Below are 230,513 nucleotides of genomic sequence, written 5' to 3'. Positions count from 1 at the left end.
TCACCGGAAGCGTCGGCAACGGCGTTTGGGTAAACTGACTCCGGTTGAATACGAGCTTGTTCATCACAAGGCTGTCGCTCTGGCGGCATAAACCCCGGGGTCAACTAAACCGTCAGCAGTCCCGATCGGCCCAGCAACCTCGCGCGAGGTTGCCGGGCCGCCGTCAGGTAGCAGGGTGTTGACTTGGGGTGGGTGCGCGGAGAGAATCAGACTCCCATCGTTCAGCCGTCCGGCTGTCATGGTTCGTCTGGGCTCGCATCCGCTCATGCGTCGCCGTCACTGCAAGGGAGCAGTTATGACGCAGATCTTCGTCAACCTTCCGACCACCGACCTCGAGCGTGCCAAGACCTTCTACCAGTCCATCGGCGCCGAGGTGGTGCCCGAGTTCACCGATGACAATGCGTCGTCGTGCATCAGATGGACCGACGACATCTTCTTCATGATCCTCACCCGGGACTACCTCGCCACTTTCACGGACAAACCGATTGCCGACCCGCACACCACAGCTCAGGCGCTCACTGCCCTCAGCCGCGAATCCCGCGACGAGGTCGACGCGATGCGCGCCTCGATCCTCGACGCCGGTGGTGGGGAGAACAAGGAACCGCAGGATCTCGGGTTCATGTACGGCATCAGCATGACCGACCCCGACGGCAACATCCTCGAGTTCATGTGGATGGACCCGACGGCAGCCGAACAGGGCCTCGAGGCCTTCGCCGAAGGCTGAGTCAGCCAGCGTGCGCGGCGAGCACTTCGAGCACGGAATCGCCATAGCGGTCGAGCTTCTTCAAGCCCACACCGCTGACCTGGCCGAGTTCGCTGATCGTCGTCGGTTTGACATCGACGATGCCGTAGAGCGTGGCATCGGGGAACACGACGTAGGCGGGCACGCCCTGCTCCTTCGCCTGCTCTCCGCGCCAGGAGCGCAGGGACTCGAACAGGGAGGCATCGGAGGGGTCGAGCTCGACCTCGGGGCCGCCTCGGCGACGGGATCCGGCCTTCTTCGACCCTGCCTTCTTCACCGGGTCGACACGCAGTGAGATCTCCTCTTCTCCGCGCAGGACGGGGCCGGCGGCCTCACCGATCACGAGCACCCCGTAATCACCGTGGGATTCGAGGAGTCCGCGGGCGAGCACCTGGCGGATGACGGTCTTCCACTGACTCTCGGACAGGTCTTCGCCGACGCCCCAGACGCTCAGGCTCTCATGGTCCGAGGCTCGGGACCGGTCGTTGTGGTTGCCACGCAGCACGTCGATGACCTGGCCCGATCCGAAACGCTGCCCGCGTTCCCTATCGAGTCGGATGACCGCCGAGAGCAGCTTCTGCACGGCGACGGTGGCGTCCCAGGTCACCGGGGGTGTCATGCAGTTGTCGCAGTTGCCGCACGGTGCGGATTCCTCGTCGAAGTAGCGCAGCAGCTGGACGCGTCGGCAGTCGACGGTCTCGCAGAGGGCGAGCATGGAATCGAGGTGGCTCATCTGACGGCGTTTGAACACCTGGTCGCCCTCGCCGGATTCGATGAGGCGGCGTTGGGAGACGACATCGCCGAGTCCGTAGACCATCCACGCATCCGCGGGCAGTCCGTCACGGCCGGCGCGACCGGTCTCCTGGTAGTAACCTTCGACCGACCGTGGCAGGTCGAGGTGGGCGACGAAGCGGACATCGGGTTTGTCGATGCCCATGCCGAAAGCGATCGTGGCGACCATGACGATGCCGTCTTCGCGGAGGAATCTCGCCTGGTTCTCCGCGCGCACCTCACCGGGCAGCCCTGCGTGATAGGGCAGAGCGGTGATGCCGCGAGCTGCCAGCGCTTCGGCCAGCTGGTCGACACCGCGGCGGGACAGACAGTAGACGATGCCCGAGTCGCCGGAATGTTCGGTGGTGATGAAGTTCAGCAGCTGTGACCTCGCCGAGGCCTTCGGTTCGATCCGATAGGTGATGTTGGGTCGGTCGAAGCTCGCGACGAAGTGCTCGGCATCCTGGAGGTGGAGGCGCTCGGTGAGTTCGGCATGGGTGGCCGGGGTGGCCGTGGCGGTCAGGGCGATGCGGGGAACATCGGGGAATCGTTCGGCCAGAACGCCGAGCCCCAGATAATCGCTCCGGAAGTCATGGCCCCACTGCGACACGCAGTGGGCCTCGTCGATCGCGAACAGGGAGATCTGCGCCTGTTCGAGCAGCCGCATCGTCCGCGGCAGGACGAGACGTTCGGGCGCAAGGTAGAGCAGGTCGATCTCACCGGCGAGCAGTTGCTGTTCGACTTGCTGCGCGGTATCGAAATCGAGAGACGAGTTGAGATATGCCGCCCGCACACCGAGGTTCTCCAACGCCGCGACCTGATCGGCCATGAGCGCGATGAGCGGGGAGATGACCACGCCGGTACCGGGCCTGACCAGGGCAGGGATCTGATAGCACAAGGACTTTCCGCCGCCGGTGGGCATGAGCACGACCGCATCCCCGCCGCCGACGACTTGGTCGACGATGGCCGCCTGCTGACCACGGAACTCCTCATAGCCGAAGACATCGTGGAGGACATCGAGGGCGGAGGTCGTGGCTGCGGAGGTCATGGCACCCACCCTAGTTCACGTCACTGACCCGAATCTTCGCACCGCACGACCGCGGCCCCGCACGGCCCCACCACCCGGGAGCTCTGGCCCTACCGCACTGAGAACCTCCGTGCCGCCACGAGTCCCAACACGCACACCACGGCTACCGCGACGGCGAAGATCACGGTCGCGTTCGCCAGTCCCACCGTGGCGGCGAGGAATCCGGCGCCGATGGCCGGCACCGACATGAATACGTAGGCGAGGATGAAGTACGAGGTGGTCGCCTCGGTGCGGCGTTCGGGTGCTGTCACCGCGGTGATCGCGCGCATCCCGGTCATGAACACGAGTCCTTGCCCGGCTCCTGCCAGCACCGCGGAGGCGATGAGCACCGGCAGGGACCCCGCCATGAGCGCGAACACGAGCGCGCCCATGCTCACGATCATGGTCACGGTCCCGCCGACGATGAGCCGGCGGTCGCTGATCCCGCGCAGCAGCACCTGCGCGGTCGCCGAGGCCCCGAAGAGGAGGAACACGACGGTGCCGGTGGCCGCGGTCGACGTCACGTGCAGGGTCTGTCCGATGAAGCTCGGCGCGATCGCCGAATACAGCCCGCACACCGCGAATCCGGTGATCGCCCCAGGTGAGGCGGCCAGGAACATCCGTTTCGCCGAGGCGGGAATCCCCGGCAGCTGCAGTCGCACAGCCGTTGCCCCGCCCCGCGTCCGATCCCGGACGAGGAGAAGCGCCATCCCGGCGATGACCAGCATGATCGCGTTGACGAGGAACGGTGTGAGCAGGGGAGAGGGAGCGAAGCGGGCGAGCAGTCCGGAGGACAGGATTCCGAGCCCCAGCCCGCCCATGTTCGCCGCTGTGGCCAGGGAACCAGCGAGCCGTTCGCGGCCGGCAGGGGCGTTCTCGAGCACGGTGACGGTGGCCGTGGACGTGAAGATCCCCGCAGCCAGCCCGGACAGGACCCGGCCGGTGAGCAGCAGCCCGGTGTGGGAGCCGATGAGGAAGAGGGTCGCCGAGGCGATCGAGAAGATCACCCCGAGCCTGAGCATCGGACGCCGCCCCAGTCCCTCGGAGAGCCTCCCGAAGACGACGAGCGCGCCGATGACCCCGACCGCGTAGATCGCGAAGAGCTGAGTGGTGAACGCCGTCCCGAAATCGAATCGCTGCTCATAGAGCGGGTAGAGGGGCGTCGGCAGGGTGGTGCCCATCATGACGACGGTGAACACGTACACCGAGGCGGCCAGACCCCATCCCGTCGCGACGCGCGGTTCCGGTCGCGGCCGGTGTGCTGCCGCCGTTTCGTCGGCCACTGCCGCACCCCCTTCTCCGTCCGCAATCGTCTCTCGCCGAGGCGGCTCACCGCACCCGTTGACCAGGTCGTCCAAGGATCGGTCGGGTGCCACTCGATCCTGACAGGTGTCTGCAGGCGGTGAACCGACTGCGATTGTACGCTGGAACTGCCGAGGCCCATGCCCGTCAGAGAGCATGGCGGATTGTGCGCACCCGCGAGAAGGAGCAGATTCCGATGACGACGACCCCGAACAGCCCCGCCGAAGCCGACCAGGCCGCACCGGCGGATCCGAGCCGGCGCCGCATGATGAAGACGGCGGGCGTGGCCGGAACGGTGGCGGTCATCGGCGGCTCCGTGGCGGCCACCTCGGCGTGTTCGTCCGACGAGGAGGCGGAGCCGACGAAGGATGCGAGCCTGCCGACCTCCGACGTTCCCGTCGGTTCCGGCACCGTCATCGAGGACACGTACGTGATCACTCAGCCGAAGGAAGGCGAGTTTTTCGCGTTCTCATCGGTGTGCACCCACCAGGGCTGCCAGGTCACCCGGGTCACCGAGGAGGCCATCATCTGCCCGTGCCATTCCTCGAACTTCTCGGTGACCACCGGAGAGGTGATGTCCGGTCCGGCCGAGGAACCGCTGCCGAAGTACGACGTCTCCGAAAGCGGCGGCACGTTGACGGTCAAGGGGCAGTAGGGCACGTAGAGCCCGATGCGGGCCGCTGCCGGCCTACGCAGCCCGCCGCGGTCGGCCGTTCGCGGAGTCGGGCACTCTCCGTCAGAGGAAGAGCCCGGGGAGGACGAGGGCTCCGGCGATGAGGAGCGCGAGCAGGGCGGAGAAGCCGAGTCCGCTCGCTTCATTCCGACGTGACTTCTCATCGTCGGACCGCCACGGCAGGCCCGACCAGACGAGTGCGGCCCGGAAGACGGAGACGACGATGACGAGCATTCCGGCCAGCCAGACGTAGATGAACCAGCTCTCCCAGCCTCCGAACGGTGTGATGAGGCGGATGAGCAGGATGAACACGACCGCCGTGACGATCCCCGAGAGCAGCCCGATCCGGGATGCCGCGTGGGGAGCTCGCCACGCGGTGAACGCACCCCAGGCCACGATGAGTGCCCCGATGACCGTCGAAACGAGTTCGGGACTCATGAGCGTTCTCCCTTCGCTGAAGTTTCGGCCCCGACGAGTGCGGCGGCCGCGTCGACGTCATTGGCGGAGTCGTTGAGCACGATGATCCCGGCTCCGGACTTCGGGTCGAAGCCGAGGAACGACCGGTAGCCGCCGGTGCCGCCGTTGTGCCAAGTGATGGTCGAGTCGCCGTGCGTCGTCGTGAACCACGCCCAGCCGATGCGGTCATCCTCGAAATCGGCACGGGGTTCGGCCGCCTCGGCGCCGGGGGCGTTCCCGTCACGGACGGCCCGCAGCCAGATCGCCAGATCATGAGTCGTCGACCGGATCGCCCCGGCCGGAGCCGCACCACCGAGGGTCCACGGGGCGGCCGGCAGCCCCGATGCCGTGAACCCGTGGGACAGCCCATCGGCCGAGTCCGGGACGAACGTCTCCTTCATTCCCAGCGGCTCGGTGAGGCGGTCACGGACGAGCTCGGCATAGTCCTGCCCGGACGCCTCGGCGAGTGCTTGGCCGAGAACGGCGAACCCGAAGTTCGAATACTCGGGCTCGGGTTCACCGACCTCCACGTCATCGAGGCTGGCCACGATGTCCCCGGCGTCCCCGCGATAGGGGTCGGTGTGGAGGTAGTTCGACAGCACGCTCATCACCCCGTCGCTGAAGCTCGGAGCGGGTTCCTGGGAGGGCAGACCGGAACGCTGCATCGCAATCGACTCGAGCGTCACCTCGGCGACCTTCCCCTCCAGGTTCGGCCAGATCTCGCCGAGGCGGGTGTCCGCCTCGACCTCGCCTCGCTCGATCGCATCGGCGAAGAGCGCGGCCGTGAACGTCTTCGTGATCGATCCGATCTCGAACTCGGTGTGCTCGTCGGCTCCGGTGCCCGCGAAAGTCACTTCGTCGCCGTCGATGCGGGCGGCGACCACGTGCTGCCAATGCTGGCTGCCGAGTGCGTCCTCGAGTTCGGTCATGAGCTCGGCGTCCCCTGTCGGCGTGCCCTGGAAGCCGCGCGGCCACGGGGTGATCGCCGCGAGCACGGCAGCCGTGACGGTTGCCGCGATCACGGCAATCAACACTCGCCGAGGCGGCCGTCCCGCAGCCGCAGATGTGCGGTTGAGATCGGAGTCAGTCATCGTTCCTCCTGGTCAGCAGGGGTGGAATGGGTGATGGTCGGGTCCGGGTCGCGCAGTGGGCGAGCGGCCCGCCGGCGAGAGGTTCTGTCAGTGCGTTCCGATGAGGACGAGGGTGAGCAGCGGAACGACTCGCTGAGCGGGCACGCGCCAGTGCCCGCGGCGGGCACTCTCTAACCAGCCGGCTCCGGCGAGGGCATGCACATGGTGATAGATCTGCCCGGACGTGCCGAACCGTTCGTCCTTGCCCAGTTCGGCCACCGTGCTCGTGCCCTCATAGATCGCTTGGAGCAGCTGCAGGCGGACCGGGTGACCGAGGGCTGCCAAGGATCCGGCCGCCTCGGCGAAATCGATCTGCGCCAGCCCTGCGCTGCTCAGACCCATCTGCCACGCCACGGGACCGCTGCCGCCCGGGGGAGTCGTGTACCCGGTGTAGGTCACTCCGCCCTCCTCGCCGAGGTGGTCGACGAGCCCGTGCAGCGCCCAGAACGTCTCGGTGTCGCCCGGCAGGGCTGTGTTCCCGGCGGCGGGTTGGACTGACGATTCCGGGCAACCGGATGGCGCCGGTGATTCCGCTCTGATCGACGACGTTCCGTCCGCCTTCTGAGGCGTCGCGCCGGGCTCCTGCGATGCAGAGGATTCTGCGGCTGCAGCCTCGAGCTCGGCGACTCGCTGTTCGAGAGCGGAGAGGCGATCTTCTGCCGACGGTGTTGGTTCCATGCTTCGACAATACAGGAAATACGTAATTACGTAAATGCATCAAACGCGAAGAACCGCCACTCACTCGACCCTGAACCGACGCTGATCGGACAGACTCAGGCAGGCGACCTAGACTGGTGCCGTGATGAGTACCGAAGATCCGCGCACCGAATCCACAGCCCCGCGTAACGAAGCCGCCCCGCAGGCCATTGCCGCAGCGAGTCGACTCGGCTGGCCCATGGTCGTACGCGGAGTCCTCGGCGTCGCCTTCGGTATCGTCACCGTCTTCTGGCCCCGCGATTCGAGCAATCCGCTGCAGCTGAGCCTGCCGACCGACGTCGTCGACCACCTCGCGATCGGCTACCTCATCCTCTTCGCCTTGGCCCTGGTCTTCCAGGCCGTGCGCTCGGCCTTGAACGTGCGCACCGCGATCTTCGGGCAGGCCGTCATCGCGATCCCGGCAATCGTCTTCCTCTTCCTGGCCGACCAGCCCGCCGAGCTGCGCGCGGCCCTGAGCATCTGGGCCCTGCTGCACGGCGCTCTCGAATTCTGGGCCTACCGGCAGCTGCGGTCTCAGCCCATGGCCTCGGACTTCCTCATCGCCTCCGGAGTCCACGTCCTGCTCGGCATCATCCTCGTCTTCGGCGACGGCATGGAGGCCCTGTCGATCCTCGGCTTCACGGGAGCGGCGACCCTCATCGCCGGCGTGATCTTCATCATCGGCGGCTACTCCCGCCTGAGCAAGGGCCGTCAGCTGGCCAAGCTCGGTGCCCTGCCCGAACAGATCGACTCCCCCGCCGAGGCGGCCGACCCCGCCGACGCTTCCCCCTCGGGTGCCGCTGAAGCCGCCGACGATGCGAACTCGTCCGATGCCGCGGACACGTCGAACCCAGCCGATGCCGCCGGCGAAGCCGATCGCACGGCCGATCCCGGAGATCCGGACGATCCGGACACCGATACCCCAGTGAAGAAAGAGCCCTGACCGGCACCCGAGCCAACCGAGACACCCGAGGTGAGATGAGCACTGTCGAGCACGAGAGCGCAACCGAATCCCGATTGGCCACCATCGCCGCCTCGGTGAGGTCCTCCGAGTTATTGGGCGACCTTGCCGAAGCCAGCCGAGCACTCGACCCCGTCCTCTTCCGGCGCCTCTTCGAACTTTCCCGTTCCCCATCGCTGCTGGTGGCCACCGACTACGACGGGACGATTGCCCCCATCGTCGACATCCCCAGCCAAGCCTTTCCCTTGGAGAGCTCGGTCGACTCACTGCGCGCGCTCGCCTTGCTGCCGTCCACCTCGGCGGGGGTGATCTCCGGTCGCAGTCTGCGTGACCTCGCGGCAATGTCGCGCCTGCCCCGGGAGGTCCACCTCTTCGGGTCCCACGGCGGTGAGACCGACACATTCACCATCGACACGCTCACCGAAGAGCAGCGGGCGGTCCTCGCCGACTTCCGCGCCGACCTCACTCGCGCCCTGCCGCGCGACGTCATCGAGCACAAGACCACCGGCGCGGCCGTGCACCTGCGCGGACTCGACGAGACCGACCGGCGGGAGATCGAAGCCGCCGTCGAGAAGCTCGCCGACGCCCACCCGATCCACCCCACCCGCGGCAAGCAGGTCATCGACCTGTCCGTCGTACCGTCGTCGAAGGCCGACGCGCTGACCCGTCTGCGCAGTCAGACAGGGGCGGAAGCCGTCGTCTTCATCGGCGATGACACCGCCGACGAGTTCGCTCTCGAAACCCTCGGCGCCGATGACCTCGGGCTCAAGGTCGGAACTCAGACCGCACCAACTCACGCCGACTTCCGGCTGGACTCACCGGCCGAGGTCTCCACCGTCCTCAGTGCCCTGTTCGAGCTGCGCAAGTCCTGGCTCTTCGGCCGCCGCGCCACCCCGATCCAGCGGCACAGCCTCATCGGCAACGGACAGTCGACCGCGCTCATCGACCCCACCGGCAGCATCTGCTGGATGCCGCACCCGCTGCCGCATTCGGCGTCGATGTTCTCCGAGATCCTCGGCTCCGAGGCGGCAGGATTCTTCGCCGTGGCACCGGCCAACGGGGCCGCCCCGCTGACCCAGCGCTACCTCGGGAACTCGACCCTGCTCGAGACCCGGTGGGCCGGACTGAGCTGTGTCGACTACCTCGCTCCCGTCGACGGGCACAGCGATGACACGATCGTCGTCCGCGTGCTCACCGGCGACACCCCGACCCGCATCCGCTTCGCACCCAGGCTCGACTACGCCACGGTTCCCACCCGCATGACCCGGTCCGATGATGGTGTGGCGGTGCTCGGCACCGCCGAGCCGATCGAACTCCACGCCCCCGGAATCGACTTCGACATCGTCGAGAACGGCGACTCCCACACCGCCGAGGCGACCGTCGTCCCCTCGCAGCAGCCCGGCGGATCCGTCGTCCTCGTCCTCGCCTGCGGGACGGGCACGGGCGACGCCGGATACATGGCCACCGGCGGCGAGCATCATGTGCGCGAACGCGCCCTGAACTTCTGGACGAACTGGGTCGAATCACTGACTCTGCCCGGTCACCACCGCGAAGAGGTCATCCGCTCCGCGATCACCCTGCGCGCTCTGTGCCACGAACCCACCGGCGGAGTCCTCGCCGCCCCCACGACCTCCCTGCCCGAGGGAATCGGCGGCGTCCGCAACTGGGACTACCGCTATACATGGCTGCGCGACGGATCGATGACCGTCCGCGCCCTGCTCGCCCTCGGTTCCACCGGTGAGGCCGAAGGATTCCTCTCCTGGCTGTCGGGGGTGCTCGAGCGCACGGTCTCACCCGAACAGCTGCATCCGCTCTACGCCGTCGACGGCTCGGCCCTGACCACCGAGGCGGTGCTCAACCACCTGCCCGGATACGCCGGATCACGGCCGGTGCGGGTCGGCAACGCCGCCGAACATCAGGTCCAACTCGACGTGTTCGGCCCGGTCACGGAGCTCCTCGACGAACTCAGCGACCACCTCGGCGAGTTGCCCGAGGATTATTGGACGCTCACCTGTCAGATGGTCGAGGCCGTGGGCAAACGGTGGTTCGAGGCCGATCACGGGATCTGGGAGGCGAGGCGTCCGCCGAAGCACAACGTGTACACGCGCGTGATGTGCTGGGTGACGGTCGATCGGGCGCTGCGGATCGCGGACCGGTTCGATCGTGAGCCGCCCGGTGCGTGGCGGCAACTGCGCGAGGAGATCGCCCACGACGTGCTCACGCATGGCTTTAACGAGGAAGTCGGAGCATTCACCGTCGCCTACGGTGAGACGGACCTGGACTCGGCCGCACTGTTCGTCGGACTCTCGGGACTGCTCGCCGCCGACGATCCGCGCTTCGTGTCCACCGTCGATGCGATCGAACGCGAGCTGCGGGTCGGCCCGACGGTGTTCCGCTATCGCTACGATGACGGGCTGCCCGGGCTCGAGGGCGGATTCCACATCTGTACGACCTGGCTCATCGAAGCCTTCATCAAGGTCGGTCGCATCGACGACGCCTGGGATCTGTTCCGGCAGGTCGACAACTTGCTCGGGCCCACCGGGCTGCTGTCAGAGGAATACGACCCCGTCGCCGAGATGCACCTGGGCAACCACCCGCAGGCGTACTCACACCTCGGCTACATCCGCGTCGCCCAACAGCTCGACGCCCACCGCCCGAGCTGAGGCAACGCTGCCTGCCGCGGCGGACCATGTCCGCGCGATAAATGTGCGCAGATTGCCAACTCCGAGCTGGAAATGGGCAATCTGCGCACACTTATCCTGCCGTCAGACGACCAGCACTCGGTGGAGCCGACCGTCCTGTGGCACCGAGCCTCGCTCACTCGACGAGGAGGGTGACCACCTCGGCGACGCAGGCGGGGCGGTCCTGGCCGTCGATCTCGATCGTGTGTTCGAGGATGACTTGCGTGCCCTTCTCTCCGCGGATGACGTCCTTGACGCTGATGGTTCCGCGCAGTCGGGAGCCGACGAGGACGGGCTGGAGGAAGCGGACCTTGTTCAGGCCATAGTTGACTCGGATCGACACGCCTTCGATCGTGAAGACCTCCGTGGAGAACTTCGGAATGAGCGAGAGGGTGAAGAATCCGTGGACGATCGTCGCACCGTAGGGCCCTTCGGCCGCGCGCGTTTCGTCCACGTGGATCCACTGGTGGTCGCCGGTGACATCGGCGAAGGTGTTGATGGCGTCCTGATCCATCGTCATCCATTCGGAGGAGCCGAGCTCCTGGCCGATGAGCGATTCGATTTCGTCGATGCCGTTGATTGTGCGCACGTGGTTCTCCTTTGATCCTGGCTCAGATGCTGAGCGGACATTCGATTGAGGTCCGCTGTTCTTGGCATCATACGTGGCCGTCCGGTCGACGCCGCACAGCCGTCCGGACTGTGAGTCCCACGGTCCGGGTCCGTTAGGCTGACGGTCCGAGTCCGTTCGGTTGACGGTTCAAGTCCGTTAGGTTGGAGGCATGGCCGAACAATCACAGGAGCGCCCGGAGACGCTGACGCATCCCCTCTCGCCGAGGTGGCTGGAACGTCCCGACGGCTACCGTCACTTCGAATCCGCGTACTTCGTCGGCCACGGGACAGACACGTTCGAGCGCTGCGCCGAGGAGCTACTGCACTGGGAGGTCAAGATCCGCAGCGGCTTCGACATCGAGGTGGACGTCGGCGACGTCCTCGTCGGAAGTGCGGACACGGTCAGTCGAGCGGCTGGAGCGGAGTCGACGGCCGATGTCGACGCTCGCGCGGACGGAGTGAGACCTGGTAGGCCGCCTCGTGTGGAGCCGGGGCAGGAGCCGACGATCGGCGTGCGCCTCGGGCCCTTCCGCCTGCCTGAGCCCTCACGAGTCATCGACGTCTTCGAAGCGGAGGACCGATGCGGCTTCACCTATGGCACGAAGCCGGGACATCCGATCACCGGAGAGGAGTCATTCATCCTCATCCGCACCGCCGATGACCGGGTCTTCCTCGTCCTGCGATCGGTCTCGCGGGCGGGGCTGGGCATCTGGAGACTCGGCGAACCGTTCGTCCGGCTCGCTCAGATCATCTACCGCCGGCGCTACGGACGAGCCTTGCGCCGCTGATCGATCACTTGCCGGGAATCGAGTCGCGGGCGGGAGTGTATTCCCAGTGCCACGGCTCGTACATGCTTGCCTTGGCCCAGTCGGGGTTCTCCCAGCCGTATTCGTCTCCGTGCTCGACGAGCCAGTTCCAGGCTCCGGTCTTGTTGGCGACTCCGCCGCCGAGGTCGAGTGCGATTCCCCAACCATGCAGTGAGGTGCCCGGCTTGGCGGCCAGCCCCGGCTTCCGGCCGGCGACCGAGAGCTGTCCGGCCATGTCGCGGTAGGAGTCCGTGATCTCGAGCTCCTTGCCGGTGTCCTTCTTGTACGCGGCATTCATCTTCGCGAAGGAGACAGCGGCGTCGGCGCGGAGTCGGTGGTCTTCCTTGCCGAGGTCGCACAGCCACTCGTCGGGCAGTTCGCCGTTGCCGGCGGACTGGTCGAAGTTCTGCTTCGCATCGCAGCCGGGCAGGGCGCTCTTCTCAACAGCGCGGGACGCGGCTTCGACCTTCTTCTGCTTGGCGCTCGGCACGCCGATCTCCATCGATGACTTTCCCTTGACTTCCGGGACGTCGGCGTTGACTTTCTCAGCATTGATGGCGGCGGGCTCACCGGCAGCGGTCGGGTCGGTCTTGACCTCGGCACCTCCGCTGAGGTTGTTGACCAGCATGGTCACCGCAGTGGCGGCACCCGCCACGGAAACGGCTGCCAGAGTCGAGACGGTCCGCACTTTCTTCTTGCGCACGGACTTGAGCAGCGCACCATCGGACCCGCGGCTCTCGGCGGCTCCCGCGCTGACCCGACGGGCAGACGAGCCAGACGAAGACGAGCCAGACGGTGAGCCGAAGGTCGTGGGGACCGCGGCTGCTTCACGCGCCATTGCGGCACGACGCGGAGACGCCTGAGCGGCCCGCGCCTCGTCGGCCATTGCTGCGCGCCTGGGCGACAGGGACTCGGCAGAAGAGTCAGTGGATGCAGGCGCGGTCGGTGCCCCGGTGCTGCGCGACGAGGTGCGTGCGCGTGAGAACGGGGACGATGAGCGACGCCTGTGCAGATCCCGTCGACGCACCGTTGGTTCTGTGGTCGATGATGACTCTGACATAACTCTCCGTGTGACTGTGACTCGTCGAAGACCGCCGAGGTTTCGACGACTTCAATACAACATCACAAAAGTGTAACGGGAATATATAGAACCTGTCATATTTTGGTGACGAGTCGCACTCGCGGTCGGTCAGCCGTTGTCCAGGCTGGGTCCAGCGAAACCTCGGAATCCGGGCAACAGACCAGGTCAGCGCCCTGAATGGAGTTGAGGGGCCGCCTCGGCGAAATCATTCGGATCGGCTCTCGATGTACTCCCGGAGCGCGCGATCCTGGGCCTCCTCGTCAGGGAAGATCACCTCGGTTCGCGCGCCTCCCGTTACGGGGTCGTTACTGAAGATCAGCGTGATGCCGAGCAGCCGAGCCTGCCCCTGAGCGATGACGAGACCGAGGCCCATTCCGCCGCCGCCGGCGGAGACGAAACGGGTCGGGCCGGTGTTGACGATGTCCGGTGGATAGCCGGAGCCGGAGTCGGTGACGACGATGCTGCGCGTGCTCGTCTCCAGGCGGATGGGATCTCCACCGTGTTTGATCGCATTGACGAGCAGGTTCGAGACGATGCGCTCGAAACGGCGGACATCGGTGACCAGCGTCGAATTCAGCGCCGCCAGATGGGTGTCGATCTGATGACCGGCGAGGGCACCCGAGGCTTCCATCGTGCCCAGCAGGGACCGGATCGCCTGATCGACGTCGACGCGGGTGAACTCCGGGTTGGCGCGGCCGGCGTCGAGGCGGGAGACCTCGAGGAGATCTTCGACGAGGACCTGCATGCGCACGACCCGGTCCTTGACGAGTTCGGCCGGGCGGGAATCCTCTTCGAGTAGGTTGGCGGCGTTGACCAGACCGGTCAGCGGGGTGCGCATCTCGTGCGCAAGGTCGGCGGTGAAGCGCTGCTCGGAGTCGATGCGTTCGGTCAGTCGGGCTACCGCGGTATCGACGGCAGTGGCGAAGGCCCACACCTCCTGATCGGATTCGTCGATGACATCGGCGATGCGCGTCGTCGTGTCCCCGGCGGCGATCTTCCTGGCAGCCTGAGCGCCGAGGGTGAGCCTGCGGGAGATGCGGCCGGCGACGATCGATCCCACACCGCCGACAACGAGGGCGGAGCCGATCATGCCCACCAGCAGTGCTTGGTCGATGCGGCCGATGAGCTCTTGGCTGTCCTTCGTCGAGGCGCGCACGGAGATCACCTGGGTGTGCGAACCGACCTCGATCGGGGCGGCGGCCCACACGATCTCCTCACCGTCGACCTCGGACCGGATCGTCACACTCTGGCCCTTGAGCGCGGACTTGCGCGCTTCCTTGGGCAGCTCCGGATCGTCGATGCGGGCATTGAGGGTGAGCACTCCGGTTTCGGAGAAGATGGCCGTCGCATTCGTCAGCTGCTCCGTCACGGTCGAACGCATCCGGTCGTCCTCGGCTCGTGCGGCGGATTGGCGCAACACGATCGAGCACGACAGCACGGCGATGATCACCGAGGCGACGATGAGCAGAGAGATCTTCCAGCGCAGCGACATGCGATCAGCCTGCGAAGCGGTAACCGAATCCGCGAACGGTTTCGATCATGTTCGCCCCGATCTTCTTCCGCAGGCGCTGGATGTGAACGTCGACGACGCGGGAGTCACCGGCCCATTCGTATCCCCACACCGTGAACGCGATCTTCTCCCGGGAGTACACATGTTCGGGCTGCTCGGTCAGCAGCAGGAGGACGCGCAGCTCGGTCGGGGTGAGGTGGACTTCCTCTCCGTCGACCTCGACGGTCAGCCGGCCGGTGTCGAGGACGAGGGATCCCAGTCGTGTGCGGAACGGACCCAGCCCGCCGTCGGAGCCGGACGGTTCCTGGGCCACAGTGGGCGTGCCGCTCGGGCGGGGTGGAACCCCGGTGCCGCCGATCGCCTCTTCGTCGTCATCCGTCTCGGGGGCGGTGGTGAATTTCCCACCGGCACCGAGGTAGGTGTCATCGGATTCGAGCTGCGCTCGCAGCCGATCCCGGGTGTCCATTCCGGGGCTGGCGCCGAGGACCTCGGGGATGCCGTCGCCGGTGACCATGCCGCCGGGACCGATGACGGTTTCGTGATGCTCATCCGCCTCGGGGGCGGGGGAATAGCCGAACCGGTCGGTGCCGGTGGTGATGAATCGACGAACGACCGCGCGGATGCGGGCGTTGAGCACCTGCATGTCGAAGGGTTTGGTGAGGTAGTCGTCGGCTCCGGCCTCGAGCGCCTGGACGATGTCGATGGCATCGGAACGGGCGGAGATGATGATGATCGGGATCGTCGAACGCTCGCGCACGGCACGGCAGATGGACGCGCCGTTCATCGTCGGCAGCATGAGATCCAGAAGCAGGACGTCGGCGCCGTTGGCGGAGACGAACTCGTAGCCCTCGCGGCCGTCGGCAAAGGCCGAGACCGTGTAATCGAAGCGTTCGAGTCCGATCTGCGTCGTTTCGCGGATGACCTCGTCATCCTCGACCAGAACTATGTGCATTACGTTTCTCCATTAAGCCGCGTGAAGCGTTGACCTGGTTCAAACCTACCGTCGTGCAGGCGGAACACCTGCACCGACCAGCCGGAGGGGCAGCATGCTTTGTCCCCGTCAGCGAACATGGCCTCCTGCACCACCAGTGTCCCATTTCTGCCGGGACTGACCTTGAGCTGATTGCCCGTGGCGATGAGCTCGAGGCGGGGCTCGCCCTTCTGTTCGCTGATGACAGCGCCGGCGATGATCTCATTCCGCTGTTTGGGGTTGGCCACCGTGACCAGCTGGAACTTCTGTTTGCCGCTGAGGAACGGCGACGCGAACTTCAGGCAGTCCTTGCAGTCGGCGACGACCTTGGCGGTCTCCGTGGCGCTGCCGGTGACGGCGATTCCCGAGGACGATTCGATGGCCTTGCGGACCTCGTCGAGCGAGAACGGTTCGTTCGCCTGGCCGGCTGCCTCGGTGTTGGGGGCGAAGAGAGAGGGGGAGGGGTTGCCCTCGGGGGAGACCTTGAGGCCGCGATCGGGGCCGCAGGCTGTGACAGTGAGAGTCATGATTGCCGCGAGGAGGAGTGCGGTGAAGGTGCGGAGTGTGCGACGGGGGGATGCCGAGTGGGGAATATCGAGGGGGCCGGGGCCGACGGCTGCGACGGCTGCGACGCCTGCGGCGGTGGTCGTCGGTGCAGTGGTGTCCGCGCATGATTCACAGCCAGGCGGGGCCTGGCTGGAGTGAAATGAGCGCAGCTCCTCCCCGGAGGCGCGTCTGACAGTGAGGGGCACATCCTCATTTTTGCCTGTTCCGAGCCTGTAGTCCACCTGATCATCGGCGCAGAGGGCTCAGCGCCGTCGTCGGATCCACCTGCCGTCGTGTCGTCCGGTGGTCTCAAGGCGTCTTGTGGCCGCCTCGGTGCTTGGGATGGACGGTCGGCGGGGCCCACCTCGGTGCCGGTGGAATCGAAGTTCCAGTTGGGGTCGACCGAGATTTGATCTCGCCCACAGGATGGGACTGCTCTCAGGTCGGACCGGTAGAATGAGCGGCATGGCGCCCACGAACACCCCGAAGAAGAAGTCCACAGGCGGCAAGCCCACCAGCACGGTGTCCTACAAGGACGCGATCAAAGTCGGCGCCGTCTGCGGAATCGTCACTCTCGTCCTCGCGATCATCGTCACTCGAGCTTGGCAGGACGGCCGCGCCTTCGGCTACGCGTTCATCTACGCCGGAGCCGCATTTGTGCTGGTGTCGGGCTTCACGAGCTACCTCAACTGGGTGATGCGCAAGGATACGCAGAACCAGAACCAGTCCTACCCGGTCATGCGGTAAGACGCCCCAGTCCTGCGCTGAGACTCGCCGGCCCTCCGCTGAGACGTTCACTGCGGCGCCGGCATCGACTTCCCTCTCGCGGCACCACCTCGCGTGACTGTCACTTCCTACAGCTGCTGAGGCATCAGACACCGAAAGCGCCATAACGCCCTGCTCCTGCAGGGTGTTATGGCGCTTTCAGTGGGGGATGCTCGCAGTCCGGGAAGAGGCAGCTTGTCGGTTACCGCTGTGCGGCCGACGTGTGCCCGCCGCAGCTCCGTCGCCGGAGGGCCCCGCCGCGCTTACCTGAAGCGCAGCAGGCGGAGGCTGTTGAGGATGACGAACACCGACGAGAACGCCATCGCTGCACCGGCGATCATCGGGTCGAGCAGACCGAACGCCGCGATCGGGATCGCTGCCGTGTTGTAGGCGAAGGCCCAGAACAGGTTGCCCTTGATGAGCCCCAAGGTTCGGCGCGAGAGGCGGATCGCCTGCGGGATCTGCTGTGGATCGGACTTGACCATGGTGACATCCGAAGCCGCCATCGCCGCATCCGTGCCCGACCCCATCGCGATGCCGAGATCGGCACCGGCCAGTGCGGCGGCGTCGTTGACCCCGTCGCCCACCATGGCCACGGCCCGGCCCTGCCCCTGCAGTTCGCTGACCACGGAGACCTTGCCTTCCGGGCGGACATCCGCGCGGACCTCGGTGATCCCGAGAGCCTCGGCGACCACCTCGGCGGCTTGAGCATTGTCCCCGGTCAGGAGCACGGTGCTCAGTCCCAGCGAATGCAGTTCGTCGATCGCCGCCTTGGCCGTCGGTTTGGCTTCATCGGAGACGAAGCTCAACCCGCGGAACTGACCGTCGATCGCCAGTGCGACGATCGTGGCCCCACGCGGAATCGAATCGGTCGGGTAGTCGACCGCGATTCCGCGTTCCCGGAGCAGATCAGGGCGACCGGCGAGCACCTCGGCGCCGTCGATCGTGGCCCGCAGTCCGCCGCCGGCGATGTTCTCGAACTCCGTGACCGATGACCCGGTCGCGGTTTCGACCGACCTCGCCGAGGCGGCCCTGGCCGAATCCTCGGCCGATCCCATTGAATCCGGCTCAGTCGAGGCAGCCCCGGTCGAGACAGACTCGGTCGCGGCGGCTCCCGCTGAACCCGTCCCGACGATCTCGGGCGCGGCGTCGACGATGGCGCGGGCGATCGGATGTTCGCTGCGCGATTCCAATCGGGCCAGGACATCGAAGTCCGCGGGCGAGAGCTCGGTTCCGGTCAGGCGCATCACGCCGGTGGTCAGGGTGCCGGTCTTGTCGAGGACGACCGTATCGATCGACCGCGTCGACTCCAGCGCCTCGGGCCCGGAGACGAGGATGCCCAGTTGGGATCCGCGTCCAGACGAGACCGCGAGAGCCGTCGGCGTGGCCAGACCCAGGGCACAGGGGCAGGCGATGATGAGCACGGTGAGCGCCGCATGCAGCCCCGCCGCCCACTCACCGGTGACGAAGCCCCAGATGAGCAGGGTGAGGATGGCGATGCCGAAGACGATCGGCACGAACACCGACGAGATCCGATCGGCCAGCCGCTGCACGGCAGGTTTGCCGTTCTGCGCACGAGAGACGAGATCGGCCATGGCCGCCAGCGTCGTGTCCGCACCCACTCGGGTGGCACGGACCTCGAGCGCACCGGAGGTGTTGATCGTGGCGCCGGTGACGGAATCTCCGGGGCCGACCTCGACCGGCACGGATTCGCCGGTGAGCATCGCCTCGTCGATGGCCGAATGACCGGTCAGCACCTCGCCGTCGGTGGCGATCTTCTCGCCGGGGCGGACGAGGAAGACATCGTCGACGGTCAGCTCATCGATCGGCACCTGCACTTCGACACGGCCGCCATTCGCAGCAGCCCCGCCCGAAGCGGCCCCACTGTCCGCGGCGGCACCCTCCCGCAGCACGGTCGCGGACTTCGCGCCGAGGTCGAGCAGCGCCTTGAGCGCTGCCGTCGCCCGGCTCTTCGCCCGGTCCTCGGTGAGCTTGCCGATGAGCAGGAACACCGTGATCGCCGCGGCCGCCTCGAACCACACGTGGTACTCGGCGGGAATCGCCCAGCCGTGACCGTCGGCGACGGCCCGGCCCAGCGTGAAGTACGAGTACAGGCTCGCGACGGTGATGCCGACGCTGACCAGGGTGTCCATGGTCGTCGATCCACCGCGGGCAGCCTTGTACGCCGCCGAGTGGAACGGCCACGCGCCCCAGGTGACGACCGGCAGGGCGAGGATCGCGACGATCCACTGCCACCCGGTGAAGTGCCAGCTCATGACCATCGAGATCGCGACGATCGGCACGGCCAGGATGAGGGCGCCTGCGAAGCGCGGCCGCAGGTGGCGGGGATCGTAGTCGACGATCTCCGGACCGGCACCGCCCGCGCCGGGGCTGCGCACCGTGGCACCGTAGCCGGCCTTCTCGACGGCGTCGGTGATGTCGTCGTCGCTGAGTTCGGAGTCGATGACCACATGCGCGGTCTCCAGCGGCAGGTTGACCTCCGCCGTGACCCCGTCGAGGCGGGTGAGCTTCTTCTCGATCCGCGCCGAGCACGACGCGCAGGTCATGCCCGTGATGTCGAGCTCGAGCTCGCGAGGCATCACTTCACCTCGTAGCCGGCCTCATCGACGGCGGCACGGATCGCCGCATCGTCGAGTGCGTCCGACGAGGTGATCGTGACCGGGGAATCGCCCCCGGCGTTGAGGTCGACCGCGACGTCCGAGACGCCCGCAAGTGCGCCGAGCTCTTCCTTGACCGCGGCTTCGCAGTGTCCGCAGGTCATTCCCGAAACGGTGATGGTGGTGGTCGTCATTGTGCTCTCCAATCAGCTGTGAGTGCTTCCCGATGTCAGAGCCTCAGGCGTCGTCGCACCCCAGTCGGGCGGACGCGGCCCTCCGCTCAGCTCTTGATGAGTCGGGAGATGGCGGCTGATGCCTCCTCGACCTTCTTCCGCGCTTCTTCGTCGTCGCCCGATGAGGCGGCGTCGACCACGCAGTGAGCTATGTGCTCTTCGAGGAGGTTGATGGAGACCGCGTGCAGCGCGGCTGTCGCGGCGGAGACCTGGGTGAGGATGTCGATGCAGTACTTGTCCTCATCGATCATCTTCCCGATTCCGCGGACCTGACCTTCGATCCGCTTCATCCTCCGTGCGAGAGCGTCCTTCTGCGGGGTGTATCCATGTTGCTCAGTCATAATCACACCGTATACCCCTATGGGGTATAAATCAAGGTCGATCCTCGCCGAGGCGGCTGTGCGTTTGCTCTCACCCTGACCCTGACGTGTTCTCCGGCTCCTACAATCGAATCATGCGTGCTGCCAGACTGTTCCGGTTCCCGGTCAAGGGATTCCCCGCCGAGGAGCTCACCGAGGCCCGAGTGGTCAAGGACCGCGGAATCCGCGGCGACCGGATCGCGGCGTTCACTAATGGCAGCCTCGACGTCCCCGCCGACGCCTGGCACTCGTACTCCGCCTTCACCGTGCTCAAGAACGACACCGACCTGCAGAAATGGCAGGTCGCAACGACCCTCCCCGAGGCGGTCGGCGCCGAATCCGCGCCCGGACCTGATCCGGATGGCCGGAGCGCCCCCGCCGAGGCGGTCGACGATATTTCCGCGACCGTGACCCTCACGGCCCCGACGGGGGAGTCGACGACTTTCTCCACTGATGACGAAGAGGGCAGGGCCGCCTCGGCGATGTTCCTCTCCGAGCGGATACCCCCTCAGGGTACATTCCCGCGCGGCCTGGCCGTCGCCGATCAGGGGATGTTCGACTCGCAGCGCTCGGGAATCTCGCTCATCAACCCGGCCACGGTCGCCGCGATCGCCGATACCGACGAGGGCCGCGCGGCCCTCGGGTTGAGCGCGGAAGCTGCCGGTCGTACGGCGGTCGACTCGGCGGACACGGACGACCCGGTCACTCCCACAGCCGAGCTCGACCCGCTGCGGTTCCGCGGCAACATCCTCGTCGACGGACTCGCCCCGTTCGAGGAGTTCGCGCTCATCGGTTCGATCATCCGCCTCGGCGGCGTGCGCCTGGCGATCCGTTCGACGATCGAACGCTGCCCGGCGACGACCGTCAACCCGACGACCACCGAGGTCGACGTCAACGTCCCACGTCTGCTCAACTCCGCCTGCGGGCATCTGCACTGCGGAATCTACGGGCAGATCCTCGAGACCGGCGATGTCGCGGCCGGCGACGAGATCACGGTCGAAGGCCCGGCCCCGCGGGAACTGGTCAAGGTCGCACGAACTCCGCGGTTCATGACCGTCGTCGGCCGCCGGCAGATCTGCAACGACATCGTCGAGGTCGCCCTGCGCGACGACCTCGGCTGGATCCGCGAATTCGACGAGCCGGGCACGAACCTGCGCGTCCATCTCGACCTCGGCGCACCGTTCTGGCGAACCTATACGATCACCGACGTCGACGGCGACATCGTCCGCATCGCCGTGCGCACCCAAGGCAAGGGCTCCAGCGCCGTGGCGTCGCTGGACGAGGGGCAGCGGATCCTCACCTCCGGCCCGCACGGAACCATGACCGCCTCCCGCGTCTTCGGCGGCACAACGGCCCTGATCACCGCGGGAATCGGCATCACCCCGAGCCTCGGACTGCTGCGCAGCGATGGGCTGGCCGACCTGCCCGCCACCGACCGGATCCGCCTCGTCCACGTCGACCGCGACCACCGCACCGCCTGCCTGTGGAACCGGCTGCAGGACCGTGCCCACTCGGGTGCCGTGCCCGTCGAGACCCACCACCGCGACACCGCGACGGCCGGTCGACCCGGCCACCGGGAGCTCGTGGATTGGGTGGCCGGCTGTGACAACGTCATGGTCTGCGGACCCCGCGACTTCACGGCGGCCGTGCTCGCCGCCGCTGACGAGGCCGGCGTTCCCGCCGTCCACCAGGAGACCTTCGCCTCTCCGAACACGGGGATGAGCGAGGCCATCGCCGCATGCTCGCCCGCCGAGGTGACACTGGAGGAATCGGGCACGAGCTTCGTCTGGCAGCCGCAGGAAGGCACCCTGCTCGAATCCTTGGAAGCGCGCGGATTCCGCTCGCCGAGCTCCTGCCGAGGCGGATCCTGCGGAACCTGTTCGGTGTCCCTGGCCGCCGGGTCCGTGCTCTATCCGATCGAACCCGCCGCCCGCGTCGAGAGCGACGAGGTGCTCGTGTGCTCCGCGGTCCCCGCCGGACCCATCAGTCTGGCCCTCTGAACCCGGCAGGCCGACCGGCCGGAATGGCGCGGCTGACTGACTAGGCAGACTGACCCAGCCGGCCCTCTGAACCCGCCGAATGACCTGCCGGCCCGATCAGGCAGACGGCGGCTGGGCGGGTGGCACAATGGATTCCATGCCGAAGAAGAAGCGCACCGTGCTGTCGAAGGGGCCCGCCGGACCGGTGGGTCGCCTGAGTCGGTGGGTCCGCCTCTCCGCGGCCGGGCGGATCATGTTCGCGAACTCGATCATGCTCGTGGGCATCATGGTGCTCACGACGAGTCTGCTCTACCTCCAGCTCTCCCAACTCAACACGAAGCGTGAACAGGACCTGCTGCGGTCGGCCGCAGACAACATCTCGATGTCACTGGGCCTCGTCGGAACCGGTGACGTCGGCCAGGACGACTACCTCGATTCCGAATCCCGCGACGACGTTCAGACGCTGCTGGACAACGTCATCAGCCAATACGGCTTCGACATCGCCGCGGTCGTGCCCATCGACTTCCTCCTCACGCCGCCGACCCTGGGCTCACCCGGACGCCAGCAGGCGCTGGAAGCGAAGACCGCCTCGGCGGATTCCGGGAAGATCCCCGAGGACTCCATCGACCAGCTGGCCCAGGCCGTCGACGGACAGGCCCTGCAGAATGGCAGGTCGACCGTGCGCTTCATCAACGACGGCGGCCCGGCCGACGGCACCATGTACGTCGTCACCCCGGTCTACGCCGAACACGTCGGCGTCGACGGACTGAGGTCGGACACCGTGGTCGGCGCCGTCATCGTCGGCAGCTCCGCAGATTCGGTCCGCGAAGGCTTCCTGGCGCAGGGCAAATGGCTCATCGGCATCGCCGTCCTCACCCTCGTCCTCGGCATCGGCTCGTCCTGGGTGACATCGCGGGGACTGCGCCGGGTCACCGGTGACTACGGTGCCGACGAGCTGCGCAGCATGCTCGACTTCTACTCCTCCGTGCTCACGGCCGTCTCCGAAGGACTGCTGCTCGTCGACCGAGCCCGCGGGATCGTGCTCATCAACACCGAGGCCCGGGAACTGCTGGGCATGCCGCCCGCCGGTGACGATGCGGACTCGGGCCCCACCTCGGCGGAGGAGATGCCGCTGCGCGAACTCGACCTGCCCGAGGCGCTGCACGATCTGCTCGCTTCCGGACGGTGGGCTCGTGACGAGATCCACTACACCGACGACCGTGTCCTCGTCGTCAATCAGCAGCCCACCGAGGCGGCCAGCGACACGTGGGTCGTGACCATGCGCGATCACACGGAGCTGGCCGAACTCTCCGGCGAAATCGTCTCCGTGCGCTCCTTCTCCGATTCCCTGCGCGCGCAGACCCATGAATACGCGAACCGGCTGCACATGGTCGTGTCCCTGCTCGAGACCGGGCACGTCGACGAGGCCATCGACTTCGCGGCCAAGGACATCGACGATCTCAACCGGGTCAACGGTGACGGGTCGATGACCTTCGACCATCCTGTCCTCTCGGCGCTGCTGCTGTCGAAGATCGCCCAAGCCGCCGAGGCGGGCGTCGAGATGACGGTGGACACCGCGGACCTCACGGGCAACCTCGGCGGGGACGATCGCGACCTCGCAACGATCCTCGGCAACCTCGTCGACAATGCCTTCGACGCCCTGAGCCGGCAGGACGTACTGCCCGAGGACAAGAGAGTCCATGTCGAACTCTCCGGCTCCGGCGGTCCCGGCGGATTCACGATCGAGGTCAGCGATGACGGCCCGGGAATCGACGAGGAATACCTCGACGCGATCTTCGAGCGCGGCTGGTCGACGAAGCACGATGGCGTCGAGACCGACCAGGGACAGGGTCGCCAGCAGACGGGCACCCGCGGGGTCGGGCTGTCCCTGGTCGTGCAGGCGATCCGCCGCCTCGGGGGAGCCGTCGACGTGCAGGGCCACGGGGAGGACTGCGACCGATTCAAGGGCGCAGTGCTCACGGTGTGGCTGCCCGACCCGGGGAATGCGGGTCAGACCGCGGCAGGCCGGTCGGGTTCCGGACAGTCCGGCGACGGGCAGGTCGGATAGGGGCGGGTGATCGCCGGTGGTGCCGGCACCTCCCAGGTGGACCGGAACCGGATGTGACGGGACTGCAACACGATCCGGGACGCTGTCAAACGGGTGAAGATAGACTGGCGGCATGTCGGACACAACTGCGCCTGAATCGAGCATCGGTGTGCTCGTCGTCGAGGATGAGGTGGTCGCCGCCCGTGCTCACGCGAAGTACATCGACCGCATCGACGGCTATCACGTCGCCGGAGTGGCGAAGAATGCCACTCAAGCGATGGCTGCTCTCACAGGTCAGATCTACGGCCTCGATCCCTCCGGCGTCCATCTCGTCCTCCTCGATATGAACCTGCCCGACGGGCACGGGCTGCAGGTCTGCCGCGCTATCCGCGGCCAACGAGTCGACGTCGACATCATCGCGGTCACCGCTGCCCGGGACATGCAGATCGTGCAGGAGGCTCTGTCCTACGGCGTCGCCCAGTACATCATCAAGCCCTTCACCTTCCCCGTCTTCAAATCCAAACTCGAGGCGTATTCGTCCTTCCGCAACCGCCTCGGCGGGGATTCGAACGACGGCGAGGTCACCCAGACCGAGGTCGACAAAGCGATCTCGGCTCTGCGCACGCACACCGTGGCGGCGACCGCGAAGGGAGTGCCCGATGCGGTCCAAGCCGAGGTGAAGAGCCTGCTCGATGAGAATCCCGGCCAGTCCGCAGCAGAGCTGGCCGAAGGGCTCGGGGTCTCCCGAGTCACCGCTCGCCGCTACCTCGAATCCATGGCCGACGCCGGCATGCTCGAACGCCGTCCCCGATACGGTTCGGCCGGTCGTCCCGTCCTCGAATACACCGTCGTCCCCGACGCAGGCTGACCGCGCATTACTTGCGCGAGCAGCCGACCGTGACCGACGCCGCGGGCTGATCGCTCTGTCACCGCGCCCGTGACCGACGCCGCAAGCATTGTTGGGTCGATCCACGGCGTTCTGAACGCCGAAACCGCCGTGGATCGCCCCAACAATCGGTCGTGGGGCCGACGTTGCGCCGGTCTCGCCGCAGGGCAATGGACATCGGGCGAACCCCGGTAGAGGATGGTTCCATGTCGAAGAAGTCCCGGGTCTGGCTGGCCGTCGCCCTCGTCCTCGTGCTGCTCGCCGGAGCCGGAGTCTTCGCTCTCTTCCGGCTGCCGATGACGAAGTCCTCCGCCGCCGAGGCGGCCGCCCACGACCTCGCCGAAGAGCAGCTGAGCTCGGACATCTGGCATGAGAAGGACCTCGCCCAGGGCCTGTTCGACCGCGTCACGAAGGCATTGGGCACGAGAGTCGACCTGCGGTCGGTCACCGTCGACGACATCACCGAGGCCGACGGTCGGACCGTGGCCACACTCGATTGGACGTGGGCGAACAACGACGGAGAGTCCTGGGAATACAGTTCACAGCTGCCCCTGGAGAAGAACGGGCTCTTCTGGTGGGCAGATCTCACGGTGAAGGCCATCCACCCGAAGCTCGGCAAGGGCGGTCGCTTCGAACTGCGCGCGAACCAGGGAAGGAGGGGGAACATCCTCGGCGCCGATGATGAAGTGCTCATGGAGGAGGGGAAGGTCGTCGACATCGGCGTCCACCCGAATCGACTCGAACCCGACACCATCGGCCGACTCGTCAGCGGACTCAACGACGGTGTCGACTCCCTCGACCTCGACGCCGATGATCTCGAGAAGTCCGTCGATGACACCGAAGGCAACCAGCTCGTCCCCGTCGTGACGCTGCGCGAAGACGACTACAAGTCGGTCAAGGACGCCATCCACGATCTGCCGGGAGTGCTGTTCACCGAGGATACCCAGACCCTGACCCGGTCCCGCGGGTTCGCCCAGGCCACCCTCGGTTCCGTGGGGCAGGCCAGCGCCGACGACATCGAGAAATCCCAGGCCACGATCATCCCCGGCGAGATCATCGGCCGCACGGGTCTGCAGAAGACATTCAACAATCGGCTGAGCGGACCCGGCGGCGTCGAAGTCTTCGCGAAAGGCGATGCGAGCGATGACACGGGCGGAACGACGAAGCTGACGAGTCTCCATGCCTTCACAGCCGAAGACGGCGAGGATCTCGAGACCACCCTCGATGTGCGGATCCAAGAAGCCGCGGACAAGGCGGCTGCGACCGGCGGGAAACCGACAGCTCTCGTCGCCATCCGACCGAGCGACGGTCACGTCCTCGCCGTGGCCAACCACGCCCCGGAAGGAGCGGCCTGGGACCGAGCGCTGAGCGGCCAGTACGCTCCCGGCTCGGTGTTCAAGATCGCTTCGGGCCTCGCGCTCCTCGAATCCGGAGTGAAGCCGGACGACACGATCGACTGCCCGCAGACAGCGACGGTCGGTGGCAAGAGGTTCAAGAACGCCGAAGATGAAGTGCTCGGCGACGTCAGCTTCGCCAGCGACTTCGCACACTCGTGCAACACCGCTTTCGTCTCCTCCGGGGACGAAGTCACAGGGGACGACCTGATCGCAGCAGCCGAGCAGCTGGGCATGACGGCTGCGACATTGGGCATCGGGGCGAAGACCGCCTCGGTGCCGGCCGACGACGACGAGGTCACGCATGCTGCGCAGATGATCGGTCAGGGCAAGGTGCAGGCGAGCCCGCTGTCCGTGGCGACGATGGCCGCCTCGGTGCAGGCCGGGGAGACCGTGGACCCGCAGCTCGTGCTCGGTGATGCCCTCGACGATGTCGGCGTCGACGAGTCGGGTGCGGAAGGGGCTGACGATCCTCCGGCCCTTGATGGCCAAGCGGCGAAGGAGATCTCGAAGATGATGCGAGCGGTCGTCACCGAGGGCACCGCCACCGATCTCAAGGACGTTCCCGGCGATCCCGTCCACGGCAAAACCGGAACAGCCGAATACGGCAATGACTCCCCGCCGCGCACCCATTCGTGGTTCGCCGGATTCCAGGGCGACCTGGCCGTGGCCGTGCTCGTCGAAGACGGCGGATTCGGCGCCGAGGCGGCCGTGCCGGTGGTGCACGAATTCTTCGACAACGTCAACTGAGTTTCGCCGGCCTACTTCATGCGCAGGGACCGCATGGCCTGCAGCGCCCCGGTCATGGCCTTCGCGAACTTCGCCTGGTCGAGGGGGCCGGCCGGTGCGATCGGGTGGAGGCGCTGCTGCGCGATCGTGTGCGAGTGCATGAACTGAAAGAGGCCCTCAGGGCCGTGCCGGTGGCCCATTCCCGAGGCCTTGACTCCGCCGGCTGGTGCGTCGATGGATCCCCAGCTGGCCGGGTAGACCTCGTTGATGTTGACCATTCCGGCCTCGACCTGCCGCGCGATCTCAAGCCCGTGGGAGCGTGAGTACACCGATGCCGAGAGTCCGTAGTCGCTGTCATTGGCCGCAGCGATCGCCGCGGCATCCGACGGCACCGAATAGACGGAGACGACGGGACCGAAGGTCTCCTCGCGATGCAGCTCCGCCTCAGGAGGAACATCCGTGAGCACGGTCGGGGCGTAGAAGTAGGGGCCGAGATCGGGCACCGGGTGTCCACCGGCGAGAACCGTGGCACCGGCGCTGCGCGCCTGCTCGACATGGTTGGTGATCGTCTCGAGCTGCTTCGGTCCCGCCAAGGTGCCCATGTCCGGGCCGTACTCGAACGCGGCGCTGAGACGGTAGGCACGGGCCGCCTCGGCGAAATGGGCGCAGAAGGTCTCATAGAGGTCCTCGTGGACGTAGATGCGCTCGATGGAGATGCACAGCTGCCCGGCCGACGAGAACGATCCGCGCACGGCACCCTCGACGGCCTTCTCCAGATCCGCATCGGCGGCCACGATCAGGGGATTCTTGCCTCCGAGCTCGAGCGCGGCGGGGAGCAGACGCTGCCCCGCCTCGGCGGCGATCGACCGCCCAGCAGCCGTCGACCCGGTGAACGAGATTCCGTCGGCGCCGGCCATGAGCGCGGGTCCGACCTCGGCGGAGGGCCCGGGCACGAGCTGCCAGACCTCGGCGGGCAGGCCGGCGGCGATCGCCAGCCTGCGCATGAACACCGAGGTCAGCGTCGTCGTCGAATCGGGTTTGTGGACGACGGCATTGCCGGCGGTCAGGGCGGCGAACAGGTCGGTCGCCCCCAGGGTCAGCGGGTAGTTCCATGGTGTGATGAAGCCGATCACGCCCAGTGGGGTGCGGGTGACCTCGGTGCGGGTGAGCACGGGGATGGCTCCGCGCCGACGTTCGGGGCGCAGATAGCGGGCGGCCATCACCCCGTAGTGGCGGAGCACATTGAAGGTATCGAGGATCTCGTCATAGGCGTGGATGCGGGCCTTGCCGGTCTCGTACTGGATGATGTCGAGGAGCAGATCCTCATTCCGGACCAGTGCGGAATGCAGTCGGGTGAGCACCTTCGCTCGGTGCTCGACCGACTGAGCGGCCCATGCCTCGCCGGCAATGCGCGCGGTGGCGTAGGCAGCCTCGATATCGTCGGGAGTGTTCCGGGCGAACCTGTCGACCTCCTGGCCGGTGAACGGCTCGACTCCGCGCATCACCTCGCCCGAGCCGGAGGCGTCAGCGTACGGATCGGTGTCGAGGAAGTCCCGCAGCGCCGCGGTGACATGCGCGGAAGGGGTCCGGGCAGCGTCTGCTTCGGAGGTGCGTGCGGTGGTCTCTGTACTCATCGGCTTCCTCTTTCTGTGACGTAGGTCATCGCAGGCTAGACTACCGAATATGGTTTCGAGTGATCTGCGGAGGGCGCTGAAGGGGACCGGCGCACCCACCGCCGTCCTCGATCTCGACGCCTTCGACGCGAACCTCGACGCCCTTGCCGAGCGGGCTCGCGGACTGCCGATCCGCCTGGCCACGAAGTCCCTGCGCGTGCCCGCCGCCATCGACAGGGCGCTCGCCCATCCCGCATTTTCCGGGGTGCTCGCCTATTCCGTCCCCGAGGCGCTGTTCCTCCACGCCCGCGGCATCCGCGATATCGTCATCGGCTATCCCAGCCTCGACCGAGCTTCCCTGAGTCGGATGTTCGCCGAGTCGGGAGCGTGCACGAACATCACCCTGATGATCGATTCCGTGGACCACCTCGACATCATCGACGACGTCCGAGAGAACCTCGCCGAGGCGGGGCGGAAGTCCTCCTCGGACGGGACCGGTCCGGCAGGGGAGGGGAAGAACCTCACCGAGGCGGGAGCCGCCTCGGTGCGGGTGTGCATCGACGTCGACTCCTCCTATCGACCGGCCGAATCCTGGTTGGGCGACCGCGTCCATATCGGGGCCAGGCGCTCGCCGATCCGTGACGGGCGAGCGGCCATCGCGCTTGCCCGGCAGGTCGCGGCGCGGCCCGGTTTCGACCTCGTCGGGATGATGTTCTACGAGGGGCAGATCGCCGGCACCGCCGATGCCGGACGCTCGGTGCGGCAGGCGATCGTGCGCGCTATGCAGAAGGCCTCGATCACCGAACTCGCCGAACGGCGAGCAGCCGTCATCGCCGCAGTCCGCGAGGTTGCCGACCTCGAATTCGTCAACGGCGGCGGGACCGGTTCGTTCGAATCCAGCTCCGTCGAGGGCACTCTGACCGAACTCGCCGCCGGATCCGGCCTCTTCTCCCCGGGACTCTTCGACGGCTACACGCACTTTCGGCATCGGCCGGCCGCGTACTTCGTCACGCCCGTCGTGCGCAGGCCCGGCCCTGGCTGGGTGACGGTCTTCAAAGGCGGATTCATCGCGTCGGGGGTTCCTGGTTCCGACCGGCTGCCGACCATCGCCTGGCCGCCGGGCCTCGAGTACTCCGGTCTCGAGGGTCCCGGCGAGGTGCAGACTCCGCTGACCGGGCCCGGCACGGAATCGCTGCGCATCGGCGATCTCGTGTGGTTCAGGCATGCGAAAGCAGGCGAACTGGCCGAACATTTCAACGAATTCCTCGTCGTCTCGGGATCGACGATCATCGACACCTGGTCGACATACAGGGGAGAGGGACTGGTGCTGTGAGCACGATGAACAGAGGCCGAAGCACTCAAGCGCGCGCTCGGACCGCGCAGCGACGAGCGTTCCGGAACTGGGCCGGGCACGTCCACGCACATCCGCACACATTCTCGGGTCCCGCCTCGGCGGAGGAGCTATCGGGAATCGTCACGGCCGCTGCAGCTGCCGGGGATCGTCTGCGGGTCGTCGGGGCCGGGCATTCGTTCACTCCCGTGGCCGCCGGCGATGACGTCATGGTCAGCCTCGACGGACTGTCGGGGATCGTCGCCGTCGACGAGGCGGCCGGCCGGGTCCGCTTCCACGCCGGCACCCGGCTGCGGGACATTCCCGCCCTCCTCGCACCCTTCGGCCTGGCCCTGGAGAACCAGGGTGACGTCAATCCGCAGGCCCTTGCCGGTGCGATCTCGACGAGCACACACGGCACCGGGATCGGGTTCACCGGGTTCGCCGGGACCGTCACCGGACTGAGCCTCATGGGCCCCGACGGCGAAGTACGGGAACTGTCGGCCGAGGCGGAACCGGAGATCTTCGACCTCGCACGGGTCAGCCTCGGCGTCCTCGGAGTCATCACCGAGGTCGAACTCCAGTGCGTGCCGGCCTTCGACCTCATCGCCGAGGAGAAGGTCGCCGGATTCGACGAGCTCCTCGATGGGCTCACCGAGCGGATGCGCGGGGCAGACCATTTCGAGTTCTACTGGTTCCCGCACACCGATTCGGTGCTGACGAAGACGAACACCCGGGTCGAGCCTGGGCAGGCCGGGCCGGGTCACCTCGCCGAGGCGGGGGTGCGCAACCGGTGGCTCAACCTCCTCGACAAAGAGGTGGTGGAGAACGGGGCGCTGCGGCTGGCCGTCGAGCTCGGTGCCAAGGTCCCGGCCGTGGTGCCCTCGATCAATCGGATCGCTCAGTCCGTCGTGGCAGACCGGACGTATCGGGCGCCGGGTCACGATGTGTTCGTCACCCCACGGCGGGTGCGGTTCAATGAGATGGAATACGCGCTGCCCTTCGACTCCGGGCCCGAGGCGATTCGGGAGATCCGAGACGTCATCGAAGCCAAGGGGTGGGCGATCTCATTCCCCCTCGAGGTTCGGTGCGCCGCCGCCGACGATGTGCCGCTGTCGACGGCATCGGGGCGGGAGACGATGTACATCGCCGTCCACCGCTTCATCAAAGAGGACTTCGCCGAGTACTTCCGCGTCGTCGAGGAGATCCTGTGCCGGCACGGCGGCCGCCCGCACTGGGGCAAGATCCACACTCGTACCGCTTCTGACCTGCCCGAGCTCTATCCGCGATTCGCGGACTTCTGCGATCTGCGGGCTCGACTGGATCCGGAGGCCATGTTCGGCAATCGCTTCACCGACTCGCTGTTCGGCGTCACGCGGCGCTGAGGTCCGTCGACGTCACCCGCGGCTGAGAGTGTTCGGCGTCGCCCGCAGTTGAGGGCCGGTCAGCCGAGAAGTGGTCGCAAACGGATACTGGCGACCGGAAAGTGGTCGCAATCGGATATTTCTGGGCGCGGAAGAGCTCCGGCAGTGACCTATTCTTCGGCTGCTCGCGCGTCGAGCCAGTCGAGGATCTCCGGCCAGGCGGCCTCGGCGGTCGATCTGCGCATCAGGCCGTGATGTCCGATGCTCTTCACTCCGAGCTCCTCCGGGGCGAAAGTACGACGAGTAACCGGGGCCAGTCGCAGCCGGTCGGTGATCGCATCGATGAACGCCTGCGTCGCCCAAGGATCGTCTGAGGTGCCGATGGCGAGCACAGGTGTGCGCAGTCGGGAGGCTCGTGCCTCGGCATCGAAGCTCGGGTCGTCGAAGAAGAAGTGGGGGCGGCGCAGCCATTTCGTCCACTCGTAGAGAGCGGCAGCGGGAATGTCCTCACCGAGTCCCACTCGGCTGCCTGGCATGTACCCGAACACCCGAGTGATCGCTCTGCCGAAGACGCCGAGGCCGACTTCCACCCGAAATCGCTCGCTGCGGGGTGCGATTTGGCGCGCCGCCACCATCGCTGTGGCGACCGTGGCGATTCCACTCAGGCGCTGACCGCCGTATCCCAGGAGCAGAGCGTGCCCGCCGACGCTGTGGCCCAACGCCGTATGCGGCAGATCAGTAAATCTCTCCTCCGCCCAGGCACCCGCTGCCGCCACATCTTCGGAGATCCAGTCGCGCATGCGGATGTGCCGATGTGCGCGAGCTTCCGTTCGATCGCCGACGCCGCGGAAGCCGTAGGTGATCACGGCGAACCCTCTCGCGGCGGCCGCCTCGGCGAAGGAGAAGTAGAAGCGTTCCGGAGTCGCGGTCGCCGGGTGGATCGTCAGCACCGCACGGGGGTCGGCCGTGGGGAGGAAGAGATGTCCCTCGAGGTCGTTGGATCCGTACCGGCTCGGCACCGGGATGCGTACGTCCTGTTTGAGAAGTGAGTCCATATCCTTCAGCGTAATCACCACGACGCCAGGATGCTACTAGTCGGTAATATAATTTTCGGCGTCGCCATCCGTGCCGGCGTGTTCGGCGCCCTCCCAATGCAATCCCCGGCCCGTCCCCGCCGTAATCCTCGGCAGTATTCCACCGAAGTCCTTCGCAGGATCCCATGTCCGAGCGTGCTGGTACGCTCGGGGAATGACCGCGTCGGATCGGAACCATCCCGCATCACCCACTCAGGCGACCAGCCGCGAGCGGGAGAGAGGCCGGCGCAGGTCGATGTTCGTCGCCGCATTCGGCACCGTCGTCGAATGGTACGACTTCTCGATCTTCTTCTATGTCGCCACGACCCTGACCAAGGAGTTCTTCGGCGATCAGACGGATTCTCTGCTGCTGACCCTCGGGGTCGGCGCGGCGGGATTCCTCTTCCGGCCCTTGGGCGCGATGGTCTTCGGCCACCTCGGTGATCGGATCGGGCGACGATCGACGCTCATCATCTCCGCGGTCCTCATGGCGATCTCCATGCTCGGGATCGCGGTGATCCCGAACTACGACACGATCGGCATCTGGGCAGGCGTGCTCATGGTCGCCCTGCGCTGCCTGTCCGGATTCTCCGTCGGCGCGGAATACACGGGAATCATGGTCTTCCTCATGGAATCGGCGGGACCGGGAAAGCGCGGATTGGCGGCCAGCTGGGCTGCGGCCAACAGCGAGGTCGGCGCCCTCTTGGCGGTGGGGTCCGGTGCGCTGCTGGCGAATACGCTCAGCCCCGAGGCAATGGACTCCTGGGGTTGGCGGCTGCTGTTCGTCCTCGGTGCTGTGCTCGCCATCCTCATGGTTCCGCTGCGGTCGATGATGGAGGAGACCGAGACCTTCAAACGGCTGCAGCAGGCAGAGAAGGAGAAGAAGGGCACGAAGGACACGGCCCTCGAGCGCTCCCCGCTCATCACTGCGATCCTCGAACAGCCGCGGGCGATCCTCGTGGCCTTCCTCATCTCCTCGATCGGCTCGGTCAGCTACTTCCTCAACATCACCTATGTGCCCACGTACATCGAAGAGGTGGCGAAGGTTCCGAACTCCGGCTCCCTGGCCCTGGGCACGGTCGCGGCCGTCGTCGCCATCGTCGTCACTCCGTTCTTCGGCCTGGCCTCCGACAGGTTCGGGCGCAAACCCGCCCTGGCCGTTCTCATGGCTGTCTTCGTGTTCACGATCATTCCCGCATACGCTCTGCTGGGCGGCAGCTCCTCGAGTGGGGCGGTCTTCGGTGTTGCGTTCCTCGCAATTCCCGCCGCCGGGTGGAGCGCGGTGGCCGCCGCTATGGTGCCCGAGCAGTTCACCGGCACGAGCCGTTTCTCCGGCATGGCGATCGGCTACAACGTCGCCACCGTCCTCTTCGGCGGTCTCTCGCCGCTCATCGCCACGGCACTCATGTCGTCGACCGGCATCACTCTGGCACCGGCGATCTACGCCACCGTCGTCATCGTCGTCGCTGGCGTTCCCACCCTGTTCCTCGCTCGCAGCATGGGCAAGAAGACCCTCGCCGAGGTGGACGCGGACAAGCATCTCGTCCCTGCTTGAGCGCGTGGCCGGGGAATTCGCGCGACCCGCTCAAAGCGGCACACCGACGCCTCGCGGAGTGAGACTCTTCGGGGGCTGCGGCGGATCGGTGACAGACGTTGCCGTTCTGCCACACTCTGCGCACATCTCGCGCTCGACGAACTCATAGGTTGGTTTCAGAACACGCATTCGGGCGAACGACTCCCGGGTGCGAGAGACCGATCAAGGAGTCATCATGAAACGCATGAAGCGTGCCACCTTCACCGCTGCGGCCCTGCTCAGCTGCACACTCGCCTTCTCGGGCTGCTCGCTCATCAGCCAGGCCGTCCAGCCTGAACAGGGCCAGAGCGGAGAGCAGCCGAATGCCGACGCTCAGGATCAGGGCGACCAAAATGGTCAGGAGTCGAGTGCCGACCAGAACGGCCAGGAACAGGCCGGACAGGACCAGACCGGCGGTCAGGACGCGAGTTCCGATCAGTCGACCTCGGGCTCCTCGTCGTCGACCTCGTCGGCTGACGGGTCCACGGGTTCGGACTCGGGAGCGTCGTCCGGCAGCCAGGGGCAGGTCAGCATCGGCGAAAGCTTCGAGGATCCGGAGATGCAGGACAAGATCGAGGTGCTCTCTGCGGTGCGGAACTTCGAGTCGTCCAAGAGGGCATCGGCGATCGAACTCGGGGGCGAAGTCGTCCTCCTCGAGGTCAAGATCACCCCAGGGCAGAAATACAGCGGACTCATCCAGTCCGGAGCATTCAAGATCTCCGAAGACGGCGGGGCGGACTACCGATACGACCAGACCGACGGCCTCGAAGCCGAGATGCGAGCTGCTGGCTACGAGCCCTTCGAAGACGTCAGACGCCGAGACGGCGGAACCCACCAGGGCTGGCTCGCCTATGTTCCGAACGAGAAGCAGGACGCCTACACGATCCGCTATGAACGCGGACCCGGCAAGGTGCTGGGAACCGACGAGAAGGTCCCGGAGTTCACGACGACCTTCGACATCCCCTCCGTCTGACTCTCGAGGCTGACTCGCGAGGGCGGCTGCGAACCGTGAGTCATGTGGCTGCGACCCGCCAAGCCTGAGTCAGGGCGGCGTCGGCCGACCAGGGAAATGCACATCGAGGCCGGTCTCCGCATTCGGAGACCGGCCTCGAGGCGTTGTCAGGCCCTGAGATCAGCCTTCGCTGAAGGCCTTCCAGTCCGAGACCTCGGACTCGGCGAGCTGAGCCGCGACACCGGTGTAGGTGGCGGGCGTGAGGGCCTTGAGCAGTTCGGCACGCTCCTCGGGCAGTCCGAGACCGTCGACGAACGTCTGCAGATCGGCCTGGTTGATGCGCTTGCCGCGAGTGAGTTCCTTGAGCGTTTCGTACGGGTTGTCCATTCCCGGCACGCCCTGCAGTCCGGCGGCACGCATGACCGACTGGACGGCTTCACCGAGGACCTCCCAGTTGCCGTCGAGGTCGGCGGCCAGAGCCTCCTCGTTGATGGCGAGCGCACCGAGGCCCTTGACCAGGTTGTTGAGCGCGAGGACCGAGTGGCCGTAGGCGACGCCGATATTGCGCTGCGAGGTCGAGTCGGTGAGGTCGCGCTGCATCCGCGAGGTGATCAGCGTCGAGCCGAGGGAATCGAGCAGGGCGCAGGAGAGTTCGAGGTTCGCTTCGGCGTTCTCGAAGCGGATCGGGTTGACCTTGTGCGGCATCGTCGACGAACCGGTCGCACCGGCGACGGGGATCTGTTTGAAGTAGTTCATCGAGATGTAGGTCCACATATCGGTGGCCAGGTTGTGTGCGATCCGGTTGAACCGAGCGATATCGGCGAACAGCTCGGAGTTCCAGTCGTGGGACTCGATCTGCGTGGTCAGCGAGTTGAAGGTCAGCCCGAGACGGTCTTCGACGAAGGTGCGGGCGATCTGCGGCCAATCCGCTCCCGGCACAGCGGCCAGATGGGCCGAATAGGTGCCCGTGGCGCCGTTGATCTTGCCGAGGAACTCTGTGGCGGCGATGCGTTCGTACTGACGACGCAGGCGGTGGATGAAGACCGCGAGCTCCTTGCCCATCGTCGTCGGAGTGGCCGGCTGACCGTGGGTGTGGGCGAGCATCGGAACTTCGGCCAGTTCCGCGGCGGACTCGGCGAGAGCGTCGATGAGGGCCTTCGCTCGCGGCAGCCACACCTGTTCGGTGGCACCCTTGATGCCCAACGCCCAGGACAGATTGTTGATGTCTTCGGACGTGCAACAGAAGTGGACGAGCTCGCCGAGGTCCTCGGCGCCGATCGTCACTAGGGCTTCTTTGATTGTGTATTCGACGGCCTTGACGTCATGGACGGTGACGGCTTCATGGGCGGCCAGCGTGGCGATGGTGTCGGCGTCGAAGTCGGCGGCGAAGGCACGCAGTCCGTCGACCTCATCGGGGGTGAGGGTGCGAACGCCCTCGATCACCGAGTTCTGTGCGAGATGGATGAACCATTCGATCTCAACGATGATGCGGTTGCGGTTGAGCGCCGCCTCGGAGAGGTGATCGACGAGGTCAGCGGTGTCTTTGCGGTAGCGACCATCTAGCGGTCCGAGAGCGATGGCGGGCGAGATTTCGGCAAGGGAAACAGTCGGCATGCCCTCATTTTCTCATGAGCGGCGAATCGGAGCGGCACCCGTCCGCGCCGACCGATCGCCAGGCGCCGGCGGAGGACGGGACTCGAGCATCACCCCTTGTGGATTCGGTGGTGACTTCGACATCTGTGCCCTGTGGATGCTCAAGTCTCTTCCCCAGCCCTGAAATCGAGGCTTCCGTGCTCGAACCGCTGCCTCCTACGGTCGAGTGATTCGGGCACGGATGCCGAACAGGCAGGCGGGAGGGCAGAGGCATGATCACTGACGAATTGGAGCGCAATCGCGAGCAGTGGAGACGGCGAGCGGAGGTGCTGCACTCCCTGGCGCAGAGCTGCCGACAGATCGACGGATGGGATTCCCCGGCGGGAGCGCTGCTCGATGACCGGGTGGCCTCGTGCGCAGAATCGATCGACAAGCTGGGTGAGAGGGCGGAGAAGCTCGCCGAGGCGTATGACCTCCACCTGCAGGTCGTGTCGGTGGGCGGGCGGATCCAGCTGTGAACACTCACCCCGCCGAACGTGAGGGCGCCGGCATCGACAGTTGGATCGTCGTCGACCTCGACCGGATCAGCAGACTGCCCGAACGGCTGCGTCGTCTTTGGCCGCCCGATCTGCTCCCTCGCCGGGTCGACCGGGACTCCCGAGCCGCCTCGGCGGAGGAGGAGATCTCCGGCGCAGCTTCGGGGGCTGCGGTCGCAGGTTCGCGGACTGCGGCCGCAACCTCGGGAATGGGCGAGGGCAGCGGGGGCGCGAAACGGGACCTCGATGTGCTCACCGCATGGCTGCGCGGCTTCGCCTCCGAACTCAACCGGGTGCGCACGCGCATCAGCGTCGTCGTGTCATCGGGAGTCGAGACCGTCCACCTGGCACTGTGCCTGGGGCCGGGCATCGCGCATGCGATCCTCGCGCTGCAGGGGGAGGGACTCGAGGACTTCGCGCGGCACCAGCTGCTGCGCCGGATCGAGCCGGGACGGATCGGGCACGTCGTCGAGGATCTCACCGAGCTCGTCAACCAGGACTGTGTGCTCACGCTCAGCTGGGCGTCCGGACGGGGTGCGACAGGACTGGAATTCCTCCGCCGAGAGGGCGGGACATGGTTCCGGCCGGTCATCGAGCGCGCCGGCGATTCCGTCACCGTCGACGATGACGTCGACGCCGGCGAATCAGCGGTGCGAAAGCTGCTGAGCGCCGTGCTCACGCGGACGCTGACGGCAGGAGCTCCGAGTTGACGGCGGCAGCACTGACGGCGGCAGCGGCTGACGACCGGGAGTTCGTGGCCCCGTGGGCTCGTGGCACCAGCGACCGGCAGAGACCGGGGCATGAGGGCGGCAGCGACCGGGGCATGAGAGGAGACCCGCGATGATCGACTCGACGACCCGCGGAGGCGGTCGGATCACCGTCGACGAACGCGCCGACGGCAGCGGAGACGCACTGCAGACCGTCATCGCCGACGTCGGTGATCTGTCCGTCGACGCCGCTGTCGGAGACTTCGACCTCGCGACCCTGCTCACCCAGGTCCCCGCTCCGGTGACGGCGCTCAACCTCGATGCCTGCCGGATCCGGTTCCACGCCCAGCTGACCGCCTCGGTGCTCGAACTCGAGGCGACACTGCTCGCCGTTCGTGCCGCTGCCTTCGCATACCGGCAGGCGGAGAAGGGCATCAGCGAAGTCTTCGGCGGACTGCTCGACGCTCTCGGGTACGCGACCGGCCGCATCATCGCACTCAGCCTGCCCGTCATCATTCCCGTTGCGCTCGTCGTCGGCGCTCAGGTCGTCGTGCTCACGAAGATCCTCGACGTCACCGGACTCGACGATGTCATCACCAAGCAGTTCGGCATCGACCTGGGCAAGACGAAGGCGAAAGCGAAGGAAGCGCTGATCACGTTCGCGTTCGAACAGTCCGACGTCACCGGGGCCGTCATCGAGCATGTGCTGCCGGGCTTCGTCGTCGGATTCTTCGGGCTGCCTCCGTTCATCCTCGACTCCGAAGGTGATCACGCGTTCTGGCCGCACGACTCGACGTCGATGACGATCTGGGTCCTGGCAGGTGCGAACGCGTTCGGACTGCTGCTGCCCTCCGATGTCGAGGTGTGGAGGGCGAAAGGCCTGACTGCTCCGCACAAAGAACCGCCGCGTGACGTCGAAGACCTCTTCATCCGCGAAGCGAACTGCCACCGCGGAGCCGATTCCGGACAGGTCCGCATCGAGGAGGTCGTCGGACCCGATGGGACGACCCGCTATATCGTCTACGTCCCGGCCACCACCGACTGGTCTCCGAAGTCGGGTGACAATACGACGGACCTGACGACCAACGTGCAGGGCATGGCCGGCAACGACACCGTGATGCGCGAAATGGTGCGCCAGGCGATCGCCGATGCCGGGATCGGTCGCGGCGCCGAGGTCATGCTCGTCGGATATTCGCAGGGAGGAATCACCGCAGGCTCTCTGGCCGCGGACCCCGCGTTCCTCGACGATGTCAACGTCACTGCCCTGATGACGGTCGGTGCTCCGGTCTCCGATTTCGCCATCGATTCGGGAATCGACGTGCTTTCGATCGAGCACGAACAGGACCTCGTCCCCGATCTCGACGGCAATGAGAACCCGGCGACGAAGAACTGGTCGACGATCACTGTCGACTACGACCCCGACGAACTGCGCAAGGTCCCCGAACTGGCGGACAAGACCGATGCCGAACTCGATGCGATGTTCGCCTCGGCCGGGGCAGCGCACTCGTCCGTCGCCTATGCGGCCTCGATCGGACTGCTGCTGAAGGGCGGGAATTCCGCAGTCGACCGTTTCACCTCGAAGAACTCAGGCTTCTTCACCGGTGATCTCGGGAAGACGCGCGACTACCAGGGCAAGCGCAGACGTCATTGAACTCGGTTTCGCGGAACGGCACTCGGCATCGAAACGATGGGACACCCCGGTGCACCAACGGAGCTCATGGGACCTGCACTCGATCTCCCGAAGATGGGCCGCCCCGGCGAGCGATGGGATCGTGCGAAACCCGCGCACGACCTCCCGAAGAAGGGCCGCCTCGGTGCTCGGATGTGCATTGGTCGGACGATGGAGCATCTCTGCCGTGATCGACAATTGTCCACGGAACGCTTTGGAACTCGGCCACATGTGTCGAGCTCGGGCCATAGTCTGTTCCTGACCTGCACTTTTGATACTCGAACCGCATGGGGAGAGTGGCAAGCAGTGAGTGGATTCGGTATTGTGATATCACCTGTGAATCAGATCACTCGAGGGCGAGTTCTCACATCCGAGGGCCTGCCCGACGGACACGGTCCACCACTGGTCACCTCCGGTGAAGATGGACCTCGAACAAAGGAGAACTGAAATGACCTCCAACATTTCAGTGGGAACCGGCGCTGCCCACAGTCAGTCCTCGGAGCCCAGAATGATCCAGATGCTCACCGAAGACGGAAACCGCGTCGAATCCGGTGAGTACGATGCCTTCGCAGCAGAACTCACCGATGAGGATCTGCGCGGCTTCTACCGGGATATGGTCCTGGTCCGCCGCATCGACGCCGAAGGAGCTGCTCTGCAGCGTCAGGGACAGTTGGGCCTGTGGGCACCTCTGTTCGGACAGGAAGCAGCCCAGATCGGCATGGGACGGGCCGCTCGCCCCCAAGACTTCGTCTTCCCCACCTACCGCGAACACGGCCTCGCCTACACCCGCGGTGTCGAACCCGAAACCCTGCTCAGCATCTTCCGCGGTCAGAACCACGGCGGCTGGGATCCGCAGGAGCACCGCTTCCACACCTACACCATCGTCATCGGCTCGCAGGCCCTGCACGCCACCGGCTACGCCATGGGCATCTCCATGGACGGCGACGTCGGCACCGGCGACATCGAACGCGACACTGTCTCCATCGCCTGCTTCGGCGATGGTGCGACCTCGCAGGGCGACGTCTCCGAGGCGCTGACTTTCGCCGGAGCCTTCCACGCCCCGGTTCTGTTCTTCTGCCAGAACAACCAGTGGGCCATCTCCGAACCCACTCACGTCCAGTCCGCAGCCCCGCTGTCGACCCGCGGCGAAGGATTCGGAGTCCCCGGCATCCGCGTCGACGGCAACGACATCATCGCGATGTACTCCGTGGCCCGCGCCAGCCTCGACTCCGTGCGCGCCGGCCACGGCCCGATGCTCATCGAAGCCTTCACCTATCGTCGCGGCGCCCACACCACGGCCGATGATCCGACGAAGTACCGCGACAAGGCCGAAGAGGAGATCTGGGAGGACCGCGACCCGATCACCCGCCTCAAGGCCTACCTGGGCAAGCACACCGAGACCAGCGACGAATTCTTCGCCGAGGTGGACGCCGAGGCCGACACCCTCGCCGCCCGCATCCGCCACAACTGCATGACCATGGAGAACCCCGACGGCGTCGAGATGTTCGCCCATGTCACCGCGGAACCCCACTCCCTCGTCGACGAGGAACGTGCCGAATTCCTGGCATACCAGGCCTCGTTCGCCGATGCGGGTGAGGCCTGATGGAGAAACTTCCCCTCTCGAAGGCGATCACCGCCGGAATGCGCAAGGCCATGGAGGACGACCCGAAGGTCGTCCTCATCGGCGAGGACATCGGCAAACTCGGCGGCGTCTTCCGCGTCACCGAGGGTCTGCAGAAGGACTTCGGTCCGCAGCGTGTCATCGATGCCCCGCTGGCCGAATCCGGCATCGTCGGCACCTCGATCGGCATGGCCATCCGCGGCTACCGTCCCGTCATCGAGATCCAGTTCGACGCGTTCATCTTCCCGGCCTATGACCAGATCGTCACCCAGGTGGCGAAGCTGTACAACCGCACCCTGGGCAAAGAGAACATCCCGTTGGTCATCCGCGTGCCCTACGGCGGCGGCATCGGCTCACCCGAGCACCATTCGGAGAGCCCCGAGACCGTGTTCGCCCACCATGCGGGACTGCGGCTCATATCCCCGTCGAACGCTCATGACGCGTACTGGATGATCCAGGACGCAATCAAGAGCGAGGATCCGGTGATGTTCTTCGAACCCAAGCGTCGCTACTGGATGCGCGGGGACGTCGACACGTCGGCCCGAGGCGAGCTGGGCATGCATGACGCCCGCGTCGTGTCCGAAGGCACCGACGTCACCCTCGTCGCCTACGGCCCGCTGGTGCCGACCGCGCAGGACGTGGTCACCGCGGCCGCCGAGGAAGGCAAGAGCGTCGAACTCATCGACCTGCGCAGCCTCAACCCGATCGACTTCACCGCGATCGAGAAGTCCGTGACGAAGACCGGCCGACTGGTCGTCGCCCATGAGGCTCCAACCTTCCTGGGGCTGGGTTCGGAGATCGCCGCGCGCATCACCGAACGCTGCTTCTTCAACCTCGAAGCCCCGGTCATCCGGGTCGGCGGCTACCACACCCCGTACCCCGGTTCGCGGATGGAAGAGCACTACCTGCCCGACCTCGATCGCATCTTCGATGGTGTCGATCGGGCCCTGTCCTACTGATTTCGAGGAGAGTCAAGAATGTCATTCGAATTTCCTCTTCCCGACGTCGGTGAGGGCCTGACCGAGGCCGACATCGTCGCGTGGAAGGTCGCCCCCGGCGACACTGTCACCGTCAACCAGATTCTCGTCGAGATCGAGACCGCGAAATCGCTCGTCGAGCTGCCCAGTCCGCAGGCCGGCACCGTCGGTGCGCTCCTTGTCGAGGAGGGCCAGACCATCGAGGTCGGCACCCCGATCATCCGGTTCGGCGGAGATGATGCCAACACCGAGGCGGCCCCCGCCTCCGCTGATGCGCCGGCTTCCGGTTCGGCTGAGAAGTCGGTCGATGCCTCCGGTGATGCCGACGGCGGAGCCACTCTCGTCGGTTATGGAGCGAAGGAGACGTCGTCGAAGCGGCGTCCGCGGAAGGGCGCTTCCGTCCCCGCTCCCGCCGCTGGCGCCGCTCCCGCAGCGTCGGCTGCCCCGGTTGCCTCAGCTGCCCAGGCTGCGGAGGCGGCCGCGCCTGCACCGGCCGCGGCTCCGGCGGCTCAGGCACAGTCGGCGTCGGCACCTGCTCCGGCAGCGCAGTCGCAGTCCGCTTCGGCTCCCGCTTCACCGAGCAAGCCGCTGGCGAAGCCGCCCGTGCGGAAGCTCGCGAAGGATCTGGGCGTCGACCTCTCCCAGGTGACACCGACCGGGCCCCGCGGGGACGTCACGCGCGACGATGTGCACGCCGCCGCCAACCAGACCGCCGCTCCCACGTCGGGTGCGACGGCACCGGCGGCCGCCTCGGCGAGTGATCAGGGAGCGCTCGAAGAGCGGATCCCGTTCAAGGGCGTGACGAAGATGATGGCGAAGGCCATGGTCGATTCAGCATTCACGATGCCGCACGTCACCGAATTCCTCGACGTCGACGTCACCGAGACGATGGCGATGGTCCGCCGGCTGAAGTCGACGAAGTTCCTGGGCGAGGACGTCAAGGTCTCGCCGCTGCTCATCGTCGCCAAGGCAGTGGCGTGGGCCGTGGGACGCAACCCGCGGATCAACTCGTGCCTCGAGGGCGACGAGATCGTCGTGAAGAAGTACGTCAACCTCGGCATCGCGGCCGCCACTCCGCGCGGACTGATCGTGCCGAACATCAAGAACGCGCAGGCCATGGGGCTGGGCGAACTGGCGCAGGGCATTCAGGATCTCACCGCTCTGGCGCGGTCGGGCAAGACGCCGCCGGCCGATCAGGCCGGGGGCACGATCACGATCACGAATGTCGGTGTCTTCGGAGTCGATGCCGGTACGCCGATCATCAATCCTGGTGAGGCCGCGATCCTCGCGTTCGGACAGGTCCGGAAGAAGCCGTGGGTGGTGGACGACGAGATCGTTCCGCGCGAGATCACCACGCTGTCGGTCAGCGCCGACCATCGTGTCGTCGACGGCGAGATCATCTCGAAGTTCCTCGCCGACGTCGGACGGGGTCTGGAGGACCCGACTCTGATGTTGGCCTGATTCTCGCCCGGGCGCCGGCTTCTGACCGGCTCCGGGAGCTTGAGCGCCCCGGCTTCGCACAGTGCGAAGCCGGGGCGTTTCAGCGTTTCGCCAGTCACTCGGCGGCTGACTCGATCAGTCGCTGTTTGAAGTTGAAGACCGGGCGCGGGAGCGGAGCATCGGAAAGGTAGGCGATCACCAGTTTGCGTTCAATGGTGGGCATGATCGGGATGCTGACGAGATCGCTGAAATTCATCAGGGGGACGACCAACCTCGGTACTGCGGTGATGCCCATACCTGCTGCCACCATGCCGCCGACCGCGGGAATCGTATCTGCCGTCTGCACTTCATGGGGTTCTGCTGCTGCCTTGAGCAGAGTTCGCCGCACCATCGGCGCGATGCTCGTCACGGAGTTGAAGCCGACGAACTCTTCGCCGTGGAACTCCTCCCACCGCACAGATGCGCGTGCAGCCAATCGATGACCGCGTGGAACGATTGCGACGAAAGGATCGGACAGGAATGGAGTCACTGCCAGATCGGCAGGGAGAGAGTCCGTGAAGGCGACGAGGCCGATGTCCACCGTCCCTTCGGTCACCATCGGCACGACCTGATCCTGAGCCGCATCACGGATGACGAGTTCGACCTCCGGGAACTCCCGGCGAAACGCGTGAACGACCTCGGGCAAACCGGTTGCTGCCAACGATGGCAGGCAGGCGATTCTCACCTGCCCCGAACTGCCGGTGACGAAGCCGGAGATCCGTTCCAATGCCGAGTCGAACGAGCGAACTGCGTGTGCGGCGTACAGTGCCACTTCGGTGCCGGTAACCGTTGCGGTGACCTTGCGGGTAGTGCGCTCGAACAGTTGTGTGCCGATGCGTCGCTCTGCCTCCGCGACGGTACGGCTGAGAGCCGGCTGGCTGACCTCGATCTCCTCGGCCGCACGGGTGAAACTCTCCGTGCGCTGCACCGCTTCGATTGCTCGCAGGTGGTGCAAGGACAGATTGATAACCATAAATCATGAGTCTAGCCGCAACGGATATTGGACGGTCCTACTCATGCTCAACGAGGATGAATACGTTCATCGAGAAGGGAATCAAAGGTGCTTTCACTTATCGGCTATGTCACCATGCTCATCATTCTGGCGTTGTTGCTCACGCAGAAGGTCTCTCCGGTCGTCGCATTGGCCGGAGTGCCGCTCGTCGCGGCGCTGATCGCCGGACAGTCGCCGACCGACATCAGTGAATTCGTCTCAGCCGGAATCGCGGGAGTCGCAGACGTCGTCGTCATGTTCATCTTCGCCATCGTCTTCTTCGGAATCCTGCGCAATGCGAAATTCTTCGACCCGATCATCGATCGGATCATCAGGTTCGGCGGATCCTCACCGCGCAACGTAGCCGTTGCGACCACACTTCTGGCATGTGTCGTTCACCTCGACGGTGCAGGTGCGACGACGTTCCTGGTCACGATCCCAGCCATGCTGCCGCTCTACCAGCGTCTCGGGATGAGCCGGTTGACGCTGTCGACGTGCGTGGCGCTGGGCGCCGGCGTCATGAACATGTTGCCCTGGGGAGGGCCGACTGCCCGTGCGGCGGCAACGATCAAGGTCGATGCGAACGACTTGTGGGTCCCTCTCATCCCGGCTCAGATCGCTGGGATCATTGCGGCTCTGGCAGTGGCTTGGTACCTCGGGCATCGTGAAGCAAAGCGGCTCGACCGGGTGCCTGCTGACGACTCTGCCGACTCGGTGATGGTCGCAGCGACGTCGGCTGCAGAAGCCGGCCGTTCGGCGGAGGCATCCAGCACAATCCGATCAGCACAGGGTTCGGAGGAAACGGCTGGAACCGACCAGACGGCGGGATCGGGCTCACCCGACGGAACCGATGTTGCGGGTGATTCGAACTCCACTCGCGGTCCAGCGGAGGCGGGGCCGACGGTGCTGTCGCTCGTCCTCAATGGTGTCGTGCTCGTCGCTGCCTTGGCGACGATGATGACTGGCGTGATCTCACCCGCACTGACCTTTATGGTTGCAACGATTCTCGCTCTGCTGATCAACCATCGCGGAATGGCGGGTCAGTCCGAACAGTTCGACCTCAACGCCAAATCATGCATGCTCATGGCCAGCACTCTGTTGGCAGCGGGTGTGCTCTTGGGAGTGCTCGACGAAAGCGGAATGATCGAGGCGATGGCCAAGTCGGCGACCGCTGTGCTTCCCGCCGGCGTCATGCCGGTGTTGCCGATCATCGTCGCTGTGCTCGGCGTGCCGATGAGTCTGCTGTTCGGCCCGGACGCATACTATTTCGGGCTCTTGCCCGTGCTGGCGAGCGTCGGCAGCACCTACGGCATCGATCCGGTCGTCCTCGGTCAGGCATCGATCATCGGGCAGGAGACACTGGGCTTCCCCATCAGCCCGTTGACCGGCTCCTTCTATCTGCTTGTCGGCTTAGCCGGGGTCCCGATCGGCAAGCACATCATCCGCGCCACCGGCTGGCTGTGGCTGGTCAGCATCGTCGTCACCATCGTCGCCATCGCACTAGGAGTGATTCCGCTGTGGGTATCGTAAAAGCACAGGATCTGGGCTCAACGGCCAGAGAAGCTGATCCGCCAGAACCTGGGACAGTTCGCATCGGATCGGGAGCAGGGTTCGCCGGCGACCGTCTCGACCCGGCCCTCGAGCTCGCGCAGCTTGGGCATCTCGACTTCCTCGTCTTCGAGCTCCTCGGCGAACGGACGGTCGCGAACGCTCAGAAAGCCCGGCTGAATGACCCCTCTGCGGGCTACGATCCGACTCTGCTCGATAGGATCCGGCTCACCGCACCGCACTGCTCGGCCAACGGAACTCGCATCATCACCAATGGCGGAGCAGCGAATCCGCTTACAGCAGGGCGCGCCGTCGCTGGGCTTCTCGACGACATGGGCATTGACATGCCGGTGGCAGTTGTCATCGGTGACGATGTGCTCGACCAAGTGCTTGCGACGGATCCCCTTAGGTGGGAAGACTCCCAACCGGCTGCCAGCTCGGAGCCCCGGCTCGCTTCTGCCAACGCCTACCTCGGCGCATCCGGCATCCGACGTGCGCTCGACGAAGGTGCACGCATCGTCATCACCGGCAGAGTTGCCGATCCCTCGCTGTACGTCGGGCCGCTGAGCCACAGCTTCTCCTGGTCGGACGACGATTCCGACCACATCGGGCAGGCCACTGTCATCGGCCACCTCCTCGAATGCGGAGGCCAGGTCACCGGTGGATACTTCGCCGACCCGATGACGAAGCCCGTGGCAGGGTTGGACCGTCTCGGCTTCCCTTACGCCGATGTCTCACCCAGCGGCGACGCCGTCATTGGGAAGCTCGCGGGTACCGGAGGCGCCGTCACCGTCCGGACCTGCACGGAGCAGCTGCTCTACGAAGTGGCCGACCCCGGTGCCTACGTCACCCCGGACGTGGTCGCAGACTTCACTGGAACAGTACTCCGAGAGGTCGGGTCCGACCGGATCGCTGTAACTGGTGGAAAAGGAGTTGCCGCACCAGTCGAGCTCAAGGTGACATTGGGCTACCTCGGCGGGTGGGAAGCAGAAGGACAGATCACCTATGCCGGCCCGCGGGCTCTGTTGCGTGCCCAGCTCGCGGCAGACATCGTCGTACGTCGGTTGGAGCGCATACACGGATATCGGGAATCCGAACTCTCGGTAGAGTTCATCGGCGCCGGAGCCAGCTTCAGAGGTCTCAGCGATGTGGCAGATCCGCCCGAAGTGCGACTGCGGGTGGCAGGAGCTGCTCAGAGCCGCAGACGCGCCTCTGCGATCGGAGCCGAGGTCGAGGCGCTCTATACCAACGGGCCGGCGGGAGGAGGCGGCGCAAGGACGTCCGTTCGGGAGAGCCTCAGTGTCAAATCGTGTTCGCTGCCGCGTGCACTCACGAAGGTCTCCGTCATTCACGCCGACGAACTGACTGACCACGAGGAGGCGTCTGATGGCCGCGAAGTCTGAGCACATGCTCACCGTCGATGACCTGGCCACAGTCAGGACCGGAGACAAAGGGGATACGCTCATCCTCGGTGTCATTGCCCGTGAAGGGGCCCAATTCTCCGTGCTGAGTCGCGCGGTCACCGAGGAGGCAGTGGCGCATCACTTCGGGCTGCCGGTCTCGCGAGTCCGCCGCTGTCTATTGCCGCGGCTGAACGCCATGAGTTTTGAACTCAAGGGAATGCTGGGCAGGGGTGTCACGGGAGTCAGCCACCTCGACGGACATGGAAAGACGCTGAGCTACCACCTGCTGACGATGCAGTTGAAGCACTGAGCGGGATGCTCGTCGAGGGGCAGACCTGCATGTGCTCCGGCCGGTCCGACGGTGCGGTCTACCCGTCGAGGTAGGCGCTGTTGTCCTTGGGGCTGCCGTCTTTGACGAGTCGCTTGGCGATGCAGTGGTTGCGGTCGAGACCCCACGAGCGGCACTGGTCGAGGGCCTGCTCCGGATTGCTGTAGCCGGTGTCGACGACCGTGACCCAGTAGCTGCCGTCCCTGTACGAGGCCCAGTCGCCGCTGTGGATGAGGATTGCGCCCGGGTACTTGACCTTGTTGGCCTCGTACTCGTTTAGGATGTCCTGCGCTGACCAGGTCTTGCCGTCGGCCTTGAGGCCGACGTTCTTCGCGCTCACCTGAGTCACCCACTCACCTTCGAGGTCAGCGGCTTTCTCGGTGCCTTCTTCGGTATAGGCGTCGAGCTGGTCTTCCGGGCTCTTCGTCGGTTGGACAAGGTCATCCGAAGGGCTGGGCGACGGGCTGGCCGGCTCGCTGGATCCGACATCCACAGGGACGGTTCCCGAGGACGGCGCGAGCCACCGGATACCGAAGAATCCCACCAAGGCCAGAACCATGAGTATGACGATGATGACGACAGCGATCTTCAGACCATTGCGCGAGGAAGAATCGTCTTGGACGGTGGGCGGAAACTGTGGGGAAGGAGGAGTCTGGGCTCCATTCTGTGTCGAGCCGCCGACGCCATTGCCGGCACCACCGCCGGCAGGCTGCTGAGACTGCTGAGAATTCACATACTGGTGGGAACCGGCAGAGTGAGCGTCATCGAAGGGTGAGCGTCCGGCAGGGGCGAAGACATTGCCGCTGCGAGCTTTCGAGATCGACTGTTCCCCCGTGTGCCGTTCGAGGTACTCGTAGTAGGTCGAGTTGTCGAAATCGGCAGACGAACGTTCCGCGTCATTCCCGTACGACGGGGTCTGACCAGCAGATTCACCTGAACCCTTGTGCCAGTCGTCGCTAGTCGCCGGACGAATGCGCGGCCTCTGTGGAACGTCGCTCATCAGTCCTCCTGAATGCCAGATGTGGTGGCAATCATCTACTTACCTTGGCACGAGTCGAGCAGTCGTTCAACAGGATCGCCGACAGGACGCGTTGCCGACGAAAGCCTACTGCGGAAATCACCGAGTTGGCTTGGCCCCAGCTGTGAAAGTCCCTCCGGGCGTCGACAAAGGTCCCTCCGGGCATCGATGACGACCGTACAAGCCCTTCCACGCGGGCGATTTCAGTGACGAAGGCCCCACCGCAGAAACCAGGATGAATTTGCCCTCCGGCCCGGCATCTCAGTAAGATTGATTCTTGTTGTGTCGTAGCGGGTAGGTCACCGATCGATCTGCTAGGACACACATGGTGCTCACCCACCGCTGCACTCCAGCTTCGGCCATCTCTCACAGGCTACGGCTTCAGCGCTGGTGAGACATCTCGCCCGAACGGGCAGACCTGTTTTGGCGTACACAATTTTCACGGTGACAGTCGAGAGAATTTGTTGATGTCTTCCGACATCGGCGCAAGCAAGCGGAGAGAGCGCGCAAGTGCAATCCCGCAGGGGCTTGTTTCGAGAGTCGGTAACTTGTGAACTGGAGGAGAGACATGGCAGCAACCTGCCAGGTAACCGGGGCAGTCCCCGGTTTCGGACACAACGTGTCCCACTCGAAGCGCCGCACGAAGCGCCGCTTCAACCCGAACATTCAGAAAAAGCGCTACTACGTTCCGTCGTTGCGCCGCAACGTCACGCTGACCCTGTCCGCTAAGGGCATCAAAGTCATCGACGCTCGCGGAATCGACGCTGTGGTCAACGAACTCATCGCCAAGGGAGTGAAGCTCTGATGGCTAAGGCACAGGATGTTCGTCCCATCATCAAGCTCAAGTCGACGGCCGGCACCGGATTCACCTACGTGACCCGCAAGAACCGCCGCAACACCCCGGATCGCATCGTGCTCAAGAAGTACGATCCCGTAGTCCGCAAGCACGTCGATTTCCGAGAGGAGCGCTGAGCGCACATGGCTAAGAAGTCAAAGATCGCAAAAGACAAGCAGCGTCGCGTCATCGTTGAACGCTATGCAGAGCGCCGCGCGACTCTCAAGCGTCAGCTGACCCACCCCGATTCCACCGATGAGCAGCGCGAGGAAGCACGCCTCGCACTGCAGAAGCTTCCCCGCGATGCTTCGCCGGTTCGCGTTCGCAACCGCGACCAGGTGGATGGCCGTCCGCGTGGCTACCTCCGGAAGTTCGGACTCTCGCGAGTTCGCTTCCGCGAAATGGCACACAACGGCGAGTTGCCCGGCGTTACCAAGTCGAGCTGGTAATCTCGAGGAAGTTCGTCATCGGAAAAACGGACCGGTGACCTACCGACTTGTCCTAAGGAGGACACTTTTATGGCTAAGAACCGCAGTGAGCTCGTTGCAGAAGTTGCCGAGAAGTCCGGCCTGACCCAGAAGCAGGTCTCGGACGTGCTCGATGGTGTCTTCGATGTCTTCTCCGACGTCGTGGCCAAGGGCGAAAAGCTCACCATCCCCGGCTGGCTCTCCGTTGAGCGCACCGAGCGTGCCGCTCGCAAGGGTCGCAACCCGCAGACCGGTGAAGAGATCCAGATCAAGGCCGGCTACTCCGTGAAGCTGTCCGCTGGTTCGAAGCTGAAGGGTGCCGCTGGCAGCCCGAACTGATCAACGCAGCAGCGTCGAATGGCCCGGATCGTATGATCCGGGCCATTTGCTGTCTCTGAGCGTCTTCAGCCGTTTCAGACCGCCTTCGAACAGGGAGGATCGTCGTCCCGTACGACTGAACCCACCCTCGCCGAGGCGGCTCCCCGAGATCTCGGCCACGAAGAGATCTCTCGGTTGGCAGTGGCGCGACGCCGAACGATATCCTTGGGTCATGTCAGAAGGGGCGGTCCGCGCGCAGTGAGTTCTACAGGTTTCGAACCGATCACACGGTTCGTGCAACGTGCCACGGTCCCCATCGTCGTCTTCCTCGGGGTGATCGCCGGTCTGGCCGCACTCTTCTTCACCGGAGCAGCCAACCCGACTCTGCTCAATGACCCCGGCTCTGTCGTCCGTTTCGGTCTTCCCGCAGCGAAGTTCGTCTTCAATATTGCGATGTCGCTGACCGTCGGCGCCCTCATGTTCGCCGTCCTCATCCTCCCGCGCACGGCCGGCGGTCGCGCCCGCCGGCACAAGGCCACGGACGATGACGTGCCTCTCGACCCGCTGTGGACGAAGGCCATTCAGATTGCCGAATACTCCTCAGTCGTGTGGACGCTGTCTGCGGTCGCCGTGCTCGTCTTCTCATTCGTCGATACTGTGGGCGCCCAGGCCTATCTCGACTTCTCGAACCAACTGGGCGTGTTCGTCACTCAGATCGCCTACGGGCAGCTGTGGGTGCTCATCGTCGTCCTCATCGCTGTCGCCTCGACCCTGTGCTTCGGCACCCGCTCCCATATCGGCATCGCCGCCGCCGGAGTGCTCAGCGTCGCCGTGATCCTCCCCTTGGCTCTGATGGGCCACTCCGCAGAGGCCTCCGGGCACACGCAGGCCGTCAACAGCCTCGGTCTGCACATCCTCGGCGCGGTCCTCTGGCTCGGTGGGCTCTTCGTCATCGCCCTGTTGGGCACCCGTCTGGCCGCTTCGAAGAACCTCAAGCCGGTCGTCGAACGGTATTCGACGATCGCCCTCATCGCCTTCGGCCTCATCGTCTTCTCCGGAGTCGTCAACTCGCTTCTGCGCGTGCAGGGCTTCGACGACCTCATGACCACGTACGGGCAGGTCATCCTCGCAAAGGCGTTCGCGACGGTCCTGCTCGGTCTGATCGGATTCTGGCACCGTCAGTTCGTCATTTCACGCTTGGGCACAGCCGCCTCGGCGACAGTGGAATTCTGGCGCCTCATCACCGTCGAATTCATCCTCTTCGGGGTCACGATGGGAATGGCCGTGGCCTTGGCCCGGTCACAGCCGCCCGTGCCGCAGGAGCCGGTGGGCGACCCCACCCCGGCCGAGATCCTCACCGGTGATCCGCTGCCGCCGAAGCCGAACCTGTCCCGCTACTTCAGCGAATGGTCGATGGATCCGCTGTGGATCGCGATCGCAGCGGGCGCCTCGATCGCCTACGTCGTGGCGTTCATCAACCTCCGCCGGCGAGGCGACAAATGGCCGGTGCTGCGCCTCATCAGTTGGCTGGTGGGCATGGTCTTCCTCGTCTACGTCACCTCGGGCGGACCCCGGGTCTACGGCGAGGTGCAGTTCTCCGCGCACATGATCGAGCACATGCTCCTGGTCATGGTCGTGCCCCTGCCGCTCGTGCTCGGGGCACCGATCACGATGCTCATGCGCGGAACGAAGGCGCGCACGGACGGGTCCGTCGGCCTGCGCGAATGGGTGCTCTGGCTCGTCCATACTCCGTACCTGCGCTTCTTCGCGCACCCGATCGTGGCGAGTGTGAACTTCGCAGGTTCGCTGGTCGTCTTCTACTACTCGGGAATCATGTACTACGCGCTCGATACTCATATCGGGCACGAACTGATGATCGCGCACTTCCTCGGCGCCGGGTACCTGTTCGCCCAAGCCCTCATCGGCATCGATCCGGGCGTCAAGCGCCCTGTCTTCCCGATGCGGCTCGTGATGCTGCTGGTGACGATGGCCTTCCACGCCTTCTTCGGCATTTCGATCATGAGTTCGAACGTGCTGATCGCCGGAGACTGGTTCGGCAACGTCGGCGCAGGATGGGGCTACACGGCGATCGACGACCAGCAGCTCGGCGGTTCCATCGCGTGGGGCATCGGCGAATTCCCGACCCTGTTCATCGCAATCATGGTCTGCGTCCAATGGGCGAAGTCCTCGGACCGGGAGGCCAAGCGCATCGACCGCAGCGAAGACCGCACCGACGACGCCGAGCTGCGCGCCTACAATGCGATGCTCGCGTCGATGGCCGAACGCGATGCGAAGGCGCCTCCGCGCCGACGGTGAGGTTCGGGGTTGTGCTCGCTGCGCTGACTGCGGTGGTACCTCGATGGCCGGCGTGGTGATCAGACGCGGGGGAGCTGGCCTGACGCGCAGGGACGATTCGCGCCGCAATGGGCCTTGCGAGCTCGCAGCAGTCACAGCTGACTGCTGCACAACCGCTGTGCACGAATGTGCACCGGAAATTCTCGGATTATGGCCAGGTCGTTACCAAAAACTCCGTAACGTGGCGCACACTGATCCTTGGATGAGAAATATCCAAGCGCCCGAAACACTGCGCTGAAGCAGGGGTACACCGGCCGCGCCGATGCGGTCTGAGTGCTCCGGGTTGTCAGCCGGTCGGCGCCGGAGCAAGCCTATTCGCGCATTCAACGGTGACGCGGATTGTGGAAACGAAGGAGTCCCATGAGTTCTCAGAACAATGCTGAGAGGAAGTCGATCCGCGCTCAGCTGCGCAAGGTCGTCGCTGCCTCGATGGCCGGAACGGTCGTCGAATGGTACGAGTTCTTCCTCTACGGTTCGGCCGCCACGCTGGTGTTCAACCACATTCTGTTCCCGCCTTCTGACAATCCGCTGACGCCGATCCTGGCCGGCTTCGCCACCTACGCAGTCGGATTCATCGCCCGCCCCGTCGGTGGCATCGTCTTCGGTCACTTCGGCGACAAGTACGGACGCAAGAAGCTGCTGCAGCTCTCGATCGTCCTCGTCGGTGTGGCCACGTTCCTCATGGGCTGTCTGCCGACCTTCGACCAGATCGGCTACCTCGCTCCGATCCTGCTCGTGCTGTTGCGTGTGGTCCAGGGCTTCGCAGTCGGCGGCGAATGGGGCGGAGCTGTCCTCCTCGTGGCCGAGCACGCTCCGAACAAGGAGCGCGGTTTCTGGGCATCATTCCCGCAGTCCGGCGTGCCCTTGGGCAACCTGCTGGCCACCGCGGTTCTCTTCGTTCTCACTGCAACGCTGACCGAAGAGCACTTCCTGTCGTGGGGCTGGCGCATTTCGTTCTGGCTCTCGGCCGTCATCGTCCTCATCGGCTACTACATCCGCACCCGAGTCTCCGATGCGCCGATCTTCGACGAGGTTCAGGCCGAGGAGATCGAGGAAGGCGTCGACTACGGCATCAAGGCCGTATTCAAGCGCTATCCGCGGGAGGTCTTCGCCGCGATGGGCCTGCGCTTCGTCGAGAACATCCACTACTACCTCGTGGTGACCTTCTCGATCACCTACCTCGCCACGCAGGTGAAGATCGAATCCGCCGAGATCCTCGGTCTCCTCCTCGGCGCCCACGCGATCCACGCAGTCCTCGTTCCACTCGTCGGTGCCGCCACCGACCGGATCGGACGCAAGATGCCCTACGCCGTGGGCATCTTCCTGACCGCGACCTGGGGCTTCTTCGCCTTCCCGATGTATGACACCGGCAGTGCCGGCATGATCTTCCTCGCCCTCCTCATCGGTCTCGTCTTCCACGCACTGATGTACGCGGGCCAACCGGCGATCATGTCCGAGATGTTCCCGACCCGCATGCGCAACTCGGGCGTCTCGACCGGCTACCAGGTGACGGCCATCGTCGCTGGATCCTTCGCGCCGATCATCGCCACCGCACTGCTCGACGCCTTCGGCTCCTCGGTGCCGATCGCGCTCTACCTGCTGGCCGCTGCGATCATCTCGTTCATCGCACTCATGTTCACCCGCGAGACCAAGGGGATCGACCTGCGCTCGCTCGACCATGCAGACAAGGTGCGCCGCGGAGTCGCCACGGCCAGCTGAGGCCGAATGGTGACCCGGTGAGGGGCGGTGTCGGTGAATATCGGCACCGCCCCTTTGCCTGGCGCCGACCTCACCTGTCGGACTGCGACCTACGCTCGGCAGCCGCCTCGGTGCCCACCTCGATGATTCCTCGGCCTCCGCAGGGTGGAAGATGGACACGTACGACAGACTCGAACCACGAAAGGCACATCTCATGGGAGACCTCACCGGCAAACGCGCCCTCGTCACTGGCGGAGCATCCGGGCTCGGAAAAGCGATCGCACAGTCGTTCGCGCGGGCCGGAGCCTCCGTCATCGTCGCCGATGTCGACGCCGACTCGGCACAGGCCGTCGCCGACGACATCGGCGGCGAAGCGTGGGCAGTCAACCTGGCGGACACCGCGGCGCTGGACGGCACCGAGCTCGACGTCGACATCCTCGTCAACAATGCCGGCATCCAGCGGATCCACCCGATCACGGAATTTCCGCTCGAGGACTGGCGGCTGATCAATACGCTCATGCTCGAAGCGCCGTTCGTACTCACGAAGGCGGTGCTGCCGAAGATGTACGAACGCGGTTGGGGACGCATCATCAACCTCTCCTCCGTCCACGGTCTGCGGGCCTCGGCGAACAAGTCCGCGTACGTCGCGGCCAAGCACGGTCTCATGGGACTGACGAAGACGACTGCACTCGAGGCCGGCCCGCACGGAGTGACGTGCAATGCGATCAACCCCGGCTACGTGCTCACGCCACTGGTCAAGGGACAGATCGCCGACCAGGCGAAGACTCACGGCATCAGCGAGGACGAGGTCCTCGAGCAGGTCTTCCTCGGCCATTCCGCGGTGCCCAAGCTCGCCGAACCCGAGGACGTCGCGGCCATCGCGCTCTTCCTGGCCGGGGACCATGCCGCAGTCATCAACGGCAGCGCTCACAGCATCGACGGCGGCTGGGTCGCCGCCTGAACTCTCCCGCATCTCGCTCCCCCTCCCAGAACTACCTGACGGCGGCCTAGCAACCTCGCGCGAGGTAGCTGGGCCGCCGTCAGGTAGCAATTAGAGGGATTCTAGGACTTTGCGGACTCCGGCGTTGCGCAGGGACTCGTGGCGGACCGAGGCCCAATACGACACCTGCTTGGAGAACAGCTCGGGCAGCACCTGCACCAAGCGGGAATTGCCGTGGGCGAGGAAGTCGGGCAGGATGCCGATCCCGGCCCCGTGCGAGGTCGCGAGCACATGCGCATGCACCGAGGTCGACCGGAAGAATCCCTTCCCGCGCGGAAGTGCGTCGGCCGCCTCGTCGAGATCATCGACCCGCAGCGAATTCTCGATGTAGTAGACCATCCGGTGGTCGGCCAGATCATCCAGCGTCTGCGGCATCGGATGCGAGGCGATGTAATCCTGCGAAGCGTAGAGCTGGAGCCTGTAGTCGCGGATGTGCTTGGCGATCGAGCGCGGGGCATCCGGACGTCCCACGACGATTTCGATATCGACGCCCGACCGATACTGCCGGGCCCGCTGCGTAGCGGTGATCAGTTCGATCTGCAGTCCCGGGTGCTGCCCCTGCAGTTCGGTAAGCGCCGGAACGGCGTACTCAAGGGCGAAGGCCTGCGGGCACGCCAGCCGGATCGTTCCGGACAGAGCGGAATTCGAATGCGCATCGATGCGCCCCAGAGCGGCCTCGATGTCCTCGGCGATCGGCAGCAGCTGACGCCCGGCGGCGCTGAGCTCCCACCCGTCGGGCGAGGCCACGAGCACGCGATCGCCGTACGCCTTCTCAAGCGCGGCGATGCGTCTGGACACGGTCGTGTGGTTGAGGCCGAGGCTGTGTGCCGCGGCCGTGAACTTCCCAAGCCGGGCGACGGCGAGCAGAGTCAGCAGATCCTCGGGGGCGATCTGCGGACCGGAACTGCCAGGTGCATAGGAAGCCATAGTGGCCCCATTCTATCTGCGTACGCGCACATAACCGGTGCGGAAGAGGTGAGGCTCCCCGCCGGGCTTCCGCGCGTTCACTGGCGTACTGTGAGAGGGAACACGAAAGAGTTGCTGAACATGATGCGAGGAGGCATATTATGTCGACGATTGGATGGGTTGGCCTGGGAAATATGGGCCGCCCGATGACTGCGAACCTGGTCAAGGCCGGTCACACCGTCAATGGTTTCGATCTCGTCCCCGAGGCCGTGGACGCAGCCGCGAAGAGCGGGGTGAACCCCGTGAATTCCATCGCCGAGGCGGTCGCCGGTGCCGATATCGTCTTCACGATGCTGCCCAAGGGCGAGCACGCGCGCACCGCATACCTCGAGCCCGACGGAGTCCTGGCCAACGCAGACCGGAAGACCCTCCTCATCGATTCCTCGACGATCGACTTCGATTCGGCCCGCCTCCTCCACTCCGAGGCGAAGAAGGCAGGCTTCCGCCTCATCGACGGTCCCGTCTCCGGCGGCGTCACCGGTGCCGAGGCCGGCACCTTGACGTTCATGCTCGGCGGCGACGACGCCGACATCGAAGAGGCCCGACCCGTCATCGAGGCAATGGCCGGGAACATCTTCCACGCCGGCGGTGACGCCGCAGGTCAGGCCGCGAAGATCGTCAACAACATGATGCTCTCGATCAGCCTTCAGGGTGTCGTCGAAGGCGCTGTGCTGGCCGATCGCTTCGGCCTCGATCCGAAGGTCTTCCACGATATTGCCAAGGTGTCCTCCGGCGACTCCTGGCCGCTGCGGACCTGGTATCCGGTGCCCGGCGTGACCACCACGGCCGCGGCGAACAACGAGTTCAAGCCCGGTTTCGCCACCGCACTCATGCACAAGGACGTCGGCCTGGCCCTCGCCGGCGCCGAGACCCAGGGGGTCGACCTCCCGGCGGCCACCCTCGTCCATGCACAGCTGCAGAAGCTCATTGACGAAGACCTCGGCGGACTCGACACCTCCGCGCTGATCAAGAACATCGACCCGAACGCCGAGGGCCTGCCGAAGTAAGCACTCAACCGACGCCGAGGCGGTTGGAACAAGCACAGCCCGCTCACAACGGCGGCACCGAGCTGCGGACGATCCAGGTCGAGGAATCACGATGATTTCGACCCGGATCGTCCGCATTTCGTTTCTCGGCCGGGCATCCTCGGCGACCTGAAACTTCGCGCGGCTCATGCAAGACTGGAGACATGAGTACGCCAGATTCCCCCTCACTGTCCGCCGACGACATCGCAGCCATCATCGGCAACCTCGACGAGGTGGCTGACCGTGCCCGTGCCGCCGCCGAGTCGAGCGGTCGCAGCGGTGACGATGTGCGCGTGCTGCTGGCCACGAAGACGCAGCCGGCAGAGAAGATCCGCGTCGCCCTCGAGCACGGGTTCACCCTCATCGGCGAGAACAAGGTGCAGGAGATCACCGGCAAGGCCGAGGCTCTCGCCGACCTCAACCCCGAGACCCACCTCATCGGACCCCTGCAGAAGAACAAGGTCAATCACACCCTGCGGCACGCTCACTGCATCCAGTCCGTCGATAACCTCCCGCTGGCCGAGAAGATCAACAACCGTCTCGACGTCCTCGATGAGACCATCGACTACTTCATCCAGGTCAACACCTCCCGCGAAGACTCGAAGTTCGGTGTCGCGCCCGAAGACGCCGAGGAGCTCGTCACCGCGACACGGGAGCTCGGCCGGATGCGGCTGCGCGGACTCATGACGATCGGCCTTCCCGGCAGCAGTCCCGAAGAGATCCGCCCAAGCTACTCCGACCTGCGCGAACTCAGCGAGAAGCTGCGCGGGGCCGGGGTCATGCCCGCCGAGGCGACCGAGCTGTCGATGGGCATGAGCAACGACTTCGAACTCGCGATCGCCGAGGGCGCCACGATCGTCCGAGTCGGCTCGAGCATCTTCGGCGCCCGCGACTACACCTGAACGACAGTCCCTCCCGCCGCTGATCGGCGGCGGCCGAAACCAACGCCGGACCGATCACAGTCGGAACCGGCACCGGGCTGCCTGCGGACAGAGCCAACGCCGGACCGGGCGCGAGCGGAACTGTCACACAATGACACCGGGGAGGCCGCCTCGGTGGGGGATCTGCGATCATAGAACCATGAACAGCAGTCCAGAATTCTCCGCGTCAGCCACTTCGTCGGCACGGGACGTCAAGGTCCGTGCGCCCGAACTCGTCGGCCGCCGATGGATGAACTCCGGCGGCAAGGATCTGACCCTGGCCGACCTGCGCGGAAAGGTCGTTCTCCTCGACTTCTGGACCTTCTGCTGCATCAATTGCCTCCACGTCCTCGACGAACTGCGCCCGTTGGAGGAGAAGTACGCACAAGAGCTCGTCATCATCGGCGTGCACTCGCCGAAATTCGAGTTCGAACGCACCGTCGAAGCCGTCGACCAGGCCGTGGAACGGTACCAGGTCGAGCACCTCGTCCTCGACGATCCCGACCTCGTCACCTGGCAGGCCTACACCGCCCGCGCCTGGCCGACGTTGGCCGTCATCGACCCCGAGGGCTACCTCGTAGCGACCATGTCCGGTGAAGGCCACGCGGCCGGTCTCACCGAGATCATCGAGGGCCTCATCGAGGAGCACTCGGCCAAGGGCACCCTCCACTCCGGCGACGGACCCTACGTTCCGCCGCCTGCCCCGGAGACAGACCTGTTCTACCCCGGAAAGGCCACCCGGCTGCCCTCGGGCCACCTCATCGTCGCCGATTCCGGACACCACAGCCTCGTCGAATACGACGACGATGCGGCCACGATCATCCGCCGTATCGGCACCGGTGAGCGCGGCGCGGACGACGGCGACTTCGCCTCGGCGAGCTTCAGCGAACCCGGCGGAATCACTGTGCTGCCTGCCGATCTGGCGGCCGAAGTCGGCTACGACCTCGTCGTCGCCGACACCGTCAACCACACCCTGCGCGGGATCGACCTGACGAACGAGACGGTCACGACCATCGCCGGCACCGGTGAGCAGCACATGGTCGGTGCCATCGACAACGTCCGCGGCAAGCCCGGTGAGCTGGGACGATACGATGGACCCGCGGTAGACGTGAAGCTGTCGTCGCCGTGGGATGTCCTCTTCGTCCCCTCCACCGCCGAGGTGGTCGTGGCGATGGCCGGCAACCACACCATCTGGTCTTTCGATCCGAAGGACGGCACGATCCGCATCCTCTCGGGCACGATGAACGAGGGCCTGGTCGACGGCGACGGCGAGTCAGCCTGGTTCGCCCAATCCTCCGGTCTCGACCTCGGGCCAGCGGGCGAGGTGTTCGTCGCCGACTCCGAGACCTCGGCGATCCGCCGCCTCGACCCCGCCACCGGTGAGGTGTCCTCGTTGGTGGGCGTCGGACTCTTCGACTTCGGCTTCCGCGACGGACCGGCCGCCGAAGCCCGCCTGCAGCACCCGCTGGGAGTGCGCAGCCTGCCTGACGGGTCGGTCGCGATCGCCGACACCTACAACGGTGCGATCCGCCGCTTCGACCCGAGGACCGAGGAAGTCACGACCCTGGCGCGCGGCCTGCGCGAACCCTCGGACATCGTCCTCATCGGCAACGAAGGCACCCCCGATGACGCCGAACTCATCGTCGTCGAGTCCGCCGCACACGCACTCACCCGGGTGAAGCTGCCCAAGGACGCCCAGAAGGTCGACGAAGGCGCATTGACGACGAAGCGCCCTTCGACGGAGATCGCCTCCGGTCCGGTGTCGCTGACCGTGAGTTTCACTGTCCCAGCTGGTCAGAAGCTCGACGACCGGTGGGGTGATCCCACGTTCCTGCAGGTGTCTGCGACGCCGCCGGAACTCATCTCCTCAGGAGAAGGCGGAGCCGAGGGGCTCAGCAGAGATATCGTCATCAATCCCGAGTACACCGAGGGAGTGCTGCACGTGACAGCGCGTGCTGCAGCCTGCGACGGTGAGCCCGGGGGAGAGATCCCGCTGCACGCGGCCTGCCACCTCTACCAGCAGGACTGGGGCATCCCCGTCGAGCTCGTGGATTCGGCTCCGAACGCACTCACCCTCGACCTCCGCGGCGCCTGAGCGCTCGGCCACCGGAGCGAGGGCCGCTGTCGATCAGGCGGACGGTAGTCGCAGAATCGCCCATGCACGGAGATTGCTGGGTCGATCCACGGTGGTTGCGGCGTTCTGAACGCCGTGGATCGACCCAACAATCACTGTGGCAAGGAGAACCGCGAGAGGCGCATCCGTCGGAGGTCCGGACACGGGCCTGTGGAGCGGGACTGGGACCTCAGCAGGAGGAGCGCCCCTCAGGCGATGGTGACGTCGCCGAGGCGGCGCGGTTCGAAACTCACCTGTGAGGACTTGACGACCACCGAGCCGCCGAGGACGAAGGAGAGCTTCTCGTCGAAGTCGTGTTCGGCAGCGGTGACGATGTCGCGGTAACGTCCCTTGACCCGTACCTCGACCGTCGAGGGAGTGAGTTCGAGATCGCTGCCGGACGAGGTCAGCCCGATCTGCGGACTGCGCTCGAGCGACCAGGAGACATCGCCGATGATCTCGTTGTCCGTGTCGTAGCCGAAGACGCAGCCGGCCGGCATGAGCGTCTTCGACTTCATGCAGTCCTGCAGATGGTCGGTGACCTGCTCCTCCACGGTCTGCTCGAGCTTGGCCGTGGGTTCGGGCGAGAGCTTCACGGTGGGGGAGTCGCCAGGGGCGGTCACCTCGGTGCGTAGGGATCGCGACTTCAGATACGTCGCATCGAAACCGACGAGGTAGCTCGCCGGGAACAGCACGGGCACACTCCCCGTGCTGACCCCGTATCCGTTGACCGTCGCCGTCGACGAACCGGCGACGTCCAGGGTCAAGGTCGGCCATTCTTCCTGTTCGATGGCCCAGCGGTTGAAGAGTCCCGCGCTGGCAGGCAGGCGGACCATGTTGAGATCGACGGTCTGCTCCCGCGAGGACAGGTTGTAGCTGAGGCTGACCTTCGCGTGATCGCCGTCGACGGAAACGGTCTCGGCCTCGGGCTCGCGCGGTAGATCGGGAGCCGCGGAGAGCACTTCGTCACTGAGTGCCAAGGTCGATGTCGGAGTCGGCGTGGACAGGTAGGAGAAGGCACTCTGCGCATCGCCGCGTTCGATCGCCGAGATATAGGATTCGGCGGCTCGCGCGGGCGTGTAGACGGTGAAGTTGAGGAGGGGGACCGCTGCCACTGTGAGGACGACGACCGTCAGCGCTGAGATCAGAAGTCTGCGCGACGTTCGCATGGCGCTCCTGATTCGGTTGGGGACTTGAGGGGACTGGGCAGTTCTCAGTCTATCTGCCGCGGATCACTCGACCGGGTAGGCATGCAGGGCAGAGGTGTCGACCTCGACGAAGACATGTGTGCCGACCTTGACGTTGGCTCGCAGTTCGGAGATCGTCGCGCCGAGTCCCGGGTGCAGTACACCGAATCCGATGGTCGGCTTTTCGCTCGCGTCTGACTCGTCGGTCGCCGCAGAATCCTCAGCCGATTCGGCGGATGCGTCGGACTTCGTCGAATCCGGCTGCGTTCTCGGCACTCCGGCGAGGTCGGCGAGGTCGACGTCGAGCGCGAGTCCCATCTCCGTGTCGACCGGTGAGAGCTTCGCCTGCAGACAGGAACCGCGATCGCGCAGTCCCGTGACGATGGCTTCGAACACCGTCGCCGAGGTGAACGCCGGGTCGTGTTCGTCCAGTGACAGGAGGGCGGCACGCCACCCGAGGGTGACGAACACCTTCCCGTCGAGTTCGGTGCGGGCGCGCACGGCCGAATGGCCGATGGACAGCCATCCCTTCCGGGCCAGCCCGGAATAGACATTGACGCCGCTGAGCTCGGCCGGCAGCGAACCTCGCGGTTCGGTGACGATCTGCTCCAAGGAGCCGAGCGCGACGAGTTGGTCCTTTTCGATGTCGGCCACCCCCGCCTCGGCGATGGTGTGGTCGGTCAGCGAATTCGAGCTGAAGACGACACCGCGGCCCTCCTGGGCGACGAGTTCGGCGAAGCGACCCCGCAGCCCGGTGCGCAGATGGCCGGGGACCGAACCGAACGGGTCGATGAGAGTCAGCCACTTCGCGCCGCTCGCCCAGGCCGCGGCTAGGGCGAGGCGGGCACGATCGGTCGCGTCGAGGTCGTCGAGGCGACTGCGCAGAACATCGGGACGCAGTCCGAATGAAGTCAATGCAGCCGGTGGATCCGCTGCCGATGCCGCCTCCCCAGATCCGGCATCGGCTTCGCGAAGATAGCTCTTCATCCAGCTGCGCACACGCAAGCGACCCGACCGGCGACCGGTCGGGAAGCGTGGTGGTGGTGCGACGTGGGGCAGGGCCGCCGCGGACAGCACCACTGAGGTGGTGCTGTCCGGGCTGCCCATGAGTCCGAGCATTGTCCCTGCTCGCAGACGTCCGAGGTCGATCTCGCGTCCGTCGAGCTGCAGCCCCGCGAGGGACAATTCATCGTTCAACGCGGCTTAGAACTCCGCGGGATCGTCGGAGGCGTTCATCCGCCGACGGGTGATGATGACAGCTGCTGCACCGACTGCGAGCAGACCGACACCGAGAGCCAGTCCGGTCATCTCGGCACCGGTGCGCGGCAGGTCGCTGCCCGAATCGTTCGAGCCACTGCCGTTCCCGGCCCCGTTTCCGCCCTCGTCGACGGCGGTGCCGTTGGTGAGCACGGTGAAGCTTCCGCCCTGGGGCTCATCGAAGCTCTCGGCCTGGGCACGCACGTTGTAGGTGCCGAGCACGGCCTTGACCTTGGCCTGGACACCGAACGTGACCTTGCCATCGGAATCGGCTTCCTTGGTCATCGTGTAGCGGTCGACCTTGCCCTGGGCATGCTCGACCGTGATCGAGACCTTCTCGCCGGGCTGAGCCCCGCTGACGCCGATCTTGATGCCGTCGTTCAGGAAGTCCTCGGAGCTGACCTCGGTGGGGTTGATGAACATGGACGCCTGTGCGGCTGCGGCAGGCTTCTTGTCCTCGGTGCCGGGGCTGGCCGGACCGGTGGACTCGGGAGCCTCGCCCTCGGCCTTCTTGTCGTCTTCGGCCGCGTCTTCGGCACCGTCGGGCTCATCGACCTTGGGCTCGTCGGACTTCGGCGCTTCGTCCTTCGGACCCTCGGCGGGTCCCGGCTTCACACCGTCGGCAGGAGCCTTGTCGTCCTTGTCCTCGCCCTTGTCGGTCTCCGTCGGGCTCGGCTTGGGCGCTTCGGTGGTGGGCTCTTCGGTCTTCGTCTCCGACGGACTCGGCTTCGGTGCCTCGGTGGTGGGCTCCTCGGTCTTGGTCTCCGTCGGCTCGGGAGCCTTCGTGGTCGGATCCTCGGTCTTCGTCTCCGACGGGCTGGGCTTCGGTGCCTCGGTGGTGGGCTCCTCGGTCTTCGTCTCAGAGGGCTCCGGGGACTTCGTTTCGCTGGGAGTCTCGTCCGGAGTCTTGATGGGACCGGTGGCCGAATCGCACTTATCGTCGTCGCCCTTGCCCGGTTCGTCGACCTCGGAGGCCTTGGAGACGACCTCGAAGGTCACCTTCGAAGACTTCTTCTCGGACTTGAGATCGGTGAGGTAGAGCGAGTACTCGCCGACAGGCACCTGGGCACCGTCGGTGACGGTGAAGAAGTAGGTGCCGGAGACCTTTCCGTCTTCGTCGACCGTGAGCTTCTTGTCCGGCGAGTATTCGGTGCCATCGGTGCCGACGACGGTCACCGTGGCCTTCTGGTCCGGACTGAATCCGGTGCCGGAGAAGCCGATTCCCTTTTTGTCGTCAGCTATGTCGGCGCGGGTCACCTGCGCCTGCGCAAGGGTCGCCTGCGGATCCGACTCGTCGGGAACCGAAGAATCCGATTCGGAGCTGCTCGATGACTGCTGATCACCCTGGGCGCACAGCGGTTGCTGAGGGACCGAAGCGGTGGACTCTGTCGCTGCGAACGCCGGGGCGCCAGCAAGACCTGTCAATGCAACGGCTACTGCGGGGGCAAGCACAAGACGCGAGGTCTTCACAGTAATGCCTTTCGATTGTTGTCTACCCACGAAAGACGATGGACTCCCGGCATTCCTTGGCTTAAGAAGGGGAAGGCACCATCGTGCGCGGGTCCGTACAGCTCATTACCCTAAAGCATTCATCCGCCGCTATGGGGAGACACACGGGTAAAAATCAGGAGAATTCCCGAGAATCGTTACCGTTTTGTGACATAGTTTCGGCGTGTCGGTAGATTTTGCCGGCCGGTTATGCGTATTCGACCCATGGTTCGGCAGAAGGGAGAGGAGAGAAAGCTCAAGCGTGCGGGGCTTGCAGCGACTACCATCGGAAGCGTGACTCTCCTTTCCGACCGCGACATCCGCGCCGAGCTCGACTCCGGACGCATCGCCCTCGACCCCTACGACCCGTCGCTGATCCAGCCGGCCAGCGTCGACGTGTGTCTCGACCGCTACTTCCGGCTCTTCGACAACCACAAGTACGCGGTCATCGACCCGAGCCTCGAGCAGCCCGAACTCACCCGTTTCGTCGAAGCCGCTCCGGGGGAGCCCTTCGTCCTCCACCCGGGGGAGTTCGTCCTCGCATCCACTCATGAGCTCGTGACTCTGCCCGTCGATGTCGCGGCTCGGCTCGAGGGCAAGTCCTCGCTCGGACGTCTCGGTCTCCTGACCCATTCGACGGCCGGTTTCATCGACCCCGGTTTCAGCGGCCACGTCACCCTGGAGCTGTCGAACGTCGCGACCCTGCCGATCACCCTGTGGCCGGGGATGAAGATCGGCCAGCTCTGCTTCTTCCGACTCAGCTCGGCGGCGGAGAACCCCTACGGTTCCCAGGCCACGGGCAACCGCTACCAGGGCCAGCGCGGCCCGACCGCTTCCCGTTCGCACCTCAATTTCTATCGGAGGGACATGTGATCACCCGCCGCGAACTGCGGCTGCAACGCGAAGCCGCTGAACGCGCCGCCCGGGAACAGGCCGATGCCGCGCGCTACCAGGCCCCCGACGCTCAGGCCGCGAGCAGGCGGCGGACCGGGATGCCGTCGACGGGACGGCCCGGATACGGCGGTGGCACGTCTGCGCCCGAGGACACGGCCACCTCGGCGGATCTGCGCGGTTTCCACCTCATCCTCCTCGATGATGCGGTCGAGGTCTCCGACGTCCTCGCGCTCATCCACAACAAGCTGCCCGATCTGCGCCCCGTGCTCGACGAGCACGGGCAGCTGCGCCTGAGCCGGCACTCCCGACTGAGCTCCGGGGCTGCCCTCGACCCGGCCGATGCCGCCGCGCTCGAAGTCCCCGACTGGGCTCGGCATGCCATCGTCATCGACTGCCCCCGGGATCGGCAGCCGACCCCGCCGCCGGACTGGTTCGCCGACGCCGACGGACTCCACGAGGCCTTCCCCAACGGAATGCCGGATCGGGAGGAGGAGCGGATGCTCAGCCTCATGCTCTCCGTCGCCTCCCGCCTCCACACGGGCGTGCGCCTGGCCGACGAGCCCGGACTGCCGACGCGGGTGATCATCCCCGACCCGGAGGCGAAGGTCGACCTCTACATCTACTCCTCGTACTGGATGGAGCCGTCGGTCGCGCTCGACTTCGTCCGCCGCCATGCCCCGCACGCCTTCCAACAGTCCCTGCCCACCCCCGACGAGGATGTGCTGGCCCAAGCGAGCATCGACGATCCGCTCTTCGACCCTTCGGCCCCGGTCATCCTCGACGGCTATGCCCTGCTCGTTCCGCTCGGCGAGATCGATGAATCCGCCGGCAGCCTCGAGATCCGAGTGATGGAAGCCGAGTGGGTTCCGCCGATCGTCGCCGCCCACACCGTCGCCCCGCAGATCGAATACCACGTGCACTGGATGGACACCGAGTCGAAGCGCTATCAGCCGAACCAGGGTCGCCGCTTCCGACGGATGCGCGGTCGGGTGGCCGAACTCACAGATGCGATCGGAGCCGAGCTGCTCGTCGGCTCGGACGGCATCGGTCTCGACGAGAACGGCTTCCTCGTGACCAGCAGACAGCTGCGCGCGTGACCAGCTGTCGGATCCGCGCGTGAGCGGTGTCGTGTCGGGGCAGAGCCTGTCTCAGCTCACACCCAGCAATTGGGGAAACGACACCTGTTCGTGCGAAAATGACATGACGAACCTTTCTCACAAACAGGCATATGACGGAGGTGGCCGCCGGTGATAGTCATGACAGGGGCCTTCTTCGGGGCATCTGTCATCGCCTACCCTCTGGTTCGCCTGCTCGGTCGCAACGCCTTCTTCTTCCTCGCTCTCGTCCCCTTCGCGGGACTGCTGTGGAGCCTGTCGACGATCCCAGAGATCTTCGGCCCCGCCGCCCAACCGGTCGTGGAGAATCTCGACTGGCTGCCCGAGCTCGGTCTCGCCGGAATCTTCCGCCTCGACGTGCTCTCCTGGATCATGACGCTGCTGGTGACCGGGGTCGGAGCCCTCGTCTTCGTCTACTGTGCACGCTACTTCCCGCCCGACGAGCCGGGACTGGCCCGGTTCGCGGGAATCTTCATGGCCTTCGCCGGAATGATGTACGGGCTCGTCATCGCCGACGAACTGCTCATGCTCTACCTGTTCTGGGAAGGCACCACCGTCTTCTCCTACCTGCTCATCGGGCACAGCCAGTCCCGCCGCCGTTCCAGGCAGGCGGCACTGCAGGCCCTCATCGTCACCACCGCAGGCGGGCTGGCCATGCTCGTGGGCATGATCCTGCTCATCACCGCCACCGGCACCGGGCAGATCTCGACCCTGGTCGATCGAGCCCAGTCGGGCATGGACACCGGCGGAATCATCATCTCCGCCGTCATCCTCATCCTCGTCGGCGCGATCTCGAAGTCCGCGCTCATGCCGTTCCACTTCTGGCTGCCCGGCGCCATGGCCGCACCCACTCCGGTGAGCGCCTATCTGCACGCCGCGGCCATGGTCAAGGCGGGAATCTACCTCGTCCTGCGCCTGGCGCCGGGCTACAACAACATCCCCGGCTGGTCCGAGGTGCTGCTCACCCTGGGTCTGCTGACGATGTTCATCGGCGGTTGGCAGGCGCTGAAGCAGACCGACCTCAAACTTCTGCTGGCCTTCGGTACGGTCTCGCAGCTCGGATTCCTCACCACCATGGCCTCGTTCGGCACTCCGGACATCACGAAGGCGGCGTTGGGTCTGCTCATCGCCCACGCCCTTTTCAAGTCGTGTCTGTTCCTGTGCGTCGGAATCATCGACCACCGTGCCGGCACCCGTGACCTGACGAAGCTCTCCGGCGGCTGGAAGGCCTTCCCCGTTGTCGCCGTGTGCGCGACGATCGCTGCCGCCTCGATGGCCGGACTGCCCCCTCTGCTCGGCTTCGCGGCGAAGGAAGCCGCGTACTCGACCCTTCTGTCCTCGCCGGACAAGGCCTCGGTCATCGCCTTCATCGGCATTATGATCGGCTCGATTCTCACCGTCGCCTACTCGGCCCGTTTCGTCTGGGGCGCGTTCTCCTCGAAGCCGGGCGTCGACGACATCGCCCGCCGTGACGAGAAGCTCACCCTCGTCGTCTCCCCGCTCATCCTCACCGCCCTGACTCTGGCGCTCGGCCCGGGAGTCGGCCTGCTCGACGGCTACTTCTCCGCGTGGACCTCCGGGCTGCCGGCAGTGGCCGAAGGCGATGGGCACTACCACCTCGCGCTGTGGCACGGATTCGAACCGGCGCTCGCCTTCACCGCCGTCACCGTCGCCGCAGGCCTCGCTCTGTTCATCTACCGCCGTCCCTTCGCGAAGGTCCAGGCGACGCTGCCGTCGGGACTGGACTTCCATGAGCTCTACCGAATGCTCATCGGCTGGATGGAGGCCCTGGCGCTGTGGGTCACCGCCCGCACCCAGCGCGGTTCGCTGCCGTTCTACCAAGGCGTGGTCTACCTCGTCCTCGTCGCCGGACTGGGACTGGCGATCATCTCCAACGACACGTGGAACATCACGTTCCGGCTCTGGGACACCCCGCTGGACCTCATCGTCGCGGCCGTGCTCGTCATCGTCGCGATCGGTGCCACCCGAGCCAAGAAGCGGTTCACCGCCGTCGTCGTCACCGGCATCTCCGGCTACGCCATGGTCGCCTACTTCGCTTTCGTCGGCGCTCCCGACTTGGCCCTGACCCAGGTGCTCGTCGAGACCATCACGATCGTCGTGTTCGTCCTCGTCCTCCGCCGGCTGCCAGCGCGCATCGGCGAGTCGACCGGTCGACTCACCCCCGCCTGGCGGGCGATCATCGGCGGTGCCGTGGGCATCACCATGATGCTAGTGGTCCTCATCGCCTCCGGTGTGCGCATGGCCGATCCGATCTCCATCGACTTCGGTCAGCTCGCCTACGAGCTCGGTCACGGCAAGAACATCGTCAATGTCACCCTCGTCGATATCCGCGCGTGGGACACGATGGGCGAGATCTCGGTGCTCGTGGCCGCCGGAACCGGTATCGCAGGCCTCATCTTCGTCCGTGGTCGCGAAGGACACCTGCATCGGTTCGAACGAAAGAAAGACGGCACCGAGGCGGCCGGTCGCATCCGCTTCCAACCCGTGGCCGAGGACGTCGTCGACCTCCACCACGCCGGCCGCGTGGAAGGGCTGTCGCAGAAGCGTGCGTCCTGGCTCATCGCCGGACGGACCCTGGCTCCGCGCAATCGGTCGATCATCCTCGAGGTCACTGCCCGCCTGATCTTCCACGCCGTCATCGTCTTCTCCGTCTACCTGCTCTTCGCCGGCCACAACGATCCGGGCGGCGGATTCGCCGGCGGCCTCGTCGCCGGGCTCGCGCTCGTCGTGCGCTATCTTGCCGGAGGCAAGTACGAACTCGCCGAAGCGGCCCCCTTCACCCCCTCGGGAATGCTGGGCACCGGTCTGGTCACCGCGATCCTCACCGTCATCGGCGGGTGGATCTGGGGTGGGACGGTCTTCGAGTCCGTCTACATCGAGGGTGATCTGCCGGTGCTGGGCCACCTGTCCTTCGGTACGTCGACGTTCTTCGACATCGGCGTCTACCTCATCGTCGTCGGCCTCATGCTCGACATCCTCCGCTCGCTGGGAGCCGAGGTCGATCTGCACCAGGAGCGCGACGAGGCGATGCTGACCAACCGCATCCACGACAATGTGAACTTCTCCGAGGACATGGGCGCCACAGCCGAACACCGGGCCGTGTCCGAGATCATCGACCGCGTCAACGAACTCGACGTCGACAACGGTGCGGAAGGTGGCCGCCTATGAGCGTCCCCTTCACCATGGTCCTGGCCATGGGCGTCCTCTTCGCCGCCGGCATCTACCTCATGCTCGAACGCTCCCTGACCCGCGTTCTGCTCGGCTTCATCCTGCTCGGCAACGGAGCGAACCTGCTCATCATCCTCACCGCCGGCCGCGGTTCCCCACCCCTGACCGACGGAGAGAACCTGTCGACCGAAGGCATGTCCGATCCGCTGCCGCATGCCCTCGTCCTCACAGCCATCGTCATCACCTTCTCCGTGACGGCGTTCCTGCTGGCGATGATCTACCGCTCTTGGAGGCTCATGCGCGCCGATTCGCTGCAGGACGACGACACCGACCTCCAGGTGGCGATCACGAAGCTCATCGACTCCGAGGCGGAGGCGAGCACCGACTACGACGACACCGAGTTCGGTGACGAAGCGGAGTCCCCGATCACCGGTGCCATCGACCTCGACGACGACGGCACGCCCGCAGAGAGGGAGGACCTCGCCGACGACATCGAGGACGCGTCGACACCGGCCGAGGCCGATGCCATCGCCGAGGAGGCCGCGGACTCGCAGACGCAAGCGCACGGCGCCGAGGAGGCCGAGGTCACCGAAGAGGCCAAAGATGCGAAACAGCAGGGAGACGACGCATGATCGATCTTCTGCCCGTGCTCGTTCCCCTGCCGGTACTGCTGCCGCTCATCGGCGCCGGAATCGCGCTCATCCTGTCGAAGCACACGCGGGCGCAGAACATCGTGTCGATCGCGATCCTGGTCGCGGTCATGGTCATCGCCACGATGATCCTCTTCGGAGTCGATGCGCATGGGCCGCAGGTCGTGGCAATCGGCGGGTGGCAGCCTCCTGCGGGCATCGTGCTCGTCGCCGACCGGCTGTCAGCTCTCATGCTCATCGTGTCTGCACTGGTCACACTGTGCGTGCTCGTCTACGCCCTGAGTCAGGACGCCAACGACGATTCGAACGAGACTCCGATCTCGGTGTTCAACCCCAGTTATCTGGTGCTGTGCGCGGGCATTGCGAACTCGTTCCTCGCCGGGGACCTGTTCAATCTCTACGTCGGCTTCGAGATGTTCCTCGTCGCCTCCTATGTGCTGCTCACCCTCGGTGCCACGGCGGAGCGGATCCGGGCGGGAGTCACCTATGTGATCATCTCGCTTGTGTCCTCGGTGATCTTCCTCGCCGCCATCGGTGTCATCTACGCCGCGTGCGGCACAGTGAACATGGCGCAGCTGTCCGAGAGGATCTCGGACCTGCCGGCCGATGTGCAGATGATCCTCCACGTCCTCCTGCTGCTGGGCTTCGGCATCAAGGCCGCGATCTTCCCACTGTCCTTCTGGCTGCCCGACTCCTATCCGACGGCACCGGCCCCGGTGACAGCGGTCTTCGCAGGACTGCTGACGAAGGTCGGCATCTATGCGATCATCCGCACGGAGACCCTGCTGTTCGCCGAATCCTCCCTGCGGGTGCCGCTGCTCATCGCGGCCGGGCTGACGATGCTCGTGGGCATCTTCGGCGCCATCGCACAGTCGGAGATCAAGAGGATCGTGTCCTTCACCCTGGTCTCCCATATCGGCTATATGCTCTTCGGCGTGGCGCTGGGCACGAGTGTCGGCCTGTCTGCGGCGATCTACTACACGGTTCACCACATCATCGTCCAGACCGCGCTGTTCCTGGCCATCGGCCTCGTCGAAATGCGCGGCGGGTCCACCTCCACGAGGTCGCTCGGCGGTCTCATGGTGCTCTCGCCGGTGATCACGATCATCTTCTTCATCCCGGCTCTCAACCTCTCCGGCATTCCGCCGTTCTCCGGGTTCATCGGCAAGGTCGCACTCTTCCTCGCCGGCTTCGACGACCACGCGTGGCTGCCGACCGTCCTCATCGTCGCCGGCACCGTGACGAGTCTGCTCACTCTCTACGTCATCGGACGTACCTTCAACCTCGCATTCTGGCGTGATCCGGCCGATGCGGAGGAGCCGAACGAGGACCTCGTCGAGGAGTTCACGGAGCGGAAGAAGACGCTGCTGGCGGGGAAGAAGTGGAAATCTCAGATCGGCGTTCCCCCCGCCATGGTGGCGGCCACCTCGGTGGTGGTGATCGCCTCCATCGTTCTCACCGTCGCAGCCGAACCTCTGTGGGACATGTCGAACCGGGCGGCCGAGAACCTCTCGACGCCGATCGACTACGTCACGAACGTGCTCGGAGGTGATGAGTGATGAGCCCCGACCGAGACCAGGGACAGACCCGAGCTGACGGCCAGGACCGAGTCCGCGGCCGGGACCGGGCAGCGGCACAGGACCGGGCGATGGGTCAGGACCGGGTGCCGGCGAACCGGGCGCGGATGAGCCGGGGCCGCGGATTCATCCAGCAGCTCGTGTTGCTGGTCTCGCTGGTTCTGCTGTGGCTGATGCTGTGGGATTCGATCACTGTGGTCACCGTGGTCACCGGAATCGTGCTGGCCTTCGTCATCACGCGCGTCTTCTACCTCCCGCCCGTTGTGCTCTCCGGACGGTTCAACGTCTGGCATGCGTTGGTGTTCGGTCTGTGGTTCCTCTATTCGGTTCTCCACGCCTCCATCGAAGTCGCCTGGTATGCGTTCCGTCGCAAAGCGGTCGGCGCCGGGTCCGTCGTCGCCTGCGATCTGCGCACGAGCTCGGACCTCGTGCTCACCCTCATCGCCGATACCGCCAGCCTCATCCCCGGGTCGATCATCATCGACAGCGATCGCGCCATGGGCATGCTCTACCTGCACTTCCTCGACTGCGATTCCGAGGAGAAGGTGCGCAAGGCGAAAGCGCAGGTCTACTACATCGAAGAGCTGCTCATCCGCACTCTCGGTTCGCACCGTGATCTCGCCGCCCTGCGGACCAGACCGGATCCGCTGGCCGAAGCCGAAGGGGGCCGCTCATGAGTGAGATCGTCCTCCACTCCCTCGTCGTCGCCGGTTCGGTGCTGTTGGCCGCCTCGGTGGTCATTGCGCTCTTCCGGATCGTCCGCGGTCCGTCGATCCTCGACCGCATGATCGGCACCGACGTCGTGCTGGCGGCGATCATGTGCGGCCTCGGCGGGTATATGGCTCTGTCCGACCGGACGGATCTGCTGCCCGTGCTCATCGTGCTCGCGATGCTCGGCTTCGTCGGTTCGGTGAGCGTGTCGCGGTATGTATCGAAGTCCGATTCGATGACTCCCGGTGCCGAGGCGGGGGCCCTGTCCGAGTTCAGTGCCTCTGACTGGCACATGCCCCGTGATGCGGACGAGCAGGGCGCCGGGCCCGGATCGACCTCTGTGCCCCGGGCTCGACCCGGCGATGACGTCACCGAGGTCGCGGATCCCACCTACGACGCCCACGCCGACAGCGGCGGAGAGGGCGAGGGCACCGGACCCGACCCGGGACCCGATGACGCCGAGCACGTGTCGGATGGCGACGGGCAGGAGAGCAATCGTGGTTCTTGACATCATCTCGGCCGTGCTCATCTTCCTCGGCGCGGTCCTGTCCCTGGCCGCCGCGGTCGGTCTCGTCCGCTTCGGCGACCTTCTCTCGCGAATGCACGCGAGCGCGAAACCCCAGGTGCTGGGCCTGGTGCTCGTTGCCGTGGCGATCGCGATCCAGTTCCCGACTTGGGCGACGGTGACGACTCTGGCGATCATCATCTCCTTCCAGCTCGTGACGATTCCCGTCGCCACCCATATGGTCGGCCGCGCCGGCTATCGCACCAAGCACCTGCGTCGATCTATGCTGTACCGAGATGAACTCGCCGAGGCGGTCGACCGTGCCGAGGCCCGAGAGATCGCCTGGGAACGCCAGAGAGGAACCGGAACAGACCACCATGACGGCTGACAATCACACCGAGCCCCAACCACTCGTCTTAGTCGCCGATGATGAGCCCGACGTCCTCGGGGCGGTCGTACCGTTCCTCGAGCGCTCCGGTTTCCGGGTGCTTCCGGCCAGTGACGGACTGCTCGCTCTCGACGAGATCCATCGTCACAAACCCGATGTGTGCGTCCTCGATGTGCTCATGCCCGGAGCAGACGGCCGGCAGGTGCTGCGCCGCCTGCGCCAAGAGGAGAACTGGGTTCCGGTGCTGCTGCTGACCCAGGTCGGCGAGGGCGTCGAGCGGGCGATGGCGCTCGAAGAGGGCGCGGACGACTACCTCAACAAACCCTTCGATCCGCACGAGCTCGTCGCGCGCATCCGTGCCGTGCTGCGCAGGACCCGCAATGACGGTCCGCCCTTGGCCACGGCACCGGTGCTCGTGTCCAGCTTCGGCCTGCGCGTCGACCGTGTCGGACGCCGGGCGTGGTTGGGGCAGCGTGAACTCGTCATCACCCCGAAGGGCTTCACCCTGCTCGAGTACCTCATGGTGCACAAGGACGAGCTCATCGAACGCTCCCGCCTGCTCGAAGTGCTGTGGGGATTCGAAGAGGCCGTGGGCACCCGTGCCGTGGACTCCCGGGTCGCCGAGCTGCGTCGTGTGCTCGGCGAGGACGCCGCAGAACCGCGGTGGATCGCCACCGTGCAGGGGCGCGGCTATCGTTTCGTCGGTGAGGTCCGCGGCGAGGACGGACAGAGCCGTCTATGACGAACTTCCTTGTCTTCGAGATCCAGGTCTGGCTGTTCCTGCTGCTGCTCGTCATCGTGCTCGGCGGTCTCGCCGTCGGTGCCTGGTTCGGCTGGCGGTATCTGCAGAGGCGTGAGGCCGCGCTGCGGGAATCCATCGAGGCGGCCGCGGCCGAGGATTCGATGACGAAGCGCAATCGGATGCTCATCCGACTCGATCATGAGCTCAAGAATCCGCTGACGGCGCTGCGCACCTCGGCGGCGAGCATCCGGGAGGTCGTCCGCGACGGCGGCACGCTGAGCGAGGTTGAGCCGGCCGCCAAGCAGGTCGACGTGTCCTCGCGCCGGGTCGCCCGACTGCTGGCCGATCTGCGCAAGCTCGCCGACGTCGAGACCCGCATCATCGAATACGCCCGCGTCGATCTCGATGCGCTCATCCATCAGGCCGTCGAAGATGCATCGACGGCGCCGGGAGCCGAGGACCGGATGATCGTGGCGACTGTCGCCCGTGCTCCGTGGCGGCTGCCCGATGTCGCCGGTGAAGAGGATCTGCTGCTCACCGCGATCCTCAACCTGCTGGGCAATGCCCTCAAATACTCGTCGCAGGCCGAAGTCGTCGAGCTGCGTGCCAATGAGCAGATCATCGACGGGCACCGCTGGGTCGTCGTCGAGGTCGCGGATACGGGCAGCGGCATCCCGCTGGCCGAACAGGAGAACGTCTGGGACGAGCTCTCTCGCGGTTCACGTGTACGCGCGGTCGCCGGTTCGGGCATGGGACTCTCGCTCGTGCGCGCCATCGTCACTCGGCACGGCGGATCCGTGCAGCTCTTCAGCCAGGAGGGTGTGGGCACCTCGGTGCGTATGGTCCTCCCCGTCCTTGCCGATGCCGCGCCCGTGACCGTTCCGCAGATGTCGGATCATATGGATCGGGTCGCTGCCGGTTCGCATGCGGTGCAGCCGGTGCAGCAGGCGGATTCGCGGCAGGCGCCCGGATTCCTGCCTCCGCGTCAGCCCAATGAGGCCGAACTGCAGGGACGGATCCTCGGCACTCCGCGGCGGACGTCGAAGCGTCGTCTCGAGAGGGTCGACGGGAACCTGGTCAATCGTCGGACGGGCGAATCCGTCTCCGGTGGGTTCCCGCCGGATTCCGGTCAGCATTCGCAGTTCAAACCGCCGCGTCAGGCCTCGAACGCCGGCGGACAGAACCCGGGCTATGGGCAGCCGCCTGCCGGCAGCCAGCCGAACTCGGGTCCTCAGAGATCCGGCCCGCAACAGCCCGGACAGCCTTCGGTCGGAAGTCAGCCGCACTCGGGTCAGCAGAGCTTCGGGCAGCCACCTGTGGGCAGTCAGCCCAATTCCGGTCCGCAGAACTTCGGCCAGCCCTACGCGGGAAGTCAGCCCAATTCGGGACCCCAGAACTTCGGCCAGCAGCCCGTCGGCAGCCGGCCCGGTGCTCCGTACAACGGTCAGCCGCCTGCAGGCAGTCAGCCCGCCGGCGGCCCCCAGTCCACCGGACAACCACCTGTCGGAAGCCAGTCCGGATCAGGTCCGCAAATGCCTCAGCACGGGTACGGGCCGGCTCAGCCGAATCAGAACGGCCCGGAAGCGGGGTACCCAGACTGTCGCCGCCGAGGTGACCAGCAGTGACACCAGCGACACCAGTGACTGGGCGCAAGGCATCGGATACCTCATCCGTGGGGATCTTCGCAGCGAAGAGACCCGTTTTGGGGAGTCGTGCCGCGGGGAGTCCCGACGCGGGCAGACCCGCCTCGGCGCGACGAGCCGCGGCCGCCGGCACACTCGCACTGACCGTCCTCCTCAGCGGATGCTCGGTCCTCCAGATCCGCACGGAAGACAAGTCCGCAGGGCCGGTGCGGATCGGCGTGGAGGAGACCGCCGGTCCCGAGCCTACGGGCAAGCCCACCGAAGCCGGCATCCCCGAGGGGATGACGAAGACTTCAGTGACGTTCGGCAGCAGCTGCCCGGTCGAACTCACCTTCGCAATCGGTGATGACTGGAGAGACAGCACCGGGAGCACCGAGCAGTTCCATGTATTCAACCATGGCGAAGACACCACTCGCGGCGATACCATCCTCGTCAACTGCACTGACGAATACGGTGACAGTGCTCAGGAAGTCGTTGATCAGAAGAGGCGGTACAACTTCTCCGAACAGGACTCACAGGTGTTGGCCGAGCAGACAGGGTCTCTGGCCGCGGGCGAGTTCTGGAGCTATCAGGGTGAACTCGGTCCGACCGAGATCCTCGCTATCAACAACGAACCGACTTATGCCTTCGGGGTGCAGACGGGGTATAAGATCAACGGGCGCCTGGTGAATCTGTCCATCGAGATGCGCACACCGAAGACGAACACCGAAGTGGCGGAGGACTTCAAGAAGATGCTTCCGACGGTGACGATCGATGGTGAGAAAGTCCCGTCACCGAGCTTCCACTGACGACTTAGGAGGTTTCGAACGACGCGGCGGTCGGGCACTCGCGATGCGAAGGTCACGCGCCCGCGATCCCGGTCGTCAGCTTCGGCGATCACGCCCTGAGATCCGTCCGGCCGCCTCGGGGATCACGCCCTGAGGATCGGTCCGGCAGCCTCGGCGGATACGCCCTTGGGATCCGTTCAGCCGCCTCGGCGATCTGGGGTTTCTCTGGATTTCACCCCGGAATCTGCGCGGGGATCTAGGATGGGAAGATGACGACCCACGACGCAGTGACCCGACTCCTCGACGCCCGCCGCCTGCAAGGCCTCTTGACGAATCAGAGCGGCCGCGTCATCGCCCAGTACTCGTTTCTCAATTCCGAGGGGAATTCCTCCCTCAGCCACCTCGCCGATATCAGCGGGGAGACGCCCCGACGCATCACTCGCGGTGACCAGTCTGTGGGACCGGCCGCGCTGAGCGAGAACGGCACGATCGTCTTCGCCTCAAAACGCAAGGGCGAGGACGGCAAGGATGCCGAGTCTCCGAGCCTGTGGGCTCTGCCGGACAACGGTGAGGCTCGCAAGCTTGCCGATCATGAGGGCGGATTCTCCCGCATCGAGGTCAAGGGCGAGACCATCATCGTCGAGTTCCCCGTCCATACGTGGGCCGCCGACGAGAACGAGCATCAGGAATTCAGCTCCGAGCGCAGCGACGCGAAGGTCAGCGGAATCCTCCACACCGGTTTCCCCGTCCGTCGCTGGGATCATGATCTGGGGCCGGGACGGCAGACCCTGGCTGTGGCCACCCTCGACGAGGCGGCCGCCGACTTCCCCGAAGTCAGTGACGAGCTGAGTGCCCCGGCGGGCTTGGACTTCCGGTACCTGTCCCTGCCGTCTGGGCGACTTGTCGATTGGGCCGTCGACGATGGGGCGCGCTTCGCCCTCGTCCAGCTCGAGAAGCCGATCCCCGGACAGCTCGAGGCCAGTGAGATCTGGCGCGTGGACCTCGACGGGGAACCCGAACTGCATCGTCTGACGAAACCGGCTGCCGATCACAGCTTCGACATCGAGGCGATCAGCCCGGACGGGACGAAAGCACTGGTCACTCGCGTACAGAACTGGACTCCGCAGACCAATCTCGCGGCCGAACTCATGGTCCTCGATCTCGAGACCGCGGAACTGAATCCTGTGTGGCCGGATGGTGATTTCTGGTTCTCCCCGATCTGGGCAGACGATTCGACCATCGTGGCCACCGCGGATGATCACGGTCGCGGCAGCATCTTCATCGGTGACATCAATGATGCTCAGCCTCGGCGGCTCGTCGGGGGCGCCGATCAGAAGTATTCGTTCTCGGGGCTGGCCCTGCGCGAGGACACGGTCGTGGCGACCGCCCCGGCGATCGATGTCGCGCCGCTGCCGATCTCCGTCGACCTCCGCACCGGGGTCATCAGCGAGCTCGCGAACCCCGCGACGGTGCTCGACGAGGAAGGCACCCTCACCGAGGTCGAGGTTCGTGCCGAGGACGGCACGCCGATCCGTGCGTGGCTGGTGCTTCCGGAAGGGGAGGGGCCGCATCCGCTCGTCGTCTTCGCCCACGGCGGACCGTGGGGGTCGTGGAATGCGTGGACTTACCGGTGGAATCCGGGTCCCTTCGCGGCTGCCGGCTATGCGGTGCTGCTGCCGGACCCGGCGATCTCCACCGGCTACGGGCAGGCGATGATCGATCGCGGTCAGCAGCAGCTCGGCGGCACTCCTTTCACCGACATCATGGCGCTGACCGAGGCCGCAGGGGAGAGGGCGGACATCGATTTCGAACGTGTCGTCCTGGCCGGCGGGTCCTACGGCGGATACATGGCCAATTGGGTGGCCGGGCATACCGGCAGTGCGTTCAAGTGCATCGTCACCCACGCCTCTCTGTGGAACACCACGTCGATGGGGCGGACGACGGACAATTCGTCGTGGGATCAGGCGATGCGGGAACAGTCGACTCAGTATTCGCCGCACCTGTTCGCCGATGACATCGAGGTGCCGATGCTCGTCATCCATGGCGACAAGGACTACCGGGTACCGATCGGTCAGGGTCAGGAGCTGTGGCTGGATCTGCTCACTCGGGCGAAGACTCCCCTCGACGCCGATGGCGACACTCAGCATCGGTTCCTCTACTTCCCCGACGAGGGGCATTGGATCCTCGGCCGCGGGAACGCCGAGGTCTGGTACCGCACCGTGCTCGCGTTCCTCGATACGCATGTGCTCGGCATCGACGCGAACCGAGTTCGCACACTGGGGTGAGCCGGCAGTCGGTTCGTCGGTTTCCTGAGGTGGGCGCGGCAACCGGTTCGTCCGCGCCCCGCGCCGGGGCGGCAGCTCGCTCGTCCGCACTCCGCAGTGGGGAAATTCACCAACTGATTCCGTACCCTGAATGAGGCGTTCGCAGAGCGATGGAAGGACCCCGATGACACAGACCGAACAGATCCCCGCCGAGGCGGTCATCCACAATGCGTGCATCCTCGACGGCGATCGGGTGACGTTCACCGAGGGGACCGCGGACACGTGGATCGCGGTCGCCGAGGGAACGGTCACGGCACGGGGCCGCGGGGACGGCTGGAAGGACGGGGCCGCCTCGGCGAGAGGTGAGGTCATCGACGCCGCCGGCGGATACGTGGCTCCCGCGTTCGTCGATATCCACTGTCACGGTGCGGGCGGTGCGAGCGCCGAGGACAGGAGCGAGGGGATCGATGCGATCCTCGACGTGCATTGGGCCCACGGCACCGGCAGGCTCGCTCTGTCCTACGTCTCCGACACGATCGAGGGGCTGTGTGAGTCCTTGCGCGCGGGCGCCGGACTCGTCCGTGAGCGGGCCATGGTCATGGGCCTGCACGCCGAAGGCCCGTTCCTGTCCCCGGATTTCAAAGGTGCGCATGCGCCCGAAGTGCTCACATCGCCGACTCCGGAGGCGATCGAAGCAATCCTCGAGGCGGCCGATGGAACTCTGAGCCAGATCACCATCGCGCCCGAACTTCCCGGTGCTCTCGATGCGATCGGTCGGTTCTCTGCGGCAGGGGTGCGTGTGGCCGTCGGTCACACGGCTGCCGATTATGCGCTGGCCGTGCAGGCCTTCGAGGCGGGGGCGAGCATCCTCACCCACGCGTTCAATGCGATGCCCGGAATCCATCACCGTGCTCCGGGGCCGGTCCTCGCCGCGGCCGAGGCCGAGCATGTCACCGTCGAACTCATCAATGACGGCGTCCATGTCGTCGCCCCGGTCGCGCGTATGCTCCACGAACTCGTGCCCGGGCGCATCGCTCTCGTCACTGACGCCATGGCCGCGACCGGCCTGCACGATGGGAGCTATCACCTTGGTTCGCTCCCGGTCGAGGTCAAGGATTCGGTGGCTCGTCTGGTTACCGCGGATGGCACTCAGGGCGCCATCGCGGGGTCCACGTTGACGATGGACGAGGCTGTGAAGCGGGCCGTCGCCGAGGTGGGACTCAGCCCGTTCGACGCTGTGCAGTCCGCAGGATTCGTTCCATTGCGTGCGGTGGGCGGAGTGCCGGAGCCGGGTGATTCTCTGCAGGCGGCGGGCAGTGCCGCCGGTGCCGGAAGCCTGTTGGCTCCCGGAATGCCGGCTGACCTCCTGCTCCTCGATGAGGACATGAGCATCCGAGCCTCTTCATTGGGGGACTGAACCCGCATGAACCGGGCTGAATCGAGCCGAACCGAGTTGAACCGGACTGAACCGAGTTGAACACGGCTGAACTTGGAAAGTGGGCACAGCTGTCCCCTGAAAGTTGGGGCGGCTATTTGTCGAACAGGGAGTCGACGATGTCGTCCGCGATGAAGCGGGCGTGGAGGATCGGCTTACGAGCCGGGTCCTTTGCGGCGGGCGGAATGTAGGCGGGTCGCCCGTCGAAGAGCATCACCGTGTCCCAGGCGGTGCGGTCGAGCAGGTGGTGGTGATAGCTGCAGAGCAGCGCGAGATTGTTGATCTCCGTCTTTCCGCCGAGCGACCATGGAAACACATGGTTGGCATCGCACCAACCGGGAGGGGCGTCACAGCCGGGGAAGGTGCAACCTCGGTCACGGGCGGTGATCACTGCCAACTGTTTGCGATTGGCGAAGCGCTGTTCTGTGGCCACCTGCATCGTCTTGGCCCTGTCGCTCATGAGGTGGAAGAACAGCGAGCCGTTGAGGCCGTTTCTCATCAGTTCCTTGATGGGAATGGGATTGTCGGCGCCCGTGGTTCCGTGTCTTGTTCCTTTGGCCAGATCTTCGGCGGTGGCGTTGATGACGAGAGCATAAGGCGCTCCTGCAGCCGTCCGCTGCTTGTCGATCGTCGTGACGAGGCCGGCGAATCGTTCGTAGATCCATTCGCGCGCCGAGGGCTGTTCGGCGCTGACGTCGACGAATCCGCCGTCCTCACGAACGCCGACGCCGGGGACGGCAGCCGAATTTCCGCTCGTGCGAGCTGCGTTGAGATCGGGTTCCGGAACTCGCTTCGCGTCATATCGGTCACCGGAGAGCACCGCGTCGACGATCTCAAGCAGCTCTTTGTCTGGCAGCGGCGAGCTCGTCTCCTCAGAAGCAGCGGTTACGGTGGCGGGATTGCCCGCGGCCGCGATCCCGGAGGCGCCGGTCGCCGAGTCGGCACCGGTCTTGTCAGCACCGGCCTTGTCGGCTTCTCCCGCAGACTGGATTCGTGAGGTCAGCAGTCCGTTGAGAGTGCCGCCGGTGACGGGGTCGAGCAGTCCACGCAGCTCCCAGTCGCCGTTGGCCTTGGCGCGCATGGACATGTTGTACGCAGAGCGGTCGGCCGAGTCATTCGGCTCTGCGCCGTCCGGGTCGATATAGCCCATGAGCTTGCCGAAGATCTCGCGCAGGTCCTTGAGACGGACCTTGGGTGCGTTGTCGACCAAGCGCGTCTCGACGTCGGTACGGACCGTCTGACTGACCCACGTGGGCAGTTTGCGCATGCAGTCTTCGATGACAGACGCCTGGGCGGCGGAGATCGTGCCGGCATGGAGCGCATCTGCGACGACAGGGTAGAGAGGCGGCAGAGCCTGTCCGGCCATGTCGACGCGTCCGCCGAGGTTCTTGGCCATATCGGTGCGGCGATTCGCCTCCGCGCCGGTGAGGTTGAATCGGTTCTCGATGAGCGACTTCGTCGACTTGGCGCCGAAGTCGCTGGGTGTTCCGACACGTTCGCAGACGGAGAGCGCGAGCGTCGACAATGCATCGTTGATGCGTGTGATCGCCTCGACCCCATCGGCGAGCATGATGGCCTGATCCGGTCCCATGGGGCGATCGAACGAGCGCAGCTCATCTTTGAGGCTCATCAGCTGAGTGATCGAAGAGGTGACCTCGGGCGCAAAGCGGCTGAGATCTGCCCACTCCTCGTCGGCCAGCAGCGGGTGTCCGCTGGTCTGCGAGGAGTTGTCGGCGTTCCGATCGGAATGATCGGAGCTGCGTTCGGGAGTGAGGGTCATGGGGATGAATTCCGTTCACCAACATCGTTGTTGTTGGAATCCAGTGTACGCTCATAATGCGTGAAAAGCAATAGATGATCGAAAAAGTTTCGAACACAAATTCAGTGTTCGTCACAGTTCGAGGATGCTCACAAGATTGCTTGTGTGCATGCAGGTCAGGGGTGGTGTCGGCTGTGGCCGAGGTGAACCGGCTTCGAATGTGTCAGTCGGTCGTGGGACGATTGGAGTATGGATGCCCTGCTCCTCATTGACACCGACGACGCCAGCTACCCCAGCGATGACGCCATGGAGACCCTCGGCGATATCGTCACCCGTACCCGCGCTGTGGGCGGTGTGCTCATCTTCGCGTCGACGAAGGCCGACCTCGCTGACACTCCCGATGAGGAGCTGAGCATCTTCGTCCCCGATGAGGAGGATCTCGTGCTCCGATCCGAGAGTCCGGATGTGTTCGAGGGCGTCGACGATCTGGCCGCAGGTCTGCATGACCTCTCCGTCGACCGGATCATCATCGCCGGCGTGGACGCGTCCTCGGCGGGCACCCCCGGAGCCGTCTACGCCTCGGCGATGGCGGGGCTTGTGTGCAACTTCGACGTCGTCGTCCTTTCCGACTCCACCACTGACCCCGATGGCAACCTCGTCGCCTGGGGGGATGCTGCCGCTGATGCCGGTGCCATGGTCAAGAAGACCGCCGATACCTGGCTGCGGATGTAGGCTCAGTCGCCTTCCCGAAATTGTTCTACATTGAGTAGAATGTGGGAGCGAGCTGAGAGGAGGGCCCATGACCGGATGGACGAAATCCGTACGTGCGCTCTTCGCTGCCCTCTTCACGACTCTCCTCGCCCTGCTCATGCACCTCGGTGCCGGTGGCGGCGTCTCGATTCCGGGCACTGTGGTCGTCTTCGTTCTCGTCCTCTGGGCGGCGATGATCGTCGCCGGCAGGCGCCTGGGCTACCTGACTCTGGCGGGCCTGCTCGGCCTCGGACAGGTGCTCATGCACCTGACGATGAGCTGGTCTGCACACACCTTCGCTCATGCGGGGGCCCACGCGGGAACCGCTCAATCCGGAAGCGGGCAGGCCGGAGCTGCAGGTGCCGGATCCACTTCCGCCGAGGCGGTCCTCCACGCCCACGCCGGACACATCGTCCCAGCCTCCGGCTCCCTTGATCTCGGTCCTGCCGCAACCGCGCTCGGACATGCGAGCCACGGGGCAACCTCGGCGGGGATGATCATCGCCCACGTCGTCGCCGTCCTCGTCACCGCCGTGATCCTCAAACGCGGTGAGGACATCGTCCTCAGCATTCTGCAGCTGGCCCTGGGCCCGGTGATCGGCGCACTGCGAGCCCTCGCCGAGGCGGCCGGAGTCCTGGCCGACGAACCGTTCCGCAAGCTCTGCGCTTCGTTCCGGGTGCCGCAGCCGGTCACATCGGCGGTGGTCGGCCCGAACTACCGCCGCGGCCCGCCCGCGTTCGGCTGACATCCCAATCGGCGGTTGCACCGCCGACCCGCACCCGATTTCTCGGGTGACCATCCATCCTCGGGCGACCGCCTGGACAGCGGCGGGCCGCCCCTCGGTGACAGTCGAACACGTTCGCGCACACCGCTGCGCGCAGAGGACACGTGCCCCGCACCCTGGCCAGCACGTGCCCCGCGCACTTGCACTCGCACGAGCTGCGCGCAGGCAACCGTGACCTGCGCAAAGGCTCACGAAAGCACTGCCGGTCAGCCGCGTTCCCTGCACACAGGCATACGAACGCGATGCGGCTGAGTGCCCGCAGCTTCGGGCAGCAGAGACACTGCGACCGAAGATCCTTGTCGTCTGACGGTGGGGGACACGCGGGACTGCCTGTGCCAACAGGTGACCGCGGCGCGCGCCGACATGTGCTCGACAGCACCTGAATGACGAAAGTGCAGACATCATGCGAAAGAACATCACCCTGGCCCTTGCCCTGCCCATCGCCGTCGCCATCGGCCTGGCAGGCTGCGGCCAAGACGACAGCAAGGCCACCGGTTCGACACAGACCGACGGCGGCAGCTCCACCTCGGCGGAATCATCGGAAAGCGCGGTCGACGCCGAAGCGCTCAGCTTCGACGGCGCATGGGTCAAGGCCGCCGACGACGGAATGACCGCGGTCTTCGGGGAGCTGAAGAACAACACCGACGCCGACATCAACCTCGTCGAGGCGAAATACGCGGACGCGGAGATGGTCGAACTCCACGAAACCGTAGGCGACGGCTCGGGCGGAATGTCCATGCAGGAGAAGAAGGGCGGCTTCACCATCCCGGCCGGGGAGAGCCTCCGCTTCGAGCCCGGAGGCGATCACATCATGATCATGGGACTGAAGAAGGCGATCAAGCCGGGCGAGCAGATCAAGCTCGATCTCGTCACCGCCGATGACGAGACCGTCGAGGTCACGGCCGTGGCCAAGGAGTACTCCGGAGCCCAGGAAGACTACGCTCCCGGTGAGGCCGAAGGCTCCAGCGATGACCACGGCGACCATGGTAAGCACGGCGACGACGGCAAACACACCGGCGCCGACAGCGAAGAGCACGAGAACTCCGACCAGGGAGACCACGGTGACCACTGAGCCTGGTTGCACCGGCTTCAGCCGCCGAGGTCTCCTGACCTCGGCGGCCGCGGCCGGCGGCGCAGGTGTCGTCGGTGCCACGGCCGGGTTCGCACTCGGCCGCGGCGCCGGGTCTCCGGGCGGGAGCGGCGGCGACGGTGGGCCGCCTCGGCGAGATCTGGACGGGGCGAACGGGCCGCAGACCGAGCCGTTCTACGGCACTCATCAATCCGGGGTCGAGACCCCGCCGCAGGCCTTCGCGCACTTCATCGCGTTCACGCTGGGGCCCGGGATCAAGGCCGCCGAGGCGGTGCGCTGGCTGCGGCTGCTCACCGCGGATGCAGCCGCGCTGACGCAGGGGCAGGCCCCGTTGGCCGACTCCGAATCCGAGCTCGCCGTCGACCCTGCCCGACTGACGGTGACCTTCGGGTTCGGATCCGAGCTGGTGTCGCTGGCCGGAAAGGAGCACGTCCCGGATTGGCTGAAGCCCTTGGAGGCCTTCTCGATCGATCGCCTCGATCGGGACCGCTGCAAGGGCGACCTGCTCCTGCAGATCTGCGGCGACGACCCGCTGACCTTGGCACATGCCAGGCGCATGCTGTTCAAGGATTCGCGATCGTTCGCCGAGGTGGCCTGGCAGCGGGACGGATTCCGACGTGCCTACGGCAGCGCGGGGGAGGGGAAGACTCAGCGGAACCTCTTCGGTCAGCTCGACGGCACGGCGAATCCGGGACCCGGATCCGAGGACTTCGCGCGGATCATCTGGGGGCAGGCCACCGAGGCCGCGAACCCGGTGTTCTCCGCCCGCGGGGAGCCGCCGGCCGACCTCGGTGCGCATCTGCCGGTGTGGATGCGCGGGGGAACGACGCTGGTTCTGCGCGATATCGCGATGAACCTCGACACCTGGGATCAGGCCGACCGACCGGCACGGGAGTTCGCGGTCGGGCGGACCATGGGCACCGGGGCACCGCTGTCGGGTGAGGACGAGTTCGACGATCCGGACTTCACCGCTGTCGATCAGCGCGGACTGACGAAGATCTCGCAGGTCGCACATATCGCCCGGGCCCGCGACGGACTGGGTCCGGAGGTGCAGATCCACCGGCGCACGTTCAACTACGAGACCGGTGCGGGTGGGGATTCGGGGCTGCTGTTCGCGTCGTTCCAGGCCGATATCGAACGGCAGTTCCTGCCGATCCAGCGCCGCCTCGCCGAGGTGGACCTGCTCAACGAATGGACGACCCCAATCGGGTCGACCGTGTGGGCGATCCCGCCCGGAGCGACCGAGGACGGGTACGTCGGGCAGGAATTGTTCGACGGCTGAGAAAGCGGCGCGGCCGCCGGAACCGCAGAAGCGGGGGCGGCGGCCGCACCGTATGTTCGCGCAGCGGCTCAGTCGGTGATCTCGGAGTCGAAGGCCTTCGGATTGTCCTTGACCCACTGGTCGACGGCGTCACCTTCCTGGCCCTCTTTGTATTCGTTGACGATGAGGTCCTCGAGCTCTCCGTACGTCTTGTCGTCGAGCTTGATCCCCTTGATGAGCTCCGACGCCTCAGGGAACTCGTCGCTGAAGCCCTCGGTGCCGAGGAAGTGCATCTTCTCCGGATCGCCCATGGCGTTCTTCGGATCCTTGAGCTCCTTGACGTCGTAGGCGTTGTTCGCCCAGAACGGACGCCACAGGGTGACGACGATGTCGTCCTGCGCCTCGATGGCATTGCCCAGCTCGGTGAGCATGGCCGGGGTCGAGGAGGTGACGAGTTCGAAGTCCTTCTCGAGGTCGTAGGCAGGCATCATCGAATCCTTCGTCACCTTGGTGAGACCGGCCCCGGGCTCGATGCCGACGATCTTGCCGTCGAACTCGTCGGCATTGTCTTTGAGTTCATCCATCGAATCGATGTCGACATAGTCGGGCACGACGATCGTGTTCTGCGCCTTGTCGTAATAGGTGCTGATGTCCTCGATCTTGTCGCCGTACTCATCCATGTACTGCTTGTGGGTCTTCTCCGGCCAGGCGGAGGGGTAGATGTCGATGTCGCCGTTCGCCACTCCCGCATAGAGGATCGCGGCCTCGGAGATCGTCTTCAGCTCGGGCTCGTATCCCAGCTTCTCGAGCTGGTCCTCGAGCAGGAACGCGGTGCTGCGGCTGTCGGACCACGAAGAGATGTAGCCGATCTTGATTGTGCCCTTGTCGCCGTCGGAGCCGGAGTCCTTGCTGGCTTCCTGGGAGCACCCGGTCAGGGCGAGACCCAGGGCCGCGCAGGCGGCGACGACGGTGGTGATTGTGCGTGACTTCATCAGTTTCCTCTTCGCGGTGGCTGCTCGAGCGCGGTGAAACCGCCGACTCTGGCAATTCCGATCGTCCGAGCAGGAACATGTGAATGCAGGATCATTTGTGATCACAAAAGTTGGTACGGCAATGTAATCACATTATTCGCGTAACTTCCAGTGGCGTCCTCCAGATCTGCCGTGGCCCCCGACCGGTGTCCGGAGAGCTCCGCCCGGCGGACAGCTGAATGCGGCAGACTACCGGCACGGAACGGGACCAAAACGAGCCCGGTGCGGGACCGAAGCGAGCCAGACGCGGGCCAAGAACGCTTCGGCAGCGTCAGAACAGGGGCTGCGGCAGGGCGTCTTCGAACTCGAGGAGACGCCGCTTGGTCTCGAGCTCGTGCCCGGGCAGCCCGCCCGAATACCCGCCGAGTCCGTCACCGGCGACAACACGATGGCAGGGGACGATGATCGGGATCGGATTGAGTCCCATGATTCCGCCGACGGCACGCGCCGGAATCCCGGTTCCGCTGGCTTCGGCGAGCTGTCCGTAGGTGACCGTGGTCCCTGCCGGGACCTCTTCGGCCAAGGTCGTCAAAACGGTCCTCGCGACGTCCGAGATCTGACCGAAGTCCACGGGCAGGTCGAAATCGCCGAGGCGGCCGTCGAAGTACGCTCGCAACTGGGCGACCGCCTCGACGAGGGTCGGATCCGAGGCGGCGGCCGTCTCGGTGGGGATCGGATCGGCGGCGTCGGTCGCCTCGGCGGAAATGTGCCATTCGAGTCGGACGATGGACCGGCCGTCGCTGGTCACAGTGAGGGGGCCGACGAAAGTGTCGACGGTTGCCGAATCGGTCGTCATGGGATGTCCTCCGTCCGGGCCGGCACACCGAAAACGGTGTCAACGGCGATTCTCAGCCGAGTCTACTCACAAAGCAGTGCCCTCCCGACTCGTCCGAGTCGGAAGGGCACAGCATTTCATGACCGCACGCCGGGCAATGGGGAAGCCCGCAGCTGAGCCGACGATGTCGTCCTCAGTGCGGCTGCTGCCGCGGCGTCAGGATCACTTCTCGTCCGGCAGCTCACCTTCGTAGGCGTCGGGGTTGGCCTTCAGCCACTCGGCGATGGCCTTTTTGCCATCATCCTTGTACTTGTTGACGACCAGGTCCTCGAGGTCTCCGTACTGCTTGTCATCCATCTTGATCTTCCCGACGTAGTCAGCAGCGTCGGAGAACTCTTCGCCGAAGCCCTTGGTCGCGGTGAAGTGGAGTTTCTCGGGGTCTCCCATCGCACCCTTCGGGTCCTCGAGGTCCTTGACCGGGTACTCGTTATTGGCCCAGAACGGACGCCACAGGGTGACGACGATGTCCTTCTCCGCGTCGGTCGCATTGCCGAGCTCGGTGAGCATGGCAGCGGTCGAGGAGGTGACGAGCTCGTATTCGTCGTCGAGACCGTATTCGGGAATCATCGCCTTGGTGGCCTTCGTCAGACCGGCTCCGGGCTCGATTCCGATGATCTCGCCGCCGAAGTCCTTGCCCTTGCCCTTGAGGTCCTCGATCGAGTTGATGTCCTTCATGTACTTCGGGACGGCGATCGTGAGGACGGCATTGTCGTAGTAGGCGCCGAGGTCTTCGAGGTCGTCACCGTACTCATCGATGTACTGCTTGTGCGTGACCTCGGGCCACGAGGACGGATACATGTCGATATCGCCGTTGGCGACACCGGCGTAGAGGACGGCCGCGTCGTTGAAGGTCTGGGTCTCGACGTTGTAGCCCATCTTCTCCAACTGATCTTCGAGCAGGAGCGAGATGCTCTGGCCGTCGGTCCAGCCGGTGACGTAGCCGAGTTTGATGTCGCCCTTGTCGCCGCCTTCGCCACCGTCCTTCGATGCTTCCTGTGAGCAACCGGTCAGGGCAAGGCCGAGGGCTGCGACCGCAGCGACTATCGGGGTGAGGAATCTTCTCTTCATTGTGTGTTCCCTTTCTCTAGTGATCGACTATTCAGACTGTGTGGTCCATCGACTCAGGCGGCTGCCGCAGCCGCCTTGTTCTTCGCGCTGCGACGACGCATCCCCGCAACCAGCGAGTGCGGGTAGTCCTTCGCATTGCCCAGGGCTGCGGTGACGCGATCGAGGTAGACCGCGATGATCACGACACCGAGTCCGGCTTCGACACCGAGCGGCAGGTTCTGGGTGGCGATCGCTTCGACGACGTTCTTTCCGAGTCCGTCGGCGCCGACCATGCCGGCGATGACGGCCATCGCCAGTGCGAGCATGATGACCTGGTTGATGCCGGCCATGATCGTCGGGGTGGCCAAGGGCAGCTGGACTCCGCGGAGGATCTGGCCGGGAGTCGCACCGAAGGACTGTCCGGCTTCGACCGTCTCCGAATCGACCCCGCGGATGCCGAGCTCGGTGAACCGCACACCCGGGGGCAGAGCGAAGATCACCGTGGCCACGAGGCCGGGAACGACGCCGATGCCGAAGAAGGTGACTGCCGGGATGAGGTAGACGAATGCCGGCATCGTCTGCATGAAGTCGAGGATCGGTTTGATGACCGCCGAGGCTCTGTTGCTGCGCGCGGCCAGAATGCCGACCGGGACGGCGATGATGATGGCGATGACAGCGGCGATGATGATCAGCGCCAGGGTCTGCATCGCGGCCACCCATTGGTCCATCGTCATGATGAAGAACAGGGTGATGAGCGTGCCCACGGCCATCTGCCACGAGCGGAAGATCCAGCCGATGAGCGCCAGCAGAATGATGATGACGAGCGGGTGGAGGTCGACGAGTACGTCGGTGAGGACTTCGATGAGGAAGTTGAACAGCCAGGTGACGGCGTCGAAGAACCATGCGACGTTGTCTTTGAGCCAGTCGAAGACGGTGTCGACCCAGGCTCCGATCGGAATTCGGATGTTCTCCATCAGCTCTCACTCCTTCCGCCGGTGGCCTGCGGTGCGACTGCATCATCGCCTTCGGCGAGTACCTGGTCGATGATTCCGGTGTCGACCGGCTCGGGCCAGTCTTCGACAGCGGCTTCCGTCGAGGCCTCGTCGTTGCCGTTCTGCGTGCCGAGCGCGGCGAGCAGCGTGGCTCGGGGGACGACGCCGACGAGTTCGCCGTCCGCGTCGGTGACGGGCACCGGCAGAGGCATCTCCGCGGTCGGGAGGAAGAGATCGATGAGCAGGTCGTCCGGAGATGCGGGGTGGGCGACCGGTTTGATGATCTCGTCGAGAGTCGTGGCACCTGTCCGGATGTGTTCGATGCAGTCGCGGTCGCTGACGAGGCCGAGGAACTTCCTGTCCCTGTCCGTGACGTACACGCCTGAGGCGCCGTTGTCGCGCATGGTGCGCAGTGCAACTCGGGGACCGTTCTGATTGCTCACGGTCTGCCGAGCCTTCTCCATGACGTTGTTGGCAGTCAGCACGCGGGCCCGGTCGACGTCGTGGACGAACTGTGCCACGTAGTCGTTGGCCGGGTCGGTGAGGATGTCCTCCGGGGTGCCGACCTGGACGATGCGTCCGTTGCGCATCACCGCGATCCGGTCACCGAGGAACATCGCCTCATTGAGGTCGTGGGTGATGAAGATGATGGTCTTCTTCAGCTCCCGCTGCAGTTCGACGAGCTGTTCCTGCATCTCGCGCCGGATCAGCGGGTCGAGGGCGGAGAAGGCTTCGTCCATGAGGAGGATGTCGGTCTCTGCCGCCAGCGCGCGGGCCAGGCCGACGCGCTGCTGCATACCGCCGGAGAGCTGTTCGGGGAACTTGTCGCCCCAGCCTTCGAGGCCGACGGCCTTGAGCCAGCGGTCGGCGGCCTTGTCCCGCTCCGCCTTCGTGACTCCGCGGATCTCGAGCGCATAGGCGGCGTTGTCGCGGACGGTGCGGTGCGGGAGCAGTGCGAAGTGCTGGAACACCATCGAGATGTGTTCGCTGCGGACCTTGCGCAGTGCGGCCGGATCGATCTTCGCGATGTCGGTGCCCAGCACCTCGACGGATCCGGCGGTGGGTGCCCAGAGTCCGTTGAGAGTGCGGATCAGGGTCGACTTGCCCGAGCCTGACAGGCCCATGACGACGAAGATCTCGCCGGCCTCGACTTCGAAGCTCGCATCGATGACGGCGGCGGTTCCGAGTTTTGTCAGATCATCTCGGTCGGCGCCCTCTTCAAGTCGTTTGACGACTTCGTTTTCGCGCTTTCCGAAAACTTTGTAGACGTGTGACGCTTTGACAACGCTCACGTGCTTCCTCCTTGCATTCTTGGCAGTCCGCAAGAACGAGAGGCTTCACCCCCGTTTGCACGGTTCGGTGCTCGCAGATCAGATCCGAATAGCTCAATTGCGCACGCGCCTCACCGCACACGGATATCTGATCCACCATTGTAGTTTTGTTCAGGGTTTTCGGTAGAGATCTTGTTGGGATTATGCGGCGCGTCGCCCTTGACTAGCGCTCTGACCTGGGCAAACAGATGTTCGTGCGTTACTTGATTGTTATAATCATCGATTGGAGCATGTAGGTATGCCGTTAATGGATTTGATACCGGATATGGGATTTTGATGCAGTAGGCGGCCTTGCCTCCGGAATTCCTGCCTTCAGGAATTCTGCAGCGATTCCGTGAGGAATCGGACCACGGCCGGAGTGACCACCTCGGCGAATTCTTCGAAGAATCCGTGTCGGCCGTCCGGCAGAATCAGCAGCTGAGATCCGGGGATGCGCTCGTGGAGGATGCGGGCGTTCCCGACCGGGTTCATCCGATCGGCATCGCCGTGCATGATCAGCGTCGGGGCGGAGATCTCGGGCAGCCGGTCCCAGGCATTGTGATTGGCGCTCACGCGCAGATGGGCGGATGACTCGGCCGCCGTCATCGTGTCGTCGCCGAGCATCTTGCTGTACTCCGCCGATACCGTCCATTCGGGGGTGTAGAAGAGGTCGAAGAGGTACTGCGTGTGCTCGTCACCACGCAGCCTCGCCAGAGCTTGGCCGACCTCACGCGGACGCTTGACGGCATGCGGCCCGCCGGGCGAGGTGCACCCGAGGACCAGAGCGCTCACCCGCTCCGGATGGTTGAGTGCCAGCATCTGCGAGATCCGCCCGCCCATGGACGTGCCGTAGATCGCGGCCCGGTCCGCGCCGAGGTGGTCGAGCACGTCCACGGCATCTTCGGCGAAGCTCGCTGTCGACAGTTCCCCGAGCTCACCCCGGCTGCCGCCCGTTCCGCGATAGTCGAACGTGATTGTGCGGAAGTCCGGTTCGACGTCCCCGCGCAGATCGTCCCACCACTCGTGCGAATTCGACTGGCCCTGCAGGAGGAGCAGTGCAGGAGCGTCCTCCGGCCCGCTGACCTGGACCTCGAGGGGGAAGCCATCGCGTGCGCTGATCCTGCCCACCTGCTTCGTCTCCACCCGTGTCCTCCTGCCCGCGCGCGCCTGGTCACCGCCTACGCTTGAGAAATGAAATCCTTGCCGTTCCTCAATCCTGCCGCAGGATCGCCCGCGGTGCGCAATCCTGGGCGACCTGCCGTCATCGTGCCGACACAGGCAATCGATGCAGATGAGCTCACTGCCGAATGCGCCGCGGCCGCCGCGACTGGAATCGTCGACGCCGTCGAATGGCGCATCGATCCGCTGCTCGTCGTCGCCTCCGGTCCTGCGCAGGGTGGGGTGCGCAAGAGTGTGCACAGCCTCGCCGAGGCGGCCCTTCGCCTGCTTCCGAGTGCACTCACAGCGGGGTTGCCGATCCTCCTGACCGTCCGCACCGGATTCGAGGGCGGGCAGGTGGAGATCACCGAGGACGACTACGCCGAGGTGGTGCGGGAACTCATCGCCGGGGTCGCCGACGTCGAGGCAGACGCCGGAACTGCTGCCTGCACCGGTCCCACCGGCACCGCCGCCTCGGGCGTTCCCGGCAGCGCATCATCGGGCGTTCCCGTGGCCATCGACGTTGAGATCGATCGGGCCGCGTCGGTCTCCCTTATCGCCTCGGCGCAGGAAGCGGGCGTGCCCGTCGTCGCTTCGCACCACAATTTCGAGTCCACGGACTCACCCGAGCGCCTGCTGAAGACGTTCGCTGCGATGGGTGAGGCCGGTGCTGATGTGGCCAAGGTGGCGATGATGCCGCAGGCGCCGGCCGATGTTCTGCGTCTCCTGGAGGCGACTGCCGCGGCGGATGCCTCGCTGCCGGTTCCCGTGCTCGGAATCTCGATGGGATCGTTGGGCCGGACGAGCAGGATCATGGGAGCCGACTTCGGCAGCTGCGCCACATTCGCGCAGATCGGTCAGGCTTCGGCGCCGGGGCAGGTCGAGGCATCGGTCCTCGCCGAGATCCTCGACCGCGTCGGACCTAGGTGTGGATGAGCGGCCTCAAAGTTCATACGTAGTGATCTTGATCAGGGCGTATGAATTTCTGACTCGCGTTTGCTGGCGGGCCGGGCTCAACCGGCAGATTTCGCCAGGGAAGCAGACGGCCCGCGAAGCATGAGCTTCGCGGGCCGCTTCGCTGCTGCAGAAGCAGCAGAAGGTCAGCGGAAGATCAGTCAGTGACCTCTTCGATCTGCTTGCGGAACTTCTTCGGCAGGGCCTCATCGCCGAAGTTGTTTCGCACGGTGTTCGCGGCGATGCGCTGAACCACGAGCTGAGCCACGGCCACACCGACACCGGAGACGATCGTCCAGGCCAGGGCCTCGGACATCGAGATCTCGTCATCGACGGGGTTCGACGGCGCCGGGCGCTTCGTCGACTTCTCCCACGCGAAGGTCAGGGTCTTGCGAGCGACGAATGCAGCTGCGATAGGCGCTCCCACGCCGATGATCTGCCAAGCGAGCTTTCCCATGCTCGTGTCCTTTCCTTTGAACATTGAGTCCCACGACTCTTACGAGACGCGGGAACGTATTCCGTCGAAGTCAACACTAACGCAGGACGATGCGCGCGAGGCCACCCGAGATTGAACGAGGTCGAGAAAGTTCGCTCATTTCATACTTTTGGGGGATGTGCCGGGCAGACCGGGGGAGATAGCGTGAGAGCACGCTTCGATCGGGCAAGGGAAGGTCTGGGTCGAAACGTGAAGAGAAAGGCACACGATGATGAGGAAGTGGAAGACGCGCGTCGTCACCGGACTGTTCGTCTGTGGCGCCCTCGGATTCCTGCTTGCGCTGCTGCCGGGAATGTCCGGCGTCTTCTGGCCGGTGTGGCTGATCAGCTGCGCCGCCTGCATCCTCGGGCTCGTTCTCGCCTTCACTCTCCCCTCGGCGAAACCCGCCGACGCTCTGCCCCGAGCCTGAGGGCTCGGGGCAGCGCATCCCCGAAGGCGCCCAGAGTCCGGCCACCCCGGGGCAGCGTATCCCCGAAGGCGCCTGCCGCCGCTCGGAGCCGGCGGCTCCCACGGCCTCACCGTCCGCGGATGATCTCCTGGAACCTGTCAGTCAGAGTCTGATCGACTGAGATCGCGTTCCCGTCGAGTTCGCGCAGCGCGACCGCCGTGCGCATCGACGAGACGTACCAAGCCCCATCCGCCGCCTTGACGTCGTCGAGGCTCAGGTCGGCATATTCGGCGCTCAGGCCCAGTTCCTCCGCATGATCGAAGATCAGGCGCTGCGTCGTTCCCGACAGCAGGCCCGCCTCCGGATTCGGAGTGAGCAGGTGGTCGCCTCGGCGGATGATGAGATTCGCGGTCGGTCCTTCGAGCACGATTCCGTCATGGGAGACGAAAAGCGCCTCATCGGCGTCGTTGGCCGCGGCATAGCGGCCGGCGGCCTGATTGACCGCATAGGACAGAGTCTTCGCGCCGATGAGCAGCCACGGTGCCTTGCTGCCGATATAGGCGTCGAATCCGCGGTCGAGGCTGACGGCGGTGACACCTTGCTCCCGAGCTGTACGGATGTGGTCGTCCACGGGCACGGGAAAGGCCCACCCGCGGCCCCGGAAATCTCCGTTCGCGTCCTGCTCCCCGCGGGAGAGGGCGTAGCGGATCCCGAACTCGACATTCTCGGGATCGGCGGCGGCCACCTCGGCGATGAGGGAATCGATGACCCGATCCCACAGTCCTTGGTCGGGATCGGGCAGATCCAGCGCCGAGGCGGATGCGCGGAACCGGGTGAAGTGCCGTTCCCGTGACACCACGGTGGCACCGTGCGCACCCACGCTCACCAGTACGGTTTCGAAGATCCCGTCCCCGCGATGAGCGGAGAGGTCCGTGACGGGCAGTTGGGCGGAACGCAGGTCGGTGAGTTCGAACGTGCCGGTGGCAGGGTTGACGAGGATGAGCGGATCGGTCATGCGGTACCTCCGAAGAGCAGGCCGAGGGCGTAGGTCACGGCAGCGGCGCCGAAGCCGATGCCGAGTTGGCGCAGGGCGCGGGGGCCGGGCGATTTGCCGGAGAGCAGGCCGACGATGCCGCCGGTGAACAGCAGTGCGATGCCGACGAGGCCGGCGGACAGGAACACGGCGGGCAGTCCGGACATGCCGAAGATGTAGGGCAGGATCGGGATGAGCGCGCCGGAGGAGAAGAAGCAGAAGCTTGAAAGGGCGGCGCCGAGGCCGGTGCCCAATTCGTCGCGGTCGACTTCGGAGTCGAGGTTCGGCAGCCTCGGTGCCTGTTTGTTCTTCGCCGCCGCGATCGTGCGGTTGGCGCGGGCCTCGGCTTCGCGGGCTTCCATTCCGCGGGCGCGGAAGACGAGAGCGAGCTCGTTGGCGTCGATGTTGAGGTCGGCCAGAGCGTGCCGGGACTCGGGATCCGGAGTGGAGGCGTCGAGGAGTTCGCGCTGGGAGCGCACCGAGATGTACTCGCCGGCTCCCATCGACAGGGCTCCGGCGAGCAGTCCGGACACGCCGGTGAGCAGGATGACGGTGTTCGAGACTCCAGCCGCGCCGACACCGAGGACGAGGGCGAGGTTCGAGACCAAGCCGTCGTTGGCACCGAAGACGGCGGCACGGAAGTTCCCCGACAGGCGGGCGCGGGAACGGGCGGCCAGAGCACGGACCACCTCGGCGTGGATGCGTTCATCGGCGGCCATCTCGGCCGAGGCGGCTTCGTCTTCGTCATACGGCGAACTCGTCTCGGACTGCTGAGCCAGGGCGAGGACGAACACGGAGCCGAACATGCGGCCGAGGAACGCCAGGCAGCGGGTGACGAGATCGGCGGAGCGGCGCTTCTGGGCGTGTTCACCGAGGAGGGAGATCCAATGCTCCTGATGCCGGGATTCCGCTGCGGCGAGGCTGAGCAGGATCTCGCGGTCCTCGCCCTTGCGGCGTTCGGCGAGGTTGCGATACACCCGTTCCTCGAGCCGCTCGTTGGCGAGGTAGCGCTGCCAGCGGCGAATGGTCCGCCGGTCGGGGGAGGCGGGCGGAGTCCCTCCAGCGGAGTCATTGGTCGTCACTGGTCCAAGTCTAGTCGTGCGGTCTGATTCCGGCACGGGCGGCCGTGAGGGGGCTGAGAAGACGGGCCGGGTTGCGCGGTGCGATGCGCGGGCAGGCAGCAGGTGAGGCCGGGGCGTCGCGGGAGTGACCGGTGGTGCGGCCGCAGTCGCCGCAGAGAATCCGCATGTGAACCGCAGACAGTCCGCGTGTGCGAAATCAATCAGTGACCGGTTGTTATCAATTCGTAACATGAAAGCCCGCTGGGGTGCGTTAGATTAATGACCAATGTGAGTTGTGTCACCGTTTCGTTATAGAAGCATGTGATTCGTTACCAACGACGAATCATGGCGAAGCGTCAGAATCGAGCTTCCCCGCAAGTGCAGCCGTAGATGGGCCGGCACCGGTATGGCCGAGGAGTCATGCCGCGCCGGTCGCTTCCGGTGCGCCGTCATGTGCGATTCCTCTGGACACAGACAAAGGAGCGAAAGGAACTCCATGAAGTTGCGCACGAAGAGCTGGCTGGCGGTCACCGCCACGGCCGGACTGGTCCTCGGCGGGGTGAGCCCGGCACTGGCGGCGGGCACCGCGGGGCCGACTGAACACACCGATATGGGCGTCAACGGCGACGCCGTGATGGAGCATCTGCAGAAGATCTCCGACATCTCCACCTCGCACGCGGATGAAGGATTCCGCGCGCTGGGCACGCCCGGCTACGAAGAAGCCGTGGAATACGTCGAATCCACCCTCGAGGCGACCGGTGCCTTCGATGTGAAGCGTCAGGCCTTCGAGCACGAACAGCAGAAGGACGGCACGGTCGAGGTTGTCGTCGACGGCGAGAAGGTCGATGTCAACACCGCAAGCTACACCGAGGCGACCGAAGAACCGCTGACTGGCATACCCGTGGTCCTGCCGGTCGATGATGACAACAGCGACCTTGCGGGCGGGCAGCTCGGCTGCTCTGCCGATGATTACGATGAGTCTGCTGAAGGCGCGCTCGTCCTCGCCTCCCGCGGAGAGTGCTCATTCGGCGAGAAGGCGCAGGCCGCCACCGATGCCGGTGCCGCCGCGCTCATCATCTACAACAATGACGCCGACAATCCCGACGAGGAGCTCAACGCCACCCTCGGTGGGCGGATTGAGAATGGCACCCCGACCGTGACGGTGACCTACAAGGTCGGCCAGGATCTCCTCTCCAAGGTCGAAGACGCAGCAGAGGCCGAGGGTGCGGCTGAGAACGGCGGCACCGAGGCCGGCAGCGGCCTCGCCGGCGGAGGCGAGGCGAGTGAAGCCGACGACGCAGACGAAACGACGGGCGACGAGGCTGAGGCCGGCAACGATGCCGCAGCGGCCGCCGTGCTCACGGCCGACTTCACGCTCGAGACCGAGTATGTGACCTCGACGACATGGAACGTCATCGCCGAGACCAAGGCCGGCGACCACGATAACGTCCAGATGTTCGGTGCCCACCTCGACGGTGTCGCAGAAGGTCCCGGCGTCAACGACAACGGTTCGGGATCTGCGGCGCTGCTCGCTTCCGCCGAGGCGCTCGCGAAACAGCCGACCGATGTCGACAACGCCATCCGCTTCGGTTGGTGGGGAGCCGAGGAAGAGGGACTCGTCGGTTCGACACACTACGTGGAGAGCCTCGACGATGCCGAGCTGGGCAAGATCAAGTCGTACATGAACTTCGACATGATCGGGTCCGACAACTACATCGTCGGCACACTCGACTCGGATGGCTCAGATGTGCCGATTCCCGACGGCGTCAACGTCCCCGAAGGCTCGGCCGAACTCGAGAAGGTCTTCACTGACTACTTCGCCGATATCGACCAGCCCAACGTCGGCACCGATTTCTCCGGGCGCTCGGACTATCAGGCGTTTATCGACAACGGCATCCCGGCCAGCGGCCTGTTCTCCGGCGCCGACGGTACGAAGACCGCCGAGGAGGCCGAGATGTTCGGCGGCACCGTCGGCGAGAAGCATGACACGAACTACCACCAGCCCACGGACACGATCGAGAACGTGAGCAAGGAATCCATCGACATCTTCGCTCCCGCCATCGGTTTCGCCGTCCACACGTTGGCCTATGACCTCACCGACGCGCCGACGGATCCTCCCACCGATCCGACGACTCCGCCCACGGATCCCACTGATCCGCCCACGGAGACGCCGACCGAGGCTCCTGATGAGCGGGCTCTGAGCATCGATCCGAAGACGATCGAGGCGCCGGACTTCGTCAGCGAGAAGGGAGTCCAGGTCGCGGCCACCGGCTGCACCGCCGACTCCACCGCGACGATGACGGTGACCCCGAACAACGGGAAGATCGAGAAGTTCGAACAGACTGCCGAGGTCGGAGCCGACGGCACCGCTCGATTCGGAGTCCGCGGACTCGATGCGTCGATGGTCGACAGCTACATCGGCACCTACGACGTCACGGTCGACTGTGAAGGCGGGAATCCGCTGACCGGATCCTTCGAGGTCGTCGCCGAGGGTGACGGGCCGGGTGCCGGTGACGGCGGCAACGGTGGCGGCGGAGGAGATCTGCCGCGCACCGGTAACGAAGCCCTGCCGCTGATCCTCTCGGCCGGAGCGCTCATCGTGCTCGGTCTGGCGATGACGCTGGGTTCACGCCGCCGCCGCAGCTGAGCGGCATCCGAGACAACGTGCCCTGAACGGCACGGACGGCCCGACGTGGGCCGGTGACTGGAGACGGTCGCCGGCCCGCGTCGGGCCGTTCTCGTCCGCGATGATGACGATGGCCGCGGTTCGAATCCGGCGCCGATGACGCAGCTGAGTCTGCCCTGAACCAGATCTGAGATCGAGCGACTCACCTGGCGGCGCTCCTCAGGGGGCGTTCACCTTGTCCGGGCACAATGGTCTTCTGTGACTCCCAAACGCTTCTTCACCTTCTTCGCCATCGCCGAGACCGTCACCTGGACTCTGCTGCTCATCGGCATGTTCCTCAAATACGTCACCCACACCACCGAGGTGGGGGTGCGGATCGGCGGAGGCATCCACGGCTTCATCTTCATCTGCTTCGTCATCGCCGTCATCGGCGTCGGCACCTCGCAGCAGTGGAGCAAGCGTCGCATCGCCACGGGTCTCGGATCGGCGATCATTCCCTACGCCACGATTCCCTTCGAGCGTTCCGTCGAGAAGACCGGATCTCTCGAAGGCGACTGGGGTCTGGGCCGCAACGGCCGCACCCCGCAGACCTGGTTCGAGAAGCTCACCTCGTGGTGCATCCGTTCGCCCTGGCTGGCCATCGGGCTGGGCATCGTCTTCGTCATCCTCGTCTTCTCGGGGCTGCTCCTGGCAGGCCCTCCCGGCGATTGGGGCAAGTGAACCTGATCACTGCCGCGGCGAGGTGAGGGCGGACTTCCACCGCACGGTTGACGGTCGGGACGGCCGCCTCGGCGAGATTCTGCCCTGTCGCGTGGGGGTTTCTGCCCTGTCGCGTGTCAGAGCGCTCGCATAGGATGGAGGGGATCGGCCGGCGATCGGCCGGTCGGCACACCCCACCGCGATGAAAGGCCCACTGATGGACCTGCTCTTAGGCGCCGGAGGAATCGGCGTCCTCGTCCTCATCATTCTGATCGCCCTGTTCGTGATCCTGCGCTCCTACAAGATCGCTTCACCGTCCGAGGCGCTCATCATCACCGGCCGGAACGCCTCGGGCGCGTCGGGAACCGGGCGCATCGTCATCGGGGGCCGCTCGGTCGTCTACCCGATCGTGCAGAAGGCGTTCATCCTTTCGCTGTCCTCGCGGCAGATCTCCGTCGAGATCGACGGCATCTCCATCAACGGCATCGCCCTGCGTCTGCGCGGTGTCGCCCAGGTCAAGGTCGGCGGCACCGAAGACGATGTGCGCAAGGCCGCACAGCGTTTCCTCGATCAGCAGGACCAGATCGACCACTACTCGAAGGAGATCCTCTCCGGCACCCTGCGCGCAGTGGTCGGCACGCTCACCGTCGAGCAGATCATCCAGGACCGCGCTTCCTTCGCCGCGCAGGTGCAGGAAGAGTCCGCGCACTCGATGAACAATCAGGGCCTCATCATCGACACCTTCCAGATCTCTGCCGTCGAAGACGAAGGCAGCTATCTGCGCGACTGGGGTCGTCCGCAGGCCGCCGAAGTGGCGAAGAACGCAGCCATCGCCGAGGCGAACGCCGGCCGTGCTTCGGCCGTCGAACAGGCGCAGCAGAACGAGGAGACCCAGAAGCAGCAGGCGCTCACCGATCAGGCGATCGCCGAACAGCAGCAGCAGCTGGCACTGCGCCGGGCCGCGCTGAAGGAAGAGGCCGATCAGCGACAGGCCACGGCCGACAACGCCGGCCCGTTGGCCGCGGCAGCCGAGAAGCAGAAGCTGCTCGAGAAAGACCGGATCGTGGCGAAGGAAGCTGCGGAGCTGCGTGCCGAACAGCTCGACGCCGAGGTGCGCCGACCGGCCGACGCCGAACGCTACCGGCAGCAGGCCGCGGCCGATGCCCGTGCCTATGAGATCGAGGCGCAGGGCCGGGCCGAGGCCGCCGCCGAGCTCCACCGTCGCTCGAAGGACGCCGAGGCCATCCGCCTCGAAGGTGAAGCCGAGGCCGATGCGATTCGTGCCCGCGGTGAAGCCGAAGCCGAGGCGCTGCGTGCACAGGCCGAGGCCTACAAGCAGTTCAACGACGCGGCCGTGCTGTCGAAGGTGCTCGAGGTGCTGCCCTCGGTCGCCGGGGAGCTCGTGGCGCCGTATGCGAACATCAAGGACCTCTCCATCGTGTCCACCGATGGCGAGTCGAAGCTCGCGAACTCCGTGTCGAACAACCTCTCGCAGGTCCTCGAGGTCGTGCGCGGAACGACCGGTGTCGACCTCACCGACCTCGTCGCCAAGGCGAAGGGCTCCGGCGGAGCCGGCTCGAGTGGTGATGGTTCGGGCGAGCCCGGTGGAAACGGCGGGGCCGGTGGAAACGGCGGGGCCGGTGGTTCTGGCGGGACTGCTCCCGATGGTTCATCTGGGGCGGACCGCGCCTCGGACGAGATCGTCGACGGGGTCGTCGCAGACGGCGCGGCTGCCGGTCCGCGATCGACAGGCACAGGATTCGACCCGAAGGCCTTCCTCGATGACAGCGGCGTCGACCTCGACCGGATCGGAGACGAGGTGAAGAAGGCTACAGGCTTCGATGTGCAGGCCTATATCGACGAGGCGAAGCGTCGCCTCGACGAGAGCGGTACAGGCGCGTCCGGGGCCGGCTCGGGGGCGGGTCCGGGTTCGGCTTCGAACTCGGGCGACGGCAGCGCCTCGCCCGACGGCGATGAGCCGGGCGACGGTCAGGACGACGACGGCAAGGGCTCCCAGGGCTGACCGCGGCCCCAGGTGAGGGGCGCCCACATCGTGCAGGCAGCGGCCGCCGAGGACATCCTCGTCGGCCGCTTCTTTCGTGGGGTTCGTCAGATGCATAAACAAATGTGCATATGTTAATGTGTTGAGTCGAGGAGGTATCAATGGCTCACGATCATGCGCATGGTTCAGGTTCGCGGCGGCAGCTGCGGATCGTCTTCGGCATCGTCGCGACGATCTTCGTGTTTCAGCTCATCGGTTCGGTGGTCACGGGCAGTCTTGCGCTGCTCATCGACACCGGCCACAACGCCGTCGATCTCATCGGCATCGGCATCGCGCTCTTCGCAGCGAGCTTGATCAGCAAACCGACGGGCGGACAGAAGACCTGGGGGTTCCGCCGGGCGGAAGTGCTCGCCGCCGGCGCTCAGGCGACTCTGCTGTTGGGGCTCGGCGTCTACAGCCTCATCGAAGGCATCCAGCGGTTCTTTGTCCCGCCGGAGGTGCCCGGACCGGGCCTGCTGCTCTTCGGTGCCATCGGCCTCGTGGGCAACCTCGTCTCCATCGTCATCCTCAGCTCCTCGAAGGAAGACTCCCTCAATCTCAAGGCCGCATTCCTCGAGGTCATCGCCGATGCGCTCGGCTCGGTGGCCGTGATCTTCGCAGCCCTGGCGATCTGGCTCTTCGGCTGGGACCGGGCCGACGCCGTGGCTGCTCTGGTCATCGCGGCGCTCATCGTCCCCAGGGCGTTCGCCATCCTGCGCGAGACCGGATCGATCCTGCTCGAAGAGGCGCCGAAGGAACTCGACCTTGACAAGGTCCGCGAGCATCTCGAGTCAGTCGAACACGTGCAGGAAGTCCACGACCTCCACATCACCCGCATCGACTCGAACCTGCCGGTGCTCACCGCTCATGTCGTTCTCGCCGATGAATGCTTCTATGACGGGCATGCTCCGCGCATCCTCAAGGCTCTGCAGGAATGCCTGACGGAGCACCACAAGATCGCGATCGAACACTCGACGTTCCAGTTCGATCGGGCGAAGGACGCCGCCGAGGAGACTCACACCCACGACTGAGGCGGCCCTCCCCGTGTGGGTCGGTGACCGGTGAAGGGAGGGCCGCCTCGGTGGGATTCGGGTCTCTGCCGGGCGCTGCTCAGACGGCTGCGAGATCCTCGGCGTGGATGGCTTCGAGCTGAGCGACGATCGCCTCGGTCATCTCGACGGTATTCGACTCGCCGCCCAAGTCTCGTGGCAGGATCCCGGCTCTGGTGGCATTCTCGATGGCCCGGCGGACGCGGTCGGCCTCTGCTGTCAGTCCGAACTGGTCGAGCATGAGTGCGGCCGACGAGATCGCTCCGATCGGGTTCGAAATTCCCTGTCCGGCGATGTCCGGGGCGGAGCCGTGCACAGGTTCGAACATCGAGGGGAAGCGTCGCTCGGGGTTGAGGTTCGCGCTCGCTGCGAGGCCGAGGCTGCCGGCCAACGCCGAGCCGAGATCCGAGAGGATGTCAGCGTGCAGGTTGGATGCGACGACAACGGACAGCTGCTCCGGGTACAGGACGAATTTCGCGCTCATCGCGTCGACGAGGACGCTCTCGGTCTCGACATCGGGGTAGTCCTGGGCGACACGGACGAACACTTCGTCCCACAGCACCATTCCGTACTGCTGAGCGTTCGACTTCGTCACGCTGGACACCTTCTTCACGTCCCGAGTGCGCGCGATATCGAACGCGAAGCGGATGATTCGTTCGCATCCCTTCTCCGTGTGCAGGCTGGTCTGCAGCGCCACCTCGTTGCCGGGGCCGCGTCCGCTGAGGTTGCGGCCGCCCATCCCTGCGTACTCACCTTCGCTGTTCTCCCTGACGACGATCCAGTCGAGCTCGGTATCGTCGGCCTTCCGCAGCGGGGACTCGACGCCGGGCAGGAAAGTGACGGGGCGGATGTTCGCCCACTGGTCGAAGGGCTGTGTGATCGCCAGACGCAGCCCCCACAGGCTGGTGTGGTCAGGGACGTCGGCCGAACCGACCGCACCGAAGTAGATGGCGTCGTGCTTCTCGAGTTCCTCGAGTCCGCCTTCGGGGATGTACCGGCCGTTCTTCAGGTAGTACTCCGAGCTCCAGGGATACTCGGTGACCTCGAACTCGACTGTCCCTTCGGACTGTTTGGCGATGGTGTCGAGCACGCGCAGTCCGGCGGCGACGACCTCGCCGCCGATGCCGTCGCCGGGGATGGAGGCGATCGAGAAGGTCTGTGGTTGGGTCATGATTCTTTCGTCCTTGGTCGAAGGGAGTGGAGAACTCGTGGCGCCTGCGGCGTCCGGGAATATCGCTCTGATTCCATTGAGCACTCGATCCGTTGATAAGTCCAAGATCGGATTGTGATGATTCAGATAGGTGGTGCCTATAGCTGAAGATCGATCGCCAGCTGCAGCAGTCGAGCTGCCGCGGGCGTCAGACCTTCTTGACGTGCGATGGCCGAGACGTGCAGAGACGGTGCGCCGGAGATCGGGGCCAGGCGCACCTGGCCTTCGGCGGCAAAGCTCTGCCAGGAGGCGGGCAGCACCGCTTGGCCGATGCCGGCCCTGACGAGGGGGAGGATCGAATTGCGGTGAGTCACCTCGGCGACGATGTCGATATCGATGCCGCGCCCGATGAGCTCGTCGACGTACGCGCGCATGAGCGAGCCCCTGTGGGAGACGATGAGTCGTGTGCCGGCGAGGGATTCCGGGGTGAACGCCTCGGCATCGAATGAAGCGGACATGGACGGGCCGGTGGCGAGCATGAGGGGCTGGTCCGCCAATGGGACGACCTGAAGGTCGCTGACCAGCAGAGGGCCGCGTCCGCCGAGGAATCCGATCTCGGCGCGACCGTAGCGAACGGCTTCGACCGTCTCGTCGACGGTGAAGGTGCCGTTGAGATCAAACGAGACCTGCGGGTGTTCACGCGTGAAAGTCGACAGCAGAGACGTCAGCGGCTCGATGCTCGGGGTGGGCATCGCCGCGATCTGGATCCGACCCGACCTCAGTCCGCGTAGGCCTCGCACGTGCGCTTCCGCCGTCTCGAGGTCGCGGATGACGAGCCTGGCCGGTCCCTCGAGTTCCCTGCCCGCTTCGCTGAGCGTGATGCGACGTCCGACCCGGTGGAAGAGTGTCACGCCGAGCTCCCTCTCGAGCCCTTTGACCGTCTGCGACAGGGAGGGCTGGGCGACGAGGAGTGACTCCGCAGCTTTCGTGAAGCTGCCGGTGTCGACGACGGCGAGGAAATGGCGGATCTGACGAATATCCATAGGTCAAGACTATCGATTGCATCGAGAAATAGCCTTGGACTATTTGAGCCAGGTCCGTCAGGCTGAAACGACGGCGATGAAAGGACCAATGACGGTGAGTACTTCGCAGAAATACGGCAGCAACGGTGCGTCAGGGCTGATGACCGATGTGCGTGAGGCCCTGCTGGGCGGCAAGACATTTCGAAGTCTGAGCGAGCAGAAGCTCTCTCCGCGGGAGGAGAAGTTCGAACGGGCTCGGATGACTTCGGGTTTCATCCTTGCTCCGCTTGTGACGATCGTCTTCGCACTCATCCCGATGGGGCTGAGCTATCAGCAGCACATGCTGGCGGCGATCCTCCTCGGCGTCATCGTCCTCTGGATCACCGAACCGGTGCCGATCCCCATCGGCGGTCTCATCGGTGTCGGCGCAGTCGTCGTCCTCGGGATCGTGCCGGCCGCAGATGCGGTCGGGCCCTTCGGCTCTTCGACGATCTTCACCTTCATCGGTGCGTTCATCCTCGCCCAAGCGATGCTCCACCACGGAATCGCCCAAAGGCTGGCATTGACCGTTCTCGCACTGCCCGGTGTCGGGAAGTCGGTCTACCGCGTGATCCTCGCCTTCGGCCTCATCACCTGTGTGCTCTCCGCCTTCGTGTCGAACACGGCGACTGTGGCGATGCTCATGCCCACGGCGTTGGGCATCCTCGCCGTGATCGCCGAGCTCATGCAGGAGCGCGGCATCGTGAAGAAGGACTTCGACCCGCTGCGGCTCCGGGTCGGTGCGGCACTGCTGCTCATGCTGGCCTACGGCGCGAGCGTCGGCGGGCTGCTCACTCCAGTCGGTTCACCTCCGAACCTCATCGGACGCGGACTCATCGAGGAGGCGACGGGGACGAAGATCTCCTTCGGCCAGTGGATGGCTGTGGCCCTGCCGATCTGCGTGGCGATGTTCGTCATCCTCGCCGTCGTGCTGTTCCTGCTCAACAAGCCGGAGATCCGGAAGATCGAAGGCGTCGAAGAGTATGTGAAGAAGGAGCTCGCCGACCTCGGTCCCGTGTCCCGTGCGGAGAAGAACACCCTCTTCGCTTTCGGAGTCACCGTGGTGCTGTGGCTTCTGCCGGCATTCGCGGCCCTGTTCACAGGCACCGATTCGGCGATCTACGAGTTCCTCGACTCCCGCCTCGACGAAGGGATCGTCGCCGTCATCGGCGCCTCGCTGCTCTTCATTCTTCCCGTCGACTGGAAGCGTCGCGAGCCCACGCTGACCTGGACACAAGCGGCGAAGATCGATTGGGGCACGATCATCCTCTTCGGCTGCGGCATCATCTTCGGAGCCCTGCTGGCCGACACCGGTCTGGCCGAGACGATCGGCACAGGATTCGCCGACGGCCTGGGCGTGACGAGTCTGCTCGCCATCACCGCAGTGTCTGTTGTGCTGGCGATCCTCATCTCGGAGACGACGTCGAACACCGCAGCGGCGGCCGTGATCGTGCCGATCGTCATCCCGCTGTGCCAGGCGGCGGGCATCGATCCGTTCGTGCCGGCGATGGCCGCGACCTTCGCAGCGTCATTCGGTTTCATGCTCCCGGTCTCGACGCCGCAGAACGCGATCGTCTACGGCACCGGAGCCGTGCCGATCACGAAGATGATCCGCACCGGATTCTCCTTCGACATCGCCGGAGCCATCCTCATCGTGGCACTGGTGCCGGTGATGATCGGGGTCGTCGGCCTCGGTCAGTGAGGTCGCGCCGGCGGGATCCTGCAGTGAAGGCGGCCCAAGCTGCCGGTCGGTGACCGGTGAGGGGAGGGCCGCCTCGGCGAATCTTGTCCTACTGGGCGGGCAGGATCTCCACTGATTCGGTGCGGAAGCGTTCGAGCTTGGCCGGGTCGATGGAGACGCCGAAGCCTATGCCGGTGGGCACGTCGACCTTGCCGTCGTACATGACGATCTCCTCGGTGATGTCCTCGTGGAAGAACCGATTCGATCCGGAGATATCGCCGGGCAGGGTGAAGCCCGGCAGCGAAGCCAAGGCCGCATTCGCCGCCCGACCCAGACCGGTTTCGACCATTCCCCCGTGCCAGACGGCGACGCCGTGGGCGGCGGCGAGATCGTGGATCTTCTTCGCTTCGATGAACCCGCCGACCCTTCCGGGCTTGATGTTGATCACCGAGGTGGCGCCGAGCATGATCGCGTCCGCGGCAGCCTCGGCGGAGACGATCGACTCATCGAGGCACATCGGGGTGTCCATGAGCTTGGCGAGCTCGGCGTGCTGGCGGATGTCGGCTTCGCCGAGGGGCTGTTCGATGAGCAGGAGACCGTAGTCGTCGAGGCGACGCAGGTGTGCGGCATCGACGAGGGTGTAGGCGGCGTTCGCGTCGACCTGGAAGCCGAAATCGTCGCCGAAGGCCTTGCGCACGGCGGCCACCGGGGCGATGTCCTTGCCGGGTTTGATCTTCAGCTTGATCCGGGCGTAGCCCTCTTCGAGGTAGCCGCCGATGACCTTGACGGTCTCCTCGACGGAATCCTGAATGCCCACCGACACTCCTGAAGGCACGGAGTCGACGACTCCGCCGAGGTAGTCCTTGAACGACTGGTTGTTGAGCTTGAGCTGGGCCTCGATGACGGCCATCTCCAGAGCCGACTTCGCCATCGGGTGGCCGATGACATGACGCAGGTGCCAGCCGACGGTCTCCGCAGTGAGATTTTCGACGTCGAAGAGCAGCGGTGCCAGCCAGCGGCGAGTGACGTCGATGCCGGCGGCCACATATTCGGAGGAGTAGAGCGGAGAGATCATCGCCACGGACTCTCCCCACCCGGTGATCTCACCCTGCGGGGTGTCGAAGACAGCCTCGACGAGGTAGCAGTCCTTCTCCGTCTCCCGCATGAACGAGGTCTCGAACGGGGTGACGAGAGGAATCGAGACTTGGTGGAGGGTGACTGACTTGAGCTTCATATGCCGGGCTCCTGCTTTGCAACGGGGCGGGTGGGTCTTCGCTTCCACCTTATGCCAGTGGTCCGCGAAGAGGCGGCGAGTATCGCGAATCAGGTCCGGAAGAACCCTGGAGCGGCGGGCCGGCGATTGATAGTGTGAACAAAAGTCTTCCTGTCAGCAAGGGGGCCACCGTCGTGAATGATCACCTGCGCACTTTCACCGCGCGCAGACAGTCCTGGTTCGGCCTCAAGCTGCCGGTCAAGACCGCTCTCGCGCAACCGGCGCTCCACCCGCTGCTGCGAACGATCGCGCCCCGGATCAGGGGGCTGAAGATCGGTCGTCTCCCCGCCCCCATCGAACTCACCGAAATCCGCGGGAGAGCGGGCGGAGCGGACTTCATCCTCGTCGAGCCCTTCCGCTGCGAGATCGCCAAGGAGTTCTACTGGGGAAGGGGCAGACGCACCGAACCCGAAGACGCGTTCGCCCTCGACCTCATGGTCGCGCTCAGCGCCGATGCCGATGTATTCCTCGACATCGGCGCCTACACCGGGGTCTTCACCATGGCCGTCCTCGCCGCGAACGAGCATGTGCGCGCTCACGTCTTCGAGATCATCCCCGCCGTCGTCGCGGGTGTGGAGAAGAACGTCGAACGCAACGGCTTCAACAGCCGCGTGACCGTCCACCCGACCGGGGTCGGCAGCCCCGACACCTGGATGAAGGTGCCCATCGGGGACGGAGGGTCGGCGCTGCCGTCGTTCTACTCCTCCGATATGCGCTTCGACTCCGACGCCGAGGTGCGCTTCACTTCCCTCGACGCACTCCTGCCCGAGGTGCTGGCCGAGGCGTCGGAGCGAGATCCGCAGCTGCACGCCGGTGAAGGTGTTCCTGACGTTTCAAATCGAGGAGAGGCACCGCGCGTGACGGTGAAGATCGATGTCGAGGGCGGTGAGAACGACGTCTTCGCGCACGGGCAGGACTTCCTCGCTGCGCTGCACCCGGACATTCTCTGCGAAGTCCTCGATGACCGCGCGAAACCGCGGGAGCTCATGGGCCACCTCGGCGAGCACGGCTACCGCTATTACCTCGTCGGCGAAGATCGACTGTACGCGCGGACGACGATTCGGCCGGATCCGCGCCTGCGTGACTGGCTGTTCACGCTGAAATCACCGGATCAGATGCGCGCGGCGGGCTACCCGGTCGACTGAAGTCCTGCTGCCGACAGTCAACTGTGCGCAGATTGCACATTTTCGGCTCGAAACTGGCAATCTGCGCACACTTAACTAAGGAGGGAAGGCCCCGGCGCACTGTCGGTGTCTGGGAACTACGGCAGCAGCGAAAGGCAGCAGCTCGCCGCTCCGCTTCAGCCCTGCAGCTGATCGGCGATGAGAGCGGCCAGCAGCGCGGTGCGCGGGGCGATCTCATCGACGACGGCGTGTTCGTGTTCGGCGTGCGCCCCATCGCCGACGGCGCCCAGACCGTCGAGGGTGGCGATGCCGTCACCGGCGGTGAAGTTCCCGTCCGAGGCGCCGCCCACGGACACTCCCTGCGGCGCGGGCAGCCCGAGTTCGCCGGCGAGGGCCGTCGCCCGTTCGAAGAGCACAGCCGACTGCTCAGGTTCGAAAGGAGGCCGGTTGATTCCGCCGAGCACCTCCGTCATCGAGCCCTCCACCTGCGGCTTCGCAGCCAACTCACGGATCTGCGCATCCACGCGTTCGAGCTCAGCCGCAGTCCGGGCTCGCACATCGATGTCCACCCGGGCCTCGGCCGGCACGGTGTTCGACGTGGTCCCCGCGCTGATCACGGTCGGCACCACCGTCGTCCCCGCCTCGGCGTCGGCCAGGTCGGCCACCAACGGCAGAGTCAGAGCCAGGGCCATTCCCGCGTTGATGCCCTTCTCCGGTTCGAGCCCCGCGTGCGAGGCCTTGCCGGTGAACTTCAGCACGTAGTTGCTCGTGCCCTTCCGCTCGAGTTTGAGCGCCCCGTCAGCGCTCGCCTCCATGACGAACACAGCCTTCGCCTCGGCCGCCTCGGCGCGGATGAGGTCCGACGAGGACACGGATCCGATCTCCTCATCGCCGGTGACGAGGATCGACAGACCGTCCAGTCCGCCCTCGCCGAGGTGGTCGGCCACCATCGCGGTCGCGTGCACGCTCATGATCGCCCCGGTGAGCATGTCGAAGCTGCCGGGACCGCGGAGGATGCCGTCCTCGGTGGAGAAGGGGATGCGTTCGAGGGTGCCGTGCGGCCACACCGTGTCCTGGTGGTTGAGCAGGACGACGCGGGCCGGCCCGGTGCCGAAGCGCAGACGCAGGTGGGCGGTGCCGTCGACCTCGAGCAGTTCCGCCTCCGCGCCGAGGCGGTCCCCCAGGAGCGCGGCGAAGTCCCGTGCTCCTGCGGCCACGGCCGCCTTGTCGTGTGAGGGGGTCTCGATGGAGATGACCCGTTCGATGTCGGCGAGCATGTCGGGCAGACGTCGCTTCGCCTGTTCGACGAAGTCAGCGGGCTGGGGCGCAGATGATGTGGTCGAAGTCATAGGGCGAGTCTACGGAAGGCCGGTTGCCGACATCGCAGGTGTCCGAATGATGCAGGACGGACCCGATGCGCAGCTTGTCCGCACCGCGGCCGAATCGGTGTGCGGTGCGCCGTGGGAAGGATCGCGGTCTCCGTGCGGAATGGCCTGTGGACCGCGGCCGCGCACAAACCCGGCCGTCTGTGGTTTGCTAGTCCTATGGGTGAGGCAGTCAGCTCGAAGCGGTACACGCCGGAGGAACGCACACTGTATCGGGAGAAGCTCGCGGAGAATCTCGAGCTCTTCGATACCTACCTTCGTCATGCGGATTTCAAATCGGCGGGCACGATCGGGCTCGAACTCGAGCTCAACCTCGTCGGCGAGGGCAATCAGCCGAGCCTGCGGAACAAGGAGGTGCTCGATCGACTCGATGACGAGTATCAGTCCGAGATCGGCGGCTTCAACCTCGAACTCAACCATCCGGTGCTCCAAGTGGCCGGGCGGGGGCTGAAGACCTTGGAGGCCGGTGTCGCTCATCGCTTGGAGAAAGCGCAGAAGGCCGCCGAGGAAGACGGACTCAAGGTGGTGTCGATCGGCACCCTGCCGACCCTGACCACCGAATTCCTCACCGACGAGAAGTGGATGACGGAGGAGAACCGCTACGAGGCGCTGAGCAACTCGGTCATCGACGCCCGCGGCGAGTACGTCCGCATCGAGCTCGGTCGTGAAGAGCGGTACAAGGCGGAGTTCGCCGATATCGCTCCGGAATCCTCCTGCACGTCGATGCAGCTGCACCTGCAGGTGGCGCCGAACCGTTTCGCCGACGCGTGGAACGCCTCGCAGGCGATCGCCGGGGCGCAGGTGGCGATGGCAGCGAACTCACCGCTGTTCGTCGGCCGCAAGCTGTGGCACGAATCCCGGATCCCGATCTTCGCGCAGTCCATCGACACCCGCACGCCCGAACTCGTCAACCAGGGCGTGCGTCCCCGTGTATGGTTCGGCGAACGGTGGATCACCAGCGTCTTCGACCTCTTCGAGGAGAACGTCCGCTACTTCCCGCCGCTGCTGCCCGAGATCAAGGACTTCGTCGAATTCCGTGCCGCCGACGCTCCGAAGCTCTTCGAACTCAATCTGCACAACGGCACGGTGTGGCGTTGGAACCGCCCCATCTACAACTCCGGCGACGGCGGCGCGCACATCCGTGTCGAGAACCGCCTGCTTCCGGCCGGTCCGACCCCGGTCGACATGGTTGCCGACGCCGCTTTCTACTACGGCCTGGCCGAGTTCCTCGTCGGGGAGAACCGTCCCGTGTGGTCGCGGATGTCATTCGCCGAGGCGGAGGAGAACTTCAATGCCTGCGCCAAGGATGGGATCGAGGCCCGGGTGACCTGGCCGAAGATCGGACGCATCGGCGTGGCCGACCTCGTCACCGATGTGCTCGCGCCGCAGGCCAGGCGCGGACTCTCGCGACTGAACATCGACAAGGACGTCATCGACGAATACATGTCGATCATCGAAGGCCGTGCCGAAAGCCGCGTCAATGGTGCGACCTGGCAGCTGAAGGCCCTCGAGAGCCTCGCGCCCGGCAGCCGCCAGGACTCGCCCGAACGCGCCGAGGGCATCACGGCGATGATGGATGCCTACCTCGCGAACCAGGCGACAGGGAAGCCCGTCCACACCTGGGAGATCCCCACTCGCTGATGGCCGTTCGGCACCAAATGCAGGTCACTATCGGATACTCAGCGCCAAAACTAGGTCGCTATCGGATACTTCGCGACGCAGAAAGTATCCGATAGCGACCTAGTTTTGGGCTCAGGCGACGAGCCTCAGAGACGTTCGACCTCGACGAAGACGACGTCGGCGCTGCCTCCGGGGTTCGAGACCTCATGCTCGGATCCTGCCGGACGCGTGTAGGAGACGCCGGCCTCGAGTTCGGCGCGGATCTCGGTGCCATCCGAATTGCGCACGAGCATCGTGTCCGTGACCATCGGCACGACGACGTATTCGTACTCGTGCTTGTGCATCGGGATGACGCCGTCGGGGCGGATCGTCCACTTCGTCACCCGGAACACTCCGTTGTCGAGCTGGACCTCGCCGGTCGAACCGGTGTCTTCTGTATTGTCTGCGGTCATGGTGATCTCCTTCGATACGCGAGCGGCCTGCGGCAGAAGCCGGGACGGACCTGACGCCCTCACTGTATCGCCCTGAGCGGGCTCGACTTGAACCGATCCACCCGGGCTAGCATGAGGGATATGCGATACCCACTTGCTGACATCGACAACGTCGACGATGACATTCGCGCCCAGATCCTCGAGGTCGCCGAGAAGTCGGGGTTCGTGCCCAATGTCTTCCTCGCACTGGCCCGCCGACCGGACGAATTCCGCGCCTTCTTCGCCTACTACGACGCGCTCATGGAGAAGGAGACGGGGAACCTGACCAAGGCCGATCGGGAGATGATCGTCGTGGCCACCTCGGCGATCAATCACTGCCTCTACTGCGTCGTCGCGCACGGAGCGATGCTGCGGATCTTCCAGAAAGACGCGCTCATCGCCGATGTCGTCGCCACGAACTATCGCCAAGCCGATATCAGCCCACGTCAGATGGCTATGCTCGACTTCGCCGTCAAGGTCTGCGAGGAGCCGTGGGCCGTAGGAGACGCCGACCACCAGAGGCTTGCCGACCACGGATTCGACGCCGAAGACGCCTGGGACATCGCCGCGATCACCGGCTTCTTCGGCCTGTCCAACCGCATAGCCCACATCTCCGGAATGCTCCCGAACCCGGAGTTCTACACCCTCGGCCGCCTCCCGCGTGAGAAGAAGTGAACCGATGACCTCATCCACCCCCGCCGAAACCCTCCCGGCCGCCTCCGCCCGATCCGGGCTCGTCAAACCGTTCGCCGCGATGGGCATCGTCGCCACCGTCGGGCAGATGCAGCGCGCCGGCCGTGACACCATCGCCATGTGCCTGGGCGAACCGACCCAGGGCGCGCCCGGCCCCGTGCTCGCCCGTGCCGCCGAGGTCATGACCGACGGCACCGGACTCGGATACTCGCCGATCTTCGGCATCCCCGAACTGCGCGAAGCCATCGCCTCCCACTACCGCGACTGGTACGGACTCGACATCGCACCCGACCGCATCGCCGTGACGACCGGATCCTCCGGCGCCTTCCAGACGACGTTCCTCACCTGCTTCGACGTCGGTGACCGGGTGGCTCTGGCCCGACCCGGGTATGGGGCGTACAAGAACATCCTCGCGGCACTCGGCTGTGAGGTCGTCGAACTCGACTGCGGTGCCGATGAAGGGTTCCAGCCCACCGTCGACCTCTTGGCCGCCGCCCATGCGAAGGCCCCTCTCAAGGGGCTCATGCTCGCCTCACCTGCGAACCCGACCGGCACGATGATCGGCCCCGAGGCGCTCGGCCGGATCGTCGACTGGTGCCGGGCCAACGGGGTGCAGGTGATCTCCGATGAGATCTACCACGGCATCAGCTATATCGGCACCCGCGGCGAATGCGCACTCGCCCACGACGACTCTGCCGTCGTCATCTCCTCGTTCTCCAAATACTGGGGCATGACCGGGTGGCGACTCGGCTGGGCGATCCTGCCCGAAGCGCTCGTCGCGCCGGCCCAGAACGTCACGGGCAACCTCTCCCTGTGCGCCCCGGTGCCGGCGCAGTACGCGGCGGTCGCGGCCTTTGCAGACGAATCCTATGCCGAATGCGAGGCCGCAGTGGCCTCGTTCGCCGGTGCACGCGAACATGTCCTGGGCGCCCGCGCGGACCTCGGCTTCGGCGAGATGGCCCCACCCGACGGCGCCTTCTACATGTACGCCCGCATCGACGACATCCTCGACCGCGCGGGAATTGCCACTGCCGGCCAGTGGTGCGCGCGGGTGCTCGAGGCCACCGGCGTCGCGCTCGCCCCCGGTGACGACTTCGACTCCGTCGACGGCTCCCGTTCGGTGCGCCTGTCGCTGGCCGTCGGAGCGGACCGCACGGCCGAAGCCATCGACCGCATCCTCAACTTCATGGGATGAGCCCTGAACGTCGTGAGATGAGCCCTTCCGAGGGGATCCGATGAGCGCCGAGGATGTGCGAGCGGGCGGGCCGCCTCCGCCCCCGAAGGCCCTGCCGGTGCTCGGCATCATCCTGGCCGCCGTCCTGCTCGGATCGGCCGGACTGTTCGTCATCCTCGCCGAGGCGACCGCCCCCACCGCCGCCTTCCTGCGGTGTTGGATCGCGGTCATTGTGCTCGCCCCGTTGGCGTGGCTCGAGCTGCGACGGTACGGCCGTTTCCCGCCGAAGGCGATCCTCATCGCCGCGGTCTCCGGAGCGGCGCTCGGAATCGACTATGTGCTGTGGGCGCAGAGCGTGCTCGACGCCGGTCTGGGCGTGTCCACGGTCCTCATCAGCGTTCAAGTGATCGTGTTCCCGGCGCTGGTGTGGGCGTTCGGCGGTTCCCGGCCGGGATGGCTGTTCATCGGCTGCGTGCCGATCATGATCATCGGCATGCTGCTGACCGGGGGAGTGTTCGGCGCCGACGAGACGGCGGCGAATCCGATGCGGGGAGCGATCTTCGGGGTCCTGTCCGGTGTGCTCTACGGCGTCTACATCTTCGGCATCCACCACAGCCGGAAGGTCGCCGGAGACTTCATCGTCGCCCCGGTCCAAGTGGGCACGATCTCCGCCGGGGTGATGACCGCGGTCGCCGGGCTGACCCTCGGCGGCCTCGACTTCGACCTCGGCTGGGCCGGTTGGGGCTGGATGATCGCCCTGGCCGTCTGCGGTCAGGCCCTGTCATGGGTGCTGCTGAGCATCTCCAGCCCGTTGGTGCCGGTGCCGATGACCGCGGCGCTCATGCTGCTCCAACCGCTGTCCGCAGTGGTGCTCGGATCCCTCGTCGCCGGGGAGCGGCTGCAGGCGGGACAGTGGATCGGCGCCGTCCTCGTGGCCCTCATCGTCTGGATCGTCGGTGGAGGACCCGCGGCCCTGACACGTCGGCGACGTCGGTAGGGGCGGACTGCCTCGGCGATCCGGGCGCTGCGGTGGGCTGGGAACGGTGGGCCGCCTCGGCGAAGGAATCGCTGTGGAAGCCCCGCCCCAGGCGGGACTCAGTGTTCGTGGGCCTCGATCGTGTGGGCGATGGCGTCGACGATGATGTGGGCGACGTGGTCGTCCTTGAGCGAATAGTAGGCTTCGCGGCCGATCCGATTGACTCCGACGAGGTGGAGTCCGCGGAGGAACTTCAGGTGCTGGGACACCAGCGGCTGGGACAGTCCGGTCGCCTCGACGATGTGGGTGACAGTGGCCTCGCCGTGGGTGAGGACGAGCAGCATCTTCAGCCGGGAGGGTGTGGCGAGTGCCTTGAAGAGGTCGGCGGTCTCGGTGATGGCTTCGAGATGGTCCTCGGGGTTGAGCAGGAGCTGCTCGACATCGTCATTGACGGGGACGGAATCGGGAATGGAAGCCATGAGTGCAGATTACCGGACAACCGGCGTGGTCATGCGATATCCGGCACCGTGAGGCGGTCGCGGCAGTCGCGGGGTTCGGGCGGTCGGGACCGCCAGCGCCTCAGTCGAGGGCTTCGACGTCGGCCTGCGAGCCGAGGAGGTCATCGGCCAAGGACTCCCACTGACCGTAGGCGTCCGGCAGTGCCGACCGCTGCACGGACTGTGCCGCTTCGGTCGGTGACATCGAATCCCAGCCGTCGATCTGGTTGAGGCCGGGGTTCTCGACCTCGGGATTGATCCCATAGAACGCCTTGGCAGCGTAGATGGGATCGGTGAGCTGATGGGGCTCGCCCCAGCCCTGTGAAGGACGCTGCTGGAACAGGCCGACTGAATCACGGTCGCCGGAATCCAGATTGCGCAGCGAGGACTCCTGCAGCGCTGTCATGAGCGCGATCCTGATCGCATGGTCGTCGAAGTTGCCCCCGCGGCCGACGCCGATGATGAGCCGAGCATTGTCGATCTGCTGCTGACTGAGCTGGTTGACCGAAGCCATCTGCATCTGCCTGATCTTCGTGGAACCGAACGAAATGGGGGAATTGAGGATGATGACGGCGCCCACGACCAGTGCCATCACTGCAGCCCCGAGCCCGATGAGGGCACCAGTGAGCACGGACCGGCGGCCCTTGCGAGATGAGGTCAGACGAGGCATGAATATAACGATAATGCAACAAACTTAAGAGTGCATGGGGCAACGCCGAGGTTTTTATCACAGGAAGGTCACGGCCGGGCGGCGGTGAGGGGGAGGGCGGAGCCGAGCGTGAGCTCGTCTCGGAGGGCCCCGCACAGCTTAGGCTTGAACCATGGTGAGAATCGTTCGGCGCAACAACCGCCCACCTCTGATGACCTGCCTCATTGTGGTCTTCTCCTTCGTCGCCGTCGGCATCCTGACCGTTGCCGGCATCCTCGTCGCCATCATCTTCCTCTCCGCGGAGTCGTCGTCGACAGGTTCATCGCCGACCTCGGACTCCTCGTCGATCGGATCCTCATCCTCCGATTCCGATTCGGACGGCGGCCCCGGTCCGAGCACCACTGCCCCGGTGTCCGGAGGCTGGACGAGCGGAGGCTGAGTCTCGGGCCGCGGCTGAGTCCCTGGTAGGACGGGCGAGCAGCATCGTCGGCGCCCGTCCAGATCACCGATCCGAATCAGCCTCGGTGATCCTGCGGGATCACCGGCTGGCGGAGGATCGTGCGCAGCTTCTCCGGCGCGGTCCGGCGAACATCGCTGAGGTAGATCTCGTGATGCTTGCCCGCCATCGTCATCCCTGCCTCGGGAATGACATCGGTGTGCATGCGCTCGAGGACGGGCCCTTCGTCGTCGAAGGGACCGATATGCAGGGTCTGGACGCACGTTCCCTCCCGCAGTGTGTCGAATCGGATCTCGCCGAGGCGGGGCGCCGATCCCTTCGCCCGGACCGTGCCGTTGACGCCGTCGACGTGGCCTGCGTCCAACCAGTCCGGGACGAGCAGCATGAGCGTGAAGTCCCACGCTGACTTGTCCCGAGCACTCGTGAACGCCGCCATATCATCAGCCCACCACAGCCCTTCGAGCGGAGGCACGACATAGTCGCGGCCGAGTTCGAGCTTGCTGAAGAACTTCAGCCCATAGGCGAGCGGATAGAGGCTCGTCAGCGCCGATGCGAAATCCGGCGAGGTGTTCGGGTCTCCGTGGCCATCGATCATGAGGTACTGCGATTCCGGCACCTCGATGAGGTCGAATCGCCCCTGCTTCGCGCGGAAACCAGGCAGCGATCTCTTGAAATCGATCTTGTCCATACGAGGCTCCGCTCCAGGGTTGGGAATGAGATGAGTCTGATCCGCTTGACCTTGACACGATGTCAGGGTCTTCACTGGGTGGCAAGGAGGTGGAGACCATGACACATCCACTCAAACACCACCGGACCGACACCGGCGACCCCATGATCGAAGCGCTGAGTGCGTCGACCCCGCAGCAGCGCCTGCAGGCGGCGATGGCCATCGGCACACGAGCCGAGCCCCGTGACCTCGACGTGCTCATCGCCCGGTGCCGCATCGAACCGGACTTCTTCGTCCGCGACATGCTCACCTGGGCGCTCACTCGGCTGCCCGCCGGCGACACCGTTCCCCGCCTCGTCGCCGAACTCGACTCGCCGCTGTCGCAGGCGATCAGCCAATCCCTGCACACCCTGTCGAAGATCGGTGACGTGCGTGCCTGGCCGCCCATGGACCCGGCCCGGATCGGCACCGCGCTCATCGCCCATACCGACACCGAGGTGGCCCGCAGTGCGTGGAGAGCCGCCGTTGCCCTTGTGCCCGGTGAAGATCGTGAAGAACTGGCATCCGCCCTGGTGACACAGTTGGGTCGAGGGGATCTCGAGATGCAGAAGAGCCTCAGTCGAGCGATTGTGTCCCTCGGCGAGGATCTCGTGTCAGTGGTCGATGAGAGGCTTCATGCAGAGGACGACACAGTGCGGGCTCACGCCATGGCGACTCGGGACATGTTCGATGACCCGGATGCCGGCTTCGCCCACGCCTTGGACGCAGCCAAGCGGGTGGTCGCACTGGGGTCCGAGGCCACGGTCTAGATCGGCACAGGGAAGGTCTGATCGTGCGTGTGCCGACGGGTGGGGCAAGCCCGCCGGCGCACGGCCGAGGTCTCGGATCCCTTCCTTCAGTTTGCGGTTCCAGCACCTGTGCGAAATTCGCCTGCGACCGTTGAACGACGTCCGAAAGGTCCCAGGCATCGAAGAACTTCGGAACAATGCACCCGGAGCGCCACTATTGCGGCATAGAGTGGCTGACAGCAGAGAAGAGGTAGCAATGCTCATCGGCGAAGTGGCCCGGCGCTCCGGTGTGAGCGCACGCATGCTGCGCCACTACGAATCATTGGGCCTCGTCTCGCCCAGCCAGCGGACGCCCGGCGGCTACCGGGAGTACTCCGACGCCGACATCGGGCGCATCTTCCATATCGAAGGTCTGCGCAAACTCGGGATGTCTCTGACCGAAGTCGGTCGGGTGCTGTCCGAGCCGGACTTCGACCCCGGCACAGTGCTCGGGGACCTCATCGACCAGGCACGTGAGCGGATCGCGGCCGAGCAGCGTCTGCTCGACCACCTCCAGTCCGTCGCTCGGCTCGGTCGAGCCGACGGCGAGTCTCTCCTGTACACCATCGAACTCATGCGCTCTCTCGAATCCGGCGATGTCATCCAACGGCACAAAGCCGCACTCGGCAGCGGAGTCGACGGAGGAATGCCGATCGAGGCCTTGGCGCAGGCGGTCCTGCAGGAGACCGTGCTCAACGCGGCCGGGGCCATGCGGTGGGCGCTCGCCCAAGCCGGTGCCGAGGCCGTGCCCCATGTGGTGGTCGGAATGGACGACGCATCGGCCCAAGTGCGTCGCAATGCCCTGCTCGCCCTCGACGAGATCCGCAGAACCACACCGGACGAGAAACTCGACTCACGCTCGATATCGATGATCCGTCAGGCACTGGACAAGGGACTCGACGATGTCGACTCTGATATCCGCAGCATCGCCGCGCTCACCCTCGGCCGCTCAGGTGACGAGAAAGCTGTTCCTGTGCTGCTCGACATGGCGATGAATGGACCGAGGGACATCGAGGCAGCCGAGACCCTCGGCTTCATCGTCGACGCGACCGGACCGACTGCCGACATCGGAGAAAAGGTTCTCATCGAACTGCACCGACAAGCGGACTCGCACGATCCCCAGATACGGTTCCGGGTGCTCCAAGTCCTCCTCGAGATCTCCGGCAACCGCAGCAGTGACCTCATTGCCGAGCTCAGCGGCGATGACAGCCCGGAGCTCGCAGCCACCGCGCTCGCCGCACTCGATCGCCGACGACGGGAGCAGACATCGGACAAGGAGTGAACCTGGCCGATTTCGGTCGGGCCGCCTCGGTGAGGGGAAGACGGGAATCCGCGTTCCGACCGCCTCGGTGAAGGGGCGGTGGGAATCTGCGTTCCGGCCGCCTCGGCGAAGGGATGTCGGGTCTTCCTCATTCCGGTGGCTGTTGCCGGATCACTAAACTGGCCCTCATGACAACGGGCGGGACGACGGACGGAACGGATGCGGCCGGTGCGGCGGTCGGGCAGAAGCGGCGGCTGAGGCAGCCGTTCGTCTATCGGCGACACCACTTCACGCCCACCGGAGTGCTCGACTACCTGTTCTTCCTGTTCGCCGGTGCGGCCTCGACTTGGCTGGCGCTGCTCATCCTGCTCAAGGGATTCAGCCTCGGCTGGTGGCAGGTGCTCACGCTGCTCGTGTTCTGGGGAGTCGTGTCCTATCTGGCTCTGCCCAGGCTGCACCGCATCCTGTCCCAGATCTATGTGCCGAACTACTTCATCGGCCGCACTCGCACCTCTGACGGTCTGCTCGGCGATCCGGTCAATCTCGCCTGGCGTGGTGAGGAAGCGCAGATCCACCATGCGATGCGCGAAGCCGGATGGATCCTCGCCGACAGCATCACTCCCGCATCGACGTGGGAGATCATCCGGTCGACGGTGACGAAGCGCAGCTACCCGCAGGCGCCGGTGTCCCCGCTGCTGTTGTTCGGCCGCCGTCAGGACTTCGCCTACCAGCAGGAAGTCGATGGAGATCCGGGCCAGCGCCACCATGTGCGGTTCTGGAAATGCCCGCGCGGATGGCTGCTGCCCGGCGGACATCAGGCCGATTGGCTGGCCGCCGGAACCTATGACAAAGCCGTCGGCATCTCCCTGTTCACCCTCCAGTTCACCCACAAGATCGAAGAGAACACCGACGTCGAACGAGACCACATCGTCGATACAGTCACCCGTGCCAATGAAGTGATCGCGGTCGATCGGATCAAGGACTTCTCCACCGGATACCACTCCCGCAACGGCGGCGGCGATGCGATCATCACCGACGGGCACCTGCCGATCGTGGACGTCACCGAGGTGGTCGCCGACGAAGCCGACCATCCCGAACGCCTGGAGCTGGCGCTCGACGCCACCCGCATCTACTCCGATTCACGCAGCGTGTCCGAAGTGACGAAGACGCTGTGGCGACAGCGCCCGCTGCAGACCGTCGTCGGGGCCGCCCTCGTGCTCGTCCTGCTGCTCTTCCAAGCGTGGGATGTGATCAGTATGCTCCTCGATTGGAACGGACTGCGCTCCGAAGTCGTCGGCTACAGCTCGGACATCGCGGCCATCAGCGATGACACGGCCACGCGCATCGTCGCTGGAGTGCTCGTCGGCGTCAGCCTCCTCATCGGTTGTCTGCAGGTCATCGCTTCGACGTCGGTGTTCCGCGGCAGCAACCGGGCCAGGCTGTGGATCCTCACGCTCTCGACGATCTCCGTGATCGTGTCGATGACGAACTACTTCACCGGAGACCGCGACCTGGCGACGAACATGTATGCGCTGACGACCATCGCCATGCAGGTGGCGGTGCTGCTGGCGCTGTCGAGCGACTCCTCCCGGATGTTCACCCGCTTCAGCACCGCAGCCCTGCGTGCCGAACGACAGGACCGCGCCCTCGAGGACTGACGCGGCGGGTTCCCACCCGCGAGGAACGGGGCGGCGGGTTCCCGCCCGCAGGGCCCGGGGTGGCGGGTCCGTGTATTCTGACCGTGTCCGATCCACTCCGCACTTCAGCTCGACGCCGAGGCTGGACCACACACGAAGGCAGGACTCCATGACCGACCAGACCCCCGATGCTTCCGTCTTCGATTCGATCGATCCGGTCCTCAAGGTCGTCACCGCCGAGATCGAGATCTCAGCTCCCGCCGAGGCGGTCTTCGAACTCATCGCCGACCCGCAGCGTCAGCCGGAATGGGACGGCAATGACAACCTCGGCTCGGCCGTCGAGGGCCAGCGAGTGCAGGGGGCCGGGAGCTCGTTCGTCACGACTCTGACCAAGGGCGTGGACCGGGAGAACCACATCGTCGACTTCGCCGAGGGCAGGCTCATCGCCTGGAAGCCCTCCGAAGTGGGTGGAGAGCCGTTCGGTCAGAAGTGGGTGTGGGAGATCGAACCGACCGGAGACGACTCGGTCCTGGTTCGTCACACCTATGACTGGACCGAGCTGCGCGATCCGAAGCGTCTGTCGCGGGCGCAGTCGACGACCGCGGCTAATCTGCTCGCCTCGCTCAAGAGACTCAAGCAGCTCGCCGAAGGCTGAGATCAGGCGCCTGGCAGACAGCCGCGGCCGAGGCCTGACTGCTTACCGCGTCCGAGTGACCGTCCCGCCGGGACAGCAGTCCGGTCAGAACAGACGGATAGAGGCACTCATTTCGGCCAGGCGTCGGCGAGACGCGTGAGCAGCGATGCCAGCTGTGCCCGCTCGTCCTCGGTGAATGTGCTCAATGCCTGATCGACGTTGTCACGCTGGGCGCCGCGGAATCTGTTGGTGATCGCGCGGCCCTTGTCCGTCAGCGCGATGAGGGTTCGCCGGGCATCATCCGGGTCTGCCTCGCGACGCAGTAGTCCGAGCTCGACGCCTTGGGACACGAGCCTGGACGCGCGCGGCTGATCGACGCCGATCGCATCGCCGAGTGCGCTGACTCCCAGCGCCGTGCCCGCCTGGACGAGTGAGACGAGCAGACGGATGAGCGCACGCCCACGGCCGTGTGCGGCGAACGGCCCACCGGGATGACGCCTGCCGCCGAAGGGGAAATCGTCTGAGTTCCGACCGCCACCGAATCCACCACGGTCTCCGAATCCACCGCGTTCACCGAAGCCCCCGCGCTGGCCAGGGCCGCCGTGCTCACCGAGCCCGCCGAAGGGGCCGAATCCACGCGGACCGCCGGGCCCGCGCCGCCACTGCAGGCGGGTGAGCGCCTCGGCGATCGCCTGAATGTCATCGTTCGTGCTCATGATTCGATTTTACATGCCACTTGACATGCAATCGAATTGCATGTCATTCTGCATGTACATGTCAGATGACAACTAAGGAGATGACATGACTGAAAACAAAGACTTCAACGATGACAACGACGACTTCACCACCCCGACCGGAGGAGCCGGCGCAACAGGTGCCGATGGCCGGACAGACTCGCCGAACACCGACGAGAACACCGTCGCCGGCAGCGCCTCGAGTCTCGGCTCCGATCGCGAACAGCCGGGCGAAGCGGGCAAGACCGATGCGGCGGAGAATGATTCGGCCGCACGCACTGAGCCCGTGAACGGTGCCGATTCCGGCGACGGCAAGGGCGATGACACCGACACCGATCTGCCGCAGCTGCTGCGCGAGTTCAGCCACGTGCTGCGTCGCGAATTCCGCTCGGCTGCGGTCGACTCCGGATTCGACCCTCGCGACTTCGGGCGTATGCGGCGAGGACGTCGCCGCTGGGACTCCGATGAGGTCGTCGCCGACGGTGCCGCCTACCCGGAAGAGCCTGTGACCTACGGTCCGCCGCGCGGCCGAGGTGGATGGGGGCCATCGAAGAACATCGATCCCGAAGAGCTGCGCCAGCGCTTCCGCGATATGCGCGACGGAGTCGGCGATCGCATCGAAGAGGTGCTCACCTCCGAAGAATTCGAGAACCTCAAGGCCTCGCTGGCGAAGATCGTCGACAACTTCGGCCCCGATCGCTGCGGCGACGACTCGGCCCGCCATAACGGACCGTACGACCGCGAACACCCCCACGACCATGACGATCACCGAGGCGGCCCTGACCGTCACGAGGCTCATGGACCCCGTGGTGGGAACGGCGACCACGACCGCCGCCGCGGGGGAGGCCGCGGACGGCGCGGATTCGGCCCGAACTTCGGTCCCGGCTTCGGTCCGGGCCGACGAGGATTCGACCCCTTCGGCTGGGCCGATGAGCGCCGCAGCCGCGAACAGGAGGTCCAAGAGGCCTTCGAGCGCGGATTCGCCGCGGGCTTCGAACAGGGACGCAACTCGTAAGCGACGCCGCCGGTGGAGTGCTCTCCGCCGGCGGCCGACCGTTGGGTCGTGCGAAGACACTCTCCCGACCACCCGAGAACGCGATGCCGGCCCGCACATCCGCGCTGTCCATCAACAGAACGGCACCGTGAAACATCGACGCGATCCGGTGCGAACCTCCACGGTTCGCACCGGATCGCGTCTGCGTCTGTGCGCCGAGACTCCCCGCGCGGTGCACAGGCGTATCCACGGCACTTCTGCCGGCGCAGCGATCATGCGGCAGCACGGGCCGCTGAACGCTCAGCTGCGGGAGAGCACCGCCCCGAGGTCATCGAGCACGCTGCGATCCTCGATCGTCGACGGCACTGCCGGGTCGTCGGCGCCATCGGCGATCTGCCGCATCGTCTTGCGCAGGATCTTGCCCGACCGGGTCTTCGGCAGACCCGCGACGATGTCGACGCGTTTGAATGCGGCGACCGGTCCGATCTCTTTGCGGACGAGCGCCACGAGTTCGTCGATGACGGTGTCCGGGTCGGCCGCCTCGGCGGAATCCCCGAGCACGACCAGCGCACGTGGGATCTGTCCCTTCATATCATCGTGGACGCCGATGACAGCGGCCTCGGCCACGGCCGGGTGGGAGGCGACGACCGCCTCGATGATGCCGGTGGACAGGCGGTGGCCGGCGACGTTGATGACATCGTCGGTGCGACCCATGACGAAGACGTACCCATCCTCATCGAGATAGCCGGAATCGCCGGTGAGGTAATAGCCGTCGAAGGCGGCGAGGTAGGAGGAGATGAACCTCTCGTCGTCACCCCACACCGTGGCCATGGTGCCCGGAGGCAGCGGCAGCCGGATGACGATGAGTCCTTCCTCCCCGGCCGGAACTGGCTGACCGCCGGGGTCGACGACCTCGACGTGGAAGCCGGGAGTCGGCTTCGTCGAGGATCCCGCCTTGAGCGGGAACCGGGTCAGTCCCAGCGGATTCGCCGTGATCGGCCAGCCGGTCTCCGTCTGCCACCAATTGTCGACGACGGGGACGTCGCGTCCGGTCGCCTCGGCGAGGATCTTCGTCGTCCACTCATACGTGTCGGGATCGAGGCGCTCGCCGGCGAGGAATTCCGCACGCAGACTCGACAGATCGTACTTCTTCATCAGCTCGCCGTTCGGGTCCTCCTTGCGCACCACGCGCATGGCGGTCGGGGCGGTGAAGTGGACGTTGACCTTGTGCTGCTCGATGGCGCGGAAGAAGGCTCCGGCATCGGGTGTGCCCACGGGTTTGCCCTCATAGAGCACTGAGGTGACGCCGGCCAACAGGGGCGCGTAGATGATGTACGTGTGCCCGACGACCCACCCGACGTCGGAGGCGGTGAACATCGTGTCGCCCGGGTGGAGGCCGAAGACGGTCGGCATCGAGAACGCTCCGGCCACCGCATATCCGCCGGAATCGCGGACGATTCCCTTCGGTTTGCCGGTGGTGCCCGAGGTGTAGAGGACGTAGAGCTCGTCGGTGGCCTTCACGGTCACCGGGTCGATGCCCTCGGGTGTCTGGTCGAGCAGTTCGGCGTAGTCGAGGTCGTTCTCGCCGAGTTCGCAGCGATGTTCGTCGCGTTGGACGATGACGGTGAAGTCAGGTTTGTTCTCGGCGATCTCGATGGCCTCATCGAGCATCGGTTTGTATTCGAGGACTCGGCTCTTCTCGACTCCGCAGGAAGTGGAGATGACGGCTTTCGGGGCGGTGTCGTCGATGCGCACGGCGAGCTCGTTCGGAGCAAAGCCGCCGAAGACGACCGAGTGGATCGCGCCGAGGCGGGCGCACGCGAGCATGGCCACGGCCGCCTCGGGGATCATCGGCATGTAGATGACGACGCGATCGCCCTTGGTCACACCTCTGTCCGCCAGGGCCCGAGCGAAGCGGGAGACCTCGTCGAGAAGCTCGGCGTAGTTGATCGAACGGACGGTGTCGGTGACCGGCGAATCGTAGATGATGGCGGCCTGGTCGCCGCGGCCGTTCGCGACATGTCGGTCGAGCGCGTTGTAACAGACGTTGAGCTCGCCGTCGGGGAACCAGCGATAGATCGGCGCATTCGAATCGTCGACGGCCTTCGTCGGTTCGGTGACCCAGTCGATGTGGTTCTTGGCCTGCTCGAGCCAGAAGCCGTGCGCGTCCTCGGCGATGCGGGCCACGACGTCGTCGTAGCTTTCAGCGGAGTTCTCGATGGTGGTATTCATGCTCCCATTGTGACGCATAGCACAGTTGTGTGCCGAGGTGGGGCTCATCCTCGGGGATCGCCACCGGCACGAAAGTGGACCCATTTCCCTGCACTCGGACCAGGAGAGGGCACAATGGGGATATGAGATTCCTGGTTGCACTGATCCTCGGCCTCGCCGTCATGTTCGGTCTGAACGCCATCTTCGACTTCTTCGCGATGGCGCGACCGTGGGGTTCGATCCTCATGGGCGTCATCGTCGGGCTGACAATGCTCGTCGTCCTGCTCATCTGGGAGGCCGTGCGCCCGACCCAGCCGAAGGGCGAATCGGCGAAGGCCAAGGCGAAGGCGCAGAAGAGCGAAGACGAGCGGGCGAAGGCCCGTGCCGAACGACGTGCCCGACTCGCCGCCGAGGCGGGAGTGAGCCTCGAAGGCATCGACGGTGCCCTGCCGGGGTCGACCGCCCAATCGTCGGAGGCGGCCTCGTCCGATGGGTCAGCCGAGGAGGCCTCCACCGAGGGTGCATCGGCTCAGTCGACACCCACCGAAACGGTTCCGACTGCGAGCGAGTCCGCCGGCAGTGCGCCAGCTGAAGGCTCGGACGCGGCTGGGGCCGCGGCGACGACCGAGGGCGAGGAATCGGCTGGGACCAGCGCCGCTGCCGACGGTGCGGCGACCGCTTCGCCGAACGAGGCGACGACCGTTGGGTCGGACGAGGCGCCTGAGACCGACGCGACCGAGCACGCGGCTGAGCAGAACGGTGAGACGGATTCGTCCCTGGAGTCGGACGGAACCGAAGGCGGCGAGGCCTCGAAAGATGAGGAGCGACCCACGGATTCTTCGAAGCCCGCAGTGGTGGTGAAGCCCGCACAGCCGGCAGCACCCGTCGCTCCCGCACAGCCATCCGCCTCTGCGCCGTCCGGTGGCTCCGAAGCCGCCGACGCCAGCGTCGCAGACACCGAAGCGGGAACCACCCGCGTCGGTGACGCCGAAACCGGCGGCACAGCCGCTGTCGATGATGAACCGGCTCGGCCCGCTGAGAAGCCAGCCGCGCAGTCAGGCGATTCGTCCGAACTGCCTCCGCCTCCACCGATGCCGCCGGCGTTCCCGGCTCAGCCCACCGCCGCACCACAGGCTGCGGATACGGCTGACGAGACCATGACTGCAGCTCCGTCGCTGAATAAGGACGATGTCAGTGACAGCGGGTCCGCCTCGGCGTCCGACCTCGAACTCGAAGGACCCGCCGAAGACCCGGCGACGCTCGACCCGGAGGAATTCGACGAATCCGCCAGCGGCTCCTCCCTCGATGCACCGCCGACCGGTGAACCCGGAATGTCGGCTGACGCGCTCTCCGGCAAGATGCCCGATGAGGCCGAGGAGGCCGCCGACTCGGCCGAGGAAGAGCCTGCCGAAGACGAGACTGCGGACGACCGGGCACGTGAGAGCGAGGAACCGTCGGCCGAGGAGAACAACCAGTACCGGCTCTGAGCCGGCACACCCTCAGGCGTAGTGCGCGGCGAGGATCTGCAGGCCCTCTTCGATGCTGACGCGGGGAGTCCAGCCGAGGACTTCCTGCGTCCGCCGCTGATCGAACCAATGCGCGGTCGACAGCTGTTCGGCGAGGAACCTCGTCAACGGCGGTTCGTCGTCATGCTCTCCGAACTCCCACACCTTTTCGACCACAGACCCTGCTGCCAGCGCCGGTGCCACCGGAATGCGCAGCTTCGGCTCCGCCGCACCGCCGGCGATCGCGATGCGTGACATCAGCTCACCGATCGGCCGAGGCTGACCGTTCGTCACCACCAATGCCTCACCATGGGTGGAATCGACCGCGGTCACCGCCGCGACGATCGCCTCCACCGCATTGTCGACGAACAGGGTGTCGACCAGCGCCGCTCCCGAACTGAGCACCGGCATTCGTCCAGATCGGGCACGGTCGATGACCCGTTCAGTGAGCTGGGTATCACCCGGACCCCACATGAGGTGCGGACGCAGGACGAGCACCCGGAAGTCGGACGAGTCCGCGCCCAGAGCGATCCGCTCACCGGCGCCCTTCGTCCGCGCATACTCGCCGCGCGCTGACTCCGGAGACGCCGGTTCGGCACCGTCGCCGATGATCGACTCACCGGTATGTGCCACCGACGGCGACGAGATATGGACCAGCCGCTGCACGCCGGCGGCCCGCGCCGCATCGACGAGTGTGCGGGTCCCGCCGATGTTCACGGCCTCGAAATCCTTGGGATCACCCATCATGGACACTTTCGCGGCCAAATGCACGACTGCCTCGGCGCCGGTGACGGCCTGATCGACGGCGGCCGCATCGGTCACCGAACCAATGACATCGACGGCACGGTCAACCCCTGAGGGGCGACGCTGCAGAGTGGTGACCTCGTGACCGGCGGTGACGAGCGCACGCGCGACGGACGAACCGAGCAGCCCAGAGGCTCCGGTGACGGTGATTCTCATTTCAGCCTCAGACGCTTCCCCGCACCGGCCCACCAGCCAGGACGCTGTCGGCCCAGGCGGCGAGGCGGGAGCGGTCGATCTTCGAATTGTGGCGGATGTCGGTGGGGAACTCGGGTGCCACGAGCACAGCGGTCAGATCATGACCGACCGCCTCGGCGACCTTCTCCCGCAGGCGCGCCGTCAGGTCCAAGGGCGCCAGACCGGGAGACAGCGAGGTGCCCTCGGCATCGAGCACGGCCACAAGCGCCTGGGTGCCGACGGGACCGATGCCGACGACGGAGCTGCGGCTGACTTGCGCATCGGCGTCGATGAGCGCTTCAAGGCCTCCGGGCCCGACCGGCCCGCGCGGGGTCGTGACGACATGCTGCAGACGTCCCTCGAGCCACACACGACCGTTCTCATCGATGTGGCCGATGTCGTTCGTGCGGTGCCATGTCAGACCGTGCAGATCATCACGCGCCGAATCCGCAGTCGTGTGCCACAGATTGTCGTAGCCGGACTTGATATGGGCGGCACTGACGACGAATTCGCCGAGGCGGCCCTGTACGGCCGCGCCCTGCAGCAGCTCATCGGCCGAACGTCCCGACTCATCGATGGGGGCCAGGGCGAGTTCGACGCCGTCGATCGGCTGCCCCACGCAGACCCCGAGACCACCGGTGGCATCGGCGGCAGCCACGCCGCCACGGTCGATGTCGGTGAGCAGGAGCCCCTCGGTCATGCCATAGGGGGAGTGGATGGACGCGTTCGGGAACACCTCGGCAATGGCATCCATAAGCTCCAGCGGCACGGGCGCACCCGCCGAGAGCACGAGTTCGACCCCGGCGCACGCTTCCCGCTGCTGCTCGTCGAGCTCGCCGGCGGTCGCGGCGACATTCGTGTATGCGGCAGGGGAGGCGAAGACCATGGTGGCCCGTCCGGCGATGATCGCATCGGCGATCGCAGCGGCCGTGAGCGTCTTCGGTTTCGTCACCGACATGTCCGGTGTCACCGAGGTGGCCCCGATGGCCGGTCCCAACAGGGCGAACGGTGGGAACCCAGCCACCAGACCGGTGCCTTCGGTGACATTGAAGGTCCTGGTCAGCACGGCCGCCAACGCGGAGATGTCCGCATGCGTATAGCGCACGCCCTTCGCCGGTCCTGTCGACCCGGAGGTGAAGAGGATCGCCGCATCGGCATCCGGTGACGGGGTCGGCAGCTCGGCCCGGTGCGGGGTGCGGGAGAGTTCCGTCAGGCTCGTCTCCGCCTTGAACAACCGCGAGCGCACAGGTCCGAGCGGACGCACGGAGATGCGTCGTCCCGGCCAGCCGAAGGCGCGGGCCAGAGCGAGTCCGGGCAGTTCGCCGATGATCCACTGCGGATCGGCCGAGGTGATCGCCCGAGTCATTCCCTTCGGGCCGAGTCCGGCATCGGCGACGACGGCGACCGCACCGATCTTCAGGCACGCATAGAGGGCAGCGGTGAGATTGTTGCCCGGAGGCACAAGCATGGACACCCGGTCCCCGGGCTTCACCCCGAGGTCGAGCAGCCCGTTCGCGATCGACGTGGTGACGTGCCACAGGTGGCGCCACGTGATCTGCTGCGCCGGATTCTGGGCGAAGTCGACCGAGGCGATCGCCTCGTCGTCACGGCGGGCATCGAGGATCGCCGTCACCGCGCGGATATCAGCCTCGGACGCTGAGCCGGCGGCGGCAGGGATCGATCCCGTCGCCGAGGCGGCCGTGCCCTTCCGCTCGGACGATCCCTTCGCGGGGGCCGCCTCGGTGGGGGTGTTCGCGGTGGTGGGCGCATCGAACTGGGCGCTCAACCAGTCGAGGACGAGACCGGGCACGTCGTGGTCTTCGCTGACGAGGTGGGAGGCCGTTTCGAATCGGTGCACATCGGCCTGCGGCAGGCGCTCGCGCAGGTCGCGCAGATAGCGTTCGAGGAACACCGGATCCTTCGGGCCCCAGACGAGCAGGGCCGGCTTGTCGAAGGCAGCGATGTCCTGGCCGATGCGCTGGAGTTCGGGATCGGAGGCATGAGTGTCATCGACGGGGATATCGGCGACGAAGTTGCCGATCGCCCACCGGTCCTCTGCCCTCCGGTACGGGGCACGGAAGGCGTCCTTGGTCCCGGGATCGAGGTCACCCAAGGCGAGGGTGACGCGCAGGAAACCGTCGGTGAGAACGGTGGCCGCAGGCAGCATGGGCCCGGCCAGGGTCGCGCGCAGCGGCGCGGGCACCGGGGCGTCCTCGGGCTGGTGGACGGCCGTGTTGAGGCTGATCGCCGCGGACACCAGTTCGGTGTTCCTGGCGGCCCAGCCGAGGGAGAGGACTCCGCCCCAGTCGTGACCGATCGTCACGATCGGGTGGGTGGCGGATCCGGTGGCGGCCACCTCGGCGAACAGGTTTGAGACGACCGCATCGAAATCGCTGATGCGATCGGCGATGCGACGGACCTCTGCGGATTTCGGGGCCGGCATCGAGGAGTGGGCGAGCCGTTCGGAGAAGCCCATCTCGAGCTGGTCGGGGGCGATGAGCCGCCAAGCGCGGCCGCCGGACTGCGCGGCATCGATGGTGGCCTGCGCCAGCCTGCGCCACAGATACGACCAGGTCGGGTTGCCGTGGAGGGCGACGATCGTGCCCGCCGGCTCCACCCCGGCAGCGGTCAGGGCGGGCAGTGTGTCGAGCACATGGAACGCGTGCGTCCCATCGGAGGTTTCCGCCTCGACGATTCGGGACCAGGCGGGGTCCCACTCGGGCAGCTGCGGGGGAGTCGTGGCCGGCCGTGCAGGAAATCTCATGAAGTCTCTACCACTCGATCTCGGTCATGGCGGTGTTGAGTCCGGAGCCGACGCCCATGCACAGGATGCGGTCGCCGGGTTTGAGGTTCTCGGCCTCACGGGACAGGGTGATGGGCAGGGAAGCGGGGCCGACGTTGCCCAGCTCCGGATAGCTCACGGGGATCCGGTCGGGATCGAGGTTCGCGGCCTTCGTGATCGAATTCGTGTGCACATCGGAGACCTGGTGCATGACGTAGCGGTCCATCTCCCGCCAGTCCCAACCGGTCTCGTGGGCTTCCTCCCACGCGGCGACGACGAGTTCCATGCCGCCGGAGAGCAGGCCCTTCGTGTCGGTGAACATTCCGTTGTGGTCGCCGACGCACAGTTCGTGATGCTGGGTGGCCGCACGGGTGATGCCGCCGAGGATGCGGTGGCCCTCCGGATGTTTGTCGGCAGGGCCGAGGACGGCGGCGGCAGCGCCGGAACCCAGGGTCAGAGACGCGAATTCGTTGAGGTATTCCTCGCGGGTGATGTCCGGACGGTTGAGGCGACGCAGCGTCGCCTCCTGAACACGGGAGGCGTCTTCGCCGGCGACGATGAGGGCGTATTCGATCTGCCCGGCGTCGATCATGTTCGCGGCCAGGGTCATTCCGTTGACGAATCCGAGGCAGGCGTTGGCGATGTCGAAGTTCATCGCCTGGGGGCCGAGTCCGATGCCGGCGTGGACGCCGACGGCCACGGACGGTTCCAGGTGTTCGCGGGTCACGGAGGTGTTGACCATCAGTCCGATGGCGTCGGGAGGGACCCCCGCCTCGGCGAGGGCCTTCTTTCCGGCCGTGATCGCACCATCGGCGAACTGGTGGGGCTCATCCCAGTTGCGGCGGGCGTACACACCGGCGACTCGTTGGAGCAGACCCTGCGGCAGGTTGAGGGATGACAGCGTATCGGCGAGGCGCTCGTCGAATTCCTGCGAGGTCACTTCGTTCGGGGCCAGGGTCTCGGTCAGGCCGAGCAGGGCCACGTTCGAGTGCCGAAATGTTGCATTGCCATTCGCCAATTGAAGTACTCATCCCTTTTCGGGTCGTTCGTCGGTGTCGATATCGGCCGCAGAGGCGCGCGCGTGACGCGTCACGACGGGGGAATTCCGGACCTATCTTACCGCCCGGTTTCTGAGATGTTCATCAGCGTGTGAACCAAGTGAAGCCGTCATAGAGCAATCCTGTGGCGGCGAGCACAGCGATGACGGCGAGAACGAGCGAGGTCACAGTGTGCGAGACCTTCGACGTCTGGAAGCGCACGGCACGCGAATACGACATAGGACGATCGGTGACGTTGTGGCCGAACTGGGCGAAGATCCGCCAATCCATGACGTCGACGAGCGACTTAGCGGCGAGGGTGAAGACGATGATGCAGCCGATGCCCATGAACAGCAGGAACACGAAGCCGAAGAAGCCGAAGTCCTTGAAGAACGTCACCACCCGGTCGCCGATGGCCACGGCGAAGGCGGAGAAGCCGTCGCCGAAGGGCAGGGCGTCGAACGAGTCGGTGATCGTGGACAGGCTGATGTTGTCGCGCACCGTCTGCACGGACCCGATGTACATGAAGATCGACGCGGCCAGGGCGACGAGCAGGTTGACGATCGAGATCGTCGCATTGTCCGGCCAGAAGTCCAGGTGCTTGATCGTGTAGGTCGCCGAGAGAGCCACGCAGATGATCGCGCCTGTCAACGCGCCGATGGTGGCCGGCAGCAGCAGGTTGTTGAAGAACACGAAGGCGACGACGGCGATGAGTGCGGCACCGAGGATGTAGGTGAACACTGCGACGGTGTCGCCGTTGGCCGCGGTGGCAGCCCGTCGGTTGGCCTCGATCATCTGGCCGGAGTGCTGGACGTTGGCGGCGAGTTCGTTCTTCGTCGCTCGCGGCAGATCGGCGTCGTCGTCGTAGCCCTGTGCGTTGTAGCCCTGCGCGTTGCTGGGAAGAACGCGGGTCTCATCCTCGCTGCTCCACGGGCGACCGGACTGGTTGTAGCCGGGCTGGCCGTAGGGGTTTTGGCCGTATCCCTGAGTCTGCGGGTAGCCGCCCTGGGCGCCGCCTCCACTGGCGGGGTTCCTGGGCTGCCATCGTCCGAGCTTCGCTCCGATGAAGTAGATGACGAAGACGACGAGAGCCGCGAGGACTCCGATGGAGATGCCGGCGCCGAGCTCGTTCATAAGGGTGACTTCCTGGGGATGGACAACGGTGGTCTTCTTTTCAGTCTATGGACTCATGCCGCTCAGAGCACGTTCCGTGGCCCATGTGCGCGCGGTTCGCAGCGATTTGCTGGTCGATCCACGGTGTTCTGAGCCGCGACATCACCGTGGATCGACCCAACATCTGTCGCGCTGCAGACCGTCTCGCGGCGCTCGGCCTCGGTGCTGGCGGTTCCTGGGTATGGTGGGGTCAGGATCCGCCCACCGACGTCCGAAGGAGACACGCGATGAGCAACCCACAGGCATTCACCTCCGAGGCTCTGCCACTCGATGAGCAGGTCGTGCTCGTCACCGGGTCCGGACGCGGCCTGGGCGCTGCGATCGCGAAGGCCTTCGCGCCCGAGGGTGCGGCCCTGGTCATCAACTACCGGTACTCTGCCGAGACTGCAGAAGAGCTCGCCGAGGCGGTCCGCGCTCGCGGTGGACGTGCCGTGGCCATCGAGGCCGATGTCACGGACTCCCGCGCCGTCGATGCCATGTTCGAAACCGCGGCCGCCGAGTTCGGTACTCCCGTATCCACTGTGGTCAACAACGCTCTCGCAGATTTCTCGTTCAACGGCGATGAACGCCAACCGGCCGACGAGATCGACTATTCGGATTTCGCCGATCAGTTCCGCGGTTCGGTCGAAGGTGCGGTCAACACGATCCAGGCCGCGATGCACGGTTTCCGCGAGCTCGGTTCCGGCCGCGTCATCAACATCGGCACCAACCTGTTCCAGGACCCGGTCGTGCCGTACCACGACTACACGGCAGGCAAGGCGGCGCTGCTGTCGCTGACCAGGACGTTCGCGAAGGATCTCGGCCCGGCCGGGGTGCGGGTGAACATGGTCTCCGGCGGATTGCTGCGCACCACCGATGCGTCCTCGGCGACACCCGAAGAGGTCTTCGACCAGATCGCGGCCGCCAGTGCGCTGCGACGGGTGACGACTCCGGAGGACTTCGCCTCGGCGGTGGTGTTCTTCGCCTCTCCCGCCTCGCGTGCGGTGACCGGCCAGAACCTCATCGTCGACAACGGCCTCGTCATGGGGTGAGGCGGCCGACTGTGACATGGGCGGGCCGCGCCCGCCAGCGTGGACGAGGCTGGACAACCGATGGTCTGCGTGCAAGGGCGTCCCGGAGCCGGGAAGTGGACTTCAGAAACGGTCGAGGAAAGCCAAAGCTCGTTCGTAGAGCAGTTCTGCGCTGTCTTCGCGGTAGTCCGGGGTGGTCGGGTCGCTGAACAGGTGGGTGCTGCCCGGGTAGAGGAAGTACTCCGCCTGCGCACCCGCCTTGGTCGCAGACTCCATGAGCGTCTCAATCGTTCCCGGGCTGCGCCAGGAGTCATCGACGGCGAAATGAGCCTGCACCGGAACCCCGGCCTGCCAGCGCGTCGGCTTCGGGAAGCCGCCGCCGTGGAAGAGCAGGACGCCGCGGGCACGCGGATCGTTCTTGCCCATCTGCTGAGCGAGGGCGGCCCCCAGCGAGAATCCGCCGAAGACGAGATCGTCGCCGAGGTCCTCGCAGGCGTCCTTCACCCGATCGACGAGGGTCGAGAACCCGAGCTCCTGGGAGTGGGCGACTCCCGATTCTGCGTCGTCGAAGGTCCTGCCTGCGTAGACGTCGGGAGTGTGGACGGCATGCCCGGCGAGGGCGAAGCGTTCGGCGATGGCGTCCATCCCGGACGTCCGCCCCAGCGCCGAGTGGAGAAGGACAAGCGTGGTCATAGGAATCCTCTCGCTCAGCGGCTGTGTCCGCGGGGGATCGAGAACGTGTCCGCGCGGGCCGTAGCCCAGTCGTCGGCCCACTCCGAGGGGGTGTCATCAAGGAGCTCGCCGGGCTTCAGCCAGTCGTAGAGGCGAGCATAGGACCAGGATTCCGAGGCCGAGACATTGCGTCGCAGCATCGTCGGCTCCAGCTCGTCCGGTGCGGCCGCACCCATCGATGCCATGAGGCGGACCGCCTCGGCGACGACTCCGTCGTGGTAGTTGCGCACACGATCGGCCTTGGTGGGCACGTCGATGGCGCGCGCTCGCCGCGGATCCTGTGTGGCGACGCCGACGGGGCATTTGCCCGTGTGGCAGGCCTGGGCCTGGATGCAGCCGACTGCCATCATCATCGCGCGGGCGGAGTTCGTGAAGTCCGCACCCTGGATGAGGCGTTTGACGATATCAGTGCCGGTGGCGATCTTGCCCGAGGCGCCGACCTTGATCTGCTTCCGCAGGCCCGCGCCGACGAGCGCGTTGTGGACGATCATCAGCCCCTGGGTCAGAGGCAGACCGACATTGTCCTCGAACTCCAATGGTGCAGCACCCGTGCCGCCCTCGGAGCCGTCGACGATGATGAAGTCCGGCAGGATTTTCGTCTCCACCATAGCCTTGACGATCGAGAGGAACTCCGTGCGCGAGCCGATGCACAGTTTGAATCCGGCGGGTTTGCCGCCGGAGAGCTCACGCATCTGCCGGATGAACTCGAGCAGCTCGATCGGAGTCGAGAACACCGTGTGTCCGGGAGGGCTGATACAGGTCTGGCCGACGGGGATGCCGCGGATCTCGGAGATCTCCTCGGTGACCTTCGGCCCGGGCAGCACGCCGCCGATGCCCGGCTTCGCACCCTGGGAGAGCTTGAGCGAGACCATCTTCACCTGCGGGTCCTGCGCCTTCTCGGCGAAGATCTCGGGGGAGAATTCTCCTTCGGGGGTGCGGGCGCCGAAGTATCCGGTGCCGAGCTCCCAGATGAGGTCGCCGCCGTGCTCACGGTGATACGGCGAGATCGATCCCTCACCGGTGTCGTGGGCGAATCCGCCCAGCGCCGCACCCTTGTTCAGGGCTCGGATGGCGTTGTTGCTCAGTGAGCCGAAGCTCATGGCCGAGACGTTGAGCAGCGAGATGTCGTAGGGCTGAGTGCACTCGTCACCGCCGATGCGCACGCGCGGTGGCCTGGGCGGATTGGGGATCGGCATGTTCGAGTGCATGAGCGCCTCGTAGCCGGCGCGGTCGACATCGTGCTCGGTGCCGAACGCGTGTTCCGAGTGGGTGCCTTTGGCTCGTTCGTAGATGGTGGTGCGGGTGTCGCGATTGAACGGGCGCCCGTCCCAATTGCGTTCGATGAAGTACTGCTGGATCTCCGGTCGGATCGACTCCAACAGGAATCGAGCGTGCCCGGCGATCGGATAGTTGCGCAGGATCGAGTGCTTCTTCTGCGTGAGATCCCATGCTGCCAGCGCGCCGAGTCCGAGCGCCGAGGCGGCCGCCGCCGCTCCGGCGATCTGCTTGCCTGCCGTGTCGCCGGTGACCATCCGGACAATGGGGAATTGCCGTTTCATTGTGCCTCCTTGGACTGTCCTGATCTCGAGCCTAGACCGAGAACGTGCAGTTTTCAGGAAAGGCAGACCTGAGACAGTCGTGAACTGTCGGCGAACCGTCTCAGAACAGGCTGCCGAGACGCATCAGAACCGGAGGCTGGATCGTCTCAGAAGAGGCTGCCGAGCAGCGTTGTCACGAGCTCGTCGACCTGCATCGAATAGGCGACGATGAGGGTGAATCCGGTGGCAATCCACGCGATCTCCTTGTCCTGCGCGTAACCGCGCAGCGGCTCCCGCCGATAACGCAGGCCGCCGGCGAGAACGATGCCGAGATCGATGAGCCACCAGATCCCCAACCCGCCGAGGCTGAGCAGCTTGAGCGCGCCCGTGAGGTATCGGCCGGTGTAGAACCGATCAAGACCGAGGACCCCGAAGAGCATCGACAGCAGCCAGGTGATGACGAAGGAGCGGTTGCCGGGCACGTCCGCGGGCTGGCTTTCGGAAGGCGCAAGCGATTCCAGGGACGAGGTGGGGTCACCGGGGGAGGGCGCGGCTGGGTTCTGTGGAGCAAAGGGTGAGTCAGAGGGTGCGGCAGAGCGGTTCGCGGGGTCTGCGCTGAGTGCGGGAATCTCGCTGGTCGCCGTCATCGCTGGCACGTCCATTCACTGCTCGTCGAACTTATGGTCTTCAGCCTAGAAGTCGCAGGGCCGCCTCCGCGATGGGGTTATCCTCCGCATCCCCGCGGTGTTGTGCGATCCCGCAGGTACACGCGGGGCACACCGGCGTCGGGTGCCCACAGCCACCCGCGGTGTCCGGACTCACACGGTCCGGGACCCGGAATCGTTTGAGCCGCGAATGCCGGAGGCATAGCGTAGGGCTCATGAGCACAGGTGAGCCGAGTCCGACGAGCACTCGGCGTACCGTAGCCGCGGTCTTCCTCGCGGGAGTCTCCGTCTTCCTCGTCCTCTACGAGACCCAGGGCCTGCTGCCGGCGATCCGCGACGCCTACGGAATCGACGGTCCGACGGCGAGCCTGACCGTGTCCGCGACGAACGTGGCCATGGCCTGTTTCCTCATTCCCTTCTCCATGCTCGCCCCGCGGATCGGCCACGCCCGCCAGATCGGTGCTGGGGTGATCGTCGCGGCGATCCTCGCGCTCGTCCTTCCCTTCACTCCGACCCCGGAGCTGCTCATCGTCGTCCGGTTCCTCCAGGGACTGGCGATCGCCTCGGTGCCGGCCACGGCCATGGCCTATCTGTCGCTTCGTCTGCCGCCGGCCGCGCTGCCCGGGGCGATCGGGGTCTACATCGCCGGCAACACGATCGGCGGGCTCTGCTCGAGGTTGCTCACCGGGCTGGCGTCGGAATTCCTCGGCTGGCACGGTGGGCTTGCGTTCACCGCGGTCGTGTCGCTGATCTTCGGGCTCATCGTCGTCTGGCTGCTGCGCCACGATCTCTTCTCCACCGCCCGCAGCCGGGCTGTCCTCGACACGGACGACTCCATTCCGTCCGACACGAATCCCACCCTCGCCGAGGCGGCCGACCCTGACGCTGTCACCGAAGGTGACGGCAGTGCCAGCAATGCTCTCGCCGACGGTGACGGCGTCCCGGCCGCCACCGATGGGTCCGTCGACGGCGATGCCGACTCTTCCGGCGACGCCGCCGACGACGGTGGGGCTGGGAGCGCGCAGCCGCCTCGGCGAGCGATTCCGCTGCGCGGAGGTCTGTGGAGGATCTACCTCACCGGGTTCCTGTGCATGATCGTCTTCGGCGGATCGTTCACGATGCTCGGCACCCGCCTCCAGCAGGATCCGTGGCACCTGAGCGAGGGCGCAGTCGCGCTGTTCTTCCTCATCTACCTCGTCGGCACCGTCGTCACCACGTATTACGGCCGCTTGGCCACGAAGTACCCACGCACTCGGATCACCCTGGCGGGAATGGTCATCGCGCTCGCCGGTGCGGGGCTGACTCTGGTCGATTCGCTCGTGGTGATCATCATCGGCATGTCGCTGCTCACCGCCGGATTCTTCCTCGGACATACGGGTGCCTCCGCGGCGGCGAGTGCCGCCCGGCCGGGAGTCGACTCGACCCGTTCTGCAGCCATCTACCTCACCGTCTACTACCTGGGCACGAGCCTCGGCGCCTGGCTCTCGGCGGTCCTCTTCGCCGACTTCGCTTGGCCGGGAGTCGTCGCCATGTGCGCGAGCTCCCTCATCGTGGTCTTCGTCTTGACCCTGACCGGTGCTCCGATAGGCTTCAGGAAACGCAGCTGATCGCTCGTTCAGGGCCGCTGGCGTCGGTGGCCTGTCGCCTGCGGTTTCGTCGTGTTGCTCATCCGCCGGTGGCTTCCGCGCCGGCATCGTCGTCGAAAGGCCAGTTCATGTCCGAGACCACCAACTCGACCGTCGTCTACGCGATCACCGACGGCGTCGCCCACGTCGAGATCGACCGTGCCGACAAGCTCAATTCGCTCACCCGCGAGGTCTTCGAAGACCTCGTCGAGGCGGGGCTGGCACTTAAAGGTTCGAGCGAAGTCAAGGCCGTGGTCCTGTCCGGTCGCGGTCGTGCCTTCAGCGCCGGTCTCGACTTCACCGAGATGGCCCGGATCGCCGAGGCCGGAGCAGCGACCCGCTCATTCGCTGAGGAAGCGGCCGAGCAGGCCGCCGGTGCCGGTGAACCGGAAGCGGCGGGTTCCGTGGCCACCGCCGTCGATATCGGCGAGCGGCTCGGTTCGGCCCGGGCCCTGGCGCAGAAAGCCGTGCACGTATGGTCGCTCGTCGAGGTTCCGGTCATCGCGGCGGTACGCGGGGCGGCGCTCGGCGGCGGGCTGCAGATCGCCCTCGGCGCGGACATGCGTGTGGCCGGACCAGATGCGAAGCTCTCACTCATGGAACTCAATTGGGGGATCATCCCCGATATGTGCGGCACCCAGCTGCTGCCGCGACTCGTGGGACCGGCTCAGGCGAAGAAGCTCATCGTCACCGCCGACACGATCGGTGCCGAAGAAGCCCTGCGCATCGGCCTCGTCGAAGAGATCGCCGAGGACCCTCTGGCTCGTGCTCTCGAACTGGCAAGGCAGATCGCGGGCCAGCCACGGTCGGCACTGGTGTGGGCGAAGCGGCTCGTCGACCTGTCCTATGACTCCGACTTCAGCACCGGACTCGACGCCGAACAGGAAGCGCTCGCCGCGCTGTTGGGCACCGACGAGCAGAAGCAGGTCGTCGCCTCTCGCCTGGCCGCGATGAAGGCCCGCGCCAAGGGCTGAGGTCGAGATCGCCAGGGTCCTGCTGCGAACAGCGGGATCCTGGACTCAGGCGCGGGAAGTCGGACTCAGGCGAATGAGGTGACCTAAGAACCGCGGTTGGAGGGGAACTCCGGGCGGACTGGATCGATGATCCTCTCGGCGGTGATCGCCTCGGCGACGGTGGAGAATTCCGCGAGCTCACGCAGCAGCACGAACGTCGGACGCATGAGCTTCAGCCGTCCGGCTCCCTCGTCTGCGAGGATCCCGGTCACCGAGCGCCACTCGCTCGTGTGCGCCTCCGTCGTCTGATGCTGGGCGGCGGCGAGCTCGGGAGCCGCGATCGTATAGAAGTACGTATCGAAGCGTTTGGGCCGGCCCAAGGGAGTCACCCAGTTCGCCCACGGCTTGAGCCCGGCCGGGTCGAGGACCGCGCCCGTCTCCTCCTCGACCTCGCGCACAGCGGTGGCGAGCAGGACGCGCCAACCCTCGGCATCCTCGGCGATGGTCGAATCGGACCATGCGGAGGTGTGCACCTGCGGATCGGGGACGGCGATGGTCGGTGCGATCGTCGCATCGACAGGGTCGACGCGACCGCCGGGGAAGACGACGACGCCGGCGGCGAAATCCATCGTCGACACCCGGTGCTGGACGAACACCTCGACACCCTCTTCCCCGTCGCGGAGCATGAGCACGCTGACGGCAGGCCTGATCGGGACCGCCTCGGCGTCGGCGATATCGGGACCGCGGCTCGCGCTGTCGGCGGTATCCGAACGGTCGGAGCCTTCGGGGTTGATGTCTCGAATCACATTCAGCACCTTCGCTCTCAGCAATTGATGTCTGCTTCCAGTATGCCCGGGCTCGGGCAGAGGGCCGATGGCGGGGTGGGGCGAGTGCGCGCGGGGCGGGCAGGATACGATGGATGGCAATCTGACATCCTCCATCTGAGGCCGATAACCCAACCGGTGACGAACAGGGCGGGGCTGAACGGGCACTATATGAGCAGTTTCGGGATCTATCCGTTCTTCAACATCAATCAGGCTTGGCCGAACTGGCTGATCGTCATCCTGCTGTTGGTCGACATGATCATCCGCATCATCGCGCTCGGGTGGATTCCGCACAATCGCAGGCCGTCGGTCGCGCTGGGCTGGCTGCTTGCGATCTTCCTCATCCCTTATGTGGGCATTGCGGCGTTCCTGCTGCTGGGATCGTCGAAGCTGCCGAAGCGGCGGCGGGACAAACAGTCGAAGATGAATGACCTCTTCCGCGATCAGATCCGCCACCAGGCGATCGTCGGACGCCAGGACCATATGCCCGAACCGCTGAGCACCGCAGCGCAGCTCAACTTCGATCTCGGTGCCCTGCCGATGACCCACGGCAACTCCTTCGACCTCCACGTCGACAACCACGCCTGCATGGAGGCGATGGCCGATGCCGTCGACCGAGCACAGCGGTTCGTCCACTTCGAGTTCTACATCGTCGCCATCGATGACACGACGAGGCGGCTGCTCGAATCGCTGCTGGCCGCGCACCGGCGCGGTGTGAGTGTGCGGGTCCTCATCGACCATGTGGGATCGCTGGGCTACCCGGGCTACTCGGAACTGGTGAAGAAGCTCGACGGTTCGGGCATCAGCTGGCGCCGTGCCCTGCCGATCCGCCCCTGGAGGGGCGAATACCAGCGGCCCGACCTGCGCAATCACCGCAAGATCCTCGTCGTCGACGGGGAGGTCGCGTTCACCGGTTCGCAGAACATCATCGACCGCACCTACAACAAGGCCCGCAACCGCAGGAAGGGCTTCCAGTGGAAGGACCTGTCGGTGGAATGTCGTGGGCCGGTCGTCGAAGAGCTCGATGCCGTGTTCATCACCGACTGGTATTCGGAGACCGACGAGATCCTCGACGAACCCGACAGCTTCGAGCTCGAGGCCCCCGAATTCGGCGGCGTCCAGGCGCAGATCGTGCCGTCGGGTCCGGGCTTCGAGGACGAGAACAATCTGCGCCTGTTCAACCACCTCATCTACAACGCGAATCGTCGCGTCGTCGTCTGCTCGCCGTATTTCGTGCCCGACGAGTCCCTGCTGCACGCGCTGACGACCGAGGCCAGATCGGGAGTCGATGTGCGTCTGTACGTCGGCGAGACGAGCGACCATTGGCTGACCCACAAGGCGCAGCAGTCGTACTATGACGAGTTGGTGCGCGCCGGGGTGCGGATCTTCATGTACCACGCTCCGACGGTGCTGCACTCGAAGTTCCTCATGATCGACGACGAGGTCTCGATCATCGGCTCGTCGAATATGGACGAGAGGTCCTTCGCAATGAACCTCGAGGTCACGCTCTTCATCGTCAACAAGGAATTCACGCAGCGCATGTACGACCTCGAAGCCGAACGCTATGCACCGAATTCGGTCGAGCTCAATGCGGAGGAGTGGCAGGCGCGGCCGCTGCTGAAGAAGTATCTGGAGAACGTGGCCCGCCTGACGAGCTCGCTGCTGTAGGCACCGGCCCACCAGCGGCGGATTCTGCGAACAGCCCAGAAAGCGGCGGATTCTGCGAACAGCCCAGAAAAAGGTGAACAGCCCTGTTTCAAACATGGGCTGTTCACCTTTTCCTGGGCTGTTGCCGACTGACTCAGCCCGTCTGCCGTTGCTCAGTCGTCGTCGGCGGCTCCTGCCGGTCCTTCGTCGTCGAGGTGACGCTCCGGATCGGTGATCGAATCCTGGGCCTTCGGCGACGGTTTGTGCTTAGCCGTGGTGTTCGACTTCGCTGCTTCCTGCGCGGCGGTGGTGCTCTTCGCGGTCGTGTCTGCCTTCGCACCAGTCGAGTCCTCGTCGCCGTCGAATTCGGAGACGGGAGTGTTCGTGGCAGCGGCGGCGTTGACCTTGTCGGCCGCGGTCTGAACGGCATCGGCGACTGCCGGCGACTTCTCGCGGATAGACTGGTTGGCCTTCTCGACGGTGTCCTGGACGCGCGGGTCGGTCCACAGATCCTGAGCCTGGGCCTTCAGCCGTTCGTAGCTCTGGCGCCCGGTGCGTGATCCCAGAATGAATCCGACTCCGAGACCGGCCAGGAGAATCAATCTCTTCTTCATGGTCTTGCTCCTCTTCGCAACTCGACGTCACCGTATTCGGCTCTGCTGTGCGACGCAGGTCCGGGCAACGATGTGGCAGCGCACGGGCACTGTGCCCTCAAGATCCAGCTTATACCGAGTCGTGCTCGTACGGGTATGGATTCACCCGCGCCGTCATCGCAGATTCTCGACGATCCCGGGTTCGGCACGCGGGATCCCGGCTCGGCACGCGCGGCCCGGGGTTGGAAAGTGGGACCTGCAGCAGGTCCCAGCTCGACTCAGCCGAGACTCGACTCAGCCGAGGCTCGGCTGCTGCTGGGTGATGCAGTGGATTCCGCCGCCGCGGGCGAAGAGTTCGCGTGCATCGACCCCGACGACCTTCCGCCCCGGGTAGACGCGCTCGAGCACGGCTGCCGCCTCGGCGTCCATCGGATCGTCGAAGGTGCAGGCGATGACCCCGCCATTGGTGACGAGGTGATTGACATACGAGTAGTCGACCCACCCTTCTTCGTCACGCAGCACCTCGGGAGCCGGGATCGGCACCACCTCGAAGGGCGTGCCGTCGGCGGCGGTCTCGGCCGCGAACTGCTCCTTGAGTGCGCGACTGAATTCGAAGTCCGGATGTTCGGGATTGCGCTGATCGTGGACGAGGACGACGCCGGGGCTGGGCATCGCGGCGACTATGTCGACGTGTCCACGGGTGCCGAAGGTCTGATTGTCCCGGTGGAGTCCGCGGTCGAGCCAGATGACCTTCTTCGCCCCGATCGTGCGCGCGAATTCGGCTTCCACATCGGCTTCGGTCAGTCCCGGATTGCGGCCGGGGTCGAGCTGGACGCTGCGCGTGGCGAGCACCGTGCCCTGACCGTCGACGTGGAATCCGCCGCCTTCGTTGCGCAGATCCGAGGACACCACGGGAGTCCCGGCGAGGCCCGCGACGAATTCTCCGATGCGCTCATCGTGATCCCACGTCGCCCACTCCTGCGCGCCCCACCCGTTGAACACCCAGTCCACAGCGTGCAGCGCACCCGCCTCGTCGACGACGAAGCTCGGCCCGATATCGCGCATCCACGCATCATCGAGTTCGGCGTTGACGAGCGTGATCTCGTGGTTGATCCCCTCGCCGAGGTGGCGCTTGGCATGATCGGTCTGTGCACTGGTCACGACGACCGTGACAGGGGTGAATTCGCTGGTGGCGCGGGCAACTGCGGCCCACGTGGCGCGTGCCGCCTCGGCCTCGGCTTCCGTGTCGCCGAGCGCGTAGCCAGAGGACGGGAACGCCATCCAGACTCGGTCCTGGGCGGCGGTCTCCGCCGGCATGTGCAACGTCATCGTTCGTCCCTTCGCTGGTGGACTGTCGCTGAGCCGAGTGTAGCCAGAATCTCGCCGAGGCGGTCGACGGATTTCGTTGCCGCCCGCCCGGCTCTCGGCTCGTTTCCGCGGACGCTCACCCCACAGGCCAGGGCGGCCATGTCGATTCCGTATAGTCAGGCGAAGAACAGGCAAGCAGAACGTGCCAAAGGAGGCATCAAGTGTCAGCAGCAGACGCAGCATTCGGACGGCAGGGGACGGGGCCGCTGGCCGGAACCATCGTGGCCGATTTCTCCCGAGTCCTCGCCGGCCCCTACGCGACGATGATGCTTGCGGATCTGGGTGCCACGGTCATCAAGGTGGAGGGGAAGACCGGGGACGATACACGTCACTGGGCGCCGCCTCGGCGAGGGGATGATGCGACGTATTTCCTCACGGCGAACCGGAACAAGCACTCCGTGGTCCTCGATTTCAAGGACTCCGACGACCTCGCCTGCGCCCAGCAGCTCGCCGCTCGTGCGGACGTACTCGTGGAGAACTTCAAGGCCGGGGGACTGGCGAAGTACGGCCTCGACTATGAGACGGTCAGCGCGGTCAATCCGGGCATCGTCTACGCCTCGGTGACGGGTTTCGGCCGCGACAATCCGCAGCCGGGCTACGATCTGCTCATCCAGGGTCTGTCCGGATTCATGTCGGTCACCGGCTCCGAGGAGTCGGGCCCGGTCAAGGCGGGTGTCGCCGTCGTCGACGTGATCACGGGACTGCACACGGCCGTCGGCATCCTCGGCGCGCTCAATCACCGGAAGGACACCGGGGCCGGTCAGCTGGTCGAGACAAATCTGCTGTCCTCGGCGCTGTCCGGGCTGGCGAATCAGACCTCGGCATACGTGGCCGGCGGCGTGGTTCCGCAGGCGATGGGCAACAAGCACCCGAGCCTCTACCCGTACCAGCCGATGCCCACTGCCGAGGGCCAGATCATCATCGCGTGTGGCAACGACAAACAGTTCGCCCGGCTGGCCGAGGTGCTCGGCCACCCCGAATGGGCGGCCGATGAACGGTTCGCGAACTTCGCCGACCGCAACGTCAACCGCGATGACCTCGAACCCGAGCTCATCGCCGCGCTGAGTGAGAAGACGAACCAGGAATGGTTCGACATCCTCACCGAGGCGGGGCTGCCCTGCGCGCCGATCAACTCGATCGCCCAAGGTGTGGACCTGGCATCGTCGCTGGGCCTCGAGCCCGTCGCCGAGGCGGGTCAGGGTGATCGCGTCATCCCCACGGTCCGCAACCCGATCCGGTTGTCCGAGACCCCGCCCAGCTACGAACTGGCACCGCCGACGCTCGGCGATTCCACGGAAGCGGTCAAGGCCTGGCTGCGGGCGGCCGAGTAGACCTCGGGCGTGCGCCGCGAATCGGCAAGTCGTCGTGCGGAAGTCATCGTGCGTCTGATGACCGCGAATGATTCTGCCGCTGCCCGGGCGGGCAGTGCCACAGCTGAAGTACCCTAGTCACTGTGCGTTGTCACCGAGAGATCTGCCAAGCGACCGATGAGGCGCGGGACCTGCGGTGACAGCAGTCGTATTCCCAAGAGAATTCCGGAACCGAGATGGACAATGAGCCGACCGAGGTCACACCTCGGAGACGTTCGGCGGTGAAACGGACCCTGATGGTCATCGCGATGGCGATCACAGGGTTCCATATCTTCGCCAGCTTCCTGTGGATCGCCCCTGCCTCGACGGCGAGGGAGGTGATTCCCGGTGACCTGCTCTCCAAATACATGATCCCGCTGTGGGGACAGTCGTGGAGCGTGTTCGCCCCCGAACCGATCAACGGCGACTACTACTTCGATGTGCGCGCGGTGATCAAGACCGACAGCGGCGAAGAGATCACTCAATGGGTGCGGGCCACCGATGTCGAACTCGACCACTCGACATACAAGCTGTTCCCGCCGCGGTCGGCGGGGCTGGGCATCGGAGTGGCCTCGGACATCAAAGGTTCGTGGGAAGATCTGCCCGACGATCAGAAGGCGATCGTCAAACTCGACTACTTCAAGGGCGACGATTCCGTCGACCGGCTGGAGACGAAGCTGGGGGAATACGACGACCCGGAGAACGCGATTCCCGCCTACCTGGAGAGCGAACATCTGGCCACGGCGTATGCGACGCAGGTGGCGAAGGCCATCTGGGGCGACGACGTCCAGCGCGTCCAATACCAGGCCGCCCGTCAGAACGTCGTGCCGTTCGCCGAACGCAACGACAAAGACGCGAAGCGTCCGAACATCCAACCCGTCCCCGTGGGATGGCGCGCACTCGTCGTCGAAGATCATCAGTCCCAAGAGGAATTCACGAAGTACTTCTGTGCCTCGGACGAAGTGAGGTGCGTCGGTGAACAGTGATGACACGACCCGCACAGGCGGGGACGACCACGATGCAGAGGTCACTGACCAGCGGACCGGCACGGCCGCCTCGGCGCAGGGCCGGGTGAAGGACTCCGCGGGCCACGCGAACGCCGGCACCGCCTCGGCGCGGAAACCGGAGAAGGACCACGGTTCGGACTCCGCCGGCCGCGGAAACGATGGGACCGCCTCGGCGAGTGATTCGGCTCCTGAATTCGGGCTGGTCCCGGTGACGACCCTCGTGCGGACGAAGCTCGCGCAGGGGTGGAACTGGCTCGAGGAGATGCTCACCGGCCGGTACCACGCGACATACGGGCTGGCGGTGACACGGATCCTCATCGGATTCGCCGGTCTCGGCCTCATCCTCACGAACTTCAGCGCTCGGCATTACACCTTCGGTGTGGGATCGGCCTGGAACGGGGAGATCGCCGAACCCAAGAGCGATTTCCCGACCATCTGGCTCTTCTCCCTCTTCCACCGAGCGGTGACGACGCCGCCGCTGTTCACGGCGATGATGATCGGGCTCGCGCTGCTGGCGATCGTCGTCATCCTCGGGTGGCGCACAAGGATCGTCCTGCCGATCTACCTCGTGCTGTGGGTGAGCTTCATCGAGCTCAACGACGGGGCAGGGGATCAGGGCGACAACGCCTACCGGATGTTCATGATCGCCATGCTCTTCGCCGATACGACCCGCAGATGGTCCCTCGACGCCAGGCGGCGCGCGCGGAACCCGGAGTTCCCGGACAACGACGGCGGGCAGTGGCGCTGGGCGCTCATCATGGCCAACAATCTCGCCATCGTCGTGCTCGCGTTCCAGGTGTGCGCAATCTACATGTCCGGCGGTCTGTACAAGGCCGGAGGCGAGGCCTGGCAGCACGGATTCGCCGTGTACAACCCGCTGCACACTCAGCAGTTCGGCACGTGGCCGGTGCTGTCGGATCTGATGACGGCGTGGGGGCCGATGGTCGTGGCGATCTCGTGGGGATCGATCCTCTTCCAGTGCGCCTTCCCGTTCATGCTCTTCAACCGCTACACCCGCGTCATCGCGCTGCTGGGCATCCTTTCCTTCCACTTGGGCATCGCGCTGCTCATGGGCCTGCCGTGGTTCTCGCTGACGATGATCGCCGTCGATGCGATCTTCATCCGCGATCGTTCATTCGCGAAGGTCAGCGCCTACCTGCGGCATTGGTGGACCTCATCGGCCCCGCGGGGTGCTGGTGGGGCTGGTGGCGGTTCCGCCGGTGGCCGCGGCGGTTCGGGTGCTGCCAAGGGCGGGCCTGCGAAGACTCGTACGCGGTCGTCCGCAGGCTCTCGCGGCAAGTAACCGTCGCGCATAGCGCTCAGCAACCGGCAGATGCTGAAATGGGACACCCTGCTCTGGAATGCTCACCGAAGAAAGTGAGCGATCCAGAGCAGGGTGTCCCATTTCTGTGCTGTGCCGCGCTGCGGTCAGCGAAACAGCCCAGTTTGAGTTGAATAGCCCATGTTCAAATAGGTGCTATTCAACTCAAACTGGGCTGATTCCGCGCAGCACGCCCCAGCCGGGAGCCTTACCGCTTGGGGCGCAGCTCCAGGCCAGTGGCCTCGGGGTCTTCGGGCAGGTCGACGACCACAGTGTCCCCGTCGACGATGTCCCCGGCGAGCAGAGCGCGGGCCAGTTTGTCGCCGATCTCGCGCTGGACCAGCCTGCGCAGCGGCCGGGCACCGAACGCCGGATCGTAGCCTTCGAGCGCCAACCAGTCCTCGGCTCCCTGAGTGACCTCGAGCGAGACTCGACGGTCGGAGAGCCGTCGCGACATGTGCGAGATCTGCAGATCGACGATCGACGCGAGCTCGGTCTGGCTGAGCGCGTCGAAGAGCACGATGTCATCGAGACGGTTGAGGAACTCGGGCTTGAACGTCGCATGCACGACATCGAGCACCTTGGACCGCTGCTCTTCGGTCGACAGGCTCTTGTCGACGAGGAACTGCGAACCGAGGTTCGAGGTCAGGATCAGGATGGTGTTCCTGAAGTCGACCGTGCGTCCCTGACCGTCGGTGAGCCGACCGTCATCGAGGACCTGCAGCAGGATGTCGAACACGGACGGGTGCGCCTTCTCGACCTCGTCGAGCAGCACGACGGAGTACGGGCGACGGCGGACCGCCTCGGTGAGTTGGCCGCCCTCGTCGTATCCGACGTAGCCCGGAGGTGCACCGACGAGGCGGGACACGGTGTGCTTCTCACCGTATTCGCTCATATCGATCCTGATCAGGGCTTTCTCGTCGTCGAAGAGGAAGTCCGCGAGAGATTTCGCGAGCTCCGTCTTGCCGACGCCGGTGGGTCCGAGGAACAGGAACGAACCGGTCGGGCGATCCGGGTCGGCGACCCCGGCCCGCGAACGGCGGATGGCGTCGGAGACCGCGGCGACGGCGTTCTTCTGCCCGATGAGACGCTCACCGAGGATGCCCTCGGCTCCCAGCAGCTTCTCGACCTCGCCCTGGACGAGGCGTCCGGCGGGGATGCCCGTCCACGAGGAGACCACCTCGGCGATGTCGTTGCTCGAGACCTTGTCCGAGACCATCTGATCGGAATTCGCTCCCGCCTCGGCCTGGGCCTCGGCGGCTTCGGCCTCGGCGATCTCCTTCTGCACGGCAGGGATCTCGCCGTAGAGCAGACGGGACGCGGTCTCGAGATCCGTGTCGCGCTGAGCTTTCTCGGCGGCCGAACGCAGCTCGTCGAGCTTCGTCTTCAGCTCACCGACCCGGTTGAGGCCGGCACGCTGGGACTCCCAGGTGGCCTCGAGTCCGCGCAGCTCCTCCTCCTTGTCGGCGAGATCGGCACGCAGGGCGCTCAACCGCTCGATCGACGCGGAGTCTGTCTCCTTAGCCAGGGCCATGTCCTCCATCTTCAGGCGGTCCACGGCGCGGCGGAGCTCATCGATCTCGACCGGAGCCGAATCGATCTCCATCCGCAGGCGGGAAGCCGCCTCGTCGACGAGGTCGATGGCCTTGTCCGGCAGCTGCCTGCCGGTGATGTACCGGTTCGACATCGTTGCGGCCGCGACCAGGGCGCCGTCGTTGATCGAGACCTTGTGGTGAGCTTCGTAGCGTTCCTTGAGCCCGCGCAGAATCGCGATCGTGTCCTCGACGCTGGGCTCACCGACGAAGACCTGCTGGAACCGGCGCTCCAGAGCGGGATCCTTCTCGATGTTCTCGCGGTACTCGTCCAACGTGGTGGCACCGATCATCCGCAGCTCACCGCGGGCGAGCATCGGCTTGAGCATATTGCCTGCGTCCATCGAGGAGTCTCCGCCGGCACCGGCACCGACGATCGTGTGGAGCTCGTCGATGAAGGTGATGATCCGACCGTCGGCGTTCTTGATCTCCTCGAGCACGGCCTTGAACCGCTCCTCGAACTCACCGCGGTACTTCGCCCCGGCGACCATGGCGGACAGGTCGAGGCTGATGAGCGTCTTGTCGCGCAGCGATTCGGGCACGTCTCCGGCCACGATCCGCTGGGCCAGGCCTTCGACGACGGAGGTCTTGCCGACGCCGGGTTCACCGATGAGGACGGGGTTGTTCTTCGTCCTCCGCGAGAGCACCTGGACGACGCGGCGAACCTCTTTGTCGCGGCCGATCACCGGGTCGAGCTTGCCTTCCCGGGCGACGGCGGTGAGATCGATGCCGAACTTCTCCAGCGACTGCATCGTCTCCTCGGGGTTCTCCGAAGTGACCTTCTTTCCGGCACGCAGTTCGGGCAGGGCCGCGAGCAGCGCGTCCCTGTTGGCCCCATTCGCGCGCAGCGCCTCACCGGCGCCGTCCTTGCCGGCCGCAGCGGCGAGCAGCAGGTGTTCGGTCGAGACGAACTGGTCGCCGAGGGCCGTCATCTCCTCCTGCGCGAGGTTCATCATCTCCAGGCCGGCGCGGGAGAGTCCCGGCTGGCTGACGGAGGATCCGCTGACGGTGGGGAACCCGCTGATCACGGACTCGATGGACCGCAGCACGGTCTGCGGGTCGGCACCGACCTTCGTCAGCAGGGTCGCGGCGAGCGAATCGGGCTGGCCGAGCAGGGCCGCGACGAGGTGGGCCGGTTCGATCTGATTGTTCTTCCGGGCGACGACGTCGTTGACCGCAGTCTGCAGCGCCTCCCGGGATTTGGTTGTCATCTGTGCGTCCATGTACGCATCTCCTTCTCAAATTCTGTGCTGATTTCAGCTCTCGAAAAGAACAACACCGACAAAGTTGAGTCTATTCCGCTCAACTTTGGAAATCGAGAAGAATCTCGCCGAGGCGGCCCGCTCGGATACGTGTCCCTGCCCAGCCGGGGCCGGCTCGGAAACCCGCCCGGTCGGGACCGGCCCGCCTCTACCTCGTGATGACCGACTGGAGGTCGAAGCGGTGGAGCACGCGGTCGGCGATCTCCGGATCGGTGCCGCGTTCGCGCCGGGCCTTGAGCACCTCGGCACGGGCGGACTGCATGGCCTTCTTCTGCACGGCCAGCATCTGCTCCCGGTGTTCCTTGAACGCCATCGCCTGCTCCGAGCTCGCCTGGTCATCGGTGGTTCCGCTGAGCTGATCGTGCAGGACTTTGAACCTCGCCCGCAGGGGTTCGATGACGTCGTCGGGCAGACTGTCATCGTTCTTGATCTCGCGCATCGCAGCCTTGTAGGCACGCAGAGCGATGTCCCTGGTCGCCTGATGTTCCTTCTCCGCCTCGTCGTCGATGCCGAGGATAGCGACGACGGTCGGAAAGCTCAGGCCCGCCAGCACCAGAGTGACCAGCAGGACCACCGCGGCCGCGACGACGACATAGGACCGCCCGGGGAACGGGGCACCGGAGCTCGTCGTGGCCGGGATCGACAGCGCCAAGGCGACCGTGGCGAGGCCGCGCATCCCGCCCCAGGTCATCAGCGTGGCATCGCGGACGCTCAACGGTGCGGCATCCGGATCCTCCTCGCGTCTCTTGCGTTCGATGACAGTGCCGAGCAGCAGCCATACGAAGCGGACGGCGACGACGATGAGAGCGATGAGCGCGCCGACGAGCAGCGCTCGCCCGAGGTCGGCGTGTTCGGATTCGACGATGAGACGCAGATCGAGGCCGATGAGTCCGAAGGCGATTCCGGTGATGAGCATCTCGAGGACCTGCCACGTCGAGTTCTGCGTCACCCGCTCCGCCGAGTTCCCCTCGACATCGCGGCGCCGCACTTCGAGGGCGGCCACGACGACGGCGATGACCCCGCTGGCGTGGAAGTGCTCGGCCACGAGGTAGACGCCGAAGGGCAGGACGAGCATGAGGGAGGACCGAGCGATCGTGTGATCGATCTTCTCCATCACCCACCAGGCGGCGAAGGACAGCACCAGGCCGACGATGATCGCCACGACGGCGGAGACGACGAACGACACGGCCAGATCTGCGTAGTCCACCTCGGTGCCGGCCAATACCGCGGCCATCGCGGTCTGGAAGATGACCAGGGAGGCGGCATCGTTGAACAGGCCTTCGCTCTGCAGGGTCGACATGATGCGGCGGGGGATCGACACGGTGCTGGCCACGGCTTCGACAGCGACTGGGTCGGGTGGGGCGAGCATGGCGCCGAGCGCGATGGCCGCGGCGATGGTGATTCCGGGGACGAGGAAGACCGCGGACCCGGCGACGGCGGCCACGGTGACACCGACGAGAGCTACGGACATGCCGAGGATCGTGCGCCACCGGATCGCGAACAGCGCCCACGATGTCTTCTGTGCGGCGGCGAAGAGCAGGGGCGGCAGGAAGAGAGGGAGGACGAGCTCCGGATCGATGGCCACCTCGGCGAAGGTGGGGATGAACGCACCGGCGATGCCGATGAGGACCATGAGCGCCGGCCACGGGAGCTTGAGCTTCTGCCCCAATCCGACCACCACCGAGGTGGCGGCACCGAATCCGATGATCATCAGCAGTGTGGTCATGCCAGTCCCTCCGAATCGCTCCCACCGGGGCAGATGTGTCCGGAGGCGGGCGGAAATCGTCTGCGCAGATTCCGCGCCGGGCCCGGCGACCTTTGGCAGAATGAGGCTATGTCGGAATCAATTGTATTCGCGCAGCTCGACGACGGAGTCGTCTCCGTGACGATCAACCGGCCGTCCACGCGCAACGCGCTGTCGCTGACGGTCATGGAAGACCTCATCGACACCCTCACCGAGGTGGGGCAGCGTACCGAAGTACGCGCGGTCATCCTCATCACCGCCGGTCATGTGTTCAGCTCCGGTCATGACCTCACCGAGATCCGCGGGGCGGATCTGGAGACGCAGCAGACCACGTTCGACGCCTGTGCCCGACTGATGCAGCTCATCCGATCCATCCCACAGCCGGTCATCGCGCAGGTGCAGGGCGTGGCCACGGCGGCCGGCTGCCAGCTGGTGGCGACCTGCGATCTGGCCGTTGCCGCCGAGTCCGCCAGATTCGCAACTCCGGGAGTGAAGATCGGTCTGTTCTGTTCGACTCCGATGGTGGCCCTCTCCCGTGCGGTGCCGGCGAAGCAGGCGATGCGGATGCTGCTGACCGGTGATTTCGTGACCGCCGAGGATGCGCTGAAGTTCGGTCTCGTCTCCGATGTCGTCGCCGACGCCGACCTCGAATCCGCCACCTTGGAATTGGCTCTCAAAGTCGCGTCCGCCTCGTCGGCTACAGTTGCCCTAGGAAAGGCCGCATTCTACGAACAGCGGGAGCTGCCTGTGGCCGACGCCTATGCGCGGATGTCGCAGGTGATGGCGGACAATGCCGTCGCGGCCGATGCGCAGGAAGGGATCGACGCCTTCCTGACGAAGAGGGAGCCGCAGTGGCAGCACCGCCGCTGAGGCGGTGGGCGTGAAGATGAGAGAGGGAACCTCGTGGCGGTGATAGTGACCGGAGCCAGCGGCTTCATCGGTGGTGCCATTGCACGGGCGCTCGCCGAAAGGGACGAAACGGTCTACGCGCTGTCCCGGCGAGATCCCGAGATCCCCGGGGTGAACTTCCAACACTGGGACATCACCGAACCTGCGTCCGCTTCGGTGACCTCCCTGGCCAAGAATGTGACCGCGGTCTTCCACTGTGCCGGAATCGCCTCCGTCAGCGCCGATGACGACGCTCTCTACAACGTGAAGGTGACGGGCACACGTCATGTCCTCGATGCGTTTCCGAAGGCCCGCATCGTGCACGTGTCCTCGACGACGGTGTACTCCGAGTCCGAACCCCACGCCGAGCTGTGGGAGGAAGCCGGTCCGAAGGACCCCAACGACTTCGCCGACGCGTACTCTCGCACCCATGCTCTCGCCGAGCAACTCGTCATGAGGCTCCGTCCCGATGCTGCGATCCTGCGTCCCGCGGCTGTCTACGGTCCGGGGGAGACGATGCTCATGCCGTTCCTGTCGCGGATGTCGAAGAGAGGTGTGCTGCGGCTGCCCGGCGGCGGCAGGCAGAAGATCACCCTGACGCATGTCGACAATGTGGTGCGGGCCGCGCTCGCCTGCCTCGACGTGCCGTCGGCGGCGGGTCCCTTCAATATCGGTGATCCGATTCCGTACCGGCTCAAAGAGGCTGTGGTCACTCACTTCGCTCGGATGGGCTATGACCAGGTCGTCATCGAGGGTGTCGCGAAGGACAAGGCGCTGGTGTCGGCGAAGCTCGGACTCAAGATCAAGGGCGTGTTCAAGCGCGGGGACCGCGCGAAGCTCTTCCTCGTCAGATACCTGCAGTCGGATCGGACGTACAACCTGTCCCGGCAGCAGCGGGTGCTCGGCATCTCGACGACCCAGCACCTCATCCCGTCCCGCCTGCAGTAGGGCGCTGGGCCCCCAGCGACCAGGTTCAGCGCTTCAACCGGACACCAGCGGTACAGCAATCCGCCGGACCCGGCGACTGAGACGCTTACCGCTTGAGCCCGTGCTGGGCGGCGACGATCTTCGACACGAGTTCGCGCGGGAGCGCACGCCCCAGCAGGAACGGCAGCGGTGCTCTGCTGCCGACGGCGTAGAACTCCCGCGGCCTCGGCGCAATGATCGCATCGACGATCGTGGCCGCAACCTTGGCGGCCGGAATGCCGCCGCGCTCGTTGGCGTCGAGGTGCTCGAGCATCGTCGTCACGTCCTGCGTATAGGGCGACCCCTCTTCGAGGTACTTCGTCCGCCGCAGCCCGATACCCGTGGCGATCGATCCCGGTTCGACGGTGCTCACCCATACGCCGAAGGGGGAGAGCTCCTGCCGAGCCGCCGTGGCGAAAGCGCGCAGAGCCGCCTTCGCCGCAGAGTACGAACTGCGGTGGGCCAAAGGGAAGCTGGCGAGCATCGACCCGACCATGATGATGCGCCCCGCCCGTCGCGCACGCATCCCGGGCAGGACGAGTTGGCTCAGTCGAACCGGTCCGAACACGTTCGTACGGAAGAGCCGTTCGACGGCATCGGCCGGCAGCTCTTCGAACGGACCCGACTGGCTCTCACCGGCATTGTTGATGAGCACGTCGATGCCGTCGAGCAGGCCGAGTTCCTCGAGCTCTGTGGCCAGTCGGTCCGGACCATCCGGGTCGGCGAGGTCCAGCGGAAGATACCTGACACCGGGGATCCGGTCGGCAGGGGAGATGCGGTCCGGGTTCCGGCTGGTTGCCAGCACCGTGCAGCCTTTCGCCGCCAGCGCCTCGGCGACGGCTCGACCGATTCCCGAGGTGCCGCCGGTGACCAAGACTGTGAGGGCTGAACGCGCGCTGCCGGTCACGAGTGCGCTGCTTCGCCTCTAGCAGACCCGCTTTCCGGTCGCAGAGAGGTCACCGCACGGCCGGCCTGCTCGGCGGCAGCGCGTCCGGCGCGGAGGCCGGAGAAGATGCACCCGCCGAGGAACGTTCCCTCGAGCGCGTTGTACCCGTGCATTCCGCCGCCCCCGAAACCGGTGACCTCGCCGGCGGCGTAGAGGCCCGGGATCGGTGTGCGCTCAGCCTCGCGACCTCCCTCTTCACCAGCGCCGGATCCCGCCAGCACCTGCCCGTCGAGGTTCGTCTCCAGCCCTCCGAGGGTCTTGCGTGACAGCAGGCTCAGACGCACCGCGATGAGCGGACCGTGTGCCGGGTCGAGGATCTTGTGCGGTTTGACCGCGCGCACGATCTTGTCACCGAGGTAGGACCGCGCATTGTGGATGGCCTGGACCTGCGCGTCCTTCGAGAAAGCGTGTTCGGTCTGCCGGTCCCGCTGCCGGATCTGCTCAACGAGGTGGTCGTGGTCGATGACCGGCCCGCGGGAGCGTTCGTTCATTCCCGCCACCAGTTCCTCGGTGGTCTCGGCCACGACGAAGTCGGAGCCGTACTTCTTGAAGGCCTCGATCGGTCCCGGAGCATCGGAGGAGCGCACCCGATCGAGCGTGATCCGAATGTCCTTCTCGGTGAGATCCGGGTTCTGCTCCGAACCGGAGAGCGCGAATTCCTTGCGGATGATCGACTCGTTGAGCACGAACCACGAATAGTCGTGCCCGGTCTCAAGGATCGTGCGCATCGTCCGATTCGTATCGAAGCCGGGATAGTTCGGCGCCGGGAAACGATTGCCCTCGGCATCGAACCACATCGACGACGGCCCCGGAATGATGCGGATCCCGTGCCCCGGCCAGATCGGATTCCAGTTCTCGATGCCCTCCGTATACGCCCAGATCCGGTCCCGGTTGATGAGGCTGGCTCCGGCATCCTCGGCGATCTGCAGCATCCGCCCGTCCACATGAGCGGGCACTCCGGCGAGCATCGTGTCCGGGAACTCGCCGAGGCGGTCGACCGGCCAGTACTTCTTCATCAGTTCGAAATTGTGTCCGATGCCGCCGGTGGTGACGATGACGGCGGGTGCCCGGAGTTCGAAGTCGGCGAGTTCGTCGCGGTTCGATTCGACTCCGCGGGCCGTGTGACTGGGGGCGAGCGTCCGCCCGCGGACGCCGACGACGGTCCCATCCTCGGTGATGAGTTCGTCGACGCGGTGACGGAAGGCGAACTCGACGAGTCCGGCGGCCTCCGCGGTCTCGACGGGTTCACGGAAGACCCGGACCACCTCGGGGCCGGTGCCCCAGGTGAGGTGGAACCGGGGCACGGAATTGCCGTGATCACCCGCACCGGAACCGCCGCGCTCGGCCCAACCGACGATCGGTGTCAGGCGTAAGCCGAGGTCACGCAGGTACTGGCGCTTCTCCCTGGCCGCGAACTCGAGGTACGCCTCCGCCCACTTCCGCGGCCAATGATCCTCATCTCGGTCGAAGCCCGCCGAGGTGGCCCAGTCGTCTTTGGCGAGCTCGAGCGAATCGTGGATGCGCAGTCGCCGCTGTTCGGGGGAGTCGATGAGGAAGAGTCCGCCGAGGGACCAGAACGCCTGTCCGCCGAGGTTCGCGCGGTTCTCCTGGTCGAGGATGAGCACGCGTTTGCCGGCCTGGGTGAGTTCGTGGGCGGCGACGAGACCGGCGAGCCCGGCCCCGACGACGATCGCATCGGGAGAGCGGCGATCCGGGGTGGAACGATCACCGGGTTCGGAAATATCTCCGCCGTCACCAGGTGCGTGGGACGAGCCCGTGCTGTCGAAAGAACTCATCGTCGACTCCTCTGTCGTCTCTGTCGGCTAGTGAACCGACGTCAAGTGTGCGCAGATTGCCCAAAACCGGCGGGTTCCTGGCAATCTGCGCACACTTACCTACCAGTAGGTTTCAGTATTGCAGATTTTCCCGGTGTGAAGAGGCGCAAGCGGTCCGTAGTCACGCGCAATTTCGGTCGGTGTCCATCAGCCTTCGAGGGTGCGTTCCAGCCAATCGGCGGCGGCGGCGAAGGACTCGTCCGTCGTCGTCGGGTCGACCGGCACCACTGCTCCGTCGGAGCTCGGGTAGCTGCCGAGGAAGTGCAGCTTGAGGGCCGCCCGGTGGACACCCTGCAGGGCCTCGGCCATGCGGGCCTCGTGGATGTGTCCGAGCAGGTCGATCGAGAACTGGTAGAGGCCCAACCCGTCACCGGTCGGCCGGGATTCGATGCGGGACATATTGATCCCGCGGCTGGAGAACTGTTCGAGCAGTTCGAGCAGCGAACCCGCCCGGTCTGAGCGCAGGGCTGCCACGACGGTCGTCTTGTCCGCGCCGGTCGGGGCGGGCAGAGGGCCCGGGCGGGTGACCACGACGAATCGGGTGACGGCGTCCTTTCGGTCGCCGATGTCCTCGGCGACGATCTCGAGTCCATAGCGCTGCGCGGCCAGTGCCGGGCAGACGGCGGCCATATGGTCGCCGGCGTCATTGGCCAGGTCCCTGGCGGCTGCGGCAGTCGAGGACGTCGGCAGGTAGACGGCTTCGGGGAAGTTCTCGTTCATGAACGCCCGCACCTGCGCCTCGCCGTGCGGGTGCGAACCGAAGGAGGAGATCTCCTCCCTGGTGGTGCCGGGCTTGACGGCGAGGACGAAGCGGACGGGCACGACCACCTCGGCGATGATCTGCAGACGCCCGTTCTCGGTGAGCGCATCGATCGTGGCGGGCACTCCGCCTTCGAGGGAGTTCTCGATCGGCACGACCGCGGCATCGCAGTCACCCTCGAGCACCGCGTCGAGTGCCGAGGGGGCATTGCGCATCGGATGAGTCGTGGCTTCGGCGCGCAGGTTTCGGGAGTCGAGGAAGCTGAGCAGGGCCGCCTCGGTGAAAGTGGCCTCAGGGCCGAGGTACGCGAAACGGTTGAGGCTCACTTGTCGGTCTCCTTGTGTGGGTCGGAGGAATTCTGCGTGGATTCGGACGACCCGGAATCGGCGGGGGTGGAGGAGACGCCGCCGGCCGGCGTCCCGCCTTTCCGCTTCGCACGGAGGCGGCGGACGAGGATCGCGCGGGCGACGTCGCGGTACTGGGCGGCACGGTGCAGCTGGGCTTTCAGATCGCGACCGGTGACGCGGTGGTGGAGGTCGCATTCGACCTCTTCCACGCGCAGTCCGGCGTTGACGACATCGATGGTCATGGCCGCCTCGACGCCCCATCCGGCGGCGAACGGCAGGGCCGCGTCGAAGGCCTCCCGCGACAGGCAGCGCATGCCCGACAGCGGATGGGTGGCGTCGAATCCGGAGAGTTCGGCGATGCCCTTCTTCGCCAGTCCGACGACGAAGCCGAAGCCTCCGCCCTTGCGCTTCTGCGCGGGCAGGATCGCGATCGTCATGTCCGCCCGACCAGCGAGCACAGGCTCGGCCAGGGGAGCGGTGTTGATGGCGGAGTCTTCGAGGTCGCCGTCGATGAACAGCAGCGCCCGGTGGTGCGGGTCGACGCCCGGATCGGCGTCGGAGATCTCCCGATTGCGCAGTGCGAAGGCTCCGGTCATCATGGCCGCAGCCTTGCCTTTGTTCTTCGGGTGGGTGATGACCTCGGCGCCGGCGCGGCGGGCCCGAGTCCCCGTATCGTCAGCCGATCCGTCGTCGACGACGAGGACCATGTCGACCCCGGGGATCTGCTTGGCCGCAGCGACGGTGGCACCGATCCGCTGGGATTCGTTCATCGCGGGGATGATGGCGGCGACCGCCTCGGGGGCGGGGTGCGGCTGTGCGCTCATGTCGGTTCTCCTGTCCGTCACCGGCACCGAGGCGGGGCACCCTTTTCGGGGCCCGCCTCGGTGATGGGGTGGTGACGGATATCAGTGGATGGTCAGCTGGCGGGACACGATGCCCGAGCGGACGCGGCGGGCCTCGGTGCTCATCGGCTCGGTCGTGTTCAGCGCCTCGTCGAGGCGCTTGCCGAACGCGGCGATGGGCTCTTCGACGTCGTCGACCTGGGTCCCGAACTCGAGTTCCCAGACGGGGACGATGATGCCGTGGGCGCGGAAGTAGCCGAGGAAGGTGCCGATTCCGCTGAGGTCGTTGGCGTTCTCGGCCTGCAGGCGGGCCATCGCATCGACGACGCGGTCCTCACCTTCGGGGCGGGCCCACCGGACGTAGGTGCGGCCGGACATCTCGGTCCAGTAGGCTGAGGCGACGGAGGCGAGCTTCTCGGTCGGGGCCACGGAGTCGTTGGCCCGCTGGAGGGCGGCGGCGACGTCGGCATCGGACTCGGCTTCGGGCAGGGCCCAGTAGTCGAAGTTCTCGAGCACGCGGACGTCGAACGGGTGAGAGGTGTCGAGGATGTCCTGCAGACGCGGGCCCTCACCGGGTTCGGTGGTCGCCTCGATGGAGGTGCCGGGTTCGGCGTCGACGGCGGCCAGCAGACCGCGGGCGACGTCGCGGGAGGCGTCTGTCGAGGACACGGGCACCTGCATTCCGGCCAGGATCTCACCGTCGTCGCGGCGCCAGGCCTGCCATGCGGCGGGCAGCAGGGACGTGATGGTCACCTCGTGGCCGCCGTATTCCTCGGTGAGCTTCGCGGTCGCGGTGGCCGCGGGCACGAGTTCACGCAGGCAGATGAGGTCGGCTTCGAACGGCAGGTCCGCGAACGGACGCGCGACGAATGCCGTGGCCTGCGCCCTGGCGAGGCGTTTGGCGATGAGTTCTTCCTTGGAGCGCTTCGACTTCTTTCCCATGGGACGCAAGTCTAGTCGGTGGAGTCATCGGTGCATCATCCAGTGCGACGGCCCGCGCAGCACGGTGAGTTGAAGTGGCCCACGCTTGGCAACGGTGGCATCATTTATCCGTGGCTATTCTGCAGACGTCGACCGGGAACCCAGACGACCGGTCCGATACAGCCGGAGCCGCCCGGAAAGAATTGCGCCCTTCATTCGTCGAACGCGACGCCTTTCGCACCGCTCTGTCGTCGGCCTATGCCGACGGGCGCATCGACGATGAAGAGTTCGAGCGCCGCTCCACTCTCATCGAAACCGGGAACCATGCCGCGGACCTGCAGCGAGCCCTGGCCGATCTGCCCCGACCCGAGGTCGAGTTCCCGACCACACTTACCCGCGCCGAGGCGCTCAAGCGGCGCCGTTCGCTGCGGACTTCCGGCGCCCCGGCGGTCAGCCGCCGCCTCCTGCTCGCCGGTGGTGCCGCTGCCTTGGGCTTCGTCGTCGCCGGCGGAGCCTCTCGGCTCTTCGGCGTGGACTCAAAGGCAGTCGAAACTTCGGGCTCGGACTCGCCTGAGGTCGACTTCATCGCTGATCCTGCTGCCCTCGAAGATGTGCTGACAAAGGTGAAGGACAAGGGGTACACGCATTTCCGTGAGATCTCTATCGATCCGGATGTGTTCCAGGCCGGTGCCCGCAGTCTGAAATCGTCTCGCGGCATCGACAGCGTCATCGTCTACGGGCGTGCAGAGCCAGACATCACCCCCAGCAGTCGCTTGGGCGAAGGCGACAGGCTCTTCACACTCGACGACTTCGCTCTCGGCCTCATCCCGGCGATGGCCCAGGCGGCAGCGAAGAAACTCGGCAGCGGGCAGGGCCTGCGAGTGGAGCTGCGGACCGAGAGCGACGCGTCCAACAGCAAAGCGGAACCGGTGATCTCTGTGGTGGTGGCGGGCGGCGACTACGGCGATGGCGGAGGCGAACTGCGCTGGACTGCTGACGGGAGAGAGCTCATCTCCATCCATCGCACGGGCGAGGAATGAAGGGGATCGAAATGGCCGAGAAGAAGAAGGACGATTGGCGCCCCTCCCGTGACGAACGCGCGCCCTATATCTCCGCGCTCAATGAGGCGCTCGCCGACGAACGGCTCAGCGTCGACGAACACGACGAGCGGATCGCTTCCGCCGAGGCGGCCACCAGTTTCACCACCCTCGACGGCCTCGTCGCCGATCTGCCCTTCGAATGGCATGACGAGAAGTTCGAACGGACGCAGACGACCGACCGCCGGCGGTTCGTGCTCGGCATCGGGGCATTGGTCGGCATCACTGCCGCATCGTGGGTCGGCACCCGAGCGTGGGTGAAGAGCGGAGACGGCGCCGAGGCGACTGTCCGAGGCGGTGGAGGCGAAGTGGGGTCGAACTCGGCGTCCTCTGAGTCTGATTCTTCCGAGTCTGAGGACGACTATGAGGAGACCGTTCCCACTGATCTCGTGCAGGTGCTGAACTGGCGCAAGGACACTGTGCCCTCAGCAATCGAACATGCGACGGCACTCGGGCTGACCATGGTCGGGCGGATTCAGGGCGGAGGAGACGACGTCACGGTCAAGGGGTCGAACGAGAACGACGAGTGGATCACGGTCCGCTTCCGGAAGGGCTTTCGTCCGACGGTCGACACCGACACGAGCCAGAGTCCGTCAGACAAATGGCTCAGACCCGCCGAGATCCCAGCTGTCGACGTAGCCGCTCTGCACGATGAAGTGAAGTCCGAACTCAGCAAGAACACGCAGTCGCATCAGCTCGATATCGGCTATGACCTGACCGCTGACGAATGGCTGGTGTTGATCTGGGACGGGCCGGATTCCTTCGCCTGGACCCTTGACGGGCTCAAGCGCGTCAAACGCGACTGACCGAACAGCAGCCACTGCCTGTCGCAGTCAGCTCAGCTGACGTGCTCGACTCAGCCGTCGTACTCGACTCAGCGGTCGTGGCCGACGGGGATGAAGTAGCGCGTGTTGTTCGACTCGTCCATGCGCACCTGCAACTTGTCGCCCGGATGAGGGAACGCAGAGCGCTCCGGGTTGTCGGGGGTCAGTCCGAGCGTCTCCAAGCGGATGATGCCGTGGCGGCCCACCTCGTCGGCGGCGAGGACATAGGAGTGGTTGAGTTCGCGGATCGTGACCTCGATGGCCGGATCTGTCGGTTCGTCCGCCTCGGCGAAGGCGCGGGGCGGGGCGGAATTGCCCATGCCCAGATACGCGCCGACGTCATCGGCGATGTAGCCGGCCACGGAGTCGGCCTGCGCCATCAGACCTGCGAGGATCACCGACAGCCGTTCCTGCTGGGCATCGGATTTCAGGGCCTGCCCGGGTTTGAAGAGGTGCTCCTCGGCGAGCACGCACCACGCGTCCTGCATGATCGTGCGCAGCTGGAGTTCGACGAGGACGGAAGGCTCGGAATCGAAGGGAACCTCGACGATGAGGTGGCGGCCGCGGTACCCAGAGGGCTTCGGGGTCGCGGAATAGTCGCGCACCTCGGCGATGGAGAGGTTCGTATCGTCGCTCACCTCGGTGAGCAGGTCCCACAGGGCCGACTGTTCGCGTTCGGTGCGGCAGATGACGCGGGCACCGACGACATCGATGACCTGGTTCTCGACCTCGACGGATTCGTGGATCTCGTCGTTGGCATCGGCGAGCTTGCGGCGCAGCTTCTCGCCGGTGCGCAGTCGATCCTTGATCCGACCGTCGACGACGCGCACTCGATCTCCGGAGAGCAGTGCGGATGGAGCGCGGACGGACTCGACCCAGTCATTGACCGTCTCGAGGGCGGCCCTCCAGGTGGACTCACGCCGGTCGTAGGCTTCGTCGACCAATTCGCGGACAGTTGCTGACATCCTCGTCACCTTCCTAGCTCCTGATTCAACTTCACCAGAAGAGAGGGGAGATGTCTATGGCTTCGACGCTGAAGTTGCGCCGGGGTGCCGAAAGGTGAGACGAAGGTGCCTCAGAGGTCGTAGTCGACGATGACGGGAGCGTGATCGGACGCGCCTTTGCCCTTGCGCTCCTCACGGTCGATCTCGCCTGCGGTCGCTGTCTTCGCCAGCGCCTGCGAGGCGAGCTGGAAGTCGATGCGCATGCCCTGCTTCTTCGGGAAGCGCAGCTTCTGGTAGTCCCAGAAGGTGTAGACGCCGGGTCCGGGCGTGAACTGGCGGGTGACTTCGCTCAGGCCCGCGCCGAGGAGATCATCGAAAGCGGCACGCTCGGCATCGGAGACGTGGGTGGCGCCGTCGAACTCGGCCATGTCCCAGACGTCCTCGTCGAGCGGAGCGACGTTGAAGTCACCGCAGAGGACGAGCTTCTTCTCCGGTTCGGCGCTCAGCTGGGCGGCGATATCGGCCGTCAGCGCCTTGTACCACTCCAACTTGTAGCCGTAGTGCGGGTGGTCGAGTTCGCGGCCGTTGGGCACATAGAGCGAGTAGACGCGTACATCGTTGCAGGTCACCGACAGCGACCGGGCTTCGACGACGGGTTCTTCCGAACCGAAGGCAGGGATGTCCTTGAACCCGATCTCGGCGTCGGCCAGTCCGACGCGCGAGGCGATGGCGACACCGTTCCACTGGTTGAGGCCGTGATAGCTGACCTCGTAGCCGCGCTCGGTGAACAGCTCCTCGGGGAACTGCGAGTCCTTGCACTTGAGTTCCTGGATGGCCAGGACATCGACATCCGAACGATCCAGCCAGGCCCCGATGCGGTCATGGCGGGCACGGATCGAGTTCACATTCCACGTAGCGATTCTCACCCTCCCACCCTAAGCCGTCCGCGCCGGAGGAGAAAGCGGGGTCTCGACGGGTCGATAGGATTGGGACCATGCCTGAAGCTCCCAATGAACACCTCGGCCATGACGGTGCCGCCTACCCGGACTCCTACTATGTGCGGCTGTCCGAGGACCGCCTCGTCTCGACTCTGCACAGCCAGGGCGCTTGGCAGCCCGGCGAGCAGCACCTCGCGCCTGCCTCGGGGATGGTGCTTGCCGAGATCGAACGTCGACTGCCCAGCGACAAGCTCATCTCCCGGGTGACCTTCGACGTCCTCGGCGTCATCCACTCCGGCGAGTTCACCATCGATGTCGACGTCGTCCGCCCCGGCCGCACCATCGAACTCGTCGAAGCGCATATGCGCCACGGTGAGCGCACCAGCGTGACCGCTCGGGTGTGGAGACTGCAGGCCTCCGACACCGAGGCGGTCGCAGGCGACGAATGGTCCGCGATGCCGCCCGTGTCCGAAGTGCCCGAGATTCCTTTCACCAACCGTTGGGGCGGCGGTTACATTGCGTCCCTCGAGGGGCGCCAGGGAGCGGACGCCCACCCCGGCTGCGCACGGTCCTGGGTGCGCAGTCCCTATCCTCTCGTCGACGGTGAGATCGACCCGCCGACCGCGGCCTTCGTGAAGTTCGTCGACACCGCCAACGGTCTGGCCGTCCGTGAGGATCCGAAGACGACGTTCTTCCCGAACGTCGACCTCTCTATCCACCTCACTCGCGTGCCCGAAGCCGGCTGGGTCGGCTTCGACACCAAGGTGGCCTTCGGGCCGACCGGACTGGGGCAGACGACGAGCGTGCTCAGCGACGTCGACGGACCCATCGGCACAGCAGTTCAGTCCCTGACCGTTCGTCGAGGTCAAGGCGCGGTATGAATCCGCGGCCGCGTGCCCTCATCACCGGGGCGAGCTCCGGGCTGGGGCGCGGCTATGCCCGCACCCTGGCCGCCGAGGGCTACGACCTCGTCCTGGTCGCCAGGGACGCGGACCGGCTGAATCAGCTGGCCGAGCAGGTGCGAACCACGCAGAGTACCCACGCCGAGGCGGCCGTGGCCGATCTGTCGACCCGTGACGGTATCGACGCGGTCAACGAGATCATCGCGACGCAGCCGATCGATGTGCTCATCAACAATGCCGGCTTCGGGCTGCGCGGGACACTGCTGGATACCGATGCTGCTGAGCTCGATGCGCTCGATCGGGTGCTCGCCGGGGCGGTGAGAGAGCTGTCGCTGGCAGCGGCTCGGCGCATGCAGTCCCGCGGTCGCGGAGGAATCATCAACGTCTCCTCGCTGGCGGCGGTGACGACGATGGGACAGTATGCCGCGTCGAAAGCTTCGACTCTGGTCTTCACCGAGGCGCTCGCCGGGGAACTCAGGGGCGGCCCGGTGACGGTCACCGCCGTTCTGCCTGGCTTCATCCGGACGGAATTCCACAGCCGCCTCGGCGTGGAGCGTCCGGGACCCGGCCTGATCTGGCTCAGCGTCGATCAGGTGGTGCGGGAGTCGCTGCGTGATGCGCGGGCGGGGAAGGTCGTCTCTGTGCCGGGGTGGGGATATCGCATTGCCGCGCTCGTTGCCCCTGTGGTGCCGCGTCCGCTCATGCGATGGGGGTCGGCCGGATTCTCCTTCGCCCGCACCCGCGATCACTGAGTCGGGATTCGCGAGATGCGCCGGCGGTCATCGAACTGTGGTCGTGTGCTCACCGCGGGATGTGACCTATATGCAATTTTCGGCAGGGGCGGCACAACTGAGTTGAGGATTGAACTACCGGGGGCTGAGCCTGTGACCAGGGGTTTTATTCTGATCGCTTCTGTGCTATAGGGCCCGACAGGATTCAAGACGGAGCGTGAGATTCTTTACAAGCGACACGAAAGTGTGGTCAAATTAATGTGTTCGCCCGGTGGGGATCGGGTGGACATAACGGACGTATGGGGATGCGTCCGGGTACTCGAGGGGAGTGCTGCGAGGACCCCGGGATGTCGCGATTACGCGCCCCGGGGTTCTTGTCATTCACAGCAGTGTTTCGCGACCGCCTGCCTGTCTTCAGGTCACTATCGGACATCCGAACTCGAATCTAGGTCACTATCGGATACTTCTGCGTGCGAAAAGTATCCGATAGTGACCTGGATTCGGTGGCCGCATCCGATGGTGACCTCGCCGCTGCCTGCTGCTGAAGCAGAAACTGCAGCTGCCGGCTTCTGCCGACTGCGGCGCTCTTGGATGTCGGCGCTACTGGACGCTGACGCTGCGCTGGCGGCGCGAGCGAGTGCGGGCGATGCCGATCTCCAGGGCCACCGCGCTCAGCGGAGCACCGAGTGCCATTGCCGCATTGCCGGCGGCGCGCTCGGCGACTTCGGCGATGATCGCATCGATGTCGGCGCGTTCATCGGCGTCGACGTGGATGAGCAGCTCCGGACTCCGCGCGGTGCCGCGCAGAATCACCGTGGCGTCGGAGACTCCGTCGGTGGATTCGAGGTCGGCGGCGACCGCCTCGGCGATGACCTCCGCATTCACCGTGGTCAGACCCGTGCGGGCATCGGCCTGCATCCGGAAGGGCTTCGCGAAGTCCTTGCGCGGGACCTGCACGCTCAGCCAGCGGAGCCCGATGATCGCCAGGATGAGGGCCACGACCACGGCGATGAGCGCCGAATAGGGCAGCGCCAGCACCGAGGCGACCGGACCGAGATCCGCTCCCGCCTCCAGGGCAGGGTCGACCGGGGCGGTGAGACCGAACCCGATGGCGAGCACTGCCAATCCGATGATCAGCGCGATGAGGCCGAGGATGATCAGTCCCGTGCGGTTGGCGGCGGCGGCCGTGCGTCTCATGACTGACTCCTTCTGGCCTGGACCTTCACCGTGGGGGTGCGGTCGAATGAGATCGAGGCGAAGCGTTCCCTGACGGCGGCTTCGACTTCGGCGCGGATCGGCTCAACGTCGCGGATCGGCGTCGAGAACGTCACGATCGTCGACCTCGCGTTCGACGAGGCCTTGACCCCGCTGACGCCGTCGACCCCATCGGCGGCCGCGGCCGCGATCTGCGACAGCGCCGAGGTGGGCAGGGCGACCTCGAAATCACCGATGTGTTCTGACCCAGCGGCGCTCACGCCGAGGATCCGGCGTGCTCCGGGAGAGATGCCGAGGATGAAGGCGATGAGTCCGAGCAGAGCCAGGACGATGCCGACCGCGATGACGACCGCGGAATTCCAATGCAGGTTCCCGGCCGCCTCGGCGATGGCGGAATCCGGCGCCTCGATCAGTGCGGCTGCGACGGATCCGAAGCTCACGAATGCGGCGATGCCGGCCCAACCGAGTCCCACGGCGAGGAGCAGCAGGATGAGGGCGACGACCACGGCCGGACCGATGCGGGAGGGCCGCTTGCGCAGCAGGCGTGTGCTCATTGCAGGCGATTCCTTCCTCGATTCGCACCGGAGGACTCCGGGGCGAGCCACCGCACGCTGATGTCGACCTGACGGACGGTGACACCGGTGAGGCGTTCGACTTCGTGACTCAGGGTGGAGCGGACGTGTTCGGTCGCCTCGACGATGGGGGTGGGGTAGGCCAGGCCCAGCTGGACGGCGAGCGTGCAGCTGCGCCCGGACAGGGTGACATCCACGGACGGGCGCGTGTCGAGGCTGGAACTCGCTCCGATTCCGAAGAGACCCGAGCTCGTGCCGCCGACGCCGGGCAGGTCTTTCAGCACCTGCCCGGCGGTGCGCTCCACGACCTTGTCCGCGATCGTCAGGCCGCCTCGGCGAGCTGGAGCGTCGTCGAGTATCGGGGCCACGGCGCTACCTCCGCGTGGTCGAGCGTGAGCTCAGCGCGGACAGGTCGAGGCGTCCGTCGAGGACGAGGCCGACGACCAGGCCGAGCCCGCCGCAGATGGCGACGACGAGGAACGCGAGGAAACCGCCGAAGTAGGCGACGATTCCCAGCGTCAGGCCGACGAGGAGTCCGATGAGAGTTTTCGACATGGCATTCCTTCTGCCGAGGTGGTGCAGCGGATGAGGGTCAGTTGAGTTCCGGCGAATCCTTGGCCGGAGCCTCTTCGTCGTCCTCGGGCAGGTGGACGTCGGTGACGTCGATGTTGACCTCGACGACCTGGAGTCCGGTGCCCTGTTCGACGGCGCGCACGACGTTGCGGCGGATCGCCTCGGCGACGTCGACGATGGAGGTGCCGTATTCGACGACGATGGTGAGGTCGATGGCGGTCTGCTTCTCACCCTTCTCCACGGACACTCCGCCCGAGACGTTGGTCTGCGAGCCGGGGATGCGGTCGGTGAGGGTGTCGAAGGCGCGGCGTGCGGCATTGCCCATTCCATAGACGCCGGGGACCTCGCGGGCGGCGATTCCGGTGAGCTTGGCGACGACGTTCTCGGCGATGGTGGTGGTGCCCATCTCGGTGACGAGCGGGCTGCGCACGTCATCGTTCTGGGTGGTCTGGGCCTTCTGGTTCGAATCGGACTGCTTGGGTTCCGGCATCGTTCTTCCTTTTCGTTGGAGGTGCATGCGGTTCGCAAGTCCTTCGTCTGAAGGATGCTTACACAGGTACAGACGCAGCCTGATGAGAATCCTCACGCGGTGTTCGCAGAAATTTTTCGCCGAGGCGGAATTTTCGCCGAGGAGGCCGGCCGGTTCCGCGGAACCGTGGCCTACGATGGGGATATGACAAGGGGAGATGATCGTTTTGACATCGTCACCCTGGTCGTGCGCGCTCGCGAGGGCGATATCGCCTCGTTCGAGGCCCTCGTCGACGAATACGAGCGGAAGCTGCTGCGTTTCGCCTGGCGTGCGCTCGGGGATCGACAGGATGCCGAGGACGTCGTTCAGGACACGCTCGTCAAGGCCTGGAGATCGCTCGACGCCTTGGCCGAACCCGCTGCCTTCGGCACGTGGATCTACCGGATGGCCTCGAACCGCTGCACGGATGTGCTGCGTCGACGCACCTCCCGGCCCTCCGAAGCCTCGGATCCGGAGGACCTTGGCCATCACGTCGACGGTGCCGCCTCGGTCGAACGGTCCGTCGAGGCACGCACGGCGCTTGAGCATTTCTCCGAGATTCTGCAGACTCTGTCCTCGGAGCAGCGTGTAACGTGGGTGCTCCACCAGATGGAAGGTCTCAGCTACGCCGAGGTCGCCGAGACCTTGGGAATCAGCGAAGGCAGTGTGCGCGGACGCATCCACCGCGCCCGAACCGCCATCGCCGAGGGCATGGAAGGATGGGTATGAGCGACGAGTCCGTCAACGCCACGGACGCTCACCTCCGCGGCATCATCGACGAATACATGGGGGCCTTCGAACCCGACCCCGCGGAATCCGTCGGTCTGCGCGAACGCATCCTGCAGATCGTGCGCGAGGACGCGGTCCTGGCGCCGGCCACGAAGCTGACGACCGAGCGCGGCAACCCTTTCCGGATGGCGACGGCAGAGGTGCGCGGAATCATCCGCGAGGCCGTCGACTCCGTGCCCGGGATCCGCGCCCGCAGCGTGAATCTGACCCCCGCGGGCGAGCCGGAGGGCAGCGCCGTCGAAGTTTCGCTGACCGTGACGATGAGCGCGGGGACGGCCTTCGTCTCCGCCGCCGAGGATGTCCGCCGCAGCGTCGCCGGTGCCCTGATCGCGCAGGTGGGGATCCCCGCAATGCGAGTCGACGTCACCGTCGAGGACGTCTTCGTCGATGAGGAGGCCGCCGATGACTGAGAAGCCGAGGGTTCAGAAGGCGAGAGTTGAAAAGCCGAGGTTTGAAAGCGGGACCTCACGCGGATTCGACGAGGCGGCGGTCTCGGCCCGCCTGACCGAATCCGTCACCGGAGTCGACGGCGTCACCGGCCTGGCCCCGGGGCTGCGCGACATGATCGCCAACGCGGCCGCTCGAGTGATGCGCCGAACCGGATCCGAACCGCTGCGCGTCGAGGTCTGGCGCACTGGCGAGGATCTCGGCGTCCGGATCGATGCGCATCTCGATGACAGTCGGCCCGTGACCGAGATCGTCGACGAGCTCTTCGCCGTCATCGCCGTCGACCTGCAGGCGGCGGTCGACGGGCCCATCGGGGAGATCGACATCGACGTGCACATCGTCAGCCGCAGCCGCTGAGGTCGTGCGGCGGGCGGCACCCAAGACGCGAACGGCACAGAAAAAGGTGGATAGCCCAGTTTCAAACTTGGGCTGTCCACCTTTTTCTGGGCTGTTGCCGACGCTGCCGTCTGCGGCTGTGTTTGGCCGCAACGGGGTGCCGCCGGGCAGTGGCTCTCTAGATGGCTGCAGTCCCTCAGTCGGCCTTGCTCTTCGAGCGTCCGGTGATGAGGCCCCAGATGATGAGCACGATCAGCGAGCCGCCGATCGCGCACAGCCAGGACGACAGTGAGAAGAACTTATCCATCTGGGCGCCGAAGATCATGCCGCCGAGCCAGCCGCCCAGCATGGCTCCGATGACGCCGAGGATGAGCGTGGCGAAGAAGCCGCCGCCCTGTTTGCCGGGCAGGATCGCCTTAGCGATGGCTCCGGCGATGAGTCCGAGGATGAGGTATGCGATGAAACCCATGTTGCTCACGTCCCTTCTGAGACAGTTGACCGGCCGGGTTGCACGGTGCTGTTGCCACTGTACAACCGAAACGCAGGGTAAGTGCCAAGTCTTGTTGATCCTTTATGACATCTATACAGACGCAGAGCCAGCCGGATCCTCACGCCCGGTGTCAGCAGGCCGCGGCAGAAGGGCGGCTGGGCTCTGAGGCGGGAGGCCTGCGTGAGGTCTTCCGGACGCTGAAAGGGAGTGCGCCCGGTCACTGAGACGGGGCTGAACGGCCGTGGTCCGACCGCCCAGTAGACTGGAGTTCATGACCGACAGCGCTGACACTCGCCGACAACTGCTCGACCTCATCGACGAACTCGCCGTGGTGCGCGGCAGGGTGACCCTCTCCTCCGGCAAGGAGGCCGACTATTACCTCGATCTGCGTCGGGTCACCCTCGATCACCGTTCGGCACCGCTGGTCGGCGATGTCGTCCTCGACCTCCTCGAGGCTCATGATCTGCTCGACAAGGTCGATGCCGTCGGTGGCCTGACGATGGGCGCCGACCCGGTCGGCACCGCCGTCATGCACCGGTCGGTGGTGCGCGGCACCCCGCTCGATTCCTTCGTCGTGCGCAAAGAGGCGAAGAAGCACGGAATGTCCCGTCGCGTCGAAGGCCCCGACGTCGCCGGCAAGCGCGTCGTCGCCGTCGAGGATACGTCGACCACGGGCGGTTCCGTGCTCACCGCCGTCGAAGCGCTCAAGGAAGCCGGCGCCGAGGTGGTCGCCGTGGCCGTGGTCATGGACCGCGACACCGGCGCCAAGGAACGGGTCGAAGCCACGGGAATTCCGTACCTGACCGCGCTGACGACCGCGGATCTCGGACTCGACTGAGTCCCGCCTCGGCGAGGTGGGCCTGCGAGGTGCCGCCTCGGCGAACTCGGCTCACCGATCACGACCTGGGACTCGACTGGCAATTCTGTCGAAATCGAGGACGTGGTTTGAAACAAGTCTCTTATTTCAACACGATAGATGAGACACTCCCCAAGAACTGTTTGATGTAAAGGATGACGCGTGCTCACACTGAAAGAGGTTTCCCTGCGCAAAGGGAAGCGGACATATCTGGACGAGGTGAGTTTCACCGCCGAGGCGGGCCGGATCACCGCAATCGTGGGAACCCGCTCGGCGGGCCGCACCGAATTGGTGCGCATCATCATGGGCCTCATCGCCGCTGATGAGGGCACCATCGAACTCGAGGACTTCGAACTCGACTTCGGCGACCGGCAGAATTTCGGCTATCTGCCCGCCGAGCGCGGCGGATACCCGAACATGCGCGTGCTCGACCAGATCGTCTACCTCGCCCGCCTGCACGGGATCACCCTGGGTGCGGCCGAACGGAATGCGCTGACCCTACTCGGCCATCTCGAGCTCGCCGACCGCGGCTACGCACCGCTGAAGAACCTCTCCGGCGCCGAGATCGCCCGCGTCGACATCGCCGCGACCCTGGCCGCGGACCCGGACGTCGTCGTCATCGACGACGCCTTCGCCGGCCTCGACGCCGCCTCGCTGCGCCTGGTCACGTCCCTGCTGCGGGCCCATGCATCCTCGGGAGTGCCTGTCATCCTGGCCACCGACGACTGGGAGGCCGCACAGACGTTCGCCGATGATGTCATCATTCTGAACCAGGGCAAGGTGACCGCCTCGGGCAGCGTCGAGAAGCTGCTCGGTGACCAGCACTACCGCGTCGAGACGACGGACACCGAGGCGGCCGCCTCGGCGCTGAAATCCCGAACGGGAATCAGCGATGTGAAGACCGTCGGACGCGAGGGCGTGAGCTTCCGCGCGAATGATGCGAAGTCAGCCGCCGCTGCTGTGGCTGAGCTGAAGAATGTGAAGAACTTCGAAAGTGTCCGCCCGACACTGGCCGAGCAGTACAAGGAGGCTCTGTAATGGCGCGCAAAGACAATGGTGCGAATGACGAGTCCCCGGAACCGCTCGTGTCCAAGGGCACGGCCGGCGAAGGCATCGACGACCTCGGTGTGCCTGTCGATGACGATGTGATCGAAGACGCGGCCGCCGCCGAGGAGGTCGACTCGGACGACGAGGCGACCGCCGCCTGTGCGACCACGGGATCGGCCGCCTCGGCGAAGAAGGGCACCGAGGCGAAGGATCCAGCCGCGAAGGCCTCCGACGCGAAGGAAGCGGACGAGTCCGGCGCCACCGCCGGCCTCGACGACGTTCCCTTCGAACTCGCCGAGGACACCCCCGACCCCGACGAACTGCCGGAGACCGGACTGGTCTCGGAGTTCGTCGATGTCGGCAACCGCCAGGCCGCGTGGCTCGTGTCGAATCGTGAGTCCACCACGGCCATGCGCAGCCCCTACTTCCTGGTCACGGCCGCCGTGATCATCCTCGGCGTGCTGGCCGCGATCATCTCCGGAATCGTCGCCGACGTGCAGAAGGACTCGGGCACCCCGACCATGGCGATGGTCGGAGTCGGCGAGCAGGCGGCGATGTATGAGCAGCAGCTGGGTGTGAAGATCACCGACGCCAAGGACGCCCCCGCCGCCGAGAAGCTCGTGCGTGAGGGCAAGGTCGACGCCGCATTCATCCAGGACCCGAGCGGTCAGGGACAGCCGACGATCATCGCCCTCGACAAGCAGCCCGATGCCCTGCTCGAGAAGCTCGCACCGAAGACCGAGGCGACGCTGCTCGAGACCCCGGCCGTCGACGGTGCCGTGGCCACCCCGCTGCTGTGGGGCATGGTCGCGCTGTCGCTGCTCGTCGTCGCCACACTGGGCACTGCGCTGTACCAGAACCTGCGCCTGGAGAAGCGAAACCGGATCACCGAGATCATCGCAGCCACGATTCCGCCGCGCGCCTCGGCGTCGGGTCGAGTGACGGGCATGCTGACCCTCGTCGTCGTCCACCTCGTTGCGGCCGCCGTCATCACCGAGCTCGGACTCTCGCTGTCGGGCAAGACGTCCCTGGCATTCGCCATGCTGCCGGGCCTGGGCTGGTTCGCGCTGGCCCTGCTGCTCACCGCCTGGTCGGTGTTCGCCCTGCTCGTCTGGGCGTCGACCGTCGTCGGCTCCAAGGCGCGCGCCACCTTCCTCACGATCATCGGCGTCATCACCGTGGCGGGCTTCTTCGCTCCGGTCATCATCGGACCCTCGGGCACCGTTGCGAAGGTGCTGTCGTGGACGCCGTTCACATCGCCGCTGGGCATCGCCGGTCGTTCCTTCGCCGGTCAGGCCGAGTGGTGGGAGGGCCTCGTCGCCGCCGGCATCGCCCTGGTCCTCGCTGTCATCCTCCATGCTCTGGCCTCGGGTGCGTACGTGCGCTCGGTGCTGTCCGGTGGCGGACGCGGCGGCAAGACCGTGAAGATGAGCAAGCGCGCGCAGAAGGTCGGTGCCGCCACCTCGGCGAAGGGCACCGCGAAGTCGGACTCGAGCGCTGACGACGCGGATGATGCCGATTCGGACGACACGGACGACGTGGACGCGGACAAGGACGCGAAGGCGGCGGCCGCCTCGGCGAAGGAATCCGGCACGAAGAAGTCGGACGTGAAGTCCGGCGGAGAAGACGAAGAGGACGCGAAGTCGGCGGATGATTCCCGCGACGACAAGTGACCGAAAGCGCTGAACCGCAGGTGGGGGTCGGTCCGTGGATCGGCCCCTGGCCTGTGGGTGAGCACTTCGATCCGGAGCTGCTGGCTGAGGGTGATCGGCGCAATGTGGTCGATCAGTATCGGTACTGGAAGCACGATGCGATCGTGGCCGACCTCGATGACTCGCGGCACGATTTCCACGTCGGAGTCGAGAACTGGCAGCACGACCTCAACATCGGTTCGGTCGTGCGCACCGCCAACGCCTTCAACGCCGCAGCCGTGCACATCGTCGGCAAACGCCGCTGGAACCGGCGTGGAGCGATGGTCACCGACAAGTACCAGCACGTCATCCACCATCCGAGCGTGGACGACCTCCTCAGCTGGTGCGCCGAGAACGACGTGCCCCTGCTGGGCATCGACAACTTTCCGGACTCCGTGCCGCTGGAGACCTACGACCTGCCCAAGCGCTGCCTGCTGCTGTTCGGTCAGGAAGGACCGGGACTGAGCGAGGAAGCGCACCAGGCGAGCCGGGACGTGCTCTCGATCGCGCAGTACGGTTCGACACGGTCGATGAACGCCGCAGCCGCCGCCGCGATCACCATGCACTCCTGGATCCGCCGCCACGTGTACGACCAACCCGTGAACTGAGTTCGCTGCCGGCAGCGCAGGCCTCGCAGCGGAGGACTTGGTCTCCCTGAGGAAATCCCGTCCTCCTCGTCCACAAGGCCGTGGTCTCGCCGAGGAGGCCCTGTCTTCCTTGCGCAGGTGCGGTTGACGGCATTGTTGGGTCGATCCACGGTGTTATCCGCGCTCAGATCACTGTGGATCGCCCCAACAATCCAACTCTGTTGGAGTGCGGTGGACCGAGTCGCCGCCACGGAGGTTTCCGACCGGCATACAGAGACGAAGAAGCGCCGAGGCGGCACGACGATGATCGTGCCGCCTCGGCGCTTCCGTGCTGCCGGGATCCGGCCGCCTCGGTGGGCGTTGATAGGCTCCGACGACGCAGCGCCGCACGCTCGGGGTCGAACGTGCGGCGCTGAAGTTCCGCTGTCTCAGCTGAGGTCGGCGGCGTGCGGTTCGATGAGTCCGCCGAGTTCGGCGAGCTCCGCGGTCAGCGAATCCGAGTCGTCGAACGTGCGGGTCATGACCGTCAGGCGCTTGGCGTAGTGACCGATAGGGTACTCCATGGTCATGCCGATGCCGCCGTGCATCTGGATCGACTCCTGGCTGATGTTGCGAGCAGCCCGGTCGACGATGATCTTCGCGGCGATGACGTCGCGGTGACGGTCCTTCTCAGCCCCGGGGACCTCGGAGGTCACGGCCAGGCGAGAGTACAGAGCCATGCTGCGCGCGTACTCGAGTTCGGCGTAGAGGTCGGCGGCGCGGTGCTGCAGAGCCTGGTTCGCACCGATCGGTGCACCGAACTGCTCGCGGGTCTTCAGGTACTCGGCAGTCATCGTCAGCGAGGCTTCGAGCGCACCGACGGCCTCAGCCATGATTGCGGCGTTGCCCAGGTCGAGGACTTCGGACAGCACGGCGTTGGCATCGGCGGCGTCGAGGCGCTGGGCGGCGACACCCTCGAGCTTGAGGTTCGCGCTGCCCAGACCATCGGCCTGGCGCTGAGCCACACGGCTCAGACCCTCGGCATCGGCGGCGACGAGGTAGAGACCCAGTTCGCCGTTCTGCGTGGCGGTGACGACGAAGTGGTCGGCCACGTCTCCGCCGAGCACGTTGTTCTTCTCACCGGTGAGGGTGAAGCTGCCGTCTGCACCGGAGACCTGAGTCTGCGGAGCGTCGATCGCGTAGCGCAGTCCGGGTTCGAGTGCTGCGAGAGCGAGGAAGGTCTGGCCCTCTGCCACACCGGGCAGGATGGCCTGTTTCTGCTCCTCGCTGCCGCCGAGTAGAACGGCATTGGCACCGAGGACTGCGGTAGCCAGAAACGGTTCGAGGACGAGTGAGCGACCGAACGCCTCGGCGACCACGGCCACCTCGTTGAAGGTCATGTCCGCGCCGCCGTAGGACTCGGGAATCGCAAGTCCGAGCAGACCCATCTCGGCGAAGGCCTGCCACTTCTCGCGGGAGATGCCCTCGTCGCTGCGAAGGATCTCTTCGCGCTTGGCGATGTCGTACTCGCTGCGCAGGTACTTGTTCAGTGTGCTGGCGAGTTCTTGCTGAATGTCGTTGAGTTCAAGATCCATTGTTGTCCTTCTTGGGAGATCGAGTGAGCGTCGGTATCTCAGAGACCGAGCAGTGCCTTCGAGATGATTCCGCGCTGCACCTCGGACGAACCGCCGTAGATGGTGACCTTGCGGGTGTTGAAGTAGCCGGGAAGGGCGTCGACAGCGCCGTTGGGCAGGTCGGACAGACCCTGGCCCTGCACGCGGTCGGAGACGAAGTCGAGACCCTGCGGGCCGAGCACGTCGACGAGGAGCTCGGAGATGTCCTCCTGCAGCTGGGAGCCCTTGAGCTTGAGCACCGAGGAGCGTGGATCCGGCTTGTCGGACCCGGCGGCCTGGGTCGAGAGGATCCGCAGCTGGGTCATCTCGAGCGAGGTGAGTTCGGCTTCGATCTTCGTCAGACGAGCGGAGAACAGGGGGTCATCCAGCAGAGTGCCGCGAGCGGTCTTCGTCACGGCGGCGTAGGCCTTGGCGCGGGCGAGGTTGACCTTCGAACCGCCGATGCGGGCGATTCCGGTGCGCTCGTTGCCGAGCAGGAACTTCGCGTAGGTCCAGCCCTTGTTCTCTTCGCCGACGAGGTTTTCGACGGGGACCTCGACATTGTCGAAGAAGACTTCATTGACCTCGTGGCCGCCGTCGATGAGCTGGATCGGACGGACGGTGACGCCGGGGGTCTTCATGTCGATGAGCAGGAAGGAGATGCCTGCCTGCTTCTTCACGTCAGGGTCGGTGCGCACGAGGTTGAAGATCCAGTCGCCGTACTGGCCCAGGGTCGTCCAGGTCTTCTGGCCGTTGACGATGTACTTGTCGCCCTGGCGCACCGCGGTGGTCTTGAGCGAGGCGAGGTCCGAGCCGGCGTTGGGTTCGGAGAATCCCTGCGACCACCAGATGTCGATGTTCGCGGTGGCGGGCAGGAAACGTTCCTTGATCTCCTGCGAGCCGAAGGTGGCGATGACGGGTCCGACCATGGACACGTTGAACGGCAGCGGCTGCGGAACGCAGGCCAGCTGCATCTCTTCGAGCCAGATGTGACGCTGCACGGGGGTCCAGTCCTGGCCGCCCCATTCGACCGGCCAGTTCGGCACGGCGTAGCCGTGCTGGTTGAGGATCCGCTGCGAGGTGACCATGTCTTCCTTGCTCAGCTCCTGGCCGGTGGCGACCTTGAAGCGGAGTTCCTCGGGGATCTCCGTGCGGTAGAACTGACGCATCTGCTGCGCGAACTCGCGCTCCTCAGCATTCAGTAGGGTGTCCATGCGAACTCCTTATAGATCGTTCAGTAACTTTCCTCCAATGGTACGGTTCGGTGTTCGGGCTCACAAGTGGGAGACGACGGAGATCCTCGCCGAGGCGGCCCTCCGGTGGGATCGGATGTTGATGTCACAATCGCCTAACTTTATTTCGGAGATGTATTACTACACCTATCCCAAGTGGTAATACTGATCCAGGAATTCCAATGGTGATTCCGAGACGTGAGCTTCTCCGGATTGAACCCCGCGCCGCTGGGCTCCGCATTCCCCGCTGCAGAAGATCCCCAGGGGTACGGAAAGCTGAGTGACGTGTCAGGCAGGACCACGCATATCCCCCCGGTCGCACCGTCGCGTCGGCTCTTCGGCTATGAGTCCGAGCTCTCGACGGTCGTCGGCGCGATCTCCGGGCAGGGGCATCTGGGCGCTCTCATCATCGGCGCGGCGGGCATCGGGAAGACCGCGCTGGTGAATGCTGCGCTCTCTCGTCTCGACCCCGATCTTGCGGTCACCCGCCTGCGCGGCTCGGAGAACGCGCGTGTCCGGAACCTCGGAATCTTCGAAATCCTGCTGTCGAGGGAGGGCATCGACACAGACCTTCCGCCCGGTCGGGCGCTGTCGGTGATCGGTGATCTGTTCGAGCGCAGAGCTGAGGGCGTTCGCTCTCTGGTCGTCGTCGACAATGCCGATCTCGTGGACGATCATTCCCTCGCAGTGCTGGCCCAGCTGACGGATGCGCGCAGGATCAAACTCGTCATCGCCGCCGAATCGGCGCGTCCGCCGGTCGATCTCATCGCCGGACTGTGGCTGTCCGGAAGCATTGTCAGGATCGATCTGGACGGTATCGACGAGGCGGATGCGGCTGCGATGATCAACAGCATCGGACTCTCGGAGACCGAGACGAGATCGGTCTCGGAGCTGACTGCACTCGCCCACGGCAATCCGCGGCTGCTCGAGAGGCTGCTGTTCGGGCGGAGCCGGACCAGCGGGGTCGAAACCGCGATCGCCCGGGTCGATCAGTCCAGCCGCGAGGTCATCGAAACCGTCGCTCTCATCGAAGCGGTGCCCTATGACGTGCTCGTCGGGTTCACCAGTCCGCAGACGATCGACTGTTTGGCGGAGGACGGTCTGCTCTCGATTTCGAAGGGTCGAGGGGGAACGGTGAGCATGCACGAACCCGTCACGGCTGAGAACGTCCGAGCCATGGTCCCTCCCTCTCGCAGCCTCGAGCTGCTCACCCGATTCGATGCCGGAGCGGATCTTTCGGCACTTCACGGCAGGACGCTCTTCGGCTACGCCGCGTGGTCGATCTCCTTGGGCCGGGTGCCGACTCCCAAACAGGTTCTGGATGCCGCCGGTTGGGCAAACGCGCGGGGCAGATACCGCGAAGCCGCAGAGATCATCCGCACCAGCGGCTATCGCGGTCCCGAACTCGACCTCGAGCACGCCCGCAGCGAATGGGGAGCCGGTAGGCTCCGCCAGGCCCGGGAGATCGTCGACCCGCTTGTCTCCGAGGCGTGTCTGAATCCGGACACCTCAGTACAAGAGTATCTGTCCCGCCTCGCCTCGATGGAACTGAGGCTGATGGACCCAAGGAAGCCCGAGGATCTGCGGCTGGACTGGGTCCGTGACACGCTTTCGCTGCCGATCGACGTCGGTCGGCTCGATGCGACGCGCGCCAGGTTCGACCTCAAAGGAGGTCGTATCGCCGCTGCCTGTGCGCTGGCGGAGAGCGTCTATCTCAACCATGCGAGCTCGGTGCGCCACCGTCTGCGCGCGTGTGCGTTCCTCGGCGTGGCCGAAGTGATGTCCGGGCGGATCGAACTGGGACTGAGTTATATCGCGCAGGCCGGGCTGATGTTCGGACTTCCCGGGCCCGAATCGTTCGAACGGGAAGATGCCATCCCGCAGTTCTTCGTGGCGAATTTCATCGCCGGCAACTGGGCCCAGGCACGAACGGCAATGGATGAACTGACCTCCAGTCGGCGGCTGACCAGGCTGACGAACGCGCTCATCGACCTGCGCACCGGAAACGCGGCGAAAGCCCACTGCATCCTCGGCGAACTCAATCTCGGTGCCGACCCCTGCGACATCGTCGATATCGCTGGAATGGCCAGGTCGGCACTGTCTCTCTCCGCTGTGCTGACAGACCAGCGGACGGAGGTCGTCTCGATCGCTGTCGATGAGGAGGCCGAAGCCAGTCGGCATTCGTGGTGGGCTTCATTCGAAGCCAGACTCTTCGATCTGCAGGCACTGGCGCAGACGTCGCCGGAGCCGGCAACCCCGCAACTCTATGAGCTCGGGGCCTGGGCAGAAGAACACGGTGCGCACACCCTTGCCTGCCTGGCCTGGCTCGAAGCCGGTCGACTCGGGCACGAACAGGCCATCGGTGGATTGTCCGCGTCGGCCGGCAGGGTCGACGGCTCCCTCGGTCGCCTGCTGCGCGCCGTGGCACATGCCTTCAGCACTGACGATCTGCAGGCGCTCATCACCGCGGCCCGTGAGGCGCTGATCTTCGGCGCGGTCGTGCTCTGCGCCCAGCTGTCCGGCGAGGCCCGAAAACGCGCCGTTGCCTCAGGCAATGCTGCCGCCACCAAGGAAGCCCGGATCCTGCTGGGCCGGAGCCGGCGCGTGCTCGACTTCGATGCCGACGGCAAACGGTTCCACGCGAATCTGGGCGAGCTCGAGCACTCGATCATCACGGGCATCGTCGAGGGTCGAACGAGCGCAGAGATCGGAGAAGAGCTGCACCTTTCGGCCCGAACCGTCGAATGGCACCTCGGACGTCTCTACCGCCGAGTGCATGTGGCCAATCGGCAGGAGCTGCGAGAGGTGGTGACGGAATGGCTGAAGAGCTGACCACATCATCGGGCGAGAGCATCCAGGACGGCACGACGATCTTCGGGCGCAAGGGCGAACTCGAACTGATTCGTCAGTCGCTGCGCTGCTCGGAATGCTCCGGCATCCTCATCGAAGGTGAGATCGGCGTCGGCAAGACCCTTCTGGCGAGAACAGCCTTCGAGGACGGAAACGACGGAATCTGGATCCGCGGGGACCGCGTGCACCAGAACACCGAGTTCGGCGTCTTCGGTCTGCTCATCGACCTCGACGGTGACCCGTCCACACTGCTGGGACGAATCGTGTCCCGGCTCACCTCGACTCGAACCTCGCAGGCGGTCTTCGTCGACGATGCCCACCTGCTCGATTCCCGTTCGCAGGAGGTCCTGACCGACTTGGCCAGCGTTGGCTCGATCAGGCTCATCGCGATGTCGCGGTCCAACCCCGAGAGTGGGGTCATGCCGTTCTCGACTCTGGTCGAAGACCGTGTGCTCCAGCATCTCGTCCTCGGTCCTCTGCCGCGTGAGGACTATCGGTCGATGATCGAACACCGCCTCGGTCACATCGTGTCCCAAGCAGTGGTCGACATCGTCGACTTCCATTCGAAGCGCAATCCGGGAAAGCTCATCGAACTCCTCGAATACACCGCACGACGGTCGCGCTTCCTCCTGCGCCGAGGTGTGTGGATCCTCGACGGACATGACACCGACTATGATGCGCGTGCCCGCGACTACGCACGGATCGGTCTCGCCGACCACTCGCCGCAGGAGACGGAGGCCCTCGAGTTGGTCGTCCTCGCGGGGGAGGTGGAGCTGGCGACACTGCTCGAGGCGGGGCTCGGGGAAGCCGCGGATGCCCTCGTGGCCGCCGGTGAACTGAAGATCGACGCGCAGAGACCCCATATCTATGAGGCAGTGGAGAACCACACCTCGGACACGATCAGGTACACGACCCCGACCGGTCGGAGTCGAGAGTGGTTCGACTTCATCGACTCCAGCGGAGATGCACCTGCGGAGTGGTCGCAGGTGGTCAGGGCCGAGTGGGGACTGATCTGCGGAGCGGAAGTCGGCGAGTCGAGGACCATCGACGCCGCACTCATCGCCGCTCGCCTCGGAGACTGGCATCGGGCCATGCGGCTGATCGCGGAGATCCCGACGGAGAAGTTGAGCCCACACGAGCTGCTCTCGGTCGCTCTGCTCTATTGCGGCTGCAATAAGATTCCCCTCGGACTCGACATCTTGGCCCATGCGGTTCGCACCGCATGCTGTGCTCCGCTGGTCGTCGATGCGCTCGTGGTCTGGATGAACCGCTCTTCCGCCTCCATGTCTCCGGCCCTGCGGCTTGCGGACTTCCGCACCGCTCTCAATCGGCTGCACGAGGAAGGTGACGGACACCCCGGAAGGGGAGTGGACGCAGCGTTCGGACTCGAATTCCTCGACCGAGTCGCTGCCGTTGTGGCCGAAGAACGACCGATCACCGTGGACGTCTTCGACGGACTCACGCCCGAGAGCGGGGCCACGGGCAGCTTCCATCTGCTCGACACGATGCTGCACGCGACCGACATGCTCGACTCAGGATGCGCCTTGGAAGCACTCGCACTCCTCGAATCCGCTCAAGCCGATTTCAGCAACGAAAGCACAGGGTCACTTCACCTGACCATGCTGCAGGGGCGCACACTTCTGCAGCTGGGACGAATCGCTGAGGCGAGAGAGCTGATGACGACACTGTCGACGCATGACATTGCGTACCTGTCAGCCCGGTCCGGGCCGATCGACCTGCTGTGGGCGCAGACTCACCTGCTCGAGGGCAATCTGCCGGGGGCGATGAAAGCGCTTCGCGCCGCGATAGAATCGCTCACCTATTGGAACTTGGGCACGCAGCTGGCCATCGCATTGGGGGAGGCCGAATATGCGGTCTCTCGTGTCGGGACCGCTGCTGACGCCGACGAGCTGCACGCCCGCTTCGACGAGCTGCCCGTCACAGCCCTCTACCACGAATATCGTCGAGCCCTCGTTCTGCGAACCACCGCGCGGGCCATACGCACCGGTGAGACCCGGTACGAGCGCGAGCTGCGTCGGATGTTGGACGAAGCCGAAGCCGATGGGGCAGCGGCGATCGTCGTGCTCATCCGCCTGCACCTCTTCCTGCACTTCGACGAGATCGCACCTGAGGCGATGTGTGAAGCGGCCGCGCACGGAACCGGGCGTGAGTTCGTCATCGTCGGCCGCCTCGGCGCTGCACTGCGTGATCATGATCGTGCAGCCTTGACGTCTCTTGCGGAGGAATACGGAGCGTCTATGCCTGACCTGGCGGGTAAGTGCATCGCTCTGGCCGCGCGATTCGGAGCTGGTCAGAGCAACGGACCGGGCAGGCAGAACATAGGACTGACCGCCCGGGAGAAGCAGATCAGCGCGCTCATCGTCGCGGGCCGATCGAATGCGGAGATCGCGCTGGAACTGGGAGTGCGGGTGCGAACGGTCGAGGGCCACACGTACCGGCTGTTCCGCAAGCTCGGTGTCGAACGCAGGGACCAGGTCGCCGAGGCGATGCGGGATGCCGAAGGCCGACTGCGCGCCTGAGCGTGAGCCGAGTATCACCGACTGCGGGATTTCGGGCTCGGGTGAGTACTCACTGCGGTGCTCCGGTGGTGACCTGGTGGTGACTGAGTAGTGACCCGAAGGCTACTCCAGTATCGACCACCTGGTCCGAGACGGCTGCCGGCGAGCAGTATCTGAGTATGGACATCACGCCTCAGTCTCCTCAGTCTCCTCATCGAACCGACCCCCGCGCCGTGCGAACGGCGGCGTCCGTCTCCGGGCCGGAAATCCTTCTCCGAACGAGTTCCCCGGACTCGACGACGGGAGGCGGATCATGCGTCAGGTGATTCGCCGCAAGGAAGTCGGCGAGCTCCGCTCCCTCCTCTCGCGGCACCGTGCCGCAGCCCTCACCGGCGGCTTCGGGTCCGGGCGGCGATCGATCCTGTCGGCACTCGAGTCGGAGTGGGATGGAACGGTGATCAGGGTCGCATCGAGTCCGCTCGATGAGGACACGCCCTGGTCCGGGATAGGCGGTCTGCTCGCCGCAGTCAGCGCATCCGTGAACGGCCCCTCCGATCCGGCGGAGCTCGCCGATGATGAGATCGTGCCGAACATGATGACGGCTCTCCGATCGATTCCAGGAGACGAGGACACACTCATCCTCGTGCCCAATGCCGACGAGATGGACATGGACTCGCAGCGGGTGCTCGGTCAGGCGCTGCGCCGGTTGAAGTCAGGACGTCTGCACATCGTCATCACGGTTCGGTCGATCGACGATGACGGTCCGTTCGCCTCGGTGCCGGAGATCGAACTTGCGGATCTCAGCATCGCCGAGCTCATCGAGCTCGCCCGGGACCTCGCCTTGGCCCGCTTCGGACACACGAGGATCGCCGAGGAGGCAGCCCAGGTCGCCGCCCATGCCGCCGCGGGTCGTCCCTTGGCGGTCAGCCACATCCTCGAGGAGATGGCACCCAGTGAGATGCGCGGGGAGATCGCGCTGTCGATCCCGGTCAGAGTGGGACCGGCCAGCCGGCCGATGATCGCCGACTATGTCGAAGGGCTGACGCCCAATGCCGAAGCGCTGCTCAGATGTCTGTCTCTGTCCCCACTGACACCGCTGCGGCCTCTGGCCAGGAGGCTGCCCGGATTCTGGGAAGCCGTCGACGAACTCGAATCGCGCGGGACGATCGAACGTCGAGGGGCCTTTCTGCGGATACCCCACGGATACGTCCGTGCCATGGTGCAGCAGTCGATGGGGGCGAGCGAGAGACGCCGAACCCACCTCGTCCTGGCCGAAGACTGCGCCGACACGTGGCCGCAGGTCGAAGCCTGGCACGTCTCGTTCATCAACCCGGGTGAGGAGACCGCACAGCAGCTGGCGGCACACGCTCTCGGACTGGTGCGACGCGGACTCACCGCCGGAGGGGCCGAATTCGCCGAGCGGGCCATCCGGGTCTGCAACGATCTCGAGGAGCTGCGCGGTCAGCTGGTCGAGATCGCCGAGACGCTGTCCGATCACGGGCAATTCGCCTTCTCCCGCCGCTATGTGCAGATCGCCTCTCGGTCGAACCGGGCCGCGGTCGTGGTCCGCGCTCGGACTCTCGAAGTCCGCAAAGTCTTCCTCGAGACGCAGACGCTGCCGTCCTCACTGTTCACGTCGTGGAGCAGGGTCGAATCGGAGCAGGCACCCACCGAAGTGGCGCGCCTGCAGCTGACGCTGGCGCTCTGCCATTGTGAACGAGGCGAATTCGCTCGAGCGCAGGAGCTTCTGGCACTTGCCGAAGCCGCCGATGAGAATTTTCGCGACAGCGAGGCACAGCTTGTCCATGCCGTTCGCATCCTGCTTGACGTCAACTGCGGAAAGGACGGGTCGGCGCTCGCCGGATTCGCGAGCCTGCAGGAACACCAGGATGCGATCAGGCCGAGCTTCGGACTCGCCGTCGCCCAGGGACTGGTGCTCACCGAGCATTATGAAGCCGCCTCGGCTGTGCTCGACCACATCGGTGAGACCTGTGCCGCGACTAGGGTCTGGAAGCGGCAGGTGGACTGTGTCCGTGCTGATCTGGAATTGCGCCTCGGCCGAGTCAGCCAGGCCGTCGACGTCATCGACAGGCTCATCGCGGAATCTGAGGCCGACAAGCGCAGAGGGCTCGTCGCCGTCCGGCAGGATCGGATCCTGCTGCTGCACGCCTGGAAGCTGCTGCTGACCGGACGCGCCGGTGAAGCGGGGCACGTCGAGGAACAGGCCGCGGTCCGAGCTTCGGCGACGAACAACCACCGTCTGCTGGCCGAGCTGAATGCGCTCCAGGGCAGATACCTGCTGCGCACCGACTGCGCGGCCGAAGCGATCGGACACCTTCGGCGCTGCGAACAGCTGTCCGCGGACGAGACCAACCCGAACGTGCGTCGTTTCGAGGGCGACCTCATCGAAGCCTTGGTGGGTATCGGCAGAAGAGAGCATGCGACTCTTCTGCTTCAGAAGCTGCGTGACCGCGCGAAGGCATGCCCTTCTCGGTGGACCGATCTGTCCGTCAGCCGGAGTGAAGCGCTTCTGGCCGCCGGGGAGACTGCCACCGACCTGTTCGGGCGAGTGCTGCGGCAGTCCAGCACCTCAGAGTTCGTCTTCGAGAAGGCGGTCACTCATGCGGCGTTCGCCTCTCGCCTGACCGACAACGGTTCCAACCTGAGAGCACGTGAACAGAGACTCGCCGCTGCGGCGCTGTTTCGCGAAGTCGGGGCCGGTCGTCTCGCCGACCATCACCGCACCGGGCAGATCGTCGAAGAGCCGAAGGTGCCGACGATGCCTGAGCTGCCGCGCCTCGGCGAACTCAGCGACGAGGAGCTCAAGGTCGTCGAACTGGTTCGTGCGGGAATGAAGAACCGGGAGATCTCCGAACGGATCTTCGTCTCCCTGCGCACCGTCGAACTCCGCCTCACCGCTGTCTACCGCAAGCTCGACGTCGGGTCTCGCACAGAGCTCGTATCCAGGCTCGCGGGCAACCCGCGTCTCGCCGCGGTCTGAATTCGCGTCCCTGCGGAGCGTGAGCCGCAGACGGTTCGCGCCGTCCGCGGCAGAACGCCCCGCGGAGACCCGCACCGCAGTCGCGGATGACCGCAGTCTCCCCTCCGCAAGCACCAGAACAGAGTCATCGCACTCATAGCGTGAAGTCGACGCATTCCGCAGTTGGAATCGCAGCATCGTCGGCTCTCACCGACGATGCCCGGCCGCCACAGTGACGGGGCCGGGAGAGTCGAACATGGGAGATCACGATGACTGTGTCAGAACATCCGAATCCACTCACCCGGGGGAGGGCTGGCGGTGTGGCTTCGCCACCTTCAGCGACTTCTGGATCGACGTGGCCGGCACGGCTGACAACGCGGGTCTGGAAGGGCAAGGCCAGGTTCCAGCTCGTCCTCGATCCCGTCGCTTGGACGGCTGCCGGCCTGCTCGCCTCGACGGTCATGGGTTCAGGAGTCGTCAGCGGAGTCGAACTCGGTTCCGCGCTTGGGGCGGCAGTGGTTCTGCAAGTGCTCCTCGGCCTGCTCACCGGTCTCTATCGCAGTCGCTATCACTACGGAAGCTTCGCCGAATACGGCGGTATCGCCGTCATCGCCCTGATCGTTGCGTGCGGACTGATGGCCGTCACCTTGGGGGATTCGCCGTTCGTCCTGCTCACTGTCTTCTCCGCAGTCATCTTCATGACCGGCAGCCGTTACCTCATCCGCTGGTCCCACCAGATCGCGACCCGTCCGCTGCGGGGCGAGCGAGTACTCGTCGTCGGCGCCGGCGACGCGGCTGAATCCCTGATCCGCCAGATGCTCTCGAACCCTGACGGTGAATATCTGCCCGTCGGACTCATCGATGATGATCCGCACAAGCGCCATCTGAGTATCCACGGGGTCCGTGTCCGTGGGACGAGTAGGGACATCGCCGAGGCGGCCGGATGGCTGAATGCGGCTGGTGTCATCGTCGCGATCGCTGATTCCGACGCGGAATTCCTGCAGAAATGCCGCGAGTCCCTGGAGCCGACAGGGAAATGGCTGAGGACGATCCCGCCGTTGGCCGAGATGGTCAATCGCAAGGTCGAGATCGGCGATATCCGCGATATCAAGGTCGAAGACCTCATCGGCCGTGCCCCGGTGCACACCGATTTGGCAGAGATCGCCAAGAAGGTGGCCGGCAAAAGGGTCCTCGTCACGGGAGCGGGTGGATCGATCGGCAGCGAACTCTGCCGACAGCTGTTCGCTCTCCATCCGGAGAGCCTCGTCATGCTCGATCGCGATGAGACGGCGCTGCACGGAGTCGAACTCACGCTCTACGGCTCGGCGCTGCTGATGTCGCCGAACACCGTGCTTGCCGACATCCGAGACCGGGCTGCACTTGATCATGTCTTCGCCGAGGCGAAGCCGCAGATCGTCTTCCACGCGGCGGCGCTCAAACATCTGCCGATGCTGCAGCGGTTCCCCGAGGAGGCGTGGAAGACGAATGTCCACGGCACCCTCAACGTCCTCGAAGCAGCACGCGCAGTCGGAGTCGAAACCTTCGTCAACATCTCGACGGACAAGGCCGCCGCACCGACGAGCGAGCTCGGCCGGAGCAAACGGATCGCCGAAAGACTCGTCAGCGGATTCGCAGCGAAGTCGCCAGGCACCTACCTCTCGGTTCGCTTCGGCAATGTTCTGGGCTCCCGCGGATCGGTGCTCCTGTCCTTCCAGGAACAGATCAGACAGGGCGGTCCGATCACGGTCACCGATCCGGAGGTCCGACGCTTCTTCATGACGATCCCGGAGGCATGCCAGCTGGTGCTGCAGGCGGCGACGATCGGCGAGGACGGCTACGTCATGGTTCTCGACATGGGTGAACCCGTGCGCATCGTCGACATCGCCCGGAGTCTGGTTGCGATGTCGAATCAGAACACCGAGATCGTCTATACCGGCCTGCGCGAGGGTGAGAAGCTCGACGAGGAGCTCTTCGGTGACTACGAAGGCACCGTCATCCGCATCCACGACAAGATCAGCCGTGTTGAGGCACCGGTTCTCTCACCCGTCGATCTCCCGGAATTCACGGCTGACCGCGGCATCATCGACACCTTCTGTGACCGCTCCTGTCGCCCTCATCCGGAAGTCGGCCGCCGGGAACCAGTCGGCGGAGCCGCTGACCTGCCGGCGCCGGTCAAGCTGGTGAAGGATGAGGTCAGGCCATGACGATTTCGGATGCAGTGCCGACGAAGCCTCTGATGGCAGCTCCGTCTCAGATCATCCCGGCTGCCAAACGGATTCTGCTGTCGGGACCCGACGTCGGAGATCTCGAAGAAGAATACCTGCTCCGTGCCTTCCGCAGCGGATGGATCGCTCCCATCGGCCCCGACCTCGAAGCCTTTGAGAAGGAACTGGCAGATAAGGCCGGAGTCGCCTATGCGGTCGGACTGTCGTCTGGCACAGCCGCTCTGCATCTTGGTCTGCTGGGTCTCGGAGTGAAACCGGGAGACCGGGTGATCACGTCGACGATGACGTTCGCGGCGACGGCGAATGCCATCACCTACTGCGGGGCCGAACCCGTGTTCGTCGACTGTGTCTACGACGGGAACATGGATCCGATTCAGCTCCATCGGGCACTGAAAGACTCGATCGTGAGTGGAACGAAGCCTGCGGCAATCGTCCCGGTCGATCTGCTGGGTCGGCCTGCGGACTATGATCGGATTCTTCCGATCGCTGCCGAATTCGACGTCCCCGTCCTCGTCGATGCCGCGGAATCGCTGGGATCTCGCTTTCGCGGCCAAGCCTGCGGCAGCCTCGGCGAGGGCGCGGCAGTGTCCTTCAACGGAAACAAGATCATGACCACCTCGGGTGGGGGAGCGCTGCTCACGAATGACGAGCATTTGGCTGAGTACGCCAGGTATCTTTCGACTCAGGCCAGGGAGCCGGTGGCACATTATGAACACAGGGAGATCGGCTTCAACTACCGTCTGAGCAATCTGCTTGCTGCACTTGGGCGGGCGCAGCTGGCTCGACTCGATGGTCTGGTCGAACGACGACGGGAGATCCGCGGACGATATCGCGACTCGATCGTTGCAATGACTGACGGGATCACTCTCTTCGGTGACGACAACGAGCACCATGACAACGCCTGGCTGTCGGCGGTCCTCGTCGATGAGAGTCGTACGGGCTTCACTGCCGGTGAGCTCGGTGCATGGCTGGCCGAGCACGATATCGAGACGCGGCCGCTGTGGAACCCGATGCATCTGCAGCCGGTCTTCGCGGGAACTCAGATGTATGGAGGTGAGGTCTCCGAAGGCATTTTCAGCACGGGTCTGGCATTGCCGAGCGGATCGACGATGAGTGATCACGATGTCGAGCGGGTCATCGCGACCGTCGACGTGTTCCTCGACCGGCGAGCTCGTTGAGCCCCGCGATGAGTGTCGAACTGCCGAGCCAACAGTTCAACGCCCACTTCCTGTGTAGACGGCACAGCGAGAGTGGATATCCGCACTCCCTATGCGGGCCTCCGCAGGGCACGGACCGGAATGGGCCGGGCAGGAAATATCGAAGATAGCGTGAGTTCGAACTCGCCTCCGGGCTTCGAACACTGGGCGGGCAGTGCGGCGTCGTTCTGTGAGCCGCCGCAAGGGAATCGCGCGCTTCAGTTCGGATCTGTCGCACGGATTCCATGGTCAAGGAGGGTACAGGAATGGAGAACACCGATCGGGTGGAACCTGCGGTCGTGTATATAAGTTGCAGGCGGACGGTCAAGAACTGATGTCGGAAGAATTCAATGTCCTCACGGTGTGCACGGGCAATCTCTGCCGGTCGCCCCTGGCAGAGCTCGCGATTGCGCAGCGATTTGCCGAGGTCTGCGAGATCCGCGTTCATTCAGCCGGCACTCGTGCGGCCTTGGGGCATCGGACGCCGGAAGAAGTGTGGGAGATCGCCGGGTTCATGGGGGTCATCGAGGGGCGGGCCGTACACGCTCGGCAAGTGGACGAAGATCTGCTCGGCGCTGCTGACCTCGTGCTTACGATGACACGCGATCAAAGGCGTGAGGTCGTCGAGCTCAACCCTCGCATCGTTCGCAGAACCTTCACCATCAGAGAGATTTCGAGTCTCGCCGCAGTCACCCGAGATGAGGACATTGTGACTGAAGGTGCAGTTCCGACAGCTGACCGCGCAACCCGCTTGCGTGCTGCAGTCGAAGCAGCCGGTCGGCGCCGGAGCAGGAGGCGGAACCTCACACTTCCGGCGCACGACGATGTCGTTGACCCCTACGGCTGCTCTCGGGACATCTATGCACTTTCGGCCCTCCAGCTCGCCCCCGCTGTCGAAGGGGTATCGGTTCTGTTTCAAAGAGCGCTGAACCTCGGCGAGGGGGAATGATGTTGAAAGGCAGACGACGGCCGGCGGCAATGAGTACGCGACGTGCGCACCCTTCGGACGGACGGATCTCTTATGACAATGTGAAACGCATTGCCGATATCTGTTTCAGCGTGATCGGACTCATCTTGGCGTGCCCTGTGATCGCCGGAGTGGCCCTGGTCGTCCTGGCCGTCCACGGTCGACCGGTGCTTTTCCGGCAGTCTCGGCCAGGGCTGGGTGGCAAGGTCTTCGACATTCTGAAGTTCCGAACCATGGTGGAGCCCGACGGAGAGCGTGTGACTGACGGACAGCGCCTGACGCGACTCGGCCGGTTCCTACGCGCTTCGAGCCTCGACGAACTCCCTTCGCTGTGGAATGTCGTATGCGGTGATATGAGCTTTGTCGGTCCGCGACCATTGATCGTCGAATATCTCGATCTCTATACGCCTGAGCAGGCTCGACGGCATGAGGTTCGTCCTGGTATCACCGGATTGGCGCAGGTCAGGGGCCGCAACGATCTTGAGTGGGCAGACCGTTTCCGTCTCGACGTCGAATACGTCGACGGCAGGTGTCTGCGAATCGACTTCTCCATTCTTCTGCAGACGGTGCGAACAGTCGTCGGTCGGCGGGGAATCAGCAAACACGGACACGACACCGTGCCTGTGTTCACTGGACGGGAGAACTCCAGTGATGTCAGCCAGTGACAGTCAGAAGGGCACGAAGATCGCCGCAGCAGTTTTGGTGGCAGCCCAGATCTTGGCGGCCGGTGGTGCAGTGGCAGTCAATCTGCTGGCCGCTGTCGTGTTGAGTCCGGCGGGGCGCGGAGACCTGGCTTTTGCACTGCAGTTGGCATACTTTCTTTCCGTGTTCGCGGTCATGGGGCTCGAACGGCCCTTCATCGCTTCGCGTTCTGGAGGATTCGGCACCGAATATCGTGTCTTTGCGCGCATGGTGACGCCCGGCACGCTCTGCGTTCTGCCCATCGCCTTCATCGCAGCAGCGCTGTCGCCGTTCAGCACCAGATGGATGTGGATGGGTGTGATCGCGATCGCCGCCTACGTTGCGCTCAATTCATTGGTGCATGCTCTGCGCGTCGCCTATGTGTGCAGCCGTGAGTGGAAATGGTTTGCCGTCAATGCGATCGTCACCCAGCTGATCATCGTCGTCGGAGCGGTATTGCTGGTGCTGATCGGTGTCAATGACCCGGTGGTGTGGATGTGGGCCTATGCGGCTTCTGCGGTACCGACAGCGTTCCTCCTGTTCGTCGCAGCCCGCCCCTCGAAGCACTTGGAACCCACCCGAACCGAGAAGCGAGGACTCCGCCGGCGGGGCTGGGTGCTTCTCCCATCCGAATTCAGCAATTCCGCCATGCTTCGATCCGATCGTCTGCTTCTGCCGATCTTGAGCAGTTCGGCCGCGCTGGGCCTGTACGTCACAGTAGCCACTGTTCTCGAGATGGCCACCTGGCCGGTGCAGCAGTGGGTTGATGCTTCATTGCGGAATTGGTCTCAGGGCTTCTCTTCCCATTCTTTCCCAGTGGTGCGAATAATCGCCCGAAGCGTTCTGCTGCTGGTGGCTTCTGCCGCGGTACTCGCAGCCGCAGCATACGCCATGATCGTCATTGTTCTGCCAGACTCCTATGCGCCGGCGGCAGCCGCAATCATCCCATTGGCTGTATCCGCCGTCATCTTCGGAGTTACACGCGTCCAACAGGGCCTCCTCATCGCTGCGGACTCCCCGGGAACGGTGTCGGTCGTCGAAATCATCGGCACCGTGGCCTCGCTCATTGCATACATCACTCTGATACCGCATTACGGAATGTTCGGCGCGGCCTACGGGTCGATCATCGGATATGCCGTCTGCGCCGCTGCCGGAGCCTTCACGCTCGCGCGGGTGATCAGGCGCAAAGCAATGCAGTCGTATGCAGATGGGCCGAGCGCTGACGTTGCCGATGGTGGCGCGGACCTGTCAGACATCGCACCGTCGGCAGCAGAGCCTGCAGGATCTGACGTCGAACTCATAGACCGATATCCGGACCGGACAAGGAAGTGAAGTCATGGACGTATTGATGATCGCCCATTACACAGCAACTGGATGGCTGCCGAACGATCGCTTCGACAGCTTGGCGAGCATTCTTGCTCGCCGCGGTGCAGAAGTCGAGCTGGTCACATCCTCGTTCCAGCACGCGTTCAAGACGCAACGTGACACTTCGGTGGAACGGAACCCGCTGTACTCGACCACCTATGTGCATGAACCGTCGTATCGGAGCAACGTCTCTGCCGGTCGTCTGCGCAGCCACCGGGCCCTCGGGAGGAACCTTGTTGAATACCTGCGGCGGAGGAAGGTCCCGGACATCATCTACTGTTCCATGCCTTCTCTCGAGGTGGCGCATGCCGCAGCCGAATTCGCTGAGAAGAACGATGTGAGATTCATCCTCGACGTGCAGGACCTATGGCCAGAGGCCATTGAAATGGTCTTGCGACCACGCTGGATGGTGCGCCAGGCTCTGATCCCCATCCGTAGGCATGCCGAGGCGATCTACCGAGCTGCGGATGCAGTGGTGACCGTTTCCGAAACCTATTCAGAACGAGTGAGTTCGGCACGCAGGGACGGCTCGACTGTCTCCACCGTGTACCTCGGGTCGGATCTGACGAGATTCGACTCCTATCCGGTTCTGCGTCCTCCCCGAACAGGAATCGCGGAGCTCGCATATATCGGAACTCTGGGACACAGCTACGACCTGCCGTCGGTGTTCGGGGCTCTTCGCGAACTGAGAAGGAAAGGCATCCGCATGCGCCTGCACGTCATGGGTACGGGTCCCTTCGAAGATCGCTGGCGTGAGGAAGCAGGGGATCTGGATGAGGACGTGGTGTTCTACGGCAAGCTCGAATACCCGGAGATGGTTTCGCGTCTGCGCGGGTGCGATATCGCCATCAATCCCATTGTTGCGAACTCGGCGGCGAGCATCATCAACAAAGTCTGCGATTATGCAGCCGCAGGACTCCCTGTCGTCAACTCTCAGCAGTGCGCCGAGTACCAAGATCTCCTCACCGAGTATGGAGCGGGTATCAATTGCGAATCGACTCCGGCCGCATTCGCAGAGGCCCTCAAGAAGATGGCCGATGACCGTCGACTGGCAGAACGCGGCCGAGGATCCAGACGAATGGCCGAAGACCACTTCGACCGGTCAAAGACGTACGAACGCCTCGGAGGGGTGGTCCTCGATGCACATTGATCGTGGAGGCTCCCTGGGTGGTCATGTCCACCCACAGGGGCAATGCCGTGCACTTCTTTCTCACACCTCTCAGCCAACTGAACACTGCCGCGTAGGAAGTGAACGATCATGATTGTTCAGCACTATCTGACGATCCTCCGCGAACGGTGGGTCTACGCACTGTCGACCGCCTTCGTCGTGATAGCTGCGGTAGCCGGGATCACGGCGCTGCAGCCCCCTGTGTACGAGTCGTCCGCAAACGTCTTCGTCCGTACCGATCCCGGCAATTCGGTCACCGACCGTTCGGCCGCGGCTGATTACGCTCGGCAGCAGATCGACACCTATGCGGATCTCGTTACCACTCCTATCGTGCTTGATCCCGCCATCAGATCCCTCGACTTGGATGCCGACGCCGGACAGATCTCTGACAGGGTCTCAGCAGATGTCCCCGAAGACACTCTTCTCATCTCGATCACCGCAAGAGCAGACGGTTCCGAAGCGTCGGCGAAACTTGCGAATGCGGTGGCTGAAAGCCTGCGAGAGCAGGTCGCAGACCTCGAAACCACCAGCGGAAAGGCGACAGTCCAACTGACGGTCGTCACTCCGGCGACGGCGCCGAAAACGCCGTCCTCGCCGAACCTCACACAGAACCTCGTGCTCGGATTGATCGCCGCGATACTCGCAGGGATGTTGTCCGCCGTGCTCAGAGATCGACTGGACAACAGAGTGCGCAAAGCAGATCACATTGAGCAGCTGACCGACGCCGCGGTGATCGGGACGGTCCCGCTGATCACTGCAGGAGAGAACCACGTCTTCGTTTCAGAGCACGGATCGCAGAACGTTCAGGCTGAACCGTACAGGGAGCTGCGATCGAACCTCCGCTTCCTTGAGCCGCGGGGCAGGAGCCGATCTCTGCTCGTGACTTCTTCCGTGAAAGGCGAAGGAAAATCGGTGACCTCCATCAACCTCGCTTCCGCCCTCGCCCGCGGCGGGGACCGCGTGCTTCTTGTCGATGCTGACCTACGCGATCCCTCTGTGCACCGGTATCTCGGAATAGAAGGGAGCGCAGGTCTGTCGACAGTGCTGATCGGGGATACCGAGTTGAAAGACGTCGTCCAACCTATGGAACTCGTCAACCTCGCCGTTCTTGCGAGCGGGCCGATACCTCCGAACCCGGCTGAACTGCTGGACAGCGAGCAGATGACAGTCTTCCTCGAAGAAGCCACCAAGCAGTACGACGCCGTTGTCCTGGACTCTGCGCCAGTGCTTGCTGCGACAGACGCAATAGCGATGGCTACTCGAGTGTCTGGAACCGTCTTCGTCGCTCGAAACGGGGTTGTGCGTCGAACGCAGATCACTCAGGCGCTGCGAAAGATCCAACTCGTGCGGGCGCGCCTTCTCGGACTCGTGCTCAATGGGGTACCCCGGACCACAGGCACAACATATTCGCAGAGTTATGGCAGCAGCTATGCCGCGCATTCAACTCGGAAAGATCCCGACACTTGGGCGCACCGCGCCGAGCCGGAGAACATCTATTCGAAGCAGCTGGCGGTCCGGCAGGCGGAGGCTCCTCCAGATTCCGACCGTGAGGTCCCCCTCTCAGCCTCTGACAGCTCGCGTCGTCCGGATCTGGGTTGCAGATCTGTATTCCCCGGGACAAGGGTGACCAGCAATGATTGAGTTCTTGCACAGGGATCGAACTGATCGAAGTGGTGAATCGCCGAGGAGGTTCGAAGGGCCGGTTCTGCGCGCGATCTGGAGTCCGGTCAGCTCCGCAGAAGGTGAATGATTGTGCCGTCATCTGTCCGCACTCAGCAGAGCCCGTCCGGGGCCCGGACGGGCGCCCTCATGGACCCTGCTCATTCTCCGATCTTCGTGGCATCACTGACCGCAGTCTGTGCGCTGATCGTCGTCATTGCTCGCATATGCTTCTCCACGGACGTCGAAGCAGCCGCATTCTCGAGCGGGGTCATCGCCGCAATCTCCTTTGCCCACGGCATGACCCTTTTCGTGATCCTCGGACGTGATCGGATCACTATGCCGGGACTGTTCATGACATCGAGTGCAGCAATCGTCGGAGTAAGCGGATTGCTCGTCATCCGGGATCCGTCTTTCATCGTCGGCTCCCATCCCGAGGTCTACCTCAATACGGCTTTGTTCGGCAGTACGCTGACTCAGATCGGGATCGGAATGCTCTGCCTGAGATCCGATTCAATAGGACGTCCTCATGAGGTGGTGCTGCCTATCCGCTGCGTGCGGTGGGCCCTCGGCGCCGGAGTCATCACGATCGCGGCCACAGTTCTTCTGGGAGATCGGCTGGGCGTGCTGGCGGACGGATTCGGGTCAGCGGCGATTCTGCTCATCTGCATTGCGATTCTGCTCAGCCCGCGCGGTCTGAAGAACCCCTGGAATACCGTGACCATCGCCGGTGCACTTCTGGTGTATCCGACCGCCATCATCTCGGGGACAGGCCGTTTGCGAGCCATTGCGCTCATCTTGGCCGCCGTCTACATCTTCTTCCTCAGGTACGGGCGTCAATGGCTGAAAGTGGTCGGAGTCTTCCTCGCCCCGATGATTCTTGCGGTGTTGGGTGTATGGCGCAGGGAATACGAAGCCTCGTTGAGCGGCGAGCACGGGAACGACACAGGCCTCTCATCGATGTTCGTCGGCATCGGCAACTTCGGGTCTCTGATACATGACTTCGACCTCGGAGGTCTCCCGACTCTCGGAGCATCGCTTCTGTCACCATTGCGGGCAGCGCTGCCCGATGGCTTCGCGCCTGACTGGATACCCGACGCTATCGGCTACCAACTCGCTGCTCTGACAGATCCGCAGCTGTACGGAACCGGGTTCTCCACGGTGGCAACCGTCTATGGCGATCTCTGGTGGAATTTCGGAGCGCTGGGCTTGGTGATCGGGGTTCCGCTTCTCGCCGTGATGCTTGATCGCATCGACTCATGGACGCTCCGCATCTACCGACGTGCTGTCCAGGGGCCACGCGACCTTCTGCTCTTGGTGTTCTTCGCAGCCCTATTGGGCGGGGTCGGGGACATAGTCTGGTCCGGATTCCACACATGGATAGTGCGAATGTACGCACGAATTGCAGCACTCGTCGTCCTCTGGCTGCTCACCTTCTACCTTCCGCGCCGAATCATTCCGCAATTCGTCTCCTTCCAGCAGGGGGAGCCGGACCGCCGTGCTGACAATGTAGACTCATCCGCCGACTCCCTCGACCACCGACGCCGGCGAACGGCCCAATACGTGAAGTTCTCAGCCGTCTCGGAACCGCAATGATTCTCGACATCGGCCCGACCTCGGCTGCACAGGGCAATGCGCAAGTGCGTCGGCGCTTGCTACTGTCTCCGTGCTCAGCCAGTACTGTCTGTTCAGATACCGTGATCTGAGCGGTCGGTGTGAATGTCGAAACGCACTCGAAGGAGGATTCCGGATGAAGAATTCGAACGGGCTCACTGTTGTCATTGCCTCTGCCGCGCACCGGGCGCACTATGTGGAGTGGTTCAAGACGGCCTTGCAAACCGAGGGAATCCACGGCGAAGTCATCGCGTTCGAGTATCGAGACACGGCCCCGACCCTGTCCCTGGCAGACCGTGGCGTGGTGATGCCGGCATACAACTCTCCTGAGTACCGCGAAGAGGTATTGAACTGGGTTCGGAGAGAATCGCCTGACCTGTTTGTCTCAGTGAATGACTACGAGCTTCAGGTGCTGGCCGGTGGCTTGGCAGAAGAGCTGCGCAGGGGCGGCTGCACGGTCGCAGCACTCGACGCCGATGCGCAGAACATCGTCCTCGACAAACACCTGATGGCTGCGAGACTGCGTGACCGAGGACTTCCCACCCCTGCAACTTGGCTCGGCAGTGAGGCTGACATGGCGCAGGCGACGAACTCGGGCGGCAGCTTCATCGTCAAACACCGTTTCGGAAGCGGATCAGACGGGCTTCGCATTGCCACAGGTGAGACTCTGCAGGAAATGGTCATCGAATCGGCGAAGACGGCAAGAGACGCAGGCGGACGACCGACAACTCACGGCGAAGACGCCGTCATCGTCCAGACCCACTTACCCGGAACGGAGTTCGGCGTCGATGGAGTGTTTGCCCTCGATGGAACCGGCCGTCTGAATGGGGCACTTGCGCGACGCAAGGACAGGATGAGAGGCGGAGACACCGATGTCGCCACAACTGTCGCGGCGAAGGGCTTCACCCAGGCGCTGGCGGAACTTGGGGACCTTCTCAAACCGGTGGGTCCGATCGACGTCGACTTCAAAGAAGACACCGAAGGCTCTCCCCAGATCATCGATATCAATCCGCGGTTCGGTGGAGGGTACCCGTTCTGTCACCTTGCGGGAGCGAATGTTCCCGCCTATCTGGTCCGTGAGTTGGCGGGACTGGCCGATGCCCCATCACTGTTGGACTATGAAGTCGGGGTGACGACGGCGAGAAGAGACGAATTCTCCGTTCTCCGTCGATAGTGCCGGCCAACAGCCGGCATGAGCCGCCTCGGAGCGTCAGGATTCTGCTTCAGGTTCTGTCATGAACCAGCTGCGACCGAGGCAGGTACAGATGCCGTGGCATGGAGCCACGAATGTCCGCCCAGATAGTCGTCCACCGAGCCCCTCCGCCTCACCAATTTCAGAGAATCGTCGTCCCGGACGAAGACAGCTGGAGGGAATTCGATGAAGGAGGACTGGTAGGACATCGTGTAGGCACCGACCCGGTAGAAGACGATCCGGTCACCTTCCGACAGCTGCGGCGCGTCTCTCAGGACTGTCAGGCGATCGTCCTCCATACAGGTGAAGCCGCAGATCACCTGTTCGGGAATCGATTCCTCAGAAGCGGCATCGATTCGCACATCGAACTCCCTCTGTCTCCGAAAGAGGGGATCGATATTGGTGCGACTGGCATCAGTGACCACGTACCGGTGATCTCCGACGAATTTGACGTCGACTACTTGTGAATGAAATTCCACAGGCACTGCGATCAGCGAACCGCCCGGTTCGACGATCAATTGAGTTCGATCGATGTCGACCGCTCCCTCGAGTCCTCTGCGAATCGTCGACACATATTGGTCGAATGTCGGAGTTCCGACAGGGCTGCCGAAGAACCCGCCGCCGATATCGATCCATTCGAGATCGAGGTCGAACTCGGAGATGAGCTCGGCAGCGAGCTCTGCCGACGCCGTGTAGACTCCCAAACTCTGTGTGAGCGAATTCCGGTGCATATGGAGACCAGCCACCCTCACCCCTGCGGCCTTCAGCGTGGACATCGCTGCGCCGAGTTCACCGTTCTCCGCATTGAACCCGAAACGGCTGTGCTGTCCCGACGTCGTGCTCTCCCCGGGACATCTCTCTTCGAGGTTCCAGTTGACACGCAATCCCACTGAAAGCGTCTGCTCGGGCTGCTCCGTGGCAAACTCGGCGGCCCACCTGACCTCTCGCTTTGAATCCAGGTTGACGACTGACCCGTGGGCGAGGGCTTGGCGCAAGCGCTGCCAACTCTTGACCGGGCCATTGAATACGATGCGATCCGGGCGATACCCCACGGACAGCGCAAGTTGGTACTCGGCATCCGATACCACCTCTGCCCAGACGCCTTGCGTATTCATGAAAGACAGAAGCCATGGCAGTGCATTCGTTTTGAAAGAATACGACAGCACTGAATTCGGCCATTGATTCAGAAGTGCTTGGCGAAATCTATCGATGAATTCTTCGAGGACTGATGAGTCCAAGACAAAAGCCGGCGTTTGGGGCTCGTGCTGCCGGGTCCCGTGCTGCGCCACTTCAATCACTCTCTTCTGTGCTTCATGTCGTGTATTCAAGGAGTCTACGGAGAGCAGTTGGGGTGCGGGGGCGGTCCGCTGTTTATTGCGGAGAACCGCATACTGAAATCGGGGCGTCCGATGATAGAAATAGAATCAAGTCAGCGCAGGCAGATCTGAATCTCAGTCTTCGCAGTAATCTCCTGCGTCCTGATGTTTGAATTCTGTAGTTCATGATTTCGGTTCGGGCGAAATCCAGCTATCCAGAATTCGCTTGATGTACCCGGTGAGCGTGCTGACTCGTGTGGTCTCATTCACGCTTGAAACGGAAGCTGGTTGCCAGTCGTGTCCAACCGAAGAAGCCGCCGACTGCACTCCCTGACGCCTTCCGGCCGGGGAGACTCAGACCAGACCGAGGAGGACGGTATGACAGCTAAGCCAGAGGCGATCATCATCAGCTCAGCCGGGAGGCGTCTGTACCTCATCGACTGGTTTCGCGAGGCTTTCGACGCACTTGGCGTCGAAGGGCGAGTGATCGTTGCCGAAAACGATCCGACAAGCTCCTCCGCTTCCTACGGCGACGTCAGCCGGAGTCTGCCGAAATACGATGATCCGGACTATGGTCCGGAGCTGATGCGCCTGGTTGTCGAATTCGACCCCAGGATCTTCGTTTCGGCGAACGACTACGAGCTCATGCATGTCCATGTGAATAGTGGACTTGCGAACTCTCTTCGGGACAGGGGCGTGCTTGTGCCGGGAGTATCGGCAGCATGGCAGGCCGGCTGCGCAGACAAGCTGCAGATGGCGAAGATGCTCGCCTCCATCGAGGTTCCGACGCCGGCGACCGTCAGCGGCGCGGACGACCAAGGAATCGATGAGCTGAGTGCCCAGACCGACGAGTTCGTCGTCAAGCACAGATTCGGCAGCGGGTCCTCGGGCCTGCGGGTGGTCTCAGCAGATCACGTCCGTCAGGCGGTGACAGAAGCCTCGCTTTCTGCCCCGTCGGCAGGTGGGCATTCGGGTACGCGGGATGATGTTGCAGTGCAGCCGAAGCTCCCGGGAACCGAATACGGTGTCGACATCATCGGGAGCCTCACAGACAGTGGAATGCTCAGCGGCGTGCTGGCGCGCCGCAAGGTTCGCATGAGGGCTGGAGAGACAGACAAAGCCGTGACCGTCGACCCCGCACCATTCACTCGAATCGCTGAGCGGATCGCCGAAGTGTCAGACCTGACAGGCCTCATCGACGTTGACGTGTTCGTCGATGACTTCGGTGGGGCTTCCGTGATCGACATCAACCCTCGATTCGGCGGTGGATATCCATTCGTCCACCTCGCCGGTGCAGATGTGCCTCTCTACTATCTTGCACAGGTCCTCGGGGTTGATATCGGTGAGAGCTGGAACCGATACGAATTGGACGTCGTCTCCGCGAAATATGAGAGCATCCGCGTCACGGGTTGACGAAGAGGACCCAGACGTGAATTCGGTGAGGTTGAGATGACGTCGCCCTCAGCTGCCGACTTTCACGTTCCGGTGCGAATTTTCGCCGAGGCGGGTGGCGAAGTCACGCATCTTGTGCGTGACATCCGATCGGACCAGGTCCCGAAGCGCCAGCAGGGAAGAGAATGCGGTGTAGATCCGCGGTCGCAGCGGCAGATCCCAGACTCCGATGTATTCGTGCGCATCGGCTCCCATGCCGGCCTTGAAGTGAATCAGACCCGCAGTCGGAACATCGGGATCCAAGGTATTTTGGACCCCGCCGATATCGATGACTTCGACTCCGTCTGCGACGGCACGACAGATGATCTCCCAATAGAGGGCATTCGACGGCCTCACCTCGGGCCGGAGAGTGCTTGTTGCGGCAAAGATGCCCTGCACCCTTCGACCGAGCTGCGCTGTCGCCTCGGCGGCGAGAACCTCGCCATTGTGCCTGGCGACGTCAAACGTGATTCGACCGGGGAAGTCAACAGTCAATGTTGTCAGGACTGCCTCTATGTAGCTTCGAGGCTTTGCATTGAAACGGTTGCGGTCGGCTGTCTCCGCCAATATTCCGAGCACTTCATCGAGATCTGCCAGTTCGCCGGTCTGCGCTTGCACTCCCGCGCGGTCGGCCTTGCGGATATTCTTTCGCCACGTCTTCGACATCCGTGAAGAGACGGCCTGCTCTGAGCCGCCTTCCAGCGAGAGATGGAAATTGAATCTGGGCTGGGTGGCTTCGGCTTCCTTGTTGCCACGGACTTCCTTCCAGCCGAGTCGTGACAACTGTCGCACGATGTCACTTCCGACAGGATTGGTGTCGTCGGGGGCGAGATCGTCGAATCGTGCGACGCCGGGATCCTTGAGACCCTTCTTCACAGTGTCGGCATGCCAGCTTCGCAGCTTCATCGGCGGAGCAATTCTGACGGCGAAGATGTTCTTTGCGCGCAGATGAGAGGTCAGGGCGTGCAGCTGCTCAACCGCATCCGGGGCGGCCCAGTCGATCAGTGGCCCCTGCGGAATATATGCAAATCGGAGCCCAGTCCCAGGCAGATTCTTGTACTTGACGAGCGTCGCAGCGACCAGTGCTCCCGTATTGTCTCGGATACCCAGCAGCTCATAGTCCCAGATCTGGCCGCGTGCGTCTCCCCATTGCGGAGTCTGCTGATAGCTTGCGGTCTCGAAATTTTCGAGGAACCGGTGGTAATCGGCGCTTTCAAGGGTTTCAACCGTATGCATGGAATCAGGGTAGGGAGGTACGGAGGGGGCAACCGGAGATCACGATGCAGCTTTCGTGCATCCGCACTCCATTGGCGGATGACCGCATATCGCTCCCGTCGGTCGACAATCGCCGACGGATGACAGGCACATTGGGAGTCCGGACAGGTCAGCAAGCTGCGTGCCGGTCATCCGATTGTTGACAGCGGGACGTCTGAGAGGGGAGCTCACGTGTACGTCGATGAGCGTGACGCGGGTGCGATCCGCCGAGATGAAGGATGGGCGACCATGAGCTCGAATGCTGAAGGGAAAGCGCAAGATCCTCGCCGCAGTCTGGGAGACTTCATCATCGAACTCGAATCTTCAGGCGTGGGTCCGGTCGACACCGAGCTCTGCCACCTGCTGTGGAATGAATGCGCCGGTCGTGCTCTCTTCGCCGAGGCGGTCCTCCGTGCCGCAGCCACCGCCGGCGTCACAGTGGAGCCCGAGTCTGCTGCCTTCGCCGATTGGGTCGTCGAACTGTGTCCACGGCTGTCCCTGGAGCTGGGACCCGGTGACACGGCGGCAGCCTCGGTGCTCGCTCAACTCAGCGCTGTGTCAGAGCCGACCGCCGTGCGGGCGCTGACCGCGGTGGCTGATGACCTCCTCGGCGGAATCGGGGTCAACGACCCCGAAGGAGTGCTGATCCGACTCCACTCCAGCGGGATGCTCACTCGTGTTGAGGATTCGGTGCGGGGCTCACTGCTGCAGGTTCCTACCCTCATCGCGGCCAAGCTGCGATATGACCTCACCACCACACCCGATGCGGGGCCGGTGGTCGCCTCACTTCTCGAAGTGCTCATCGAACATATGGAATCGGCAGGCGCCGTTGAGCCCGAACCCCTCAGCGACGTGCTGCTCTTGGCCCGACACGGCGGCTGCTGGCCCCAGCTGCTGCGAGTGACCGAGGCAGTGGGCATACCTATGTTCCTGCTCACTCCGCGGACCGCCTGCACCGCGTTTCGTCTTCTGCCGCCCAAGACTCGTGCGAACTGGCCTGGACTCGAATTCTTCGGAACACTCGCCGAGGACATCGACGCTGATTCCGCTGCCGCCGATCCGGCACGCATCCGTGCCGCCGTGATCAGGCATACCGGGCCCGGACTGCTGAGGTCACGACTGCCGGCGATTCTCGGCGACTCGGCACCGGGAGAAGATGGGAGCGGAGAAATCCGGCCGGACGGATTGCCGGTGGATGTCATCGACACCGTTCGTCAACTGATCGGTCTCGCCGATTCCGGCCGGCACGGTGATGCCGCAGAATTGGGCATCCGTGCCGCGGCGAAGATGCCCAGTGTGCGTGGGCGTTCCGTCGTCCGACTCCTCACTGCGATCGCACTCCACCATGCAGCCGAGTCTCGCCGGGCACTGTCCCTGCTCCATGAGATCGAGGGGCCAGCTCGGGCCGGTCACATCGACGGCGACTTCCTGCTGCCGGCAATCATCGCGTGGACAGCTCTCATCTCGGCCGTCAGCGGCGACTGTGAACGAGCCGATATCCATCTCGCATTGGCAGCAGAGTCGTCCGAGCTCAGCCGAGCCTGTGATGGAACCGGCTCTGTCGCAGCTCGTTCAGCAACACGGCCGAGCGGCATCGTCGACGAGCTCGTCACTCCGCCGCTGCGTATCGCGGCGGCGCTGCGGGCTCTCGACCGTCTCGACGTGCAACGCGCTCGGACGGAATTCGACGCGTTGTCCGCTTACCCCGAGCTGCGAACATTGTGGGTCTATCTGCCTCTCATCGCTCGGACCTTGGCAGTGCTGTCCGCAAAGTCCGAATCCGGGTTGCTCTTCGTCAACGATGATGCCGAGCGGTATCGCGATTCCGGAGTTCTATCCGCTGCTGAGAAGGATCTGCTTGCGTTCGGACGCAGCATGGTCTTCATCGCGCTCGGCCAGCTGCGTTGGGCCGAGCTCGACCGAGAAAGGCTCTCGCCGGCGTGTGATGCGCGCATCGTCCTCGACGTCCGCTCAAAGCTCGTGGCCGGTCGCAACGCCGAGGCGATCGCGTGCGCCGATACCTGGTTCTATCACCGTTCGCTCAGCCCGCGCAGCCGCGCAGAACTCGCCGCCATCCGAGCAGCAGCCAAACTGCGTACGGGGGACCAGGCCGCAGCGCAGAGTGATTTCACGACGGCTGTGAGTCTCTCGACCTGGGTGAGCTCGCTGCTGCCGCTTGCACTGCTGCCGCTGACCGATCGCAGCCGACTCGTCGACCTCACAGCCGACTCGCCCGTATGGGCGGAAGCCGCGAACGAGTTCGCCGCGTCCTTCGCTTCACCGGAGCAGCTTATGGAGCGGCTGCGGCGCATCGGCTCGGTCTCCGTGGAGCTGGCAGAAGCGCCGCAGCTCAACGTCGGCGAAGCCCAACTCATCGACCTGCTGGCACGTGGCCTGTCCGTTGCCGAGATCGCCGGCGAACTGCAGCAGGTGCCAGGAACCGTGAAGAACCGTCTTTCGGCCCTCTACCGCAAATTCGGAGTTTCGAACCGGGCGGACGTCCTCAGCCGCGCCCGGTCCTTGGGGTACCTCACGCCGTGACGAGGTCCCGCCTTCGGAATCCGAGGATCCCAGCCCCGACGAGGACCGCAGCGATCCCTGCAAACCACAGCACCGCCTCGGCGGAGAGATCCTGGGCCGGATACTGGCCGATATGGGTGAACAAGGACAGATCGAGGACCGCGTCGTCGAGCTGCATCAGCCCGCCGAAGAGGGCGAGCACCGCCGAGGCGCCGAAGACGATCCAGCTCAGGCTCATCAGCCGCGGGGCGAGGCCGTAGAGCAGGTAGGCGAATCCGAGCAGCGCCCAGATCGACGGCGCCTGCGCGAGATGCCCGAGCAAGGTCGGCCACACCAGGGACCAATCGTCCATCGACATCGCGGCACCCACCCCTTCACCGAGGCCGGCCATGCCCATCAGCCAACCGGCCCCGACCAGAGTCACCATTGCCCAGGAAGCCAACCATCCGCTGCGGGAGACCGCGGTCGCGAGCACCGGTTCGGTGTGGAAAGAGGACTCCTCCGACCGCAGCCCACCAGCGGCGATGACCGCATACGCGGCGACGATGATGGCGAAGTACAGGGCCATGTATCCGAGGTAGCCGTCGACGATTCCGGACCGACCGCCCATGATCGACAGGATCTCCGGCGGCATCCCCGCCGCTCCTTCGTCCATGGGCCCGGTGAACGATCCGAACACCACACCCATGACCAGCATGCTCATCGACCACCAGATCAGGCTCGAGGCCTGCAGGCGCAGCGCCAGACCCAGCGGCGTCGACAGCAGCGGTCCCGCCTGCGACCGGCCCAGCCGTTCTGCGACGATTCCGGCACCCAGGTCACGACGAGACTGCAGCATCGCGGCCGCGACGACGAGGACCGTGAACAGACCAGCCGAGTACAGCAGCGGCCACCAGCGGTCGAGGGTGAACGGTGCCGTCTGCTGCGCCCACCCCAAGGGCGAGAGCCACGACAGCCAATCGAGGCCACCCCCGGACACGTGCGACATATCACCGATCCCGCGGAGGACGAAGCTGAGTGCGAGCACCGCTCCGGCCATCGACGAGGCGGCCCTGGCGAACGCGCTCAGCTGCACAGTGACCGCGGTGACGGCGGCGAAGACACAGCCCACCGCGCCGATTCCGACCGTGAACAGCACCGTCGCCGACCACGAATCCGGTTCGGCCTGAGAGAATCCGAACGCCGCAGCCATGCCCGCGCTGAGCAGGAGATTCATGAACACCGTGAGCGCAAGGGAGGCGATGAGCTGAGTGTGCCGACCGGTGACGCCGGCGCGAACGAGTTCGGCCCGCCCCGTCTGCTCCTCGGCGCGCGTGTGGCGGGAGATGGTGAGGATCGACATCAGAGCCGCCCCGATCATGAGGAACACCCCGTACATGCCGACGATGAACCGCGGGATCGTCATCTGGTCGAGCCCGTAACCTGGCCCCGTGATGAGCGCCATCACCGGATTCTTCGCGAACGCCGTCATCGCCTGCAGCGAATCCGAATCCATGACCACGGCGATCGCATTAGCGAAGTACGCGGTGAGCGCAGAGAGAGCAAGCACCCAGATCGGCAGCCACAGGCGGTCCCGCCGCAGCATGAATCTCAGCAGATTCCCCACCCCTGCCAGGTTTCCCTCGCCGAGGCGGCCACGCCGAACACGTTCATGTGCACCATGATGATGCCCGGTTCGCGGTGAGTTCCCGGGGCCTCCGTGGACAGTGCGATCCCCGTCGTCCGTGTATGCGGCCAGCAGATTCATGACTCCTCCTTGCCGTAGTGACGCAGCAGCAGCTGCTCGAGGGTCGGCGGGGTCGCGGTGAGCGATTCGACATCGTGTTCGCCGAGCGCCCGCATGATACGGGGCAGCTGCGCCGTATCGGCGCTGAAATGCAGTCGCGAACCTTCGCGGACGAGGTCGTGGACTCCGGTCATCTCGGACAGGGCGGGCACATCGTGTTCGAGCCCGACGGTGATCGTCGTCCGCGACAGGTGCCGCAGCTCGGACAGGGTCCCCGTCTCGACGATGCGACCCGAGCGGATGATCGACACCCGATCGGCCAGGGCTTCGACCTGGGCGAGGATGTGGCTGGAGAGCAGCACCGTGCGACCGGCGTCCTTCGCGGTCCGGATGCAGTCCTGGAACACCGCTTCCATAAGCGGGTCGAGTCCGGCCGTCGGCTCGTCGAGGAGCAGCAGTTCGACGTCCGAGGCCAGGGCGGAGATGAGCGCGACCTTCTGCCGGTTGCCTTTCGAATAGGTCCGGCCCTTCTTCCGCGGGTCGAGGTCGAAGCGTTCGATGAGCTCATCGCGACGACGTCTGTCCACCCCTCCGCGCAACCGGGCGAACAGGTCGATCGCCTCACCACCGGTCAGCCCCGGCCACAGCTCCACATCGCCGGGGACGTAGGCCAGGCGGCGGTGCAGGGGCACCGCCTTCGCCCAGGGATCCTCGCCGAGGAGGCGCACCGTGCCCGAGTTATGTCGCAGGATTCCGAGCAGGATCCGGATCGTCGTCGACTTGCCGGCGCCGTTGGGGCCGAGGAAGCCGTGGACCTCGCCGCGGGCGACCTCGAGGTCGAGGCTGTCCAGGGCGCGGACGCGTCCGTATGACTTCACGACCTCCCGCATCGAGATCGCCGCCGAGGCGGATGCGCGGCCGTCGTCGGTGCGGCGGGGACGGGTCAATGTGCTCATGGTTCCTCATCTCCTGGTTGAGAGTTGTCGGGGACTGACTCGAGGGCACCGTGCAGGTAGAGGTCGAGCAGATGCGGGGCGAGTCGGGTCATCATTGCGGTGGTGTCATCGGTGCCGAGGACCGAATGCAGGCGGTGCTCGAGCAGGGAGGGGGCCAGGGCCATGACCGCGATGGTCGCCGCCTGTCCACGAGAATCCTCGCTCTGTCGAAAGGTGTAGCCGGCGAATCCTTCGGTGATATAGGACTCGACGAGGTCGACGTAGTGGTCGAAGTAGCGCTGGCCATGCTCGCTGGGGTCGAGCAGGGACTTGACGAGGTAGTCCACAGCAGTGGACATCTCGGGGTCGTCGAACATCATCTGCACTGCCATGGTGGCGTAGCCGGCTTTCGCCGCCTTCAACTCAGCGATTCGCTCGAATACGTGTTCATCACACGCACTGCGCAACGCGTCCTTCGACCCGAAATGGTGGATGACCAGGCCGGGGGAGACCTCGGCGGCAGCGGCGATGCCGCGGACCGTCGTCTTCGTGAACCCGTGGCGGGCGAACTCGGCGACGGCGGCAGAGAGGATCTTCTCGGCAGTCTCCGGAGAGGTGTTGGGAGAGCGGCGCGAGTTGGAATCGGGGTTCGTTGAACGCATGTTTAATATTAAACGCGTGTTCAATGTCGAATGTCAACGGGTCGCGAGAATCTTTGCCTGCACCTATTTACATGCAACCATTCGGTTGTATGATTGATCGCATGAAAGGACTTCTCGATGACGAGGCGGATGCGCTGTTCCAAGCATTGGCCGACCGCACCCGGCGCGATATCGTACGCCGAGTCGCAGGAGAAGGGCTTTCGGTGACCGATCTGGCCGCCGACTACGACATGAGCTTCGCCGCAGTGCAGAAGCACGTCGCGGTCCTCGAACGTGCAGGACTGGTGACGAAGCGACGAGTCGGAAAGCAGCAGATCGCTCACGCAGAGGTGGGTCCGCTTCGCACCATCAGGAGCATGCTCGCCGAACTCGAAGACCAGTGGGTCGACCGAGTGCAGAGAATCGACGACCTTCTGTCCGGGGACGAACAGGCCGGGTAGTGAGGCAAACCACCGCAATGCTTAAGGAGCAGCCATGCCGGTCATCGACACATTTCATGACGAAGAGACACTGACGCTGACGATCGTCGCCGAGTTCGCGGCGCCGCGCGAACGGGTGTGGGAAGTTTATGCCGATCCCCGCCAGCTCGAGCAGATTTGGGGTCCGCCGACGTATCCGGCCACGGTCGTCGACCATTCGCTCGAGCCCGGCGGCAGAGTCACATACTTTATGACGAGCCCGGAGGGCGAGAAGTTCTGCGGACTGTGGGAACTGACCGCCGTCGACCGTTCCGCGCGCCTGGAGTTCCGCGACTACTTCGCCGATGAGGACTTCAGCGTCGTCGAATCGATGCCGGGAAGCAGCTGCATCTACCGCTTCGAAGCGACCGAGACCGGGACTCGTGCCACTTACGAATCGGTCTTCGACTCGGCTGAGGGACTGCGCACCGTGTTGGAGATGGGTGTCATCGAAGGCTCGACCGGAGCGATCAACCAGATCGACGATCTGCTCGCCCGGCAGTGAGCCGGTGCGGCCGGCGCCCGGCCTCTCCGCAATGCTTCAGCTTTCCTCGCGGGCCTGCATGGAGTGGGCCGGGGCGTCGGGTCGGACGGGAATGATAAGCGCCAGGCCGACCGCCAGAACAATGAGGATGCCCAGCGTCCCGGCCCGCTGGAAGCCGAAGACCGTGATCGCCAAGGCGAACATCGCCGGGCCCAGGAAGCTCACGGCCCTTCCGGTCGTGGCATAGAGGCCGAAGTTCTCCCCGGCCGACTCCGGCGGAGTGATGCGGGCCAGGAACGACCGACTCGACGCCTGAACCGGACCGACGCAGAAGCTCAAGATCAGGGCACAGACCCAGAACACGGCCGCCTCGGCGCTGAAGAGGATCGGCAGTCCGCCGAGGATGATGACGATGAGACCGGCGATGATGACGGGTTTCGGTCCGAGCCGATCATCGAACCACCCGGCGATCATCGCCCCGGCACCGGCGGCGACGTTCGCGGCCACGCCGAGGATGATGATCTGGGAGGCGGAGAACCCGTAGCTGCCGGCGGCGAGGACGCCCGCGAACGAGAAGATCGCGGCCAGACCGTCCCGGAAGACCGCCGAGGCGATGAAGAACCGCAGCGTCTGATGCTCGGTCGACCACATCCGGATCAGACGGCGCACGAGTGCGGCGTAGTCGGCGATGAATGCTCGGATCGGGTGCCCACCCGAAGTGCCCTTGACCTTCGCCCCTGGTGCCGAGAACAGAGCGGGGATCGCGAAGATCGCAAACCACACGGCGGACAGGACCGCGACGATGCGGAACCGCAGTCCCTCCTCGTCGCTGGCGCCGAGGAAGCCGACCTCGGGTTGGATGACGAGGACGAGGAGGATGACGAGGAGAACCAGCCCTCCGACGTATCCCATTCCCCAGCCGAATCCGGAGACCCTGCCGACGTTGTCGGGTGTGGTGATGCGGACCATGATCCCGTTGTAGGACACCTCGGCGAATTCGAAGAAGACGCTGCCGACGGCCAAGAGCAGAAGGCCCAGCCACAGATAGTCGGGGGAGTCGCGGACGAAGAACAGTCCGAACATCGTGAGCACGACGATCGCGGTGTGCACGCCCAGCCACAGGCGATGCCGACCCCCGGCGTCGGCCCGGGTGCCGGCGGCCGGGGCGACGACGGCGATGACGAAGCCGGCCGCAGCCATCGACCAGCCCAATGCCGAGGATCCGGCCTCCTCGGTGGCGGCGACGGACTTCGTCAGATACGGGGCGAAGACGAAGGTGATGATCACGGCGTTGAAGGACGCCGAGCCCCAGTCCCACAGAGCCCAATTGAAGATGCGCAGGCGATTGCCCGAACCGGGCGGAGTCAGCGTCGAGGCCATGAGGCCACTGTACTGAATGCCGCGTCCGAAGCGAGGTCTGAGCTAGGGTCGGGCCTCCTCGGCAGCAGGATCCGAAATTGCTTTCCAGGATTCGTCCACGATCGGTGCCAGGGGAGAGCATCCTCGGTGAGGCCGCCGTTGGGACCTCCTGCCATGGGCGGGGCGGAACGAGTAGGCTGGTGGCAGCAGAAACGGCCGACCCCGACCAAGGAGCATGTATGCCCATCGCCAGCCCCGAAGTGTATGCCGAGATGATCGACCGCGCGAAGACCCAGGGCTTCGCCTACCCCGCGATCAACTGCACCTCCTCGCAGACGATCAACGCCGCCATCCAAGGGTTCGCCGAGGCCGGATCCGACGGCATCGTGCAGATCTCCACGGGCGGTGCCGAATACATGTCCGGCCCGACGGTCAAGGACCGCGTGCGGGGCGCCATCGCGTTCTCCGTCTTCGCCGCCGAAGTGGCCAAGAGCTACGACGTCAACATCGCGCTGCACACCGACCACGCCCCGAAGGACGCCGTCGAAGCCTGGGTCAAGCCCCTGCTGGCCGCGTCGACCGAGCGCGTGAAGAACGGCGGCGATCCCTACTTCCAGTCGCATATGTGGGACGGTTCCGCCGTTCCGCTCGACGAGAACCTCACTCTCGCCGAGGAACTGCTCGAGCTCTCGACGGCAGCGCACTCGATCCTCGAGATCGAGGTCGGCGTCGTCGGCGGCGAAGAGGACGGCGTCGAGAACGAGATCAACGACAAGCTCTACACCACCGTCGAGGACGGGCTGGCCACCGCACGAGCGCTGGGTACCGGCGAGAAGGGCCGCTACCTCACGGCTCTGACCTTCGGAAACGTCCACGGCGTGTACAAGCCCGGCAATGTGAAGCTGCGTCCCGAACTCCTCGGTGAGATCCAGGAGAAGGTCGGGGCCGAGGTCGGCAAGAAGGCTCCCTTCGACCTCGTCTTCCACGGGGGTTCGGGCTCGAGTGCTGAAGAGATCGCCGAGGCGGTCCGCCACGGAGTCGTGAAGATGAACATCGACACGGATACCCAGTACGCCTTCACCCGCCCCGTCGTCGAGCACATGTTCCGCAACTACGACGGAGTGCTCAAGATCGACGGCGAGGTCGGCGACAAGAAGCTCTACGACCCGCGCTCCTACGGCAAGGCCGCAGAGAAGGGCATGGCCGAGCGCATCGTCGAAGCCTGCCAGAACCTCGGCTCGGCAGGCACCAGCCTGAACAAGTGAGGCTCAGCCGGCTGGGCCAGCACGGTCGGCTTAGCCAGCTTAGCCAGCTTAGCCAGCTTAGCCAGCTCGGCTGGTGAGCCGGAGGGCAGCAGAGTCTGCCCCGCGAACCGACAGCGGCCGTCGCCCGATTCAGGGCGGCGGCCGCTGCTCTGTGCGTCGCTGTGAATGCCACGAGGCCCGGGACGCCATTGTCCCGGACCTCGCAATCTGTCCCTCGCATCGGCGGACGAGTAGTCTGCCGAATGGCCTTCCTGCCGATCGGCGGCCTGCCGGGTGGCAGGCAGCCGACCGCGAGGGGCATCAGCCTTCCGGCACCGCCTCGCCGGCCTTGAGGCGAGCCACGCGCTGATCCCAGAAGTCGGCATTGCGCACGCCGATCTTCTCGGGCTCGAACACCGGATCCAGGCCGAGCTTGGTCTGGCGTTCGAAGTCGCGCAGGAGCTTGAACGCCGGCTGCTGGAGGATGAGGATCGCGATCACATTCAGCCAGGCCATGAGGCCCACTCCGATGTCGCCGAGCGCCCAGGCGCTGCCCGAGGTCGACATCGCGCCCACGGCCACCGCGATGACGATGACTACCTGCAGCACACGAGTGCCGATCGTCAGGGCCAATGTGCTCTTGGCCTTGCCGAGCAGGTAGACGAGGTTCGTCTCCGCCATGTAGTAGTAGGCGACGATCGTCGTCAGGGCGAAGAGGAAGATCGAGATCGCGATGAAGCCCGCACCGAAGCCGGAGATCATCGTGTCGAGTCCGGCCTGAGGCCACTTCTCACCGGGTGTTGCAGCGATGGCTTCGGCCATCTGACCGCGTCCTGTGCCGATGATGGTCTCGCCGTCGGCATCGAAGACCCTGTACATACCGGTGGAGAGAATCATGAAAGCAGTCGCTGAGCACACGAAGAGGGTGTCGATGTAGATCGAACCGGCCTGCACGAGTCCCTGCTTCGACGGGTGCGAGACCTCGGCGGCAGCGGCAGCGTGCGGGCCGGTGCCCTGTCCGGCCTCGTTCGAGTAGATCCCGCGCTGGACGCCCCACTGAACAGCCATGCCGAGAATGCCGCCGAAGGCCGCGTCCGGTCCTGCGTCGACGCCGAATGCGGAGGTGAAGACGAGCTGGAAGACGGGGATGATCTGGTCGGCGTTGACGAGTGTGACAGCGATCGCCGCAATGATGTAGATAACGGCCATGAAGGGCACCGCGAGTGAGGCGAAGTGGGCGATGCGCTTGACTCCGCCGATGACGATGAAGCCCATGATGACCGCGAGGATGACCGCGGTGATCCATGTCGGAGTTCCCCACGCGTTCTCGACCGCACCGGAGATCGCGTTCGACTGGATGCCCGGGAGCATGAAGCTCATCGCGAGAACCGTGACAGCGGCGAAGACGAGACCGTAGACCTTGAACAGGCCCTTGGCCTTCGTGTGCCGGTAGGCCTTCTCGATGTAGAAAGCCGGTCCGCCGCGGTATTCGCCGCTCTTGGGGTCCTGTTCCTTGAAGACCTGGCCGAGAGTCGACTCGACATAGGACGTTGAGGCTCCGAGCAGCGCGGAGATCCACATCCACACCACCGCGCCAGGTCCGCCGAAGCCGATTGCGGTGGCGACACCGGCGATGTTGCCCACGCCGACGCGACCGGCCAACGACATCGCGAGAGCTTGGAAGGAGGAGACGCCCTCGTTCGAGCTCTTCCCGCGGAACATCTGCGTGAAGATCGCTTTGATCTGTCGGATCTGGACGGCTCGGGAGCGGATCGTGAAGTACACGCCGGCACCGAGGCAGAGGTACACGAGGGCGGAGGACCAGATGATTCCGTTGAGCCAATCAAGGACTGCGGACACGCTTTTCCAATCAGAGGGGGGGGCAGGGGTTTCTGAGCATCGAAACAGTGAAGGACCTGTGTCTTCTCTGTGATGCACCTCATAAGTGAAACCGATTGTCATCGGTGACGCAAATCGAATTCGCCGAGGCGGCTCCCCGTTGCGCCGCGGAAGTCGCGGCCGTTGGATGGGCTACGGCTGGGAGCGGTTCGCGGCGGTTGTGGGCGTGATGTGGGGTGACGGCGGGGAGTGCCCCGGCTGTCCCGGCAAGGGAAGTTTCGCTGTGGCGAGCAGGGCCGCCTCGGCGAATTGTTGCGAAGTCGTTGCGAACTGGATCACTTCATGTGCTTCAGTTCACTATTTGGGACGGGAACCGTAAGATGTGGTGCGGATCTCTTCGAGCAAAGAAGACACGAAGAGCACTTGTGAAAGACAGGAACACCATGAAACGACGAACCGGTGCAAAGGCTGTGGCCATCGCCGCGGCCGGAGCTCTGCTCCTCTCCGCCTGCTCGACCTCGACGACCGGAGGCGGCGGCGGGGACGACAAAGGCGGAATGCTCACGGTCGGAACCACGGACAAGGTCGTGGCTCTCGACCCGGCTGCTGCGTACGACAACGGAAGCTCGCTCGTCGAACAGCAGATCTACCCGTACATCCTCGCCTACAAGCCGGGTACGGCCGAACTCAACCCATCGATCGCCGAGTCCGCTGACTTCACCGAGCCGACGAAGTACGAGGTCAAGCTCAAGGACGGACTCAAATACGCCAACGGCAACGAACTGACCTCCTCGGACGTGAAGTTCTCCTTCGATCGTCAGCTGAAGATCCAGGATCCCAACGGGCCCTCTTCGCTGCTGGGCGGTCTGAAGTCCGTGGAGACCCCGGATGAGAAGACCGTCGTCTTCAACCTCAAGCGCAAGAACGACCAGACCTGGCCCGGAGTCCTCGCCAGCGCCGCCGGACCGATCGTCGATGAAGACGTGTTCTCGGCCGACAAGGTCACGAAGGACCAGGAGATCGTCGACGGCAAGGCCTTCGCCGGCCCGTACACGATCGACGGCTTCAAGTTCAACGAGCTGATCACCTACAAGGCGAACCCGGACTACAAGGGCTTCATCGAGCCGGCGAAGACCGAGACCGTGCAGATGAAGTATTACTCGGACGCGAACAACATGAAGCTCGACGTCCAGGAGAACACCATCGACGTCGCGTGGCGTTCGCTCTCGGCCACCGACGTCGAGGACCTCGGCAAGAACGAGGACCTCAAGGTCCACAAGGGTCCCGGTGGCGAGATCCGGTACATCGTGTTCAACTACGACACGATGCCCTTCGGCGCGAAGACCGATGACGCCGACGAGAAGAAGGCGCTCGCTGTCCGCCAGGCTATGGCCGACTCCGTCGACCGTCAGGCGATCGCCAGCCAGGTCTACAAGGACACCTTCACTCCGCTGTACTCGCACGTGCCCGACGGGCTTCCCGGCTCCGACGAACCGCTGAAGTCCGAATACGGCGACGGCAAGGGCGGCGCCGACGTCGAGAAGGCGAAGAAGGCGCTTAAGGACGCCGGAGTCAAGACCCCGGTCGAGCTCAAGCTCCAGTACAACCCTGACCACTACGGCCCCTCCTCAGGCGATGAGTACGCCCTGGTCAAGGACCAGCTGGACAAGACCGGGCTGTTCAACGTCAAGCTGCAGTCGACCGAGTGGGTCCAGTACTCGAAGGACCGCACCGACGACGTCTACCCGATGTACCAGCTGGGCTGGTTCCCGGACTACTCGGATGCCGACAACTACCTCATGCCGTTCTTCTATGACACGGATGAGACTCCGTCGTTCCTCGCCAACCACTACCGTGACGAGGCGATGAACAAGGAGCTCAACGCTCAGTCCTCGATCGCTGATAAGGGCAAGCGCGAAGATGCCCTGAAGAAGATCCAGGGTGAGCTGGCCGACGAACTGCCGACCCTGCCGCTGCTGCAGGGCAACCAGATCGCCGTGTCCGGCAAGGACGTCAAGGGCGTCGACGACACCCTCGACCCCGCTTTCCAGTTCCGTCTGGCACTGCTGAGCAAGTGATCACCCACACGAGGTGCAGGTGAGCCGATCAGGCCGCCTGCACCTCGTGGCGCGTCCGCGGTGAGGTCCGTACACCTGCAGTGACCCCCGCCGAGCCGTCCCTTGCCGCTCGCGCATCGAAACACATCCCATAAGGAACACATGTCTGCTGCCATCAGCGAACCAGGGGCTGAGGCCGCCGAGACTTCGGTCGCGGTCAAGAAGCCCTCGGGAGGCGGTCTGGGACGTTATGTCCTCATCCGCTTCCTGCTCATCATTCCCACCATCTTCATTCTCACCACTCTGGTGTTCTTCCTCATGCGCATCACCGGTGACCCGATCACCGCAGCGTTGGGAGGACGCCTGACGAAGGCCCAACTGGCCGAGCGCGTCCACGCCGCCGGCTACGACCGGCCCATCCTCGTCCAGTACTTCGAATACTTGGGCAATCTGCTCAAGGGCGACTTCGGCACAGCGGTCTCCGACGGGCAGCCGGTCTCGTCGATCCTGCTCAACTACGGAGCAGCGACCGTCGAACTCGTCTTCTACGCGCTCATCGTCGCGTTCATCCTCGGCATCCCGCTGGGCATGCTCGCCGCCTACCACCGCGACAAGGCCCCCGACGCGGCACTGCGTGTGCTCGCGATCCTCGGCTATGCGACCCCGGTGTTCTTCGCGGGCATGATCCTCAAGCTCGTCTTCGGCGTCTTCCTGCCGATCCTGCCCGTCGCTGGCCGCGGCACCACAGAGACCGAATACATCATGTCCGGTGTCGTCGGCCCGACGAGGTTCTACCTCATCGACGCCCTGCGCATCGGCAACTTCTCGGTCCTCGGCGATGTGCTCGCCCATGCGGTGCTGCCGGCGATCGCCCTCGGCGTGCTCACCGCCGGAGTGTTCCTCCGGCTCGTGCGCACGAACCTCATCGGCACGCTCGAGCAGCAGTACGTCGACTCCGGTCGATCCCGCGGAATCTCCGAATACCGCCTGGTCACCAAGCATGCGTACCGTCCAGCGCTGATCCCGATCATCACGGTCATGGGGATGCAGATCGCGCTCATGCTCGCCGGCGCCGTGCTCACCGAGACGACGTTCGAGTGGAAGGGACTCGGTTTCAAACTCGCCGAGTACCTGACCGCCCGTGACTTCGTGGCAGTGCAGGGAATCGTCGTGTTCCTCGCCGTCATCGTCGCGGTCACGAACTTCCTCGTCGACGTCATCGCCGCGTTCATCGACCCGAGAGTGAGGTACTGATGTCCACTTCAGACAACCCGCAGAACCAGGGCCCGGCTGAAGAGGCCCAGACCTTCGCCGAGGAGGCTCCCGGCTCCGGAGTACCGGCAGTGGCGTTCGACGACCGGGCCAAGAAGTCCTGGTTCTCCCGCCTGCCGATCATCTCGCATCTGCGCCAGTCCGTGGGGCTGCAGCGCGGAATGCTCATCACCGGCCTCGTGCTGTGCGGAATCGTGCTCATCTGCGCGATCTTCGCTCCGCTCATCGCCCCGTACGGTTTCAACCAGCTGGGCACCTCCGAGGGCAACTTCGGGTCGAAGCTGCCACCCGGCGGCACCCATATCTGGGGCACGACCGTCGGCGGCTACGATGTCTTCTCCCGTGTCGTCTGGGGCGCCCAGACCGCAGTGGCCGTCATCGTCGTGGCCGTGGTCATGTCGATCTTCGCCGGTGTCATCCTCGGTCTCGTCTCCGGCTACATCGGCGGATGGCTCGACCGCATCCTCGTCGTCATCGCCGATGCCGTCTACGCCTTCCCGACCCTGCTGCTGGCGCTGGTCATGTCGATTGCGATCTCCGGCGGTCAGTCGAGTGCGTGGGGCGGCATCGCCGCGGCCGCATTCTCGATCACGGTCGTCTTCATCCCGCAGTACTTCCGCGTCGTCCGTGCCGAGACGCTGCGGCTGAAGGCCGAACCGTTCGTCGAATCGGCGATCGTCCTCGGCGCCTCGAAGACGCGGATCATCTCCAAGCACATCTTCCGCAATGCCACTCGGACCCTGCCGCTGATCTTCACACTCAACTCCTCCGAGGCGATTCTGACCTTGGCCGGACTCGGGTTCCTGGGCTTCGGAATCGAACCCACTTCGGCGTCGGAATGGGGATACGACCTCAACAAGGCACTGCCGGACGTAACCTCCGGTGTGTGGTGGACGGCGGTGTTCCCGGGCGTGGCCATCGTGCTCACGGTGCTGGGAATCACCTTGGTCGGTGAGTCGATGAACGACCTCAACGACCCGCGTCTGCGCGTGCGACGCAAAGCCAAGGTCAAGAACGTCAAGCCCGCGGAGGTCACGGCATGAGCAAGCAGAAACACGAGCGGACCGCCTCGGCGACGGGCAGCATCCTCGATGTCGACAGTCTCGACGTCACCTTCTCCACCGACGGCGGGGACGTCCATGCGGTCAAGGACGTGTCGCTGAGCGTCTCGCCCGGTGAGGTGCTGGCGATTGTGGGTGAGTCGGGGTCCGGCAAGACCGTGACCGCCCGATCCATCCTCGGTCTGCTGCCCGAGACGGCGCAGCGAACCGGGGCCATCGTCATCTCCGGTGCGAACGTGCTCAGCGTCTCCGCCGATGAGCTGCGGGCCATGCGCGGCCGGGATGTGGCGATGGTCTTCCAGGAGCCGTCGACGGCGCTCAACCCCGTCTTCACGGTCGGGTGGCAGATTGCCGAAGGTCTGCGCGCGCACGATAGGAAGGCGAACAAGGCCGACCTCAAGGCGCGCGTCGTCAAGGCCATGCGGCAGGTCGGGATCCCCGATGCCGAAAGCCGTTTCGACTACTACCCGCACCAGTTCTCGGGCGGGCAGAAGCAGCGCATCGTCATCGCCATGGCCCTCGCTCTCGGGGCGAAGCTCATCGTCGCCGACGAGCCCACCACCGCACTCGACGTCACCGTGCAGGCAGAGATCCTCGACCTGCTGCGCGATCTGCGAGACGAGACGGGCACTGCCATCGTTCTCATCACCCACAACATGGGCGTCGTCGCCGACCTCGCCGATCGAGTGGCCGTGATGCTGCGCGGCGACCTCGTCGAAGTCTCGACCGTCGAGCAGCTCTTCAACGATCCGCAGGAGCAGTACACGCGCGAACTCCTCGCCGCGGTGCCGCGGATCGGGTCGACCGTGGCCGGAAGCCGCAAGGCGGCCGCCGCCTCAGCGCGCGCTGACTCGACGGGGGAGGCCTCGGGTGGGGTCGCCTCGGCGGGGGAGACGACGGACGGGGGTGCCTCGGCGAAGGAGGGAGCCGCCTCGGCGAAGGACGGGGACGCACGCGAATCGATCGTGACCGCGCGCGAGCTCGATATCGTCTATCCGGGCGGGATCGGCAAGTCGGACTTCCACGCGGTGAAGAAGGTCAGCTTCGATATCAAGGCCGGCGAAGTCTACGGGCTCGTCGGTGAGTCGGGGTCGGGCAAGACGACGATCGGACGCGCGATTGCGGGCCTGACCAGGGCCAGCGGCGGTAGCCTCTCCGTCCTCGGGCACGAGATGGTCGGGTTCAAGGAGCGTGAGTTCTCGAAGATCCGGCGACGGATCGGGTTCGTGTTCCAGGACCCGGCGGCCTCGTTCAATCCTCATCTGTCGATCGGGGAGTGCATCGCCGAACCGTTCGCGATCCATCGCCGGGAGATGAGTGCGAACGACCGGTCGCAGCGAGTGGCCGAACTCCTCGATTCTGTGCAGCTGCCGAAGGCGTATGCGGCGCGGTATCCGCATGAGCTCTCCGGCGGTCAGCGGCAGAGGGCGTCCCTGGCGCGTGGACTGGCGCTCGATCCGGAGCTGCTCATCGCCGACGAGCCGACCTCTGCGCTCGATGTGTCCGTGCAGGCGAAGGTGCTCGAGCTCTTCGTCGAGCTGCAGAACCGCTTCGACTTCGCGGCCCTGTTCATCAGCCACGACCTCGCCGTGGTCGACATGCTCTCCGACCGCATCGGGGTGCTCTTCCACGGCGAGCTGCTCGAAGAGGGCACGGGAGAGCAGGTGCTCGGTGCGCCGCAGGAGGACTACACGAAACGCCTCATCGCCTCACTGCCGGTCCCGGACCCGAAGGAGCAGGCGAAGCGCCGCGAGCTGGCAAGAACCCTCCGCCCCTAATTGCTACCTGACGGCGGCGCAGCAACCTCGCGCGAGGTTGCTGCGCCGCCGTCAGGTAGCAAGGGGGTCAATTGGTGTCGGCGATGAAGTCGAGCATTCCGGCCTGGTTGACCGGTAGTGCCAGCAGGCGGTCGAGTTCGGCCTCGTCGGGGTCGATGCCGAGGATGCGCATCGAGTACTGAGTGAAGTCGCGCTCGATCATGTCAGGCGTCAGGTCGCCCGTCGGCCGGTACCACAGCGAGAGCGAGTTGCAGATCGAGTGGATGGCGCGAGTGGCCAGAGCCGCACTGCTGACGCGGAACTTACCCGAGTCGATGCCGGCCTGGACGATATCGCCCATGATCTCGCGGGCCTCCCGCTGGAGTTCTTTCACGCGGACGGCGTTGTCGCCGGTGAGCCGTTCGGTATCGCGCAGCAGCACGGTGGAGACCGAGACGTTCTCCATGCGATAGCGGGCGAGGTAGCGCACCGCCACGGCCAGCTGATCGACGACATCGTCATCGACATCGGCGATGACCGCTCGGCAGTGTTCGACGTACCAGGTATACGCTGTGTGGACGAGCTCGTAGAGAGCTTCCTGCTTGGACGGGAAGTAGTAGTAGAGCGCTGAGAGGCTCAGACCTGCTGTCTGTGCGATATCGCGGATGGACGCGCCGTCGAATCCTTTGTCCGCGAAGGTGTCCCGGGCCGAGCGGAGAATATTGTTGCGGCCGTTGGTTGAGCGCACGATGACCGGACTCCTTGCCTTGTTTTCCGTTGAAGCCGACTTTTTAACGAACAGTCTTTCACTTGCCCAACGACCATACACGACAGGTGGTCTCTGCGGGCCTGATTTCGCGCGGAATTACGGTATCACCGTGTTCGGCGTCCGTTGCGACCGGTCGCGGACTTCGTGTGGCCCCGTCACCGGAACAGTGATCGAGCAGTGCCTGGTCAGCGACCTGACCCAGCCCCAACCTGTGACCAGCGTCACTCTCTATCCGGGAATGATTGAGTGTTCAACAATGTTGGTCACGGTGGAGCTGCAGCCGACCCGGTTCGCCGAGGTCGCAGGCTCGGCCCGTGAACTCGACCGCCATGGCCGCCCGGCCGGTGGACACCGCTCAACGATTTGAGGACGCATATGCTCAACATTGCCATCATTCCCGGAACTTCTCGCCCGCAGGCGCTCAACCCGCAGATCGTGAACTGGGTCGAGCAGCAGCTGGCTTCCAATGATGACGTCCGCGCCGAGGTCGTCGACTTCGGCAGTTTCGACCTGCCCCTCCTCGACGAGGTGATCCCCGCCGGTGCGAAAATGTACGCCAACGACCACACGAAGGCTTGGGGCTCGAAGCTCGAAGAGTTCGACGCCTTCATCTTCGTCACTCCGGAGTACAACCACTCGATCTCGGGTTCGCTGAAGAACGCCCTCGACTTCGTCGCCACCGAGTTCAACCACAAGGTCGCCGGCATCGTGAACTACGGCGCCGACAAGGGAGTGCGCGCCGCTGAGCACCTGCGCCACATCCTCGCGAACTACAAGCTCGCCGTCGTCCGCGACCAGGCATCGTTCTCGATCTTCACCGACGTCGCCGACGGCACGTTCGCCCCGACCGAGGTCTCGGCCGCCCCGTTCGCCTCCATGGTCGGCGACATCGTCGCCTGGGGCGAGGCCCTGAAGTCCGTGCGCGAAGCCGGCGCCGAGGAGCAGGCCGCCTGAGTCCGCCCTCGCAGCTGAGCTGAGACAGGCCCGCCGGTCACCCGACCGGCGGGCTTTGTCGTCCCCGTGTCGATTGACACCGTCCCCGTCGCGACCGACGCCGCCGTCAGGGTGATCCCTCACCGAGGCGGCCCCACCCGACCGTGCACAGTGACCGTCCCCACATCTGCGTTAGAGTCGCAGTGATCAACTGTTCGCTCAGCGATGCAAAGGACACTCATGGATCTCACGAACACCGTCGCCCTCGTCACCGGCGGAGCCTCCGGACTCGGCCGCGCCACCACCGAACGCCTCTTGGCCGCCGGCGCCCAGGTCGTCATGGTCGACCTCAACGCCGAGGTGGGGCAGCAGGTCGCCGCCGAACTCGGCGATTCCGCCCACTTCGTCACCGCCGACGTGACGAACGAAGAGCAGGTTCAGGCCGCCGTCGACACCGCCACCGGGCTCGGCGCCCTGCGCGTCGTCGTCAACTGCGCGGGCGTCGCGACCCCCGGCAAGCTCGTCTCCCGCAAGGGTCCGCTGCCGCTCGAGGCATTCCAGAAGGTGCTGAACATCAACATCGTCGGCACCGTCAACGTCTGCCGCCTCGCCGCTGCGGCCATGCAGCAGCAGGAGCCGGACGGCGAAGAGCGCGGAGTCATCGTCAACACCGCCTCCGTCGCAGCCTTCGACGGGCAGATCGGCCAGATCGCCTACTCGGCGTCCAAGGGCGCCGTGGCCGCCGTGACATTGCCGATGGCCCGCGAACTCGCCGCCTCTCTCATCCGCGTCGTCACCATCGCCCCCGGCATCTTCGAGACCCCGATGATGGCCGGCCTACCCGCCGAGGCGCAGGAATCCCTCGGCAAGTCCGTGCCGCACCCGGCCCGGTTGGGCAAGCCCGCCGAGTACGCGCAGCTCGTCGAAGCGATCGTCGCCAACCCGATGCTCAACGGGGAGACGATCCGCCTCGACGGCGCCATCCGCATGGCCCCGAAATGATCGACTAGGGAGGCTCAGCGGCGGGCGTTGACGAGCAGCGCCAGCTGCACCCGCGAGGTCACCTCGAGCTTGTCGAAGATGCGCGCCAGGTGGGTCTTCACCGTCGCCGTCGAGACGAACAGCGACCGCGCCACCTGTGCGTTCGTCAAACCCTGAGCGACCGCCTCGGCGATCTCCCGTTCCCTGGTCGACAGATTTGCCAGCGGATCCTGACCCGGCGCCGAGGCGGCCGGACGGGACGACATCAACGTGGCCAGGGCAGTCGCCGACAGGGTGCGGGTGCCGTCGGCCGCCGCACGGACGGCGTTGATGAGCTCTTCCGGTGGAGTGTCCTTGAGGATGTAGCCTGCCGCCCCGGACTGCAGGGCGCGGTGGATGAAATCGTCGGTCCCGAAGGCCGTGAGCATGAGCACCTGCGGGTGTTCGGGATCGGACAGCAGCGTCTGAGCTGCTTCCAGGCCGTCGAGACGGGGCATCCGGATATCCATGAGTACGAGGTCGGGACTCAGCCGACGGGCGAGGTCGATGGCTTCGACTCCGTCGACCGCCTCGGCGATGACCTCGATATCGGTCGCCGCGCCGAGGAGGAGCTTGAGACCCGAGCGCATGAGCGATTCGTCGTCGGCGATGAGTACCCGAATGCTCATGGCTGTGTCTCCTGCTCGTCGCGGGGGTCGGTCGTTTCGGTCATACCCGGGGCGTCGCCGTCTGTGAAGATGTCGGCGTCGACGGGGATGCGGGCACGGAGAGTGAACTCCGGAGTGGTCGTCACGGTGAGATCGCCGCCCATGGCCTCCATTCTCTCCCGCAGTCCGAGCAGTCCCAACCCGGATCCGGAGACGAGCTGCTGCGCTCCGGCGCGGAAGGCCGGGGCCAGGCCTGTGTGCGGATTGCTGGCGACGAGCACGAGGTGACCGTCGGCCTCATCGAAGCCGACCTTGATCGTCACCGTCTGGCCTGGTGCGTGCTTGACCGCGTTCGTGATCGCCTCCTGGACGAAGCGGTAGATCGTCGTCTGCTCGAGTGCCCCGCATCGGTGGAGCGCCGCGCCCGTCACCGGTTCGAGGTAGCGCAGCTCAGCGGTGTCGCCCCTGGCCGCGACGAGGCGGTCGATGTCGGGGTCGATGACCGTGCCCTGATCGTCGCTGCGGAGCATGGTGAGCACCTCCCGGAGTTCGACGCCGGAGCGGCGGGCGGCATCGGCGATGAGGCGGGCGTTCTCCCGCACCTCGTCGGGGTCGAGGTCCTGCCGCACGGACAGCGCACCGGAATACATGGCGATGACGGAGAGGTGGTGGGACAGGGAATCGTGCATATCGCGGGCGATGCCGCGTCGCACCTCGGCGATGGCGCGGTCCTGCCGGGAGCGTTCGCGCAGCAGGGTCTGGGCGGCGGAGTCGATGAAGCCCTGCTCGCGGGCACCGCGGATGACACCGACGATGACGATAACGGCGTACATCGTGCCGCCGAAGACGAACACGGGAAGATCGAAGGCTCCCGCGGCCTGTGGAGTGAGCACATAGGTCGCTGAGAAGGCTGCCAGTGTGGCGGCGAGTGCGACGAAGTCGAGGGCCCAACTGCGCCGGGCCGACAGTGAGATGAGCATGATCGAAGCGGCGAAGGCGCCGAGGATGCTGACCGTGCCGAGGAGTATGCCGATGATCCCGACTGTGACGGGAATCCAGCCTCCCGGTCGCCGCTGAAGCGATTCGACGGATCCGTCGGCGGCGAGGAACTCATCACCGCCGTGCCCGGTGACTGTGAGGAATTCGCGCAGCTTCTCTGAGGCAAGGACCTTCGGACGCAGTTGTTTGCGCGGAATCCGGCGTCCGTCGAAGACGAGCACGATTGGCAGACAGACGAAGGATACGAGCCCGAAGACGATGTGTACGAAGATTTCGGCACTGAGCGCGTCCGCCTCAGCACCGGTGGGTTTCGGGTTCGGCCACTGGTTTCCGATGACAACGAAGAGGATGAGCGCGCCGACGACCGCGGAGATGCCGGTCCAGAGGAGGGCATGCGCGAGCGGGCGGCGGGCGGGGCGAGGTGTCACCCTTCGAGCCTACCCGGGCGCGGGCCGCGAGGGTGTCGCCCGAAAGGATGAATTCGGAGCGGCCGCGAGGGCGCGGCAGCCCGGCCGGATGCGCCCTGACGTGCGCATTCATTCGATCGGATGACATGAATCATGCCCTTGACCGATGGTGGGCGGCCGCCGGTTTCGAAAGGGTGGAGACATGAGAAACCGACCCTACACTCTGCACTATCATCGTCAGTTCGCCGCACTGCCCGACAACAGGTGGTTCAAGCCGATCCTCGTCGCGCTCCTGACCGCGGTGTTCTACCTCATCGCAATCGTCGTCCTGTTCGTCGGCTTCTTTCTCTGGGCACTCTTCGCCCTCGGCGTCGACGGTGACTTCAACACATGGTCGGAACGCCTCATCGACATGAACACGACCACGGGCGTCCTCTTCGGACTCGTCAACGTCATCCTCATGTGGCCGGCCGCCGAGCTCGCGACCCTATGCATCTACCGGCGCTCTTTCTCCTCGATGATCTCGCTCCGCGGCGGCATGCGATGGGGGCAGCTCGGCCGGTATCTGCTGGTCGGTGCGGCCGTATGGGTGGTCTGCGCGATCGTCATGGTCGCCTTCTCCGACGGGTCGATGGGCAACCTGACCTCGGGAATCGTGTGGAACAGCCAAGTGCTCGCCATGCTCATCGCAATCATCCTCCTCGTTCCGTTCCAGGCGACGGCCGAGGAGATCGTCTTCCGCGGCCTGGCCATGAACATCATCGGCTCATGGCTGCGCCACCCCGCGTGGGCCGTGTTCATCCCCGTGCCGATCTTCGTCGTCGGCCACGTCTACGACCTGCCGGGACTCATCGACGTCGGCATCTTCGCCGTCATCGTCGGCACCCTGACCATCATCACCGGCGGTCTCGAGGCCGGAATCGCCTTCCACATCGTCAACAACGTCTTCGCGTTCGGTCTGGGCGTGCTCGCCGGTGCCGACCTCAATGCGACGAGCGCCCCTACAGTCGAGGTCGTCATGTCGATAGCGGCTCCGATCGTCTTCGGCATCATCGTCGTCCTCGATCATCTCCGCCGAGGTGGATCGATCTTTCGCCGAGGCGGCCCGACCGACCGTGAACCGATGCGTCCCCGCGGGGACAGCCCAGAGAACGAGGAAACCGCGGTGGACAGCGATGTGAATGCCGACACCGAAACGAAAGCGAACCTGTCATGAGCTACTACAGCGAGCTCGCCCAGAACCTGCGCAAGCGCGGGTGTGAAGAAGACCAGGTCCTCACCGTCCTCCACGAGGTCAAAGACAGAGCGGAGGCGGCAGGGACGACACCCGACGCCGAGTTCGGCACTCCCGAAGAGGAAGCCTCAAAGCACAGCGGGAAGCGCGCACGGTCCGCGGGCCAGGCGACGCTCAACGTGTTCGGATTCGTGGGCGTGTGCTGTGTGGTCGTCTACGCTATCTGGCCGGGACTGTTCGACTTCACGAACCCCGTGCTGTCGAACTTCGCCGGCATGATCGCGCTCCTCGTCCTGCTCGTCATCGGCGCCTTCGTCGCAGGTTTCATCGACTCTCGTCTGCCGAAGGGGTTCGAGGCTCCGCGGTCAGTAGCCGATCGATGAGCTCATCTGCAGTGATGCCCTCGGCCCGCGCGGCGGCGTTGATGCGATCGAGCGTCGAAGGCGACAGAGCCGGCGTCGGTTGAGACGACGGCTGGGACGACGACGGTTGAGTCGATCGGGCTGACGTCTCGCCGGCGCGGTCGGCGCGCGCAGGCTTCGACCCGGTCCTGAGCAGCAGCGAAGTCAGCGGCACGACGACGACCCCGAGTGCGGCGAGGATCCATACGATCCCGTTGAGGCGGGTCAGCCACTCGAGTTCCCACGCTGATTCCACCCAGATCGTGACGAGAATCAGGCTCGTGCCGAGCGCGAGGAGGCAGAGCGTGATCGGCAGCCCGATCCGCACCACCCGAGACCGGGGTACCAGCAGCAGAATGAGCGAACTGACCGAAGCGACGGCGGTGACGAGCACGATCGACGCGAGCACCTGGTAGAGGATGTCGCCGATGGTCTGGCCGGTGGAGCCGGGGACGGGGTCGTCCCACATGTACGGATCGCCCCAGACGAACAGAATGCTCAACAGCAGGGTGATGAACGCCAGCAGGATCGTTGCGCTGCCGAACCATTGGGCTCGCCGACCGATGAGCGTCGCCCCGCAGAAGGCGGCGACGCTGCAGGCGCCGGTCACCGCCGTCGTGGCGATGACCTGGAACGTCGGTTCGGACTCGATATCGCCGAGCATGACGATGATCCCGCCGATCGCCGCCACGCTGAAGGCCACGACGATGATGACGGCGATCGTGCGCCGCAGGTCCCGGACGAACCGGGACTGCTCTCGCGCCGCGGGTTCCGGTGCCGGCGTCGAGGGGTCAGATGGCGTCGATGGGGATGAGTGAGTCACTGTTTCTGCACCTTTCGGAGGGGATTTCAGACAGCAGGGATCCCTGATCGATTATGTCATCGATCCGCGGACCCTCACTCCATGGGCAGCGACGCGGTGACCTCGAACCCGCCAGCACTTGTCGGACCCACCCGCAGGCTTCCGCCCAAGGCTTCTACGCGTTCGCGCATCCCCTTGATGCCGAAACCTTCGCCGAGGTGGCTGTGCCCATCCGCATCCGCGCCGCCGTCGGGTTCCCCGTTGAGCACGGAGATCTCGAGCCGGGAGCCGATGGCCGTGACGGTGACCGCCACGGGTGCGCCGGCGGCATGCCGCAGCGCATTCGACAGACTCTCCTGAACCACGCGGAACGCCGTGAGGCTCGTCGTCGGCGGCAGCGACATGGGCTCGGTGGGGAAGTCGAGATCGACGACCGCACCGGAGCCGCGCGTGACATCGACGAGAGCGGGAATGTCATCGACGGTCGGCTGCGGCGCCAGGTCGGCATCCCGGCCACCGCGGAGGATTGCGAGCAGCCCACGCATCTCCGTGAGCGCCCGCCTGGCCGATCCCGCCATCGAATCGAATTCGCCGAGGCTGCGCTCATCGAGTCCGGGCAGCCGGTACTTCGCCGTCGTCGCCTGGACACTGATGACCGACATGCTGTGCGCCACGACATCATGGAGTTCCTGAGCGATGCGGTTGCGTTCTTCCAGCTCTTGCCGTTTCGCCAGCTCCGCGGCGCTGAGTTCGCGTTCGGATTCGAGCTGCCTGCGACCTTTGATGAGCAGGTTGCCGATGACGCCGATGGCTCCGGCACCGGCGGCGACGGCCGCGGTGGTGATGACGTTCGAAAAGGCCCCGGGCAGCTCGCCGGCATGCGGCAGGACCAGAGCGAGCCCGCCGATGAGCGCACTGCCCGACCACAGAGCGACGAGGTGGATCCAGCGGTGCCGCAGACCGATGATGAGGTGAAGGAACACGAGAGCCAGCAGCGAGGTGACCGTGAACGGTCGGACCACTCCCGAGACTTCCGCAGTGAGCAGAATGCCTGCCAGCTGAGCGACGAGGCCGAGGCCGATCGCCGGTATCGGCCAGCGCACTGCCAGCAGGAGCGCGGCGCTGAGACTGAACGCAAGAACCATCGCGAAGACTGTCGGGACACCGTAGAGCACGGTGGTCACCGGCCAGGCGACCGCGACGAGCACGACCCCGACGAACGCTGCGATGAGCCAGAACCACCCCTGACTCCCGGCGATGGCCGACAGTGCAGACGACTGCGCCGGATGAGCCGACCGCTCTGAGCGAGTCGCCTGCGCGGAGACAGCTGCCCCATCAGTCGACCCGGCAGCGCGGATCGAAACGATCTCGAGCAGTGCCATGGCGTGGAGGATGAAGGGGAAAGTCAGCAGCAGGACGATGCCCGTGACGAATTGGAACGTCGCCTCGGCGGAGAACCCGAGGTCAGTGACCGGGGAGTTCGTCACCCAGGCGACCACCCAGTCGACGGTGTCGCCTTCGTCTTCGGGGAGAAACCTGCCCCAGACGAAGAACGTGATCCCGCCAAGACCGCCTGCGAACCAGGCCAGGGAGATCGAGAACGTGAAGAGCCGGATCGGCAGTGCGAACACGGCCTCGAAGAGCAGATCCAACCACGCACGCGCATCGGACAGCGGAGCCAACCACCAGCGGAGTCCGCGTCCACGGGGACGGGGAGCCGCCTCGGCGATGGGGGCACCCCACGCACGAGCACGGGCCCGGGAGAGGTCGCCGAACGCGCGGGCGACGGTGAGTGTCAGCGGCAGGAGGAGCACGCCGACCCAGACGATGACAGTGGCGATCGAGACGGAGAACAGGGCGATGAGCACCGGGAACGCGATAAGGGAGATGAGCAGGCTCGGGGCGACGAGGCCGGCATCGCGGCCGAGATTGTGCCACACTCTGGCCCACCACGAACTCGGCGTGGTTGCGGCCTGAGAATCGGCGGCCGCTTGGGAGTTCGGGCCGATCTGCGGAGGCTCTGCTGGGCGGGGCACGTCTCCAGCGTACGCGTCGGCGGGTGCGGGGGAGGTGAGATCGGGGGAGTGGTTCACAGCGTGATTCCTTCCTGTGCTGTGTGCGAGGACGTCTGCGCGGTGCCGACCGCAGTGTCAGTGCGAGCGGTGCTGCGGGATTCGAGGACCTTCGGGTGGAAGCGCGAGAGCATCCACACTCCGCCGATGCCGATGGCTGCGGAGACGAGCAGACCGAGAGTGGCCGGCGGAGTCAGGCCCGTGTACTCGCCGAAGAATGCGGCACCGATGATGACGGCGACGATCGGATCGATGACGGTGAGGCCGGCCAGCACGGTCTCGGCGGGGCCGCAGGCGTACGCAGTCTGGACGAGCCAGAACCCCGCCGCCGAGGCCAGGCCGACCGCGCCCAACAGCGCCCACCAGCGCAGACCGAACGTATCGAGTCCGGGCAGTCCCGACATGACGACGGATCGGGCGAGGACGTGCGTGGCCGCGGCGACCGTGCCGAAGACGATCCCGGTCATGACGACCCGGGGGATGTGGCCGGCGGAGCTGAACGAGAACAGCCCCGCGAAGACGGTGAGGGCGATGAGCACGGCGAGCAGCCACGTCACCGACTGTGCGTTTACGGAGATGTCGTGGGCGAACCTCGCCGAGGTGGCCACGAAGGAGAAGATCCCGAAGAGCGTGACCGCGATGCTGATGAGCAGCGGAGCACCGAGGCGGAGCCCGAAGTACCGCCGGCCGATGAGGACGGCGAAGACGAGAGAGACCGCGCCGATGGGCTGAACGATGGCGACCGGGCCGAGTCCGAGCGCGATGACGTTGAGCACCGTGACCAGCCCCATGAGGCCGAGCCCGGTTGCCCAGGCAGCGCGACGGCGCAGGCCCGGAGCCATGGTGGCCACGGCATGCTGCTGGAAGTGGGTGCCCAAGGCCAGGCAGAACGCTGCTGCGGTGGCGAGGATGACGGCGGTGATGATCATGACTCGAACGTTAGGGAGCCGGTATGCGCCGGCACATCATACGCAGGAGTGAAATGAGCGCCGCACGTATCACCCGTGAGGATGAGATCTGCGCGAAACCGGACCCAAGCGGCGGATTCTCGGGGATTGCGAGGGTTCTGCGACCTCGCTGTCCGGTAGGTTTGGACCATGCCGGGATTTGAGGACGCGGGGAACGGAGACGGGGGAGCCGCCTCGGCGAGTGTGCCGCCTCCGTCGGAGACGACGATCAGGGTCGCCATCGTCGACGATCAGGCGATGGTGCGGCAGGGGTTCGGGGCGCTGCTCGACGCGCAGTCGGACATGCAGGTCGTCGGCAGCGCCGATGACGGATCCGCTGTCGTCGACCTCGTCCGCCGCACGAGCCCCGATGTCATCCTCATGGACATTCGGATGCCGACGCTCAACGGACTCGACGCCACCCGAGCGATCTTCAGCATGCCCGGCGACCACCCGCGAGTCATCATGCTCACCACGTTCGACGCCGACGAATACGTGTTCTCCGCGCTCCGGGCCGGTGCCAGCGGATTCCTCCTCAAGGACGCCACCGCCGAAGACATGATCACCGCTGTCCGGGTCGTTGCCGGTGGGGAATCGCTGCTCGCGCCCTCGGTGACCCGCCGCCTCATCGCCGAATACGTCGCCGGGCCCACCGTGGCCAAGGACACCGCGGTGCTCGGTCAGCTCACCGACCGGGAGATCGACGTGATGACCCTGGTGGCGAAGGGGCACGCCAACGCCGAGGTGGCCGAACAGCTGTACCTCGCCGAACAGACCGTGAAGACCCACGTCTCGAGGATCCTGTCGAAGCTGGGACTGCGCGACCGCACCCAGATCGTCGTCGCCGCCTATGAGTCCGGGTTGGTCGTCGCCGGGAGCTGAGGGCTGGGTGCTCTGGGCGCAGTCACAGCCGGCTGGCGCGGACGGTGCGGGCGTGGTCGGCGCGGGCGGCCGGCAGAGCTCCTTGGGTGGACGAATTGGTCCACTTTGCCGCGGGCCGTCTCAGGGTTCTAGTGCAACATTGGGCTGGTCTCAGGCTACCTGCTCATGCAACAGATCAGCCAGGACCTCGGCCGGGGTCGCGAACCCGAGGACCTTCCGCGGCCTGCGGTTGAG

The 230,513-nt window shown here is 65.3% G+C and carries 198 protein-coding genes and 1 pseudogene; 117 read left to right on the top strand and 82 right to left on the bottom strand.

The genetic code is table 11. The annotated features are described in order from the left end of the window. The first annotated feature begins 295 nt into the window (after window positions 1-295). Window positions 296-724 (top strand): VOC family protein, encoded by a 429-nt coding sequence (locus tag HK108_RS11120; protein ID WP_181271577.1) that lies wholly within the window; start codon window positions 296-298, stop codon window positions 722-724. A gap of 1 nt (window position 725) precedes the next feature. Here HK108_RS11120 and recQ read toward each other — a convergent pair whose 3' ends face one another. Together recQ and HK108_RS11110 are read right to left on the bottom strand one after the other, a co-directional pair. Then, a complete protein-coding gene (gene recQ / locus HK108_RS11115) occupies window positions 726-2,561 on the bottom strand; it encodes a DNA helicase RecQ (RefSeq protein ID WP_181271576.1) in 1,836 nt (611 codons plus the stop codon). A gap of 89 nt (window positions 2,562-2,650) precedes the next feature. Then, entirely contained in the window at window positions 2,651-3,862 is a 1,212-nt protein-coding gene (locus HK108_RS11110; RefSeq protein ID WP_219922317.1) for an MFS transporter, read from the bottom strand. Between the two features lie 215 nt (window positions 3,863-4,077). Between HK108_RS11110 and HK108_RS11105 the strand changes: the two genes are divergently transcribed. Further along, window positions 4,078-4,536, top strand: coding sequence for a Rieske (2Fe-2S) protein (locus tag HK108_RS11105; protein ID WP_181271575.1), 459 nt, complete (start codon window positions 4,078-4,080; stop codon window positions 4,534-4,536). Window positions 4,537-4,617: 81 nt separating this feature from the next. Here the strand turns inward: HK108_RS11105 and HK108_RS11100 are convergent, their stop codons facing one another. The 3 genes from HK108_RS11100 to HK108_RS11090 form a co-directional block, all read right to left on the bottom strand. Beyond that, window positions 4,618-4,992 (bottom strand): hypothetical protein, encoded by a 375-nt coding sequence (locus HK108_RS11100; protein ID WP_181271573.1) that lies wholly within the window; start codon window positions 4,990-4,992, stop codon window positions 4,618-4,620. Next, window positions 4,989-6,101: a serine hydrolase domain-containing protein gene (locus HK108_RS11095; protein WP_181271571.1), complete on the bottom strand. Its 1,113-nt coding sequence runs from the start codon at window positions 6,099-6,101 to the stop codon at window positions 4,989-4,991. Before HK108_RS11095 ends, HK108_RS11100 begins: the two co-directional genes overlap by 4 nt. 87 nt (window positions 6,102-6,188) lie before the next feature. Beyond that, window positions 6,189-6,818, bottom strand: a complete 630-nt coding sequence (locus tag HK108_RS11090) for an ArsR/SmtB family transcription factor (protein WP_181271570.1) — start codon at window positions 6,816-6,818, stop codon at window positions 6,189-6,191. Between the two features lie 124 nt (window positions 6,819-6,942). Here HK108_RS11090 and HK108_RS11085 point away from each other — a divergent pair, with 124 nt between their 5' ends. Beyond that, the gene (locus HK108_RS11085) at window positions 6,943-7,779 is read left to right on the top strand and encodes an HdeD family acid-resistance protein (RefSeq protein ID WP_229664087.1); all 837 of its coding nucleotides are present in this window, start codon (window positions 6,943-6,945) and stop codon (window positions 7,777-7,779) included. Between the two features lie 35 nt (window positions 7,780-7,814). Beyond that, complete coding sequence (gene otsB, locus HK108_RS11080) at window positions 7,815-10,460, top strand: trehalose-phosphatase (protein ID WP_181271567.1); 2,646 nt, start codon at window positions 7,815-7,817, stop codon at window positions 10,458-10,460. A gap of 154 nt (window positions 10,461-10,614) precedes the next feature. Here otsB and HK108_RS11075 read toward each other — a convergent pair whose 3' ends face one another. Beyond that, on the bottom strand, window positions 10,615-11,067 hold the full coding sequence (locus HK108_RS11075; RefSeq protein WP_139467477.1) for a MaoC family dehydratase: 453 nt from the start codon (window positions 11,065-11,067) through the stop codon (window positions 10,615-10,617). Window positions 11,068-11,257: 190 nt separating this feature from the next. Between HK108_RS11075 and HK108_RS11070 the strand changes: the two genes are divergently transcribed. Next, complete coding sequence (locus HK108_RS11070) at window positions 11,258-11,875, top strand: DUF1990 domain-containing protein (protein WP_181271565.1); 618 nt, start codon at window positions 11,258-11,260, stop codon at window positions 11,873-11,875. Between the two features lie 4 nt (window positions 11,876-11,879). Here HK108_RS11070 and HK108_RS11065 read toward each other — a convergent pair whose 3' ends face one another. From HK108_RS11065 to HK108_RS11050, 4 genes are all read right to left on the bottom strand, one after another. After that, entirely contained in the window at window positions 11,880-12,779 is a 900-nt protein-coding gene (locus HK108_RS11065; RefSeq protein ID WP_229664085.1) for a M15 family metallopeptidase, read from the bottom strand. A 400-nt stretch (window positions 12,780-13,179) separates the two neighbouring features. After that, window positions 13,180-14,466 carry a sensor histidine kinase gene (locus HK108_RS11060; protein ID WP_139467474.1) on the bottom strand — a complete coding sequence of 429 codons (1,287 nt, stop codon included), beginning with the start codon at window positions 14,464-14,466 and terminating at the stop codon, window positions 13,180-13,182. 4 nt (window positions 14,467-14,470) lie between these two features. Continuing rightward, entirely contained in the window at window positions 14,471-15,436 is a 966-nt protein-coding gene (locus HK108_RS11055; protein WP_139909354.1) for a response regulator transcription factor, read from the bottom strand. Continuing rightward, on the bottom strand, window positions 15,436-15,981 hold the full coding sequence (locus HK108_RS11050) for a hypothetical protein (RefSeq protein ID WP_139467854.1): 546 nt from the start codon (window positions 15,979-15,981) through the stop codon (window positions 15,436-15,438). Before HK108_RS11050 ends, HK108_RS11055 begins: the two co-directional genes overlap by 1 nt. 484 nt (window positions 15,982-16,465) lie before the next feature. On the opposite strand from HK108_RS11050, the gene HK108_RS11045 reads away from it, so the two are divergent. Next, the gene (locus tag HK108_RS11045) at window positions 16,466-16,747 is read left to right on the top strand and encodes a hypothetical protein (RefSeq protein ID WP_139467472.1); all 282 of its coding nucleotides are present in this window, start codon (window positions 16,466-16,468) and stop codon (window positions 16,745-16,747) included. A gap of 281 nt (window positions 16,748-17,028) precedes the next feature. Here the strand turns inward: HK108_RS11045 and HK108_RS11040 are convergent, their stop codons facing one another. From HK108_RS11040 to HK108_RS11030, 3 genes are all read right to left on the bottom strand, one after another. Beyond that, on the bottom strand, window positions 17,029-19,365 hold the full coding sequence (locus HK108_RS11040; protein ID WP_181271562.1) for a heavy metal translocating P-type ATPase: 2,337 nt from the start codon (window positions 19,363-19,365) through the stop codon (window positions 17,029-17,031). After that, on the bottom strand, window positions 19,365-19,577 hold the full coding sequence (locus HK108_RS11035) for a heavy-metal-associated domain-containing protein (RefSeq protein ID WP_139909352.1): 213 nt from the start codon (window positions 19,575-19,577) through the stop codon (window positions 19,365-19,367). The genes HK108_RS11040 and HK108_RS11035 overlap by 1 nt, the downstream gene beginning before the upstream one ends. A gap of 86 nt (window positions 19,578-19,663) precedes the next feature. Beyond that, complete coding sequence (locus HK108_RS11030; protein WP_062862662.1) at window positions 19,664-19,957, bottom strand: metal-sensitive transcriptional regulator; 294 nt, start codon at window positions 19,955-19,957, stop codon at window positions 19,664-19,666. 113 nt (window positions 19,958-20,070) lie between these two features. On the opposite strand from HK108_RS11030, the gene HK108_RS11025 reads away from it, so the two are divergent. The 4 genes from HK108_RS11025 to HK108_RS11010 all read left to right on the top strand — a co-directional run bounded on the left by HK108_RS11025 (window position 20,071) and on the right by HK108_RS11010 (window position 27,031). Then, window positions 20,071-21,975 (top strand): MOSC domain-containing protein, encoded by a 1,905-nt coding sequence (locus HK108_RS11025; RefSeq protein WP_181271560.1) that lies wholly within the window; start codon window positions 20,071-20,073, stop codon window positions 21,973-21,975. A gap of 136 nt (window positions 21,976-22,111) precedes the next feature. Next, on the top strand, window positions 22,112-24,022 hold the full coding sequence (locus HK108_RS11020; protein WP_181271558.1) for a sensor histidine kinase: 1,911 nt from the start codon (window positions 22,112-22,114) through the stop codon (window positions 24,020-24,022). Window positions 24,023-24,134: 112 nt separating this feature from the next. Beyond that, a complete protein-coding gene (locus tag HK108_RS11015) occupies window positions 24,135-24,869 on the top strand; it encodes a response regulator (protein ID WP_139467467.1) in 735 nt (244 codons plus the stop codon). Window positions 24,870-25,093: 224 nt separating this feature from the next. Next, window positions 25,094-27,031 carry a penicillin-binding transpeptidase domain-containing protein gene (locus tag HK108_RS11010; RefSeq protein ID WP_181271556.1) on the top strand — a complete coding sequence of 646 codons (1,938 nt, stop codon included), beginning with the start codon at window positions 25,094-25,096 and terminating at the stop codon, window positions 27,029-27,031. 11 nt (window positions 27,032-27,042) lie between these two features. Here the strand turns inward: HK108_RS11010 and HK108_RS11005 are convergent, their stop codons facing one another. Then, the gene (locus HK108_RS11005; protein WP_181271555.1) at window positions 27,043-28,644 is read right to left on the bottom strand and encodes a succinic semialdehyde dehydrogenase; all 1,602 of its coding nucleotides are present in this window, start codon (window positions 28,642-28,644) and stop codon (window positions 27,043-27,045) included. Window positions 28,645-28,693: 49 nt separating this feature from the next. Between HK108_RS11005 and HK108_RS11000 the strand changes: the two genes are divergently transcribed. Together HK108_RS11000 and HK108_RS10995 are read left to right on the top strand one after the other, a co-directional pair. After that, complete coding sequence (locus tag HK108_RS11000; RefSeq protein WP_181271553.1) at window positions 28,694-29,956, top strand: amino acid deaminase/aldolase; 1,263 nt, start codon at window positions 28,694-28,696, stop codon at window positions 29,954-29,956. A gap of 5 nt (window positions 29,957-29,961) precedes the next feature. Then, window positions 29,962-31,338, top strand: coding sequence for a D-arabinono-1,4-lactone oxidase (locus HK108_RS10995; protein ID WP_181271600.1), 1,377 nt, complete (start codon window positions 29,962-29,964; stop codon window positions 31,336-31,338). Window positions 31,339-31,487: 149 nt separating this feature from the next. Here the strand turns inward: HK108_RS10995 and HK108_RS10990 are convergent, their stop codons facing one another. After that, window positions 31,488-32,372: an alpha/beta hydrolase family protein gene (locus HK108_RS10990; protein ID WP_139467463.1), complete on the bottom strand. Its 885-nt coding sequence runs from the start codon at window positions 32,370-32,372 to the stop codon at window positions 31,488-31,490. A 193-nt stretch (window positions 32,373-32,565) separates the two neighbouring features. Here HK108_RS10990 and HK108_RS10985 point away from each other — a divergent pair, with 193 nt between their 5' ends. Beyond that, complete coding sequence (locus HK108_RS10985; RefSeq protein WP_219922316.1) at window positions 32,566-33,945, top strand: MFS transporter; 1,380 nt, start codon at window positions 32,566-32,568, stop codon at window positions 33,943-33,945. A gap of 214 nt (window positions 33,946-34,159) precedes the next feature. After that, window positions 34,160-34,936 carry a transcriptional regulator gene (locus HK108_RS10980; RefSeq protein WP_181271552.1) on the top strand — a complete coding sequence of 259 codons (777 nt, stop codon included), beginning with the start codon at window positions 34,160-34,162 and terminating at the stop codon, window positions 34,934-34,936. A gap of 159 nt (window positions 34,937-35,095) precedes the next feature. Here the strand turns inward: HK108_RS10980 and purB are convergent, their stop codons facing one another. Continuing rightward, window positions 35,096-36,529 carry an adenylosuccinate lyase gene (purB, locus tag HK108_RS10975; RefSeq protein ID WP_139467460.1) on the bottom strand — a complete coding sequence of 478 codons (1,434 nt, stop codon included), beginning with the start codon at window positions 36,527-36,529 and terminating at the stop codon, window positions 35,096-35,098. A 251-nt stretch (window positions 36,530-36,780) separates the two neighbouring features. Between purB and HK108_RS10970 the strand changes: the two genes are divergently transcribed. The 6 genes from HK108_RS10970 (at window position 36,781) to HK108_RS10945 (ending at window position 43,479) form a co-directional block, all read left to right on the top strand. Next, window positions 36,781-37,026, top strand: coding sequence for a hypothetical protein (locus HK108_RS10970; RefSeq protein ID WP_139467459.1), 246 nt, complete (start codon window positions 36,781-36,783; stop codon window positions 37,024-37,026). Next, window positions 37,023-37,754, top strand: coding sequence for a hypothetical protein (locus tag HK108_RS10965; protein WP_139467458.1), 732 nt, complete (start codon window positions 37,023-37,025; stop codon window positions 37,752-37,754). The genes HK108_RS10970 and HK108_RS10965 overlap by 4 nt, the downstream gene beginning before the upstream one ends. 130 nt (window positions 37,755-37,884) lie before the next feature. Next, window positions 37,885-39,402: a hypothetical protein gene (locus tag HK108_RS10960; RefSeq protein ID WP_139467457.1), complete on the top strand. Its 1,518-nt coding sequence runs from the start codon at window positions 37,885-37,887 to the stop codon at window positions 39,400-39,402. Window positions 39,403-39,868: 466 nt separating this feature from the next. Then, on the top strand, window positions 39,869-41,023 hold the full coding sequence (gene pdhA, locus HK108_RS10955) for a pyruvate dehydrogenase (acetyl-transferring) E1 component subunit alpha (RefSeq protein ID WP_139467456.1): 1,155 nt from the start codon (window positions 39,869-39,871) through the stop codon (window positions 41,021-41,023). After that, the gene (locus tag HK108_RS10950; RefSeq protein ID WP_139467455.1) at window positions 41,023-42,000 is read left to right on the top strand and encodes an alpha-ketoacid dehydrogenase subunit beta; all 978 of its coding nucleotides are present in this window, start codon (window positions 41,023-41,025) and stop codon (window positions 41,998-42,000) included. The genes pdhA and HK108_RS10950 overlap by 1 nt, the downstream gene beginning before the upstream one ends. An 18-nt stretch (window positions 42,001-42,018) precedes the next feature. Continuing rightward, complete coding sequence (locus tag HK108_RS10945) at window positions 42,019-43,479, top strand: dihydrolipoamide acetyltransferase family protein (protein WP_181271550.1); 1,461 nt, start codon at window positions 42,019-42,021, stop codon at window positions 43,477-43,479. Window positions 43,480-43,573: 94 nt separating this feature from the next. On the opposite strand, the gene HK108_RS10940 is transcribed toward HK108_RS10945, so the two are convergent. Continuing rightward, window positions 43,574-44,470 (bottom strand): LysR family transcriptional regulator, encoded by an 897-nt coding sequence (locus HK108_RS10940; protein ID WP_172172057.1) that lies wholly within the window; start codon window positions 44,468-44,470, stop codon window positions 43,574-43,576. An 87-nt stretch (window positions 44,471-44,557) separates the two neighbouring features. Here HK108_RS10940 and HK108_RS10935 point away from each other — a divergent pair, with 87 nt between their 5' ends. Genes HK108_RS10935 through HK108_RS10925 form a run of 3 tightly spaced genes read left to right on the top strand, consistent with a single transcriptional unit; the run spans window position 44,558 to window position 47,749 of the window. Beyond that, window positions 44,558-46,018: a CitMHS family transporter gene (locus HK108_RS10935; RefSeq protein WP_139467452.1), complete on the top strand. Its 1,461-nt coding sequence runs from the start codon at window positions 44,558-44,560 to the stop codon at window positions 46,016-46,018. Next, a complete protein-coding gene (locus HK108_RS10930) occupies window positions 46,006-47,439 on the top strand; it encodes an acyclic terpene utilization AtuA family protein (RefSeq protein WP_229664083.1) in 1,434 nt (477 codons plus the stop codon). Before HK108_RS10935 ends, HK108_RS10930 begins: the two co-directional genes overlap by 13 nt. Continuing rightward, complete coding sequence (locus HK108_RS10925; protein ID WP_229664082.1) at window positions 47,423-47,749, top strand: AtuA-related protein; 327 nt, start codon at window positions 47,423-47,425, stop codon at window positions 47,747-47,749. Before HK108_RS10930 ends, HK108_RS10925 begins: the two co-directional genes overlap by 17 nt. Before the next feature lie 58 nt (window positions 47,750-47,807). Here HK108_RS10925 and HK108_RS10920 read toward each other — a convergent pair whose 3' ends face one another. Further along, the gene (locus HK108_RS10920) at window positions 47,808-48,767 is read right to left on the bottom strand and encodes a protein kinase (RefSeq protein WP_181271549.1); all 960 of its coding nucleotides are present in this window, start codon (window positions 48,765-48,767) and stop codon (window positions 47,808-47,810) included. 586 nt (window positions 48,768-49,353) lie between these two features. Here HK108_RS10920 and rpmB point away from each other — a divergent pair. From rpmB to HK108_RS10885, 7 genes are all read left to right on the top strand, one after another. Further along, window positions 49,354-49,590, top strand: a complete 237-nt coding sequence (gene rpmB, locus HK108_RS10915) for a 50S ribosomal protein L28 (protein ID WP_025779147.1) — start codon at window positions 49,354-49,356, stop codon at window positions 49,588-49,590. Continuing rightward, a complete protein-coding gene (gene rpmG, locus HK108_RS10910; RefSeq protein ID WP_039211931.1) occupies window positions 49,590-49,757 on the top strand; it encodes a 50S ribosomal protein L33 in 168 nt (55 codons plus the stop codon). The genes rpmB and rpmG overlap by 1 nt, the downstream gene beginning before the upstream one ends. 6 nt (window positions 49,758-49,763) lie before the next feature. After that, window positions 49,764-50,069, top strand: coding sequence for a 30S ribosomal protein S14 (gene rpsN, locus HK108_RS10905; protein ID WP_025779151.1), 306 nt, complete (start codon window positions 49,764-49,766; stop codon window positions 50,067-50,069). A gap of 69 nt (window positions 50,070-50,138) precedes the next feature. Next, entirely contained in the window at window positions 50,139-50,426 is a 288-nt protein-coding gene (locus HK108_RS10900) for an HU family DNA-binding protein (protein WP_025779153.1), read from the top strand. A gap of 237 nt (window positions 50,427-50,663) precedes the next feature. Next, a complete protein-coding gene (locus HK108_RS10895; RefSeq protein ID WP_181271547.1) occupies window positions 50,664-52,721 on the top strand; it encodes a bifunctional copper resistance protein CopD/cytochrome c oxidase assembly protein in 2,058 nt (685 codons plus the stop codon). Window positions 52,722-53,120: 399 nt separating this feature from the next. Further along, window positions 53,121-54,479 carry an MFS transporter gene (locus tag HK108_RS10890; protein ID WP_219922314.1) on the top strand — a complete coding sequence of 453 codons (1,359 nt, stop codon included), beginning with the start codon at window positions 53,121-53,123 and terminating at the stop codon, window positions 54,477-54,479. Between the two features lie 151 nt (window positions 54,480-54,630). Further along, complete coding sequence (locus HK108_RS10885; protein WP_229664081.1) at window positions 54,631-55,419, top strand: 3-hydroxybutyrate dehydrogenase; 789 nt, start codon at window positions 54,631-54,633, stop codon at window positions 55,417-55,419. Between the two features lie 90 nt (window positions 55,420-55,509). On the opposite strand, the gene HK108_RS10880 is transcribed toward HK108_RS10885, so the two are convergent. Further along, complete coding sequence (locus tag HK108_RS10880; protein WP_139468973.1) at window positions 55,510-56,385, bottom strand: LysR family transcriptional regulator; 876 nt, start codon at window positions 56,383-56,385, stop codon at window positions 55,510-55,512. A 140-nt stretch (window positions 56,386-56,525) separates the two neighbouring features. Between HK108_RS10880 and mmsB the strand changes: the two genes are divergently transcribed. From mmsB to HK108_RS10865, 3 genes are all read left to right on the top strand, one after another. Continuing rightward, window positions 56,526-57,431 (top strand): 3-hydroxyisobutyrate dehydrogenase, encoded by a 906-nt coding sequence (gene mmsB, locus HK108_RS10875; protein ID WP_181271546.1) that lies wholly within the window; start codon window positions 56,526-56,528, stop codon window positions 57,429-57,431. Between the two features lie 182 nt (window positions 57,432-57,613). Then, window positions 57,614-58,351 carry a YggS family pyridoxal phosphate-dependent enzyme gene (locus HK108_RS10870; protein WP_181271544.1) on the top strand — a complete coding sequence of 246 codons (738 nt, stop codon included), beginning with the start codon at window positions 57,614-57,616 and terminating at the stop codon, window positions 58,349-58,351. A 178-nt stretch (window positions 58,352-58,529) separates the two neighbouring features. Beyond that, window positions 58,530-60,464, top strand: a complete 1,935-nt coding sequence (locus tag HK108_RS10865; RefSeq protein ID WP_181271542.1) for an NHL domain-containing thioredoxin family protein — start codon at window positions 58,530-58,532, stop codon at window positions 60,462-60,464. A 227-nt stretch (window positions 60,465-60,691) separates the two neighbouring features. Here HK108_RS10865 and HK108_RS10860 read toward each other — a convergent pair whose 3' ends face one another. The 3 genes from HK108_RS10860 to HK108_RS19110 form a co-directional block, all read right to left on the bottom strand. After that, entirely contained in the window at window positions 60,692-61,651 is a 960-nt protein-coding gene (locus HK108_RS10860) for a hypothetical protein (RefSeq protein ID WP_181271541.1), read from the bottom strand. Between the two features lie 63 nt (window positions 61,652-61,714). Beyond that, window positions 61,715-62,866 (bottom strand): ABC transporter, encoded by a 1,152-nt coding sequence (locus HK108_RS10855; protein ID WP_181271539.1) that lies wholly within the window; start codon window positions 62,864-62,866, stop codon window positions 61,715-61,717. Between the two features lie 6 nt (window positions 62,867-62,872). Further along, entirely contained in the window at window positions 62,873-64,396 is a 1,524-nt protein-coding gene (locus tag HK108_RS19110) for an LPXTG cell wall anchor domain-containing protein (RefSeq protein WP_181271537.1), read from the bottom strand. A gap of 312 nt (window positions 64,397-64,708) precedes the next feature. Between HK108_RS19110 and dcd the strand changes: the two genes are divergently transcribed. The 13 genes from dcd to HK108_RS10785 all read left to right on the top strand — a co-directional run bounded on the left by dcd (window position 64,709) and on the right by HK108_RS10785 (window position 80,276). Next, entirely contained in the window at window positions 64,709-65,287 is a 579-nt protein-coding gene (gene dcd / locus HK108_RS10845) for a dCTP deaminase (protein ID WP_139468980.1), read from the top strand. Next, window positions 65,284-66,405 carry a hypothetical protein gene (locus HK108_RS10840; protein WP_229664080.1) on the top strand — a complete coding sequence of 374 codons (1,122 nt, stop codon included), beginning with the start codon at window positions 65,284-65,286 and terminating at the stop codon, window positions 66,403-66,405. Before dcd ends, HK108_RS10840 begins: the two co-directional genes overlap by 4 nt. Window positions 66,406-66,564: 159 nt before the next feature. After that, complete coding sequence (locus HK108_RS10835; RefSeq protein ID WP_181271595.1) at window positions 66,565-69,612, top strand: Na+/H+ antiporter subunit A; 3,048 nt, start codon at window positions 66,565-66,567, stop codon at window positions 69,610-69,612. Then, entirely contained in the window at window positions 69,609-70,244 is a 636-nt protein-coding gene (locus tag HK108_RS10830; protein ID WP_181271536.1) for a Na(+)/H(+) antiporter subunit C, read from the top strand. Before HK108_RS10835 ends, HK108_RS10830 begins: the two co-directional genes overlap by 4 nt. Further along, complete coding sequence (locus HK108_RS10825) at window positions 70,241-71,821, top strand: Na+/H+ antiporter subunit D (RefSeq protein WP_139468982.1); 1,581 nt, start codon at window positions 70,241-70,243, stop codon at window positions 71,819-71,821. The genes HK108_RS10830 and HK108_RS10825 overlap by 4 nt, the downstream gene beginning before the upstream one ends. After that, window positions 71,821-72,516 (top strand): Na+/H+ antiporter subunit E, encoded by a 696-nt coding sequence (locus HK108_RS10820; RefSeq protein ID WP_229664079.1) that lies wholly within the window; start codon window positions 71,821-71,823, stop codon window positions 72,514-72,516. Before HK108_RS10825 ends, HK108_RS10820 begins: the two co-directional genes overlap by 1 nt. Further along, complete coding sequence (locus HK108_RS10815; protein ID WP_181271534.1) at window positions 72,513-73,058, top strand: MrpF/PhaF family protein; 546 nt, start codon at window positions 72,513-72,515, stop codon at window positions 73,056-73,058. Before HK108_RS10820 ends, HK108_RS10815 begins: the two co-directional genes overlap by 4 nt. Continuing rightward, window positions 73,048-73,443, top strand: coding sequence for a monovalent cation/H(+) antiporter subunit G (mnhG, locus tag HK108_RS10810; protein WP_101546653.1), 396 nt, complete (start codon window positions 73,048-73,050; stop codon window positions 73,441-73,443). The genes HK108_RS10815 and mnhG overlap by 11 nt, the downstream gene beginning before the upstream one ends. Then, window positions 73,433-74,185: a response regulator transcription factor gene (locus tag HK108_RS10805; protein WP_139468984.1), complete on the top strand. Its 753-nt coding sequence runs from the start codon at window positions 73,433-73,435 to the stop codon at window positions 74,183-74,185. Before mnhG ends, HK108_RS10805 begins: the two co-directional genes overlap by 11 nt. Beyond that, on the top strand, window positions 74,182-75,810 hold the full coding sequence (locus HK108_RS10800) for a sensor histidine kinase (protein WP_181271532.1): 1,629 nt from the start codon (window positions 74,182-74,184) through the stop codon (window positions 75,808-75,810). Before HK108_RS10805 ends, HK108_RS10800 begins: the two co-directional genes overlap by 4 nt. Further along, window positions 75,807-76,616, top strand: a complete 810-nt coding sequence (locus HK108_RS10795) for a hypothetical protein (RefSeq protein WP_229664078.1) — start codon at window positions 75,807-75,809, stop codon at window positions 76,614-76,616. The genes HK108_RS10800 and HK108_RS10795 overlap by 4 nt, the downstream gene beginning before the upstream one ends. A 248-nt stretch (window positions 76,617-76,864) precedes the next feature. Next, window positions 76,865-78,880, top strand: coding sequence for a S9 family peptidase (locus HK108_RS10790; protein ID WP_181271531.1), 2,016 nt, complete (start codon window positions 76,865-76,867; stop codon window positions 78,878-78,880). Between the two features lie 163 nt (window positions 78,881-79,043). Then, window positions 79,044-80,276: an N-acetylglucosamine-6-phosphate deacetylase gene (locus tag HK108_RS10785; RefSeq protein ID WP_229664077.1), complete on the top strand. Its 1,233-nt coding sequence runs from the start codon at window positions 79,044-79,046 to the stop codon at window positions 80,274-80,276. 112 nt (window positions 80,277-80,388) lie between these two features. Here the strand turns inward: HK108_RS10785 and HK108_RS10780 are convergent, their stop codons facing one another. Beyond that, window positions 80,389-82,074: an HNH endonuclease signature motif containing protein gene (locus HK108_RS10780; RefSeq protein WP_181271527.1), complete on the bottom strand. Its 1,686-nt coding sequence runs from the start codon at window positions 82,072-82,074 to the stop codon at window positions 80,389-80,391. Between the two features lie 228 nt (window positions 82,075-82,302). Between HK108_RS10780 and HK108_RS10775 the strand changes: the two genes are divergently transcribed. From HK108_RS10775 to HK108_RS10760, 4 genes are all read left to right on the top strand, one after another. Beyond that, the gene (locus HK108_RS10775) at window positions 82,303-82,785 is read left to right on the top strand and encodes a cysteine hydrolase family protein (RefSeq protein WP_181271525.1); all 483 of its coding nucleotides are present in this window, start codon (window positions 82,303-82,305) and stop codon (window positions 82,783-82,785) included. Between the two features lie 67 nt (window positions 82,786-82,852). Continuing rightward, window positions 82,853-83,548, top strand: coding sequence for a hypothetical protein (locus HK108_RS10770; protein ID WP_181271524.1), 696 nt, complete (start codon window positions 82,853-82,855; stop codon window positions 83,546-83,548). 442 nt (window positions 83,549-83,990) lie between these two features. After that, window positions 83,991-84,659 carry a copper chaperone PCu(A)C gene (locus tag HK108_RS10765; protein ID WP_181271523.1) on the top strand — a complete coding sequence of 223 codons (669 nt, stop codon included), beginning with the start codon at window positions 83,991-83,993 and terminating at the stop codon, window positions 84,657-84,659. Then, window positions 84,649-85,959 (top strand): Dyp-type peroxidase, encoded by a 1,311-nt coding sequence (locus tag HK108_RS10760; protein WP_229664076.1) that lies wholly within the window; start codon window positions 84,649-84,651, stop codon window positions 85,957-85,959. The genes HK108_RS10765 and HK108_RS10760 overlap by 11 nt, the downstream gene beginning before the upstream one ends. 68 nt (window positions 85,960-86,027) lie before the next feature. Here the strand turns inward: HK108_RS10760 and HK108_RS10755 are convergent, their stop codons facing one another. The 6 genes from HK108_RS10755 to HK108_RS10730 form a co-directional block, all read right to left on the bottom strand. Next, window positions 86,028-86,930, bottom strand: a complete 903-nt coding sequence (locus HK108_RS10755) for a glycine betaine ABC transporter substrate-binding protein (RefSeq protein WP_181271522.1) — start codon at window positions 86,928-86,930, stop codon at window positions 86,028-86,030. Window positions 86,931-87,240: 310 nt separating this feature from the next. Further along, complete coding sequence (locus tag HK108_RS10750) at window positions 87,241-87,765, bottom strand: methylated-DNA--[protein]-cysteine S-methyltransferase (RefSeq protein ID WP_181271521.1); 525 nt, start codon at window positions 87,763-87,765, stop codon at window positions 87,241-87,243. 201 nt (window positions 87,766-87,966) lie between these two features. Then, on the bottom strand, window positions 87,967-88,872 hold the full coding sequence (locus HK108_RS10745; protein ID WP_181271520.1) for a glycine betaine ABC transporter substrate-binding protein: 906 nt from the start codon (window positions 88,870-88,872) through the stop codon (window positions 87,967-87,969). Between the two features lie 53 nt (window positions 88,873-88,925). Further along, the gene (locus HK108_RS10740) at window positions 88,926-89,825 is read right to left on the bottom strand and encodes an ABC transporter permease (RefSeq protein ID WP_181271519.1); all 900 of its coding nucleotides are present in this window, start codon (window positions 89,823-89,825) and stop codon (window positions 88,926-88,928) included. Beyond that, a complete protein-coding gene (locus HK108_RS10735) occupies window positions 89,825-91,135 on the bottom strand; it encodes a quaternary amine ABC transporter ATP-binding protein (RefSeq protein ID WP_181271518.1) in 1,311 nt (436 codons plus the stop codon). The genes HK108_RS10740 and HK108_RS10735 overlap by 1 nt, the downstream gene beginning before the upstream one ends. A gap of 351 nt (window positions 91,136-91,486) precedes the next feature. Further along, the gene (locus HK108_RS10730; protein ID WP_181271517.1) at window positions 91,487-92,296 is read right to left on the bottom strand and encodes an alpha/beta fold hydrolase; all 810 of its coding nucleotides are present in this window, start codon (window positions 92,294-92,296) and stop codon (window positions 91,487-91,489) included. Window positions 92,297-92,344: 48 nt separating this feature from the next. On the opposite strand from HK108_RS10730, the gene HK108_RS10725 reads away from it, so the two are divergent. Further along, on the top strand, window positions 92,345-93,247 hold the full coding sequence (locus HK108_RS10725; RefSeq protein WP_181271516.1) for a type I 3-dehydroquinate dehydratase: 903 nt from the start codon (window positions 92,345-92,347) through the stop codon (window positions 93,245-93,247). A 175-nt stretch (window positions 93,248-93,422) separates the two neighbouring features. Here HK108_RS10725 and HK108_RS10720 read toward each other — a convergent pair whose 3' ends face one another. After that, the gene (locus tag HK108_RS10720; protein ID WP_092010107.1) at window positions 93,423-93,722 is read right to left on the bottom strand and encodes a DUF4235 domain-containing protein; all 300 of its coding nucleotides are present in this window, start codon (window positions 93,720-93,722) and stop codon (window positions 93,423-93,425) included. 250 nt (window positions 93,723-93,972) lie between these two features. On the opposite strand from HK108_RS10720, the gene HK108_RS10715 reads away from it, so the two are divergent. Further along, window positions 93,973-94,170 carry a hypothetical protein gene (locus HK108_RS10715; protein WP_181271515.1) on the top strand — a complete coding sequence of 66 codons (198 nt, stop codon included), beginning with the start codon at window positions 93,973-93,975 and terminating at the stop codon, window positions 94,168-94,170. A gap of 106 nt (window positions 94,171-94,276) precedes the next feature. On the opposite strand, the gene HK108_RS10710 is transcribed toward HK108_RS10715, so the two are convergent. Together HK108_RS10710 and HK108_RS10705 are read right to left on the bottom strand one after the other, a co-directional pair. Further along, window positions 94,277-95,164, bottom strand: a complete 888-nt coding sequence (locus HK108_RS10710; RefSeq protein ID WP_181271514.1) for an aminotransferase class IV — start codon at window positions 95,162-95,164, stop codon at window positions 94,277-94,279. Next, on the bottom strand, window positions 95,161-96,264 hold the full coding sequence (locus tag HK108_RS10705; protein ID WP_139469001.1) for a VIT1/CCC1 transporter family protein: 1,104 nt from the start codon (window positions 96,262-96,264) through the stop codon (window positions 95,161-95,163). Before HK108_RS10705 ends, HK108_RS10710 begins: the two co-directional genes overlap by 4 nt. A 475-nt stretch (window positions 96,265-96,739) precedes the next feature. Here HK108_RS10705 and HK108_RS10700 point away from each other — a divergent pair, with 475 nt between their 5' ends. The 4 genes from HK108_RS10700 to HK108_RS10685 all read left to right on the top strand — a co-directional run bounded on the left by HK108_RS10700 (window position 96,740) and on the right by HK108_RS10685 (window position 102,640). Continuing rightward, on the top strand, window positions 96,740-98,890 hold the full coding sequence (locus HK108_RS10700) for a M28 family peptidase (protein ID WP_181271513.1): 2,151 nt from the start codon (window positions 96,740-96,742) through the stop codon (window positions 98,888-98,890). A 237-nt stretch (window positions 98,891-99,127) separates the two neighbouring features. Beyond that, window positions 99,128-99,589, top strand: a complete 462-nt coding sequence (locus tag HK108_RS10695) for a DUF3817 domain-containing protein (RefSeq protein WP_139909311.1) — start codon at window positions 99,128-99,130, stop codon at window positions 99,587-99,589. A 196-nt stretch (window positions 99,590-99,785) separates the two neighbouring features. Continuing rightward, entirely contained in the window at window positions 99,786-101,591 is a 1,806-nt protein-coding gene (locus HK108_RS10690; RefSeq protein WP_181271512.1) for a flotillin family protein, read from the top strand. A gap of 140 nt (window positions 101,592-101,731) precedes the next feature. Beyond that, window positions 101,732-102,640 (top strand): cation diffusion facilitator family transporter, encoded by a 909-nt coding sequence (locus tag HK108_RS10685; protein ID WP_181271511.1) that lies wholly within the window; start codon window positions 101,732-101,734, stop codon window positions 102,638-102,640. A gap of 79 nt (window positions 102,641-102,719) precedes the next feature. Here HK108_RS10685 and HK108_RS10680 read toward each other — a convergent pair whose 3' ends face one another. Both HK108_RS10680 and HK108_RS10675 read right to left on the bottom strand, forming a co-directional pair. Continuing rightward, window positions 102,720-103,829: a tartrate dehydrogenase gene (locus HK108_RS10680; protein ID WP_181271510.1), complete on the bottom strand. Its 1,110-nt coding sequence runs from the start codon at window positions 103,827-103,829 to the stop codon at window positions 102,720-102,722. A gap of 137 nt (window positions 103,830-103,966) precedes the next feature. Further along, window positions 103,967-104,851, bottom strand: coding sequence for a LysR family transcriptional regulator (locus HK108_RS10675; protein ID WP_181271509.1), 885 nt, complete (start codon window positions 104,849-104,851; stop codon window positions 103,967-103,969). Between the two features lie 88 nt (window positions 104,852-104,939). On the opposite strand from HK108_RS10675, the gene HK108_RS10670 reads away from it, so the two are divergent. Continuing rightward, a complete protein-coding gene (locus HK108_RS10670; protein WP_181271508.1) occupies window positions 104,940-106,571 on the top strand; it encodes an SLC13 family permease in 1,632 nt (543 codons plus the stop codon). A gap of 88 nt (window positions 106,572-106,659) precedes the next feature. Here the strand turns inward: HK108_RS10670 and menC are convergent, their stop codons facing one another. Further along, the gene (gene menC, locus HK108_RS10665) at window positions 106,660-107,784 is read right to left on the bottom strand and encodes an o-succinylbenzoate synthase (RefSeq protein WP_139909306.1); all 1,125 of its coding nucleotides are present in this window, start codon (window positions 107,782-107,784) and stop codon (window positions 106,660-106,662) included. A 173-nt stretch (window positions 107,785-107,957) separates the two neighbouring features. On the opposite strand from menC, the gene HK108_RS10660 reads away from it, so the two are divergent. Beyond that, window positions 107,958-108,968: an FkbM family methyltransferase gene (locus HK108_RS10660; RefSeq protein WP_181271507.1), complete on the top strand. Its 1,011-nt coding sequence runs from the start codon at window positions 107,958-107,960 to the stop codon at window positions 108,966-108,968. Window positions 108,969-109,123: 155 nt separating this feature from the next. Here HK108_RS10660 and HK108_RS10655 read toward each other — a convergent pair whose 3' ends face one another. After that, the gene (locus tag HK108_RS10655; RefSeq protein WP_181271506.1) at window positions 109,124-110,296 is read right to left on the bottom strand and encodes a M20 family metallopeptidase; all 1,173 of its coding nucleotides are present in this window, start codon (window positions 110,294-110,296) and stop codon (window positions 109,124-109,126) included. Between the two features lie 195 nt (window positions 110,297-110,491). On the opposite strand from HK108_RS10655, the gene HK108_RS10650 reads away from it, so the two are divergent. Continuing rightward, window positions 110,492-111,973: a glutamate-cysteine ligase family protein gene (locus HK108_RS10650; protein ID WP_139469012.1), complete on the top strand. Its 1,482-nt coding sequence runs from the start codon at window positions 110,492-110,494 to the stop codon at window positions 111,971-111,973. Window positions 111,974-112,098: 125 nt separating this feature from the next. Here the strand turns inward: HK108_RS10650 and HK108_RS10645 are convergent, their stop codons facing one another. Beyond that, window positions 112,099-112,404: a cupin domain-containing protein gene (locus HK108_RS10645; protein ID WP_139469013.1), complete on the bottom strand. Its 306-nt coding sequence runs from the start codon at window positions 112,402-112,404 to the stop codon at window positions 112,099-112,101. Between the two features lie 120 nt (window positions 112,405-112,524). On the opposite strand from HK108_RS10645, the gene HK108_RS10640 reads away from it, so the two are divergent. From HK108_RS10640 to HK108_RS10630, 3 genes are read left to right on the top strand one after another with little or no spacing between them, the layout of a single operon-like run. Then, a complete protein-coding gene (locus HK108_RS10640) occupies window positions 112,525-113,097 on the top strand; it encodes a peroxidase-related enzyme (RefSeq protein ID WP_218973652.1) in 573 nt (190 codons plus the stop codon). A 4-nt stretch (window positions 113,098-113,101) separates the two neighbouring features. Continuing rightward, entirely contained in the window at window positions 113,102-114,310 is a 1,209-nt protein-coding gene (locus HK108_RS10635; protein WP_139469015.1) for a pyridoxal phosphate-dependent aminotransferase, read from the top strand. A 40-nt stretch (window positions 114,311-114,350) separates the two neighbouring features. Beyond that, on the top strand, window positions 114,351-115,286 hold the full coding sequence (locus HK108_RS10630; RefSeq protein ID WP_139469016.1) for a DMT family transporter: 936 nt from the start codon (window positions 114,351-114,353) through the stop codon (window positions 115,284-115,286). Window positions 115,287-115,384: 98 nt separating this feature from the next. Here HK108_RS10630 and HK108_RS10625 read toward each other — a convergent pair whose 3' ends face one another. Then, the gene (locus HK108_RS10625; protein ID WP_139909298.1) at window positions 115,385-115,744 is read right to left on the bottom strand and encodes an ArsR/SmtB family transcription factor; all 360 of its coding nucleotides are present in this window, start codon (window positions 115,742-115,744) and stop codon (window positions 115,385-115,387) included. Between the two features lie 100 nt (window positions 115,745-115,844). Further along, window positions 115,845-116,432: a peptidoglycan-binding protein gene (locus HK108_RS10620; protein ID WP_219922312.1), complete on the bottom strand. Its 588-nt coding sequence runs from the start codon at window positions 116,430-116,432 to the stop codon at window positions 115,845-115,847. A gap of 151 nt (window positions 116,433-116,583) precedes the next feature. Here HK108_RS10620 and HK108_RS10615 point away from each other — a divergent pair, with 151 nt between their 5' ends. Further along, on the top strand, window positions 116,584-116,850 hold the full coding sequence (locus HK108_RS10615; protein ID WP_139469017.1) for a hypothetical protein: 267 nt from the start codon (window positions 116,584-116,586) through the stop codon (window positions 116,848-116,850). A gap of 76 nt (window positions 116,851-116,926) precedes the next feature. Here HK108_RS10615 and HK108_RS10610 read toward each other — a convergent pair whose 3' ends face one another. Continuing rightward, window positions 116,927-117,556 carry a GyrI-like domain-containing protein gene (locus HK108_RS10610; RefSeq protein WP_181271505.1) on the bottom strand — a complete coding sequence of 210 codons (630 nt, stop codon included), beginning with the start codon at window positions 117,554-117,556 and terminating at the stop codon, window positions 116,927-116,929. A 98-nt stretch (window positions 117,557-117,654) separates the two neighbouring features. On the opposite strand from HK108_RS10610, the gene HK108_RS10605 reads away from it, so the two are divergent. The 4 genes from HK108_RS10605 (at window position 117,655) to HK108_RS10590 (ending at window position 121,915) form a co-directional block, all read left to right on the top strand. Beyond that, window positions 117,655-118,344: a HEAT repeat domain-containing protein gene (locus tag HK108_RS10605; protein WP_181271504.1), complete on the top strand. Its 690-nt coding sequence runs from the start codon at window positions 117,655-117,657 to the stop codon at window positions 118,342-118,344. Window positions 118,345-118,552: 208 nt separating this feature from the next. Next, the gene (locus HK108_RS10600) at window positions 118,553-119,644 is read left to right on the top strand and encodes a MerR family transcriptional regulator (RefSeq protein ID WP_229664074.1); all 1,092 of its coding nucleotides are present in this window, start codon (window positions 118,553-118,555) and stop codon (window positions 119,642-119,644) included. A 167-nt stretch (window positions 119,645-119,811) separates the two neighbouring features. Beyond that, window positions 119,812-121,281 carry an LssY C-terminal domain-containing protein gene (locus tag HK108_RS10595; RefSeq protein WP_139469019.1) on the top strand — a complete coding sequence of 490 codons (1,470 nt, stop codon included), beginning with the start codon at window positions 119,812-119,814 and terminating at the stop codon, window positions 121,279-121,281. Window positions 121,282-121,429: 148 nt separating this feature from the next. Beyond that, the gene (locus HK108_RS10590) at window positions 121,430-121,915 is read left to right on the top strand and encodes an SRPBCC family protein (RefSeq protein ID WP_139469020.1); all 486 of its coding nucleotides are present in this window, start codon (window positions 121,430-121,432) and stop codon (window positions 121,913-121,915) included. A gap of 107 nt (window positions 121,916-122,022) precedes the next feature. Here the strand turns inward: HK108_RS10590 and HK108_RS18870 are convergent, their stop codons facing one another. Then, a complete protein-coding gene (locus HK108_RS18870; RefSeq protein WP_229664073.1) occupies window positions 122,023-122,610 on the bottom strand; it encodes a MarR family winged helix-turn-helix transcriptional regulator in 588 nt (195 codons plus the stop codon). An 85-nt stretch (window positions 122,611-122,695) separates the two neighbouring features. Here HK108_RS18870 and HK108_RS10580 point away from each other — a divergent pair, with 85 nt between their 5' ends. Continuing rightward, a complete protein-coding gene (locus HK108_RS10580) occupies window positions 122,696-123,643 on the top strand; it encodes a hypothetical protein (protein ID WP_181271503.1) in 948 nt (315 codons plus the stop codon). A gap of 279 nt (window positions 123,644-123,922) precedes the next feature. Here the strand turns inward: HK108_RS10580 and HK108_RS10575 are convergent, their stop codons facing one another. After that, window positions 123,923-125,854, bottom strand: a complete 1,932-nt coding sequence (locus HK108_RS10575; protein ID WP_181271502.1) for an acetate--CoA ligase — start codon at window positions 125,852-125,854, stop codon at window positions 123,923-123,925. Between the two features lie 122 nt (window positions 125,855-125,976). On the opposite strand from HK108_RS10575, the gene HK108_RS10570 reads away from it, so the two are divergent. Beyond that, window positions 125,977-127,320 (top strand): hypothetical protein, encoded by a 1,344-nt coding sequence (locus HK108_RS10570; RefSeq protein ID WP_181271501.1) that lies wholly within the window; start codon window positions 125,977-125,979, stop codon window positions 127,318-127,320. Window positions 127,321-127,332: 12 nt separating this feature from the next. On the opposite strand, the gene HK108_RS10565 is transcribed toward HK108_RS10570, so the two are convergent. The 4 genes from HK108_RS10565 to HK108_RS10550 all read right to left on the bottom strand — a co-directional run bounded on the left by HK108_RS10565 (window position 127,333) and on the right by HK108_RS10550 (window position 133,269). Continuing rightward, complete coding sequence (locus HK108_RS10565; RefSeq protein WP_181271500.1) at window positions 127,333-128,298, bottom strand: NAD-dependent epimerase/dehydratase family protein; 966 nt, start codon at window positions 128,296-128,298, stop codon at window positions 127,333-127,335. A 7-nt stretch (window positions 128,299-128,305) separates the two neighbouring features. Beyond that, window positions 128,306-131,080 carry an alpha/beta fold hydrolase gene (locus HK108_RS10560; RefSeq protein WP_181271499.1) on the bottom strand — a complete coding sequence of 925 codons (2,775 nt, stop codon included), beginning with the start codon at window positions 131,078-131,080 and terminating at the stop codon, window positions 128,306-128,308. Between the two features lie 7 nt (window positions 131,081-131,087). Continuing rightward, window positions 131,088-132,116 carry a 3-oxoacyl-ACP synthase III gene (locus HK108_RS10555; RefSeq protein ID WP_181271498.1) on the bottom strand — a complete coding sequence of 343 codons (1,029 nt, stop codon included), beginning with the start codon at window positions 132,114-132,116 and terminating at the stop codon, window positions 131,088-131,090. 124 nt (window positions 132,117-132,240) lie between these two features. Then, complete coding sequence (locus HK108_RS10550) at window positions 132,241-133,269, bottom strand: hypothetical protein (protein WP_181271497.1); 1,029 nt, start codon at window positions 133,267-133,269, stop codon at window positions 132,241-132,243. 266 nt (window positions 133,270-133,535) lie between these two features. Between HK108_RS10550 and HK108_RS10545 the strand changes: the two genes are divergently transcribed. After that, a complete protein-coding gene (locus tag HK108_RS10545; protein WP_173155608.1) occupies window positions 133,536-134,339 on the top strand; it encodes a 3-oxoacyl-ACP reductase in 804 nt (267 codons plus the stop codon). Between the two features lie 102 nt (window positions 134,340-134,441). Here HK108_RS10545 and HK108_RS10540 read toward each other — a convergent pair whose 3' ends face one another. The 3 genes from HK108_RS10540 to HK108_RS10530 form a co-directional block, all read right to left on the bottom strand. Beyond that, on the bottom strand, window positions 134,442-135,011 hold the full coding sequence (locus tag HK108_RS10540; RefSeq protein WP_181271496.1) for a dienelactone hydrolase family protein: 570 nt from the start codon (window positions 135,009-135,011) through the stop codon (window positions 134,442-134,444). A gap of 14 nt (window positions 135,012-135,025) precedes the next feature. Continuing rightward, window positions 135,026-136,609 (bottom strand): FMN-binding glutamate synthase family protein, encoded by a 1,584-nt coding sequence (locus HK108_RS10535; RefSeq protein ID WP_181271495.1) that lies wholly within the window; start codon window positions 136,607-136,609, stop codon window positions 135,026-135,028. A gap of 146 nt (window positions 136,610-136,755) precedes the next feature. Beyond that, a complete protein-coding gene (locus HK108_RS10530; RefSeq protein WP_181271494.1) occupies window positions 136,756-137,235 on the bottom strand; it encodes a TM2 domain-containing protein in 480 nt (159 codons plus the stop codon). A gap of 233 nt (window positions 137,236-137,468) precedes the next feature. Between HK108_RS10530 and HK108_RS10525 the strand changes: the two genes are divergently transcribed. Both HK108_RS10525 and HK108_RS10520 read left to right on the top strand, forming a co-directional pair. After that, window positions 137,469-138,860, top strand: coding sequence for an MFS transporter (locus HK108_RS10525; RefSeq protein ID WP_181271493.1), 1,392 nt, complete (start codon window positions 137,469-137,471; stop codon window positions 138,858-138,860). 107 nt (window positions 138,861-138,967) lie between these two features. Continuing rightward, window positions 138,968-139,852, top strand: a complete 885-nt coding sequence (locus HK108_RS10520) for an enoyl-CoA hydratase-related protein (RefSeq protein ID WP_181271492.1) — start codon at window positions 138,968-138,970, stop codon at window positions 139,850-139,852. 83 nt (window positions 139,853-139,935) lie between these two features. Here the strand turns inward: HK108_RS10520 and HK108_RS10515 are convergent, their stop codons facing one another. Further along, window positions 139,936-140,637, bottom strand: coding sequence for an NUDIX hydrolase (locus tag HK108_RS10515; RefSeq protein ID WP_139909286.1), 702 nt, complete (start codon window positions 140,635-140,637; stop codon window positions 139,936-139,938). A 189-nt stretch (window positions 140,638-140,826) separates the two neighbouring features. Here HK108_RS10515 and cls point away from each other — a divergent pair, with 189 nt between their 5' ends. Then, window positions 140,827-142,323, top strand: a complete 1,497-nt coding sequence (gene cls, locus HK108_RS10510) for a cardiolipin synthase (protein ID WP_139469036.1) — start codon at window positions 140,827-140,829, stop codon at window positions 142,321-142,323. A gap of 152 nt (window positions 142,324-142,475) precedes the next feature. Here the strand turns inward: cls and HK108_RS10505 are convergent, their stop codons facing one another. Next, on the bottom strand, window positions 142,476-142,916 hold the full coding sequence (locus tag HK108_RS10505; protein WP_181271490.1) for a hypothetical protein: 441 nt from the start codon (window positions 142,914-142,916) through the stop codon (window positions 142,476-142,478). 273 nt (window positions 142,917-143,189) lie between these two features. Next, the gene (locus tag HK108_RS10500; protein WP_181271489.1) at window positions 143,190-144,224 is read right to left on the bottom strand and encodes an agmatine deiminase family protein; all 1,035 of its coding nucleotides are present in this window, start codon (window positions 144,222-144,224) and stop codon (window positions 143,190-143,192) included. Window positions 144,225-144,424: 200 nt separating this feature from the next. On the opposite strand from HK108_RS10500, the gene HK108_RS10495 reads away from it, so the two are divergent. From HK108_RS10495 to HK108_RS10485, 3 genes are all read left to right on the top strand, one after another. Further along, window positions 144,425-145,594, top strand: coding sequence for a CaiB/BaiF CoA transferase family protein (locus HK108_RS10495; RefSeq protein ID WP_181271488.1), 1,170 nt, complete (start codon window positions 144,425-144,427; stop codon window positions 145,592-145,594). 260 nt (window positions 145,595-145,854) lie between these two features. Then, the gene (locus tag HK108_RS10490; RefSeq protein WP_229664072.1) at window positions 145,855-146,598 is read left to right on the top strand and encodes a DUF5819 family protein; all 744 of its coding nucleotides are present in this window, start codon (window positions 145,855-145,857) and stop codon (window positions 146,596-146,598) included. Then, window positions 146,588-147,922 (top strand): HTTM domain-containing protein, encoded by a 1,335-nt coding sequence (locus HK108_RS10485; RefSeq protein ID WP_229664071.1) that lies wholly within the window; start codon window positions 146,588-146,590, stop codon window positions 147,920-147,922. Before HK108_RS10490 ends, HK108_RS10485 begins: the two co-directional genes overlap by 11 nt. A 226-nt stretch (window positions 147,923-148,148) precedes the next feature. On the opposite strand, the gene clpB is transcribed toward HK108_RS10485, so the two are convergent. Together clpB and HK108_RS10475 are read right to left on the bottom strand one after the other, a co-directional pair. Next, window positions 148,149-150,755 carry an ATP-dependent chaperone ClpB gene (gene clpB / locus HK108_RS10480; RefSeq protein WP_139469041.1) on the bottom strand — a complete coding sequence of 869 codons (2,607 nt, stop codon included), beginning with the start codon at window positions 150,753-150,755 and terminating at the stop codon, window positions 148,149-148,151. A gap of 187 nt (window positions 150,756-150,942) precedes the next feature. Continuing rightward, a complete protein-coding gene (locus tag HK108_RS10475) occupies window positions 150,943-152,520 on the bottom strand; it encodes a Na+/H+ antiporter (protein WP_181271486.1) in 1,578 nt (525 codons plus the stop codon). Between the two features lie 108 nt (window positions 152,521-152,628). Here HK108_RS10475 and HK108_RS10470 point away from each other — a divergent pair, with 108 nt between their 5' ends. Both HK108_RS10470 and HK108_RS10465 read left to right on the top strand, forming a co-directional pair. Beyond that, complete coding sequence (locus HK108_RS10470; RefSeq protein ID WP_181271485.1) at window positions 152,629-153,408, top strand: enoyl-CoA hydratase; 780 nt, start codon at window positions 152,629-152,631, stop codon at window positions 153,406-153,408. Window positions 153,409-153,441: 33 nt separating this feature from the next. Continuing rightward, window positions 153,442-154,374: an NAD-dependent epimerase/dehydratase family protein gene (locus tag HK108_RS10465; protein ID WP_181271484.1), complete on the top strand. Its 933-nt coding sequence runs from the start codon at window positions 153,442-153,444 to the stop codon at window positions 154,372-154,374. A gap of 85 nt (window positions 154,375-154,459) precedes the next feature. On the opposite strand, the gene HK108_RS10460 is transcribed toward HK108_RS10465, so the two are convergent. The 5 genes from HK108_RS10460 to HK108_RS10440 all read right to left on the bottom strand — a co-directional run bounded on the left by HK108_RS10460 (window position 154,460) and on the right by HK108_RS10440 (window position 160,064). Continuing rightward, a complete protein-coding gene (locus tag HK108_RS10460; RefSeq protein WP_219729043.1) occupies window positions 154,460-155,299 on the bottom strand; it encodes an SDR family NAD(P)-dependent oxidoreductase in 840 nt (279 codons plus the stop codon). Beyond that, a complete protein-coding gene (locus HK108_RS10455) occupies window positions 155,296-157,134 on the bottom strand; it encodes an FAD-binding dehydrogenase (RefSeq protein WP_181271483.1) in 1,839 nt (612 codons plus the stop codon). The genes HK108_RS10460 and HK108_RS10455 overlap by 4 nt, the downstream gene beginning before the upstream one ends. 186 nt (window positions 157,135-157,320) lie before the next feature. Beyond that, complete coding sequence (gene pheA / locus HK108_RS10450) at window positions 157,321-158,259, bottom strand: prephenate dehydratase (RefSeq protein WP_181271482.1); 939 nt, start codon at window positions 158,257-158,259, stop codon at window positions 157,321-157,323. After that, window positions 158,256-159,104, bottom strand: a complete 849-nt coding sequence (locus HK108_RS10445; protein WP_181271481.1) for a glycosyltransferase family 2 protein — start codon at window positions 159,102-159,104, stop codon at window positions 158,256-158,258. The genes pheA and HK108_RS10445 overlap by 4 nt, the downstream gene beginning before the upstream one ends. Window positions 159,105-159,185: 81 nt before the next feature. Then, window positions 159,186-160,064 carry a DUF5926 family protein gene (locus HK108_RS10440; RefSeq protein ID WP_181271480.1) on the bottom strand — a complete coding sequence of 293 codons (879 nt, stop codon included), beginning with the start codon at window positions 160,062-160,064 and terminating at the stop codon, window positions 159,186-159,188. 110 nt (window positions 160,065-160,174) lie between these two features. Between HK108_RS10440 and HK108_RS10435 the strand changes: the two genes are divergently transcribed. Beyond that, window positions 160,175-161,083: a DUF1707 SHOCT-like domain-containing protein gene (locus HK108_RS10435; protein ID WP_172171937.1), complete on the top strand. Its 909-nt coding sequence runs from the start codon at window positions 160,175-160,177 to the stop codon at window positions 161,081-161,083. A gap of 11 nt (window positions 161,084-161,094) precedes the next feature. After that, window positions 161,095-161,946: a DUF1707 SHOCT-like domain-containing protein gene (locus tag HK108_RS10430; protein WP_180987749.1), complete on the top strand. Its 852-nt coding sequence runs from the start codon at window positions 161,095-161,097 to the stop codon at window positions 161,944-161,946. 68 nt (window positions 161,947-162,014) lie between these two features. On the opposite strand, the gene HK108_RS10425 is transcribed toward HK108_RS10430, so the two are convergent. After that, window positions 162,015-162,929 carry a GTP pyrophosphokinase gene (locus tag HK108_RS10425; protein WP_139909276.1) on the bottom strand — a complete coding sequence of 305 codons (915 nt, stop codon included), beginning with the start codon at window positions 162,927-162,929 and terminating at the stop codon, window positions 162,015-162,017. A 110-nt stretch (window positions 162,930-163,039) separates the two neighbouring features. Next, window positions 163,040-163,834, bottom strand: a complete 795-nt coding sequence (locus tag HK108_RS10420) for an exodeoxyribonuclease III (protein WP_181271479.1) — start codon at window positions 163,832-163,834, stop codon at window positions 163,040-163,042. Between the two features lie 68 nt (window positions 163,835-163,902). Here HK108_RS10420 and HK108_RS10415 point away from each other — a divergent pair, with 68 nt between their 5' ends. Both HK108_RS10415 and HK108_RS10410 read left to right on the top strand, forming a co-directional pair. Further along, a complete protein-coding gene (locus HK108_RS10415) occupies window positions 163,903-164,727 on the top strand; it encodes a thioesterase family protein (RefSeq protein WP_139469052.1) in 825 nt (274 codons plus the stop codon). Next, window positions 164,724-165,500 carry an SDR family NAD(P)-dependent oxidoreductase gene (locus HK108_RS10410; RefSeq protein ID WP_139469053.1) on the top strand — a complete coding sequence of 259 codons (777 nt, stop codon included), beginning with the start codon at window positions 164,724-164,726 and terminating at the stop codon, window positions 165,498-165,500. Before HK108_RS10415 ends, HK108_RS10410 begins: the two co-directional genes overlap by 4 nt. 579 nt (window positions 165,501-166,079) lie before the next feature. Here the strand turns inward: HK108_RS10410 and HK108_RS10405 are convergent. Genes HK108_RS10405 through HK108_RS10385 form a run of 5 tightly spaced genes read right to left on the bottom strand, consistent with a single transcriptional unit; the run spans window position 166,080 to window position 168,329 of the window. Beyond that, on the bottom strand, window positions 166,080-166,676 hold the full coding sequence (locus tag HK108_RS10405) for an alkaline shock response membrane anchor protein AmaP (RefSeq protein ID WP_139469054.1): 597 nt from the start codon (window positions 166,674-166,676) through the stop codon (window positions 166,080-166,082). Next, window positions 166,673-167,248 carry a DUF6286 domain-containing protein gene (locus tag HK108_RS10400; protein ID WP_139469055.1) on the bottom strand — a complete coding sequence of 192 codons (576 nt, stop codon included), beginning with the start codon at window positions 167,246-167,248 and terminating at the stop codon, window positions 166,673-166,675. The genes HK108_RS10405 and HK108_RS10400 overlap by 4 nt, the downstream gene beginning before the upstream one ends. Continuing rightward, the gene (locus tag HK108_RS10395) at window positions 167,245-167,634 is read right to left on the bottom strand and encodes an Asp23/Gls24 family envelope stress response protein (RefSeq protein ID WP_229664069.1); all 390 of its coding nucleotides are present in this window, start codon (window positions 167,632-167,634) and stop codon (window positions 167,245-167,247) included. Before HK108_RS10395 ends, HK108_RS10400 begins: the two co-directional genes overlap by 4 nt. A 4-nt stretch (window positions 167,635-167,638) precedes the next feature. After that, the gene (locus HK108_RS10390) at window positions 167,639-167,821 is read right to left on the bottom strand and encodes a hypothetical protein (protein ID WP_062862592.1); all 183 of its coding nucleotides are present in this window, start codon (window positions 167,819-167,821) and stop codon (window positions 167,639-167,641) included. Window positions 167,822-167,858: 37 nt separating this feature from the next. Then, on the bottom strand, window positions 167,859-168,329 hold the full coding sequence (locus HK108_RS10385) for an Asp23/Gls24 family envelope stress response protein (RefSeq protein WP_139469056.1): 471 nt from the start codon (window positions 168,327-168,329) through the stop codon (window positions 167,859-167,861). 99 nt (window positions 168,330-168,428) lie between these two features. Here HK108_RS10385 and HK108_RS10380 point away from each other — a divergent pair, with 99 nt between their 5' ends. The 3 genes from HK108_RS10380 to HK108_RS10370 are packed head-to-tail and all read left to right on the top strand — an operon-like array spanning window position 168,429 to window position 169,940. Beyond that, on the top strand, window positions 168,429-169,076 hold the full coding sequence (locus HK108_RS10380) for an RNA polymerase sigma factor (RefSeq protein WP_229664068.1): 648 nt from the start codon (window positions 168,429-168,431) through the stop codon (window positions 169,074-169,076). Continuing rightward, window positions 169,073-169,546, top strand: coding sequence for an Asp23/Gls24 family envelope stress response protein (locus HK108_RS10375; RefSeq protein WP_229664067.1), 474 nt, complete (start codon window positions 169,073-169,075; stop codon window positions 169,544-169,546). Before HK108_RS10380 ends, HK108_RS10375 begins: the two co-directional genes overlap by 4 nt. Beyond that, the gene (locus HK108_RS10370; RefSeq protein ID WP_139469059.1) at window positions 169,539-169,940 is read left to right on the top strand and encodes a hypothetical protein; all 402 of its coding nucleotides are present in this window, start codon (window positions 169,539-169,541) and stop codon (window positions 169,938-169,940) included. Before HK108_RS10375 ends, HK108_RS10370 begins: the two co-directional genes overlap by 8 nt. A gap of 175 nt (window positions 169,941-170,115) precedes the next feature. Here the strand turns inward: HK108_RS10370 and HK108_RS10365 are convergent, their stop codons facing one another. Next, window positions 170,116-170,388, bottom strand: a complete 273-nt coding sequence (locus HK108_RS10365) for a GlsB/YeaQ/YmgE family stress response membrane protein (protein ID WP_101547170.1) — start codon at window positions 170,386-170,388, stop codon at window positions 170,116-170,118. A 292-nt stretch (window positions 170,389-170,680) separates the two neighbouring features. Here HK108_RS10365 and pyrE point away from each other — a divergent pair, with 292 nt between their 5' ends. From pyrE to HK108_RS10345, 4 genes are all read left to right on the top strand, one after another. Then, window positions 170,681-171,247 (top strand): orotate phosphoribosyltransferase, encoded by a 567-nt coding sequence (pyrE, locus tag HK108_RS10360; RefSeq protein WP_062862586.1) that lies wholly within the window; start codon window positions 170,681-170,683, stop codon window positions 171,245-171,247. 180 nt (window positions 171,248-171,427) lie between these two features. After that, a complete protein-coding gene (locus tag HK108_RS10355) occupies window positions 171,428-172,303 on the top strand; it encodes an ABC transporter ATP-binding protein (protein ID WP_181271478.1) in 876 nt (291 codons plus the stop codon). Beyond that, complete coding sequence (locus tag HK108_RS10350) at window positions 172,303-173,985, top strand: ABC transporter permease (protein ID WP_181271477.1); 1,683 nt, start codon at window positions 172,303-172,305, stop codon at window positions 173,983-173,985. Before HK108_RS10355 ends, HK108_RS10350 begins: the two co-directional genes overlap by 1 nt. Continuing rightward, window positions 173,982-174,611 carry a TrmH family RNA methyltransferase gene (locus HK108_RS10345; protein ID WP_181271476.1) on the top strand — a complete coding sequence of 210 codons (630 nt, stop codon included), beginning with the start codon at window positions 173,982-173,984 and terminating at the stop codon, window positions 174,609-174,611. The genes HK108_RS10350 and HK108_RS10345 overlap by 4 nt, the downstream gene beginning before the upstream one ends. Before the next feature lie 407 nt (window positions 174,612-175,018). Here HK108_RS10345 and HK108_RS10340 read toward each other — a convergent pair whose 3' ends face one another. Next, window positions 175,019-176,164, bottom strand: a complete 1,146-nt coding sequence (locus tag HK108_RS10340; protein WP_139469063.1) for an acyl-CoA dehydrogenase family protein — start codon at window positions 176,162-176,164, stop codon at window positions 175,019-175,021. Between the two features lie 38 nt (window positions 176,165-176,202). Then, on the bottom strand, window positions 176,203-177,396 hold the full coding sequence (locus HK108_RS10335) for an acyl-CoA dehydrogenase family protein (RefSeq protein WP_181271475.1): 1,194 nt from the start codon (window positions 177,394-177,396) through the stop codon (window positions 176,203-176,205). 216 nt (window positions 177,397-177,612) lie between these two features. Here HK108_RS10335 and HK108_RS19245 point away from each other — a divergent pair. From HK108_RS19245 to HK108_RS10275, 13 genes and pseudogenes are all read left to right on the top strand, one after another. Then, a pseudogene (locus HK108_RS19245) lies at window positions 177,613-178,116 on the top strand (ATP-binding protein); the annotation flags it as partial. Between the two features lie 1,380 nt (window positions 178,117-179,496). After that, complete coding sequence (locus HK108_RS19200) at window positions 179,497-180,246, top strand: helix-turn-helix transcriptional regulator (protein WP_258233319.1); 750 nt, start codon at window positions 179,497-179,499, stop codon at window positions 180,244-180,246. Then, a complete protein-coding gene (locus HK108_RS10325; RefSeq protein WP_181271473.1) occupies window positions 180,231-182,804 on the top strand; it encodes a LuxR C-terminal-related transcriptional regulator in 2,574 nt (857 codons plus the stop codon). Before HK108_RS19200 ends, HK108_RS10325 begins: the two co-directional genes overlap by 16 nt. Before the next feature lie 292 nt (window positions 182,805-183,096). Then, a complete protein-coding gene (locus HK108_RS10320; protein WP_181271472.1) occupies window positions 183,097-185,784 on the top strand; it encodes a helix-turn-helix transcriptional regulator in 2,688 nt (895 codons plus the stop codon). A gap of 299 nt (window positions 185,785-186,083) precedes the next feature. Then, complete coding sequence (locus HK108_RS10315; protein WP_181271471.1) at window positions 186,084-187,967, top strand: nucleoside-diphosphate sugar epimerase/dehydratase; 1,884 nt, start codon at window positions 186,084-186,086, stop codon at window positions 187,965-187,967. Continuing rightward, entirely contained in the window at window positions 187,964-189,166 is a 1,203-nt protein-coding gene (locus tag HK108_RS10310; RefSeq protein WP_229664066.1) for a DegT/DnrJ/EryC1/StrS family aminotransferase, read from the top strand. Before HK108_RS10315 ends, HK108_RS10310 begins: the two co-directional genes overlap by 4 nt. 352 nt (window positions 189,167-189,518) lie before the next feature. Continuing rightward, complete coding sequence (locus HK108_RS10305) at window positions 189,519-190,133, top strand: arsenate reductase/protein-tyrosine-phosphatase family protein (protein ID WP_181271470.1); 615 nt, start codon at window positions 189,519-189,521, stop codon at window positions 190,131-190,133. Window positions 190,134-190,213: 80 nt separating this feature from the next. Then, window positions 190,214-190,816 (top strand): sugar transferase, encoded by a 603-nt coding sequence (locus tag HK108_RS10300; protein WP_308423773.1) that lies wholly within the window; start codon window positions 190,214-190,216, stop codon window positions 190,814-190,816. Beyond that, window positions 190,803-192,164 carry a lipopolysaccharide biosynthesis protein gene (locus HK108_RS10295; RefSeq protein ID WP_181271468.1) on the top strand — a complete coding sequence of 454 codons (1,362 nt, stop codon included), beginning with the start codon at window positions 190,803-190,805 and terminating at the stop codon, window positions 192,162-192,164. Before HK108_RS10300 ends, HK108_RS10295 begins: the two co-directional genes overlap by 14 nt. Window positions 192,165-192,168: 4 nt before the next feature. Further along, a complete protein-coding gene (locus tag HK108_RS10290; RefSeq protein ID WP_181271467.1) occupies window positions 192,169-193,347 on the top strand; it encodes a glycosyltransferase family 4 protein in 1,179 nt (392 codons plus the stop codon). 108 nt (window positions 193,348-193,455) lie between these two features. Continuing rightward, the gene (locus tag HK108_RS10285) at window positions 193,456-195,006 is read left to right on the top strand and encodes a tyrosine-protein kinase domain-containing protein (protein WP_188741306.1); all 1,551 of its coding nucleotides are present in this window, start codon (window positions 193,456-193,458) and stop codon (window positions 195,004-195,006) included. Between the two features lie 195 nt (window positions 195,007-195,201). Next, window positions 195,202-196,620, top strand: a complete 1,419-nt coding sequence (locus HK108_RS10280; RefSeq protein WP_181271465.1) for a hypothetical protein — start codon at window positions 195,202-195,204, stop codon at window positions 196,618-196,620. 154 nt (window positions 196,621-196,774) lie between these two features. Then, complete coding sequence (locus HK108_RS10275) at window positions 196,775-197,812, top strand: ATP-grasp domain-containing protein (RefSeq protein WP_181271464.1); 1,038 nt, start codon at window positions 196,775-196,777, stop codon at window positions 197,810-197,812. A 59-nt stretch (window positions 197,813-197,871) separates the two neighbouring features. On the opposite strand, the gene HK108_RS10270 is transcribed toward HK108_RS10275, so the two are convergent. Next, window positions 197,872-199,068: a type III PLP-dependent enzyme domain-containing protein gene (locus tag HK108_RS10270; protein ID WP_229664065.1), complete on the bottom strand. Its 1,197-nt coding sequence runs from the start codon at window positions 199,066-199,068 to the stop codon at window positions 197,872-197,874. Window positions 199,069-199,524: 456 nt separating this feature from the next. On the opposite strand from HK108_RS10270, the gene HK108_RS10265 reads away from it, so the two are divergent. After that, complete coding sequence (locus HK108_RS10265) at window positions 199,525-200,559, top strand: ATP-grasp domain-containing protein (protein WP_181271463.1); 1,035 nt, start codon at window positions 199,525-199,527, stop codon at window positions 200,557-200,559. Window positions 200,560-200,607: 48 nt separating this feature from the next. On the opposite strand, the gene HK108_RS10260 is transcribed toward HK108_RS10265, so the two are convergent. Further along, on the bottom strand, window positions 200,608-201,813 hold the full coding sequence (locus HK108_RS10260; RefSeq protein WP_181271462.1) for a lipid II:glycine glycyltransferase FemX: 1,206 nt from the start codon (window positions 201,811-201,813) through the stop codon (window positions 200,608-200,610). 267 nt (window positions 201,814-202,080) lie between these two features. Between HK108_RS10260 and HK108_RS10255 the strand changes: the two genes are divergently transcribed. Continuing rightward, the gene (locus HK108_RS10255) at window positions 202,081-204,372 is read left to right on the top strand and encodes a LuxR C-terminal-related transcriptional regulator (RefSeq protein ID WP_181271461.1); all 2,292 of its coding nucleotides are present in this window, start codon (window positions 202,081-202,083) and stop codon (window positions 204,370-204,372) included. Here the strand turns inward: HK108_RS10255 and HK108_RS10250 are convergent. Genes HK108_RS10250 through HK108_RS10240 form a run of 3 tightly spaced genes read right to left on the bottom strand, consistent with a single transcriptional unit; the run spans window position 204,362 to window position 207,674 of the window. Then, a complete protein-coding gene (locus tag HK108_RS10250; protein WP_219922310.1) occupies window positions 204,362-206,098 on the bottom strand; it encodes an ABC transporter permease in 1,737 nt (578 codons plus the stop codon). The two genes, HK108_RS10255 and HK108_RS10250, sit on opposite strands and share 11 nt — an antisense overlap. Beyond that, entirely contained in the window at window positions 206,095-207,033 is a 939-nt protein-coding gene (locus HK108_RS10245) for an ABC transporter ATP-binding protein (protein WP_181271460.1), read from the bottom strand. Before HK108_RS10245 ends, HK108_RS10250 begins: the two co-directional genes overlap by 4 nt. Beyond that, complete coding sequence (locus HK108_RS10240; protein ID WP_181271459.1) at window positions 207,030-207,674, bottom strand: TetR/AcrR family transcriptional regulator; 645 nt, start codon at window positions 207,672-207,674, stop codon at window positions 207,030-207,032. Before HK108_RS10240 ends, HK108_RS10245 begins: the two co-directional genes overlap by 4 nt. A 101-nt stretch (window positions 207,675-207,775) precedes the next feature. Between HK108_RS10240 and HK108_RS10235 the strand changes: the two genes are divergently transcribed. Both HK108_RS10235 and HK108_RS10230 read left to right on the top strand, forming a co-directional pair. Beyond that, entirely contained in the window at window positions 207,776-208,114 is a 339-nt protein-coding gene (locus HK108_RS10235) for an ArsR/SmtB family transcription factor (protein ID WP_181271458.1), read from the top strand. 34 nt (window positions 208,115-208,148) lie between these two features. Continuing rightward, complete coding sequence (locus HK108_RS10230; protein WP_181271457.1) at window positions 208,149-208,637, top strand: SRPBCC family protein; 489 nt, start codon at window positions 208,149-208,151, stop codon at window positions 208,635-208,637. A 36-nt stretch (window positions 208,638-208,673) separates the two neighbouring features. Here HK108_RS10230 and HK108_RS10225 read toward each other — a convergent pair whose 3' ends face one another. Next, on the bottom strand, window positions 208,674-209,996 hold the full coding sequence (locus HK108_RS10225) for an MFS transporter (RefSeq protein ID WP_181271456.1): 1,323 nt from the start codon (window positions 209,994-209,996) through the stop codon (window positions 208,674-208,676). A gap of 218 nt (window positions 209,997-210,214) precedes the next feature. Here HK108_RS10225 and fbaA point away from each other — a divergent pair, with 218 nt between their 5' ends. Continuing rightward, window positions 210,215-211,240: a class II fructose-bisphosphate aldolase gene (gene fbaA, locus HK108_RS10220; RefSeq protein ID WP_181271455.1), complete on the top strand. Its 1,026-nt coding sequence runs from the start codon at window positions 210,215-210,217 to the stop codon at window positions 211,238-211,240. A gap of 300 nt (window positions 211,241-211,540) precedes the next feature. Here fbaA and HK108_RS10215 read toward each other — a convergent pair whose 3' ends face one another. Next, complete coding sequence (locus HK108_RS10215; protein ID WP_181271454.1) at window positions 211,541-213,079, bottom strand: alanine/glycine:cation symporter family protein; 1,539 nt, start codon at window positions 213,077-213,079, stop codon at window positions 211,541-211,543. A gap of 422 nt (window positions 213,080-213,501) precedes the next feature. Here HK108_RS10215 and HK108_RS10210 point away from each other — a divergent pair, with 422 nt between their 5' ends. The 4 genes from HK108_RS10210 (at window position 213,502) to HK108_RS10195 (ending at window position 219,226) form a co-directional block, all read left to right on the top strand. Continuing rightward, window positions 213,502-215,136: an ABC transporter substrate-binding protein gene (locus tag HK108_RS10210; protein WP_139469085.1), complete on the top strand. Its 1,635-nt coding sequence runs from the start codon at window positions 213,502-213,504 to the stop codon at window positions 215,134-215,136. A 141-nt stretch (window positions 215,137-215,277) separates the two neighbouring features. After that, window positions 215,278-216,369 carry an ABC transporter permease gene (locus HK108_RS10205; protein WP_139469086.1) on the top strand — a complete coding sequence of 364 codons (1,092 nt, stop codon included), beginning with the start codon at window positions 215,278-215,280 and terminating at the stop codon, window positions 216,367-216,369. Continuing rightward, on the top strand, window positions 216,369-217,430 hold the full coding sequence (locus tag HK108_RS10200; RefSeq protein ID WP_229664064.1) for an ABC transporter permease: 1,062 nt from the start codon (window positions 216,369-216,371) through the stop codon (window positions 217,428-217,430). Before HK108_RS10205 ends, HK108_RS10200 begins: the two co-directional genes overlap by 1 nt. Beyond that, window positions 217,427-219,226 (top strand): dipeptide ABC transporter ATP-binding protein, encoded by a 1,800-nt coding sequence (locus HK108_RS10195; RefSeq protein WP_181271453.1) that lies wholly within the window; start codon window positions 217,427-217,429, stop codon window positions 219,224-219,226. The genes HK108_RS10200 and HK108_RS10195 overlap by 4 nt, the downstream gene beginning before the upstream one ends. A 67-nt stretch (window positions 219,227-219,293) precedes the next feature. Here HK108_RS10195 and HK108_RS10190 read toward each other — a convergent pair whose 3' ends face one another. Further along, window positions 219,294-219,953, bottom strand: coding sequence for a TetR/AcrR family transcriptional regulator (locus HK108_RS10190; protein WP_172171879.1), 660 nt, complete (start codon window positions 219,951-219,953; stop codon window positions 219,294-219,296). Window position 219,954: 1 nt separating this feature from the next. Here HK108_RS10190 and HK108_RS10185 point away from each other — a divergent pair, with 1 nt between their 5' ends. From HK108_RS10185 to HK108_RS10175, 3 genes are all read left to right on the top strand, one after another. Continuing rightward, complete coding sequence (locus HK108_RS10185; protein ID WP_181271452.1) at window positions 219,955-220,341, top strand: hypothetical protein; 387 nt, start codon at window positions 219,955-219,957, stop codon at window positions 220,339-220,341. Between the two features lie 8 nt (window positions 220,342-220,349). Continuing rightward, entirely contained in the window at window positions 220,350-220,928 is a 579-nt protein-coding gene (locus HK108_RS10180) for an NADPH-dependent FMN reductase (protein ID WP_181271451.1), read from the top strand. 219 nt (window positions 220,929-221,147) lie between these two features. Continuing rightward, complete coding sequence (locus tag HK108_RS10175) at window positions 221,148-221,909, top strand: 3-hydroxyacyl-CoA dehydrogenase (protein WP_172171873.1); 762 nt, start codon at window positions 221,148-221,150, stop codon at window positions 221,907-221,909. A 14-nt stretch (window positions 221,910-221,923) separates the two neighbouring features. Here HK108_RS10175 and HK108_RS10170 read toward each other — a convergent pair whose 3' ends face one another. Next, window positions 221,924-222,556, bottom strand: coding sequence for a response regulator (locus HK108_RS10170; protein WP_172171871.1), 633 nt, complete (start codon window positions 222,554-222,556; stop codon window positions 221,924-221,926). Further along, window positions 222,553-223,962, bottom strand: a complete 1,410-nt coding sequence (locus HK108_RS19100) for a sensor histidine kinase (RefSeq protein ID WP_181271450.1) — start codon at window positions 223,960-223,962, stop codon at window positions 222,553-222,555. Before HK108_RS19100 ends, HK108_RS10170 begins: the two co-directional genes overlap by 4 nt. 181 nt (window positions 223,963-224,143) lie before the next feature. On the opposite strand from HK108_RS19100, the gene HK108_RS10160 reads away from it, so the two are divergent. After that, complete coding sequence (locus HK108_RS10160; RefSeq protein WP_181271449.1) at window positions 224,144-225,157, top strand: CPBP family intramembrane glutamic endopeptidase; 1,014 nt, start codon at window positions 224,144-224,146, stop codon at window positions 225,155-225,157. Continuing rightward, window positions 225,154-225,558 carry a hypothetical protein gene (locus HK108_RS10155; protein ID WP_181271448.1) on the top strand — a complete coding sequence of 135 codons (405 nt, stop codon included), beginning with the start codon at window positions 225,154-225,156 and terminating at the stop codon, window positions 225,556-225,558. Before HK108_RS10160 ends, HK108_RS10155 begins: the two co-directional genes overlap by 4 nt. On the opposite strand, the gene HK108_RS10150 is transcribed toward HK108_RS10155, so the two are convergent. From HK108_RS10150 to HK108_RS10140, 3 genes are all read right to left on the bottom strand, one after another. Beyond that, window positions 225,500-226,399: a hypothetical protein gene (locus HK108_RS10150; protein WP_181271447.1), complete on the bottom strand. Its 900-nt coding sequence runs from the start codon at window positions 226,397-226,399 to the stop codon at window positions 225,500-225,502. The two genes, HK108_RS10155 and HK108_RS10150, sit on opposite strands and share 59 nt — an antisense overlap. A 74-nt stretch (window positions 226,400-226,473) precedes the next feature. Further along, window positions 226,474-228,471, bottom strand: a complete 1,998-nt coding sequence (locus HK108_RS10145) for a sensor histidine kinase (RefSeq protein WP_181271446.1) — start codon at window positions 228,469-228,471, stop codon at window positions 226,474-226,476. Continuing rightward, the gene (locus HK108_RS10140; protein WP_181271445.1) at window positions 228,468-229,379 is read right to left on the bottom strand and encodes a DMT family transporter; all 912 of its coding nucleotides are present in this window, start codon (window positions 229,377-229,379) and stop codon (window positions 228,468-228,470) included. Before HK108_RS10140 ends, HK108_RS10145 begins: the two co-directional genes overlap by 4 nt. A 168-nt stretch (window positions 229,380-229,547) precedes the next feature. On the opposite strand from HK108_RS10140, the gene HK108_RS10135 reads away from it, so the two are divergent. Next, window positions 229,548-230,279 (top strand): response regulator, encoded by a 732-nt coding sequence (locus HK108_RS10135; RefSeq protein WP_219922309.1) that lies wholly within the window; start codon window positions 229,548-229,550, stop codon window positions 230,277-230,279. The last annotated feature ends 234 nt before the right edge of the window (window positions 230,280-230,513 follow it).

Source organism: Brevibacterium sediminis, assembly GCF_013623905.1.
GTDB classification, from domain to species: Bacteria; Actinomycetota; Actinomycetes; order Actinomycetales; family Brevibacteriaceae; genus Brevibacterium; species Brevibacterium sediminis.
The sequence above is the reverse complement of the archived record's forward strand: the minus strand, read 5'-3'. Positions and strand labels throughout refer to the sequence as shown.

Bases quoted from the DNA above. Each gene is read 5' to 3' on its own strand.
- HK108_RS10820 (WP_229664079.1), top strand. From the start codon at position 71,821: ATGAGCCCCGACCGAGACCAGGGACAGACCCGAGCTGACGGCCAGGAC.
- HK108_RS10255 (WP_181271461.1), top strand. From the start codon at position 202,081: ATGAGCTCGAATGCTGAAGGGAAAGCGCAAGATCCTCGCCGCAGTCTG.
- HK108_RS11020 (WP_181271558.1), top strand. From the start codon at position 22,112: ATGCCGAAGAAGAAGCGCACCGTGCTGTCGAAGGGGCCCGCCGGACCG.
- HK108_RS10805 (WP_139468984.1), top strand. From the start codon at position 73,433: ATGACGGCTGACAATCACACCGAGCCCCAACCACTCGTCTTAGTCGCC.
- HK108_RS10670 (WP_181271508.1), top strand. From the start codon at position 104,940: ATGACGGTGAGTACTTCGCAGAAATACGGCAGCAACGGTGCGTCAGGG.
- recQ (WP_181271576.1), bottom strand. From the start codon at position 2,561: ATGACCTCCGCAGCCACGACCTCCGCCCTCGATGTCCTCCACGATGTC.
- HK108_RS10250 (WP_219922310.1), bottom strand. From the start codon at position 206,098: ATGAATCTGCTGGCCGCATACACGGACGACGGGGATCGCACTGTCCAC.
- HK108_RS10785 (WP_229664077.1), top strand. From the start codon at position 79,044: ATGACACAGACCGAACAGATCCCCGCCGAGGCGGTCATCCACAATGCG.
- HK108_RS10195 (WP_181271453.1), top strand. From the start codon at position 217,427: ATGAGCAAGCAGAAACACGAGCGGACCGCCTCGGCGACGGGCAGCATC.
- HK108_RS10680 (WP_181271510.1), bottom strand. From the start codon at position 103,829: ATGACCCAACCACAGACCTTCTCGATCGCCTCCATCCCCGGCGACGGC.
- HK108_RS11045 (WP_139467472.1), top strand. From the start codon at position 16,466: ATGGCGCCCACGAACACCCCGAAGAAGAAGTCCACAGGCGGCAAGCCC.
- cls (WP_139469036.1), top strand. From the start codon at position 140,827: ATGAGCAGTTTCGGGATCTATCCGTTCTTCAACATCAATCAGGCTTGG.
- HK108_RS10180 (WP_181271451.1), top strand. From the start codon at position 220,350: ATGCTCAACATTGCCATCATTCCCGGAACTTCTCGCCCGCAGGCGCTC.
- HK108_RS11085 (WP_229664087.1), top strand. From the start codon at position 6,943: ATGAGTACCGAAGATCCGCGCACCGAATCCACAGCCCCGCGTAACGAA.
- HK108_RS10155 (WP_181271448.1), top strand. From the start codon at position 225,154: ATGAGCTACTACAGCGAGCTCGCCCAGAACCTGCGCAAGCGCGGGTGT.
- HK108_RS10170 (WP_172171871.1), bottom strand. From the start codon at position 222,556: ATGAGCATTCGGGTACTCATCGCCGACGACGAATCGCTCATGCGCTCG.
- HK108_RS11055 (WP_139909354.1), bottom strand. From the start codon at position 15,436: ATGCACATAGTTCTGGTCGAGGATGACGAGGTCATCCGCGAAACGACG.
- HK108_RS11005 (WP_181271555.1), bottom strand. From the start codon at position 28,644: ATGAGTACAGAGACCACCGCACGCACCTCCGAAGCAGACGCTGCCCGG.
- HK108_RS10615 (WP_139469017.1), top strand. From the start codon at position 116,584: ATGGTGAGAATCGTTCGGCGCAACAACCGCCCACCTCTGATGACCTGC.
- HK108_RS10540 (WP_181271496.1), bottom strand. From the start codon at position 135,011: ATGACCACGCTTGTCCTTCTCCACTCGGCGCTGGGGCGGACGTCCGGG.
- HK108_RS10605 (WP_181271504.1), top strand. From the start codon at position 117,655: ATGACACATCCACTCAAACACCACCGGACCGACACCGGCGACCCCATG.
- HK108_RS10290 (WP_181271467.1), top strand. From the start codon at position 192,169: ATGGACGTATTGATGATCGCCCATTACACAGCAACTGGATGGCTGCCG.
- HK108_RS10295 (WP_181271468.1), top strand. From the start codon at position 190,803: ATGTCAGCCAGTGACAGTCAGAAGGGCACGAAGATCGCCGCAGCAGTT.
- HK108_RS10400 (WP_139469055.1), bottom strand. From the start codon at position 167,248: ATGAGCACACGCCTGCTGCGCAAGCGGCCCTCCCGCATCGGTCCGGCC.
- HK108_RS10775 (WP_181271525.1), top strand. From the start codon at position 82,303: ATGGATGCCCTGCTCCTCATTGACACCGACGACGCCAGCTACCCCAGC.
- HK108_RS10230 (WP_181271457.1), top strand. From the start codon at position 208,149: ATGCCGGTCATCGACACATTTCATGACGAAGAGACACTGACGCTGACG.
- rpsN (WP_025779151.1), top strand. From the start codon at position 49,764: ATGGCTAAGAAGTCAAAGATCGCAAAAGACAAGCAGCGTCGCGTCATC.
- HK108_RS10390 (WP_062862592.1), bottom strand. From the start codon at position 167,821: ATGTCGAAAACTCTCATCGGACTCCTCGTCGGCCTGACGCTGGGAATC.
- mmsB (WP_181271546.1), top strand. From the start codon at position 56,526: ATGTCGACGATTGGATGGGTTGGCCTGGGAAATATGGGCCGCCCGATG.
- HK108_RS10960 (WP_139467457.1), top strand. From the start codon at position 37,885: ATGATCGACTCGACGACCCGCGGAGGCGGTCGGATCACCGTCGACGAA.
- HK108_RS10815 (WP_181271534.1), top strand. From the start codon at position 72,513: ATGAGTGAGATCGTCCTCCACTCCCTCGTCGTCGCCGGTTCGGTGCTG.
- HK108_RS10835 (WP_181271595.1), top strand. From the start codon at position 66,565: ATGACAGGGGCCTTCTTCGGGGCATCTGTCATCGCCTACCCTCTGGTT.
- HK108_RS10780 (WP_181271527.1), bottom strand. From the start codon at position 82,074: ATGACCCTCACTCCCGAACGCAGCTCCGATCATTCCGATCGGAACGCC.
- HK108_RS10885 (WP_229664081.1), top strand. From the start codon at position 54,631: ATGGACACGTACGACAGACTCGAACCACGAAAGGCACATCTCATGGGA.
- HK108_RS11090 (WP_181271570.1), bottom strand. From the start codon at position 6,818: ATGGAACCAACACCGTCGGCAGAAGATCGCCTCTCCGCTCTCGAACAG.
- rpmG (WP_039211931.1), top strand. From the start codon at position 49,590: ATGGCTAAGGCACAGGATGTTCGTCCCATCATCAAGCTCAAGTCGACG.
- HK108_RS11105 (WP_181271575.1), top strand. From the start codon at position 4,078: ATGACGACGACCCCGAACAGCCCCGCCGAAGCCGACCAGGCCGCACCG.
- HK108_RS10970 (WP_139467459.1), top strand. From the start codon at position 36,781: ATGATCACTGACGAATTGGAGCGCAATCGCGAGCAGTGGAGACGGCGA.
- HK108_RS10720 (WP_092010107.1), bottom strand. From the start codon at position 93,722: ATGGGAAAGCTCGCTTGGCAGATCATCGGCGTGGGAGCGCCTATCGCA.
- HK108_RS10470 (WP_181271485.1), top strand. From the start codon at position 152,629: ATGTCGGAATCAATTGTATTCGCGCAGCTCGACGACGGAGTCGTCTCC.
- HK108_RS10200 (WP_229664064.1), top strand. From the start codon at position 216,369: ATGTCCACTTCAGACAACCCGCAGAACCAGGGCCCGGCTGAAGAGGCC.
- HK108_RS10350 (WP_181271477.1), top strand. From the start codon at position 172,303: ATGGCGCGCAAAGACAATGGTGCGAATGACGAGTCCCCGGAACCGCTC.
- HK108_RS10740 (WP_181271519.1), bottom strand. From the start codon at position 89,825: ATGGAGAACATCCGAATTCCGATCGGAGCCTGGGTCGACACCGTCTTC.
- HK108_RS10445 (WP_181271481.1), bottom strand. From the start codon at position 159,104: ATGAGCGCACAGCCGCACCCCGCCCCCGAGGCGGTCGCCGCCATCATC.
- HK108_RS10505 (WP_181271490.1), bottom strand. From the start codon at position 142,916: ATGAAGAAGAGATTGATTCTCCTGGCCGGTCTCGGAGTCGGATTCATT.
- HK108_RS10685 (WP_181271511.1), top strand. From the start codon at position 101,732: ATGGCTCACGATCATGCGCATGGTTCAGGTTCGCGGCGGCAGCTGCGG.
- HK108_RS10440 (WP_181271480.1), bottom strand. From the start codon at position 160,064: ATGGGAAAGAAGTCGAAGCGCTCCAAGGAAGAACTCATCGCCAAACGC.
- HK108_RS10535 (WP_181271495.1), bottom strand. From the start codon at position 136,609: ATGAAACGGCAATTCCCCATTGTCCGGATGGTCACCGGCGACACGGCA.
- HK108_RS10765 (WP_181271523.1), top strand. From the start codon at position 83,991: ATGCGAAAGAACATCACCCTGGCCCTTGCCCTGCCCATCGCCGTCGCC.
- HK108_RS10630 (WP_139469016.1), top strand. From the start codon at position 114,351: ATGAGCGCCGAGGATGTGCGAGCGGGCGGGCCGCCTCCGCCCCCGAAG.
- HK108_RS10675 (WP_181271509.1), bottom strand. From the start codon at position 104,851: ATGGATATTCGTCAGATCCGCCATTTCCTCGCCGTCGTCGACACCGGC.
- HK108_RS10245 (WP_181271460.1), bottom strand. From the start codon at position 207,033: ATGAGCACATTGACCCGTCCCCGCCGCACCGACGACGGCCGCGCATCC.
- otsB (WP_181271567.1), top strand. From the start codon at position 7,815: ATGAGCACTGTCGAGCACGAGAGCGCAACCGAATCCCGATTGGCCACC.
- HK108_RS10870 (WP_181271544.1), top strand. From the start codon at position 57,614: ATGAGTACGCCAGATTCCCCCTCACTGTCCGCCGACGACATCGCAGCC.
- HK108_RS11000 (WP_181271553.1), top strand. From the start codon at position 28,694: ATGGTTTCGAGTGATCTGCGGAGGGCGCTGAAGGGGACCGGCGCACCC.
- HK108_RS10655 (WP_181271506.1), bottom strand. From the start codon at position 110,296: ATGACTTCGACCACATCATCTGCGCCCCAGCCCGCTGACTTCGTCGAA.
- HK108_RS10275 (WP_181271464.1), top strand. From the start codon at position 196,775: ATGAAGAATTCGAACGGGCTCACTGTTGTCATTGCCTCTGCCGCGCAC.
- HK108_RS10925 (WP_229664082.1), top strand. From the start codon at position 47,423: ATGGCCGCGAAGTCTGAGCACATGCTCACCGTCGATGACCTGGCCACA.
- HK108_RS11050 (WP_139467854.1), bottom strand. From the start codon at position 15,981: ATGACTCTCACTGTCACAGCCTGCGGCCCCGATCGCGGCCTCAAGGTC.
- HK108_RS10710 (WP_181271514.1), bottom strand. From the start codon at position 95,164: ATGACCGATCCGCTCATCCTCGTCAACCCTGCCACCGGCACGTTCGAA.
- HK108_RS10865 (WP_181271542.1), top strand. From the start codon at position 58,530: ATGAACAGCAGTCCAGAATTCTCCGCGTCAGCCACTTCGTCGGCACGG.
- HK108_RS10305 (WP_181271470.1), top strand. From the start codon at position 189,519: ATGTCGGAAGAATTCAATGTCCTCACGGTGTGCACGGGCAATCTCTGC.
- clpB (WP_139469041.1), bottom strand. From the start codon at position 150,755: ATGGACGCACAGATGACAACCAAATCCCGGGAGGCGCTGCAGACTGCG.
- HK108_RS10690 (WP_181271512.1), top strand. From the start codon at position 99,786: ATGGACCTGCTCTTAGGCGCCGGAGGAATCGGCGTCCTCGTCCTCATC.
- HK108_RS10625 (WP_139909298.1), bottom strand. From the start codon at position 115,744: ATGGCTTCCATTCCCGATTCCGTCCCCGTCAATGACGATGTCGAGCAG.
- HK108_RS10550 (WP_181271497.1), bottom strand. From the start codon at position 133,269: ATGAACGAGCTCGGCGCCGGCATCTCCATCGGAGTCCTCGCGGCTCTC.
- pyrE (WP_062862586.1), top strand. From the start codon at position 170,681: ATGACCGACAGCGCTGACACTCGCCGACAACTGCTCGACCTCATCGAC.
- HK108_RS10340 (WP_139469063.1), bottom strand. From the start codon at position 176,164: ATGGATCTTGAACTCAACGACATTCAGCAAGAACTCGCCAGCACACTG.
- HK108_RS10410 (WP_139469053.1), top strand. From the start codon at position 164,724: ATGAATCCGCGGCCGCGTGCCCTCATCACCGGGGCGAGCTCCGGGCTG.
- HK108_RS10575 (WP_181271502.1), bottom strand. From the start codon at position 125,854: ATGAATACCACCATCGAGAACTCCGCTGAAAGCTACGACGACGTCGTG.
- HK108_RS10265 (WP_181271463.1), top strand. From the start codon at position 199,525: ATGACAGCTAAGCCAGAGGCGATCATCATCAGCTCAGCCGGGAGGCGT.
- HK108_RS10385 (WP_139469056.1), bottom strand. From the start codon at position 168,329: ATGCCGGAACCCAAGCAGTCCGATTCGAACCAGAAGGCCCAGACCACC.
- HK108_RS10640 (WP_218973652.1), top strand. From the start codon at position 112,525: ATGCGATACCCACTTGCTGACATCGACAACGTCGACGATGACATTCGC.
- HK108_RS10700 (WP_181271513.1), top strand. From the start codon at position 96,740: ATGAAGTTGCGCACGAAGAGCTGGCTGGCGGTCACCGCCACGGCCGGA.
- HK108_RS10980 (WP_181271552.1), top strand. From the start codon at position 34,160: ATGAAACGCATGAAGCGTGCCACCTTCACCGCTGCGGCCCTGCTCAGC.
- HK108_RS10940 (WP_172172057.1), bottom strand. From the start codon at position 44,470: ATGGTTATCAATCTGTCCTTGCACCACCTGCGAGCAATCGAAGCGGTG.
- HK108_RS10210 (WP_139469085.1), top strand. From the start codon at position 213,502: ATGAAACGACGAACCGGTGCAAAGGCTGTGGCCATCGCCGCGGCCGGA.
- HK108_RS11120 (WP_181271577.1), top strand. From the start codon at position 296: ATGACGCAGATCTTCGTCAACCTTCCGACCACCGACCTCGAGCGTGCC.
- HK108_RS10415 (WP_139469052.1), top strand. From the start codon at position 163,903: ATGCCTGAAGCTCCCAATGAACACCTCGGCCATGACGGTGCCGCCTAC.
- HK108_RS10565 (WP_181271500.1), bottom strand. From the start codon at position 128,298: ATGAGAATCACCGTCACCGGAGCCTCTGGGCTGCTCGGTTCGTCCGTC.
- HK108_RS10900 (WP_025779153.1), top strand. From the start codon at position 50,139: ATGGCTAAGAACCGCAGTGAGCTCGTTGCAGAAGTTGCCGAGAAGTCC.
- HK108_RS10520 (WP_181271492.1), top strand. From the start codon at position 138,968: ATGTCCGAGACCACCAACTCGACCGTCGTCTACGCGATCACCGACGGC.
- HK108_RS11010 (WP_181271556.1), top strand. From the start codon at position 25,094: ATGTCGAAGAAGTCCCGGGTCTGGCTGGCCGTCGCCCTCGTCCTCGTG.
- HK108_RS11060 (WP_139467474.1), bottom strand. From the start codon at position 14,466: ATGTCGCTGCGCTGGAAGATCTCTCTGCTCATCGTCGCCTCGGTGATC.
- menC (WP_139909306.1), bottom strand. From the start codon at position 107,784: ATGAAGCTCAAGTCAGTCACCCTCCACCAAGTCTCGATTCCTCTCGTC.
- HK108_RS10725 (WP_181271516.1), top strand. From the start codon at position 92,345: ATGAAATCCTTGCCGTTCCTCAATCCTGCCGCAGGATCGCCCGCGGTG.
- HK108_RS19200 (WP_258233319.1), top strand. From the start codon at position 179,497: ATGGCCAGGTCGGCACTGTCTCTCTCCGCTGTGCTGACAGACCAGCGG.
- HK108_RS10310 (WP_229664066.1), top strand. From the start codon at position 187,964: ATGACGATTTCGGATGCAGTGCCGACGAAGCCTCTGATGGCAGCTCCG.
- HK108_RS10880 (WP_139468973.1), bottom strand. From the start codon at position 56,385: ATGGCTTCCTATGCACCTGGCAGTTCCGGTCCGCAGATCGCCCCCGAG.
- HK108_RS11025 (WP_181271560.1), top strand. From the start codon at position 20,071: ATGCGTGCTGCCAGACTGTTCCGGTTCCCGGTCAAGGGATTCCCCGCC.
- HK108_RS10285 (WP_188741306.1), top strand. From the start codon at position 193,456: ATGATTGTTCAGCACTATCTGACGATCCTCCGCGAACGGTGGGTCTAC.
- HK108_RS10790 (WP_181271531.1), top strand. From the start codon at position 76,865: ATGACGACCCACGACGCAGTGACCCGACTCCTCGACGCCCGCCGCCTG.
- HK108_RS10985 (WP_219922316.1), top strand. From the start codon at position 32,566: ATGACCGCGTCGGATCGGAACCATCCCGCATCACCCACTCAGGCGACC.
- HK108_RS10620 (WP_219922312.1), bottom strand. From the start codon at position 116,432: ATGCCTCGTCTGACCTCATCTCGCAAGGGCCGCCGGTCCGTGCTCACT.
- HK108_RS10140 (WP_181271445.1), bottom strand. From the start codon at position 229,379: ATGATCATCACCGCCGTCATCCTCGCCACCGCAGCAGCGTTCTGCCTG.
- HK108_RS11070 (WP_181271565.1), top strand. From the start codon at position 11,258: ATGGCCGAACAATCACAGGAGCGCCCGGAGACGCTGACGCATCCCCTC.
- HK108_RS10325 (WP_181271473.1), top strand. From the start codon at position 180,231: ATGGCTGAAGAGCTGACCACATCATCGGGCGAGAGCATCCAGGACGGC.
- HK108_RS10185 (WP_181271452.1), top strand. From the start codon at position 219,955: ATGACCGGACTCCTTGCCTTGTTTTCCGTTGAAGCCGACTTTTTAACG.
- HK108_RS11100 (WP_181271573.1), bottom strand. From the start codon at position 4,992: ATGAGTCCCGAACTCGTTTCGACGGTCATCGGGGCACTCATCGTGGCC.
- purB (WP_139467460.1), bottom strand. From the start codon at position 36,529: ATGCCGACTGTTTCCCTTGCCGAAATCTCGCCCGCCATCGCTCTCGGA.
- HK108_RS10715 (WP_181271515.1), top strand. From the start codon at position 93,973: ATGAGGAAGTGGAAGACGCGCGTCGTCACCGGACTGTTCGTCTGTGGC.
- HK108_RS10500 (WP_181271489.1), bottom strand. From the start codon at position 144,224: ATGACGTTGCACATGCCGGCGGAGACCGCCGCCCAGGACCGAGTCTGG.
- HK108_RS10225 (WP_181271456.1), bottom strand. From the start codon at position 209,996: ATGGCCTCGACGCTGACTCCGCCCGGTTCGGGCAATCGCCTGCGCATC.
- HK108_RS10650 (WP_139469012.1), top strand. From the start codon at position 110,492: ATGGGTGAGGCAGTCAGCTCGAAGCGGTACACGCCGGAGGAACGCACA.
- HK108_RS10335 (WP_181271475.1), bottom strand. From the start codon at position 177,396: ATGGACACCCTACTGAATGCTGAGGAGCGCGAGTTCGCGCAGCAGATG.
- HK108_RS11030 (WP_062862662.1), bottom strand. From the start codon at position 19,957: ATGACTGAGCAACATGGATACACCCCGCAGAAGGACGCTCTCGCACGG.
- HK108_RS10950 (WP_139467455.1), top strand. From the start codon at position 41,023: ATGGAGAAACTTCCCCTCTCGAAGGCGATCACCGCCGGAATGCGCAAG.
- HK108_RS10475 (WP_181271486.1), bottom strand. From the start codon at position 152,520: ATGACCACACTGCTGATGATCATCGGATTCGGTGCCGCCACCTCGGTG.
- HK108_RS10745 (WP_181271520.1), bottom strand. From the start codon at position 88,872: ATGAAGAGAAGATTCCTCACCCCGATAGTCGCTGCGGTCGCAGCCCTC.
- HK108_RS10995 (WP_181271600.1), top strand. From the start codon at position 29,962: ATGAACAGAGGCCGAAGCACTCAAGCGCGCGCTCGGACCGCGCAGCGA.
- HK108_RS10260 (WP_181271462.1), bottom strand. From the start codon at position 201,813: ATGCATACGGTTGAAACCCTTGAAAGCGCCGATTACCACCGGTTCCTC.
- HK108_RS10205 (WP_139469086.1), top strand. From the start codon at position 215,278: ATGTCTGCTGCCATCAGCGAACCAGGGGCTGAGGCCGCCGAGACTTCG.
- HK108_RS10375 (WP_229664067.1), top strand. From the start codon at position 169,073: ATGAGCGACGAGTCCGTCAACGCCACGGACGCTCACCTCCGCGGCATC.
- HK108_RS11035 (WP_139909352.1), bottom strand. From the start codon at position 19,577: ATGACGACCACCACCATCACCGTTTCGGGAATGACCTGCGGACACTGC.
- HK108_RS10240 (WP_181271459.1), bottom strand. From the start codon at position 207,674: ATGCGTTCAACGAACCCCGATTCCAACTCGCGCCGCTCTCCCAACACC.
- HK108_RS10990 (WP_139467463.1), bottom strand. From the start codon at position 32,372: ATGGACTCACTTCTCAAACAGGACGTACGCATCCCGGTGCCGAGCCGG.
- HK108_RS10610 (WP_181271505.1), bottom strand. From the start codon at position 117,556: ATGGACAAGATCGATTTCAAGAGATCGCTGCCTGGTTTCCGCGCGAAG.
- HK108_RS10755 (WP_181271522.1), bottom strand. From the start codon at position 86,930: ATGAAGTCACGCACAATCACCACCGTCGTCGCCGCCTGCGCGGCCCTG.
- HK108_RS10455 (WP_181271483.1), bottom strand. From the start codon at position 157,134: ATGAGTTCTTTCGACAGCACGGGCTCGTCCCACGCACCTGGTGACGGC.
- HK108_RS11065 (WP_229664085.1), bottom strand. From the start codon at position 12,779: ATGGCCGACGAGGCGCGGGCCGCTCAGGCGTCTCCGCGTCGTGCCGCA.
- HK108_RS10825 (WP_139468982.1), top strand. From the start codon at position 70,241: ATGATCGATCTTCTGCCCGTGCTCGTTCCCCTGCCGGTACTGCTGCCG.
- HK108_RS10945 (WP_181271550.1), top strand. From the start codon at position 42,019: ATGTCATTCGAATTTCCTCTTCCCGACGTCGGTGAGGGCCTGACCGAG.
- HK108_RS18870 (WP_229664073.1), bottom strand. From the start codon at position 122,610: ATGAGCACGAACGATGACATTCAGGCGATCGCCGAGGCGCTCACCCGC.
- HK108_RS10590 (WP_139469020.1), top strand. From the start codon at position 121,430: ATGACCGACCAGACCCCCGATGCTTCCGTCTTCGATTCGATCGATCCG.
- HK108_RS10920 (WP_181271549.1), bottom strand. From the start codon at position 48,767: ATGAGCGACGTTCCACAGAGGCCGCGCATTCGTCCGGCGACTAGCGAC.
- HK108_RS10235 (WP_181271458.1), top strand. From the start codon at position 207,776: ATGAAAGGACTTCTCGATGACGAGGCGGATGCGCTGTTCCAAGCATTG.
- HK108_RS10525 (WP_181271493.1), top strand. From the start codon at position 137,469: ATGAGCACAGGTGAGCCGAGTCCGACGAGCACTCGGCGTACCGTAGCC.
- HK108_RS10560 (WP_181271499.1), bottom strand. From the start codon at position 131,080: ATGAGATTTCCTGCACGGCCGGCCACGACTCCCCCGCAGCTGCCCGAG.
- HK108_RS10800 (WP_181271532.1), top strand. From the start codon at position 74,182: ATGACGAACTTCCTTGTCTTCGAGATCCAGGTCTGGCTGTTCCTGCTG.
- HK108_RS10405 (WP_139469054.1), bottom strand. From the start codon at position 166,676: ATGAGACGCACGGCCGCCGCCGCCAACCGCACGGGACTGATCATCCTC.
- HK108_RS10770 (WP_181271524.1), top strand. From the start codon at position 82,853: ATGACCGGATGGACGAAATCCGTACGTGCGCTCTTCGCTGCCCTCTTC.
- HK108_RS10530 (WP_181271494.1), bottom strand. From the start codon at position 137,235: ATGACGGCGACCAGCGAGATTCCCGCACTCAGCGCAGACCCCGCGAAC.
- HK108_RS10595 (WP_139469019.1), top strand. From the start codon at position 119,812: ATGACAACGGGCGGGACGACGGACGGAACGGATGCGGCCGGTGCGGCG.
- HK108_RS10830 (WP_181271536.1), top strand. From the start codon at position 69,609: ATGAGCGTCCCCTTCACCATGGTCCTGGCCATGGGCGTCCTCTTCGCC.
- HK108_RS10175 (WP_172171873.1), top strand. From the start codon at position 221,148: ATGGATCTCACGAACACCGTCGCCCTCGTCACCGGCGGAGCCTCCGGA.
- HK108_RS10750 (WP_181271521.1), bottom strand. From the start codon at position 87,765: ATGACGACCGATTCGGCAACCGTCGACACTTTCGTCGGCCCCCTCACT.
- fbaA (WP_181271455.1), top strand. From the start codon at position 210,215: ATGCCCATCGCCAGCCCCGAAGTGTATGCCGAGATGATCGACCGCGCG.
- HK108_RS10570 (WP_181271501.1), top strand. From the start codon at position 125,977: ATGAGATTCCTGGTTGCACTGATCCTCGGCCTCGCCGTCATGTTCGGT.
- pdhA (WP_139467456.1), top strand. From the start codon at position 39,869: ATGACCTCCAACATTTCAGTGGGAACCGGCGCTGCCCACAGTCAGTCC.
- HK108_RS10160 (WP_181271449.1), top strand. From the start codon at position 224,144: ATGAGAAACCGACCCTACACTCTGCACTATCATCGTCAGTTCGCCGCA.
- HK108_RS10430 (WP_180987749.1), top strand. From the start codon at position 161,095: ATGGCCGAGAAGAAGAAGGACGATTGGCGCCCCTCCCGTGACGAACGC.
- HK108_RS10135 (WP_219922309.1), top strand. From the start codon at position 229,548: ATGCCGGGATTTGAGGACGCGGGGAACGGAGACGGGGGAGCCGCCTCG.
- HK108_RS10860 (WP_181271541.1), bottom strand. From the start codon at position 61,651: ATGCGAACGTCGCGCAGACTTCTGATCTCAGCGCTGACGGTCGTCGTC.
- HK108_RS10545 (WP_173155608.1), top strand. From the start codon at position 133,536: ATGAGCAACCCACAGGCATTCACCTCCGAGGCTCTGCCACTCGATGAG.
- HK108_RS10890 (WP_219922314.1), top strand. From the start codon at position 53,121: ATGAGTTCTCAGAACAATGCTGAGAGGAAGTCGATCCGCGCTCAGCTG.
- rpmB (WP_025779147.1), top strand. From the start codon at position 49,354: ATGGCAGCAACCTGCCAGGTAACCGGGGCAGTCCCCGGTTTCGGACAC.
- HK108_RS10425 (WP_139909276.1), bottom strand. From the start codon at position 162,929: ATGTCAGCAACTGTCCGCGAATTGGTCGACGAAGCCTACGACCGGCGT.
- HK108_RS11095 (WP_181271571.1), bottom strand. From the start codon at position 6,101: ATGACTGACTCCGATCTCAACCGCACATCTGCGGCTGCGGGACGGCCG.
- HK108_RS10370 (WP_139469059.1), top strand. From the start codon at position 169,539: ATGACTGAGAAGCCGAGGGTTCAGAAGGCGAGAGTTGAAAAGCCGAGG.
- HK108_RS10645 (WP_139469013.1), bottom strand. From the start codon at position 112,404: ATGACCGCAGACAATACAGAAGACACCGGTTCGACCGGCGAGGTCCAG.
- HK108_RS10635 (WP_139469015.1), top strand. From the start codon at position 113,102: ATGACCTCATCCACCCCCGCCGAAACCCTCCCGGCCGCCTCCGCCCGA.
- HK108_RS11015 (WP_139467467.1), top strand. From the start codon at position 24,135: ATGTCGGACACAACTGCGCCTGAATCGAGCATCGGTGTGCTCGTCGTC.
- HK108_RS10580 (WP_181271503.1), top strand. From the start codon at position 122,696: ATGACTGAAAACAAAGACTTCAACGATGACAACGACGACTTCACCACC.
- HK108_RS10320 (WP_181271472.1), top strand. From the start codon at position 183,097: ATGCGTCAGGTGATTCGCCGCAAGGAAGTCGGCGAGCTCCGCTCCCTC.
- HK108_RS11040 (WP_181271562.1), bottom strand. From the start codon at position 19,365: ATGCCTCGCGAGCTCGAGCTCGACATCACGGGCATGACCTGCGCGTCG.
- HK108_RS10365 (WP_101547170.1), bottom strand. From the start codon at position 170,388: ATGGGTTTCATCGCATACCTCATCCTCGGACTCATCGCCGGAGCCATC.